The sequence below is a fragment of the Rhodobacter flavimaris genome, assembly GCF_021378075.1.
GTDB classification, from domain to species: Bacteria; Pseudomonadota; Alphaproteobacteria; order Rhodobacterales; family Rhodobacteraceae; genus Rhodobacter; species Rhodobacter flavimaris.
Map to the genome: position 1 here is coordinate 55,279 of NZ_JAJUOS010000006.1, position 170,626 is coordinate 225,904.

Below are 170,626 nucleotides of genomic sequence, written 5' to 3' on the forward strand. Positions count from 1 at the left end.
CGTTCTGGTCGGCCGCCCCGAGGCCACCGCGACCCGCGAATTCGCCGCCCTGCTGGCTGATATGAAACGCGCGCTGACCGACATCCATTCCGGCCGCGCACAACAGGCGCGCCCGCGCGGCGAACCGGCCAAGGGCAAGCGCAGGGGCAAGGGATGAGCCCGCTCGCCCATATCCTTGCGCTGCCCGTGCGCGCCTATCGCCTGCTGCTCAGCCCCTGGGTCGGTCATGGCTGCCGCTACCAACCCACCTGCTCAGCCTACGCGCTTGAGGCACTGCAGCGCCATGGTGCCTTCAAGGGCGGTTACCTCGCGGCCAAGCGCGTCCTCAGCTGCCACCCACTTGGCGGCCACGGCTATGACCCGGTGCCCGGCGCCGACCCCGAATTCGACGCCCACCGCGCGAAGGATAAGCACGATGCTTGACGATGATGACGCCCCGATCCACCCGCTTTTCGCTGGCGCGCCCTCGACGACCGAGTTCAAGAAGCTGCGCAAGCGCATCGTGCGCGAGACCCGTGACGCGATCGAAAAGTTCGGCATGATCGAGCGCGGCGCGCGCTGGCTTGTCTGCCTGTCGGGCGGCAAGGACAGCTACACGCTGCTGGCCATCCTGCATGAGCTGAAATGGCGCGGCCTCTTGCCCGTCGATCTGCTGGCCTGCAACCTCGATCAGGGGCAGCCGGGCTTCCCCTCGACCGTGCTGCCCAAGTTCCTTGAGGACATGGGCGTGCCGCACCGGATTGAGTATCAGGACACCTATTCCGTCGTCGTGGACAAGATCCCGCAGGGGCGCACTTATTGCTCGCTCTGCTCGCGGCTGCGGCGCGGCAACCTCTATCGCATCGCGCGGGAAGAGGGCTGCTCGGCCGTGGTTCTGGGCCATCACCGCGACGACATCCTTGAAACCTTCTTCATGAACCTCTTCCACGGCGGGCGTCTGGCGACCATGCCGCCAAAGCTGATCAACGAAGAAGGCGATCTCTTCGTCTATCGCCCGCTTGCTTTCGTGGCCGAGGCCGATTGCGAGAAATTCGCGCGCTCGATGAACTACCCAATCATCCCCTGCGATCTGTGCGGTAGCCAGGACGGGCTGCAGCGCCAGCAGGTCAAGCAGATCCTGGATGGCTGGGAGGCCCGCAGCCCCGGTCGCCGCCAGGTGATGTTCCGCGCCCTGATGAACGTGCGCCCCTCGCATCTGTGCGATCCGGGCGTGTTCGACTTTGCCGGGCTGATGCGCTCGGTCGCGGAAAGCGACGATTTTACCCAAAACATCCCGAATTTGCGCAACGCCGATTAACGCTTCGCTGACCAGATCGACCCTAGCCTTTGCACTGCGATGGGTGGGGACCCTCGCGCTGCCAAATGGGGGTTATCATGGGAAGTTCAGCATTACGGACTGTATTCGACAGGGTTAGGCCAATCGTTCTGCGCAGCGAGCTGGCGATTTTCTTGCCCGCCATCGCCCTTGCCGGACTCTGGTTCGGGGGCGAGGCGCTGGCGGTTGTGACCTCGATTGCCATCGGGGTGGCTTGGTCCACGCGCCCGCTTGGGGCGCCCACCCCGCGCGAGCGGCCCCGCGATGGGGTAACCGGCCTGCCGTTGCGCGCCGAGGCGGTCGAGATCATGGGCATGTTGCATGACGACGCCGCCGCAACCGCCCGCAGCACCGCCAGCTTTGTGCTGGGCCTCGACGATCCCGGCGCCCTTGCGCGCGAGATGACCGAGACCGAGTTCGACATGCTCTTGCGCCGCACGGCGGAGCGGCTGCGCCACGTCCTGCGCGACAGCGACCGGCTGGCCCGGCTTGAGGGCCCGCGCTTTGCCATCATGCTCAGCCCCACGGCCTATCCCGATCTGGAGGCCATGATCCAGCTGGCGCAACGTCTTCAGGCGGCCTGCGAGCTGCCGCTGCCGATCTCGGGGCGCACCATCGCGGCGACCTGCCACGTCGGCTTTTGCCTGATGGGTCGCAGCCCGGCGCGCTCTGGCGAGGCGCTGCTGAGTGCCGCCGAGACCGCCGCGATGCAGGCCAGCCGCAGCGGCCCAAGCGCCATCCGCGCCTATGCAAATGACCAGAACCGGCCCGCCGGGGCGCAGGGATCGCCCAATCAGATAGCGCGTGAGGCCATCGAGAACGGGCAGGTCACCACGCTGTTCCAGCCACAGCTCGACACTGACACCGGCGCCCTTTCCGGCGTTCAGGCCGTCGCACGTTGGCTCCACACCGCCACCGAGGGCGCGCCCGAAGCAGACGACATGATGGGCACGATCGACTCGCCGCACCTGCGCGAGAGGCTGTCTGAAATCATGCTTTATCAAAGCCTTACCGCCCTGCGCGAATGGGGACGGCGCGGGATCGCGACCGGCCCCGTCTCGCTGCCCTTCTGTGCCGGACTGCTGGGAAACCCCAAGCTGCCCGAACGTCTGACATGGGAATTCGACCGCTTCGATGTGGCGCCCGCGCAGATCCGGCTGGTGCTGATGCAAGACGTCATGGCGCATCTGAACGACGAGGTCATCTGGCTCAACCTCGGCGCGGTGGCGGCCCTGGGTTGCGGCATCGAGCTTGCGGGGTTCGGCAACGGGCCACTCTCGGTCAGTGCGATTCGGCGCACTGCGGCGCGCAGGCTGCGCATCCACCGCAGCCTTGTCAGCAAGCTCGAGAGCCATGACGAGCAGCGCCAGTCCGTCGCTGCGCTGATCGCGATGGCCGAAAAACTGGGGCTTGAGACACTCGCGGACGGCGTCGGCTCCACCGCCGAACACACGCTGCTGGCGCAACTTGGCTGTCGGCATGTGCAGGGCAAGGCCATCGCGCGGCCGATGGCGATGGGCGATCTGTGCGAATGGGATCACCGCCACCGTGCCAAACTGGCGGCGACGCCGCGGCTGCTCCAGGGGGGCGGTGTCTGAGCAATCCTGCCGGGCAAAGGCAGGAAAGCGCGCAACTTCGACCGGCGCAGGGGATCCTGAGACCTAAAACACCATTCTGGCCGCGCCAGGGGCCGTTTTACAGGAAAATCGCTTGACCTTTCCCTGCCCCTTCTGTTGAACCACCCCGAACCTGGAACGGCTGGTGGACTGCCCGACATGGATAATCAGAACAAGAACCTCATCCTTGCGACCGCGCTTTCGGCCGCTGTGCTGATCGGCTGGACCTATCTGTTCCCGCCAGAGCAGCCCGCGCCCGCCGATCCTACGGCCGTGGCCGAGCAGACGGCACCCGCCGCGACCCCGGCCGTTCCGACCGCCGTCGAGCAATCGGCGCCAGGCGCGGTGATCGACCCCGCGGCCGCAGCGGACGCCGCCCTTGCGCAGACCCCGCGCATCGAGATCGACACCCCGGCGCTGACCGGTTCGATCTCGCTTCTGGGGGGCCGGATCGACGATCTGTCGCTCAAGAATTACAAGGAAACGCTCGATGCGGGCTCGCCGCTGGTGCGGCTGCTGTCGCCCGTGGGCGACACCTCGCTGAACGCGCATCCCTATTACGCGGTTTACGGCTGGGCCCCGGCTGGCGGCCTCGACCCGGCGCTGGTCCCCGGCCCGCGCACGGTATGGACCGCTCCGGCGGGCGCAAGCCTGACCCCCGCCACCCCGGTTGAAATCACCTGGGACAACGGCGCGGGCCTCGTGTTCCACCGCAAGATCGAGATCGACGAGAACTACCTGTTCACGGTCACGCAGCGCGTCGAGAACAACACCGGCGCCGCTGTCCGCCTTGCCCCCTACGGCATTATCGCCCGCCACGGCATCCCCGAGGGCAACCGCGTCTATGTGCTGCACGAAGGTGCGGTGCGCATGACCGACGGCAAACTCGAAGAGATCAAGTACAAGGACATCACCAAGCTCGACCCGATCGAGGGTGAGGGCCAGGCCGAGGTTCTGCCCGCGCTCGAAAGCGGCTGGATCGGCTTTACCGACAAATACTGGATGACCACGCTGGCGCCGATGGACGGCAACTTCAGCTCGGTCGTCAAATACACCGCCGGCTCGGACCTGTATCAGGCCGAAGCCCGCCTGCCGGTCGTCGAGGTCGCCCCCGGTGCCTCGGCCGACATCGCCACGCGCCTCTTTGCCGGCGCCAAGGAATGGGAAGCCATCCGCGATTACCAGGAAGAGGGCGGCATCCAGGGCTTCATCGACTCGATCGACTGGGGCTGGTTCTACTTCCTGACCAAGCCGATGTTCCGCCTGCTGCACTGGCTGCACGGAGCGATCGGCAACATGGGCTGGGCGATCATCGCGCTGACCATCATCATCAAGGCGCTCGTCTTCCCGCTGGCGCGCAAGTCCTACATCTCGATGGCGAAGATGAAGGAACTGCAGCCCGAGATGGAGGCCCTCAAGGCCGCCTCCGGCGACGACCGGATGAAGATGCAGCAGGGCATGATGGAGCTCTACAAGAAGAACAAGGTCAACCCGGCCGCGGGTTGTCTGCCGATCCTTCTGCAGATCCCGATCTTCTTCTCGCTCTACAAGGTGATCTACGTCACGATCGAGCTTTACCACGCGCCTTGGCTTGGCTGGATCAAGGACCTTTCGGCCCCCGATCCGTCGTCGATCCTGAACCTGTTCGGCCTGTTGCCCTTCGCGACGCCCGAGCCCGGCTCGATGCTGTTCATGTTCAGCCTTGGCGTACTGCCGATCCTGCTGGGTATCTCGATGTGGTTCCAGCAAAAGCTGAACCCGGCCCCGACCGACCCGAGCCAGGCCATGATCTTCGCCTGGATGCCTTGGGTGTTCATGTTCATGCTGGGCAGCTTCGCCTCGGGCCTCGTGCTCTACTGGATCGCGAACAACACGATCACCTTCATCCAGCAGTACACGATCATGTCGATGCACGGGAAACGCCCCGACCTCTTCGGCAATATCCGCTCGGGCTTTGCCAAGAAGCCCGCGGCAGACAAGCCGAAGAAATGACCGCAAGACTGGCACATATCTTCCGACACCCAATCAAGTCGGTCGGATATGAGGAAATCCGCAGCGCGCCCCTGACGAAGGGGCGCGTTCTGCCTTTCGACAGGGTCTGGGCCATCGCCCATGACGCCGCGAAGTTCGACGCCCCGCTTGCGCAATGGGCGTCGAAAATGAACTTCGTGCGCGGCGTCGCGGCCCCGGGGTTGATGGCAGTTCAGGCCAAGACACATGACGATGGCACGATCGAACTGACGCACCCCGACCTGTGGCGTCTGCGGATCGCCCCGGGGCGCTCCGAGGATCAGGTCAATCTGATCGAATGGCTGCGCCCGCTCTGGCCCGCGAACCGCCCTGCCCCGCGCTCGGTCGAGAGTGTCGCGGACGTGGCCCTTGCGGATATGCCCGACCCCTATGTGTCGATCCTTTCGCTCGGGTCGCTGGCCGCGCTGTCGCAACGGGCAGGCAAGCCGATGTCGCCCCATCGGTTCCGTGGCAACCTCTGGGTTGATGGATGGGCCGCCGGGGCCGAGCGCGACCTGATTGGCCGCCGCCTGAAGATCGGCGAAACCGAGCTTGAGATCGCCATGCCGATCACCCGCTGCCGGGCGACCTGCGCCAACCCGGAAACCGGCAGCGAAGATGTCGATACGCTTGCACTGCTGGACGCGCAGTGGGGCGACCATGAATTCGGGCTCTATGCCACAGTGATCACGGGCGGCGAGATCGCGCGTGGCGACAGCGTCGAGGTGCTTTGATGAAGATGCAATTCCAACTGGCCGAGACGCCCGAGCCGATGGCCGCGGAGCGTGGGCGCCTTCTGTTCGCTGCCCCTGTCGAGTTTCTCAAGGGCGTCGTCGCGATGTCCGGCCTGCCTCCGGCGGACCGGGTCGAGGTGTGCTTTGCCGGGCGCTCGAACGTCGGCAAATCGAGCCTGATCAACGCGCTGACCAACCGCAAGAACCTCGCCCGTGCCTCAAACACCCCGGGCCGGACGCAAGAGATCAACTTCTTCACGACCCAGGACGGCCCCTATCTCGTGGACCTTCCCGGCTACGGCTTTGCCGAGGCCCCTGTGAACGTCGTGAAAAAGTGGCAAGAGCTGCTCAAATCCTACCTCTCGGGCCGCGTGAACCTGCGCCGCGCCTTTGTGCTGATCGACTCGCGCCACGGCGTGAAGAAAGTCGATGACGAGATCCTGACACTGCTTGACCGCTCGGCCGTAACCTTCCAGGTGGTGATGACCAAGGTGGACAAGATCAGCAAGGCCGAGCGCGAAAAGGTCATCGAGCAGGTCAAGGGCGCGCTGGCCGCGCACCCCGCAGCCCATCCCGAAATCGTCGTCACCTCCTCGGAAAAGGGCGAGGGCGTCGACGTGCTGCGAGCGATCATCGCAAATCTTGAGTAATCCGGGCGGGGAAACTCAGCCCCTCACACAATTCCTCGTGAGCGCCCTTCCGGCGCCTACGAGATATTGCGCGATGCATGAATGTCGCAGTGAATCGCATTGAAACAATACGGTTTTCAGCCTCCAAAAGCCGTGCTACGCTGATCGAAAGCCCCAAATCAAAACAATCGGGGTAAGAGGCAGTAAAAGGGCTGGGACCGTGACCACGCTTGCGCGATGGGTCCGTTATGGGCTGTTTTCATTCGTACTTTTTCTGGTGCCGGCCGCCGTGCTCGCAGCGCCCTATGCTGCGTTCGTGATGGATGCGCGCTCGGGTGAAGTGCTTTACGCCAAGAACGCCGACACACGCCTGCACCCTGCCTCGCTGACCAAGATGATGACGCTCTACATCGCTTTCCAGGCGATCGAGCATGGCGAGATCAGCCTTGATTCGATGGTCACCATTTCGCGCAATGCCGCAAGCCAACCGCCCTCGCGGCTTGGCCTGAAATCCGGACAACGCATCGCACTGCGCTACCTGATCCGCGCGGCGGCGATCAAATCAGCAAACGATGCGGCGGCGGCGATCGGCGATGCGCTTGGCGGCGATGAGGCGGGCTTTGCGGCTCGCATGAACCGCACGGCCAAGGCGCTTGGCATGAACAGCACGACCTTCAAGAATGCCAACGGCCTGACCCGCGCCGGGCACCTCTCGACCGCGCGCGACATGAGCACGCTCGGCCGCCGGCTGTTCTACGATTATCCGCAGTATTACAATATCTTCTCGCGCCGCACCGCGGATGCAGGGATGGCCAAGGTGGCGAACACCAACCGCCGTTTCCTTGATGCTTATGAAGGCGCCGACGGGATCAAGACGGGCTACACCGTGGCTGCGGGCTTCAACCTGACCGCCTCGGCGCAGCGCGGCGGCAAGCGCATCATCGCGACCGTCTTCGGCGGCACCTCGACCGCGCAGCGTAACGCCAAGATGGCCGAGTTGCTCGACATCGGCTTTGGTCGCGCACCGAACCGCGTGCAAGAGGTGCGCCCCGAACCGCTACAATACATGGCACAGGCCCCCGCCGCGACCGCGCCGACCCCGGCTGATCCGACGCGCGTGGCCTCGGCTGCACCCACTCAAAGCCCCCGCCCCATCGCGCGTCCGGGCGAACCGACGCATGACCGCGAGGCGATCCTGGCGGCTCTGACCGAGGCAGTTCAACCCGCGCCCGTCGAGGCGCCTGCAGTTGTCGCCACGGCCGAACCCGCGCCTGAGACCGAGCCCGCCGTTGCCGCCGCGCCCGCGCCCGAAATCGTAGTTCAGACCGCCGCCGCCGAGACTCCGCGCCCGATGGCGGCCCCGCGTGAAGCTTTCGCTCAGGCAACCGAGCCGCAACCCGAGACGCTGGCCCTGGTGGCCGCAGCCGAACCCGAGTTCGACGAAAGCCTTGCCGAGGGCGACGCGCCCCCTGATGAGCCCCTCTTCGCGCAGAGCACCGCGCCCCAGCCCGAGACGCTGGCCATGGCGGCTGCGCCTGCTCCGCGCTCAAATACCGTGATTCTGGCGGCCCTCACGCCCCCTGCCCCGGCGCCGCGCGCCGAACAGAAGGTGGTGTCGCGCGCCTCGTCCTCGGGCGGGCGCAACTGGGGGATCAGCCTGGGCAAGTTCTCGTCGCAATATGCGGCCGAGCGGCTGCTGCTGAAAACCGCGCTGATGGAAAGCGACACACTTGGCACGGCGCTGCGCAAGGTCGCGACCCGCAAAACCGGCTATGAGGCGAATTTCGTTGGCATGACGAAGGGCGACGCGGAATTGGCCTGCGCCCGCCTGATGGCACGCTCGTCGGAATGCACGGTGATCGGGCCGTAAAGCCCGTGATCAGCCTTTGGGGTGGTCGTCGAACTCGTCCGACAGGATACGCTCGCTGTCGCCCTTGGGGTCTTCGTACTGACGCGCCTTGACCGACCAGAAGAAGGCCAAAAGCCCCAGTCCGCCGAGGATCAGGGAGATCGGAATCAGGAATGCGATAACGCCCATCGCGTCCTCACTTCAGTCGTAGCGAATTCAGCGAGACCGTAATCGAGGACGTGGACATTGCCAAGGCCGCGGCAAGCGGCGTGGCAAGGCCGATCAGCGCAATCGGCACCGCGACAATGTTGTACACGATCGAGATCGCGAAGTTTTCCTTGATCCGCTGGCGCGCCTGAACAGCGACGCGCAGAGCATCCGCGACGGGCGCAAGATCCTGGCCCAGAAGCACGATATCCGAGGCCGTCCGCGCCGCATCCAGCGCCGAGGCGGGCGAGATCGAGGCATGGGCTGCCGCCAGCGCCGCCGTGTCGTTCAGCCCGTCCCCGACCATGAGCACACGTGCGCCCTCGGCCGTCAGATCGTTTACAAGCGCCACCTTTTCCTGCGGCAAGGCGCCTGCGCGCCAGTTCGCGATGCCAAGACGCTCGGCCAGGGCGCTGACCGCCCCCTCGACATCGCCTGACACAAGGAAAACTCGCTTTCCCTGCGCGCTTAGCGCGCTTACGGCCTCAGCGGCACCGGGGCGCAGCTGGTCGGCGAACCGGATCGTCACCGGCAGGGCCGCGCCGATGCGCAGATGGGTCGCGGTCGTGGCGCCCGCCTCGGCGCCAAGCCAGTCGGCCCGGCCAAGACGCACCACCTGCCCGTTCCAGCGCCCCTCGACGCCGTAACCGGGCACTTCGCGGATATCCTCGAGCAGCGGGATCGCAAGCGCCTGCGCCACCGCCGCGTCATGGATCGCGCGGGCCAGCGGATGCGACGAGCCGCTGGCGAGTGCTGCGGCCACGCCGAATTCCTCGGTGCTTAGCGCATCGAGGTTCTCGGGGTGCGGGGTGCCCATTGTCAGCGTGCCGGTCTTGTCGAAGACAACGGTATCGACCTCGGCCAGACGTTCAAGCGCAGTGCCGTCCTTGATCAAAAGCCCCTTGCGGAACAGCTTGCCCGAGGCGGCCGTGACCACGGCAGGCACCGCAAGGCCAAGCGCACAGGGGCAGGTGATGATCAGAACCGCGGCAGAGATGTTTATCGCAAAGCGCAGATCGCCCCCGGTCAGCCACATCCAGACCCCGAAAGCGGTGAAGCTGAGAATATGCACCAGCGGCGAATAGGCCCGCGCCGCGCGCTCGGCCAGCGAGGTGTAGCGCGTCTTGGCGCTTTCGGCCATCGCCACCAGATCGGCCATCCGGTGCAGCGCGCTGTCCTTGCCCGCCGCGATCACGCGCAGGGTCAGCGGGCCTGTCAGGTTGACCTCACCCGCGTTCAGCTTGCTGCCCGGCCCGGCATAGACCGGCAGGCTTTCCCCGGTCAGAAGCGAGCGGTCGGTCTCCGACGTGCCCTCGGTCACCTCGCCATCGGCGGGGATGCGGGCGCCGGGGCGCACGCGGATCAGATCGCCGGGGGCGAGTTCGTTCACGGGCACTACGACCTCGGCGCCATCGCGCAGCAGGGTCGCGCGCGGCACCTCCAGCGCGGCCAGCTCCTCGGCCGCCGAACGGGCAACCGCGCGGGTGCGATAATCAAGGTAGCGGCCCACGAGCAGGAAGAAGGTCAGCATGACCGCCGCGTCGAAATAGGCGTGGTGGCCGTGGTTCATCGTCTCGAAGACCGAGATCGAGGAGGCCAGGATGATTGCCAGCGAGATCGGCACATCCATCCCCAGGCGCCCGGCCTTCAGGGAGGTCCAGGCCGAGGCGAAGAAGGGCTGGCCGGCAAAGGCCACCGTCGGCAACGCAATCGCGGCCGAGATCCAGTGGAACAGGTCGCGCGTCGCGTCCTCGGCCCCGGACCAGACCGAGATCGACAGCAGCATGATGTTCATCATGGCAAAGCCCGACACGCCGATCCGCATCAGCAGATCGCGGCCGCGCCGGTCGGTCTCGGTCGCCGAGAGCAGACCGGGGTCAAGCTCATGCGCCTCGTAGCCGATCCCGTCGAGCGTCTTGATCAGGTCATCCGCGCCGACAGTGCCCTCGGCATCGACCGAAACGCGCTTGAGCGTGAGGTTGACGCGGGCCGAGCGCACGCCGGGGTGGCGGCGCAAGGCGCGCTCGACATCGCTGATGCAGACCGCGCAATGCGCCGTGGGCAGCGACAGGATCAGGCGCGCGCCCTTGATATCGCCGGATTTGGCGAGGTCTTCCGCCGATGGCGCCGCAAGGCACGCCGGGCAAGCCGAGGCCGAAACATGCTCGTCGGTGAAATCCGAGGGCGCTTCGGTCAGTCGTCCTGCGGCGGGCGCGACGCTCATGGATCAGCCTCTTACGAACAGGTCGATGCGCTGGCGGAACGGTGTGCCGTCCGACGCGACAGCATCAAGATGCAACAGCCACGCGCCGGGTTCGAGTGCCAGCGGCGCGATGAAGATACCGCCAGCATAGCTGAATTCAGGCGCGATGTCGGCGCGCACATGGGTGGTGCGCCCGACAAGGGCCTTGAGTTCGGAGACACGGGCCGGAAGGCCGGCCCGGTCGCGGATCACAAGCGAGAGGGTTCCGTTCTCATAGGTGGGCTCGACGGTCCAGCCGAGCTCCTCTTGCGCCGCGCGCTCCTTGTCGAAGGATTGCGACGCAACATAGGAGTTCGACACCTCGAGCCCCGGGAAGGTCGCGACCGCCTTCCACGCCATCACCACATTGACCGCGATGATGACGCCGAAGGCCGCGACGGCAATCGCCAGAACTTTCTTTCCGGTGATCTCTTTCGCCATGAAAACTTGCTCCCAAGTGATCCGTTAGTCGCGCTTGCCGGTGCCGTTGAAGACGGTGTCCACCGCCGCACGGGCCGGTGCGCCGACCTCTTCCACCCATACACGCAACTCGGTGCGGTCCGCCAGAGCGGGGCGAGAGTCTGCCGGTGCCTCGATATAGACACGTTGGGTCAGCGTCTCATCCGCAGGGGCCGAGATTTCGTTGCCCTCGGCGCCTTCAAGCAACAGGTGCAGGTCGGTACGCGGCTCGCCATGCTCGCCCGTAACGGTGATGCGGAAGGTGGTCTCATCCCCGGCCTTGTTGCGCAGGCGCATCGTGTAGATGTTGCGCACCGAGCCGTCGCCCTGGATCACGTAAAGCGGGTCGCGGTTCGGGGTCAGGTTGAAGTCGATGGGCGAGCGCATGAAAAGCGCCACGACCAGCGCGACACCAATGCCGGCCCAGAGGGTGAAGTAAAGCAGCGTACGCGGACGGAAGATGTGCTTCCAGACGTTCTTCGGATGGCCACCGGCGCGCTCCATCGCCTCGTCCTTGAGCGCCATATACGAGATCAGGCCGCGCGGCTTGCCGATCTTGTCCATCATCTCGTTGCAGGCGTCGATGCACAGGCCGCAGGTGATGCATTCCAGCTGCTGGCCGTTGCGGATGTCGATGCCCATCGGGCAGACCGCGAAGCAGGCGTTACAGTCGATGCAGTCGCCCTGCCCCTCGGGCGTGACGCCCTTGTGCAGCTTGCCACGCGGCTCGCCGCGCCATTCGCGATAGGCGATGACCAGCGTGTCTTCGTCCATCATCGCGGCCTGGATACGCGGCCAGGGGCAGGCGTAGATACAGATCTGTTCGCGCGCGAAGCCACCGAAGGCGAAGGTCGTCGCGGTCATCACGGCGATGGTGGTGTAGGCGACCGGATGCGCCGCGCCGACAAAAAGGTTTTTCAGCAGTTCAGGCGCATCGGTGAAGTAGAAGACCCAGGCGCCGCCCGTCGCGACGGAAATCAGCAGCCACAGGACCCATTTGGTGATCCGCTTGCGAGCCTTCTCGGCATCCCATTTCTGGCGCAAGAGGCGGATACGGGCGTTTCGGTCGCCCTCGACCCAACGTTCCACCAGAATGAAGAGGTCGGTCCAGACCGTCTGAGGGCAGGCATAGCCGCACCAGACGCGCCCGGCGGCCGAGGTAAAGAGGAACAGCCCCAGACCGGCCATGATCAGGAGGCCCGCGACGAAGTAGAACTCGTGCGGCCAGATTTCGACCATGAAGAAGAAGAAGCGCCGGTTCGCGAGGTCAACCAGCACCGCCTGATCGGGCAGCGCGGGACCACGGTCCCACCGAATCCACGGGGTGATGTAATAGATGCCCAGCATCACCGCCATGAGCACCCATTTCAGGGAGCGGAAACTACCTTTGACACGCTTGGGAAAAACAGGTTCGCGTGCGGCGTAAAGGGGGGGCGGATCGGCTTGATCGGTCGAGCTCACGACTCTCTCCGTTGGCTGAGGCAATCTGTGTTCGGGTCTCTTCTGCTATGCAGCAGAAAAAAAGACTTTGACATGCGTCAAAAAGGCTAATCTGCGATACAGCAATAAGTCGCGCTTGCCTGATCAGGGCGATTAAGGCTTTGACAGATCAGGCCGCGCCGCTAAATGTGTATCCAGAATATGAAATTGGGCAGGGCCTAGGCCCTGCCCAATAAGGACACCGGCGCCCCCAGGAAACGCGCGAACAGGACGGGGCGCCGGTGCTACCCGAGGGGCCGAAGCCCCCCGGATTATTATTCGCCACCGCCGAGGCCGTGGACATAGGCCGCAACTGCGCGAATCTCGGCTTCCGACAGACGCTGCTCGCCGCCCTCGGGCGCAAAGCTCCACGACGGCATGACGCCGAAGCGGGCATTGGCGACCGTGTAGGTCAGCGTGTCGACGTCGCCGCCATAGAGCCAGATGGCGTCGGTCAGGTTCGGCGCACCCTGTGCACGGTCACCGGTGCCGTCTTCCATGTGGCACGAAGCGCAGTTGTCGGCGAAGACGACAGCGCCTTCGGCCTCCAGTGCGGCATCATACTCCTGCCCCGAGATCTTGCGGACGTGCTGCACGACCTGCGCGATCTGGGTGGCGTCCAGCAGCTCGTCACGACCGAAGGCGGGCATCTGCGAATAGCGCGCATCGCCGTCCTCGGTGTTACGAATGCCGTGGGCAACCGTGAGGTAGATGTCCTCGATCGAGCCGCCCCAGAGCCAGTCCGAATCCAGCAGGTTCGGATAGCCGAGGCCAGCGTTGCCGCCTGCGCCCGCACCGTGGCACTGTGCGCACCAGGTCCGGTAAACGGCCGCACCCGCGTTCTGGGTGAAGGACGCCAGTTCGGGGTCGTTCGCGATCGCGGTCAGGTCGGTCGCAACCAGCTTTTCCTCGATCGGCTTGTTGGCCGCCGCGTAGCGGTCGATCTCAGCCTGAACGTTCGCACGGGTCGACGAGCCCAGAAGGCCCGGGGTAGCCCCGTTCAGAAGCGGCCAGGCCGGCATCGCGATGGAGTAACCGATGCCCCAGATGATGCAGGCATAGAAGCTCCACAGCCACCAGCGCGGCAGGGGGTTGTTATACTCTTCAATACCGTCCCACGAGTGACCCGTGGTATCCGGCTGATGGTGTTTGGTGGGTTTTTTGCTCATTTCGTCCACGCCTCCTTACAACGTGGCGCCGTCGTCATGGCAGCGGCCGTCTTGGCAGCCACCGCCCTGACAGGCGGGTTTGTCATCATGCCGGAAGGGGATGTTCGCCGTATCCTCGTGCGTTTTGCGCGAACCGGGGCGGAACGCCCAGAACACGATCCCGATGAACATCGCGAACAGCGCAAGCATGGCCCAGCTGTCGGCGAATTCCCTGAGGATATGATAGTCCATCCCCTACCTCCTTAGCGACTTGCCACGGGTTCGAAGGTCGAGAAGTCGACCATCGTGCCGAGAACTTGAAGATAGGCGACCAGAGCATCCATTTCCGAGATGCCCGGCTGACCGTCGAAGTTGCGCACGTTGACTGCCGGCGACCCGAAGGCCTCCGAATAGCGTGCGTTCAGCCCGTCGTAATCACCATCGGGATCGACTTGGGCGGCAAAATCCGCCTTGGCGTTCTCGATCATGTCAGAGCTGTAGGGCACACCCACGAGCGCATCGGTGCTGAGGCGATCGCCGATGTGGTCCGCCTCGATCATCCGGTTCAGCAGGAACCCGTATTTCGGCATCACCGATTCCGGCACGACCGATTGCGGGTTGACCAGGTGGTCCACGTGCCACGCATCCGAGTAGCGGTTGCCGACGCGGGCGAGGTCAGGCCCCGTCCGCTTCGAGCCCCACTGGAACGGGTGGTCATACATCGACTCGGCAGCGAGCGAGTAGTGACCGTAGCGCTCCACCTCGTCGCGCATCGGGCGGATCATCTGCGAGTGGCAGACATAGCAGCCCTCGCGGATGTAGATATCGCGCCCGGTCAGCTCCAGCGGCGTGTAGGGACGCACGCCTTCCACCTTCTCGATCGTGTTCTCGAGGTAGAAGAGGGGTGCGATCTCCACAATGCCGCCGACGGTGACGACGAGGAAGGAGAAGACCAGCAGAAGGGTGGCGTTCTTTTCAATGACGCCGTGTTTATCAAGAAGTGCCATCTGCCGCTCTCCTTATTCAGCCGGAACAGCAGCCACCGAGGCAGCCGCGACACGCGGTTGCTTGGCGACGGTTGCCCAGAGGTTGTAGGCCATGATGACCGAGCCGACGAGGTAGAGCACACCGCCAAGGGCGCGCACGACATACATCGGGTGCTTCGCAGCCACGGTGTCGGCGAAGGCGTTCACGAGGAAGCCCTGGCTGTCCACTTCGCGCCACATCAGGCCTTCCATGATACCGGTCACCCACATCGACGATGCGTAGAGAACGATACCGATGGTGGCGAGCCAGAAGTGCCAGCTGACCAGCGTGTTCGAGTAGAGACGCTCACGCGCCCACAGACGCGGCACCAGGAAGTAGAGCGCGCCGAAGGTGATCATCCCGTTCCAGCCCAGAGCGCCGGAGTGGACGTGACCGATGGTCCAGTCGGTGTAGTGCGACAGCGAGTTCACGGCCTTGATCGACATCATCGGACCTTCGAAGGTCGACATGCCGTAGAAGCCGATCGACACCACCATCATACGGATGACCGGGTCGGTGCGCAGCTTGTCCCAGGCGCCCGAGAGCGTCATCAGACCGTTGATCATGCCACCCCACGACGGCATCCACAGGATGACCGACATCACCATGCCGAGGGTCGAGGCCCAGTCCGGCAGAGCGGTGTAGTGCAGGTGGTGCGGGCCAGCCCAGATGTACAGGAAGATCAGCGCCCAGAAGTGCACGATCGACAGCTTGTACGAGTAGACCGGGCGTTCAGCCTGCTTCGGCACGAAGTAGTACATCATGCCCAGGAAGCCCGAGGTCAGGAAGAAGCCCACAGCGTTGTGGCCATACCACCACTGGGTCATCGCGTCCTGCACGCCGGCGAACACCTGCACCGACTTCGAACCGAAGATCGAGACCGGGATCGCGAGGTTGTTGACGATATGCAGCATCGCGATGGTCACGATGAACGACAGGTAGAACCAGTTCGCCACGTAGATGTGGGGTTCCTTGCGCTTGATGATCGTGCCCAGGAAGGCGACCAGGTAGAACACCCAGACGATCGTCAGCCACAGGTCGACATACCATTCCGGCTCTGCATATTCCTTCGACTGGGTAGCGCCGAGGATGTAGCCGGTCGCAGCAAGCACGATGAACAGGTTGTAGCCCCAAAACACGAACCAGCCGAGGCCGCCGCCGAAGAGACGCGCCGCCGATGTGCGCTGAACGACATAGAACGACGAGGCGATCAATGCGTTGCCGCCGAAGGCGAAAATAACCGCCGAGGTGTGCAGCGGGCGCAACTTGCCGAAGTTCAGGTAACCCTGGGCCCACTCGAAGTTGAGCGCCGGGTAGGCAAGCTGAAACGCGATGATGACCGCGACCAGAAAGCCCACGACCCCCCAGAAGGCGGTTGCGATGACACCCGCGCGAACGACGTCGTCAAAGTATTCGTTTTGCGGGGCCGAAGCCGACCCCATGGTGCGAAGCACCCAGATGAATGCGATTGCCGCGGCCAGCATGACCTCGATCGCGTTCACCATATAGGCAAGATCGCGCGCGTAATTGGCCGCGATGGCGGCAAGTACCGCCACGAGGCCAAGCGCGATCAGCTTGAAATAATCCCACATGTTGTGCGTCCCTTCGTCTTGTCTGTTTCCCTGCCCCGGCCCGAGTCGGTCTTCGGGCAGGGAATTCATGACTGTAGCCCTTGTGGTCTCAGGGTATGCCCGATGCATTGATCTGCATCAAATCCCTCGGAGCGGGGTGTGTTGTTTCGCCGCAGGTGCGAGAAAATGCGCCGCGACTGCATTGAACGCCCCTGTTCCGCACCCAATATGCCTGACGCGCGAAAGGATCGCTCGCAAAAGTTGCATGGCGGATGCGAAATTTTTCCTGCCCTCTCGGGGGGATGACTTGATCCGGGTCAAGGTCTTCGACCGGTTTGAAGCCTAGCGTTCCTCAGGGAGATACGCGCGGAGGATACCATGTCGTACAAATCCATTCTGACCATCGTCACCGATCCCGCTGCGGCTGGATCGCAGCTTGAGACTGCAATCGCGGTCGCCCGGCGGCAGGACGCGCATCTAGATGTGCTCTGCCTTGGCGTCGATCGCACCCAGACGGGCTATTACTACGCCGGGGCCACAGCCTTCGTGCAGCAAGAGGTGCTTGACCGCGCCCAGAAAGACGCACGCGAGGTCGAGGCCGCCGTCAAGGCGCGTCTGGGGGCCGAGGACATCCGCTGGGGCGCGGACACGCTTGTCGTGCAAATCGGAGCCATCGCCACGGTTGTCGGGCTGCGCGCCCGCTTTGCCGATCTCGTGGTCATGGGGCAGCCCTATGGCAAGGGCCGCGGGCAAGAGCTTGAGGCTATCGTCGAGGCCGCCCTGTTCGAAGGGCAGGTTCCCGTTCTGATCGTGCCCGATGGCTACACGGGCGCAGCCGCTGCGGCGCGCGTCGTCGTCGCCTGGAACCAGTCGAACGAGGCCATGAGCGCGGTGCGCAAGGCGCTGCCCGCTTTGAAGGCCGCGAAGCTGGTCGATATCACCGTGATAGACCCGCCCGCCCATGGCCCGGAACGCTCGGACCCCGGCGGCCAGCTCAGCCAGATGCTCGCGCGTCATGGCGTTCATGCCGAGGTCTCGGTTCTGGCCAAGACCATGCCGCGCATCTCGGACGTGCTCAACCGCCACGTGCGCGACACCAATGCCGATATGATCATCATGGGCGCCTATGGCCACTCGCGCTTCCGCGAGGCGATCTTGGGCGGCGCGACGCGCAACATGCTAGAACTGGCAGAGGTGCCGGTTCTGATGGCGCACTGAAACGACCGACAGACCACTCGAAAAACAAAACGGCGCCCTGCGGGGCGCCGTTTATTTCCCGACATGCCGCGGTCAGACCAGGAAGCCGCCGTCGTTATCATCGCCCGCCTCAAGCAGCAGGCGATCCATATCGGGCACGGTCACATGGCGCTTGCCTTCCAGCTCGATCACCCCGTCGCGCTTGAGCGCGGACATCTGCCGCGAGACGGTCTCGAGCGTCAGGCCCAAATAATCCGCCATCGCCTCGCGCGTTAGCGGCAGGTCGAAGGTCATGCGGCCCTGCGGATGGCGCAGCTTGATCGAGGCATCGCGGCGCGCCACGATCGACAGAAGCGAGGCGATCTTTTCCCGCGCGGTCTTACGCCCCAGAAGCAGCATCCATTCCCGCGCCGCGTCAAGTTCGTCGAGCGTCATCTGCAACAGGCGTTGCGCGATATGGGGCGTGCGCTCCATCATCTCTTCGAAGGGCTTGCGGCGGAAGCAGCACATCAGGATATCGGTGGTGGCGGTCACGTTGTAGGCCGCGCTCTCGCGCCCCGGACGACCGACGAAATCCGACGGCAGCAAAAGACCCACCATCTGCGTGCGCCCGTCTTCAAGCGTCTGGGTCAGCGTGGCGATACCCGTCACCACCGAGGCCACGAAATCCATCTTGTCGCCCGCCCAGATGACGGTCTGCCCGGCCTCGAAGCTGCGGTAGTATTTGATTGATTCGAGCTCTTCTAGCTCATCCGACTCGCACCTTGCACAAACGGCGCGGTGGCGAATCGGACAGTCTCCGCAGGCAAGGGAGACCGGATACACGTCGTCGTGTGCCATCTGTGTCACTTGATTTGGGTCAATTTCTGTTGCGCGTCTTGTCGGTAACGATACGCGCATGGAACAGGAATCGCAACTCACCCGGCTCGGGCTATTCGACGCACGGGTGCCCCGCTATACAAGCTATCCGACCGCCCCTCACTTTTCGACCGATGTGGGGCCGTCGCACTTCGAGCAATGGATCGAGGCCATCCCGGCCGGCGCCTCCATCTCGCTTTACATGCACGTCCCCTTCTGCCGCCGGCTGTGCTGGTTTTGCGCCTGCCGGACGCAGGGGACGCAAAGCGACGATCCGGTGCGGATCTATTCGGAAACCCTGCTGACCGAGCTGAAAATGCTCAAGAGCCGCCTTGCGCCGGGCGTGACGCTGTCGCGCCTGCATTGGGGTGGCGGCACGCCGACGCTGATGCCGGCCGACATGATGCGACGCGTCGCTGCCGCCGTGTTCGAGGCGGTGCCGATGGGCGAAGGCGCCGAATTCTCGGTCGAGATCGACCCGAACGAGATCGACGATTCGCGCATGGATGCGCTGGCCGAAAGCGGGCTGAACCGCGCCTCGATCGGGGTGCAGGACTTCGACGAGCAGATCCAGCAGGTGATCGGCCGCGACCAGAGCTATGAAATCACCCGCCGCGCGGTCGAGATGATCCGCGAACGTGGCGTGCAAAGCCTCAACGCTGACATCCTCTACGGCCTGCCGCACCAGACCCCGGCGAAGATCTCGGATTCGGTGCAGAAACTGCTCTCGCTTGGCCCCGACCGCGTGGCGCTTTACGGCTATGCCCATGTGCCGTGGATGGCGCGGCGGCAGAACATGATCCCCTCGGATCACCTGCCGACACCGCAGGAACGCCTGACGCTGTTCGAGACCGCGCGGCGCCTCTTCGTGGCGGATGGCTATGACGAGATCGGCATCGACCACTTCGCCCTGCCGACCGACGGGCTGTCGAAGGCGCTCAAGGCGGGCAAGCTGCGTCGCAACTTCCAGGGCTATACCGACGATCTGGCCGAGGCGCTGGTGGGCATGGGCGCAAGCTCGATCTCGCGCTTCCCGCAGGGTTTCGCGCAGAACGCCTCGGCAACGGGCGCGCATACCGGCGCGATCCGCGAAGGGCGCTTCTCGACCGCGCGCGGGCATGTCTTCACTGAGGACGACAAGATGCGCTCGCGGCTGATCGAGGCTTTGATGTGCGACTTTAAGGTCTCGGCTCAGGAACTGGTGCGCGACTATCGCGCCGACCCGGTGAAACTGGCCGAGATGTTCGCCAGCTGCGCCGCCAAGTTCGAGGACATGGTGCGCGTGACCACCGAGGGTCTGGAAATCCCCGAGAAGGGACGCCCGCTGACCCGCATGATCGCCCAGCACTTCGACGCCTACGAGCTGTCGAAGGCCGGTCATAGCTCGGCGATCTGATTCATTCGAAAGGCTGACCTGCCCCGCCTCACGGCGGGGCTTTTTTCTTGCTCAGACGCGCTCGCCCAGGGCCGCGGTGATCAGCTCGCGCGTATAATCGGTCTGCGGGCGCGCGAAGATCTCGGCGGCGGGACCGGCCTCGACCACATCGCCGCGCTTCATCACCATGACCTTGTGCGCAAGCGCGCGCACCACGCGCAGATCGTGGCTGATGAACAGATAGCCAAGCCCGTGGCGGCGTTGCAGATCGCGCAACAGGTCAACGATCTGCACCTGCACGGTCATGTCGAGCGCAGATGTGGGCTCATCCAGCACCACCAGACGCGGGCGCAGGATCATGGCGCGGGCAATGGCGATGCGCTGGCGCTGACCGCCCGAGAATTCATGCGGGTAGCGCGTCATCGAACCGGGATCGAGCCCGACCTCAGTCATGATCTCGGCCACCATGTCGCGCCGGTTGCGACCCGGATCGACGCCATGGACGGTCAGACCCTCGCCGATGATCTGCTCTACCGTCATGCGCGGGCTGAGGCTGCCGAACGGGTCCTGAAAGACGATCTGCATGTCGCGGCGCAGTCGCCGCAGCTGCCGCGCCTCCCAGTCGGCGATGTTCTGCCCGGCATAAACGATCGGCCCTTCGCTCGCGATCAGACGCATGATGGCCAGCGCCAGCGTCGTCTTGCCCGAACCGGATTCACCCACGATCCCCAGCGTCTCGCCCGCGCGCACGCTGAGCGAGGCGTCGTTGACTGCCTTCACATGGCCGATGGTGCGGCGCAAAAGCCCGCGCTGGATCGGAAACCAGACCTTGAGATGCTCGGTCCGCACCAGTTCCTCGGCCCCCTCGGGCACGGGATCGGCCAGACCCTTTGGCTCGGCCGCCAGCAGTTTGCGGGTATAGGGGTGCTGCGGATTGGCGAAGATCTCTTCGGTCCGCCCCTGCTCGACAATCTCGCCCATCTGCATGACGCAGACCTTGTCGGCGATCCGGCGCACGACGTTCAGATCATGGCTGATGAACAGAAGGCTCATGCCCTCGGCCCGTTTCAGCTCGGCCAGCAACTCGAGGATCTGCGCCTGAATGGTTACGTCGAGCGCAGTCGTGGGTTCGTCCGCGATCAGCAGTTCGGGGCCGTTCGCCAGCGCCATGGCGATCATCACGCGCTGGCGCTGCCCGCCTGAAAGCTGGTGCGGATAATCCTGCAAGCGGCTTTCAGGGTTCTGGATGCCGACCTTTTCCAGCAGTTCAATAACCCGCGCCCGCGCCGAATCGCCGGTGATGCCCTGATGCAGCGCAAGGCTCTCGCCGATCTGCTTTTCGAGCGTATGCAGTGGGTTGAGCGAGGTCATCGGCTCCTGAAAGATGAAGCTGATGTCATTGCCGCGCACCTCGCGCAACTTGGCCTCGGGCGCGCCGATCATCTCGGCGCCCTCGTATTGAACCGAGCCCGACAGCTCGGCGTTCGAGCCAAGCAGCGCGACCGTGGACAGCGCCGTCACCGACTTGCCCGAACCGGATTCCCCCACCAATGCAACGGTTTCGCCCTTCTCGACGGTGAAGGAGACACCCTTGACCGCCGGGATGATCTTGCCGTCCTGACGGAACGAGACGCGCAGGTTATCGACCTTGAGAACGGTGCTCATTTGAAGACCTTTCTCGGGTCGAAGGCATCGCGCACGCCTTCGAAGATGAAGACCAGAAGCGAGAGCATCATCGCGAAGGTGAAGAAGGCCGAAAAAGCCAGCCAGGGCGCCTGAAGGTGTTGCTTGCCCTGCAACGCAAGCTCCCCCAGAGAGGGCGCTGAACTGGGCAGGCCATAGCCGAGGTAGTCGAGCGAGGCGAGCATCGAGATCGTGCCGGTGATGACGAAGGGCAGCATCGTCAGCGTGGCGACCATCGCGTTGGGCAGGATGTGACGGAACATGATCACCCGGTCCGACACGCCAAGCGCCCGCGCCGCGCGGACATACTCAAAATTGCGCGCCCGCAGGAACTCGGCCCGCACGACGCCGGTCAGGGCGGGCCAGCCGAACAGGATCGCCACGAAGACCAGCAGCCAGAAACTTCTCCCCAAGATCGCGAAGAGGATGATGATAACGTAAAGCGAGGGGGTCGAGCCCCAGATCTCGAGCAGGCGCTGGAAGACCAGATCGACCCGCCCGCCGAAATAGCCCTGCACCGCACCCGCCGAGATACCCACGACCGAGGCAACCGAGGTCACGATCAGCGTGAACAGGATCGAGGTGCGGAAGCCGTAGATCACGCGGGCCATCACATCGCGCGCGGTGTCGTCCGTGCCCAGCCAGTGCTTGCCATCCGGCGCCGAGGGCGCGGTGCCCACGTTGTTGATGGTGCGGTAGTGATAGGGGATCGGCGGCCAGATCATCCAGCCCTTCTCGATCGGCTCGCCCTCGACCGTGCCCTTGGTGCGGGCCTCGTCCATATAGGTGTCGGGGTCGTCCCAGCATTCCTCGCGCCCGCCGGTGACGATCAGGCATTGCACCGCCTCGTCGCGGTAGATCGCCTCGGTGCGGAAATCGCCGCCAAAGGCCGTCTCGGGGTAGAAGCGATAGGCGGGCACGAAGAACTCGCCCCGGTAGCGCACGAGGATCGGCTTGTCGTTCGCGATCACCTCGGCGAAGAGCGACAGCACGAAGAGCGCCAGAAACAGCCACAGCGACCAGAAGGCGCGGCGGTTGGCCTTGAAATTGCGCCAGCGGCGCGCGTTGAGCGGTGACAAAGCCATCAGCCAGCCCTCCGCTCGAAGTCGATCCGGGGATCGACGAAGACATACATCAGATCAGACAGGATGCCGACGACCAGCGAGATCAGGCCAAAGACGTAAAGCGTGCCGAAGATGACCGGATAGTTCCGCTCAACCGCCGCCTGGAAGCCCAGAAGCCCCAGACCGTCGAGCGAGAAGATCGTCTCGACGATGATCGAGGCGCCGAAGAACACGCCAAGGAAGGTGGCCGGAAAGCCTGCGATGACAATCAGCATGGCGTTGCGGAAGACATGGCCGTAAAGCACCTTGCGCTCAGCCAAGCCCTTGGCGCGGGCAGTCATGACATATTGCTTGTTGATCTCATCCAGAAACGAGTTCTTGGTCAGCAGGGTCATCGTGGCAAAGCTGGAGATGGTCGTGGCGATCACCGGCAGGGCGATGTGCCACAGGTAGTCCAGCGCCTTGCCCATCATGCTCAGCTGGTCGAAGTTGTCAGAGGTCAGTCCGCGCAGCGGGAATATCTTCCAGTACGAGCCGCCCGCGAACAGCACCATCAGCATGACCGCGAACAGGAAGCCGGGGATCGCGTAGCCGATGATGATCGCCCCCGACGTCCAGGTATCGAAAGGCGTGCCGTCCTTGACCGCCTTGCGGATGCCAAGCGGGATCGAGATCAGATAGGCGAGGATGGTGGACCACAGCCCCAGTGTTATCGACACCGGCATCTTGTCGAGCACCAGCTCCACCACGGTTTGCGAGTGGAAGAAGCTCTTGCCGAAGTCAAAGCGCAGGTAGTCGCCCATCATGTAGAAAAAGCGTTTCCAGGCCGGGATCGGCTCTTTCCGGCAGGCGGGGTCTTTCAGATCGGGCGTGCCGGTGAATCCCTCGTCGCAGACGATGCGTGAAAAGCCCATCTGCACCTCAAGCTGCGCGAGCAACTCGGGCGAGATACCGCGCGCGCCCTGATAGCCGCTATCCTCGACGCCGCCCTGCGTGGCCCCCGCATCGCCCCCGCCCGAGATGTTGCGCAGCGAATCCGCCTCGCCCTCAACACGGGCGATGATCTGTTCGATCGGCCCGCCGGGAACGAACTGGGTCAGCGTGAAGTTGATCAGCATGATCCCGAACAGCGTCGGAATCACCAGAAGCAACCGCCTGAGGATATAGGCGCCCATACCTGCCTGCCTTTATTATTCTTCCGCTCAGAACGCGCCGGCGGCTTTCAGTTTCTCGGCTTTTTCGGCGTTATACCACCAGAAGTCCAACTCGCCCAGAGCGTAGGGAGGCAGGGTTTCGGGGTGCTCGAACATGTCGAAATAGGCGACCGTATGGCTGCCCTTGTACCATTGCGGCACCCAGAAACGCAGGGCGCGCAGGGCGCGGTCCAGCGCATGAACGCGCGGCGTTAGCTCGTCCTTGGTATGGGCCTCCTCGACAAGGCGGATCAGCTTGTCGATGGCCGGATTGGCCAGCCCCATCGCGTTGAACACGTCATCGGTCGAGTTCGAGCCGAAATACTGCTGAAGATCGGCGCCGGGGATGTAGTCCTGCCCGAGCTGCGCGGTGATCATGTCGTAGTCATGGCTGCGGCGGCGGTTTTCATATTGCGCGTCATCGACCCGCGACATGGTGGCATCGACGCCAAGCGCGCGCAGGTTCTCGACATAGGGGTTGATGACCCGGTCGAAGGTCTGGCTGTCATTCAGGATCTCAACCCGCAGCGTCTCGCCACGCGCATTGCGGCGCACGCCGTCGTTGCCCACGGGCCAGCCCGCGTCATCAAGCAGCGCGGCTGCCTTGCGCAGGTTGCCCCGGTCCAGCTGGCGCGTGCCCGAAACCGGCGCCATCACCGCCTCTTCGGTCAGGATACCCGCAGGCAGATCGGCCGCCACCGGCTCCAAAATCGCCAGCTCCTCGGCCGAGGGCACCCCCGTCGCCGCCAGTTCCGAGTTTTCCCAGACGGAATTCACCCGGTCATAGAGGCTGTAGAACAGCGTCTCGTTCGACCATTCGAAGTTGAACATCAGCCCAAGCGCCTCGCGCACGCGGATATCCTGAAACTTCTCGCGCCGTAGATTGATCGCGAAAGCCTGTCCCGAGGCAATATCGCCCGAGGGCAGCTCGGCCTTCACCACCTGACCCGAGTTGAAGGCCGGGAAATCATAGGCCGTCGCCCAGATGATCGAGCTGGCCTCGTTGCGGAAGGTGTAGGAGCCCGCCTTGAAGCCCTCGAACGCGGCCTGATAGTCGCCGTAATACTCCACCCGGATACGGTCGAAATTGCTGCGGCCCCGGTTGATCGGCAGATCCTCGCCCCAGTAGTCGGGGTTGCGCTTCCAGACCACCGTGCGTCCATCCTTGGCGCTGTCGAACATATAGGGCCCCGAGCCCATCAGCACCTTGTCCGAGGCCTTTTCCAGATCCAGCCCGTCGCGCTCGAACTGCGCCTTGGACAGCACCGGCAGCCCGCCCGCCGCCTGGATGATATCGCGGCGCGGATAGTCGGGGGTGAAGGTGAACTTGATGCGGCGCGCGTCCAGCACCTCGGCCGAGGCGATCTGCTGCGAGACCACGGCACGGAAGGACGACAGCCCCTTGTCGCGGAAGATCTCGTAGGAGAACAGCACATCCTCGGCCGTCATCGGCGTACCGTCGGAGAACCGCACCCCCTCGCGCAGGGTAAAGATCACCCAGTCCTTCGAGGCCGGATATTCGAAGCTCTCGCAGAGCAGGCAATAGGCCTCGCCGACCGTGTCAGACGTGCCCGTCAGCATCGATTCATGCGGCGCCGAGGACAGCGCGGCGGCGCGGCCCTCAAGCGTGTAGGGATTGAAATTGTCGAACCCGCCCGCGGTCCATTCCGAGATCTCGCCGCCCTTCGGCGCATCCGGGTTCACATAGTCCAGATGCGTGAAATCGGGGCCGTATTTCAGATCGCCCAGGGTCGAGATCGCGCTGGCCACGGTGGTTTCCTCGGCCCGCGCAAGGCCGGTGAAAGCCATCCACAGCGCCGCCCCCAGAACCGCCGCCCCGACCATCAGCCCCGGCCGCCGGTCCTGAACCGCCACTGCCACCGCCTGCTTCCTCGCCATCCGGGCCTCCCTTTCCAAACGCTTGCGGCTAGCTAAAAGCGCCTCGCGTGCGGGCGCAAGTTGCAACTGCGTGAGATGAAAGGAAAAGGCCGCACCTTTCGGCGCGGCCTTCGAATTCAGCACGGTGATCGCGGATCAGCCGCCGAGCGAGCGCAGGTAGGCGATCAGGTCGGCGCGGTCCTCGGCCTTGGGCAGGCCCGCGAAGGACATCTTGTTGCCCGGGATGTAGTCTTTCGGCTTGGCCAGCCAGGCGTCGAGCGCCTCGAGCGTCCAGGTGCCACCGTGGGCAACCATCGCGTCCGAGTAGCCAAAGCCCTCGACGCCGGCGACAGCGCGATCGACAACGCCATCGAGGTGCGGGCCGGTGCCGTTGGTGCCATCTACCTTGTGGCAGGCCTTGCACTTGCCAAAGACCTTCTCGCCCTTGGCCGCATCGCCGCCGTCTAGCGCGACGACAACCTCTTCCTCGGCCGCAGCTTCTTCACCGCCGCCCGCGTCGAGCAGACCGCCCGGAGCCGCCGTCATCATCGCGAATTCGGCGTGCTCGCCTTCCGCTTCGCCATGGGCGGTGTCGCCGATGGTGAAGAGCGCGTTCGATGCCGTGTTGGCGACGAGGAAGAACAGGAATGCGCCCAGCAGAGCGCCCGCTGCCTTGAGGAAATTCATGGTATTGAACATAGCTCTTCCCTGATATGGCCGTTCAGTTGAGGGCATGTATCCGGTTTACGCCCTGCGTTTCAAGGTTTCTTTGCGTGGCAATGCGACAAACCTGCGCCAGAGCGTGCTTTTCCCGCACCGGCGCGGGCTTTGGCGCTTTCCTCGGCCTGCCCCGCGCGCTAATGCAAGGCCACACCAGCCGATGGGGGAGCGCATGAGCCACAAACTGACCGGACGGATCGCATTCCAAGGCGAGCCCGGGGCCTATTCGCATCAGGCCTGCCACGACGCGCGCCCCGAGATGGAGGCCCTGCCCTGCCGCACCTTTGAGGACGTGATTGAGGCCGTGCGCAAGGGCGATGCCGACCTTGCCATGCTGCCGGTCGAGAACTCGACCTATGGCCGCGTGGCCGACATCCACCACCTGCTGCCGGAATCGGGCCTGCACATCATCGACGAGGCTTTCGTGCGGGTGCATATCAACCTGCTGGCCGTGAAGGGCACGAAGCTTGAAGATGTGCGCGCCGCGATGAGCCATACGGTGCTTCTGGGCCAGTGCCGGGGCTTCCTGCAATCGCACGGACTGGAGCGGATCACCGGCGCCGACACTGCGGGCTCGGCCAAGATCGTCGCAGAGCAGGGCAACCCTTCGGTCGCGGCGCTGGCCTCGGAACTCGCGGGCGAGATCTACGGGCTGGACGTTCTGGCGCGCCATATCGAGGACAAGCAGGACAACACCACCCGCTTCCTGATCATGTCGCGCGAGCCGAACCTGGCGCGCCGTGGCGACGGGCCGATGATGACCACCTTCGTCTTCCGCGTGCGCAACATCCCGGCCGCGCTTTACAAGGCAATGGGCGGGTTCGCGACGAATGGCGTGAACATGACCAAGCTGGAAAGCTACATGGTCGGCGGCAGCTTCACCGCGACGCAATTCTACGCCGATATCGAAGGCCACCCCGACGATCACAACGTGCGCCTCGCGCTTGACGAGCTGCGCTATTTCACCTCGCAGATGGATCTTCTGGGCGTCTACCCCGCCGACCCGCGCCGTCAGTCCTGAGGCCCGCGCTCGATTCGGCGCGCGAAGCCGCGCACGCGGTCGGCGAGTTTCTTTTCAAGGCCCGCGCGCCCCAGGCGGGCCGATTGCACCACCAGCCGCGCGCCAAGCGTGCGCGGCTTGACCTCCAGCCCCACAATCAACCGCGTGCGCGCACGCGCCAGCGCCATCAGGCGCAGCTCCAGCAGCACCTCGTAACTGCCCGACAGGCCGCGATAGTCAAGCGCCTCGGGCCGGTTGAACCGCTGGATATCGGCCGTCACCTGGCGCGCCTTGCCGCGATAGTCGAAGTCGATCTGCCAGGACATGCCCGCCGCAGGTTCGCTCAGTGCATCGGTGCGCCGCATCGACACGCCCCGGCGCAGCGCCTCACCACGGAAGACCGTGAAATTGGCGAGGTGATCAAAAATATGATCGGGCGTGGCGTTGATATCTTCTCGGGTCGAAAGTCGCATTCTCAAATTCCTCGGGCGGGCCGGTCAGAGCCGGTCGGCCAGCCAGTGTCTTAGCAGCCATCCCGCGATGGCGCCCTTGCGCGGCGCCCGGATCTCGGGGTCCAGCCCGGCGAAAATCGCGGCCAGCCGCTCGCGCGTGATCCAGAGGGCATCCTCGATCTCGATGGGGTCGATGGTGATTGCCTCGCTAACCGCCTCGGCGCGGCAGCCCAGCATCAGCGAGGTCGGGAAGGGCCAGGGTTGCGAGGCTACAAAGCTGACCGCGCCGACCTGAACGCCGGTTTCCTCGGCCACCTCGCGGCGCACGGCGGCCTCAAGCGGCTCGCCCGGCTCCATGAAACCCGCAAGGCAGGAATACATCCCCTCGGGCCAGGGATGGCTGCGCCCAAGCAGGACCCGGTTGCCGCGCGTCACCAGCATGATCACCACCGGATCGGTGCGCGGGAAATGCTGCGCGCGACAGGTCGCGCAGCGGCGTTGCCAGCCCGCCTGTTCGGGCTGACTGGCCTCACCGCAGCACGAACAGAACCGGTGCGAGCCATGCCAGGACAGGATCGCCCGCGCGGTGGCGGCCAGTTCGGCCGCGCGCGGGTCAAGTGCCATCAGCTGCCCACGCAATTCGGCGAAGAACGTGCCCTCGGGCAGTTCAGGGTGGCGCTGTTCGCTGGCGTCGAAAAAGGCGGCCGGGTCGGGCATTGGGCCATCGGGCACCCAACCCGAGACATCCTTGGCGAAGATCGCGACGCCCTCGCACAGGCCTAGAAAAATCGGGCCTTCACCGCCTGCCGCCAAGAGCCGATGCCCCGGCGCGATCGGCGCAAGTCCGCGCCCTGCCGCCGTGGCAGGTGCATGTTCGGCGGCGAACAGCGGACGACCGCGCCAGAACGGCAGGATCAGCGTGGCCGGGTCCGCAAGCGCCTTCGCCAGAAACGCGGCATCGCCACGCAGATGCGCCGCGCGCTCCAGCCCCGAGCCGGCGAAGGCCAGGCCGTCTCGCTCAAGCGCCTCGGCCAGGGCAGCCGTAGGCGCGTGGCCCGCTGTCGTGAATGCGCTCATGTTTCCACCCATCGCTTGCGGGGGAGTGATCGCATGAACGCCCCGAATTGGCCAGTAGCGTTGCAGGGATGCCGCGCGGGTGGGTAAACCTTTTGAGACGCCTGTGCTTTTGGTTGGCATCAAGATCACTCCACCATAGGTTGCAAATTGGAAATGGAAGGTGAGGTAGGAATGACTGCAGGTTCCGCGCTTAGCCCCCCGACCAAGGGGCCACGGATCGCGCTGCGCCTGCTCGAGACGACGGACCTGCACGGCCATATCCACGGCTATGACTATTACACCGACCGGCCGAGCGACGCGGTGGGCCTTGCGCGGCTGACCAGCCAGATCGACGCCGCGCGCGCCGAGGCCGCCAATTGCCTGCTCTTCGACAATGGCGATTTCCTGCAAGGCACCGCGCTGACCGAATACTGGGGGCGCGAGCGGGGCCTGTCCGAAGGCGAAACGCATCCGATGATCGCCGCGATGAATGCCGTGGGCTATGACGCGGGCACGCCAGGCAATCACGAGTTCAACTACGGCCTCGATTTCATGATGCGCGCGCTGGCCGGGGCGGATTTCCCGATGGTCTGCGCCAATGCGATCACCGAACTGGGCGCCGAGCCGCCGCGCGACCGCACCCTGCTGCCGCCCTGGGTCATCCTGACACGCCCGATGCGCGATACTGCTGGCACCGAACACACGCTGCGCATCGGCATTATCGGCCTTTTGCCGCCGCAAATTACCGCTTGGGATCGCCAGCACCTTGAAGGCCGCCTGACGACGCGCGGCATCGTCGAGGCGGCGCGCGCCCATGTGCCCGCCCTGCGCGCTGCCGGGGCGGATCTCGTGGTCGCGCTCGCACATACCGGGATATCGCCCTGCGAGGAGGATACCGAACACGCCGCCCTTGCACTGGCTCGGGTGCCGGGGATCGACGTGCTGCTCTGCGGCCACAGCCACCTGTGCTTCCCCGGCCCAGAAACCCATGCAGCCCCCGGCATCGACCCCGCGCGCGGCACGCTTCATGGCAAGCCCGCGATGCTTGCGGGGCGGTGGGGCTCGCATCTGGGCGTGATGGACCTGCAATTGCAGCAAACCCCCGATGGCTGGCACATCGCCGATTTCACGACCGAGCTACGGCCGATCCACCCGGCGGCGGGACCCCCCCGCCCGCCCGAGGCGCCGCGCATTATCGCCACCAATACCGCCGCCCATGCCGAGACACTGGCTTTCGCGCGCCGCCCGGTTGGCCACTCTGCGGTGGCGTTGCACAGCTATTTTGCCCCGGTGGCGCCGGACCGCGCGCTGACACTGGTCGCCCAAGCGCAACGCAACCATGTCCGGCGCTGTATGGGTGGCGATCTGCCCATCCTGTCGGCCGTTTCGCCCTTCAAGTGTGGCGGGCGCAGTGGGCCCGAGCACTTCCTCGATATCCCGCCGGGACCGCTGACCACGCGCCATATCGTCGATCTCTACCTCTTTCCGAACACCGTCAGCGCGATCGAGGTTACCGGCGCCGATCTGGCCGATTGGCTCGAGCGCGCGGCGGGGCTGTTCTGCCGCCTCAGCCCGGGCCTTCAGGACCAGCCTTTGCTGAACCCCGATTTCCCCTGCTACAATTTCGATGTGATCCTGGGCCTGACCTACCAGATCGACCTGTCGCAACCCGCGCGCTATGCGCTTGACGGTCGGCTGGCCAACGCCGACGTGCGGCGCATCGGGGAGATCTGTCATGCGGGCAAGCCCGTCGCGCCCGACGACCGCTTCATCCTGGCCACGAACAACTATCGCAGCTCGGGCGCCGGAGGATTTGTTGCGGAGGGCAGCCGCGCGCTCGACCTTGGCCCGCCCATGGCCGCGCAGGACGCGCTCATGGATGCGGTGCGGAGCACCACATCCATCGCCCCCGACCCCGAGCCGATCTGGCGCTTCGCCCCGCTGCCCGGCACCCCTGCGATCTATCGCACATCGCCCCGCGCGGCGCGCTTTCTACCCCTTTCGCCCGGCCCCCGGATGGAGCCGCTCGGACTGGCAGAGGACGGATTCCTTGAGATTCGCCTGCATTTTTAGGCATTCGCAACTGGCACAGGCGCCCACACTTAACCGAACGATCAAATATTGGGCATTCAGCGCGCACCCGATTACCTATTGGGCGATCATGTGCACACCCATCCACGCGCCCCTCTCACAGCTTTCAATCCGCATCTGCCGCACCTCAGGATCGTCCCGAACCAACAACGGGAGTCACTGATGTTCCACCGCACGCTGAGCGCGCTGGCCGCCGCAGCCCTGATCGGCGCCACCGCACCCGCCATCGCCGAGACCGCCATTCCCTTCACCCTCGACTGGAAATTCGAGGGCCCCGCCGCGCCCTATTTCGTGGCGCTCGACAAGGGCTATTACGCCGAAGAGGGCCTCGCGGTAGAAATCTCGGAAGGGGCCGGCTCGCTTGACGCGATTCCGAAGGTTGCCACCGGCGCCTTCCCGATCGGCTTCACCGACATCAACAGCCTGATGAAGTTCATCGACCAGAACCCCGGCGCCCCGGTGACGGCGGTGATGATGGTCTATGACAAGCCGCCCTTCGCCGTGGTTGGCCGCAAGTCGCTTGGCGTCGAAGCGCCGAAGGATCTGGAGGGCAAGGTGCTTGGCGCGCCGCCGCCGGACGGGGCCTGGGCGCAATTCCCGATCTTCGCTGCCGAGCAGGGCCTCGACACCGCCAAGATCACCGTCGAGCCTGTCGGCTTCCCGGTGCGCGAACCGATGCTGGCCGAGGGCAAGGTTGCCGCGATCACCGGCTTCTCGTTCACCTCGACGCTGAACGCCGAACGCCTCGGCGTGCCGGCCGATGATATCTCGGTCCTGCTGATGGCCGACTATGGCGTGGCGCTCTACGGCAACGCGATCATCGTCAACACCGACTTCGCCAAGGCCAACCCCGAGGCCGTGACCGGCTTTATCCGCGCCACCGCCAAGGGCTGGAAAGACGCCATCGCCGAGCCCGCCGCCGCGGTCGAAGCGCTGATCAAACGCAACCCCGCCGCCAACCCCGAGACGGAGACCCGTCGCCTGCAACTGGCCATCGACGGCAACGTGCTGACCGATTTCGTCAAGGAGCATGGCATCGGCTCGGTCGACGCAGAGCGCTTCGCCAAGGCGATCGAGCAGACCAAGTCGGTCTATGAATTCAAGGCCGAGCCCGATGCGGCGCTTTATTACGACCCGGCCTACCTGCCCACCGATGGCAGCCTGATGCTCCAATAAATCGGATCGGGGGGCGCACGGCGCCCCCCTCTTTCTAGGCAGGGGCCTCATGACGAAATTCATCGACATCAGTGGCGTGCATCACGCCTACAAGACCAAGCACGGGCCATTGCCCGTTCTCGACGGGCTCGACGTGGGCGTGCCCAAGGGCGAGTTCTGCGCCGTCGTCGGCCCCTCGGGCTGCGGGAAATCCACGCTGACGCGCCTGATCTCGGGGCTGATGCGGCCTGACAGCGGCGTGGTGATAGTGGACGGGCAAGAGGTGACCAGCCCGCGCAAAACGGTGGGCATGGCCTTCCAGAACCCTGTGATGCTGGAATGGCGCACGATATTGCAAAACGTGATGCTGCCGCTGGAGATCGTGGCCCCCGGCATGAAGCGCGACGCGGCCGAGGCCCGCGCGATGCATCTGCTGGAGATGGTCGGGCTGAAGGGGTTCGAGAACAAGAAGCCCTCGGAACTGTCGGGGGGGATGCGTCAGCGCGCCTCGCTGTGCCGCGCCATCGTCCACAAGCCCGATGTGCTGATCATGGACGAGCCGTTCGGCGCGCTCGACAACTTCACCCGCGAGGATCTTTGGCAAACCATGCGCGATCTGCGCGCGGCCGAGCCCTTCACCTGCGTGCTGATCACCCATGACCTGCGCGAAAGCGTCTTTCTGGGCGATCAGGTCATCGTGCTCTCGGGTCGTCCGGCGCGGACGCAATTCGTGCTAGACGTCGACCTGCCCGCCGACCGCACGATCGACATTCTTTACGAACCCAGGGCCGTGGACATGCTGCATATCCTGCGCGACCAGATCCGCATCGCCCAGGGCCGCGACGGCGAGGTGCATTGATGGAGAACGCTCAAAAGATCGTCGTGCCCCTTCTGGCTATCCTCGCCTTCCTGGGGCTTTGGGAATTTATCGTCTGGGTCAATGGCTGGCCCAATTATGTGATGGCTTCGCCCTCGGACTTGCCCGCTGCCTATGCGCGGTTCTGGAACCTGTTTCTGGTGATGGGCTGGCAGACGCTGTGGCGCACCGTGCTGGGACTGCTGATCGCGGTTCTGTTCGGCACGATGCTGGGCATGGTCATGGGCTTTTCCAAGCTTGCCCGCGATGCGCTTTATCCGTTGCTGGTGGGCTTCAACGCGATCCCCAAGGCGACACTGGTGCCGGTCATCGCGCTTCTGTTCATCGGGCAGCACGATTTCAACACGGTGCTGATGGCCTTCCTGATCAGCTTTTTCCCGATTGCTGTTTCGGTCGGTATCGGCCTGAGCACGCTGGAACCGGAGTATCGTGACATCCTGCGCGCGCTTGGCGCCTCGCGCTTCACGATTTTCCGCAAGATCGCCCTGCCCAAGACCCTGCCCGAATTCTTCGGCGCGCTGAAGGTGGCGGTGACGCTGGCCTTCATCGGCACCAACCTAGTCGAGATCGTCAGCCCGCATGGGCGTGGTCTTGGTGCCCTGTTCAAATCGGGCGAGACGAATGGCGACTACCCGCTGATGTTCGCGGTTTTGATCGCGCTCGCCTTCCTGGGCATCGTTCTCTACTACGCGGTTGTCGCGCTGGAGAAGATCTTTGCCGGATGGGCCGAACGCCCCGCAAGCTGAGAGCGGCCGGGGGTTTCACACCCCCGGACCCCCGTGGGATATTTTCACCACATTGAAGGGGCGGATCAACCCCAGGTCGGGTGGAAGCGGTTTGCGGGCGAGAGGGTGAAGATCTCGTAGCCGTCTGCCGTGACGCCGACCGAGTGTTCGAATTGCGCGCTGAGCGACTTGTCGCGGGTCACCGCGGTCCAGTCGTCAGCAAGCACCTTCGTCTCGGGGCGGCCGAGGTTCACCATCGGTTCGATGGTGAAGAACATGCCTTCCTCAAGCATCGGGCCCGAGCCCTTGCGGCCGTAATGCAGCACGTTCGGCGGTGCGTGGAAGACGCGGCCAAGGCCGTGGCCGCAGAAATCGCGCACAACGCTCATGCGGTGGCCCTCGACATATTGCTGGATGGCAAAGCCGATGTCTCCGAAGGTATTGCCGGGGCGGACCTGCTCGATCCCGATCATCAGCGCGTCATGGGTGACCTGGATCAGGCGCTCGGCCTTGCGGCTGAGGTTGCCCGCCACATACATGCGCGAGGTATCGCCGTACCAGCCATCGAGGATCACGGTCACGTCGATATTCAGGATGTCGCCGTCCTTGAGCACCTTGTCGCCGGGAATGCCGTGGCAGACCACATGGTTGACCGAGATGCAGGAGGCATGTTTGTAGCCGCGATAGCCGATGGTGGCCGAGGTGGCGCCGAGTTCGGTAACGCGGTTGCGGATGAAGTCGTCGAGCGTGCCGGTGGTGACGCCCGGTTCGACCAGGGCGGCGACCTCGTCAAGGATACGCGCGGCGCAAAGGCCGGCGGCCTGCATCCCGTCGAAATCGGCTGCTTCATAGATGCGGATGCCGTCCTTGGTCACCCGGCCGCGGGCTTCTTCCACTGTTATTCTCCTGCTTGGCTTGGGCCCTAGATAGTCATTTCTGCGCGCCTTGGCCAGAGCCGGGCTTTCGCGCCGCAAAGGCGGGGCTTATACATTGGGCCAAAGGAGGCCCGCGATGCCAAATCCCACCGCTGCGATCCTGATTATCGGCGACGAGATCCTGACCGGCCGCACCCGCGAGGGTAACGCCCATTTCCTGGCCGGAGAGCTTGTGAAGGTGGGCATCGACCTGCGCCAGATCCGGGTGATCGGAGATGAGCACGCAAGCATCGTGGCGGCGGTGCGCGCGCTGTCCTCAAGCCACGATCAGTTGTTCACCTCGGGCGGGATCGGGCCGACACATGACGACATCACCGCCGACGCGGTGGCCGAGGCCTTCCGTCGTCCGATCGGTGTGCGCGAGGATGCCCGCGCCATCCTTGCCGCGCATTACGCCGCGCGCGGGGTCGAGTTCACCGAGGCCCGGCTGCGCATGGCCCGCATTCCCGAGGGCGCGCGGCTGATCGACAACCCGGTTTCCGGCGCACCCGGTTTCAGCGTGGAAAACTGCCATGTGATGGCGGGTGTGCCGAATATTTTCCAGGCGATGGTGGCGGGGCTGCTTCCTCGGCTAACCGGGGGCGCACCGCTGCTGACCCGCAGCTGGCAGATGATGGTCCCCGAGGCATCGATCGCAGATCAGCTTGGCGCACTGGCGGCCGCGCATCCCGGGCTCAGCTTCGGCTCTTACCCCTTCGTGACCGAGGGGCGTTATGGCACGAACCTCGTTGTGCGCGCGACCGATCCCGTGGCGCTTGAGGCCGGGTTTGCCGCGCTGAAGGCCGCTTTCCCGGAGGGACAATGACCGATCAAGTCTTCGCCGTGATCGACGCCACATGGCCCCCGGTCGCCTGCACGGAAGCTGGCGGCTTCGTGATCCGTGAGGGGAAAGGCGGCGGTTCGCGCGTCAGCGCAGCGTCACGTTTCGCGCCATGGGATGCCTGCGATCTGGATGCCGCCATCGCAGCGCAGCGCGCCCTTGGCCAGAGCCCGAAGTTCCAGATCCGGCCCGATGATGCGGAGCTTGATAATGCACTTGCGGCGCGCGGCTTCGTCGTGACCGACCCGACGGTGGTTTATGACGCCCCGATCGGCACGCTTCAGGGCGAGGTGCCGCCCGTTACCGCCTTCGCACATTGGCCGCCCTTGCAAATCGCGCGCGATCTGTGGACCGACCTCGGCATCGGCCCCGCCCGTCAGGCGATCATGGAGCGCGCGACCGACCCCAAATGCTGCATCCTCGGGCGCAAGACCGACCGCGCCGCCGGGGCGATGTTCGTGGCAATCCACGACGGTATCGCGATGATCCATGCCCTTGCGATCCTGCCCGAGATGCGCCGCATGGGCCTTGCCCGCGCCATGATCCATGAGGCCGCACGATGGGCCGCCGAGAACGGCGCACAGCGGATGATGCTGGTGGTGACCGATGCCAATGACGGGGCGAATGCGCTTTACCGCGTGCTCGGGATGGAGCGGCGCAGCGGCTACCACTACCGCAGCGAGGCCACGCCATGAAGCCTGCGATCTGGCTTGCCGCGCTGGCCCTTCCCTGCGCCGCTGCCGCCTTCGAGCCGACCTTGCCTCAGGGCGCCGCGCAAAGTGCCGAGGCTATCAATCCGGCCACCAGCTACGGGCTGCTGACCGGCCCCTGGAAAGATGGCGACGCACCGCGCATTGCCATCGAGGGGCCGCGCACCGACAGCGCCTGGCGGCTGCGCGCCAACCAGATGACCACGCTACAGATCCTCGCACCGCTGCGCGAACAGATCGCCGCGGCGGGCTATGAGATTCTGTTCGAATGCGAAACCGACGCTTGCGGCGGCTTCGATTTCCGCTACGAGTTGGGCCTGTTGCCCGAACCCGAAATGCATGTGGACCTGAGCGACTTTCGCTATCTCGCGGCGCGCGACGGGTCCGATTATCTCGCGCTGACGGTCAGCCGGTCGAGCGAGTCGGGCTTCATCCACCTGACCACGCTAGCGGCCCAGCCAATCACGGTGGCGACACCCACGAACCCGCTGGCACAAGACCGCCCCGCCCCCGCCCTGCCGCCGACGCCACTGGGAACCGCACTGGAAACCGAAGGCTCGGTCGTGCTGGAGGATCTGGTGTTCGAAAGCGGCAAGAGCACGCTTGAGGGCGAGGATTTTTCGACCCTCGCGGCGCTGGCCGATTATCTCTCGACCCGCCCCGAGGCGCGGGTGACGCTGGTCGGCCATACCGACACGATCGGCGGCCTAGCCCCCAATATCGCGATTTCGCGGCAACGCGCCGAATCCGTCCGTGCGCGCCTGATCGAGCGTTACGGAGTCGCGCCGGAACAGCTTGGGGCCGAGGGGGCGGGTTGGCTCGCGCCGCGTGCCAGCAATCAGACTCCTGAGGGACAGGCGAAAAACAGAAGGGTCGAGGCAATACTCACCTCGACCCCCAGTTGATGGCGCCCGACAGGGACAGCGCCGAAGAAAGCGGACTCACCAGATATCCGGACCCTTGTCCGAGAAGGTGGCGGCGAGGAAATCGATGAAGGCGCGGACCTTGGGCTGGGTGAAGCGGCCCGGCGGGTAGATGGCGTAGATGCCCTGCGTCTCGGTCGGCAGATCGGGGAGCGCATCCTCGACCAGCCCCTGCCGCATTGCATCCGCGTAAAGGAACGAGGGCAGATAGGCGATTCCCAGCCCCGCGATACAGGCGTGCAGCAGCGATTGCCCGTCATTCACCGTCAGCCAGCCGTTCGACCGCACCTGCCGCCGCTCACCCGAGGGGGCGGTGATCTTCCAGACATTGCCGTTCGACTGGCTCGAGTAATGCAGCAGCTTGTGATCGGTCAGATCGTCGATCCGCATCGGCCGCCCGTGGCGCTGGAAATAGCTCGGCGAGGCGATCATGCGCTGCGAGGTCTCGGTCAGCTTGCGCGCGCGCAGGCTCGAATCCTCCAGCTCACCCACCCGGATCGCCATGTCGAAGCCTTCCGAGATCAGCTCGACGTAGCGGTTGTTCAGCACCATGTTGACGGTAATATCGGGATATTCCTGCAAGAAATCGCCCAGAACCGGCGAAAGCAGATTGACCCCGAAATCGGTCGCCACTGAGATGCGCAGAAGCCCCGAGGGCGCAACCTGCATCGAGGTCACCAGCGCATCGGCCTCTCCGGCGTCGTTGAGCACCCGGCGCGCGCGGTCGTAATAGGCCAGACCGATCTCGGTCGGGCTGACGCGGCGGGTGGTGCGGTTGAGCAGCCGCGCACCAAGACGCGCCTCAAGCGACGAGACATGCTTGGACACCGCGGATTTGGAGATCCCCATCTTCTTGGCGGCATCTGTAAAGCCACCCTGATCCACCACGGTGGCAAAGGCTTCCATTTCGGTCAGGCGATCCATCTTTCACCCATCGGCAAACTCGTCGGTTCCCTCACCTATGGCGGGTAATTCGGGCCGAAATGGGGCCATGAGGAGACAATACCGGGGAAGCAGGGCGCGTTGAGTCCGCGACGGAAACGATGGCGCCGCGCCCGTGACGCGGCGTTCGTCGTGACAGTCCCGGACCTTCGCGTCACATTGCCCGCAGCCAAGGGAGGAGACCTATGAGCCAATATCCGCATATGCTGGCCCCGCTTGATCTGGGGCATGTGGTCTTGAAGAACCGCGTGCTGATGGGCTCGATGCACACCAATCTCGAAGAGACCGGCGACTGGAACCGGGTGGCCGAGTTCTACGCGACCCGCGCACGCGGCGGCGTGGCGCTGATGGTCACCGGCGGCATGGCTCCTAACCTCGAAGGCGGTGTTTTTCCGGGCGCAGCGGGTCTGTTCACTCCACAAGACATTGTCAATCACCGCATGATCACCGACCGGGTGCATGAGGCAGGCGGGCTGATCGCCATGCAGATCTTGCACGCGGGCCGCTATGCCTACGGCCCCGAATGTGTCTCAGCCTCGGCGGTCAAATCGCCGATCTCCCCCTTCCCGCCGAAGGAACTCGACGAAGACGGTATCGAGAAGCAGATCGCCGACATCGTCACCGCCGCCGTCCGCGCCCGCGAGGCAGGCTATGACGGGGTCGAGGTGATGGGCTCCGAGGGCTATTTCCTCAACCAGTTCCTTGTCCGCCATGTGAACCGCCGCACTGACCGTTGGGGCGGCGCCTATGCGAACCGCATGCGCCTGCCGGTCGAGGTCGTGCGCCGCGTGCGCGAGGCCACCGGCCCCGATTTCATCTTGATCTACCGCATCTCGCTGATCGACCTCGTGCCCGATGGTTCGACCTGGGACGAGGTTGTGCAACTCGCCAAGGCGATTGAGGCCGCGGGTGCGTCGATGCTCAACACCGGCATCGGCTGGCATGAGGCGCGCATCCCCACCATCGCGACCTCAGTTCCACGAGCCGCCTTCGCCTGGCTGACGGCACGCCTGCGCCCCGAGGTCTCGATCCCGGTGATCACCTCGAACCGCATCAACACCCCCGAGGTGGCCGAGGGGATCCTGACACAGGGCCAGGCCGATATGGTTTCGCTCGCGCGACCCTTCCTCGCCGATCCGGATTTCGTCGCGAAAGCGGCCGAGGGACGCGCTGCGGAAATCGCGCCCTGCATCGCCTGCAACCAGGCCTGCCTAGACCACACCTTCTCGGGCAAGATCTCGACCTGCCTCGTGAACCCCCGCGCCGCCTATGAAACCGAGCTGTCGCTGACCCCGACCGAGCAACCCAAGGCGATCGCTGTGGTGGGCGCAGGCCCCGCAGGCCTCTCCGCCGCCATTACGGCTGCCGGGCGCGGCCATGCCGTGACCCTCTTCGACCGGGCATCGGAAATCGGCGGGCAACTCACCATGGCACGCACCATCCCCGGCAAGGAAGAATTCCACGGCCTCACAGACTGGTTCGCCACGATGGCCGCCCGCAGCGGCGTCACACTGCGGCTTGAAACCGAGGCCACGCCCGATCTGCTCGCCCCCTTCGACGAGGTGATCATCGCGACCGGCGTCGTCCCGCGCGACCCCGACATCCCCGGCTCGGAACTCGCGGCCAGCTACATCGACATCCTCACCGGCCGCGTCACTGCAGGCCCGCGCGTCGCCATCGTCGGCGCGGGCGGCATCGGCTTCGACGTCGCCGAGTTCCTTACTACCTCCGACAGCCCGACGCTGCACCCCGAGGAATGGATGCGCGAATGGGGCGTGGGCGATCCCGCCACCACACCGGGCGGCCTTGCCAAACCGCAACCCGAACCGCCCACCCGTACGGTCACGCTTCTGCAACGCAAGCCGGAAAAACCCGGCCGCAAACTGGGCAAGACCACAGGCTGGATTCACCGCGCGACACTTCAGGCCAAGGGCGTCAAGATGATCGGCGGCGTGAATTACGAACGCATCACCCCCGAGGGCTTGCACATCTCCTTCGGCCCGGCGCGCGAAAACCCGTCGCTGATCGAGGCCGACACCGTCGTCCTCTGCGCAGGCCAACTGTCCGAGCGCAGCCTCGCCGACCAGCTCATCGCAACCGGCATCACCCCCCATATCATCGGCGGCGCCGATGTCGCGGGCGAGCTTGACGCGAAACGCGCCATCAACCAGGGCACCCGCCTCGGCGCGATCCTCTGACCGGCGGGGCCACCCCGCCCCCTCCCCTTCTTCTTGGCCAAAATACCTCGGGGTGAGCGGCCCTCGGGCCGCGAGGGGCAGCGCCCCTCAGCCCTCGGCTTCCGCGCAATGCCGCCGGAAGGCGCGCTTGAGCATATCCAGCTCTGCGCGCAACAGATCGATCTCGGCGCGCAGATCCTGCTCCAGCGGCACCCCGGTCACGATCGAGAACCGCTCGACGATCTCATCGCTTTCCAGATCCCGCACAAGGAAGGTCTGCACCCCGTCCGAGAGCACCTCGGCCGGGATCGGCAGGCTCAGCCGCCACTTGCCCTCGGCCAGGCGCTCAGCCCCAAGCCCCTCCAGCGCCTGCCCCAGATGCAGCACCTCGACGCGCGGCAATTCCGGCGAGAGGATCACACCTTCCCAGATGCCGCCACGGATGCGCGATAGTTCCAGCATGGCTCTCGCTCCTCAGATCTCGGCGCGCGGATGGCGCAGCAGATGCAGATCGCGCAACACGATCTCGTTCATGCCCGGCGCATCGAAACACAGGTCGAGCCAGACCTTCTCGACCCGCTTCTCGTTGAACGTCACCGAGCCCAGGTCAAACTCGACACTCTGCGGCCCCGACTTGCCCGACAACCGAAGAACAACCTGTTCAACATTGGGGCCATGCTTGATGTTCAACCGCCCGAAAACCGGTACCGCGCGCTCACGCTGCATATCCACCGACAGCCGCATCAGATGCGACCGGCGCAGCCCGCGCAGCGCCGCCTCGGGCAGGTCCAGCGCCACCGACAGGAACGAACCGCCAAATCCCAGCACATCGAGCTTGAGCCCGAAGGGCGCCACATCCCCGCGCCGGGTATTGCGGATCTGGCGCAGGGTCAGCTCGCGGCCGGGGCAGTCGTGAAACACCGCAATCTCGGGGCTCAGTCGGTCGCGACTTGCCACCCCGGCGATCCCTGTAGGCTTCACCGGACCCGACCATAGCGCGGGCCGCCAGGCCCAATCGCAGCCTAGGGGGCGCTCGATCGCATCGTCCGCAGCCCCTGCCGCAAGCCGGGCGTCCGAGACATGCAACACCCGCTCCACCTCGCGCCGCAGGGCCTGCGCCTGCGTGCGCAGCACCCGCAGATCGCTTAAGGCGGCCCGCTCGGCCAGACGCGCGGCGCGCCCCCAACGGTTCAACGTCCGGGCTTGCACAATACGGTCAAGCAATGAGGTCGGGATCTTGTTCATGACGCGGTCATAGCAGAAAATCGTTACAGATACGGATACTAGGACGAGCCGGCTCGGCAAAAATCCGCGACCCATGCGCGGGCGCCAACTTCGCGCACAGTCCTACCCGCCGTGACGCGAAGGTCAATTGGCACTTTTGGTGCGTGCGACGAAGTCGCGCAGCAGGGCAAGCTGTTCGTCGTCGCTCAGCCCGCTCTGTGCCAGCGGCATGACCGACAGTGCCGTGATCCGCCCGCCAAGGCCCGTGACCGCGCGCCAATAGGTTTCCGCAACCGGCGTGCCACGGCTGGCAGAGCGGTCGCGCAACTTCATCATCAGCGCCTTGTCGCGTATCCTCGCGCTGAGGATCTCGACATCCACCGCCTTGCCCGAGCGCGCCAGCGCCGCCCGCCCCGCCTCGGAGCGGAAAAACGCCTCGATCTGCGCGAAATTCTCGGCCACCGGCTGCGGGCTTTGCGGCCCGACGCTCGCGCTCAGCAGCGCCCGCGCGGGCGGCTTGGGCGCCTGCGGATTGCCCGAGATCGCCGCGCAATTGCCAAAAAGCACAAAGCTGCCCGTAGCCCCCTCGCGGGTCGAGCGCGGATCGACGCAAAACCCGTAGGGCGCGCTCAGCGTCACCGCCCCGCCCGCCACCGCAACCTTGCTGACCGCGCGCACGCCGCCCGTGGGCTCGACGCAGGCCGCAAGTAGCAGCGCCCCCGCCCAGAGGGCGCGGCGCACAAGGGGTCCAACAGGGAATCGGCGCTTGAACATGGGGCGGAGGCTTATCCGCAAGCCCATCCTCGGGCAAGGCTAGCGCCCCGTCCCGAACGGCGCGATGGCAAGGCTTTGCCGGGCGATGGCGGCATCCTGCGCATCATGGCTGGCCAGCAGCGCCGGAATCCCGGCCGCGCGCAGGTGCTTAGCGACGAAATCGCGAATCCCGGCGCGCAGGTAGGGATCAAGCGCAGCGAAGGGTTCGTCGAGCAACAATGCCGCGGGCCGCGCCAGCAGTGCCCGCATCAGCGCCACCCGCGCCCGCTGCCCACCCGAGAGTGTCGCCGGATCGCGCGGGCCGAAGTCCAGCAGGCCCGCTCTCTCCAACGCCTCGGCCACCGCCGCACGCCGCGCCGCGCGGCCCCTGACCTGAGGCGAAAGGCCAAAGGCGAGGTTGTCGGCGACCGACAGATGCTGGAAAAGGAGCGGTTGCTGGAAGATCACCCCAACCCCGCGCCGCTCGGGCGGCAGGGTCAGCAGATCGCACCCATTCAGGCGAACCTGCCCGCTCAGCACGAACCCGCGCGGCAGATGCCCCGCAACACCGGCGATCAGGCTTGATTTGCCAACGCCCGAGGGACCGGTCAGGCAGGCGATCTCGCCCGGCGCGATGCGCAGGCTGAGCGGCGCAAAGAGCGGCGCGGCAGCGCCGGGCGCGGTCAGGCAGAGGTCGTGCAACTCCAGCGTCATGGCGCACGCCCCCCTGAACCGCCCCGGCCATAGGCAGGCCAGGCCAGCGCCAGCGCGAAGGCCAGAAGCGGCAGCACCGCCTGCGCCAGCCCATAGACAGCAGCCACCCGCCGATCAGCCCCCGAGGCCAGTGCCACCGCCTCGGTCGTCAGCGTCGCCACCCGCCCCGCACCGGGCAGCAGAACCGCCAGATATTGGGCGACCGAGACGGCAAACCCCACCGCCGCCGCAGCCGCGATGGGCCGCGCCAGCAGCGGCAGCCGCACCCGCCACAGCTGTCGCCACGGCCCCGCCCCAAGGCTTGCCGCCGCGCGCAACTGATCGGGGTCGAGCGCCCGCCACGGCCCGCCAAGCGACAGCAGCACATAGGGAAAGACGAAAAGCACCTCGGCCCAGATCACCGCCAGCGGTCCGGCGGGCAGGCCGAGCCACAGGAACCCCGTCGTCAGCCCCTGCAAGAACCCGATCTGCGGTAGCAACAAGGGCGCCACGATAATCGCCCCAAGGCGCAAGGGACGGCCCGCGCGATGCTCGCCCTCCAGCACCGCGACCGCCAGCGTAAGCGCCAGAGACACGCTCGCCAGCCCGAGCCAGAAGCTGCGCAGCGCCACGGCAATCCAGTCGCCCCGCGCCCAGAGGGCAAGGCTCAGCCCCTCGGGCCAGCGGTCTGGAAAACGCCAGCTCCCGGAAATGCTCCAGAGCGCCAGCACCGCAATCGCGGTAGCAAACAGCCCGCCTTGAGCGGCCATCACAACTGACCCCGGCCAGCGACGCGCGATGCCGCGCCGCCCACGGCGCAGGGCCATAAGGCCGAAGGCCGTGCAGGCACGCTCGGCCAGCCACCAGATGCCCGCCAGCGCGGCGGTCATTGCGACCAATCCAATGGCCAGCACCGAGGCCTCGGCCTGCCGCATCTCGGGCGCGGTATAAAGGCGCAGAATCTGCACGGCGAGCGTCGGCGGGTGCGAGGGGCCAAGGATCAGTGCCATGTCCACTACCGACAGCCCATAGGCCAGCACGATGAACACCGGCAGCCTCAGGCCGGGATAAAGCTGCGGCCAGATGACCCGCGTCCAGACCCGCCCCGGCGCGTAGCCAAGGCTGCGCCCAACCGCCATCTGCCCCGTGACATCGACCTGTGAGGCCGAGGCCAGCGTCATCAGCAAGAGGAACGGCAACTCCTTCAGCACCAGCCCCAGAACGAGTGCCGCCCCATAGGGATCGCCGGGCAGCGGCCATGCAGGCGGCACGGCCCAGCCCAAAACCTGCGCCAACGCGCGCCCGAACCAGCCCGAAGGGGCGATCAGGAACGCAAGCCCGATCGCCAGCGCCGCATGGGGCACCGCCAGCATCGGCGCCAGCCAGCGCGCGGCCCATGGCCGGCCCATGATCCACAGCCCGAACGGCACCGACAACGCCAGCGAAAGCACCGTCGCGCCGATCCCGGTGACCAGCGTAAGCCGCAGACCGCCCCAAAGCCCCGGCTGCGCCAGAACCGCTGCCCAATCCGCACCCCATGCCGCGGCCAGCGTCAGCCCGACGCCCACCAAAACCGGCGCGCCAATCAGCATCGCGACAAGGGCGCGCAGCCAGATCACGGGGTGTAGCGCTTCGCCCAATCCGCGGTCAGGCGGGTCATCCAGCTTGGATGCGGCTCGGGCAGGGTCGGGCCAAGCTGCTCCAGCGTCGGCAGAGCGGGGGCGGAGGGCAGCGCCGCGAAAGCCGCGCGGGCCGCGTCGTCCAGCTTGGACGGGTCAAGAACCGAATAGCTGCCCAGAACGTTCACATCCTGCATATGCGCCTGCGTCGCCGGGTCGAGCAGGAAATTCGCCACCACCTCGGCCCCGGCGCGATTGGCCGCGTTGAACGGGATCGCCACGAAAGAGACATTGCCGATCGTGCCGCCCTCGGGGGTGAAGACGCGCACGCTGTCGGGCAGCACCCCTTGGGCGATCAGCGCAGCGGGCGCGGCCGGATCGAAGAACATGGCGATATCAACCTCGCCATCCGCCAGAAGCTGCGCCTGCACGCTTTCATTCTCGGGGAAGGCCTGCCCGGCGCGCCACAGGTTCGGGCGCAGCGCGTCATACCAGGCCCAGAGCCGCGCGGTTTGCGCGGCATAAGCAGCATCGGTGACCGGAGCGGCCAATGCCGCGGGATCGGGCGCAAGTTCGGCCAGCGCCTGTTTCAGGAAGGTGGCCCCCATGAAATTCGCCGGGTTCGGATGCGTCAACAGCCCCGGATGCGCCGCCGCCCAGGCGGGAAAATCGGCCATGCGCGCAGGAGGCTCGACCCGCGCGGCATCATGGGCGAAGACGAACTTGGCCAGCCGCCAGGGCGCCTCCATGCCATCAACCGGCACGGTGAAATCGGTGGCTGCGGGCGCGCCTTCGGAAAGATCAAGATACCGCGCATTGGGCAGATCGGCCACGAAGGGGCCGTGCAGCAGCCCCGCTTCTTTCATCGCCAGAAAGTTCGGCCCGTTGATCCAGATGAGGTCCACCGCCCCGCCCGTCTCCTGACCGGCGGCTTTCTCGGCCTGCACGCGGGCAACCGCCTCGGCGGTGTCAGACAGCTTCACCTGCGTGACCTTGACGCCGAACTCGGCTTCGGTCTGTGCGCCGACCCAGGCGATGAAGTCATTGGTGCGCTGATCGCCGCCCCAGGCGTTGAAATAGACCGTCTGACCCCGTGCCTCGGCCAGGGTCGCGGACCAGTCCGCAAGCGCGGGGCTGGCCGCCAACATCAGTGCAAGCGCAAGAAATCGCATGGATCATCCTTTGTCGAAGGCCCGCCAGCCCATGGCCCAGCGGGTCAGAGTGGTCACGCCGCAGGCCGCGGCGAAGAGATAGGCCAGCGTGGGAAACGCCGCCGGCCAGAGGCAGATCAGCGCGAAGAAGGCGATGGTTTCCGCCCCCTCCGTCAGACCGCCGAGATAGTAGATGCCCTTGGCCGGGAAGGCCTCGGCCCGCATCCCTCGCTTGGCGGCGATGGTCGAGAAGGCCAGAAAGCTCGACCCCGTGCCGACGAAAGCGGCGATCAGGACGGCGGCTGGCAGCGCGTTTGCCGTGGGGTCAGCAAGCGCAAAGCCCAGCGGCACCAACGCGTAAAAGACGAAATCGAGCGCGATGTCGAGGAACGCCCCCCGGTCCGTCGCGCCCCTCAGCCGCGCAATGGCGCCATCGAGCCCGTCCGCGAGCCGGTTAAGCAAGATCAGCGCCAGCGCCACGCCAAAAGCCTGCATCGCCAGCGCCAGAACTGCCGCCAGCCCAAGGCCAAAGCCCGCCAGTGTCACCTGATCGGCGCGCACACCCGCTGCGGCCAGCACACGTGCGGGGGGCTCCATCATCCGGCGTTGCGCCGGGACGAGTAGCGCGTCGATCATCCGCGCCTCCATGCGTTGAACCGCGCGGCAAGCGCCAGCAGGCGCGGGTTGACGCGCGCCTGCCGCCAGCGTCCGGCGGCGTTCTTCGCGGCCTCGGACCACGAGGGGTAGATATGTGGGGTCGAGAGGATCTTGCCAAAGCCCAACCCGTGGCGCATCGCCAAGGTGAATTCCGCAAGGATCTCGGCAGCATGGGGGCCAACGACGGTCGCGCCCAGAATTCGGTCGCTCCCCTTCGCCGTCAGCACCTGCACGAATCCGGTAGCGGTGCCCTCGGTCACGGCCCGGTCGAGATCGGCCAGCGGATAGCGGGTAAGGTCATGGGCCAGCCCCTGCGCCTGTGCCTCAGCGACGCTCAGACCGACTCGGGCGATCTCGGGCGTGCTGAAGACCGCATGAGGGATCGGCGCCTCGGCCCGGAATCGCCAGAACGGCGCGGCCAGCGCATTCGCCGCCGCGATCCAGCCCTGATGGCCCGCTGCATTCGTCAGTTGCAACGGCCCCGCCGCATCGCCCGCTGCATAAACTCCGGGGCAGAGCGTTTGCAGATAGTCATCGGTCTCGATCACTTGGCCAGTGGCGATGCCCAGATCCTCAAGCCCCAGCCCCTCGGTCCGCGCACGACGCCCCGTTGCGAGCAAGAGCGTGCCGAAGGGCACCTCGGTGCCGTCCTCCAGAACCGCCACGTTCAGTGCAAAGCGCGTCACGCGCCCCTCGATCAGCCGCACACCGTCCGCCTCGAGGCCCGCGCGTACAAGGGCCGCGGCCTCAGGTTCCTCGCGCGCAAGAATCGTGCCCGACTCGACCAGTGTGACCCCAGCACCAAGCCGCGCCAGCGCCTGCGCCAACTCGCACCCCATCGCCCCTCCGCCGAGGATCAAGAGATCGCGGGGCGGCGCATCTAGCTGCGCCAGATGCTCCCACAGCGTTTCCGAGGTCAGCGGTGCGACAGTTTCGATACCGGGAATTGGCGGGATGATCGGTGCGGCGCCGGTGGCCAGAACGATGGCACGGGCACTCAGCCGCTGGCCGCCCACCTCGACCGTCCAGGGATCGACAAGGCGCGCGCGGCCCCGCAGCACCTCGACGCCCAAGCTGCGATAGCGCTCCTCGGAATCGTTGGGTTCGATGGCGGTGATGGCGCGGCGCACATGGGCCATGACGGCCGGAAAATAGACCTGCGCCTGACCGGCGACACCCAGCCCCGCGTTGCCGCGCGCCGCCACCGCCGCGCGGGCGGCCGAGATCAGCGCCTTCGAGGGCACGCAACCGTAATTCAGGCAATCGCCCCCCATCGGTCCCTCGGCGATCAGCGTGACCCGCGCCCTGGCTGCCGCCGCGACATAGGCCGCGACCAGCCCTGCGGCACCGCCACCTATCACGATCAGATTGCGATCGAACTTGGCGGGCCGGGGCCAGCGCGCGGCCCGCCTGCGCGCCTCGATCAGCCGCAGCGCCAGCCGCATCAGCCACGGAAGCACCCCGAGCAGCACGAAGGCCCCGATCAAGCCGGGGCAGAGCACGTCCGAGAGGCTCTCGATCCGGCCAAGCTGGGTACCTGCGAAGATGAAGGCCGCCGTGCCGGGCAACATCCCCAACTGGCTGACGCCGTAGAACGTGGCCGCGCGCATCGGTGTCAGACCAAAGGCAAGGTTCACGGCGAAGAACGGCACCACGGGGATCAGCCGTAGCGAAAACAGGTAAAACGCTCCGTCACGCGCCAGCCCCTTGTCGATCCGGGCCGCGCGCGGGCCAAGGCGGGCACGCACCCAATCCCGCGCCAGATAACGCGCCGCCAGAAAGGCCAGCGTGGCCCCGATGCTTGAGGCGAAGGACACCAGCGCCAGCGCCCCCCAGAAGCCGAAAAGCGCCCCGGCCAGCAAGGTCATCCAGACCGCGAAGGGCAGCGAGGCCGCCACCACCGCGACATAGACCCCGAAGAACACCGCGGGCAGCACGCCGGGATGGGCCGCGCGCCAGACCTCTAGCCGCGCCAGCAGATCGCGCAGCGCGCCCAGATCGGGCTCGGCCGCCCAGATCAGCCCGGCAAGGCCAAGGGCGATCAGAACGATGAACAGGATCGGTTTGCGCAAGCGGTTTCCCTTCGGTGGATTGCCCCAGACATATCGGGCGACTAGACTCAAAGTCCATCTTGCATTCCCCGCCCGTCTGTCCAATTCGTCTATGTGGACACAGGCGTTACACGTCGAGAGGCAGACGATGTATTTTCTGGGCATGGATGGCGGAGGCACCGGCTGCCGCGCCATTCTGAGCGATAGTGACGGCCAGATCCTGGGCGAGGGCCGCGCGGGTCCGGCCAACATGGCTTCGGACTTCGAGGGCGCGCGCGGCAATATCATGCGCGCGGCCGAGCAGGCACTGGCCGGGCGCGATCCGGGCCGGGTGCGCGCCGTGCTGGGGCTGGCGGGGTCGAATTTCTCGGGCATGGGCGCCCGGATGGAGGCCGCGCTGCCGTTTCGCGCGCGGGTGGTGCAGGACGTCACCACCTCGGTGCGCGGCGCGCTTGGGCAGGCCGACGGGATCGTTGCGGCGATCGGCACGGGGTCGGTCTGCGCGCGCCAGTTGGGCGGGCAGATCCGGACCATCGGCGGCTGGGGCCTGCGCTTGGGCGACGAGGCTTCGGGCGCCTGGATCGGGCGCGCGCTTTTGATGCGCGCCACGCGGATGCTCGACGGCTACATCCCGCCCACCCCGCTTCTCGCGCAGACCGCGGGTGAGTTGGGCGGCGCCCCAGGTATCGTGACCTTCAGCCTGCGCGCGACGCCGGCCGAATATGCCGCCCTCGCCCCGCGCGTGCTGGCGGCCGAGGCCACGGACGCGGCGGCGGCCCATGTGCTCGACGCCGCACGGGCCGAGATCCGCGCGGCCATCCTGATCCTGCAACCGCGCGAGGCGCCGCTGCCGGTTACCTGGATCGGCGGCCTCGGCCCGGCGCTGGCGCTTGCGGACTGGCCGATGCAATCGCCCCTTGGCACATCCCTCGACGGCGCGCTACTGATGGCCCGCGAGGAGAGCACATGGCAGACCTGATCCTGACCGGCGCAAAGTTTTTCGACGGCGAGAGCTGGCACGAAGATCATGCGCTGGTGCTGCGTCAGGGGCAGATCGCCGCCATCGTGCCGCAAGAGGCGGCGCCGGATGGCCCGCGAGAGCAAATCCACGGCACATTGGCCCCCGGCCTGATCGACCTGCAAGTGAACGGCGGCGGCGGGATCATGCTGGACGGCGCCGCCAGCGTGCAAAGCATCGCCGCGATCTGCGCGGCCCATGCGCGGCTTGGTGCGACCGGCATTCTGCCTACGCTGATCACCGACAGTGCCGCCGCGACGCAGACGGTGCTAGCCGCCGCCATCGCCGCCGTTCCGCGCGTGCCGGGCTTTCTGGGCCTGCATCTCGAAGGCCCGCACCTTGATCCGCGCCGCCCCGGCTGCCACCCGCGCCAGCATATCCGACCGATGACGGAAGAGGACATCGAGGTGCTGCTTGAAGCCGTGACCGGCCTGCCCGCGCTGATGATTACACTGGCCCCTGCCGCCGTGACGCCGGAACAGATCGCACGGCTGGTGGGCAACGGCATCATCGTCAGCCTCGGCCACAGCGACTGCACGTATGACGAGGCCCGCGCCGCGATCGATGCCGGTGCCCGTGTCGTCACACATCTGTTCAACGCCATGTCGCAGCTTGGCTCGCGCGAGCCGGGCCTTGTCGGCGCGGCGCTCGATCTGCCGGTGGATGTGGGGCTGATCGCCGATGGCATCCATGTTCACCCGGCCGCGATCCGCATGGCTCTGGCGGCCAAGCGTCAGGGTCGCCTGTTCCTTGTGTCGGACGCGATGGCCGCCGCAGGCACGGACCTGACCGAGTTCGAGCTTGCCGGCCAGCGCATCCTGCGCCGCGACGGCGCGCTGCGGCTGGAGAGCGGCACGCTCGCCGGGGCCGATCTCAGCCTGCCGCAGGCGATCCGCACGCTGATCACTCAGGCCGGGGTGCCCGCCGGGCAAGCCATTGCGATGGCCAGCGCCATCCCCGCCTCGGTTATCGGCGCGCGCGCCGGGCGCATCGCGCCGGGCCTGCCCGCCGATCTGGTGCTCTTCGATGATGACTGGAACCTGACCCGCGTCTGGCGCGCGGGCGCGGCGCTTCAGGCGAACTCTTCGACCGCGTAGCCCTGAATGTAGAGCAGCGCCGACAGGTCGCCGTGGTTGATGCGGATATCGCATTGCGCCGCGACCGAGGGCTTAGCGTGCAGCGCAACGCCCGCGCCCGCAAGGTTCAGCATCCCAAGGTCATTCGCCCCGTCGCCCACCGCCATGACCGCGTCATGGGCAAGCCCCAGCCGCTCCGAGATTTCGATCAGCGCCTGCACCTTGGCCTCGCGGCCCAGGATCGGGCGCGAGGGCACGCCGGTCAGCTTGCCATCCTCGATCATCAGGATATTTGCGCGGTTCTCGTCAAACCCAAGCGTCTCGGCGACAAAGCCGGTGAAGGCGGTGAACCCGCCCGACACGAGCGCGCAATAGGCGCCATTGGCTTTCATGGTGCGCAGCAGGTCATGACCGCCCGGCATGAAGGTAATGCGCTCTTCGATCACTTGCGTGATGACGCTTTCAGGCAGGCCGCGCAAAAGGCCCACACGCTCGGTCAGCGCGCCTTCGAAATCCAGCTCTCCGTTCATCGCGCGGGCGGTGATTTCCTTCACCCGCTCACCCACGCCTGCCACATCGGCCAGCTCGTCGATGCATTCCTGCTGGATCATCGTGCTGTCCATATCGGCCAGCAGCATCTGCTTGCGCCGCCCCGCCTCGGGCTGCACCACCAGATCGAGGCCAAGCGCCTGCATTCCTTCCCACACGGCCCAGCGGTTGGCCGGGATCGCCTCGATCGGGAATTCGGCGGCAACGCCGGGGTTGAGCCAGCGCACATCGCCCCCCGCCCAGGCGTCGCGCAGCGATTCGACGGCGACGCGCTCGAGATTGGCGGATTTCGGGTCGGCAAGCAGGGTGACGATATACATGGGCAAGGTCCGCAAGGTTATCCGGTCGGGCGCCAAAGCGCTGTTCGCCGCGCCTTAGCGCAAAACACGGCGCGGTGCAAAGGTGGCGCGGCCCGAGGGGCGAAGTTTCCGATAGTGAACACCGATGTCGCTTTCGTGTGCAGATGCGGCGTATTGGACCAATTTTCCTCTTGTGCGGAATCGCGGCGCCCCGTATTTGCGGCGGCGGGACACCTCTTCCCAACGAGAGGCGTTTATCTGGAAGGATACCATTGATGGCTAACCAAGCTCCGGCCGCGCGGCCGGCCAATCCGCGCTTCTCCTCGGGCCCCTGCTCGAAGATCCCCGGTTTCTCCCTCGATATGCTTGCCGACGCGCCCTTGGGCCGTTCGCACCGTGCCGCTGTCGGCAAGGCCAAGCTGAAAGAGGCGATCGACCTCACCCGCGAAATTCTGGGCGTGCCCGCGGATTACCGCATCGGCATCGTTCCCGCCTCGGACACCGGCGCCGTCGAAATGGCGCTGTGGTCGCTGCTGGGTGCCTGCCCGGTCACCATGTGCTCCTGGGAATCGTTTGGTTCGGGCTGGGTGACCGACGTGGTCAAGCAGCTCAAGCTCGACGCGACCGTCAAGGAAGCCGGCTACGGCGACATCGTTGACTTCACCACCGTCGATTTCAACACCGACGTGGTGTTCACCTGGAACGGCACCACCTCGGGCGTGCGCGTTGCCAATGGCGATGCGATCCCGGCAGACCGCGAAGGCCTGACCATCTGCGACGCGACCTCGGCCGCGTTTGCGATGGAGCTGCCTTGGGACAAGCTCGACGTCACCACCTTCTCCTGGCAGAAGGTTCTGGGTGGCGAGGGTGGCCATGGCGTGCTGATCCTGTCGCCCCGCGCTGTCGAGCGTCTGGAAAGCTACAAGCCCGCGTGGCCGCTGCCCAAGATCTTCCGCATGACCAAGGCGGGCAAGCTGATCGAAGGTATCTTCGTCGGCGAAACCATCAACACCCCCTCGATGCTCTGCGTCGAAGACTACCTGGTGGCGATGAAATGGGCGCAAACCATCGGCGGCCTGAAAGGGCTCGTTGCACGCGCCGAAGCCAACGCGAAAGTCGTGTGGGATTTCTGCGCCGCCCGTCCGTGGATCGCGAACCTCGCCAATGATCCGGCGACGGCCTCGACCACCTCGGTCTGCCTGAAGTTCACCGATGAGCGCATCAAGGACGGTGCCGCCTTCGCCAAGGCCGTGGCCAAGCGTCTCGAGAAAGAGGGCGTCGCCCTCGATATCGGCGCCTACCGCGATGCCCCGGCTGGCCTGCGCATCTGGTGCGGCTCGACCATCGAGGCGGCGGATGTCGCGGCGCTGATGCCCTGGCTCGAATACGCCTTCGAGGCGGAAATCGCGGCGCAAGCCTGATTTGCGAAGTCCGATGGGCGCCCCGGCGGCGCCCGTCCTTCCCCAGATTACATCAAGATTCAGGAGCCCCAGAAATGGCCCCCAAGGTTCTCATCTCCGACGAACTCTCCGACGCCGCCGTCCAGATCTTCCGCGACCGCGGGATCGAGGTGGATTTCCAGCCGAAGCTCGGCAAGGACAAGGAAAAGCTGGCCGAGATCATCGGCAACTATGACGGTCTCGCGATCCGCTCGGCCACCAAGGCCACCGCGGCACTGCTGGAAAAAGCCACCAACCTCAAGGTGATCGGCCGCGCCGGTATCGGTGTCGACAACGTCGACAAGGAAGCCGCGTCCAAGAAGGGTGTCATCGTCATGAACACCCCCTTCGGCAACATGATCACCACCGCCGAACACGCCATCGCGATGATGTTCGCCGTGGCCCGCCAGATCCCCGAGGCCTCGGCCTCGACGCATGCGGGCAAGTGGGAAAAGTCGAAGTTCATGGGCGTCGAACTGACCGCCAAGACGCTTGGCGTCATCGGTGCGGGCAACATCGGCGGCATCGTGTGCGACCGTGCCAAGGGCCTGAAAATGAAGGTCATCGCGTTCGACCCCTTCCTGTCGGAAGAGAAGGCCGAGAAGATGGGCGTCGAGAAGGTGGAACTGGAAGAGCTGCTCAAGCGCGCCGATTTCATCACCCTGCACGTGCCGCTGACCGACTCGACCCGCAACATCCTGTCGCGCGAGAACCTCGAGAAGACCAAGCCCGGCGTGCGCATCATCAACTGCGCCCGTGGCGGTCTGGTCGATGAAGAGGCGCTGGCGGACCTGCTGAAATCGGGCCATGTCGCTGGCGCTGCCTTCGACGTGTTCTCGGTCGAGCCGGCCACCGAAAACCCGCTGTTCGGCCTGCCGAACGTGGTCTGCACCCCGCACCTGGGCGCCGCGACCACCGAAGCGCAGGAGAACGTGGCCCTTCAGGTCGCCGAGCAGATGTCGAACTACCTGCTGGATGGCGCTGTCGAGAACGCGCTCAACATGCCGTCGATGACCGCCGAAGAGGCCAAGGTCATGGGCCCGTGGGTGAAGCTGTCGGAATATTTGGGCGGTTTCGTGGGCCAGATGACCGACGAGCCGATCAAGGCGATCAACATCACCTATGACGGCCTCGTGTCGAAGATGAACCTCAAGGCGCTCGACTGCGCCGTGGTTGCGGGCATCATGCAGCGCGCCAACCCCGACGTGAACATGGTCTCGGCCCCGGTGATCGCGAAAGAGCGCGGCATCCAGATCTCGACCACCACGCAGGACAAGTCTGGCGTGTTCGACGGCTACGTCAAGGTGACTGTGGTCACCGACGCGCGCGAACGTTCGATCGCGGGCACCGTGTTCTCGGATGGCAAGCCGCGCTTCATCCAGATCAAGGGCATCAACGTGGACGCCGAGGTTGGTAACCACATGCTCTACACCACCAACAAGGACGTGCCCGGCATCATCGGCAAGCTTGGCACGCTGCTTGGCAACCACAACGTGAACCTCGCGAACTTCACCCTGGGTCGCTCGGCCGCCGGTGGCGAGGCGATCGCCATCGCCTATCTCGACGACGCGCTCGACGCCTCGGTCGTGGCCGAGCTTGAGGCGACCGGTCTCTTCCAGCAGGTGAAACCGCTGGAATTCAACGTGGGCTGAGCTAAGTTCACAGCAAGCTAAGGGCCCCTCGCCACGGCGGGGGGCCTTATTCATTGGAACGAGAATGCGCATCTACGCCATCGGCGATATCCACGGCCAGCTTGACCGCCTCAAGGCCGCCCACGAGTTGATCGAACGCGACCGCCGCCAGACCGGCGACACCGAGGCCCGCGTCGTGCATGTCGGCGATCTGGTGGATCGCGGCCCGCGCTCGGCCGGGGTGATCGACTATCTGATGCAAGGACAGGCCGACGGGCGCCCTTGGGATGTGCTGCGCGGCAATCACGACCGCATGTTTCTGGGTTTTCTGGACGACCCCTATTACCACGACCCGATGCTGCGCTTCGGCATCGAATGGCTGCACCCGCGCGTCGGCGGCTGCACCACGCTTGAATCCTACGGCGTCGCCAATGCCGAGGACCGCCCGCTTGACCAGATCCACCGCGAGGCCGTCGCAGCCGTGCCCGCGCGCCATCGCGCCTGGCTGGCCGCGCTGCCGATCCAGCTGCGCACCGAACAGGCGCTCTTCGTCCATGCGGGCATCCGCCCCGGCGTGGATCTGGATGCGCAGGTCGAGGACGACCTGCTCTGGATCCGGCAGGAATTCCTTGAGGACCGCCGCGATCACGGGCTGCTGGTGGTGCATGGCCACACCGCTATCGACGAGGTCACCCATTACGGCAACCGCCTTAACCTCGACACCAGCGCAGGCTATGGCGGGCCGGTCTCGGCCGTCGTGATCGAGGGACGTGAGGTCGCACTGCTGAGCGAGGCTGGCCGCGTTCCCCCAGCCGCTGGCTGAGCCGAATTTCCCACAGCGCAGTTCCGCTTATCTTGTATTACGGGGCGTCATTTCCCCAACGGAAACTAGCTAAATAGATGCCTGCGCGCTAACGTCCGATTCGAACCAACGAGGGGGACCTTACATGACTGGCATCGTTATCCTTTCCGGCGCGCGCACCGCCATCGGCACTTTTGGCGGAAGCCTTGCGGGCTTCTCGCCCATCGACCTGGCTACGCTGGTCAACAAGGCCGCCATCGAGCGCGCCGGGATCAGCGCCGACAAGATCGGCCAGGTCGTTCTGGGCCACGTCATCAACACCGAACCGCGCGACATGTATGTCTCGCGCGTGGCCTCGGTGCAGGCGGGCGTTCCGGTCGGCACCCCGGCGATGAACGTCAACCGTCTGTGCGGCTCGGGCGCGCAGGCCATCGTTTCGGCCACTCAGGCGCTGATGCTGGGCGATGCCGATTTCGCGCTGGCCGGCGGCGTGGACTGCATGAGCCGCGCCCCCTACATCATCCCCTCGGCCCGTTTCGGCCAGAAGATGGGCGACGCCAATGTCATCGACATGATGGTCGGCGCGCTGACCTGCCCCTTCGGCACCGGCCACATGGGCGTGACCGCAGAGAACGTCGCGACCGAATGCGAGATCACGCGTGAAGAACAGGACGCCTTCGCGCTGGAAAGCCAGAACCGCGCCGCCGCCGCCATCGCCGCAGGCGTCTTCAAGGAAGAGGTCGTCCCGGTCGAGATCGTCTCGCGCAAGGGCACCGTGGTTTTCGACACCGACGAGCACCCCAAGGCGACCTCGCTTGACAAGCTCGGAGCGCTGAAGGCCGTGTTCAAGAAGGGCGGCTCGGTCACCGCCGGTAACGCCTCGGGCATCAACGACGGCGCCGCTGCCGTGGTTCTGGCCCGCGAAGAAGCCGCCGCTGCCGCGGGCCTCAAGCCGCGCGCCAAAATCCTGGGCTACTCGGTCGCCGGTGTGCGCCCCGAGGTCATGGGCCTCGGCCCGATCCCGGCCGTGCAGCAGCTGTGCGAAAAGACCGGCCTGAGCGTGTCGGACTTCGACGTGATCGAGTCGAACGAAGCCTTTGCCGCGCAGGCGCTGGCGGTCACCAAGGGCCTAGGCCTCGACCCGGCCAAGGTCAACCCGAACGGCGGCGCCATCGCGCTTGGCCACCCGATCGGCGCGACCGGCGCGATCCTGACCGTCAAGGCGCTCTATCACCTTGAGCGCACCGGCGGCAAACGCGGCCTGATCACCATGTGCATCGGCGGCGGTCAGGGCATCGCCATCGCGATCGAACTCTGCTGATAATGATCTGGCGCGGCGGGTCACCCTGCCGCGCCGCTTAAGGGTTAATTCATTCCCCGCTGCCAATCTGCCCCAAAGAGCGGAATGGATGAGCGGGGATGAGTGCCAGCATCATCGAAAAACTGGCGCAGGAACGGCGCGCCCGGCTGGCCGCCGAGCGGCTGCTGGAGCAAAAGAAGCGCGAGTTGTTCGCCGCGAACGAGAAGCTGTCGCTCCACGCCCGCGCGCTGTGCGACCAGATCGTGCAACAACGCCACGGGCTTGAACGCGCCCTGACCGAGGCCGCGACGCTCAAGGGCGAAAACAGCAAGGTGCGCTTCGATCTGGCGCGGGCGACCTCGCTTGCGCAAAGCGCGCAGCGGCGGTTGTGGGACGCGCTGGAAACCATCCGCGACGGTTTCGCCCTGTTCGACGGCGATCTGCGTCTGGTCGCAGCCAACAAGTCCTATCTGTCGTTCTTTCGCGGCAATGAGGCTGTCAGCATCGGCACGACCTATGACGCGGTGCTGCGGTTGATCGCGGAAAATGGCCTGGTGGAGCTGGACGGGCGCGACCCGCAGGACTGGCACGGGCAGATGCAGGCCCGCATCCGCAGCCCGCGCATTGACCCTTTCGTGCTGACCACGCCGCAGGGCCGCCACATCCGCCTGATCGACCGCTGGGGCGAGGAAGGCGATCTGGTTTGCCTGTCGCAAGACATCACCGCCATGATCCGCCGCGAGGCCGAGCTGGAAGAGGCCCGCCTGCGCGCCGAGGCCGCGAACCGCGCCAAATCGACCTTCCTCGCCAATATGAGCCACGAGATCCGCACCCCGATGAACGGCGTGGTGGGCATGGCCGAATTGCTGACCGAGACCGAACTGACCGAGGAGCAGAGGCTTTACGCGGAAACCATCCGCTCCTCGGGCGAGGCACTGCTGGCGATCATCAACGACGTGCTGGATTACTCGAAGATCGAGGCCTCGCGCATCAAGCTGCACCCCGAGCCCTTCGATCTGGAGCGTTGCCTGCACGAGATCATGGTGCTGCTGCAACCCTCGGCACGCGAAAAGGGCGTGAACCTGCAGGTCGATTACGACCTCTTCCTGCCCACGCGCTTCATCGCCGATCCGGGTCGGATGCGGCAGATCCTGATGAACCTGATCGGCAACGCGGTGAAATTCACCCCGTCGGGCCATGTCCTTGCCCGCGTCGTCGGCTTCGAGGGCGCGGACGCCGCCTATGAGCTGCACATCACCGTCGAGGACACCGGCATCGGCATCGCGCCCGAGCATGTCGAGCATATCTTCGGCGAGTTCAACCAGGTCGACAGCGCGGCGAACCGCAAGTTCGAGGGGACCGGCCTTGGCCTTGCGATCACGCGCCAGCTGATCGAGCTGATGGGTGGCACGCTCTGGGTCGATAGCGAGTTGGGCGCGGGGGCCTGCTTTGGCTTTCGCCTCTCCCTGCCCCGTGCCGAGCCACCCAACGCCGCCAATCCGCCCGGCCCGCCGATCGCGCTGCGCAGCGCGCTGGTCATCGACCCGATGCTGGTCAACCGCGCCGTCGTCACGCGGCAGCTTGAGGCCTGCGGGCTTGCCGTCAGCGCCAGTCAGGATGTCGAGGAGGCGCTGAGCCTGATCGAGGCGGGCGCGCGCTTCGACGTGATCCTGACCGATGATGCGCCGACCGGCAGCGAAAGCTCGATCTGCCAGACGCTGCGCGCGCGTGGCGTCACCGCGCCCATTTTGCTGGTCACGGCCCACCGCGATGCGGTGACGGGCGATTGCTTTTGCGCGAGGCTCGACAAATCGGTGCTGCGCGCGGCGCTGTATCGGGAGTTGCAGGCGCTCTCCTCCACGCGCAGCGCGCAGAACCGGACGGGCCAGCCCTCGCTACGCCGGATGCGCATCCTTGCGGCCGAGGACAACCTGACCAACCAGCTAGTCTTCTCGAAAATGGTGAAATATCTGTCGATCGAGGTGCATTTCGCCAATAACGGGCACGAGGCGGTGGCGCAGTGGCGCGCACTGCGACCCGACCTGATCTTCATGGATATTTCGATGCCCGGGATGGATGGCTGCGACGCGACCCGCGCGATCCGGGCCGCCGAAGCCGACGCCGGGGGTCACGTGCCGATCTGCGCGCTGACCGCCCATGCGATGGAGGGCGACAGCGACCCACTGTTCGCCGCCGGGGTCGATCATTACCTGACGAAGCCCCTGAAAAAGGGCGCAATTGCCGATCTGATCCATGCCTGTCAGCCCGAGGGCACCTTGCCGATCCTGTCCGACGAGGCAGTGCAGGCCTAGCGGTATTCCTCGATCAAGGCCAGGAAGGCCGCGGCGAAACGCTCGACCTTGGCCTCGCCCATCCCGGCGATACGCGCCAGATCGCTGCGCGAGCGCGGCTTGACCTCAGCGATCTTGCGCAGGGTCGATTGGGTGCAACTCAGGTAGCGGTCGTTGCCGTGATCGCCATGGGCCAGTTCAAGCTGCGCCTGCGCGAGGCGGTCGAAAAGCGCCCCTTCCTCGCGCCCGGCAAGCTTCATCCGTGCGGGGTGTATGTCCCCCGTTCCGGCCCCGGCGATCACCTCAAGGAAGGCCGCGCCGTAACTGTCAAGCTTCTTGGCCCCCACCCCGTTGATCCGCGCCATCTGGTCGATACTGGCGGGGCGCGCCTCGGCCATCTCGATCAGGGTGCGGTCGGGGAAGATCATGTAGGCGGGCAGGCCCGCAGCCTCGGACAGCGCACGACGCTTGGCCTTGAGCGCGGACAGAAGCGGCGCGTCTTCCTCCGAGACCAGCGCCTTGACCACGGGGCGCCCCTTGGCCTTGCGGATCAGATCGCGGCGCAGGGTAATCCCCTCTTCGCCGCGCAGGATCGGGCGGGCGCGGTCTGTCATCACCAGCGCGCCGTGACGCTCGACATCGGGGCGCACGAGGTCATGGCCCATCATCTGCCGGAATACCGCCTGCCATTGCGGACGGGTCATGTCGCGGCCCACGCCGAAGGTGGGCAGCTTGTCATGCCCGCGCGCGGTGATACGCTCGTTCGTGTTGCCCATCAGGATCTCGATCAGGTGGCCCGCGCCATAGCTTTCGCCGGTGCGCAGCGCGGCCGACAGCGCCTTGCGCACGGCCTCGGTTCCGTCGAAGAGATCGGGCGGGGTTTCGCACAGATCGCAATTTCCGCAGGGCTGGGCCAGCTCCTCGCCGAAATAGGCCAGCAACTTCTGACGGCGACACGAATTGGCCTCGGACAGCCCGAGCAGCGCATTGAGGCGCGCGTGATCGGCGCCCTTGCGCTCAGACGGCGCGAGGCCCTCGTCGATCTGCTGGCGGCGAAAGCGGATATCGTCGGGGCCATAAAGCGTCAGAGTCTCGGCCGGGGCGCCATCGCGACCCGCGCGACCGATCTCTTGATAATAGCCCTCGATGGATTTGGGCAGGTCGGCATGCGCGACCCAGCGAATGTCGGGCTTGTCGATCCCCATGCCAAAGGCGACCGTGGCCACCACGATCAGCCCATCCTCGCGCTGAAAGCGCGCCTCGATGTTGCGACGATCCTCGGCCTCCATCCCGCCGTGATAGTGGCAGGCGGGGTGCCCGGCCTCATTGAGCGCCTTGGCGAGGCTTTCGGTGCGTGCGCGCGAGGCGCAATAGACAATGCCCGATTGGCCCCTGCGCGCGGCAGCAAAGCGCAGGATCTGTTGGCGCGGCTGGTCCTTGGGCTCGAACGCCAGATGGATATTGGGCCGGTCGAAGCCGCGCAGGAAGGTCGCCGGGGGCTGGCCCTCGAACAGGCGCGAGACGATCTCGGCGCGGGTTTCCTCATCGGCCGTGGCAGTGAAGGCGGCAAGCGGCACGCCAAGGGCGCGTTTTAGCCCACCGATGCGCAGGTAATCTGGGCGGAAATCATGGCCCCACTGGCTGACGCAATGCGCCTCGTCCACGGCGATCAGTCGCGTGCCCGCGCGCCGCAACAGCCCAAGCGTTGCGACCGAGGCGAGCCGTTCAGGCGCGATATAGAGAAGCTTGAGCCGCCCCGCGTCGATCGCAGCAAAGACCTCTTCGGTCTCTTCTTCGGTATTGCCCGAGGTCAGCGCGCCGGCCTCGACCCCAGCCTCGCGCAGCGCGCGCACCTGATCGCGCATCAGTGCGATCAGCGGCGAGATGACGACCGTCATCCCCGGCAGGCACAGCGCCGGAAGCTGGAAGCACAGCGACTTGCCGCCGCCCGTGGGCATGATGGCCAGCGTGTCGCGCCCTGCCAGAACCGCGCGCACGATCTCTTCCTGACCCGGTCGAAACGCCTGAAACCCGAAGACCGAGGCCAGCAGCGCGCCGGGATCGGGCGCAAGATCGGTCGCGGGTTCGGGCATGGGATCAATAGCCGTAGAAGAAGCCCGCGTTGTTGATCAGCGCGCGTTGCAGAATGATCACGACGATGAAGGCCACCAGCGGCGCAAGGTCCAGCCCCGGCGTCGCGGGCAGGAAGCGGCGGATGCGCCCGTAGATCGGCTCGAGCAGGTTGTTCAGCCCGTACCAGATCTGCGCGACCAGCGGCTGGCGCAGATTGAGCACCTGGAAGTTGATCAGCCAGCTCATGATGATATGGGCGATCATGATGAACCAGACGACATTCAGGATCAGGTTGAGCGCCTGAAACAGCGTGACCATGCGAAACCTCCGGGCAATGCGGAATTACAGGTAAGGCAGGCGCGCGGGGGTTGCAACCTTACGGATCGGCCAAATGCCGCGACGTAGCGATTGACGTCTATGCTGCGACGCGGCACCGATAGGAGAATTCGGAGGCGCGCATGTATCCAGTTATTCGCATGGCCAAGGCCCTTGTCGCGGGGCGCGGCCAGACACTCGACATTCTCGACACGGTGATCAGCCAGCATCGCGCCTGGCCCTGGGACATCGACCCGTGGAAAGACCTCAATAACGGGCGCATCCTGACACTGTTCGATCTGGGGCGCATCCAGTTGGCGCAGCGCACCGGGCTGAACGCGGCGCTGATGCGCAATCGCTGGGGGATCGTGGTGGCTGGCAACACCACGCGCTACCGCAAGCGCATCACCATGATGCAGCGCTTCGAGATGCGCACCCGCGTCGTTGGCTGGGACAACCGCTTTGTCTACATGGAGCAAAGCATGTGGCGCGGCGCTGAGTGCTGCAACCACATCCTGATCCGGGGCGCCATCACGTCGCGCGCGGGGATCGTGCCGCCCGTCGAGGTGCTTTCGGCGATGGGGCACAAGGCCGACAGCCCGGAGCTGCCCGCATGGGTACTCCACTGGATCGGCGCCGAGCACGAGCGCCCCTGGCCACCGCAGATGTGATCGCCCCCAACCCTTGCGCCGCCGTCGCTTTTCGGGCTTGATCGCCGCAACGCAGGGGGCAGGGCATGATCACCACACGCAAGCGGATCTGGGGCTGGTTCTTTTTTGACTGGGCCAGCCAGCCCTACAACACCCTGCTGCTGACCTTCATCTTCGCGCCCTTCATGAAGGAATTGCTGGGCAGCGGTTCGAACGCGCAGACAGTCTGGGGCTATGGCGTGGGCCTTGCGGGGCTGCTGATCGCGATCGCCTCACCGCTTCTGGGGGCAATCGCCGACCGCTCGGGCCGCCGGATGCCGTTCATCTGGCTTTTCTCGCTCATGTATGTCCTTGGCGCCTGGGGCCTGTGGTATGCCGAGCCGGGCAATTTCAGCCTGATCCTGATCATGACCTCCTTCGCCATCGGCATGATCGGGATGGAGTTCGCCACCACCTTCACCAACGCCATGCTGCCCGACCTCGCGTCCCGCGAAGAGATCGGCAAGGTCTCGGGCTCGGGCTGGGCCTTTGGTTATGTGGGCGGGATGGTCGCGCTGATCATCATGCTGGTGTTGTTGCAGGTGAACCCGAACACGGGCCGCACTCTGGTCGGCCTGCCGCCGCTGTTCGGTCTTGATATCGCGACGCGAGAGGATACGCGCATCGTCGGGCCGCTGACGGCAGTATGGTATGCGGTCTTCATGATCCCCTTCTTCCTGTGGGTGCGCGAGCCGCGCCACCCCGGCGCCGTTCCGGTGGCCCGCGCCGCGCGCGAGGCCTGGCCGCAGCTGCGCGAGACCCTGCGCCGCCTGCCGCGCAACCGCAGCCTCTTTGCCTTCCTGTTGTCCTCGATGTTCTACCGCGATGCGCTGAACGGCATCTACACCTTCGGCGGGCTTTACGCGGCGGGAGTGCTGGACTGGTCGATCACCCAGATCGGCATCTTCGGCATTCTGGCCGCGATCACCGGGGCGATCTTTGCCTGGCTCGGCGGCAAGGCCGACGACCGCTTTGGCCCCAAGGCGGTGATCCTGTTTACCGTCGTGCTGTTGACCGCCGTTGTGGTCGGCGTCGTCTATATCTCGCGCGAGAGCGTCTTTGGCATGGCCGTCGGGCCTGACAGCATCCTGCCCGACGTGGCCTTTTATGTCATGGGTGGGCTGATCGGCGCGGGGGGAGGGGCGCTGCAAGCCGCGAGCCGCACGATGATGGTGCATCAGGCCGAGCCGGGGCGGATGACCGAAAGCTTTGGCCTTTACGCGCTGACCGGCAAGGCCACCGCGTTCATCGCACCGCTCTCGATCGGGGTGGTGACGCAACTCACGGGCAATCAGTCGCTCGGCATCACTCCGCTCATCGCACTTTTCGTTCTGGGGCTTGGGCTGCTACTTTGGGTCAAGCCCAATGGCACCCCGCAGCCCCAAAGCGCAGGATGACCCGCGATATGACCCTTGCCCACCTGACCCGCCCTCTCGCCCTTTGCCTTGCGCTGATCGCGGGCAGCACCGCCTCGGCCGAGCCGCTGGCCCGGCAGCTTTTCGGTGCGGCCAACGCCCCGTCGCAGCAGCGCCCGTCGGCGATTGGCTTTTATTCGCGCGGATGCGCTGCGGGCCTTGTCGCCCTGCCCGAGACCGGCCCCACCTGGCAAGCCATGCGCCTCAGCCGCAACCGCAACTACGGCCAGCCCGAGATGATCGCTTTCTTAAGCGATCTGTCGGCCTTCGCCGCCACCCTGCCGGGCTGGAAGGGGCTTTACATCGGCGATATCAGCCAGCCGCGCGGCGGCCCGATGACTGGCGGCCACGCCAGCCACCAGATCGGCCTTGATGCGGATATCTGGATGCTGCCGCCGCAGCGCCTGAACCTCAGCCGGGCGGAGCGCGAAAAAATCAGCTCGGTCTCGATCCGCACCGCCGATCAGACCCGCACCAATGGCAACTGGTCGGCCCAGCACATGGCGCTGCTGCGCGCCGCCGCCTCGGACCCGCGGGTGGATCGCGTCTTTGTCGCCGCCGCCGCGAAGATCGCCATGTGCAACACCGCTCCGCGTGGGGACCGTGACTGGCTGCAAAAGATCCGCCCGATCTATGGCCATGACTCGCATTTCCACGTGCGCCTTAAATGCCCTGCCGGTCAGGCCGAATGCGAGCGCCAAAAACCCACTGTGGCCGAGTTGTCAAAAGGCGGTGACGGCTGCGACGAGACCTTGAACTGGTGGGTTACGACCTATCTTGAAGAGCTGCGCAACCCGCCGAAAAAGCCCGAGCGCACCGGCCCACCGCCCAAGAACGCAAAAACCTACGTGATGTCGGACCTGCCAGGACAATGCAAAAACGTGCTCGCCTCGCGCTGATCGCGCTGGCCCTGGCTTTCGCGGGGCATCCCGCAATCGCTGCCGACCCCACGCCGCGGGCCGAGTTCCTGCAAACCTACGCCTGGCGCGTTGCCAATGACGCCTTCGGTGGCTTCTCCGGGCTGGAACTGACCGAGGACGGGCGCGATTTCGTCGCGCTCTCGGATCGCGCGACGCTGTGGCGCGGACGGATCGCGCGCGACGCGACCGACCGGATCGTCGGCGTCGAAGTGCGTTCCGGTCCGGTGGCGCTTCAGGACAGCAAGGGCAGCGGCCTCGGCCAGTCCTCGGGCGATTCCGAGGGGCTGGCGCTGGCGCCGGACGGATCGGTCTATGTCTCGTTCGAGGGGTTGCACCGCGTCGCCCGCTACCCACGCGATGACGGCCCGGCCGAGCGCCTGCCCCGCCCCGAAGCCTTCAAGGGCTTTCAGTCGAACTCCTCGCTTGAGGCACTGGCCATCGCGCCGGACGGCACACTTTATACCCTGCCCGAACGCTCGGGGATGCTGAACCGCCCCTTCCCGGTCTGGCGTTATCGCGATGGCGTATGGGATCAGCCCTTCGCGATCCCGCGCGATGGAGACTGGCTGCCGGTGGGCGCCGATTTCGGGCCGGACGGGCGCTTTTACCTGCTGGAGCGCGACTTTTGGGGCCTCTTGGGTTTCCTGACACGGGTGCGCGTCTTCGATATCGCGGGCGACAGTGTCACCGGCGGCGATGTGGTGGTGCAAACCAGCGCGGGCGTGCATGACAACCTTGAGGGCATTGCGGTCTGGCGCGACCGCGGCGGCGCGATCCGGATGACGATGGTGGCCGATGACAATTTCCGCATCTTCCAACGCACCGAACTGGTCGAATACCGGCTCAAGCCCTGAAATGGCTTGACCCATGCGGGCAGAGCGCGTAAGCGCCGCGCTGCCTGGAGCCTCCGGGCCATGTCCCCGCTACCATGTAAAAACGGTGAAATCATGAACCGCTTCCTCCCCGGCATTCTTGCCATGGCCGCCATCGTCGTGGCCTCGAACATTCTGGTGCAATTTCTCGTCAGCGACTGGCTGACCTGGGGCGCCTTCACCTATCCCTTCGCCTTCCTGGTCACCGACGTGATGAACCGCGTCTATGGCCCGGCCGCCGCGCGCCGTGTCGTGGCCGCCGGTTTTGTCGTCGGCGTCATCTGCTCGCTGATCGGCACCCAGATTCAGGGCGAATTCGGCCCCTATGTCACGCTGCGCATCGCCATCGGCTCGGGCGCGGCCTTCCTGGTTGCCCAGATGATGGACATCGCCGTCTTCGACCGCCTGCGCCGCGGCGTGTGGTGGGAGGCCCCGCTGGTCTCGACCCTCGTGGGTTCCTCGCTCGACACGGCGATCTTCTTCTCGATCGCCTTTGCCGCGCAATTTGCCTTCATCGAGCCGCTCAATGACGTGTCCTGGGCGAACGAGGCCGTGCCGTTGATCGGCTTTGGCCCGATGGCGCCGCTCTGGGTCTCGCTGGCTACGGCGGACTGGTTTGTGAAAGTTGCGCTTTCTTTGGTCGCACTGCTGCCTTTCAAGGCAATCGTTGCACGCCTATCGCCAAAGATTGCGTAATTTTTCTTGCCATACACAAAATCTGTGCCACCCTATCCTTATCGGCAACGCATGAAAGGAGGTGGTCCAGTGTCTAGAGTGATAGTGGAGAGAGGTGTCGGGACAGTTAGGGGGGCCGTGGCCTGAGGGCAATCCCAAGGGCAAATAACCCTGGCTGGGACGGAGGATCGACCAGACCCTAACCGGACCATCTCCGTAGATCTCGGGGGCCGCTGGCTTAGCCAAGCGGCCCTTTCTATTGCCTGTCTTTGCGTCATCCTGTTTTGACCTGCATCACGGTCCGCCGCGCCTGTTTGCGTTATCATTTCCCCACGTATCTCGATAACGGGAGGAATAAGATGCGCGCCTATGGATGTGTGATTACGATCGCGGGATGCTTGGCAATCTCCCCCGCGGCTGCGCAGAGCCCTGAAGTCGGCGAGGGTCTCTTCAATCAGTATTGCTCCAGCTGCCATGGCAGCGGTGGAGCTGGCGATGGGCCGATGGTCGAATACCTGACCATTCCCTCACCTGACCTGACCCAGCTTGCCGCAAGAAACGACGGCGCGTTTCCGATGCTCAAGGTGATCCACATCATCGACGGGCGAACGGGTGTTCGCGGGCACGGCGGCCAGATGCCGGTCTTCGGCGATCTGTTCATGGCGGAGCAGGGCGAAGGGGCCGCGCGTTCCTACACCGAGGTGCTCGAAACGCGGGGGCGTGTGCTCTCGGTGGCGATGTATCTTGAGAGCCTGCAGAAATAAGACGGCTCCGGCGGCGCCCCCCATTGCGCCGCCAGCCGATCTCGACACGCGCCCCCTGATGTGGTTTGGAGGGTCAGGGCGCCTTGGGCGCCGGGTTTCCGAATGGCAGGGGAGCAGGCGAATGACCGACACTCAGACCGAGATCGCGGCGATGAGCTTCGAGGAGGCGATGAAGGCGCTGGAGCAGGTGGTGAACCAGCTTGAGCGCGGCGAGGTGCCGCTCGATCAGTCCATCGCGCTTTATGAATGCGGCGCCGCCCTGAAGGCGCGCTGCGCCGAACTGCTGAAAGCCGCCGAGGAGCGGGTCGAGAAGATCACACTGGGCGAGGGCGGCAAGCCCGCCGGAACGGTTCCGGTCGAAGGTCTTTGATGTTTCCCGAGCGTCTGAGCGAAGTGCAGATCGCGGTTCAGCACGCGCTGGATCAGGCCGTCGCGCGCCTGCCCGCGGGAGATCTGCGCGATGCGATCGGCTATGCCGCGCAGGGCGGCAAGCGGTTGCGGGCGTTCCTTGTGCTCGAATCCGCGGCGCTCTTTGGTATTTCGCAGGCGCAGGCCCTGCCCGCCGCCGCCGCGGTCGAGGCGCTGCATGCCTATTCGCTTGTGCATGACGACATGCCCTGCATGGATGACGACGATCTGCGCCGGGGCCAGCCCACCGTCCATGTGAAGTGGGATGAGGCCACCGCCGTTCTGGCCGGAGACGCGCTGCAAACGCTGGCTTTCGAGCTGTGCTGCGACCCGACCCTTGGCCCAGCCGAGCGGCGCGTGGCCCTTGTGACAGCCCTTGCGCAAGCCTCGGGCGCGGCGGGGATGGTTTATGGTCAGGCGCTTGATATCGCCGCCGAAACGGCTGCGGCGCCGCTGACGCTTGATGAAATCACCCGCCTGCAAGCGGGCAAAACCGGTGCGCTGATCTCATTCGCCGCCGAGGCGGGCGCGATCCTGGCGGGCGCCGACCCTGCGCCGCTGGCCGCCTATGCCCGCGCGCTTGGCCTTGCCTTCCAGATCGCCGACGACATCTTGGATGTCGAGGGCGATGCCGCGCTTGTGGGCAAGCAAGTCGGCAAGGATGCGCAGGCCGGCAAGGCCACCTTTGTCTCGCATCTGGGGCTCGAGGGCGCGAAATCCCGCGCCGCCGCCCTGATTGACGAGGCCGAGACCGCGCTTGCCCCCTATGGCGCAAAGGCGCAAAACTTGCGGGACGCCGCGCGTTTCGTTATCTCGCGCGACAAATGACACTGGAACGCCAATGAGCCAGACCCCGCCTACCCCGATCCTTGACCGCGTGCGTCTGCCCTCGGACCTCAAGGCACTGACCGACCGCGAGCTGCACCGTCTGTCGGACGAGTTGCGTGCCGAGACAATCTCGGCCGTCTCGGTCACCGGCGGGCATCTGGGCGCGGGGCTTGGTGTGATCGAGCTGACCGTGGCGCTGCACGCGGTTTTCGACGCGCCGCGCGACAAGATCATCTGGGACGTGGGTCACCAGTGCTATCCGCACAAGATCCTGACCGGGCGGCGCGACCGCATCCGCACCCTGCGCACCAAGGACGGTCTGTCGGGCTTTACCAAGCGCTCGGAAAGCCCTTACGACCCGTTCGGCGCGGGGCATAGCTCCACCTCGATCTCGGCGGCAGTGGGCTTTGCCATGGCGCGCGAGCTGGGGGCCGAGACGGGTGACGCCATCGCCGTGATCGGCGACGGGGCGATGTCAGGCGGGATGGCCTTCGAGGCGATGAACCACGCGGGACACCTGGGTAAGCGCGTCTTTGTCGTACTGAACGACAATGAGATGTCGATCGCGCCCCCGGTCGGCGCACTGTCGAGCTACCTCACCCGGCTTTACTCCGAAGGCCCGATGCAGGATCTCAAATCCGTCGCCAAGGGCGCCGTGAGCCTGCTGCCCGAGCCCTTCCAGGAAGGCGCGCGCCGCGCCAAGGAGATGCTCAAGGGCATGGCCGTGGGCGGCACTTTGTTCGAAGAGCTTGGCTTTACCTATGTCGGCCCGGTTGACGGCCACGATCTGGACGCGCTGCTCCCGCTGCTGCGCACGCTGAAAGCACGCGCGACGGGGCCGGTGCTGATCCATGCGCTGACCAAGAAGGGCAAGGGCTATGCCCCTGCCGAAAGCCGCGCCGACCGGGGCCACGCGACCGCCAAGTTCGACGTGATCACCGGGGCGCAGGTCAAGGCACCCTCGAACGCGCCCTCCTACACCAAGGTCTTCGCCGAAAGCCTCGTGCGCGAGGCCGAGAGCGACGAGAAAATCGTGGCGATCACTGCGGCCATGCCTGACGGCACCGGGCTGAACCTGTTCGCCGACCGCTTCCCGCGCCGCACCTTCGATGTAGGCATCGCAGAGCAGCACGCTGTGACCTTCTCGGCCGGGCTTGCGGCAGCTGGGATGCGCCCCTTCTGCGCGATTTACTCGACCTTCCTGCAACGCGGCTACGACCAGATCGTGCATGACGTGGCGATCCAGCGCCTGCCGGTGCGCTTCGCCATCGACCGCGCCGGTCTGGTGGGTGCCGATGGCGCGACCCACGCGGGCAGCTACGACATCGGCTTCATGGCCAACCTGCCCGGTATGGTCGTCATGGCCGCCGCTGACGAGGCCGAACTGGTCCATATGGTCGCCACCGCCGCCGCGCATGACGAAGGCCCCATCGCCTTCCGCTATCCGCGCGGCGAGGGCATGGGCGTCGAGATGCCCGAGCGCGGCCAGCCGCTCGAAATCGGCAAGGGCCGGATCGTGGCCGAGGGCGCGCGGGTCGCGATCCTGAGCTTCGGCACCCGCCTGGCCGAGGTGTTGAAGGCGCGCGAGGCGCTGGCCGCGCGTGGGCTTGCACCGACCGTGGCGGACGCGCGCTTTGCCAAGCCGCTCGACACCGACCTGATCCTGCGGCTGGTGGCCGAGCATGAGGCGCTGATCTGCATCGAAGAGGGCGCGGTAGGTGGCTTTGGCAGCCATGTCGCGCAGTTCCTGTCGGATCAGGGCGTGTTCGACCGGGGCTACAAGTTCCGCTCGATGGTGCTGCCCGACACGTTCATCGACCATGCCTCGCCCGAGGATATGTATGCCTCGGCCCGCATGAACGCCTCGGATATCGAGGCGAAGGTGCTTGAACTCCTGGGCGTGGCGGTGGCGAAGCGGGCCTGATCAGGCCCGGCTGACCCGCCAGGTTTGCAGGATATATTGCGCGCAGATCAGGTCGAGATGCGCGCCGCCGCCGTTCTTGCACAGCGTAATTTCGTCGTCCGACCGACGCGCGAAGGTGCCTGCGTGAATGTCGTAGTAATCGGCGACGAGGTCGGCCTCCGAGATCACGCCGCGCGCGAGCGGGTCTTTGAACTCGCCGATATGCTTGATCGTGGTCGCGCGGCTGTCGCAGAAGATGCGGGCGCGGCGCAGGGTCTCGTCATCAACCTCGCGCATGTCGGGCCGATAGGCGCCGATCAGGTCAAGGTGGGTTCCCGGACGCAGCCATTCGCCGCGGATATAGGGCTGCGAGGCCATGGTCGTGCAGGCGATGATCTCGGCCCCGCGCACAGCGGTTGCCAGATCGGCCTCGGCGCGCGCACCGGTGCGGGCGGCCAGCGCCTCGGCGGTCAGATGGGTGCGGTTCCAGATCGTGAACCGCGCCTGCGGGAAGGCCGCGCGATAGGCCTCGATCATCGAGGCGGCCACATGGCCCGCGCCGCAGATCAGGATCTCGCGCGCGTCGGGGCGGGCAAGGCGGCGCGCCGCCAGAAGGCTGTCGCCCGCCGTCTTCCACTTGGTGACCAGCTGGAAATCGACGATGGCCTCAAGCATCCCCGTTTCATCGCTGAGCAGGTTCACCGCGCCATTGACCATGGGCAGGCCCGCCTCTGGGTTGCCCGGCATGATCGTGGCGCATTTGACCGCGATCCCCAACCCCGAGATCCAAGCCGAGCGGGTCAGCAGCGTGTCCTCGCCGCGATAAAGGAAGGTATCGGCCACCTCGGCGCGCGGCAGACGGTGACCGGCCTCGAAGGCCTCGGTCAGGGTGATCCAGTCGAGCAGCCCTTCGGCCTCCGGCCCGATGATGTCGATGCTCATTGTGCCTCCGCGTCAGTCAAAAGCCCCTCGGCCACAAGGCGCGCAGCCCAGCCGGCCGGCCCCTCAAAGAGATGCGTCTTCCAGCCGCGCAGATGTGCCGCCGCGATATTTTCGGCCCGGTCGTCGGTGAACAGAAGCTGCGCGCCCGACAGGTTTGCTGTCTGCTCGAGCATCTCGTAGATCCGCGCCTCGGGTTTGATGACGCCCATATGCCCCGAGATGAAGGGCCGGTCGAAATCGCGCAAAAACGGGTAATGCGTGCAGGCATAATCGAACGAGCCGATGCCGAAATTCGTCAGCGAAAAGACCGGAACGCCGCGCGCCTGCAAGGCCTGCATCAGCCGCAGAGAGCGCGGGATCACCGGCGCGGCCATCTGGATCCAGTCATCATGCCAAAGCCGGATCTTGTCGCGCCAGCGCGGATAACGCTCGGCCCAGTCGTAGATCGTCTCGCGGAACGGGCCGCCCCGGTCGATGATATCGTTCATCCCGTGCAGATCGACCTCGGCGAACATCGCCTCGCGGTCCTCACGCGGCATGATCTGGTCGTAATACCGCTCGGGCTGCCATTCGATCAGCACGTTGCCGATATCGAAGATCACCGCGTCAACCATTCGCGTCCCTCATCGCTGCACGCACGGTCCGGTCGAGCGCGTCAAGAAAGCGCGACCGATCGGCCTTGGAGAACGCACGCCCCCCACCCTGCCGGAACGGATCGGCGGCGCGCAGATCGGCCATCAGATCGCGCGTCGCCAGAACATTGCCGATATTGGCGGGGGTCAGCGCCTCGCCATCGGGGCGCAAGACACGCGCACCCGCCGCGACGCATTTCGCGGCCAGCGGGATATCGTTGGTCACAACCACGTCGCCGCGACCGGCGCGTTCGGCGATATGCATGTCGGCCACGTCCGGCCCTTCGGCCACATAGACCATCTGGATCAGCGGATTGGCCGAGGGGCGCAACCCGCCGTTCGACACGAAGGACGCCGGATGGCCAAGACGCGTCGCCACGCGCTCGATCTCGGCCTTCACCGGGCAGGCATCGGCATCGACCCAGATCACCGCCAGAGCGCCTCGGCATTGAAGGCGATGTGGTCGGGCATGAAGGTCGAAACGAAGAAGTAGCTGTGATCGTAGCCCGCCTGCATGCGGAACACGCCCGGCTGGCGACGCGCGGCCATCGCGGCGGCCAGCGCCTCGGGGCGCAAGAGGTCAAGGAACTGATCGTCACTACCCTGGTCGATCAGCACTTCGCCATCAAAGCCCACTCGGGTCATCAGGTGGGTGGCGTCATGATCGAGCCAGTTGTTCTCATCCGCGCCCAGATAGGCCGTCAGCTGCTTGCGCCCCCAGTCCGATTGCGAGGGCTGCGCGATCGGCGCGAATGCCGAGACCGAGCGGAACCGCCCCGGCAAGAGCATCGCCAGCGTCAGCGCACCATGCCCACCCATCGAGTGCCCGGTGATCGACTGACGATCCTCGTCAATGTCGAAGGCGGCGGTGACGATGCGCGGCAGCTCATCGGCGATATAGTCCCACATGCGGAAATGCGGCGCCCAGGGCTCTTGAGTCGCGTTGACGTAGAACCCCGCGCCCTGCCCCAGATCGTAGGCATCGTCATTGGCCACATGCGCGCCGCGCGGCGAGGTGTCGGGGAAGCACAGCGCGATGCCATGCTCGGCCGCCCATTTCTGCGCCCCAGCCTTCACCATCGCGTTCTCATGCGTGCAGGTCAGGCCCGACAGATACCACAGCAGCGGAACCGGCCCCTGCGCGGCCTCTTCGGGCAGGAAGAGGCCAAAGGTCATCTCGCAGCCGGTGGCCTCGGAATGGTGGGTATAGACCCCCTGCATACCGCCGAAACACTTGTTTTCCGATACCGTGTGCATGGGTTTTCCTATTGTGTGACCCAGGCGATGACGCCCGGGATGGTCAGAATGCTGATCGCTGTCGAGATCAGGATCGAGGTCGAGACGCGCTGCGGCGCGACACCGTAATGCGCGGCCAGAATGTAGACATTTCCCGCCACCGGCAAGGCCGCGGCAGAGATCATGACGCCTGCGGCATAGGGCTCCACGTCGAACACCGCCAGCGCGGCGACGCCCACCGCCAGCGGGTGCAGGAAGAGCTTGGCCGACGACAGCCAGATCGCCGGCGCGACCCGCTCGGCCGAGCGGTCGGCAAGCGAGGCACCGATGGCGAAAAGCGCGCCGGGCGTGGCCGCCGCACCGAGGATCGAGACGAAATCCTGCAAGGGCGCGGGCATCGGAATATGCAGCCCCGCCCAGATCAGCCCCGCCGCCATCGACACGATCATTGGGTTCTTAACCAGCCCAAGCGCCAGCGGCGCGACCGCGATACGGCCATGCCGCGCCACGGTGATGATCATGGTGATGATCGAGGAAAACACGATCAGGTCGATCGCCAGCACCATCAGAACCGGCCCGACAGCGGGCGGCCCGAGCAGCACGACCAGCATCGGAACGCCGAGAAAGCCGGTATTGCCGGTCATCGCGGTATGGGCCTCCATCGCGGCCTCGCTCAGCGGGCGGCTGCGCGCCTTGGCCACCGCGAAGCCGATCACCCAGACCAGCACCGAGCCCAGCAGGTAGGCCAGAAAGAACTGCGGGTCGAACAGCTCCTCAAGCTTAAGCGTCGCGGTAAAGCGAAAGAGCATCGCCGAAAGGGCGAAGTAGAAGACGAATTTCGTCAGCCAGGCCGTTGCCTCGGCGGGGAAGAAGCGGATCCGGCCGGCGAACCAGCCCAGACCGATCAGGCCGAAAAAGGGAAGCGTCTTAAGAAATATTTCCAGCATGGCCTAGCGCTAACACGCGGGTTCCGCTTGCGCCAGTGCCCTCAGCCGCCCCCGATCAGCGCCCCCGCCGCAAAGACCAGTGCGCCCCCCAGAACCACCTGCATCACAGCGCGCAGGAAGGGCGTCTCCATGTAGCGGTTCTGGATCCAGGCGATGGCCCAAAGCTCGACGAAGACGACGATCATCGCGATCACGGTCGCCGTCCAGAAATCCGGGATCAGGTAGGGCAGCGCGTGGCCAAGCCCGCCCACCGCCGTCATGATCCCCGAGGCAAAGCCCCGCTTGATCGGCGAGCCGCGCCCCGAGATGACGCCATCGTCATGCGCGGCCTCGGTAAAGCCCATCGAGATCCCCGCGCCGACCGAGGCGGCAAGACCCACGAGGAAGGTTGTCCAGGTGTCCTGCGTAGCAAAAGCCGTGGCGAAGATCGGCGCCAGCGTCGAGACCGAGCCATCCATCAGCCCCGCAAGGCCCGGCTGAACCCAGGTCAGGATGAACTGGCGATGCGCGGCCCGGTCCTCTTCCTCCTTGGCCTCTTCCGGCAGATGCTTGGCCTCAAGCTGCGTCGCTTTCTTCTCATGGCCCATCTCGGCCGCCGCCAGATCGCCAAGCAGCTTGCGCGTCGCCGCATCCGAGGTCCGCTGCGCGGCGAGCGTGTAGAACTTGCCCGCCTCGCGCTCCATCGCCTCGGCCTCGGCGCGGATCGTCTCAAGCGGGAGGTTCTTGGTCAGCCAGATCGGCTTGCGGGCGTAGAAACCCGCGACATGTTCGCGCCGGATCAGCGGAATAACATCACCGAAACGCATCTGGTGGCGATCGATCAGGGACTGGCGGTGATGGTCCTCCTCGGCGGCCATGCCCTCGAACACGGCAGCAGAAGACGGGTATTCGTCGCGCAGATGCTCGGCATATTGGCGATAGATGCGCGCATCGTCCTCCTCGGAGGAAATCGCAAGCGCCAGAACCTCCTGCTCGGACAGATCGGCAAAGCGTCGGCGGTTGGCGAGGCCGGGGATCATGGCGGACTCCTTTTTAGAATGATTCCAAAATATAGAATGGCGCACAGCTTTCAAGCGCCAATATTGAACTGCTTGGTTCAGAATCGACTTGCGCAACTAAACTGATCGGTTCATATAAGAAATATGAACCGACTCGTTCATTTTGGAGACGCGAGATGAGACGCATCCTTCTTAGCCTTGCACTTGTGACTGTGTCGGCCGCTTCGGCAGCGGCCTATGATTTCGATCTTCCTCGCCTCAGCTTCCCTAGCCAAGGCGAGCAAGTGACGCAGGGCTGCAATATCGCGACTCAGTCCTGCGAGGAGTGAGTTGCCCCAAGATGCGCCTGGCCCCGCGAGGCGGCCAGTTGCATCTGGTGCTCGCGCTCGCGGAACCGCGCGCGGTCGGCATCGGAATATTCGTCGATGCAGCGATGGCAGCTGACGCCCTGTTCGAATTCCGGGCGTAGCTTGTCCTCGGCCGAGACCGGGCGGCGGCAGGCGTGACAGCTGTCGTAATCGCCCTGTTTCAAGCCATGGCGCAGGCTGACACGACCGTCGAATACGAAACAGTCGCCCTCCCACAGGCTTTCGGTTTCCGGCACATCCTCAAGATACTGCAAGATGCCGCCCTTGAGGTGATAGACGTCCTCAACGCCTTGGCTCAGCAGGTAATTCGTCGATTTCTCGCAACGGATACCGCCGGTGCAGAACATCGCGACGCGCTTGTTGTGGAAACGCGCGGCGTTCTCTTGCCACCATTGCGGAAACTCGCGGAAGCTGCGGGTCTTGGGGTCGATTGCGCCCTTGAAGGTGCCGATCTCAACCTCGTAATCGTTACGCGTGTCGATCACCACGACATCGGGGGCCGAGATCAACTCGTTCCAGTCCTGCGGCGCGACGTAATGGCCGACCGAGGCGCGCGGATCGACATCGGGCTCGCCCATCGTCACGATCTCGCGCTTGAGACGCACCTTCATCTTGCCGAAAGGCATCTCGCGCGCGGTGCTTTCCTTCCATTCGAGCGTCGTACAGCCCGGCAGGGCGCGCACATGCGCCAGCACGGCGTCGACCCCCTCGCGCGTGCCCGCGATGGTGCCGTTGATCCCCTCGCGCGCCAGCAGAAGCGATCCCTTGGCCCCCATCGAGCAGGCCAGCCGGGCCAGCGGCCCTTGCAGAGCGGCGGGGTTTTCAAAACGGGTGAAGTGATAGAGGGCGGCGACGGTATACATAGCCCCCCTCTAGCGCCGAACCGGGGGCGCTGGCAAGCCGGGCGGCTCAGGCGGCGAAGGTATAGACGTTCCCGCCCGAGGCCCGCGCCGTACGGATGCGCGCCTCAAGCCGCTCTTGCAGATCCTCAAGCGTGACATGCTCGGACAGGTTCGAGGCCAGGATCTCGCGCATCGGGCCGTTCGAGGCGATGCGCAGCATCTTGCGGCCCCGGCGGCGATGCAGCCAGAGCGCCGTGATGTCGCGATAAGGGATATGCACGGGCTTCGACCCCATCGGGCCGGGCAGGCTGAGCGTGTCGAGACCAAGCACGATCTCTTCCTTGCGGCCCGCGGTGCGAACCAGGGTGATCAGCCCCACGATCAGGAACACCGTCGCGCAGCCAGCAAAGAACATGAAGAACGCCCGCGCGCCCATGCCGCCCGCGCCATCCGCCGGATACGAGATGATCGGGTTGTCCGAGAACGCAGCATGCCAGGAAAACAGCAGCACGAACAGGAACATGGCAATCGCTACCAACAGCTCCAGCGGGCGGCGGTAGAACGGGAGGGTCTCTGTCGTCATGGCGCGGCCTGTAACTTGAACAAAATAACTTACCTGCGATGCTAGAGGATGAATCTGGCAGAATTGGGACGCAAGAGGAAACAATGTCGGGCGAAACCGAAGCTTTGATCGTGATCGACGTGCAGAACGATTTCTGCCCCGGAGGCGCCCTTGCCGTGGCGGGCGGGGATGAGATCATCCCGCGTATCAACGCGCTGATGCAGGAATTCCCCGTCACGATCCTGACGCAGGACTGGCACCCCGAAGAGCATTCCTCCTTCGCCGCCATGCACGAGGGCAAGTCGCCCTTCGAAACAATCGATATGCCCTATGGCCCGCAAACCCTCTGGCCCGCGCATTGCGTCTGGGGCAGCGAGGGCGCGGCGTTCCATCCGCGCCTTGCCATCGACCCGGCCGATCTTATCATCCGCAAGGGCTTTCGCCCCGAGGTCGATAGCTACTCGGCGTTTTTCGAGAACGACCACGCCACGCCCACGGGACTTGCGGGCTACCTGCGAGAGCGCGGCATCACCGATCTGACCTTTGTCGGCCTCGCGCTTGATTTCTGCGTGGCTTGGTCGGCCATCGACGCGGCCAAACTGGGGTTCAATGTGCGGGTGCTTGAGGGCGCCTGCCGCGCCATCGACCTGAACGGCTCGCTTGCCGCCGCCCGTGACGCTATGCGCGCTGCGGGCGTTGCGCTTGATGCATAGGGGAGGCCCCAGATGGTCGATATCGCCACACGCGTCTATAACCACAAGTGGAAGATCGACCCGATCGTCCGCTCGCTGATCGACACCGATTTCTACAAGCTTCTGATGTGCCAGTCGATTTTCCGCAATACACGGGATACGACGGTCACCTTCAGCCTGCATAACCGCTCCAAATCCATCCGTCTGACCGAGTTGATCGACGAGGGCGAGTTGCGCCAGCAGCTGGACTACGCGCGCGGGCTGCGGCTGACGCGCGGCGAAAGCACCTGGCTGCGCGGCAACACCTTCTACGGCAAGCGCCAGATGTTCCGCCCCGATTTCATGGAGTGGTTCGAGGGCTTCCAGCTGCCGCCCTACCACCTAGAGGTTCGCGACGGGCAATACGACCTGACCTTCGAGGGCAAGTGGCACGAGGTCATGCTGTGGGAAATCCCGGCGCTGGCGATCCTGATGGAGCTACGCTCGCGCGCGGTGCTGAACGCGATGGGCCGGTTCGAGTTGCAGGTGCTTTATGCCCGCGCCATGGCCCGCGTCTGGGAAAAGATCGAGGCGCTCAAGGGCATCCCCGGCCTGCGCATCGCCGATTTCGGCACCCGGCGGCGGCACGGCTTTCTTTGGCAGGACTGGTGCGTGCAGGCGATGATCGAGGGCTTGGGCGATGCGGCCAAGGGTGGCGCGTTCACCGGCACCTCGAACTGCCTGATCGCCATGCGCCGCGACCTTGAGGCCGTCGGAACCAATGCGCATGAACTGCCCATGGTCTATGCCGCCTTGGCCGAAACCGACGCGGCGCTGCGCGAGGCGCCCTACAAGGTGCTGGCCGACTGGCAGGAAGAGCACGAGGGCAACCTGCGCATCATCCTGCCCGACACTTACGGCACCAAGGGTTTTCTGGAACACGCGCCCGACTGGCTCGCGGGGTGGACGGGCATCCGCATCGACTCGGGCGATCCGGTCGATGGGGCGGAAACCGCGATCACCTGGTGGAAGTCGCGTGGCGAGGACCCGACGCAGAAGCTCGTGATCTTCTCGGACGGGCTCGATGTCGAAAAGATCCGTGAGCTGCACGAACATTTCGCCGGCCGCGTCCGGGTCAGCTTTGGCTGGGGCACGTTGCTGACCAACGACTTCCGCGGCCTCGTGCCCGATGACGGGCTGGCGCCGTTCAGCCTCGTATGCAAGGCGATCAGCGCCGAGGGTCGCCCGACCGTCAAGCTGTCGGACAACCCCGAGAAGGCGCTTGGGCCAACGGATGAAATCGCCCGATACAAGCGCGTCTTCGGGGTCGGCCAGCAGGAGGCCATGCCGGTCGTCGTTTAACCGGCAAGCCCGTTGAGCAGCACGTAAAGCAACGCCGAAAGCCCGGCCGAGGCCGGCACGGTGATGATCCAAGCCGCCGCCACCGTCAGCATGTGCGAGCGGCGCACCAGCAGGCGGCGCGAGCGTTCCTCGGGCGGGACCGGCTTGCCCTTTTGCAGGCCCAGCAGGCGCACCCGGCGCTCGGCGTGCCATTCGCGGTAGAAGCCCACGCCGAAGATCGCGCCGACCGCGATATGGGTCGAAGACACCGGCAGGCCCAGCCACGAGGCCACGATCACCGTGATCGCCGCCGACAGCGCCACGCAATAGGCGCGCATCGGGTTGAGCTTGGTGATCTCGGACCCGACCAGACGGATCAGCTTGGGCCCGAACAGGATCAGACCGACCGAGATGCCAAGCGCGCCGACGACCATGACCCAGACGGGGATGCCGACCTTGTCGGTGATGTCCCCGGCCTCGACTGCATGAACCACCGCCGCCAGCGGGCCAACAGCGTTCGCCACGTCATTGGCGCCATGCGCGAAGGACAGCAGCGCCGCCGAGACCACCAGCGGGAAGGAAAATAGCTTCTTGAGCGATTTCTTGCGGTTCTCCAACCCCTCTGACTGGCGCCGGATCAGCGGGACCGAGGCCGCCCAGGAGACCACACCCGCAGCAAGCCCGATCAAGAGCGCATGGGCCATCGAAATGCTGATGACCTTTTTGAGCCCCTTGATCGCAAGATAGGCGGCAAAAGCGCCCGCCATGATGCCGATCAGCACCGGCACCCAACGGCGCGCGGCGGCAATCTTGTCATCGGCATACATGATATAGGCCTTGATGAAGGCCAGGAAAATCGCGGCAATGACCCCGCCCAGAACAGGCGAAACGACCCAGCTGAGCGCGATCGTCCCCATTGCACCCCAGTTCACCGCACCGAAGCCCGCCGCGACGATCCCTGCCCCGACAACGCCCCCGACGATCGAATGCGTGGTCGAGACCGGCGCGCCAAGCGCGGTCGCCAGGTTCAGCCACAGGGCCGCAGCCAGAAGCGCCGCCATCATCGCCCAGACGAAATGCGCGCTGTCGGTCACAGCGCCGGGCGCTAGAATCCCGGTCGAGACGGTCTTGACCACATCGCCGCCGGCAATCAGCGCGCCCGCGGTTTCAAAGACAGCCGCGATGATCAGCGCCCCGCCCAGCGTCAGCGCATTGGCCCCGACCGCAGGCCCCATGTTATTGGCGACGTCATTGGCACCGATATTCAGCGCCATATAGGCGCCGATGGCCGCTGCCGCGATCACGATCAGCGCGCCGGGCTGCGAGCCCATCAAGATTGCAGCCGCGATCCCGGCCAGCACGATGAAGGCCAAGGCAATCCCCGGCGCCACAAGCGGCCGCGAGACGAACATCGTCGCCTCCTCCAGCCGCCCGATACGGCCCAGATCCTTGTCGAGCGTTTTCCACTGGTTCACCGGAGGCTTCGCCATGCCCTCTCCCCACATGTCATATAACTGACGTAAAACCGTCATAGTCGGGCGGCGGGGTAGCCGGTTTAGCCTCGCAAAACAACTGCGGAATCGTCACAGGCTGCGCAAAATCTGCTTCAAGCCATCTTCAGCGACACGCTCGGCGGCCTCTTCACTGGTAAACCACTCGCGCGTGCGGCGGCCCGCTTCCGGGTAGCGCTCGGACAGGCTCTGAACCTCGATCTGGAAAACATGCACCTCGCAGCGCAAATGCATCCCGCTGTCGCGCTTCTTGAGATAGGTGAAGACGCCGATCTGACCGGGGCGCACCTGCCCGCGCACGCCGGCCTCTTCCCAGGCCTCCTGCGCGGCGGCGCCCGCAAGCGTGCGGCCATTCATCGGCCAGCCCTTGGGAATGATCCAGCGCCCGGTATCGAGCGACGAGATCAACAAGACCTCCCGCTTTCCCTTGTGGCGGCGCACGCAAAGCGCGCCCACCTGCAATTGCGGCGGACGCAGGCCAAGCAAGCCGGTAAGTACTTCGCCGATAACCCTGATCATGGCGCACACTCCCACAGAGGCCGCCCCGACAGCAAGGCCTGCGCGGCCTCGACCGCGCGCTTTGCATAGGCCGCGCAGCGTGTTGCATCGCCGGGCGCGCGGGTGACCACCCATCCGGCCGAGGCGAAGGCCCGCAGCGCTACAAAAAGCGGCAAAAGCTGCGCCTGATCCAGGGGCAGATCGCGCCGCGAAGCGTAACCCTGCAACAGCGCCCGCGCCTGCTGACCCATGGCCGGATCGCCCCAACTCTGGATCAGGGCAGAGGCCAGATCGTAAAGCCGCCATCCCGGCCCGCTGTCGTCGAAGTCGATCAGCGTCATCCCCTCGGGCCCCAGCATGACATTGGTGCGGATCACATCGGCATGGATCGGGCCGAAATCGCGGGCCCGCGCTAACATTCCGCGCGCAGCCTCGCGCGCGGCTAACAAATGCGCGCGCCCGTCGGCGCTCAGCGCGGGGTTCTCCCAAAATCGTCCCCAACGCGGCTGCTCGCCGATCAGCGCCTCGGCATCCCAAGGCTTGCGCGCGAAGGGCTGCGGGCAGGCCCCGGCATCGGTTGCGTCGTGCAGCGCGGCGATCAGCCTGCCCAGATCAAACGCCCGCGCGGCCACTGCCGACCCGGCCAGAGGCACATCCGCCTGCCCCATCGGCGCGCCCTCAATCCAGCGCAGACAAGAGACGACGCGCCCGCCAAGCCCCGCCGTCAGCCGCCCGTTCACGGCGCGGATCGGTTGCGCCACCGGCACCCCTGCCGCAGCCAGGCGTTCACACCAGTCCAGCTCGACCTCGATGCCTGCGCGCCCTTGATAACCCGACCGGTGCAGGCGCAATGCAGCGCGGGAGCCATCGCGCAGCGTCGTCTCATAGACCACGTTCTCGCTTTGCCAGACCAGCCGCAGTGGCGCGCCAAGCGCCCCCCAATGCGCCAGTGCCGCCTGCGCCTGCGCCGCGTCGCGCGCGCTCATGCAGGCATCTCGCGCAGGATGGCATCGAGCGTCTCGACCAGTTGCTCGGCATTGGCGCGCGAAAACGGCATGGGTGGACGCATCTTGAGGATATGCTGCTCGCGCCCCACCCGGCCCAGCAGAATGCCGCGCTCTTTCGCGGCCTCGACCACCCTGCCGCAGAAGTCGCTGGCAGGCTGTGCGCCTTGCGCGAACTCGACCCCGAAGAACAGCCCGAAGCCGCGTACATCGGCAATCAGCGGATGGCGCAACTGGCGCAGCAGGCCAAGCGCATAGCTGCCCACGTCGCGCGCGTTTTCGACCAGCCCCTCCTCCTCAATCACCTGCAGCGTCGCCATCGCCGCCGCGCAGGACACCGGATTGCCGCCGAAAGTGTTGAAATAACCGAACGCGCCGCGAAACGCCGCCATCACATCGGGCCGTGCAACCACCGCGCCCACCGGATGGCCGTTGCCCATCGGCTTTCCCAAAGTGACCACGTCGGGCGCAAAGCCCAGGAACTCATGCCCCCACCAATGCGACCCCACGCGCCCAAAACCCGGCTGCACCTCGTCACACAGGATCAAACCGCCCGCCCGGCGCACGACCTCGACGGTCGGCTCAAGGAAGCCCGGCGCAATCCCGGGCGTGCCCTCATTGGCGAAGATCGGACAGAGCATCAGCCCGGCGAACCCATGCCCGGCCTCCTCCAGTTCGGCAATCGCGCGAGCCACGCCCGCGGCAAAAGCCTGCGGCTGCGCCGCCAGCGAGCCTCCGAGTGGCGCCAGACTGTCCGGCGCAGGCACACGCCGCACATGGCCGGGGTAACCGCCAATCGGCGGACGCCGGGTGGACAGATGCGCCACCGCCGTGGTGTTCCCGTGATAGGTATTGTCGGTCGCAATCAGCCCGGTCTTGCCGGTCACCGCCTGCGCCATGCGCAGCGCCACGTCATTCGCCTCGGACCCGGTGCAGACCATGATGATCTGGCTCAGATCATGGCCGAAATGCCCCAGAAGCCGCTCGGCATAGTCCAGAATTCCCTCGTGCAGGTAGCGCGTATGCGTATTCAGCACCGCCGCCTGGGCCGCGATCGCCTCGACCACCCTCGGATGGCAATGCCCGACATGCGCGACGTTGTTGTAGCAATCAAGGTAGCGTCGGCCCTCGGCATCCCACAGCCACACGCCCTCGCCGCGCACGATATGCACCGGCTGCTCATAGAAGGTCGGCACATTCGGCCCCAGCAGACGTTCACGCCGCGCGATCAGATCATTCGTCATCGCCCACCTTCCCGCGCAGGGCTTTCACCTCGCCCCGCACCGTCTTGGCCTTGAGCCTGCGCCGCTGACTGCCCAACGTCGGCTTCGTCGCCACCCGCCGCTTGGGCGCCACCAGCGCGGCGCGGATCATCTCGGCCAATCGCTCACGCGCCAGATCGCGATTGCGCAACTGGCTGCGCGTCTCCTCGGCGCGGATCACGATGGCCCCGTCCTGCGTCCACTTGCGCCCCGCGATCCGCTTCAGCCGCGCCTTCACCGCCGGCGTCAGATGCGGCGAGCGTTCGGCTTCGAACCGCAATTCCACCGCCGTCGAGACCTTGTTGACGTTCTGTCCACCCGGCCCCTGCGAGCGGGTAAAGCTCTCCGAAAGCTCCCAATCGGCAATCGCCAGAGTGTCATTGATCCACAGCATGGCCAGACCCTAGCGTCCCGCGCGAAAAACGAAAGACCCCTGCCTTCAATGTGGTACAAATATCCCGGGGTCCGGGGCAGCGCCCCGGCTCTCACGCCAGAAGGCGCACACCATCATGGCCCAGGATGCGGGCGCTCAGGATCGTCCCCTCGGGCATATCGCGCTCGAAGGCCACCTCGGTGAAGAACTCGGTGCGCCCAAGACGCGGCCCTTCGGTCAGGATCACGCGCCCCTGCCCGACCTCGGCGGCCAGATGGCGCTCCAGCGCCTCCTGCCCCTTGGCGCGCAGCCGAGCCGCACGCTCCTTGATCGCGGGGCCCGCTACGCGCGGCATCCGCGCCGCAGGCGTGCCCTTGCGCGCCGAGAAGGGGAAGACATGCAGGAAGGTCAGCCCGCAGTCATCCACCAGCCGCAGCGAGTTCTCGAACATCTCCTCGGTCTCGGTCGGGAAACCAGCGATGATATCTGCACCGAACACGATCCCCGGCCGCAGCCGCCGCGCCTCCTCGCAGAACCGGATCGCATCGTCGCGCAAATGGCGGCGCTTCATCCGCTTGAGGATCATGTCGTCGCCCGCCTGCAACGACAGATGCAGATGCGGCATCAAGCGCGGCTCGGTCGCGATCGCCAGCATCAGGTTCTCGTCGGCCTCGATCGAGTCGATCGAGGAGATCCGCAGCCGCGCCAGATCTGGCACCAGCCGCAGGATACGCATCACCAGATCCCCCAGACGTGGCCCGCCCGGCAGATCCGCCCCCCACGACGTCAGATCGACCCCGGTCAGCACCACCTCGTGGAAGCCGCGATCCATCAGCCGCTTGATCTGCTCGACGACCACCCCCGCCGGGACCGAGCGCGAATTGCCCCGCCCAAAGGGAATGATGCAGAAGGTGCAACGGTGATCGCAGCCGTTCTGGACCTGCACATAGGCTCGATGGCGGCCGAAACCGTCGATAAGATGGCCCGCCGTTTCCTTGACCGACATGATGTCATCGACCTGAACCTTTTCGGTCTCGCCAATGAAATCCGGGCTACGCATTTCTGCGCCGATCCCCGACCATGTCTCGGCCAACATCTTCTCATGGTTGCCGATGACGCGGGTGACCTCTTCCATCGCGGCGAAGGTCTCGGGTTCGGTCTGCGCGGCGCATCCCGTCACGATGATCGGCGCACCGGGGTTTTCGCGCGAAAGCCGACGGATTTCCTGCTTGGCCTTGCGCACGGCCTCGGCGGTCACGGCGCAGGTATTGACGACGACGGCATTCGCGATCCCCGCCTGTGCCGAGAGCTCCTTCATCGCCTCCGTCTCATAGGCATTGAGACGGCAGCCTAGCGTGGCAAAGACCGGAGCTTTCATGCGCTGGCCAGAAATGCGGGCGACAGGACGCCGTCGAACACCAGCGCCGTCGGGCCGGTCATCCAGACGCCATCCTCGCGCCAGTCGATCTCAAGCCGCCCGCCGTCCACATCGACGATCACATGCCGCCCGGTCAGCCCGCGCAGATGTGCGGCAACGGCCGTTGCACAGGTGCCCGAGCCACAGGCAAGCGTGATGCCCGCCCCGCGCTCCCACACCCGCATGCGCAGATGATCCGGCGCAATCAGCGAGGCAAACTCGACATTGGTGCGCTCGGGGAAAAGCGGGTCATGCTCGATCTTGGTGCCAAGACCCGCAACATCCACTGCCTCGGCATCCTCGACGAAATAGATGCAATGCGGGTTGCCCATGCCCACGGCGACAGGATCGCCCGCCAGTGGCAGGTGCATCGGCTCTGCCGCGACCGGAATCGATGCAGCGTCCAGAATCGGGGCGCCCATGTTGACCGAGACCAGACCATCCTCGCGCCGACGCGCCGAAAGCGTGCCGCGCGCCGTGGTCAGCGTAACCGCATCCTTGCCCAGCTGGCGCATCATCCAGTCCGACACGCAGCGCGTGGCATTGCCGCAAGCGCCCGCCTTCGAGCCATCCGAATTCCAGAATTCCAGCGTGAAATCCGTCCCTTGCGCAGGCAAGATCACCGCAAGCTGATCAAAGCCCACGCCCCGATTTCGGTCCCCCACCGCACGCGCCAAGGCAGGCGTCACCGGATCGACGCCATCACGCGCGTCGATCACCACGAAGTCATTGCCCAGACCATGCATCTTCATGAAGCGCAGGCCGGTCGGAGGGGTCAGGGTGCTGTTCATGCCGGGCATATACGCCTGCCGATAGGTTTTTTCCAGATGCGCAAAATTTCCGAAGATTCGGCCTTGACCCCCCGAGCGCGGCCCTTTAGAGAGCCGCACAGTGACGAGCCAAGGCGCCGCGCCACACTGAACCGCCATCGCGCAGAACAGAGTGAGCCAGCTAACAGCTTGACCCGCAAGGGGAAAACAGGGTAACAACCTGCTTCACACGAGAAGAGTGGGCCGTTAGCTCAGTTGGTAGAGCAACTGACTTTTAATCAGTGGGTCGCAGGTTCGAATCCTGCACGGCTCACCACTCCCTCCGCTGAACCGATCGTGACGCGCCGCAGCTTGCTGTGGCGTTTTCGCAATTGACCCGGCGGCGAGGACTTTCCAAATATCGGGGCAAGGTTTTCGGGCCGCGATGCCCCCACGATATGAGGAGAGACCCATGCGCAAATACCTGATCCCCCTGCTCGCCCTTGCCGCGCTGAGCGCCTGCGAAACCGTCAAGGGCGCGGGCCGCGACCTGCAATCCGCCGGCGCGGTTGTCAGCCGCGAGGCTGCCGAGGCGCAATCGCAGTTCTGACGAAACGAAAGGGCGCCCGAAGGCGCCCTTTTTAATCGTCCATTTTGAGGGCCGAGATGAAGGCCGATTGCGGGATTTCGACCTTCCCGAACTGGCGCATCTTCTTTTTGCCGGCCTTCTGCTTCTCGAGCAGCTTTTTCTTCCGCGTCGCGTCGCCGCCGTAGCACTTGGCGGTCACGTCCTTTCGCATCGCGCTGAGCGTCTCGCGCGCGATCACACGGCCGCCGATGGCGGCCTGAATCGGGATCTTGAACATGTGCCGCGGGATCAGCTCTTTCAGCTTTTCCACCATGGCGCGGCCACGCGATTCGGCGCGGTCGCGGTGCACCATGATCGAGAGCGCATCGACCGGCTCGTCATTCACCAGGATCGACATCTTCACGAGGAAATCCTCGCGGTACTCGCTCAGCTGGTAGTCGAACGAGGCATAGCCCTTGGTGACCGATTTCAGACGGTCGTAGAAGTCGAACACGACCTCGGCCAGCGGCAGGTCATAGACCACCATGGCGCGCGAACCGGCATAGGTCAGGTCGAGTTGGATACCGCGACGGTCCTGGCAGAGCTTGAGCACATCGCCCAGATACTCGTCGGGGACCATGATCGTGGCCTTGATGCGCGGCTCTTCGATATGATCGACATAGGTCAGGTCGGGCATGTCGGCGGGGTTGTGCAGATCGCGCACCTCGCCGTCTTTCATATGCAGCTTGAACACCACGCTCGGCGCGGTGGTGATCAGGTCGAGGTCATATTCGCGCTCCAGACGGTCGCGGATCACCTCGAGGTGCAGCAGCCCAAGGAAGCCGCAGCGGAAGCCAAAGCCAAGCGCGGCCGAGGTCTCCATCTCATAGCTGAACGAGGCGTCGTTGAGCGCAAGCTTTTCGATGGCGTCGCGCAAGGCCTCGAAATCGTTCGCATCGACCGGGAAAAGACCGCAGAACACCACCGGCTGAGCGGGTTTGAAGCCCGCCAGCGGCTTGTCGCAGGGTTTCTTTTCGTGGGTGATCGTATCGCCCACGCGGGTATCGCGCACTTGCTTGATCGAAGCCGTCAACACGCCGATCTCGCCCGGGCCAAGTTCGGCAATATCCACCATTTGCGGCTTCAGCACGGCAAGCTTGTCGATGCCATAAACCGCGCCGGTCTGCATCATCTTGATCCGCTCGCCCTTCTTGATCACGCCATCCATGACGCGGATCATGACGACAACGCCCAGGTAGGGGTCGTACCAGCTATCGACCAGCATCGCCTTGAGCGGCGCATTGCGGTCACCCTTGGGCGGCGGCAGGCGATGCACGATCGCTTCGAGCACCTCGGGGATCCCCAGGCCCGTCTTGGCCGAGATCGGGATCGCATCCGAGGCGTCGATGCCGATGACATCCTCGATATTGGACTTGACCGCATCCGGGTCGGCGGCGGGCAGGTCGATCTTGTTCAGCACCGGCACGATCTCATGCCCCGCGTCGATCGCCTGATAAACGTTGGCCAGCGTCTGCGCCTCGACCCCTTGCGACGCATCGACGACCAAGAGCGAGCCCTCGACCGCGCGCATCGAGCGCGAGACTTCATAGGCGAAGTCGACGTGGCCGGGGGTGTCGATCAGGTTCAGAATATAGGTCTGGCCGTCCTTGGCGGGATACTCGATCCGCACGGTGTTGGCCTTGATGGTGATGCCCCGCTCTCGCTCGATATCCATCGAGTCGAGCATCTGCGCCTTCATGTCGCGCGCAGCCACCGTGCCGGTCATCTGGATGAGCCGGTCGGCAAGGGTGGATTTGCCGTGGTCGATATGCGCCACGATGGAGAAATTGCGGATGTGATCGAGCTGGGTCATGGGCGCGCATATAGCTGCAAAAAAAGGGACCGGGAAGGGGGATTGAACGCCCCGTCGGCCTCGGTATTTTCGCCGCAAGCCCTTCGGGCCGACCCGGAGCCATTGACCGCGCGAGCCAGATACACAATCTAGCGCCTATCAGATCAGGAGAAAGCCATGATCCTTTCCGTTCCGAACATGACCTGCGGCCATTGCAAGGCCGCCGTCGAAGCCGCCATCGTCGAAGTGGGCGGCAAGGCCGACATCAACCTGGCCGACCGCGAGGTCGAGGTGAACGGCCTGCCCGAGGCCACCGTTCTCGCCGCACTCAAAGCCGCCGGCTACGAGGCCGAGGTGATCGAGTAACGCAAGCGGTTGGGGGCGCGCCTGCGCGGGCGCCCATAGCTTGCGCGTGCTGCGGCCACTGCGCGCGGCAATCTACCAAAGGGTCGGTTTCGTTGCGATTTGCGGCAGAATCGGCTATGGTTCGCCCGCAATCAAGGACGGGAATCAATCCCGCCACCTTAGGGCAGTACGCGGGGCAGTATTCATGAAGTTCACCATTTTTGCGGCGGCATGTCTCGCCATGGGCGCAACTCAGGCCTCGGCGGGTCCGATCGACGGTGCCTGCATGGGCGCGGGCCGTAACAGCACGAACCGCGCTCTTTGCGAATGCATCCAACAGGTGGCCGACATGACGCTGAGCCGCGCGGACCAGCGCCGCGCCGCCAAGCTGTTCAAGGACCCGGAAAAGGCGCAGGAGGTGCGCATGTCGGATCGCAAGGCCGACGAGGCCTTCTGGGACCGCTACAAGAACTTCGCGGCCGCGGCCGAAGGTTACTGCGGCGGCTGAAGCGCGGCGATCAGGCGGCGCGCACCATCCTCGATCAGGTCGAGGCAGCCATCGAAATCGCGGGTGTAATACGGGTCGGGCACGTCTTGTGTGCCCGTTTTCGCATCCAGAAAAAGCCGCAGATCGGCGCGGGCGGCGGCGGGCCGGATAGTTTCGGCCTTCGCGAGATTCTTTGCATCCATCGCCAAGATCAAATCGAACCGTTCGAAATCATCGCGCGTCAACTGGCGCGCCCGCAGGCTGCTCAGTTCATAGCCGCGCGCCTGCGCGGCGGCCAGCATGGGGCCATAGGGCGGCTCGCCGAGGTGCCAGTCACTTGTCCCGGCGCTGTCGGCCTCGGCCTCCAGACCCGCGCGGGCGGCCATTTCGCGAAACACGCCCTCGGCGGCGGGAGAGCGGCAGATGTTGCCTAGGCAGAGGAACAGGATACGCATAGGCAAGATGTAACGAGAGGAGCGGGAATGGCCAAGATCGTGATTCTGACCGGGGCGGGAATTTCTGCCGAAAGCGGGATTCGGACCTTCCGGGCCTCGGACGGGCTGTGGGAGGAACACCGTATCGAGGATGTCGCGACCCCCGAGGGTTTCATGGCCGACCCGGCGCTGGTGCATCGCTTTTACAACGCGCGTCGCGCCGCGGCGGCCGCCGCCGAGCCGAATGCCGCGCATCGCGCCCTGGCGGAATTGGAGCAGGACGGCCGCCACGAGGTGCTTGTGGTCACGCAAAACGTGGATGATCTGCACGAGCGCGGCGGCGCGGCCAATGTCATCCATATGCATGGCACGTTGACGGGGGCACTGTGCCATTCCTGTGGCCATCGCTGGCCCGCACCCGCCGAGATGACGCCGCGCGATCCCTGCCCGGCCTGTCAGAAGCCTGCCACCCGGCCCGATATCGTGTGGTTTGGCGAGATGCCCTACCAGATGGAAGAGATCTGGACGGCACTGAGGGCCGCCGACCTCTTCGTGTCGATCGGAACCTCGGGGAATGTCTATCCGGCGGCCGGATTCGTCGCCGATGCCGGTCATGCCGGGGTGCCCACGCTTGAACTCAACCTCGAACCCTCTGCAGGCAGCCGCTATTTCGATGAGGCCCGGCACGGCCCCGCCACGACGGTTGTTCCCGCCTGGGTGCGTGAAATGCTGGGCTGAGGGGCACGGCAAGCTTGCGCGGAAAATGAGTGTGCGGCCAACAGAATGCCCGCATGAATCGCTTGACGTCGCCCGGCTTTGCCCGTATGCCCCCCAAACGAATTTCCGGGCGCTGCCATTCGCGGCGTTCGTTTGTGTTGAGAAGCGGGCGGACACGCGCCCCGAGGAAACGAAGGATTTACGCCATGTCGCGCGTTTGCGAACTGACCGGCAAGGGCCCGATCACGGGCAACAACGTGAGCCACGCGAACAACAAGACGCGTCGCCGCTTCCTGCCGAACCTCAACGAAGTGACCCTGATCTCGGACGTTCTGGGTCAGTCGTTCAAGCTGCGCATTTCGGCCGCTGGCCTGCGCTCGGTCGACCATCGCGGTGGCCTCGACTCCTACCTGCTCAAGGCCAAAGACGCCGAGCTGTCGGACAACGCGCTGAAGATCAAGAAAGCGATCGTCAAGGCCCAGGCTGCCGCCTGATCCTGACCAGCGTGTCCCAAGCGACTGCCCCGCCCCCGGCGGGGTTTTTGCTTTTGCGCTGCCTGCGGCAATTCGGCTTGACTAAAGGCATGGCGCGCGACCCGGCGGGCAGCTAGATTGCCGCCATGAACCGGAAATACGCACAGAGTGCCGTGGCGATCCTGCTGGCGGTAATCCTTGCGGCAACAAGCCTGACAATGGCCGTTGCCCGCGGGCAGACGCGTGTTGCCGGAGAGATCGTGATCTGCACCGGCTACGGCGTCACCACGGTCTCGGTCGATGAGAACGGGGACCCTGTCGGCCCCGTTCACCTCTGTCCCGACATGGTGCTGGGCATGATGGCCGCGCTGGATGCAGCGCCGCCTGTCCTCACGCGTCCCGAGGGCATGGTGGTGCGCGTCGATGCGCCCGAGCCTGCCAGCCTCAGCGCCCAGTCGGCCCTGATCCCGCGCGCGCGCGGCCCCCCGCTTCCGGCCTGATCCCTTCGCCTAACCCGAACCAAGATCAGACTGGAGACACGCATGTCCCGCTTCAAACTTCTCATGACCGCCGCGGCGGTTGCCTTCGCTGCGCCCGCTTTCGCCGGCGACATCACCATCACCGCCCCCTATGCCCGCGTCTCGACGATGATGTCGAAATCCGGCGCGGCCTTCATGGTCATCGAGAATCACGGCGCCGAGGACGATCGCATGATCGGCGCGGCTTCGGATATCGCCGACCGGGTCGAGCTGCACACCCATATCGCGGATGCGAATGGCGTGATGCAGATGGTCGAGGTGAAGGAAGGCTTCCCGGTGGCCGCGCATGGCACGCATGCCCTCAAGCGTGGCGCGGACCATGTGATGTTCCTGGGCCTGCGTCAGTCGCTCAAGGATGGCGATGCCGTCCATGTCGTCCTGACCTTCGAAAAGGCCGGCGAGGTTGCGGTCGACATCCCGGTCGACCTCAAGCGCGATGCCGCGGCGACGGGCGGGATGCAGATGATGAACGGCGCGCCCGAAGGGATGATGCCGCAGCATCAGAACATGCCCTCCAACTGATCTGTCGGCGCCGCCAGGAATGGCGGCTGCCTTGACGACCGGCCGCTGCCTCTCTCCCGAACAGGCGGTGTGCCGTGCGGTCAGGCCCGGCTTCCCGAACGGGTTTCTGGCCACTTCCCTTGATTGCGGCCCGGTCGGTTCCCGACGACCGGCCCCATGATCCGGAACGGCCCTGCCTCCGCCCTCGTGCCCTCGCGGATGGAGGCAGGGAACGTCCCAAACGAAAAGCCCCGGCGCTTCGACCGGGGCTTTGTTCATTTTCAGGGGGGCGTTTATTCCGGGCCACCCGCACCCAGAAGCCGCAGCATCTCTGTCGCGGCGGCAGCAGGGGCTACCTCACCTGCGGCAACGGCCGCACCCAACTCGCCCATCCGTCTGCGAATGGCGGGGTCATTGTGCAGGCGCGCCAGAAGCCCCTCACGCACCTCGGTCTCGAACCAGTGGCGGGCCTGCGCCGCGCGGCGCGAGGTGAAATGGCCATGTTCGCGCCGCCAGTCGGCCAGCGTCTTCATCTCGTCCCAGGCCTTGATCAGGCCCTGCTCTTCCAGTGCCGAAACCGGCAGCGCTTTGGGGAACCCCTCGGGGTCTTGCGCGCGTTTGCGCAGCAGGCGCAGCGCGCCCGCGTAATCGGCCACAGTGCGCATCGCGGCGGGCTTGAGATCGCCGTCGGCCTTATTCACAAGGATCATGTCGGCCATTTCCATGATGCCGCGCTTGACGCCCTGCAGCTCATCGCCGCCCGCGGGTGCCATCAGCAGGATGAAAAGATCGGTCATCTCGGCCACCAGCGTCTCGGACTGGCCAACGCCCACCGTCTCGATCAGCACCACGTCGAAGCCCGCGGCCTCACACAGCGCAACTGCCTCGCGCGTGCGGCGTGCAACGCCGCCCAGATGCGCCTGGCTGGGCGAGGGGCGGATGAAGGCGTTCGGGTCGCGCGACAGCCGCTCCATCCGGGTTTTGTCGCCCAGGATCGAGCCCCCCGAGCGAGCCGAGGACGGATCGACCGCCAGCACCGCAACACGCAGGCCCTGCGCCGTCAGCATCATGCCAAAGCTTTCGATGAAGGTCGATTTGCCGACGCCCGGCGTGCCCGACAGACCGATGCGCAGTGCCTGCCGCCCCGCCCCCGCCAGCCGATCCAGCAGCTCTGTCGCCTGCGCGCGGTGATCGGCCCGTGCCGACTCTACCATCGTGATCCCCCGTGCGAGCGAGCGGCGGTCACCGGCGAGGATCTTGTCAGCGAGGTCGGTCATGGCATGGGCGTTCATCGGAGGCCTTCGGACGGAGGAGATGACAAAAGCGTCAGAATTCGTGATGCGGTTTCGGTTTCTTGCCCCCTCGGAGCGGTGTATGTCCAGACCGAACACCGGTTTTCCCGAGGAGCCATGATGCTTTCGTCACTTAAGGGTCGTTTGGGCGCCGCGGCGATTGCCGCCAGCGCGACACTGGCGATGGCGCAACCGCTTTGGGCCGACCAGAAAGACCGTATTCAGTTCGACGTCGAGCTGAAGGGTCTGAAGGCCGGTCGCCTGACGATCAACGGCAAGATCGAGGGGGCGTCCTACGGCGCAAATGGCTCGCTGGAAACCACAGGCCTTCTGGGGGCGCTGAAAAAGCTGCGCCACGAGGCCTCGGTCGCGGGTGATTTCAAGGCCGGCGCTTTCACCCCGCTGAGCTACAACCAGACCTCGGAGCGCGGCGACAAGAAGGTCGATCACGTGATCGTATATCAGTCGGGCACGCCCGTTTCGGTCAGCCGCAACCCGCCGCGCACGCCGCGCGACCTCGATGTGGACCCGGCCAAACAGACCGGCACGATCGACCCGCTGACCGCGCTTTATGCCGTGCTGCGCGACGTGGATCGCGCCGAGGCCTGCGCTCTCGACGTCAAGCTTTACGACGGATCGAAGCGCACGCAGGTCAAGCTCGAACCGGCCCAGACGAAGGGCGAGAATGTCATCTGCTCGGGCGAATACCGGCGGCTTGAGGGCTTCTCGGCCAAGGATATGGAAGAGAAAAGCCGCTTCCCCTTCACGCTGACCTATGCCCCCACCCCCGATGGCGCGCGGCTTCAGGTGATCGAGATCGCGACCGACACGGTCTATGGCAAAGGGCGTCTGAAACGGCGATAAGGACGTCGTGACGGATCGACTTCCCATAGACGAGGCGCTGCCCGCGCTGAAAGACGCGCTGGCCAAGGCCGGGCGCGCCGTGCTGATGGCCCCCCCCGGCGCGGGCAAGACGACGCGCGTCCCGCTGGCGCTGCTCAATCAGATCGCGGGCCGGATCGTCATGCTGGAACCGCGTCGCCTGGCGGCCCGCGCTGCGGCCGAACGCATGGCCGACACGCTTGGCGAGCCGGTCGGCCAGACCGTCGGCTATCGCATCCGCGGCGAGGCGAAAACCTCGCGCGCGACCCGCATCGAGGTGGTGACCGAAGGCATCCTGACCCGGATGCTGCAATCCGACCCGGAACTGACCGGCATCGGCTGCATCATCTTCGACGAGTTTCACGAGCGCAGCCTGAACGCCGATCTGGGCCTTGCCCTGACATGGGAGGCGCGCGGCGCCCTGCGCCCCGATCTGGCCATCGTGGTGATGTCCGCGACCCTCGACGCCGAACCCGTCGCTGCGCTGCTCGACGATGCGCCCGTGATCGTCTCCGAGGGCCGCGCTTTCCCGGTCGAGACGCGCTGGCTTGGTCGCCCCCTGGCAACCGGAATGCGGCTTGAGGCTGCCACCGCCGCGCTGGTCGAAGAGGCCGTGACAGAAACCGAGGGCGGCGTTCTGGTCTTCCTGCCCGGCGAGGCCGAGATCCGCCGGACCGAGGCGCTGCTGTCGGGTCGCCTTGGCCCCGATATCGCCCTGGGCCCCCTATTCGGCGCGATGGACTTCGCCGCCCAACGCGCGGCCATCGCGCCCGCCACCTCGGGACGCAAGATCGTGCTAGCCACCTCGATCGCCGAAACCTCGCTGACCATTCAGGATATCCGCGTCGTCGTCGATGCCGGTCGTGCCCGCCGCCTGCGCTTCGATCCGGCGTCCGGCATGGCCCGCCTGGTGACCGAGCGCGTCAGCCGCGCCGAGGCCGAACAGCGCCGCGGTCGCGCCGGGCGCGTGGCCGAGGGGATCTGCTACCGGCTCTGGACCAAGGGCGAAGAGGGCTCCCTGCCTGCCTTCGCTCCGCCCGAGATTGCCGTGGCCGATCTGGCGGGCCTTGCGCTCGAACTCGCGCTATGGGGGTCGGACGGCGCGGATCTTGCCTTCCTTACGCCGCCCCCCGCCCCCGCGCTGGCCGAGGCGCGCGCGCTGCTCGAGGGGCTTGGTGCGCTGAAAGCCGGGCGGATCACCGCGCATGGGCGGGCGCTGGCCGCGCTGCCTCTGCACCCGCGCCTCGCCCATATGCTGGTGACCGCTGGCCCGGAAGCCGCGACTCTGGCTGCGCTGCTGGCCGAGCGTGACCCGATCCGGGGCGCGCCCGCCGATCTTGCCCTGCGCATCGCCGCCGTCGCCAATCCCGGCCGGTTCGAGGCCGAGCACCCCTGGCAAGTGCATCGCGGCACGGTCGAGCGTATCCGCGCCGAGGCAAAGCGCCTTGCCCGCATGGTGCAGCCCGCCGACAGCTATACTCTGGCCGAGATGGCCGCCCTGGCCTATCCTGACCGCATCGGCCTGCGCCGCAAGGGCGAGGCGCCGCGCTATGTGCTCTCGGGCGGGAAGGGCGCGGTGGCCGGCGAGACCGACGCGCTTGGCCGCGCCCGCCTGATCGTCGCGACCGATCTTGACGGCGACCCGCGCGAGGCGCGCATCCGGCAGGGCATCGCTCTGCAAGAGGCCGAGCTGCGCCGCCTCCACGCGCCCGAGATTGCCTGGCAGGACATCTGCGCCTGGTCGCGGCGCGAGGGCCGCGTGCTGGCCCGCACTCAAGAACGCTTCGGCGCGCTGGTTCTTGATGATCGCCACTGGCCAGACGCCCCGCCCGAGGCCATCGCCCGCGGCGCGCTGGACGGGCTGCGCCAGATCGGCCTCACGCTCTCCCCTTCCGCCGCGCGTTTCCGCGCCCGCGTCGATATCCTGCGTCAGGACGGCGAAGAGATGCCCGACCTGTCGGATGACACCCTGCTCAACGGCGAGGCGATGCTGCCCTACCTGCGCGGCAAACGCACCGAGGCCGATCTGCGTAACCTCGACCTGACCGAAGCCCTGCGCGGGCAGCTCGACTGGGGGCAGATGCAATTGCTGGACCGACTGGTGCCGAGCCATTTCGAAACCCCGCTCGGCCGCCACGTCCCGATCGACTATTCCGGGGAGGCGCCGTCAATCGAGGTCAAACTGCCCGAAATGTATGGCGTGACCGAGCATCCTTCGGTCGGGCCAAAACGCCACCCGCTGCGGATCTCTCTGCTCAGCCCCGGCAACAAGCCGATCCAGGTCACGATGGATCTGCCGGGCTTTTGGGACGGCTCTTACGCGGAGGTCCGCAAGGAAATGCGCGGCCGCTACCCGCGCCACCCTTGGCCTGAAAACCCGCGCGACGCAGACCCGACCACCCGCGCCAAGCCCCGCGGAACGTAAGGGGGCGCTGCCCCCTCGCGGCTTACGCCGCTCACCCCCGGGATATTTGGGCCACATTGAAAGGCTGAACAAAGCACACCCGACTCTGTCCGCGGGGGGCGGAGGAGCCGGGCGGCCTTCAACGTGGACGGTCATCGGCGTCCCCGCCTGTACCGTGCGACCAGACTTCAATGATTCTGGTTAAGAAAGGGTTTCAGCTTCAATGTGGCGGAAATATCCTCGGGGGGTGAATTTGCTGCAAGCAAAGAGGGGGGCAGACAGCCCCCCTGCGCCCTCGACGCTCTTACTTGCCCAGGCACCAGCGCATGATCGCTTTTTGCGCATGAAGGCGGTTCTCGGCCTCGTCGAAGATCACCGAATGCGGGCCGTCCATCACAGCCGAGGTCGCCTCATCATTCCGATGCGCGGGCAGGCAATGCATGAAGAGCGCGTCGGGCTTGGCGCGCGCCATCAGATCCTCGTTCACCTGATAGGGGCGCAGCTGATTGTGGCGGCGTTCCTTGGCGGATTCCGGGTCGTGCATCGACACCCAGGTATCGGTGACCACCAGATCGGCGCCATCCACCGCTTTGTACGGGTCGCGCTCGATCCTGGCATCGACACCCTTGGAACGCGCGAAGTTGATCCATTCCGCCTCGGGGTCGAGCGTGGGCGGGCCGGTGAAGGTCAGGTCGAACCCGAATTGACCCGCAGCATGCAGGAACGAGGCGCAGACATTGTTGCCGTCGCCCGACCAGACCACTTTCTTGCCCGCGATGGGGCCGCGATGTTCCTCATAGGTCATCACATCGGCCATGATCTGGCAGGGATGGGTGCGGTTCGTCAGACCGTTGATCACCGGAACGCTGGCGTATTCGGCCATCTCCTGCAGGGTTGCCTCTTCGAAGGTGCGGATCATGATCAGATCGACATAGCGCGAGAGCACCCGCGCCGTGTCGGCGATCGTCTCGCCATGCCCCAGTTGCATCTCCTTACCCGAGAGCACCATGGTCTGCCCGCCCATCTGGCGCACACCCACATCAAAGCTGACGCGCGTCCGGGTCGAGGGTTTTTCGAAGATCAGCGCGACCATGTGGCCCGCCAGCGGCCGGTCATCGTCGAGCGCGCCTTTCGGGCGGCCATTGCGCGCGTCCTTCATGGCGCGCGCGCTGTCGATCATCTTGCGCAGGTCTTCGGGGCTGGTGGTGTGAATATCGAGAAAACTGGTCATCTGTCTGTCTTTCGCTCAGCGGCCCTTGCCGCCGGATCAATCAAGCCTTGGTCGGTTCAAGCGCGCTGGCGGCGGCATCGAGGCGTTTGACCGCCTCGGCCATATCCGCCTCGGAGATGTTCAGCGCGGGCAACAGGCGCAGCACGTTATCGGCCGCGGGCACCGTCAGCAGCTTTTCGGCATAGGCCGCCTTGACCACATCCGCCGGCGCGATCTTGCACTTGAGCCCCAGCATCAGGCCCTGACCACGCACACCCTCGAGCACGTCGGGATGGGCGGCGACAAGACCCTCGAGCTTCTGGCGCAGGAACCCCGCCTTGGCGTTGACCGCATCAAGGAAGGCCGGATCGGTGACGATCTCCATCACTTTGCCGCCAACTGCGCAACCAAGCGGGTTGCCGCCATAGGTCGAGCCATGGGTGCCTGCAACCATGCCGCTCGCGGCCTCTTCGGTGGCCAGCACCGCGCCGAGCGGGAAGCCGCCGCCGATGCCCTTGGCGACCATCATGATGTCAGGCGCCACGCCCGCCCATTCATGGGCAAAGAGCCGACCGGTGCGGCCGACGCCGCATTGGACCTCGTCAAAAATCAAAAGCGTGCCGGTGGTGTCGCACAGATCGCGCAGCCCTTTGAGGCACTGATCGGGAACCGGGCGGATGCCGCCCTCGCCCTGCACCGGCTCAATCAGGATGGCGGCGGTGCGTTCGTTGATCGCGGCGCGCAGGCCCTCGTGATCGCCCCATTTCACATGGACGAAGCCGGGCAGCAGCGGACCAAATCCTTTGACCATCTTCTCGGACCCGGCCGCGGCAATGGCGGCCGAGGAGCGGCCGTGGAAGGAGCCCTCGAAGGTGATGATCTCGACCCGCTCGGGCTGGCCTTTGTCATACCAGTATTTGCGCGCCATCTTGACGGCCAGCTCGCAGGCCTCGGTGCCCGAGTTGGTGAAGAACACGGTATCGGCAAAGCTGTTCTCGACCAGCTGATCGGCAAGCTTCTGCTGTTCGGGGATCTGGTAGAGGTTGGAGACGTGCCAGAGTTTGCCCGCCTGTTCGGTCAGCGCGGCGACCAGTTCAGGCGCCGCATGGCCCAGCACGTTCACCGCGATGCCCGCCCCCATGTCGAGATATCGGGTGCCGTCCGCCGTTTCGAGCCAGGAGCCCTCGCCTTTGACGAAGGCGAGAGGGGCGCGGTTGTAGGTCGGCAGAACGGAGGAAATCATCGTGTGTCTCCAGAAAGGGAAGGCCAAGGGGTGCAACAGGCCCGCAGGGCTGTCAACGGTCAAGGCCGGGGATTTGACGGGTTTTGGGGGGATGTGGCCAAAGACCACGGCAGATCGGACGTCAGGCGCGGGTGCGGCGGCGTCGGGGACGGGCGATATGGGCGGTCCGGGTGATCATAGGCGCTCGGTAGCGCGCGCGATGGCACCTGTCAAAGGATTCCTTTGATGCAGGCGTGGCGCGGGCTTGAATTCCGGGGGCGGCGCTTGTATCTCATCGCGTCCTCACTAATATGAGGCAAGCCAAGCCGGAACCCCGTCAACGGACCGGGTCAGAATGCGAAAGGGTGGTCATGTCCTGGACCGATGAACGCGTCGAACTCCTGAAAAAGATGTGGTCGGAGGGCCAGTCGGCCAGCCAGATCGCGAAGGAGCTGGGCGGGGTGACCCGCAACGCCGTGATCGGCAAGGTGCATCGTCTGGGCCTGTCGAACCGTGCTGGCGGGAGCGATCCCGCGCCGGCGCCCGCCGCGCCTGCCGCTGCCAAGCCCACCCCGGTCGAGCGGCCCGAGCCGGTCGCCGCTGCCGCGCCTGCCGCAAACCGCCCCGAGCCCGCGCCCACCCCGAAGCCCGCGCCCGCCGCGCGCCCGGAGCCTACGCCCGCTGTTGCCGCGCCCGCGCCCGTGATGCGCAAGGCGATCATTCCCGCAGGCCAGCCACTGCCGCCGCAGCCCTCGGCCAATGAGATCAGCCCCGAGGCGCTGGCCAAGGTGGGTGAGGTCGAAAAGCGCGCCCGCAAGATCAGCCTGATGGAGCTGACCGAGCGCACCTGCAAATGGCCGATCGGCGACCCGGCGACGGACAATTTCTACTTCTGCGGCCTGCCCTCGCAGCCCGGAAAGCCCTATTGCGAGGCCCATGTCGGCGTCGCCTTCCAGCCGATGAGCGCACGCCGCGACCGTCGTCGCTGAACCCGGGCCAAGCCGGGGGCGCCGCCCCCGGAACCCCGAGGTATTTGAACCAAGAAGAAAGGGCGGGTCGTCGGGCTCGCCTTTGCCATTGAGAGGGCATGATGAGCCAGAACCCCCCGAACCTGCGCCCCGATCTGGCGCCGAAGGCGCGCTTTGACGAGGCTCCGCGCGCGGGTCAGCCGACGATCGGGATGGTCTCGCTTGGCTGTCCGAAGGCGCTGGTGGACAGCGAGCGGATCCTGACGCGGTTGCGGGCCGAGGGTTACGCGATCAGCCCCGATTACACCGGGGCCGAGGCGGTGATCGTGAACACCTGCGGGTTTCTGGACAGTGCCAAGGCGGAAAGCCTTGAGGCCATCGGAGAGGCGCTGAAGGAAAACGGCAAGGTCATCGTGACCGGCTGTCTGGGCGCCGAGCCCGAGTATATCACCGGCGTGCATCCAAAGGTTCTGGCCGTGACCGGCCCGCAGCAGTTCGAGCAGGTTCTGGACGCGGTGCATGGGGCCGTGCCGCCCTCGCCCGACCCGTTCGTGGACCTGCTGCCGCCGACGGGTGTAAAGCTGACGCCGCGCCATTACAGCTATCTGAAGATCTCTGAGGGCTGCAATCACCACTGCAAGTTCTGCATCATCCCCGACATGCGCGGGCGTCTGGTCAGCCGCCCCGCCCATGCCGTGCTGCGCGAGGCGGAGAAGCTGCTTGATGCCGGTGTGCGCGAGTTACTGGTAATCTCGCAGGACACCTCGGCCTATGGGGTCGATCGCAAGCACGACCTGAGCCCCTGGAAGGGGGGCGAGGTGCGCGCGCATATCACCGATCTGGCGCGCGAGATGGGCAAGATGGCCAAGGAAGCCGATGCCTGGGTGCGGCTGCACTACGTCTATCCCTACCCGCATGTGCGCGATCTGATCCCGCTGATGGCGGACGGGCTGATCCTACCTTACCTCGATATTCCCTTCCAGCACGCGCATCCCGATACGCTCAAGCGTATGGCGCGGCCTGCGGCCTCGGCGCGGACGCTCGATGAGATCGCCGCTTGGCGCGCCGCCTGCCCCGAGATCGTGCTGCGCTCGACCTTCATAGTGGGCTATCCCGGCGAGACCGAGGAAGAGTTCGAGTACCTGCTCGACTGGATGGACGAGGCGCGGCTCGATCGCGTCGGGTGCTTCCAGTATGAGAATGTCGCCGGGGCACGCTCGAACGACCTGCCCGACCATGTGCCGGATGAGCTGAAGCAGGAACGGTGGGAGCGCTTCATGGAGAAGGCGCAGGCAATTTCCGAGGCCAAGCTGGAGGCCAAGGTCGGCACACGGCAACAGGTGATCGTGGACGAGATCGACGAACAGGGCGCCACCTGCCGCACCCGCGCCGATGCGCCCGAAATCGACGGCAACCTGTTCATCGACGCGGGCTTCGAGGATCTCGCGCCGGGCGACATGCTGACCGTCGAGGTCGAGGAAGCCAGCGAATACGATCTTTGGGGGCGGCCGGTCGCATGAGATGGGCAGTGGCAGTTCTGCTTGCGTTGATGCCGGTCTGGGCGGCGGCGCAAGACTGCCCGATCGATCAGGCAGCGGCCACGCGCCTCCTTGATGAAGTGAATGCAGAGCGTCTGCAGGTGGGGCTTATCGCGGTACGCCCGGAGGCGGCCCTGACCGAGGCAGCTCAGGACCACGCCTGCGACATGCTGCTGCATGGTTACTTCGATCATCGCGGTCGCGACGGGAGCTCGCCCAAGACCCGCGCAGAAGCCGCCGGATACCGCGCCTGCATGATCCTTGAGAACATCGCCATGGGGCAACGCGATCCGCGCGGGGTCATCGGGGACTGGATGAATTCCCCCGGTCATCGCAACAATATCCTCAACAAGGACGCAGAGGATGCCGGGATAGCGATTGCCCGGGAGGCGAACCGGCCGCCGATCTACGTTATGGTCCTTGCAAGCCCCTGTCGCTGATCAGACGAGGCCCTCGGTGTCGATATGCACCGTCGCGCCGCAATGTTTGCAGTGGATCGCGTCAGCGTCATGCAGGCTCAGCCCGCATCGCTTGCACTCGTAGCGCACCTTGGTGGGCCGGAAGAGCACCTGCGCGAGGCGCAGGAACAGCGTCACACCGAAGATCATGATGCCCACCGACAGCAGCCGCCCCGTCGTGCCTTGCAGCGTGATATCCCCGAAGCCAGTTGTTGTCAGCGTGGTCACGGTGAAGTAGAGCGCATCGGCATAGTTGCGGATATCGTCGTTGCGCCCAAACTGGGTGGCATAGATCAACCCGGTCATGACAAAGAGAAAGACGCACAGGTTGATCGAGGCCAGAATGACATCCTCGTGCCGGCGGAAGAATGCGAAATCCACACGCAGGCGGGCCAGCATCTGGTAGGCATGCAGCAGCCGCAGGGTGCGCAGCACGCGCAGGAAGCCGAAGCTTTCACCGGCAATGGGCGCAAGGAACGAGACCATGGCGACAAGATCCGCCAGCGTCGCCGGTCGTGTCCAGAATTTCACCTTTCGATCCGCGATCGAGAACCGGGCAACAAAGTCGGCCACGATCACCAGACCGATCAGCGCGTCGATCACCTCGATCGTCAGGCTGCGACTCATGAAGGACGAGAAGATCACGAATGTGATCGTCGCCAGGTCGAAGCAGAGGATCGCATAGCGAAAGCGCTGCGCGCGTTTCGTCCCACCCTCATAAAGTGCGCGAAGTTTACTCAGCATGTACGGACCTTTTCGCCCGTTCTACCGCCAATCCCGCTTTCGTCAAACGCCGCTCTTGCAATTTAAGGGTAAAAGGCGCATCTAAGCCCTGCGAGACGCTATCTTTCGACGATCTGCCCCTTTTGGGCCTCAGTTCTCGATTTTGACGTGACTGAGCCGGGCTGCCGCAATTGTGCGGGCAGCATATCAAAAGGAGACACACGATGGCCAACGGCACCGTGAAATGGTTCAACAGCACCAAAGGCTTCGGCTTCATCGCCCCGGAAAACGGCGGCAAGGACATCTTCGTTCACATCTCGGCGGTTGAGCGCGCTGGTCTGCGCGGCCTCAACGACGGTCAGGCTGTGACCTTCGATCTGGAAAAAGGCCGTGACGGCCGCGAGTCGGCGACCAACCTCGCCCTGGCCTAAGGCCAGTTCGCAGATCGCAAAATAGAAGGCGGCCCAAACGGGCCGCCTTTTGTCTTTCCGAGTTCCAGGCGCTCAATCATCCGACCGCGCGTTTTTCAGCGAGATAAGCTGGGCAAACGAATAGTCGGCCGGATTGACACCCAGTTGGGCAGCCAGTTGAGCCTTGCCAGCGCTGACGCCAGCCTCGGTGCTAACCGAAAGCGACGCCGAACCGCGCGACACATCGGCATTCACAACCGCAACGTCGGCCGAGTAGGGCGCAGCAGCATCGTTGTCGCGCACTGCCGACCAGAGGCCGACGATCTCGCTGGTGGAATAGTCCGCCGCATTCACGCCAGCCTGCGCGGCAAGTTGGGCGATCCCGGCGGGCACGGGTTGCGCGGCGACGGCACCAGCGGAAAGAACGGCGACCAGACCCGCGATCAGAGCAGATTTACGCATTTAATTTCTCCTTTTATCCTATCGTTTCAGGGTGTTGCTTGAGCGATCCTGCTCGTTGCCCTGCGATGAGACAGATTTAGATCAGCGCCCTGGCACATAAAACTTCAAAATTTATTTGCGTTATGTGCATTTTTGCAGATTGAAATCCATCAATCGACAACGCCCCAGAAAAATCAGGGAAATTCGAAGAAGGCCGGGCCAAACACTCGCTGCCAAACGCCTCAAACGGGGTCATCGTCCGATCATATTCTTGCGATGGATCGTGAGAAAATGCGGGATATTCGTGAAAACCGCAAACGACTCGCGCCCCTTCCCTCACGCGCCGCTTTCCCCTATCTAGGCGCAAACCCCGAAATACCCTCGAAAGGTGCGCCTATGGCTTCGTATCAATATGTTTACCACATGGATGGAGTCTCGAAGACCTATCCGGGTGGCAAGAAATGCTTTGAGAATATCCGACTGAACTTCCTTCCCGGCGTGAAGATCGGTGTCGTCGGCGTCAACGGCGCGGGTAAATCGACGCTCTTGAAGATCATGGCCGGCATGGACAAGGATTTTCAGGGCGAGGCCTGGGCTGCCAAGGGTGCCAAGGTCGGCTATCTCGCGCAGGAGCCGCAACTCGACGAGACCAAGACCGTGCGCGAAAACGTCATGGAAGGCGTGGCCGAGAAAACCGCCAAGCTCGAGCGTTACAACGAACTGGCCATGAACTACTCGGATGAGACCGCCGAGGAAATGGCCCGCCTGCAAGACGAGATCGACGCCGAGAACCTGTGGGATCTCGACAGCCAGGTCGATATCGCCCTCGAAGCGCTGCGCTGCCCGCCCGATGACGCAGATGTCGCCAACCTCTCGGGCGGTGAAAAGCGCCGCGTGGCGCTGTGCAAGCTGCTGCTTGAAGCGCCCGACATGCTGCTGCTCGACGAACCGACCAACCACCTCGACGCGGAAACCATCGCCTGGCTGCAAAAGCACCTGATCGACTACAAGGGCACGATTCTCTGCGTCACGCACGACCGTTACTTCCTTGACGATATCACCAGCTGGATCCTCGAACTCGAGCGCGGCCGCGGCATCCCCTACGAGGGCAACTACTCCGCCTGGCTCGAACAGAAAGCCAAGCGCCTTGAGCAGGAAGCGCGCGAGGACAAGGCCAAGCAGAAGGTCATGGAAAAGGAACTCGAGTGGATCCGCGCCGGCGCCAAGGCCCGTCAGGCGAAATCCAAGGCGCGTATCGCCGCCTACGACAAGATGGCCGACGAGGGCGTCAAGGATCGCGTCGGCAAGGCGCAGATCATCATCCCAAACGGCCCGCGTCTTGGCTCGAAGGTGATCGAGGTCGAGAACCTGAAAAAGCACATGGGCGACAAGCTCCTGATCGAGAACCTGTCGTTCAGCCTGCCGCCTGGCGGCATCCTGGGCGTGATCGGCCCGAACGGCGCCGGTAAATCGACGCTGATCAAGATGATCGTCGGCGCCGAGCAGCCTGACGAGGGCACGATCACCGTCGGCGACACCGTCAAGCTCGCTTATGTCGATCAGTCCCGCGACGCGCTCGACCCGAATAAGAACGTCTGGGAAGAGATCTCGGGCGGGGCCGAACTGATCCAGCTGGGCGACGCCTCGGTCGCCAGCCGCAGCTATGTCGGCGCGTTCAACTTCAAGGGCGCGGACCAGCAAAAGAAGGTGGGCCTGCTGTCGGGCGGTGAACGCAACCGCGTCCACATGGCCAAGCTGCTGAAGTCCGGCGGCAACGTTCTGCTCCTCGACGAACCGACCAACGACCTCGACGTGGAAACGCTGCAAGCACTGGAAGCGGCCATCGAAGACTTCGCCGGCTGCGCGGTCATCATCTCGCACGACCGCTTCTTCCTCGACCGCCTCTGCACCCACATCCTCGCCTTCGAGGGCGAGGCCCATGTGGAATTCTTCGAGGGCAACTTCGAGGATTACGAGAACGACAAGATCCGCCGCCTCGGCCCCGACGCGGTCGAGCCCAAGCGGGTCAAATACAAGAAGTTCACGCGCTAAGCCAAAGGCCCCCGCTCCGGGGGCCTTTTTCCTTCCCCCCTTGGCAAGAGGCGCCATGCCCACCATCGCCCGCCTGCTGACTTACCTGCCCACCGCCGACGCGGCGCACCCCCTCGCCGAGGCCCTTCTCGATGCACGGCTGATCGCCTGCGCCAATATCGGCGCACAGGTGACCTCGCTCTACACGTGGGAGGGCACGCGCGAGGAAACACCTGAGGTACAACTCTGGCTCAAGACCCGCCGCGGACTTGCGCCCGAAGTCATGGCGATGATCGAGCGCCTGCACCCCTATGACTGCCCTCTGGTCGCGCTAGACGAAATCACCGTCAATGCGGCCTATGCCGATTGGGTCAACGCACAGACGCGCTGATTTCGGCTTTGCCCAAATATCCCGGGGTGAATGGGCCGCAGGCCCAGAGGGGCAGCGCCCCTGCGCTTCACGCGAAAGCCAGATCCTCGCCATCCGACTGGCGCCGCACACCCTGCGCGAGACGTTCCGCCTGGACGAATAGCCCCTCGATCGGCGCGCCGCGATCCATCCGCAGCACTGCCCGATCAATGCTCGCCTCGAACCCGGCCCGCGCAAGCAGACCGCGCACATAGATCTCGGAATGCGCATAGCGGCGGCTCTCGCGCAGCGCGAAACCCTCGCCCTCATAAGCCTCGACGGTGAAGGCAAAGCGCCCGCCGGGCACCAGCGCCAACGCGACCCAACCGACAATCTGCTCCAGCGCTCCCAGATAGGCAAAGACATCGGCAGCGGTGATCAGATCGTAAGCATCCGCGACCGGCGCAAGCGCGCTCAGATCCGCCTTCTCAAGCCGGTCGTAACAGCCCTTGGCATCCGCCTCGCGTAGCATCTCGGCCGAGATATCCCAGCCTTCCAGATGCCCCGCCAGCGCGCGCAGTTCAGCCCCCATCAGCCCCGTGCCGCAACCCAAATCAAGCACCCGCGCGAAATGGCCCGAAAGCTGCCGACGCAGATGTTGCGGCCCACGGTAGTTCAGCGTCTCGACCAGCGACTGATCGAAATGATCGGCATATTGATCGAAGAGCGTCTCGACAAAGGCCGAGGGCATGGTCTCGACCAGCGGCTGCCCGCGCATGAGATCAAGCCGCAGCGCGGCCCCCAGCTTGTCGGCAGGGTCAAGCCGCAGCGCCTCGGCAAATGCCTCCCCCGCGGCAGGCAAGCCGTGCTCGGCCCGGATCTCGCCCAGCCGATACCAGCCCGCAACCCAGCCCGGCGCGACCTCCAGCGCCTGAGCGTAAAGATCTGCGGCAGCCGCAGCCTCGCCCGAGGCCAAGAGCCCCTCGGCATAATCCGCGCGACGGTCGGCGATCAGATCGCCGGAAGAAAGCTGCAAGGGAGTCATGAAGCACCTGAATCTGGAAGAAACCGAGGACTCAGGCAGGGGTTACGACAGAGGCTGACGCATGAGGGCACCGAAAGGGCGAGATGCGCCGCAGATGGCGCGGCGCGGGGCGTTCGTCAAGGGGGGCTCAGCGCTTCTTGACGAACTCGGTCAGGATGACGATGCGCTGACCCTCGACGCGGCCTTCGATATGGGCTGCGTTGTCAGGCACAAGGCTGATGCCGTGCACCGCCGTGCCGCGCTTGGCGGTAAAACCCGCGCCCTTGACCGGCAGATCCTTGATCAGCGTCACCGTATCACCATTGGCCAGCAGCGCGCCGTTGCTGTCACGATGCTCGACGCCCGGCAGCGCCTGCCCTGCCTGCGCGAGGCTTTGGGCCTCGCCCTCAAGCGTCATGCCCTCGCGCGCCTCGGCGGCCCAGGCCGCCTCGATCTGCCCGAGCTTGCACCAGACGGCAGCCTGCACGGCGGGTTCGGCCGACCAGGCAGCGCCCTCAAGGCAGCGCCAATGCGCTTCGGGCGCTTCGTCCGAGCGGCAGGTGGCGCAAAGCAGGACATGCTCTTCGGTGCCGGCCAGAGGCTCCGCGGCCAGATCCTCGGCGGCGCCGCAGAACTCGCACACCCCGCCCGAGCGGGCCATCAGATCGTCAATCAGCGCCATGGGAACCTCCTGCTATTGCCCCCCCAATAGGCGCCACGCCGGGGCGAGGCAACGCCAAAAGAAAGGGCGCCCGCAGGCGCCCGTCCGATCCGCTTACTTCGCCCATTCCCACGACACGGTGAACTCGCCAAGCTTTTGCTTTAGCTTGTCCTCGTCGATCGCGCCGGTCGTGGCGATCTCGGCCACCAGACCGCGCTTCTTGTCCTCGATCACCGCGACGACATGCGCGGCGATCCCGGCCTCCGCCAGCGCGGCATCGAGCACCCGCGAGATCGCACGTTTGCGCAGGTCGGGCTTGAAGATCTTGCCGACGGCGGTCTTCGGCAACTCGTCCAGCACCTCGATATGCTTGGGGATCGCAGCGCGTTCGTGGATGTGCTTTTTCGCGTGGGCGGCAAGTTCCTCGTCACTGACCGAAGCCCCGCTGACCAGCTCGAGATAGACACAGGGCAGCTCGCCCGCGAAGCTATCGGGCTGGCCGATGGCCCCGGCGAAAGCCACGGCGGGGTGCGACAGCAGCGCCTCCTCGATCTCGGCGGGGTCGATGTTGTGGCCGCCGCGGATGATCAGATCCTTGGCGCGCCCGGTGATCCACAGGTAGCCATCCGCATCGAGCCGCCCCAGGTCGCCCGTGCGCAGGAAGCGGTCCTCGGCGAACAGATCATGGTTCTTGTCGGCCTCGGTATAGGTCGAGCCCTCGAAGACGCCAGGGTTGGCCACACAGATCTCGCCCACCTCATCGACGCCGCATTCGGTGAAGCTGCCATTCGTCTTGCGCAGGATACGCACATGGCAATAGGGCAGCGGAATACCGACCGAGCCGACCTTCTTGTGGCCATCGACCGGGTTGACCGAGACAAGGCAGGTGGCCTCGGTCAGGCCATAGCCCTCGGCGATCTCGACACCGGTCGCGGCCTTGAAACGGTTATACAGCTCCAGCGGCAGCGGCGCCGAACCCGAAATCGCCGTCTTGAGCGAGGAGATATCGGCATTCACCGGGCGCTGCATCAGCGCCGCGATGGCCGTGGGCACGGTGATCAGGAAGGTGACCTTCCAGCGCTCGACCAGCTTCCAGAAATTGTCGAAGACGCCCTCACCGCGATAGCCTGCGGGCGTCGGCATCACGACATGCGCGCCCGAGGCGATGGCAGACATCAGCACCGGGTAGGCCGCAAACACATGGAACAGCGGCAGCGGGCAGATCAGCACGTCTTCCTTCGAAAACAGCAGCGTGCCCCCAAGCCAGCCATTGTAGATCATGCCCGAGTATTTGTGCTGCGCCACTTTGGGCATCCCCGTGGTGCCGCCGGTGTGGAAATAGGCCGCGACCCGGTCACCCGCACTGTCAGCGAAGGTCAGCTTGTCGCCCGGCATCTTGGCGCATTCGCGGTTGAAGCAATAGACATCGGCGTGGTGCTTCGTCGTGACCTTGGGGCGCACGAAGGGCACGATCAGCGATTTCGGCGGCGTCAGGTAACGGTTCAGGTCGATCTCGAGGACGGTCTTGACGCTCGGCGCGAACTTGACGGCCTCGGCTGCCTTCTGGGCGATATCGCTTTTCGGGAAGGGCTTGAGCGTGACCAGAACCTTGGCCTTGGTCTCGCGCAGGATGGCCGAGATCTGCTCGGATTCCAGCAGCGGGTTGATCGGGTTCACGATCCCAGCGACCGAGCCCCCCAAAAGCGTCACCGCCGTCTCAAGGCAGTTCGGCAGCAGGTAGGCGACCGTATCTGTCTCGCCCACGCCCAGATGGCGCAGGAGGTTCGCGGCCTGCGTCACGCGCCCGTGCAGTTCGGACCAGCTTAGCGTCAGCGCCTTGTCCTTGGGCCCCGAGAAGATCTGGAACGTCAGCGCCGGGCGACCGCCATAGGCATCCCGCGCGCGGGTCAGGAACTGGTACATGGTCTGAGCGCGGTCGCGGCCCTCCCACGGCATCTCGTTCTCGACCGCGTCGCGGTCGGCAATGGACGCAAAATTCGCCATCTCGGTCTTCCTCCCTCAGCCCGTTCCTCGCGGGCGCTTGCGACCAGAATGCGACATGAGCGCCCCCGGCAGCAAGTCCGGGGGGGCGCGCAAAACGTGACGTAATTGTTACCGTGACGCTGGGGAAAATCGACCACTCAGACGACCGAGCCGTCGGTGAATTGCAGCCGCGCCAGCTCGGCGTAAAGCCCGCCTTCGGCGACCAGCTCATCATGCGTGCCCTGGGCGACGATGCGGCCGTCCTCGAACACCACGATCCGGTCGGCTTTCTTCACCGTCGCCAGGCGGTGCGCCACGATCACCGTGGTGCGCCCGACCGAGACACGCTCGACCGCGGCCTGCACTTCGCGCTCCGACGCCGCATCCAACGCCGAGGTCGCCTCGTCCAGCAGCAGGATCGGCGCGTCGCGCAGGATCGCGCGGGCAATGGCGATGCGCTGCTTCTGCCCGCCTGAGAGCATCACGCCGCGCTCGCCCACATAGGTTTCGAACCCGTCGGGCAGCGCCGTCAGGAAGTCATAGGCATGGGCCGCGCGGGCGGCCTCCTCGACCTCGTGATCAGTGGCATTGGGGCGACCAAAGCGAATGTTCTCGCGTGCCGAGGCCGCGAAGATCACCGGGTCTTGCGGCACAAGGGCGACCGCGTGGCGGAAATCGTGCCGGGCAAGGTCGCGCAAATCGTAGCCGTCGATCTTCACGCTGCCCGCTTCGGGGTCCCAGAACCGCTGGATCAGCTGGATCACGGTGGTCTTGCCCGCACCTGAGGGGCCGACAAGCGCGACCGTCTCGCCCGGCTTGATCGACAGCGAGACCTCCTCAAGTGCCGAGGTTTCGGGCCGCGAAGGGTAGTGGAAAGTGACGTTCTCAAAGTCGATGGCGCCGCGCGCGGGCATCGGCAGCGGCACGGGGTGTTCGGGGTCTTTCACGCTGTCCTCGGCCCCGATCAGCTCGACCAGACGCTCGGTCGCGCCGGCGGCGCGCTGCAACTCGCCCCAAATCTCCGACAGGGCGCCGACCGAGCCGGCAACCATCACCGCGTAGATGACGAACTGCACCAGTTCGCCCACCGACATCTCGCCCAGGCGCACGTCGCGCGCACCGACCCAAAGCACACCGACCACGCCCGCGAAGACGAGGAAGATCACGATCACCGTCATGATCGCGCGGGTGGTGATGCGACGCTGCGCCGAGACAAAGCTTTTCTCGGTAACATCGGCGAAATGCGCGCGGGTCTGCGCCTCATGGGTAAAGGCCTGCACGGTCTGCGCCGACAGAAGCGCCTCGGAGGCCGCACCCGAGGAACTGGCGATCCAGTCCTGGTTTTCGCGCGACAGCGCGCGCAGGCGGCGGCCGAGCACGACGATCGGGATGACCACCGCGGGCACGATCAGCAGCACAAGGCCGGTCAGCTTGGCCGAGGTGACCAGCAGCATTACCAGACCACCGATCAGGATCAGGAAGTTGCGCAGCGCGACCGAGACCGAAGAGCCGATGACCGACAGGATCAGAGTTGTATCGGTCGTGATACGCGAGATGATCTCGCCGGTCAGGATTCGCTCGAAGAAGGCCGGGCTCATGCCCAGGACGCGGTCGAAGACGGCCTTGCGGATATCGGCCACGACGCGTTCGCCGAAGCGGGTGACCAGGTAGTAGCGCGCGCCCGTACCAAGCGCGAGCAGTGCGGTGATCAGCAACGCCGCGCCGAAATACTGGTCAAGCAGCTCGGCGCCTTGCTGGAAGCCATCCACCACGCGGCGCACCGCAAGCGGCAACACCAGGCTGATCGAGGCGGTCAGCATCAGCGCGGCCAGCGCCGCCAGTGCCGTGCCCTTGTAGGGCGTCACGAAGGGGCTCAGGCCCTTCAGCGCACCGATGCGTTTTGTCGTGGGCCGATCTTCGAGCGGCGCTTGCGGTCTGCGTGCCATGCTGTCTCCCTTGTCCGCTCGGGTTTAGGGGCAGACCCCGCGTGGGGCAAGGGCGGATTTGTCACGCCCCCGCAGGCAGCGGATCCGACGACTAGGGGCAGGGCACCGCGCGCGAAACAGGTTTTGTCACGATCCTCGCGCGCTAGGCCTCGACGCCACCGAAGAGGCGACCAACCGGAATCGCCGTGATCTCGGGGGTACGCAGCAGAAAGAGCGCGTCCAACCCCTCGCGACGGGCAAGCCTTGCGCCCTCTTCCGGTCCAAGCACCATCAGCACTGTGGCCCATGCATCGGCCTCGGCGCAGCTGCGCGCGACCACGCTGACCGAGGCTGGCCCACCCTGCACCGGCGCGCCCCGGCGCGGCTGCATCGTATGCGACAGGCGCTGGCTACCCAGATCGACCCAGTGGCGATAATCGCCTGAGGTGGCAACGGCCGCATCCTCGAGCGTCAGGATCGAATGCGGCGCGCGGCGTGCGGGATCGGGCGCCTCGACCGCAACCGACCAAGGCGCGCCATCGGGGCGCAGGCCAAGGGCGCGCATCTCTCCGTCGATCCCCACAAGCGCCGAGGTGATCCCGTGTTCCAGCATCACCTCGGCCAGACGATCCACGCCGTAACCCTTGGCGATGCCGTTGAGGTCAAGGGCAAGCGGCGCACGCTTGCGGGCCTCGCCACGTTCGGGGGCAAGGTCGAGCAGCTCATGCGCGGGTCGGCGCGCGCGGGTCAGCGCGGCGCGAATGGCCTCGCCGTTGGCAGCCTCGGGGCCGAAACCCCAAGCCTGCACCGCATCGCCCATGCCGATATCGAACGCCCCGCCCGAGGCACGGCCGATCCGCAGCCCAAGGCCCAGCACCCGCAACAGATGCGCGGGCAGCGCCACCCAATCGCCCACCGGCGCCGCGTTGAAGCGCATCAGCGCGCTGTCCGGCTTCCAGGTGGACATCTGATTGTCGACCTCTGCCACCGCGTCTTGCAGCGCGATGGCCAGCACACCCGGGTCATAGCCCGAGGGCGCATAAAACAGCACCGACCAGCGCGCGCCCATCGTCGGGCCATTGAGCGCGATGCGCTGCGGCTCAGTAGGTGTCTTCGACATAGCGCCCCTCGGCTTTCAGCAGCACCGGCGACAGCCCGGCAGGGGCAAGGATGTCACCCAAAGCCGCGGACACGCCCGCGGCCATCTCGCGCCCGCCGCAGACCATGATCCGCGCCCCGGACTGGATCAGCCGCGTCAGCTCGGCCGCCTCGGCGCGCAGGGCATCCTGCACGTAATGCGGCCGTGCCCCGCGCGAGGCGGCGGTGATCAGGCGCGCCAGACGCCCCTCGGCCTGCCAGCGCGCGAGATCCTCGCCATAGAGAAAGTCGCTCGCCGCATGGCGCATCCCGAAAAACAGGTGCATCGGGCGGCGGCGTGCGTTGGCCCGCACGAAGCCCGCCAGCGGCCCGATCCCCGTGCCTGCTCCGATAAGGATCAACGGCACACGGTCACGCCCGGCATGGAACCCCGGATTGCGGCGCAGAAAGGCGCGCACCCGATCACCCGGCTGCAAGACCATCAGCTGCCCCGAGCAAAGCCCGCCCGGCTGCTTGCGCACCACGATCTCGACAAAACCGTCGCGCGTCGCAGAAGCCAGCGAGTAGAAACGCGGGACCGAGGCGCCCTCGGGCACCACGCCGATCAGATCGCCCGCAACGAAGCGGCCAAAGCCCTGCCCCGTCAGGCGCTGCCACAGCGACGCGCGGGGGAGCGCGAAGCGCAGGATCGCGGTCGGGGCCTGAACCTTGGCGCCGTAGTCGCGCCGCTCGATCAGTTCCAACGACGCCGTGCGCGGGGTGCGCGGAGAATGGGACAGGACGAGATCAATCCCGAGGGCCTTGCCAAGCGCGAGCCCCCAACGATGGAAATCCTGCGGCGACTGGCGATCGACCGTCGCAAGCGGCAGCAGTTCCTGCCAGTCCTTGGCTTTGGCGACCGCCGCAACTCGCTCGGCATAGGCGCAAAAAGCCAGGAAGCCGCGATCCCCGAACCCAAGCACCGCCAGCGGCGCCTTGGGCGCGACGGGCAGCGCGGCAAGGCGATCCAGAAACCCCTTGGCCGAGGCAGGCGCCACCCCGTCGCCATAGGTCGCGGCCAGGATCAGGATGCGCTGCGCCCGGCGATAGCTTTGCGGCGCGAAGGCTGACATGGGTGCGACATGAACCGACTGGCCAGAAGCCACTAGCGCGCGGGCCAGCGTCTCGGCAAAGCCGCGGGTCGAGCCGCCCTCACTGCCGACAAGAACGATGGTCTCGGCCTGCGCGGCGGGGGAGCTGCGAAAGCCGCGCGCCCCGCGACCGGCCAGCCAGACGGCAAGGCCAGTGCCCGCCAGCCCCGGAATCGCCAGCGCGATCAGGCCGAGAGCCAACCCCAGAACCGAGGCACCCTGCCCGGTATGCAGCATGTAGATGGTTTCAGACACGCGCTGCCACGGCGTCGCATCCGCCCAGGCCAGCAACGTGCCCGTGCCCTGATCCAGATAGCCCGAGCCACTCTCGGTCTTCAGCGTGAACACGTCGCTTGCATCGCCCGGATAGGGATAGGTGAAGCTGCGCAGATCGGTCACCGCAAGCGTGCCGATCATGTCGATATCGGTCAGAGCAACACCGCTCCCCCCGCTGACCGAGGCGGGAAAGTCCGGCTGCGCCTCGCCATCGGGCAGCAAATCGAAGGTCGAGGCAGTCATCCACAGCGCCGTGCCAGCCGAAAGCAAAAGCCCGACCGAGGCCGCGCGCGCCATCTCGGCGTGCCAGCGCGCAGGGCCGCGCCCTCGCATAGGCGCGAACCAGTGCCGCCAGCCACCCGAACGGCGGGCGATCAGCCAGGCCCCGCTCAGCGCCAAGATCAGCATCGCCCCAGCCCCTGCCGCCATGACCAACCGCCCCGCATCGTCCAGAAAGAGCGAGCGGTGCAGGTTCGTCAGCCAGCGCTCCACTGCGTTCGGGTCCGCGCTTGCCACGCCTTGCCCGGTTGCGGGGTCGATCACCGCCGCCTTGGGCGTGCCGCCCTCGAACCAGTAGGCGGTGATCTTGCCCGAGGGCGCGCGGCGGATCTGCTCGACCGTGGGGTAAGCCCCGGCGATCTTTCCGACCAGATCGGCCACGCTTTGCCCGGCCTCGGCTTGCGGCGCGCTCAGTCGCTCGGCCGCCGGGAAGACCGACAGGGCCGCCCCGCTGAGGCCAAGCACCAGCAGGACAACCGCGGCCAGCAGCCCCGGCCAGCGATGCAGCGCGCGGATCATCGCAGCCCCTCCTTACATATCGTAGGTGAAGCTGGCGATGTAGCGCCGCCCCGCGACGGGCTGCCCCGCCCCCGCCGAGGTCAGCGGCACGGCGACCTCGTTCGGGCTGTCGCGCATATCCTCGACCGAGGCGTCGATATGCAGCGTGTAGCCCGCATCGAACAGCGCATCGGCAAGATCGAGTGTGATCTCAAGCTGGCGCCCGGCGCCCACGCTGGCGCCGGTGATGCCGTTGATCTGGGCAAGGTCGCCCCCTGTGGCGCGATACCACTCCGACAGGTGCTTGTAGTATTTGGATTTGCCGCCAGCCATCCAGAGGCTGCCGACATAGGCCCCACCCTTATCGGTGACGTAAAGCGCCAGGTAAGCCCCGTCCCCGCCGTAGTTGTTCATCTGCGTGGTCAGCGTGACCGGACGCGCCAGAGCCAGAGCGGGGAACGTCAGCGCCGTGGTCAGGGCCAGTGCTGCGAAAACGGATTTCATGGGAGGCAACCTTTCAGAAGTGGAAGGACAAGAGGGATACGGCTCAGTTGACCTTTACCGTCGGCGTCGCACCCGGCACGAAGAGGCCGTTTTGCGGCGGGGCGACGGTGCCTGCGGGCGCGGCCTTCGGAGCGCCACGGCCGTAATCGTCGTCATCGTCGTCGTCATCGTCATGATCGTCATCGCCGTGGCGTTCGCGGAACTTCCACAGCCAGCGGAACGCATCGTCGTCATCGTCATGATCATCGTCTGCCACGCGCAGGGCGCGCTCGGCGCCGGTGGCGTCAAGGCTGGCGGCACAGCCCAGATCGCGGGTGCAACCATTGTCGCGCAGCCCGCTGAAGGCGGGGAAACCGACAAGCGCCGACAGCGCAGTCCCGGCGGCAAGAAGGGCGAGGGTCTTTTTCATGGTGAGATCTCCTGTTGATCCGATGCAATCAAACTGGCCACCCGAACTGAGCGTTTCCTGACGGCGCGCGCCTTTCTGCTTCAGCTTGCCGTCAGGAAACGAAAAGCCCCGCCACAAGGGCGGGGCTGCGGGTGCGGTGGAAGGGGGGCTTAATCGTCGTCATCCGGGTCGGGGCGGCCCCGATCATGCGCCTTCTCTTCGTATTCGAACTCGATCACCTCCAGCGTCGCGGGATGCAGCTTGACCTCGATCGGGCGGCCCTCGGCGTCGGTTCCGTCAATCTCGTAGCAACCATCGTCGATCTTGATGCGCCCGACGGTCCAGCCGTTTCGCGCCGCCATCTCGGCCACAGCGGCGCGCGGCTGCCACTCGGCCATCGGCGCAAAGCAATCGTCATCGGCCAGAGCCGCCTGCGCCGGAGCCAGCGCAAGAAACACCAGAATTGTCAGCGACTTCTTCATCGGGCACACTCCGGGCCATCGGGTATCACGGCCCTCTTCTTCACCATGAAGCTGACAGGAGCCTGAAGCAAGCCGCGGCGCCATGTCAGCTTGGCGTCAGGCGCGCGCGTCACAAGAATGCAAGACCAAGCAAGGAGCCGGCCTGCCATGCGCATTCTTCTGATCGAGGACGACACCGTTCTGGGCGCCGCCGTGCGCGACCAGATCGCGTCCGATGGCCATTCGGTCGATTGGGTGACGCGGCTCGATCAGGCGGGCGATGCGGTGGCGGGAACGGTCTATGACCTGCTGCTGCTCGACCTGATGCTGCCGGACGGGCGCGGCATCGGCTTTCTCAAGGCCCGGCGCGCAAGGGGCGATGTGACGCCGGTGATCATCCTGACCGCGCTCGACCAGGTCTCGGACCGGATCGAGGGGCTGAATGCCGGGGCAGACGACTACCTTGTGAAACCCTTCGATCTGGCGGAGCTTTCGGCCCGGATCGGCTCGGTCTCGCGGCGCTATTCGGGTAATCCGAACCCGCTGATCGAGCATGGCCCCCTCCTGATCGACCTGTCGGCGCGCAGCATCCGGCGCGACGGCAAGCCGGTCGTGCTGACTGCGCGGGAATGGGCGCTGTTCGAGGCGCTGCTTGCGCGGCCCGGCCAGCTTCTGTCGAAGGCCCAGCTGGAGGAAAAGCTTTACGCCTTCGGCGCCGAGATCGAGAGCAACACGATCGAGGTCCATGTCAGCCGCCTGCGCAAGAAACTGGGCGCGGGCGTGATCGAGACCGAACGCGGCCTTGGCTACCGGCTGGGGGCCGCATGAAACTGCCGCGCAGCCTTCAGCTTCGGCTTGCGACCTCGGTCGGCCTCTTGCTGACCGCGCTGTGGCTGACGGCGGCCTCGCTGACCACCGTCGTGCTGCGCAACGAGATGAATGAGGTCTTCGACTCGGCCCTTCAGGAAACCGCGCAACGGCTGCTGCCGCTCGCCATCGTCGATATCGTGAACCGCGAAGAAGAGGGCATCACGCAGCGTCTGGCCACGATCCGCGAGCATGACGAGTATTTCACCTATATCGTGCGCGACGAGCGCGGGCGGGTGTTGCTGCAATCGCATGGCGCCGACCCGACGATCTTCCCCGCCTACAAGGGCCCCGGTTTTTCGCAAAACGCCACCTATCGCTTCTTCCATGACGAGGCCCTGCGCGGCAGCCTGCGCATCTCGGTGGCAGAACCCCTGACCCACCGCGCCGAGGTGGCACGCGAGATCCAGATGGGCCTCAGCCTACCGCTGCTGATCGTCATCCCGATCGCGCTTCTGGCGGTGTTGATTGCCGTGCGCCTCAGCCTGCAACCGCTCAACCAGTTCCGCAGCGCGCTGGCGGCGCGCGGGGCGCGCGATCTGTCGCCGCTGGCCGGGGGCGATCTGCCCACCGAGATCGCGCCGGTTGTCGAGACCCTGAACGGCCTGCTGACCCGGCTTGAAGGCGCCTTCGAGGCCGAGCGCAACTTTGCCTCGAACGCCGCGCATGAGTTGCGCACCCCCCTTGCGGGCGCCATCGCTCAGGCGCAGCGGTTGCGTGCGGAAACCACCGACCCGATGGCCCGCGAACGCGCGGGCGAGATTGAGGCCACGCTGAAGCGCCTGACGCGGTTCTCCGAACGGCTGATGCAACTGGCCCGCGCGGAAGGCGGGCGGCTGCGCCTCGATCATGCCTCGGATCTGCGCACGGTGGTGCGGGTCATCGCGCAGGATATCGGCCGCGCGGCCTCGCCCGAGCGGCTGCACCTCGATCTGCCTGCGCAGCCGGTCATGTCGGATCTGGACCCCGACATCCTTGGCATCCTGTGCCGCAACCTGATCGAGAACGCCCTGCGCCATGGCAAGGCTGACGCGCCCGTAGAGGTCTCGCTGAGCGCCTCGGGCCTCTTGCGTGTTGCCAATGACTGCGCACCGGTTGACCCCGATACGCTTGCCCGGCTGACCCGGCGGTTCGAGCGCGGTAACACGCGCGCTGATGGCTCTGGCCTTGGACTCACCATCGTTTCGGCCATCGCGCAGGGTATCGACAGCGGCCTTACGATCCGCTCGCCAAGGCCCGGTCAGGCAACGGGGTTCGAAGTGTCGATCGCCCTGCCGGTCGAGCACGCCTAGACGCGAATCCCGTAGCGGCCGATCTTGTCGTTCAGCGTGCGCCGGGCGATGCCCAGAACCTGCGCCGCACGCTCGGTATTGCCGCGGCAGCGATCCAACGTCGCGCGGATCTCGCGCGCCTCATAGGCGGCAACCTTGTCGGCTAGATTTTGCGGCGCGTCCTGCGCAGCGGCGGGCGCGTCGGGCAGATCGAGGCCCAGGGCAAAACGCTCGGCCGCGGCGCGCAGTTCGCGCACATTGCCGGGCCACGGTCGGCGCAACAGCTGCTGGCGCAGCAGGTAGGGCACCTCGGGCAGGGCCTTGCCATAGCGGCGCGCGGCGAGTTCCGCGAAATGAACGAAAAGTTGCACGATATCCTGACCAAGCGCGCGCAGCGGCTCCATCACGATCTCGGCCCCCGCCAGCCGATAGAACAGATCGGGGCGGAAGCTCTCGTCGAGCGAGAGCTTGCTCAGGTCGGATTTCGACAGGGCGATGATGCGCAGGTCCAGCGGTCGCAGGGTGTTTTCGCCCAACCGCTCCACTTGGCGCTCTTGCAACGCGCGCAGCAGTTTCGCCTGCGCCGGTTTCGGCATCGCCTCGACCTCGTCAAGAACCAGCGTCCCGCCCGAGGCGCTTTCGAGCTTGCCGGGCTTGTCGAGCGCGCCGGGAAAGGCGCCCGCGACATGGCCGAACATCTCGATTTCGAATAGCTGTTCCGGCAGCGCGGCACAGTTGATCGCCACGAAGGGGCCAGCGGCACGCGGGCTTGCGGCGTGCAAGGCGCGGGCTACCAACTCCTTGCCGGTGCCGGTCTCGCCGGTGACGATGATGTCGAGATCGAGCGGCGCCAGCGCCGCGATGCGGGCGCGCAGGGCCTCGATCGCGGGGGACTGGCCCAGTATCTCGGCCCCGTCGCGGCGCTGAAGTTCGGTTTGCAGACGGCCCAGTTCGGCGCGCGTGGCGGCTGCGCGCAGCACCCGGTCCACCACCGCCAGAAGATGCGCGGCATCATAGGGTTTTTCGAGGAAATCCTCGGCACCGAGCCGCATGGCGCGCACGGCATGTGGCACGTCGCCATGACCCGTGATCAGGATCGCGGGCAGCCCCGGCATCCGGGTCTTGAGCACTTCGAGCAACTCAAACCCGTCCATCCCCGGCATCCGCAGATCGGTGATGATCAGATCGGGCGCCACCGGGGCAGCCAGCGCTGCCTCGCCCGAGGCGAAGCCCTCGGTCCGGTGGCCGCTCGCGTCGAGCAGATCGCAAAGTGCCGCGCGGTGGTCGGCGTCGTCCTCGACGATATGGATCAATGCGCTCATGCCCGCGCCTCTTCGATCAGCGGCAGTATGGCGGTCATCCGCGTGCCTTCACCGGGGACCGAGTGCACCTCGAACCGCCCGCCGAATTCAGACAGGATCGCCTGCGAAATGGCAAGGCCAAGGCCCAGCCCCTCGCTATTGGTTTTGGTCGAGAAGAAGGGCTCGGTCACGCGGGGCAGGTCTTCGGGGGCGATACCTGTGCCGGTGTCCTCGACGCTCAGATGCACCTCGGCGCCATGCGTAGCGACGATTAGGCGCACCTCGCGCCGGGGCAGCCCCTCGACCGCGTCGAGCGCATTCAAAAGCAGGTTGAGCAGCACCTGTTCAAGCCGCACGCGCCCCGCCTTGACCCGAATGGGCGCGCCCTCGACCGTCAGATCCGGCACCACCCCCACGGCGCGGGCGCGCGGCTGCACCAGTTCCAGCGCGCTTTCGGCAACCTGCACGGGGTCGATCTCATCCAGCGTGCCGCTTTCCTTGCGCGAGAAGGACTTGAGATGTTTGATCGTGCGCTGCATCCGCCGGATCAGGTTGCGCGCGGTCTCGATACGCGGGCCGGTGCGCTCGGGGGTGCGTTCGAGCGAAAGTTCAGCCGCAGCAAGCGTGGCTTCCATCGCGGCCAGGGGTTGGCTGACCTCATGCACGATGGCGGCGGACATACGGCCAAGCGCGGCCATCTTCTCGGTATGGATCAGGCTTTCCTGCGCGGCGCGCAGTTCGGCCTCGGTCTGGCGGCGGGCCTCGATCTCGCGGGCGAGCATCCGGGTGCGCTCTTCGACCTTGCGTTCGAGCAGTTCCGACTGGCGCAGGCGCAGCGCGACAAGCTGGCGGCGCTGGCGCTGGATCTTCGCCATCCCGATGCCAAGCCCCCAGCAAAGCGCCGCCCCCGCCCCCCAGCCAAGTGCGGCGAAGATCGCGGGCAGGACCGGGGCGGCCGAGATCATGCGCCAATCAGGTCCGAAAGGTGCGCTTTGCGTGCGCAATCGCGACCCTGCCCCGTCAAAGATCCAGCCCTGCGCGCCATGCAATAGGGGTTCGTCCACCCGCACCTCGGCTCCGTAATAGGTGCGCTGCGAGGTCAGGCGTGCCACCGCCTCTGGCGAGAGTGGCTCAAGCGGCTGATAGCGCCATGCGGGTTCGCCCGACAGAAACACGATGCCATCGACATCGGCCACGGCATTGGCCTGCCCCGCCGCGCGCCATGCCTCTTCCAGCGGGTCGAGGACGACCTTCACGACAACGACCCCCTGCTTGCCCGCATCAAGGTCGATGCGCGCGGCCAGGAAGTAGCCCGGTGTGCCGGTGGTCACGCCAATGGCGTAAAACCCGCCCGCACCGTTCTCGATCGCCTCGCGGAAATAGGGGCGGAAGCTGTAGTTGTTGCCGACGAAGCTCTCACCCGTATCCCAGTTCGAGGCTGCGAGCGTCTGCCCTGCGCCATCCATCAGATACAAGTGGCTTGCCCCCGCAAGCCCGGTCACACGCTGCAAATACCGGTTCGCGGCGTCGATCACGGACGGGTCTTCGGGGTGCAGGATGGCGTCGCGGATGCGGGCATCCTCGCCGGTGACCTTGGGCAGGTAGCGAAAGCGGTCGATCTCGGTCTCAAGCGCGCGCAGGCTGAGGATCAGGCTTTGTTGCAGCCGCGCGTCAATGTCGGCAATGGCCGCACGCCAGGCCAGTGCGCCCGCGAGGACAGCGACGCAGCAGATGGTCAGCACGCTTAGCGCAGCGGGCACCCGGCGCAGACGGGACAGGCCGCCCCCGGTTGCCGCGCCCGCCGTCATGGCGCGCAGGGCCGCAGGACAAGGGGCTCGGCTTCGGTGGCGCCAAGCGTCACGCAATCGACGCCGCAGAGTTGCCACCCCGAGGGCGTCTTGCCCGAGGCCGCCAGCACCAGTTCACGCACCGGCGGTGCCGAGGGTTGCCAGACCCACCAGCCATCCGCAAACACGCCATCGGGGCCGGGTTCCATCCCCGCCCCCGATCCTTTGACCGCCGCCTCGATCAGCCGCATCCGCCCATCCTCGACCCGCCAACGCTCGCGCCAGCTTTCCTTCTCGACCGAATGGGTCCATTCGAGGCTGAACTCGCCGCCCGCCGCAAGGGCAATCGTCATCGCCCCCGCGATCAGGCAGCTGCTCATGCCGGCACCCGGCCCCGGCGCACCCAGAGGAGCGCGCCGAAGAGGATGGCAAGGGCGAAGCCCATCTCATCGGTCAGGGCCAGCGCCGCGACAAGGCAGAAGGCGCCCGCCATGGCGATCAGCCGCTCCCACACCGCCAGCGGACGGCCAAGCCAGCCGATCACCGCCGCGCCCCAAAGCGCCAGCGATAGCACCGCCTTGAGCACGATATAGGCCACAGCCGGGATATAGCCGATCGAAGCTGCCAGCGGCCCGCCGTCTTGCAGCATCAGGGCCGGGGTATAGACCGCCATGAAGGGCACAACGAAGCCTGCCGCGGCGACCTTGACGGCCTCGAAGCTGATGCGCAGACCGCTTTCCTTGGCGATCGGGGCGGCGGCAAAGCAGGCCAGCGCCACGGGCGGCGTCAGGTCGGCGAGGATACCGAAGTAGAAGACGAACATATGGCTGACGATCAGCGGCACACCAAGCGCCAGCAGCGCCGGACCTGCGATCGACGAGGTGATGATGTAGTTCGGGATCGTCGGGATCCCCATCCCCAACACGATACAGGTGATCATCGTCAGCACGAGCGACAGGAACAGGCTGTTCTCGCCCACGCCCACGATATACTGCCCGAACGTGTTGGCCGCGCCGGTCAGGGTCATCACGCCGATGATCACACCCACCAGAGCACAGGCGATACCCACCGGCAGCGCGGTCTTGGCGCCCTCGGCTAGGCTGTCGCGGCACAAAGCCAGCGTCTCGCGCCCGCCTTTCGAGAAGATATTGACAGCGACCAGCGCCGCCAGCGCGATCAGCACAATATTCAGGCCGAACTTGAAGAAGGCCGCCGCGATCAGGCCAAGGAAGATCCAGAAGATCAGCCGCAGCACACCATCGGGCAGGCCAAGTGCGACCGAGCCACCGAGGATCAGCATCCCCGTCAGGGCAAGGCCTACGGTGCCCGCGAAAAGTGGCGTGTAGCCCGAGAACAGCAGGTAGACGAGCACCGCCAGCGGCAGGATCAGATACCAGCCCTCTTTCAGCGCGGCCATGGCCGAGGGCAGATCCTCGCGCTTGAGGCCGCGCAGGTTGCGCTTGCCTGCCTCAAGGTGAACCATCCAGAAGACGCCGAGGAAATAGAGGATCGCGGGGATCAGCGCGGCCTTGACGACCTCGACATATTCCACGCCAAGCGTCTCGGCCATGACGAATGCCACGGCGCCCATCACCGGCGGCATGATCTGCCCGCCCATCGAGGCGGTGGCCTCGACCCCGCCTGCGAAGGCAGGGCGGTAGCCGAAGCTTTTCATCAGCGGGATGGTGAATTGCCCAGTGGTGACCACGTTTGCCACGCCCGAACCCGAGATCGTGCCCATCAGCCCCGAGGACAGCACCGACACCTTGGCCGCGCCGCCCATCTTGTGACCGACGAGGCCAAGCGAGACATCGGTGAACAGCTTGATCATCCCGGCTTTCTCAAGGAAGGCGCCGAACAGGATGAAGAGGAAGATATAGGTCGCCGAAACATAGGTCGGGATGCCGTAGATCCCCTCGGTGCCATAGGTCAGGTGCTCGATCACCTGCGAAAAATCGTAGCCGCGATGGTCGAGCGGGGCGGGCAGATACTCGCCCCAGAGTGCATAGGACAGGAACAGGCCCGAGATGATAGGCAGCGCGGGGCCCATCAGTAGCCAGGCCGCGGTGAAGATGGTGACCAGCGCCGCGACGCCAAAGACGATGTCGCGCATCAGCGGATCGCCTGCGCGCATCAGCAACTCGGTGAACTCGATCCACTGGTAGGCAGCCACGGCCACGCCGATCCCGGCCAGCGCGTAGGACACCGCCTTCATCGCCGGGCCCCGATGCTTGGCAATCGCCAAGAGCGGCAGACCAAGGGCCAACAGGAAGCCCACATGGACCGCACGCACGACCTGGCTGGGCAGGTCGATCACATGGGCCGCGACCGAGATTTGAAAGACAGAGAAGGCAAAGGCCAGCCAGAACAGCCCGCGCCCTTCGAGCGTATCGGGAAAGCTTTCCGCCAGCGGATCGTGCAGCCCGAGGTCATCCTCGGGCAGGTGATGTTTGGTCTGTTCCATGATGTCCTCCCCCATGGGTAGCGGCCCGGCTGACCGGACCGCCCCCGTGCCCCTTCAGGCAGTGCTCAGAGCAAACCTTGCTCTTTGTAGAAGCGCTCGGCGCCCGGGTGCAGCGGGATGGGCGAGCCCTTGACCGCGCTTTCCAGGCTGATGCCGCCGGCAGCGCTATGCGCGGCCTTGAGGGTGTCGAGGTTCTCGAACATCAGCTTGGTCATCTGGTAGGCGACCTCGTCCGACACTTCTTCGTGCGTGACTAGGAAGTTCACGACGGCAACGGTCGGCACGTCGGCGGCCTGGCCTTCGTAGGTGCCGGCCGGGATGGAGCTGGCGATATAGGGCGCGCCCAGGCTTTCGGCCACTTCGTCCGGGACCGACAGGAAGGTGATCGGCTGCGAGGTCGCCAGATCCTTCAGCGCCGCGTTGCCCAGACCCGAGGATTGCAGCGTCGCATCCAGCTGGCGGTTCTTCATCAGTTCAACCGATTCCGCGAAGGGCAGGTATTCGAGCTTGCCCAGATCCTCGTAGCTCATGCCCGAGGCGCCAAAGATCGCGCGGGCGTTCAGCTCGGTGCCCGATTTGGCCGCGCCGACCGAGAGGCTCTTGCCCTTGAGGTCCGCAACCGTGGTCGCGCCGGTTTCCGACAGCGCGGCGATCTGGATCACGTTGGGATAGATCGCGGCAATGGCGCGCAGCTTGCTCAGCGGCTCCTTGAAGCCCGCGTCGGCATTGCCTTCCCAGGCATATTTGACCGAGTCGCCCAGTGCGAAGGCCAGCTCGCCCTTGCCCTGTTGCAGCAGGTTCAGGTTCTCGACCGAGGCCTTGGTCGATTGCACCTGGGTGCGCGCGCCCTCGATGCCCTTGGCGTAGATATCCGACAGCGCCACGCCGAGCGGGTAATAGACCCCCGAAGTGCCGCCCGTCAGAATATTGATGAATTCGCTGGCCTGTGCGACCGGCGCCGAAACCGCGATGGCCCCGGCGACAACGGCGCCGAGCTTCAAGTTGTGGAACATCATGTCCTCCCAATGCATATTCCCCGCCTCCCGCGGGGCTGTGCAACAGGGTGAGGGCAAAGCGCCCGCGATCAAACCTCTTTCGGGAATACCGGGCCAGATTCGTGGCAGCTTCCCGCCCCGGCTCTGGCCGGTTTCCGCCACACGCGGGAATTTCGATTTTCTGTCAGACCCTTAGCGAACGCGCAGCCGGGCGCCCTCGGCACCTTTGGGCGCGAGGTTGGCAATCCCGATCAGGACCAGAACGACAAGGTTCATCACCACCGCATAGATCAGGCCCGGAATCGACAGCTCAGGCGATTTGAGCAGGGTGCCCGCGACAAAGATCGTGACGGCGACGTTTTGCAGCGACACCTCGGTCATGATCGTGCGGGTCGCTGCCGGCTCAAGGCGCAGCCCGCGCCCGGCGATGAAGGCGAGAGCGGGCGCCACCACCGCCAGGGTCACGACCGCCATGCCGGTCTCGGCGAAGGCACGCTGCATCGCGCCCCAGTTCTGCGCGAAAGTGGCCAGCACCATCAGGACAAACAGCAGCTTGGCCAGCGGATCGACGACGCGCACCAGCCTTGCCACCAGACGCGGCGCGAAATGGGCCAGCCCCATCCCCAGCAGCATCGGCACGATCGCCACCGCCGACATGCCAAGCGAGATCTTCAGCAGGCTGGCGGGTTGCGGCGCGGCGACACCCGCCGCCACCAGCACCAGCGGCAGGGTGATCGGCGCCAGAAGGCTCGTGCTCAGCGTCATCGCGACGGACAGGCCCACCTTGCCCCGCGCGAGATGCGTGGCGTAGTTCGAGGTCACCCCGCCGGGCGACGCCGCAACCAGCATCAGCCCCGCCATCAGCATCGGCGACAGACCAAAGAGGCTGCCGATCACAAAGGCCAGCAACGGCAGCCCGAGCACCTGCAACGCCAGCCCCGCGCCATAGGCGGGCGAGCCGCGCAGCGCGCCGGTGATATCGCGCAGCGCAAGGCGCAGCCCCAGCGAAAACATCAGGATCATCATCGCCACCGGCAAGAAGGCCGCAAGGATCGCCGTCATTGGAAACTCCCGTTCTTTCGTTCTGGATGCCTTGCGCCGCGCCGCGCGTCCCTGATCAAAGTCAAGGTTACGCGCGGCGCCGGGGGGTAGGGTCCGCCCATCACTACGAGGACATGGCCCATGATCACCCGCCGCTTGCTCATCGCTTCCACCGCGCTTTTGCCGCTTATGGCCCGGGCCGGGTTTGCCCAGGATGGGCACGCCGATCTGGAACCCGAGGCCGATGCCGGCATGGCGCAGGAGATGCCGCGCCGCTACATGATGGAAGACCTCTACGGCAACGTCATGACCAACGAGGAATTCGCGGGAAAATACGTGCTCATCTACTTTGGTTACACCGGGTGCCCCGATGTCTGCCCGACCTCGCTGTCTACCATGGCGGATGCGCTCGATATTCTGGGCGAGGACGCCACGCAGGTCACGCCGATCTTCGTCACCGTCGACCCCGAACGCGATACCGCCAAGCTGATGCGCGAGTACCTTGCCTTTTTCGACGAACGGATCGAGGGCCTGCGCGGCCCGAAGGCCTATACCGATCACATGGTCAAGACCTTCAACGCGCGCTACGAAAAGCACATCCCCGATCCCGCGCAGCCTGACCGCTACTCGATCGACCATACCGCCTCGATCGCCTTCCTCGACCCGGTGGGCATGCTGATCAAACGCTACCCCCACGGCACCAGCGCCGAGGATATGGCCAACGACATGCGCGCGATCATGGCCGAGGCCCCGGTGAAATGATGCGAACGACGCGGCGCAGGGTTCTGGCGGGCTTGGGTGCTGCACTGGCGCTGCCCGGCATCCTGCGCGCCGAGGAGGCCTTTGCCCCGCCCGCAGCGACCCTGACGCGCGCGGCTACCCCGCCGCGCGATGCAACTGCGCTGATCATGCAGGACGGCGATGGGGCCGTGCAATCGCTGACCGAGTTTACAGGCAAGATCGTGGTGCTGAACCTCTGGGGGCCGTGGTGCGTGCCGTGTCGGCGCGAGATGCCCTCGGTCGCGCGGCTTGCCGCGGCGCTTGATCCCGCGCGCGGTGTCGTGCTGCCGCTGGCCTTCGACTGGCGCGGCGCGAACGCGGTGCGGCGGTTCTACCGGGAAACGGGCATCACCAACCTGCCGGTGCTGATGGGCGATGGCGACAACCTGAAAGCCGTACTGGGGTTCGAGAACCTGCCTACGACAGCAATTCTCGACCGCTCGGGCCGGATGATCGAACAGGTCGAGGGCGAGGCGCGATGGGACGACCCGGCCACGCTCGACTGGCTGATGGGCCTGGCCTGAACTCCCCCGAAACGAAAACTGCCGCCCTAGGGGGCGGCGTTCTTCTCAGACCAGATCCCCGCGCGAGAACCGCCAGTATCCCAAGCCCGCAAGGGCCGCACCAAGCGCTGTCGGATAGGCCATCGCCCAGGCGACATAGCCCGCCACCCCGAAGTGATCGAGGATCACGTAAGAGGCCGGCCCCAGCAGGATCAGCTGTGGGTCGAACAGGATCATCGACGCCGTGCGGAAGCTCTGCAGCGGGTTGGCCAGCGCGATGCCGATGACGAAATCGGGCACGAAGCGTTGCTGGATCAGGATCGACAGCAGCAGCAGGTCAAGAAACGCCACCAGTGTCAGCCAGATCAACAGGCTCGCACCAAGCGCGACCTCGGTCGAGCGCGATACCGACGAGATCAGGAAACCGATCCCGAGGAAACAGGTCGCGAGCGCCGCAACAAGCCCGGAATAAAGGCCGACATGGCGCCAGGGCACCTCATGCCCCATCACCGCGCCATAGACCGCCGCGATGGCCAGCGCCGCCGCGATCGGTGCCAGCACCAGCATCAGCCGCGCAACAAAGCGCCCCCAATACCAGGTGCGCAGCGAGACCGGGAAGGCCAGCATATATTCGAGGTTACCCGCCTCGCGATCGCCCACCATAGAGCGCGCGGTGGTCACAACAATGAACAGCGGCAGCACCGCCATCATGATCTGGATATAGGTCACCAAGAGCCGCGAAAGCCCGGTGAAACCGAGCACGCGGCTTTCCGAAATACCGGTGGTGATCAACAGCAGCATCAGGCCGATGGCCACGACGGAATAGAAATGGAACCAGCGCGAGCGCAACGACTCGGAGAGCTCAAGCCGCAGCATCAGGCCAAGCCCGGTGCGCGGCGTCGCGGCCGGATCACGGCGCGAGGTGGCTGCCTCGCGCAAGAGGGGTTCGGGGGTCATCGCGTTCATCCTTGGTGTCCTTCCCCATCCGCACCCGGTACGCAGCGCCAAGTCAACCCGCGTTTAAGCACCTCGGTCCTCATTGTGGCATAATCGACCGTGTCCGAGGCCGGATGGCGCACCGCCGCGTAGCCGTAATCCATGGGCGAAACCACGCCCGCGCGGTAATAGGCCTGCCGCGCATCCATCCAGGCATCGCCCTTGGTGCCGCTGTCGTAATCCATCACCCAGAACTCGACATCGGGCGCGTCTTTCCAGGGCTGTTCTTCAAGCCAATGCACCGCATCGCCGATATCGTCGAACTTCACCAGCTTGCGGTCCGGCCCGCCGCGGATCTCCGACGCGTATTGCGGCTCGGAGATGATCATGCCGCAAATCTCGCAGGTCTCGCGACCCCAACGGATCGGCTCGGGGCCCTCGGATTGCGGCTTGCAGGCGGCCAGAAGCGGCGCTGCGGCCAGAAGCGCGATCATCTGGCGGCGGGAGGGGCCATGGCAACCTCTGCACATCTCAGTTCACCCTCTCCGGTTGCTGATCAAGCGACAGGCTCTCGATCAGGCTGCCATAACGGGCCAGAAGCCCGAGGAACCGGAAGGTCTCTGCGGCGGGAACCGGGCCGGTAAAGCGCGTGCTCGCGCCGTTCCCTTCAAAGCCCCAACCCGAGAGCGCCAGCGCGAAGGGCGCGTGCGGCGCCGACAAAACGATCTCGGCGCGGCGGAACTCGCCCGCCTTCAGGCGATCCATAACCGCGTCATCCAGAACCACGCGGCCCCGGTCCATCTCGATCACGCGATTGACGAGTGGTGCCACCTCTTCCAACCGGTGGCTCGCGATCAGCATCGAGGCGTCGCGGCGCTCGGCCAGCAGGTCGATGAAGACCGCCCGCGCCGCCGGGTCGAGGTTGGCCGAGGGTTCGTCGAAGATCATCAGATCGGCGTTGCGACCAAGCGCGACCGTCACGAGGATCTTTTGCTTCTGCCCGCCCGAGAGCCGGTAGAAGGGGCGTTTCTTAACCTCGTCGAGGTCGATGCCCATGCGCTCGGCAATGGCATACATCAGCGCGCGGTCGGCGCCTGCCCCCTTCTCGGCGAAGCTCAGCAACTCACCCACCGGCATCCGAAGGGGCGGCGGCAGCTGCGGCACGAAAGCGATACGCGCCAGTGCGCCCGCATCGCGGCGCCCCGCGCCCGCGCCGTCGAACCCCACGCGCCCCTCATGCCCGTAATGGCCCAGAAGGCAGCGAAACAGCGTCGTCTTGCCCGCCCCGTTCGAGCCAATCAGCGCGATGCGGTCGCCCGCCGCGATGGACAGCGTCAGCTCATCCAGAACCGCGCGGCGATCGAAGCGTTTGGTCAGGCGGTCGATAGTGATCATGTCGCCCTCCTTAGATGATCTTGTCGAGGCCGCGGATGGTGAAGCTCAGCGCTTCCTGCGGGCAGGCATCGACGCACAGACCGCAGCGGGTGCAGTCGGGGCCGATGAATTCCGTGGTGTCCGAGGCATAGCCCATCTTGGTGATCTCCAGTACATGCGGCACAAGGCAGACCGCCCTGCATTCCCCTTCATGCACGCATTTTTCGAGATCGTATTTGATCTGGACCGGCGCGACCGCCCCGGTGATGCCATAGGTCAGACCGATCGGGCAGACATAGCGGCACCAGAACCGGCGCGAGAAGAAAATCTCGACCCCAAGCAGGAAGATCACCCAGACGACGGCCACGGTCGGGCCATAGATCAGCGCGCGGCTGACGATGCCCACCGGGTTGATATATTCGAACACCGTGTAGCCAGTGCCGAAGGCCAGGCCCATGAAGATGAACCACAGCACCACGCGCAGGCCCCGGTGGAACGGGTGATCCTTGACCCAGCCGCGCTTGGCCAGAAAGAGGTGGATCGCCTCGGCCCATTCGGCCAGCAGGTGATAGGGGCAGGCCCAGGAACAGAAGGCGCGCCCGCCGACGATCCACCACAACAGCACAACCGTCACCGTGCCGATCACGAGGTTCAGCACCAGATCCTTATAGGCCAGGAAGACCTGGAGCGCCGCGTTCGGATCGGCCATGTGAAAGCCCAGGAAGCGCGAAGCCGACATCGAGCCCTCGACCAGCTGCACATCCCAGGCGAAGGAGACGATGAACATCGCGTTGATCAGGATGATCGAGGCCCAACGCATGTTACGCCACTTGTTGCTGACCAGCGGATACTGATGCTCGTGGTCGATGATCTCCTTGCGCTTCTGGACCTGATCGGGGGTCTTCTTGAAACGCTTCATCTCGCGCGCGGCGTCGGTTTCCTCGGTCGGCGCGGCCTTGCGTGGGTCGGCACCGAACATCATCGCCAGCTTGTGCAGGAACCACTTCATGATTGTGCCTCCAGGGTGATTTCGGTGTCGATGATGATGGCGGCAGGCTCAGTGGGGCAGATCATCTCGCAGGTGCCGCAGCCGACGCAGGCCTTGTGCACTGTGGGGATTCGCCGCGGATCGGCCGGATCGTCCGAGATCCTCTCGAGGCTGATCGCGCCCTGAATCGGGCATTCGCGCACGCACAGGTCGCACAGGTCCAGCTCATAGGGATGCGAGGCGACGGGCTGTGGCTCCCACCGGTCGATCTCTTCGTAGCGCAAAAGGCCGGTGAAGTCGTAGCCGCGCGCGAGGCCGGTAAAGCCCTCGCCCTTCATCGCAAGGCAGGATTCGGGCCGCGCCAGACGCGCGAAGCCCATGGTGACCTCTTCCTTGGTGGCGATGGCGTGGCTTAGCGCGCCCGTCGGGCAGGCCAGAACGCATTGCACCGCGTCGCAGGAAAAGTCGCAGGCCTGCGCGCGGGCGTCGATATAGGGCACGCCCAGTCCGTAGCCCTCATCGCCATCGGCCAGTTTGATGGCCTCGACCGGGCAGACCTGAACGCATTGGCCGCATTTGATGCAGGCGGCCAGGAACTCTTTTTCGGCCAAGGCACCCGGCGGGCGCAGCCGGTCGAAAAGCTTGCGATAGACGGGGTACCAGCCGACAAGGCCCGCGGCCACGGCGGCCACGCCCAGCCCCACGGTGCGCAGGATCAGGCGGCGCCGCTCCAGCTCGCGCCGGGTCAGGCGGGGTTTCTTCGGGGTTTGAGAAGCGTCGGTCATTGCGTCAGCATCTCTAGTGCAGATTTCGGTTTGTCGCCGCGGGCCGCAGTTTCGGCCTGAGCGGCGGTATGGTTCACGGCGGCCTCATAGGGCGCCGTTTCGCGCACCAGCAGCCGGGGTTCAGTGAAGGGGGCAAGGCGTTCGACAAAATCCAGCGCCGAAAGCGCCAGCCCGCCCCGGAAGAACGCTGCCGAGGGCACGTCCATCCACAGCCGGTCGGCGTAGTTGTAGATCTCGTAAGGCGCGTCGCCCTCACCATCGCCATCGGCGTCGAAACCCGCGTAATCGTCCCAGTAATTGCCGTTCCAGCCCTCGCGCAGTGCCGTGCCGCGACCGCGCACCGAGACCTGGGTGAAGTTCGACAGGAAGTTGTTTTGCGAGAAGTTGTTGCCTTCCCAATCGGTATGGAACTCGACGCCCACGCCGTTATAGGCGATCTGGTTGCGGTGGAACTCGTTGGTCTTGTCCGGGTCCCAGGGCGAAGGATCGATATAGATGCCCACCGCATTGCCCAGGATCACGTTATCCTCGACGACCGCGCCCGAGGTTTCCTTGAACCCCACGCCCAGCCCCGAGGCACCCCACGCCCGCAGGATCTGGTTGCCGCGCACGTTGATATCGTTGGCATACATCAGGAAGACTCCCACGACACAGTCCGAGATCTCGTTACGCTCGACGTCGTTCTCATGGGCATACATGAAATGGATGCCGTAGCGCCCGTGCTGGATGCGGTTGTCGCGGATCTTGTTGCCCTGCGAATACCAGATCACGAAGTCGCGGCTGTGCTCCACGTGGTTCTGCTCGAACACATTGTCGTTCGAATACCAGATGCGCACGGAATCCCCGCGCATCTCCAGCGGCATGTCCTTCGAGCTGATGTAGTTGCGGCGCAGCACGTTGTTGCTGGCCTGCGTCAGGTCCATGCCGAACAGGCTGTTCTCGATGCGTAGGTCACGCACCACGTTGAAATTGCCGTGGATGCGCAGCCCTGCATCGACCTTGTTGTGCAGACGGCCCGAGTTGCGGATCGTCAGGTTCTTCAGCGTCGCGCCATCGGTCTCGAGAGTGACGACGGTGCCGATGCCGCCACCGTCGATCACGGCAGCCCCCTGCCCGTCGATCACGACCGGATGGCGGATGACCAGCGGACCCTGGTGGGTGCCGGGCTCAAGCACGATCTCGGCGCCATCGGGGGCGGCGTCGATGCGCTCTTGCAGCGTCTCGGCCAGGGCCGGGGCCGCGAGGGCGATCAACAGAAGGGTGGTCAGTGCGGCACGCATGGCATGACTCACATCTTGGCGGCAGCGTCACCCGCAAGGCGAATCTGCTTGAAGCGGATCAGCGCAGCCAGAAGCAGAGCGGCCGAGGAGGCGAGCATCAGGAAGAACCCGGTCGAGGGATAGCTGTGGGTCGTGAACTGCGCCACCTTACCATCGCCAAACACGGTCGGCATGAAGGGCTTGAGCGTGAAGGCCCCCATCTCGTTCAGGCTATGCCCATACCACCAGAGCCAGCCGGCATATTCCGCAAGGAAGCCAACCGGCAGCGCCATCGGCACCAGCACCAGCAGCCAGTAGAACACCGAGCGCGCCGAGAACGCCGCGAAGACCATCAGCGCCATGAAGGCCAGGATCACGACATAAAGGATCTGCGCGACCGAGCTCATGGTGGCAACAAGCGGGTCGTTGCGCTCGGGCTCGTTGAACCAGCGGGCCAGCGACTTGGCATAGTGCCACTTGAACACCTGCATGACCGAGCCGTTCCAGGCCTCTTGCTCATGCGCGGGCTTCTTGTTGTTGTCGATGTTGTAATTGGCGCGCAGGTTGTCGATCAGCGCCTGCTTGTCGCCGGTGGCAGAGACCTCGGTCGTCTCCTTGGCCTCGCTTTCCTCTAGCGATTGCTTGAGCATCTTCACGATGGGCGAGAGGTTCGAGTCGTCCACCTTCTCGGCCGAGTCCTGCCCGAGCGAGACGACAAGCCCCTCAAGATAAGCGCTGGTGTGTTTCGAGATCCCGTTCTCGCCGTAGATCGCCATCGACATCCAGGCCGCGATGGCGCCGTAGCCCAGCACCGACACCGCGATGCGCGCGTTGCGACCGGGGGCTGCGAAGGCCAGCAGCATCACCCCCATCATCGCGAAGAGGAAAGGCGAGTAGGCCTTTTCGACCGGACCGCCCGAGGCGATCGGATACATGCCGACGTAGTGGTTGATCGTGTCCATCTCGTGGACGCAGTCGAGGGCCTCGTTCTCTTCGACCTCGGTCGAGGCGCGGATATCGCAGCCGTTACGCACCGAGTCCATGTGGAAGAGGATCCGTATCCCCTGCGGGAAGGTCGCCTCGGGGTAGTTCGGTGCCGTCAGCGACACCCACCAGCCGGGGCTGAAGAAAGAAGCGGCAATGAGGCAAACGGAAATAAGGGTCAGCACGCGGTAAACGATCCCGCGTTTGTCGGTGGCGGCCTTGTCCATGGGTGAGGTCCTGTCAGGCTATGTGGGCGACCGGGCGGGTAAAGCACTCCCGCCCGGCGCAAGGTCTTACCAGTCGAAGTCGGGGTTGACCCAATCGGGGGCGCCGACCAGCTCCGCCGGCGGCTCGAGGCGCGAAACGTAGTCGAGCACCGCCGAGGTATCCTTGTCGGTGAAGCCCTGGATCTGCTGCACCATGTCCGGGTTGGCGTTGCGGCGCTTGCCTTCCTTGATCCACTGATACTGGCGCATCAGGTAGTTGTAGTGCTGGCCATGGATGCGCGGGTAGAACTTGTCGTTGTCGCCCTCGCCGTTCTCGCCATGGCAGCGCACGCAGTTGTCTTTGTAAAGCTGCGCGCCATGCTCTAGGTCATCGCCCGGACCGACACCGTTATTGGGGTTCATCGGCAGCTTCGAGATATACTCGGCCACGTCCGCGATCGCCTGCGAGCCGCCGATTTCCGAGGGCAGCGCGAAGGGATACATCGTCGGGTTGTCGCGGTTCAGCGCGCGGATATCGGCAAGCTGCTTGATGATCACGGTGTAATGCTGACCCGAGATCTGCGGGAAGGTGCCGTCATCCAGACCCCAGCCGTTCAGCTGGTGGCAGGCCGAGCAGACCTCATAGACCTCGATCCCGTTCTCGTGGTTCGGGGTCAGGTGCAGCGCCTCGTCCTGTTCGCCCCCGCCCTGGTTCCACGACGAGGTATCGACAGTGCCCTCGGCCAGCGCGGGCAGTGCCAGCGCAACGAGAGCGGCGGAGAGAAGAGAAGCTTTCATGGCTGGTCCTTTCATTTTGCGGAACGGTCGATCTGCGACAGCCAGGTGGCGATGACTTGGATGTCGTCGTCCGAGGCTTTCTTGATCGTGCCGAACATCAGCTTCGACTGGCCGTTGACGCGCACCTTGTCGCGCATTTCGGTCATCGCGCGGATGAGGTAGTCGCGGTTCAAACCGGCGACGAAGGGGTAATTCTTGCTGGTGGGCTTGCTGCCCTCGGCACCATGGCACGATTTGCAGCCAAGCGAGTTGTAGGCCTTTTCGCCTGCGGCCAGCGTCTCGGCATCGGGCGCGGGATCAAGCGGCTTGGGCGCGCCGGGCGATTGCTCGGCCAGGTATTTGGAGACGTTCTTCAGGTCATCGTCGGAGACCAGGTGCATGACATCGACCATGCCCTGAACGAAGGGGTGGCCCGTCGTTTCATCGACCGTGCCAAGGCGCTTGCCTGCCTTGATATCCTTGAGCTGTTGCAGCAGGTATTTCTCGTTCTGACCGGCCAGTGCGGGATAGGTCATCACCGGCTTGGCGCCCTTCATGCCATGGCAGGCCATGCAGGACTTGGTCATGTAAACTTTCTTGCCCTCGTCCGAGCCTTCAGCGAGAGCGGGCAATGCCGCGCACACAAGCGCCGCGGCGAGAAGGCTTTTCAAGATGGGACGCATCGGCGCAATCCTCGTATCTGGCAGGGGAGAAGGCGGCGGCCCTGACGGCCGCCGCCCAGGATCACGTCACTGTTTCACAGCGCCATGTTCATCCAGGAAGGTCTTGGCACGCAGACCGATGTCGGCGGCTTTAACCTGGTACTGCCACCACTGGCCGGCCCAGAGGGTCGCGTTCTGCCAGTCTTCCTTGCCGGCGGCTTCCTCGGCCTTGGCCTTGGCTTCCGCGGCGAAGTTCAGCTGGTCGGTCGCGTCTTCCACCAGCGAGACAACTTCCGGGAAGTCCTTGAAGTTGCGCTCGGTGATATAGGTCACGACCGAGTCGATGACTTCCTGCGTCGCCACGTTGTTCGCGGTCTGCTTGTTGTAGTCATCCTTGCTGTAGGTCTGGCCCTCGGCCATCGCACCAGCCTCTTCGACGTAGCCCTTCGGACGCACGGCCAGGAAGCCGGTCATCTCGAGGTGCAGCGCCGAGCAGAACTCGGTGCAGTAGTACGAGAACACGCCGGGCTTGTCGGCGACGATCTTGGCGGTCGCGGTCTTGCCGGGTTCAAGCGACAGGTTGACGTTGTAGGTCGAGACCGCGAAGCCGTGGGTTTCGTCCTCGGCACGCTCGGAGTTGGTGATGATGAACTCGACGGTATCGCCTTCGTTCACTTCCACGATTTCCGGGGTGAAGTGCGAACGGATCGCGGTCATGTAGACCTTGACGTTCGTACCGTCACGCTCGATGCGCTCCTGGCCCGGACGCACCGCGCCTTCGTGACGGTCGCCCGTGCGCGAGTTGGTGCCGTACTTGTAACGGACCAGCGGCTGGAGCTTCTCGGCCGAGATGGCGGTGGCGTAGTGGGGTTCACCCAGCGGCACCGGCATATCGTAGAGCAACTCCATCTTGTCGCCCGAGATGTCGATCAGCTGGTGGTTCTGCGGGTGCAGCGGGCCTACCGGGTTGAACCGGTCGATCGCCAACTTGTTCAGCGCGATCAGGTATTTACCCTTCGGATTGACGGTCTCGCCTTCCATCGCCACGAGGTGGCCGATGTTGTAGTGGATCGAGATCTTGTCGAGCACCTTGCCTTCGCAATAGTCCCACTTGGCAACCTGGCTGTCCACGTAGAGCGAGGTGTAGACCACGCAGGGCTTGCTGTCATACTGAGTATGCAGCGGGCCCAAGCCGAGGCCGACCTGCTTGTGGATGGCGTCTTCCATGGCGATCACGGGGATACCATAGGGGTCCGTGCCGGAGAACTTGCCAGCATCGATCGCGGCCTTGATCTTCTCGAACGAGTAGACCGAACCCTGCGTGTCGAGCTTGCCGCCCACGATGATGTATTTGCCATCGGGCGAGACGTCCACGCCGTGCGGCGATTTCGGCTCGGCCACGAGGAACACGAGGCCCTCGGCAATCGCGGTGTCCATGGAGATGACCGGGTGGTCATTGATCATGGTGACCTTGCCGGCCTTGTAGACCTCTTCGGCCTTTTTCCAGTTGATGATGTGCAGATAGTCGGTGTCGTTCTGCGAGCAGCCGGCCTCGAAGGGCGGACGACCCGACTCGATACCGCCGACATAGCGCTCGGCGCAGAACGAGTTGGTGAACGACCAGCCGTCCGAAACGGCTTTACCCGCGTCCGAAAGGTCCTGGCTGTAGGGCGGCAGCTCGATCGAGAACGAGTTCTCGGGTTCGATGCGGCCTTTCTCGCGGTTGAACTTCCAGTAGGTGACAGCACCGCGGAACTTCTCGTTGAACTGCGACAGCGGCGCGTAGCCACGACCCAGAACGCCCGGATACTGCGCGGCCTCGATTACGTATTCCGAGTTCGGGGTGACGAAGGTACCGCCGTGTTCGGATTGCAGGATCGGGTTGACGACGATCTGCTGGGTTTCGAAGTCATGCAGCGATACGACGCCGATACGCGGGGCCGACTTGTCGTTGATGAACAGATATTCGCCGTCCACGTCGCCGTTGGTTTCGGTGATCGCCGGGTGGTGGGTATCGCCCCACTGGATCTCGCGGCCATCGACCTTGCCCTGTTCGAGGATCGCCTTCGATTCCTCGTCAAAGCCGTAGCCCTGCCACGGCTCGGGCGTGAAGACCGAAACGTATTTGAGAATACGCATGGACGGGACGCCGTAGACCATGATCTGGCCGGACTGACCGCCCGAGGAGAACACGATGAATTCATCGCGCCCGCCGGTCGGGGTGTAGGTTTTTGCCGCGGAGACCAGATCCTGCTGGGTCAGGCCGCGCCGTGCCATCACCTCGTCGAGCGTTTCCGCAGAAGCGCTCATAGCCATGCTCATGGCCACGATTCCCGTCGTGGCAAGCAGGCGCTTGTGAATGGTCTTGACCATTGTTTGCCCTCGCTTTCGAGCCGTTTGCGTTGGACGCGTTTCCCGATGGCGCAGACGGCCCGTAAGCTGCGCCGCCACTCTCTTCACATGCAGGTGAGGGAGTCGCCTTGACATTTGTTAAGGCTGGAATGTCGGTTTGGACGCAGGTTGCCCCAGAGGCGCCTGATACGCCTCGATCATTCCGAAAAAGAGGCCCCCGATGAAACGACGTTCCGCGATCCTAGGCTGCGCAATGATGTTTGTTCTTGCGCCAATCGGCGCCTTCGCGCAGGAGGCAACGGCGTCTGGGCTTGCGATTTCGGGCGGTTTCATGCGCGCATCGCCCATGGTTGCGGCAGCTGGTGCGGGCTTCATGACGATCCGCTCAACCGGCCCCGAGGACCGGCTGGTGGCCTTCCGCTCGCCCGCCTGCTCGCAGCCCGAGTTGCACACCCATGTGAATGACAACGGCATGATGCGGATGCGTCAGGTTGACGCAATCGACATTCCGGCGGGCGGCGAGGCCGTGCTGCAACCCGGCGGGCTGCACCTGATGTTCATCAACCTGACCGAAACGCTGGAAGAGGGCGCGCAGGTGCCCGTCACGCTGGTCTTCGAAAAGGCGGGCGAGGTTGCGATTGAACTTCCCGTCAAGCGCGCGGGTGCGATGAACTGAGTCCCTGCGGTTCTGGCATCCCTGGGGGGCCACCGGGCGTTCGGTGGCCCTTTCCTTTTTTGCGGCCGCTCTCAGCCGGTAACGACGCCGATCAGCAGCAGCATCTGGAACAGCGCGGTCTGCGCGATCAGCCGGTTCAGCCGCGCCGAGATCGGCCAGTGCCACATCGCGTGCCCCAGCCAAAGCGCAAGCAGCCCCGCCGGGGCCAGCGTCAGCGCGGGGCGCAGCCATGTGGCCACCGCCAGCGCCCCAAGCAGGAAGACGAAATACACCAGCCGAGACGGTCGGTCGCCGATCACGATAGCCAGCGTGCGGCGCCCGGCGCGCGCGTCCTGTGCCCGGTCGCGGTGGTTGTTGAGCATCAGAACCGCCGCCCCCGGCAGGCCGATCATCGCCCCCAGCGCCAGCGTCTGCGGCGCAAGCGGCGCAACACCTTGCAGCCAGGCCGTGCCCGAAACCGCCACGAGGCCGAAGAACAGGATCACCAGCGCTTCGCCGAAGGGCAGACCCGACATCGGGTAGGGCCCCATCGAGTAGAGATATCCGAAGGCCAGAGAGGCAAGCCCGATCGCCACGATAGGCCAGCCGCCAAGCGCAGTCAGGTAAAGCCCCGCGACCACGGACACGCCAAAGGCGGCCAGTGCTACGCGCCGCACCTGCGGCGCTTTCAGCAGCCCAAGCGCGGTCATGCGCGGCGGGCCAAGCCGGTCGTCGCGATCCACGCCGCGCTCGGCATCGGCGGCATCGTTCCACAGGTTCGTGCCTATCTGGATCGCGGCCGCGGCCAGCATCGCGGCCAGGGTCACATCGGGGCGCCACAGCCCCTGCCCCGCCGCCAACCAGCTTCCGGCCAGTACCGGCATCAGCGACAGGCTGACCGTCTTGAACCGCGCCGCCATGATCCAGAGCGCCGGGCGCGGCCGGCCCGCTAGGCGCTCTCTGACGTCGGACATGCTTTGGGTCATTGCGGTTTCTTCGCTATCTGCATCCGGGCCACGCCAAAGACGAAGGCACGTTCCTCGACCAGCTCCAGCCCGGCGGCGGCGATCTCGCGCGCCATGTCCTGCCGCGCGGGGAAGCGTTCGATCGACTCGACAAGATATTGGTAGGCGCCCTGATCGCGCGCCACAAGGGCACCAAGCCGCGGGATCACATGCCGCGCGTGAATGCTGTAGAAAGGGGCAAACCATTGCTCGGGCTTGGAAAATTCCAGCAGCACCAGATGCCCGCCCGGCGCCAGCACCCGCGCGACCTCGCGCAGGCCCTGCGCCGGATCGCTCATGTTGCGCAGCCCGAACGAAAGCGTCACCATCGCGACCGAGGCCGGGGCCAGCGGCAGATCCTCACCCGCCGCCTGTAGATAGTCGAGCGCATCGCCCGCCCGCGCGCGCGCAACGCCCAGCATCCCCGCCGATGGATCGGTCACGATGATGCGCCGCCCGGGCAGCGCCGCCCGCAGCGCAATCGCCAGATCGCCCGTGCCGCCCGCAAGATCCACGATCGGTGCCTCGCCCGGCATCAAATGGTGCAACGCGCGCGCGATCACCTTGCGCTTCCACAGCCGATGGGTGCCGAAGCTCATCAGGTCGTTCATCAGGTCATAGCGCGGGGCGATGCGGTCAAACAGCGCCCGGACCTCGTGGCGGCGGGTTTCCTCGGCAACGCGTTGCTCGCCGAAACTGGTCCGCAGATCATCAAGTTGGCTCGCGCGCGGCATCGTCCTGTCCTTCGGTGAATCGTCGTTTCCGCGCACAGGCTATTGCCCGCTGCGGATCGTTTCTTTGACTTTTCTCAACAGGGTTCAGCGCCGCCCCTCGGCCTCGTCGATCAGGCTCTTGACCCATTTCGCCGCAAGCCAGGTCGCCGGGACGCCAAGCGGGATCGAAAGCCAGAGCGCGGTCATCGGCGGGATCGCGGGCAGGCCGAGGCGCTGCCACATCAACCCAAGCAAAAAGAGGTTGATCGCCACCGCCCCCGCCGTGAACGGATAGAGCAGGATCGCAAGCCTGCTCAGCCGCGGGCCCGCGGGCTCAGTGGCTGGTTCCGGCTTCGAAGCTGATCTTGTTCCAGACATTGTATTTCCCCGAAGGCTTCTTCATCGGCAGGCGTTTGATCTCTTCGAGCGTCTTGGCATCGTAAACGATCACCGCCCCGTCGTCTTCCCAGATCGAGACAAGCGCCTCGTCGCCGTCCTTGGTGAACTCGACATGCGCCACGGTCTTGCCCGGCTCGGGGTCGAGCGTCTTGACGATCTCAAGCGTGGCCTTGTCGATGATGTGCATCTTGTCCTTGTTCGGGCCAAAGAACACATCGGCCCAGGCGTAGGGCGTCTTCGAGTGGCTGCGCATGAAGAAGCCGGGGCCGAGCGTCTCGATCCGCTTCACGGTCTTCCAGCTTTCCATGTCGATGACCGAGATCGCCGGGTCTTTCAGATGCGGCGTCGCCATCACAGTCGTGCCGTTCCAGGGCCATGTGATGCCCGAGCCCAGATGCGGCATACCGGGCAGATCGACCTCGGCCACTTCCTTGCCGATGTCGAGATCCAGAACCAGCCCACGCGCCCCGTCGCGCGAGGCGCCGATCAGGTTGGTGTAGCTCAGGTCGAAGAAGAAATCGTCCATGACGTCCGAGACCGGGATCTTGCGCACCGGGAAGCGTTCCGTCGTCTTGATCGCGGGTTCCATGCGGTAGTCATGGGCAAAGCCCTGCACCGGCGGGTTGTCGCCGTAGAACACCTCCCAGACCTGCGGGAGGTCTTTCAGCGCCAGCACGAAGCTTTCGCGCGGCGGCGCCTGATAGACCGCCGACACGCGCGAGGGCACGCCGCCCGGCCCGGTCACGTCGATGACCTTCTGCACACCCAGATCCTCGGTCGCGAGGATGGTCAGCGTCTGCGGCAGGTAGTTCGCCACCGCAAGCCACTTGCCATCGCCCGACATCGCGATGTTACGGCTGTTGAGACCCGCGCGCACCTGCCCCACCACCTGAAGCGACCAGATATCGTATTTCTGCACCCAGCCATCGCGCGACATCACGAAAACATAGCGCCCGTCGGGGCTGAACTTGGGCCCGCCATGCACCGCGAAAGGCGTGGCGAAGCGATCAAGCACCTCGAACGTATCGCCATCGAGAACCGAGACATGGTGATCGCCGGTCTCGACAACCAGCGTGATGTTCATCGGATCGGCCGTGAAGACCGGCGCCGCGGCGGGCTTGTAATCGGTCGACAGATCTCGGCTGGCATTGGCGTCCTCGACGCTCCAGCGCGGCGTTTCGGCCAGCGGGGTTTCCAGATAGCGCGCGATGGCGGCGACCTGTTCGGGGGCGAGGGTTTCGGAGAAACCCGCCATCTGTGTCGCGGGGCGGCCCTCACTGATCACCTTTTCCAGCGCCGGGCCGAACATCCGGCCAAGCGTCTCGGGGATCAGCGCGGGGCCGGTGCCGCCAAGGCGGTTCTCGGCATGGCAGGCGGCGCAATGCTCGGCAAACAGCGCCTGTGCGTCGGGCTCGGCCAGCGCGGGTCCGGTTGCGGCCAGAACCAGCGCGATTGCGCCTGCCAGACGGTCAGAAGAAACGATGCTGCGGATCATGGCTCTTGCCTCGGAACGGAGTAACGGTCACGCGCGGGCCATCGGCCTCGATGCCGATTTCCGACGCGGAGAGATAGCAGGCGGGGTCTTCCGCCCAGGGGTCGCCGGTCAGTTGCAGCGCGCGAATGCGGGTGTTGCCGCCGCAGACCGACTTGTAGGCGCAGGCGCCGCAGCGGCCCTTGAGCGGGCGCGGCCGGGTGCGCAGCGTGGCCAGCATCTGGTCGTCGCCGGTCCACAGCTCCGAGAACGGGCGCTCCTTGATCGAACCCACGGTGTAATCCGACCAGTATGTATCGGGATGCACCCGCCCCTGCGTGTCGATATTGGCCACGCCAAGGCCCGAGCTGTTGCCGCCCCAGGCCTCGAGATGCGCGCGAATATGCGCGGCCTTCTCGGGGAAGTTCTTCTCGACCCACCGCAGGAAATAGACCGCGTCGGCGTCGTTATTGCCGGTGACGATCTCCAGCGGCATATCCTCGGCCACGGCGATCCAGGCGCGGTCAAGCAGTTCGTCCATCGCCGCGCGGGTGCGGGCATGTTCGGTATCTTCGCCCCGGTGCTTGTCGCCACGCCCGGCATAAACGAGGTGCGACAGGTAGAACTTGTCCACGCCCTCACGGTCGCACAGATCCATCATGGCGGGCATCTGCTCGGCATTGTCGGCGGTGATGGTGAAGCGCAGCCCCACCTTGACCTTGCGCTTTAGCAACTCGCGCACGCCGGTCAGCGCTGCATCGAAAGCGCCGTCGAGGCCACGGAACCAGTCGTTCGTCGCGCCGATCCCGTCAAGCGAGATACCCACGTAGTCAAAGCCCAGATCGGCGATGCGCCCGGCATTCTCGGCATTGATCAGCGTGCCGTTGGTGGACAGCGACAGGTGGCGGAAGTTCAGCTCTTTAGCGCGCTCGGCCAGTTCGAAGAAGTCGAAACGCGACAGCGGCTCGCCGCCCGACAGGATCAGCGCCGGGATGCCGAAGCCCTTGAGGTCATCGAGCACGCCCATCGCCTGCTCGTGGCTCAGCTCACCCGGGAAATGGGTATCGGCCGAGGTGGTATAGCAATGCCGGCAGCGAAGGTTGCAGCGCCGTGTGAGGTTCCAGATCACCACGGGCTTCACGGGGCCACGGCGTTCGCGCACCGGGGTCGGCGCGACCAACTCGCGCATGTATTGCGTCAGACGGAACATGGATCAGCCCTCTCCCCGGATACGCAATCCGGTCTTTTTCAGGATACGGGTGGAATAGAGGATATCCTTGGCCCGGCAGGCGGGACCAAGAAGATCGGAGATGACGGCGCGCTTGGCCTCGACCTCGTCGCGGGACGAGCCATGGACCATGGCAAAGAGGTTGTAGGGCCAGCCCTCGGCACGCGGACGAAGATAGCAATGCGACACGAAATCGAGCGCGCCGACCTGCGCGCCCAGTTCGGTCGCCCGGTCGTCCTGCACATCCCAGACCGACATGCCGTTCGCCGTCATGCCAAGCGCGTAGTGGTTGGGCGCAAGGGCGATGCGGCGGATCACGCCGCGCTCTTGCATGGCGCGCATCCGCGCCATCAGAACTTCGACGTCCAGCCCCAGCTGGCCCGCGATCTCGACATAGGGCTCGGCCGTGACGGGAAGCCCGGCCTGGGTCGCCGCGATGATACGTCTGTCGATTGCGTCGATAGTCATGCCGGAACCCGGAAGCCGATGAAGAACTCTTCGAGCTTTGGGAAACGGTGGACGCACATCCCCGTTTCCCGCTCGATCGCATCGGCTGACTGCGTGATCCCTTCGAGCGTCTCCGCCGCGAGCACGAACCACATGTTCAGCCGGTGCGTACGTTCATAATTATGCGCAACCTCGGGATGGGCATTGACCAAAGTCATGACCCGCTCGAATTCGGCCTCGGGCACTTCCATCGCGCAAAGGCAAAACGCCCCGCCCATCGCGGCGGCATCGAAAAACGGCCCGAAACGCGTGATCGCGCCCAGCTCGCGCAGATGGCGGATACGGGCGATCAGGTCTTTTTCTTCCAGCCCAAGCTGTTCAGCCGCAACCGCGAACGGGTGCGGCGCGATCGGAAAACCGTCTTGGAGCGCGTTCAGGATCTTTCGATCCACCGCGTCGAGCGCGTCGGGCGGAAGCGGCGCGCGTCTCATTCCGCGGCCTCGAGAACGGGGCGGGCCTGAAGCATGGCGCCGGTCTGTTTGAAGCAGCGGATCGAGAACAGCACGCGCGGCTCGGCCTCGGCAAGTTCGGGCAGCACGGAGGCCGCGGCGATGACCTCAAGCGCCTCGGAGCGGGTCTTGGCGTGAACCATACAAAACAGCGGATGCTCCCACCCTTCCGACAGGCGACGCTCGTAGCACAGCGTCACGCCGGGGTGGCGGATCAGCGCCTTGCCCGCAGCCTCGACCTGATCGAGCGGCAGCTTCCACGTCACCATCGCGTTCGAGCGCCAGCCAAGCGCACGATGGCGCACGATGATGCCCATGCGGGTGATGATGCGCGCCTCGCTGAGTGCGGCGATCCGTGCGATGACCTCTTCCTCGGTCATGCCAAGGCGTGCGCCTATCTCGGCGAAGGGCTGCGGCACCAGCGGCAGGCCGTCAGTAAGCGTCTGCAAGATCGCGCGGTCCCCCTCGCGGATCGCATCGAGATCGGCCGGTTGATCAAGCTTGAGCACATGGCGCGGCCCGTCGAGGCGGAAGCCCAGATCGACGTTGAACGCTCGCTGCAACGGCAGGTTCAGCACCCGCAGCCCGCTGCGCTCTGCGATCCGCTCAAGAATCGCGGAAAGGGTATCGGCATCGGGCGCGGTGGCGACGAACCAGATGTTCCACTCATCCTCGCGCAGGTAGGAATGGTTGACGCCCGGTTCGGAACCGACGATCTGCGCCACTTCCTCGATGCGCCACTCGGGCACCGAAAGCGCCGCGAGCGTCGAGGCGCCAACGGTATTGGGTCGACAGGTCGCGCCAACACGGGCCATGGTGCCAGTGTCGCGCAGCTGGACAAGGCGCATCAGCACCTCGTCCTCGGTCTCGTTCAGCATCTGGGCCATGGCCGCGAAGGGGCGGGCCACCAGCGGCAGGTCGCGCTGCCATTCGTCCAGAAGGCGCATGTCGAGGGGCGTCAGAAATGCCATGATCACAATCCCAGTCTGTGGGCGCGCGCGGTGAAGAAGATCCCCGAGGGGCTCTCGGCCGCGATCTCGCCGATGGGTTGCAAGGTGGCGGTGTCATAGATCACCACCTTGTTCTCGTCCCGCACCGAGACCCAGGCTTCGGTCCCGCGCGAGGTGAATTCCATGTGCAGCACGGCCGGTCCGGGCTTCATTTCGCCCACGATCTCATGCGTCATCGAGTCGATGACCTGCACGGTGTCGTTGTCGGGATGGGCGAAATTGACCCAGACCTGCCGCCCGCCCGGGCGCGCCATGGCGAAGACCGGCTGTCCGTGAGTGGCGGTTCGGCCCGTTTCTTCCAATGTGCGCGCGTCGATCCAGAGCACCTCGTGATGGTGGATTGCGGGCAGAACGATCTGGTCGCCCGCCTTCGCCCAACCCTCAAGGTGCGGCATCTTGTAAACCGGCATTTCCTCTTGCCCGCGCCCGTAATGGGGCAGGATGCGGCGCGGCTCGGGCACCTCGGCCCAGAGGTCGATCGAGGTCAGCCCGTCCTCGCCGAAAAGCCCGGCGATATAGGTGCGCCCGTCATCGGTGACGAGTGCGTCATAGGGCTCGGCGCCGATATTGCTCAGCGTGGTGATCTTGGGCTCGGCGCCCGACATATCGACGATCTTCGTCTCGCCCGTGTCCCAGACCGAGAAGACGAACTTGCGGCCAGCGGCGTCTTCCAGCCCAAGGGCCTTGCCGCCCGCGGGGATCGAGGCGACCTGTTCCAGCGTCTCGGCGTCGAAGATATTCACGCCACCGGGTTCGTAATTCGCCACGGCGATCAGCTTGCCATCGTCGGAAATCGCCCCGCCGATGGAATTGCCCGCCTGCACGACGCGCCCGACGATCTGCTGCGTCAGCAGGTCAAGCTTGGTCAGCCCGCCGTCGCGACCGAAGATATAGGCAAAACGCTCGTCTGCCGAAAAGACCAGCGAGGCATGCGACAGATCGCCGAACCCCTCGACCCGGCCAATCGCGGCACGTTCGGATTGATCGACGATCAGCACCGAGCCCGTCGCGCGTTCGACCACGACCCCCAGATCGCCGGTGGCGCGCAACTCTTGCGCGAATGCGGGGGCGGTGAGGGCGGTGCACAGCAGGAAAGCAGCAAGACGGTTCATTGGTTTTGATCTTTCAGCAGGTAATCGGCGATCCAGTAGGCCTCGGCCTCGCTCATCAGCGGGCGCCAGGGCGGCATCGCGGTATTGGGCACACCGTCAAGAATAACAGTGGCGATCAGTTCGCGGTCCTGGCCCTCCAGCGCCTCGGGGGTCAGCGGACTGCCAAGCCCCCCCTTGCGCGTCAGCCCGTGGCACGAGCCGCAATCCTGGACGACCAGATGCTCAAGCTGCGCCGCGCGCTCTGGCCCCACCACTTCGGCGGTGGCCGGCAGCGTGATTGCAAGCAACAGCAGGACGGCGGCGGCGAGCATCTTAGGCATGGCACCGCTCCGCGCCGGGATCGGCCAGAGCGGCCGAGCACAGGCAGCCAGCGCTGGTGCGCCCCGAGAGACCCGCAACCGCGCCCACAATGAAGATCACCGGGCTTTCGAGGTCCGAGCGCGCCAGATCTCCCTCGATCCGGTCAAGCCGGGAATCGAGGCGCTGCTCTTGCGCGGTGGTGGCCGAGGCGACCGCCATGACCGGGGTCGATCCTTCCAGCCCATGCGCCATCAGCTGCGTCGCGATCAGGCGGATCGTGGCCTTGCCCATGTAGAAGACGAGCGTGGTTTCCGGGTCGGCAAGCCCCGCCCAGTCGAGATCGAGCATCTCGTCGGCCTTGCAATGGCCGGTGATGTAGCGCACCGAACGCGCCAGACCACGATGCGTCAGCGGCACCCCGGTGGAGGCCGAAGCCCCCTGTGCCGCGGTAATGCCCGGCACCACGGCGAAGGGCACACCGGCCTCGGCCAGTCGCGCGGTTTCTTCGCAGCCACGGCCGAAGATGAACGGATCGCCTCCCTTGAGGCGCACCACGTTGCGGCCCGCCTGCGCGTAACGCACGAGAATTTCGTTGATTTCCTCTTGCGGCACCGGGTGGTGATGCGTGCTCTTGCCAACGTTCACCCGCTCGGCCTCCGGCGGAATCATCGCCAGGATCTCAGCGGCGACAAGCCGGTCATAGACCACGACATCGGCGGAGCCGATCAGCCGCGCCGCCTTGAGGGTCAACAATTCCGGGTCGCCCGGACCTGCGCCGACAAGTGTAACCGTCCCTATGTTACCCATGTCACGTCCTCTGCTTGGAATTACTCCAACCGACCATGCCAAAACTGACCCGCGATTATCTTGACGGAAGTCAATCTTGGCCGATCCAGGTGGAATTTCCTGCTAGGGCTTGACGATGACCTTGCCAATCATGTCGCGGCTTTCCCAATGCGGGCCGCACAGATAGCCCCATTCGCCGGGGATATCGAAGGTCTGCTCTGCGGTTTCTTCGGGGAAGAGGCGCTCACTTTCGGGCTCGCCCGCATCGCGAAACCAGGTCGAATGTGAGGTGCGTTTGTCCACGTTCACCCAGCGAATCGTGGTGCCCGCGGGAACTTCGACCTCGACGGGGCAGAAGGTGTATTTGTACATCAGAACGACCTCGACACCCTCTGCATCCGCCGAAGGGTGGCCATAGATCTCGGCATAGCGCTCCTCTGCCTCGGTGCAGATCGCGGCGATCTTGACAGGGTCGGTCTCGGCCAGGGCCGGCGCGGCCCAGAGCGCGGCAAGGGCGATCGGAAGAATGGCTTTCATCGTCAATACTCCATCCGGAAAAGGAGAAGGGCGGCAGGTTACCCCGCCGCCCCGTCCTTGTCACTGCGCCGTGGCGTTGATTTCCACGTTGGGATCGTCAAGCCCCAGTCGCCAGTCCATCGAGACATGGTGGAAGCGCGCGGTGGTAAAGTCGTCGTGGATCGCGAAGCCCACGGTGTAGACCTTGCCAGCCTCGATCTTCACATCGCCCGGTGCCCCGGTATCAAGCGGGCGCTTGATGACCACGGTCCAGGTGTCGCCTTCCAGCGTGACCGAGGTGTCGATCGGTGCGCCCTCATCCACACGGCGTGCATCGAGGATGTGGCCGTTGTTGCCGCCGGTCGGGTTGGCGCGCAGAAGGTCCATGAAGGTGCCGCCATCGAGATAGGCCGCGATCTCATCCTCGGACTTCAGCTTGTCCCATCCACCGAGCGGTGCGTTGTTACGCCCCTTCAGCTCGATCTCGGTACGCGATTCCGCGATGTATTTCGAGACGAACTCGCTCGCGCCGATGCGCTGCGCCACATCTCCGGCCGCCGCCAGGGCATCCGCTTCCGGCGCGTCGGGCATGTAGCGGCTGTCGTTGTGGCAGGTCGCCCAGCAACCGGCCTGCTCGACATATTCGATGCCCTGGCCCGCGATCATCATGGCCACCTTGACCGGGTTGTCGGGGTCCATCTTGCCGCCGTCGACGAAGGGCACGGGCGTATGCGCCGCGGCCTTGAACTGGAGGCGCAGATAGAGGTTCTCGGCATCGTGGGTCGCCTGAAGCGTGGCGTCGATCGAGCCGCGCTTGCCCGGGATCGGGGTCGGCTCGGCCTTCTCGCCGGTCACGATCTTCTGACCCATCGCCGCGAGTTCCTTGGCGTGGCAGGTCGAGCACTTGTCGCCGCCCTTGGTAAAGGGACGTGCGCCGCCATGCGTCTTGCCGTTCTGGACCCATTCGAAGCTGGCCTGGCCCGGGTAGAACATGGTCACCGCAATCGGGTTGGTCTTGCCCCAGTCGATCCCGGCATCGGCAGTTCCGCTAGACGCGGCAGCGGCTGTCGAGGCCGGAGCCCCTACATCGCCGGCGCTGGCCGCGGCCTTGGCCTGCTCGACCGCGGCGGCGATACGCGCGGCAACCGCATCCTCGGCGGCCTTGGCGGCAGCGGCGGCGGCTTCGGCCTCGGCGGCCTCTTTCGCCTCGATCCGTGCCAGGCTGTCGAGATATTCCTGCGGGATTTCACGCGCGAACTTGGGGTTCGGCGATTCCAGCCCGGCAAGGTATTCCTCGTCGGCGCGGTCACGCAGATCCTTGTGCGCGATCCCCTTGTGGCAGTCGATACAGGTCTGGCCCGTCTCGATCGCGTTCATATGCTGCTGGCGCGCGCGCGGGCGCTGCTTCTCGGGCAGCATGGATTCGAAATCGTGGCAGTTGCGGCATTCGCGCGAGTCGGTGGATTTCATCCGCTCCCACTCGTGCATCGCCAGCTCCAGCCGCTTGGCGTCGAATTTCTCGGGCGTCGAGATCGAGCCGGTCAGCTTGCCCCAGACTTCCCTAGAGGCCTGGATCTTGCGGATGATCTTGTGCGTCCAGTCCTTCGGGACGTGGCAGTCCGAGCAGACCGCGCCCACGCCCGAGCGGTTCACGTCGTGGATCGTGCCCTTGTACTCGGCATAGACGTTATCCTCCATCTCATGGCACGAGATGCAGAAGGGCATCGTGTTGGTGGCTTCCATGGCGGTGTTGAACCCACCCCAGAAGACGATCCCTGCGATGAAAGCCGCGGCGGCGCCCATGACGGGCACGCCGAAATAGACGTAACGGCGCCAGAGGCGTCCGGTTTTTTTGGTTTCGGTGGTGTCGTCAGACATGATGGCTCCTGCGCGGCGGAGGGGTCTTGGCGTCTGGCAGCACCCGTCCAGCCCTATGCATGGGAAGAAAAGGGGGCCGCCCCGGTATCCGAGGCGGCCCGCTGCACGTGGACCGTTATCAGGTCACGTGGTTGGTGCGGTTGTAGACGTTGAACTTGCCGGTCGGGGCATAGAGGCCCTTCACGCGGGCTTTCTCTTCCAGCGTCTCGGCGTCGTAGATCACCATCTCGCCGTTCGGCTCTTTCGAGTCCTTCATGTTCCACTTGGACACCCACACCTCGGTGCCGTCCTTGTTGAACTCGAAGTGCACCGCGGCGCTACCGGTTTCGTCCGTGACCTGAATGGTCTTGGCGATTTCGCCGGTGGCCTTGTCGATGACCTGGATCGACTGCTGAACTTCCGGATCCGGGTGCTTGGTCTGGTCAGCCCAGACATACTTCGAATTCGGATGGGTGCGGATGAACAGGCCGGGGCCGTCCGTCTCGACCGTGTAGCAGACTTTCCACGCTTGGTCGGCATGCCCCTCGGGGTCGTTGCCCCAAACGGTCACGGTGCCTTCGCCCAAGTGGGTGGTGCCGGCGACCGGACCGCAGTTCGGGTCATCCCAGTTGGCGCCCGGGCCGGGGTGCGGCAGCGCGCCGACGTCGATCATCGCTTCAAGCTTGCGCTCTTTGGTATCGACCACGACCATCTTGTTCGAGGCGTTCGCCGCGATCTGGAAGTAACGGCCGGTGGTGTCGAAGAAACCATCGTGCAGGAACTTGGCCGAGTTGATTTCCTCGATGCGCAGGTTGTCGAGGTCGGAGTAGTCCACCTGCCACATCTGGCCCAGCTCTTTCACGGCGACGAGGAAGCTCGACTCGTTCGGAGTGGTGTAGATGGCGGCCACGCGGGCCTCTTCCACATAGTTGCCGTCCACGTTGATACCGCGGGTCGAGACGACCTTGAGCGGCTCCATGGTTTCGGCGTCGGCGATCACGAAGTGCGGCGGCCAGTAGCCCCCACCGATCACGTATTTGCCGTCGCCCGAAACGGCCACGTCACGCGCGTCGTGGGCGATATCGACCTCGGCGACCAGCATCTTCTCGGGCGTCTGCCAGAGGTCGATCTTGGTCATCTTGCCGTCGCGGCCCATGGTGTACCAGAAGCGGCCCGGGTTCTCGGTGTGCTCCACGTTGTGGTGCTCGGAGGCCTTGATCACGTGCACGGCATAGCCGGTCGGGATATGGGTCACGACTTCCTTGGTGTCGCCGTCGATGATGGCAACCTTGCCGACGTCACGCTCGATGACGACGAAGAAGTTTTCCCAGTTGCGGCCGTGCAGCGGCTCGGTCGGGTAATCGGCCGGCTCGACATAGACCTTGCGGCTGGCTTTCATCTGCTCGAGCGAGAATTCCGGCGGCTTGGGCGCATCCATCTGGATGTAGGTCGCCATGTCCTTGATTTCCTGCTCGGACAGGATGTCCGAGAAGTTGTTCATCCCGCCTTCGGTACCGAAGGAGATGATCTTTTCAAGGCGTTCCTGACCCAGTTGCAGCGTGCCACCTTCGGTCACGGTGCCATCGGCTGCGGTCTTCTTCCAATGCGGCTCGAGGTTCTTGCCGGTGGCGCCTTTACGCAGAACACCGTGGCAGCCCGCGCACTGCTGGAAGTAAATCTCTTTGGAATGCTCGAAGGCTTCCGGGCTCAGCGTCGGGGCCTCCTGGGCGAAGGCAGGCAGCGCCACGCCGGTGAGCAGCACCGCGAGGCTGGCGACCGAGCCCAGGCCGAAGCGTTTCGTAATTCTCTCAAGTGACATGATCACTCTCCTGTGGGGGCGATGAGGCAGGTGCGACACTGCCCGGAGAGCGCCTGCGATACATTGACCAAAGTCAAGTTTCTGTGAGGCGCAGATCATTGCCCGAAGCGCCGCCAAAACATCGATCCATTACAATATGTTAGGCCGCAGCCTCTCCAAGACGCCGGATTTTGACTTTCGTTAAGGTCGGAGGCGGGCGGGGGACTCATGGTTTGGGAGACATGTCGTTTTCGGGTCGCCGCGCGATCCAGAGCTTGGAAGGCACCCCTATGAGCGTATTTGCACGCATCCTCTCGGAAGGTTTTAGGATCTTCTTTCTCGCCACACTGATCAGTGCGGTCGTTCTGCTTGGCATCTGGCTGTGGATCTATAGCGCGGACCAGTTCGGTCTTGGCCTGCCCGAGTTTCCCTTTGCTCCCGCCGCGATGCACTGGCACGCGCATGAAATGATCTTCGGCTTCGCCACGGCGGCCGTTGGCGGGTTCTTCCTGACCGCCGTTCCGAACTGGACCGGGGCCGACGGGGCGCGGGCGCGATTCCTTGGCGCGGCCGCGGCGCTGTGGCTGGCGGCGCGATTCGCGGTGTGGTTTTCGGGTCAGCTGCCGCCCCTTGTTGTCGCACTCGTCTGCCTCGCTTTCCTGCCTGTTCTGGGGGCGCGACTCGCGATGCTGCTGCTCAAACGACCCAAGCCGCAGAACGTCATCCTGCTGGCGGTTCTGGCGCTGATCTGGACGGGTGAGTTGCTGGTTCAGGCCGACTGGATGGGTTGGGCCTGGGGCGATGCCGGGCGCGGGCTGCGGGTTGCGCTGCTGGCGCTGGTCGCCCTGATCGCGGTGATTGGCGGGCGCGTGACCCCCGCCTTCACCCGCAACGCGATGATCCGCACCGGGCGCGAGCACGACCTGCCCGCAAGCGGCGGGCAGCTTGATCTTGCGGGCAGCGCCGCCGCAATCGCCACGGCGGCGCTGGCGGCCCTGCCGATCCCTGAGGTCATTCCGGGCGCGGCCGCCTGCATCGCCGGGGCACTGGCGCTGATCCGGCTTTCGCGCTGGCAAGGTCTCTGGACGCGCCCCTTCGCGATCCTGTGGACGATGCATCTGTCCTACGGACTTCTCGGGCTTGGACTGATTGCGCTTGGGCTGGCGTGGATCGGGGTCGGCTCGGAAATCGCGGCGATTCACCTGCTGGGAATCGGTGGGACCGGGGGGATGATTCTGTCGGTCCTCAGCCGCGCAAGCCTCGGCCACACCGGGCGCCCGCTGATCGCACCCCGCCCCGTGGCGATGGCCTATGCACTGATCCCGCTGGCCGCGATCCTGCGCTGGCTGGCACCGCAAACGGGCACGCTCGAGCCACTTCTGACCCTTGCGGCAGGCCTCTCGTGGCTGGCGGGCTTTGGCCTTGCGCTGGTGGCGATGGCACCGATCCTGACCGCCCCGCGCGCACCGCGCGAACCGGCCCCGCCTGCCCCACCTCGTCGCCCGTGATCACGCCAGTTCACGAACGATTGACTTTCGTTAAGGCAGCCACCCCCCAAGCCCTGTCATTTGGGCATACCGATCAACCGCTCCGAAAAGGAGAGCGCAATGCGCGAAGTCATGACCAAGAGCATGGCCCGAAACATATTCTATGGCGGGTCACTGTTCTTCATCATCATCTTCCTGGGCTTGTCAGCCCAGAGCCATCTCTACATCCGCAACGTCTCGACCAACGAAGCTACCCTCACCGACTCGGTGAAGAAGGGAAAGCGCATCTGGGAAGAGAAAGCCTGCATCAACTGCCACACGCTGATGGGTGAAGGTGCCTACTTTGCGCCTGAACTGGTCAACGTGATGACCCGCTGGGGTATCGACCCCGAGGACCACACGGGAGCGATGGAATCGCTGAAGGCCTGGATGGATGCGATGCCCACGGGCATTGAAGGGCGTCGTCAGATGCCGCAATTCAACCTGTCTGACGAGGAATACCAGAACCTCGCGGACTTCCTGCTCTGGGCCGACACGATCGATGCTCAGGACTGGCCCCCGAATGATGCGGGCTAAGGGAGAACGATCATGAAATACGAATCGCAAAAAATCGCTCTCGCCTACATGGGCGTGGCACTGGGCCTCTTCCTGATCCAGGTTGTCATGGGCCTCGTGATCGGCTGGATCTACGTCTCGCCGAACTTCCTCTCCGAACTGCTTCCGTTCAACATCGGGCGGATGCTGCACACCAACGCGCTTGTCGTGTGGCTGATCACCGGCTTCTTCGGCGCGGCCTACTTCCTCGTTCCGGAAGAAGCCGAGCGCGAGATCCACTCGGTCAAGCTGGCCTATCTGCAGCTGATCATCATGGTCGTGGGCACGCTTGGCGCGGTCATCACCTATACCTTCAACCTGTTTGAAGGGAACATCCTGCTGGGCAAAGAGGGCCGCGAGTTCCTTGAGCAGCCGCTGTGGGTCAAGGCAGGCATCGTCGTCGCCGCGCTGATGTTCCTGTACAACGTCACCATGACGGTGCTGAAGGGCCGCAAGACCGCCATCACCAACATCCTGCTGCTTGGTCTGTGGGGTCTGGCGCTGCTGTTCCTGTTTGCCTTCTACAACCCGTCGAACCTCGCGCTCGACAAGCAATACTGGTGGTATGTCGTCCACCTGTGGGTTGAAGGCGTGTGGGAACTGATCATGGCCTCGATCCTCGCCTACCTGATGCTCAAGCTGACGGGCGTGGACCGCGAAGTGGTCGAGAAGTGGCTCTATGTCATCGTCGCCGCCGCGCTATTCTCGGGCATCCTGGGCACGGGCCACCACTACTACTGGATCGGCACCCCGGCCTACTGGCAGTGGATCGGTTCGATCTTCAGCTCGCTCGAGATCATCCCGTTCTTCGCGATGATGGCCTTCGCCTTCGTCATGGTCTGGAAAGGCCGTCGTGACCACCCCAACAAGGCCGCCCTGCTGTGGTCGCTGGGTTGTGCGACGCTTGCCTTCTTCGGCGCCGGCGTCTGGGGCTTCCTGCACACGCTGCACGGTGTGAACTACTACACCCACGGCACGCAGATCACCGCGGCCCACGGCCACCTCGCCTTCTTCGGCGCCTATGTCTCGCTGAACCTGGCGATCATGAGCTACGCCATGCCGATCATGCGCGGCCGCGACCCCTACAACCAGGTGCTCAACATGGCCTCGTTCTGGCTGATGGCGGGCGGCATGACCTTCATGACCTTCACGCTGACCTTCGCTGGCACGGTGCAGACGCACATGCAGCGGGTTCTGGGCGACGGCTTCATGGACGTGCAGGAACAGCTCTGGGTGTTCTACGTCATGCGCTTCGGCTCGGGCGTGGCGGTGGTGCTGGGTGCTGCCCTGTTCATCTACGCGCTCGCCATGCCGCGGCGTGAGGTGATCGCGGCGGGTGCTCCGGCCGAGTGATGCAACCCAAGACAGGACAACAGGATATGAACGCGCATAACATCACGAAGGAGGGGGCTGCCGCCCCCTTCTACCTCCCCCAGGGCGACGAATGCGACGTCTTTGCCGCTGCCGCCGCCTGCGATCTTCCCGTCTTGCTCAAGGGCCCCACGGGCTGTGGCAAGACCCGCTTCGTCGCCCATATGGCGGCCAAGCTTGGCCGGCCGCTCTACACGGTCGCCTGCCACGATGACCTTTCCGCCGCCGACCTGATCGGTCGCTACCTGCTCAAGGGTGGCGAGACCGTCTGGGTCGATGGCCCCCTGACCCGCGCCGTCCGCGAAGGCGCGATCTGTTATCTCGACGAGGTGGTCGAGGCGCGCAAGGACGTCACCGTCGTGCTGCACCCGCTCACCGACGACCGCCGGATCCTGCCGATCGACCGCACCGGCGAGGAGTTGGAGGCCGCGCCCGGCTTCATGCTGGTCGCCTCCTACAACCCCGGCTATCAGAATATCCTCAAGACCCTGAAACCCTCGACCCGTCAGCGTTTCGTCGCGATGGAGTTCGACTTCCCCGCCCCGCAGCACGAAATCCCCGTGGTGGCCCGCGAATCCGGCCTGTCCGAGGAACGCGTCAAGCCGCTGGTGCGGTTGGCGGGCAAGCTGCGTGGCCTCAAGGGGCAGGATCTGGAAGAAGGGGTTTCGACCCGTCTTGTCGTCTATGCCGCCACGCTGATCGCGCGCGGCATGCCGATCGAGCGGGCCATCGACACCGCGATGATCGAACCGCTTTCGGATGATGAGGATGTGAAACGCGGGCTCCGCGATCTCGTTACGGCCATTTTCGGGTGAGGCAAGCCGTGACCGGGATCGACTTCGAGCCATGGGAACCCGAAGAAAGCGTCGGGAAACTATGGCACGCCCTTGCCAGCCGTTTTGACGCCCCTGAGGCGTATGACGGAGCCCGTGTCGACCTCTCCGAGGTCGGCGGACGGCTGGCAGTCCTATTCCGCGCCCTGGGAGGCGCCGCGGCCTGCGAGATCCGGCCGGTGTCCGAGGAGGTCAGCCGCCACCGGCTGTCCTTCCTGCGCCGGTTGGGAACCGAGGCCGAGTCCCTCCCGCGCGCAAGCCTGGATGGGGAGGCCCTGCGCCTTCCCGTCTCCTTGTCCCTTTTCCCCGCGCGCGAGGCCAATGCCGCGACCTATATCTGGCTGGCGGCGATTGCGGCGCGCGCACCGTGCGGCGCCACCCTGCCCGAGGATCTGTTGCAGGCCGATCTGGCGCGCCTTGCGCTGGCCCGCCGCATGGTGGCCGACACGCTGACCGAGGCGCCGGGCTTCCGCAGCCTTTATTCTGATCTTTGCGCAGCAACCCTTGCGCTGCGCCCGCGCCCCACGCTGCCCGCAGCCGAAGCCGCCGTCGAGGCGCTGATCCGCGCGACGCTTGGCGATGCCACCCCCCTGCCCGATCTGGCGCGCAGCTATGAAGCCGCGATGAAAGAGGGGCGGCTGGAAACCCTGACCACGCCGCGCGGCTACCAGCCCGCGCGCCCGGTCTCGCTCTGGCCCGATCTGCGCCGGGTGGAGAGTTCGGCCGAGAATGCGGTCGAGACGCGCGATGCCGACTCCGAAAACCTCATCGACGAGAACCCCAGCGAAAAGACCCACCGCGCCCGGCGCCGCAAGGCCGACCAGATCGAGCGCAAGGACAACTTCATCCTGCACAAGTTCGAAGCGATCCTGAGCTGGGCCGAGTTCATCAACCTCAACCGCCGGGTCGATGACGACGATCCCGACAGCGCCAAGAAAGCTGCTGACGATCAGGAAGAGATCGGGCTGGGGCAGATCTCCAAGGCGCCGGCGACGCGGCTCAAGCTGCACCTGGATCTAGCGCCCGAAGACGTGGACCGCGAGCGGCTGGCGGGCAAGTTCCTTTACCCCGAATGGGACGTGCGCACGGGCGCCTACCTGCCCGATCATTGCAGCGTTTTCGCCAGCCCCGCCGAGATCCGCCCCGATGCGCCGCCCCCCAGTGCGGACCCGCGCGCCAACCGCCGCATCCGCGCGGTCAAGCGCCAGTTCGAAGCGCTGCGACCCGGTCGCATCTCGACCTCAGGGCATCTGGACGGGGACGAGCTGGACATGGAGGCCGCTGTGCGCTCGCGCGCCGACCTGCTGGCCACCGGCGAGGCGTCGGAGCGGATCTGGCGCCAGACCCGACCGCTCAAGCGCGACCTTGCGGTGTCGATCCTGCTCGACATATCGCGCTCGACCGAAAGCGCCGTGTCAGGCCGCGCCGTGATCGACATCGAACGCGAGGCACTGGCTGCACTGGCCTGGGGCCTCGATGCCTGCGGCGACGATTTCGCGATCCATGCCTTCTCGTCGCTCAAGCGCAATCGGGTCTACATGCTTGGCTGCAAGGAATTCGGCGAGCCGATGGGCCCCGCGATCGAGGAGCGGATCGCCTCGCTCCGGCCGGGCTTCTACACCCGGCTTGGCGCCGCGATCCGCCACAGCTCGGCCGAGCTATCGGGCCAAGCGCGCAAACGGCGGCTGTTGCTGGTAATCACCGATGGCAAGCCCAACGATCTTGACCACTACGAGGGCCGCCACGGTATCGAGGACAGCCGCATGGCCGTGCTCGAGGCGCGCCGCGCGGGCCATTCGGTCTTTGGCATTACCATCGACCGCGAGGGCAAATCCTGGTTTCCGCGGATCTTCGGGCGCGGCGGTTTCGCCGTGATCCCGCATCCCGATCACCTGACCGCCGCCCTCCCCGAGATCTACCGGCAACTGGTGGGAGCATGACCGACACCACACCCGAGGACCATCCGCTCGAACAGCTTCCCGGCGATCTGATGATGTGGGTGCTGATCGTGTCCGAGCTGCTTGTTTTCGGCGCGGGGCTGGCGGCTTTCCTCGGGGTGCGGATCACCGATCCGGCGGGGTTTGCGAGCGCGCAAGATCACCTGCATCGCGCCGCCGCCGGGATCAATACGCTGGTCCTGGTCACCTCGGGCTTCTTCGCCGCGCTGGCGGTACGCGCGTCCGAACATGGCCGGATCGCCCGCGCCCGGCTTTGGCTTGTGGCGGCCTCTCTGCTTGGCGTCGTTTTCCTCGTGATCAAGGCCTTCGAATATCTTGAAAAGGCCCGGCAAGGGATCGGGATCGACACCGATACCTTCTTCACCTTCTACTACCTGATGACCGGATTTCATGCCGCCCATGTCGTCGCCGGGATCTTCATCCTGGGCCTCGTCGGCATCCGCTGCACGCCGCGCACGGTAGAGGTCGGCGCCGCCTTCTGGCACATGGTCGATCTCGTCTGGGTGCTGCTGTTCCCGGCGATCTACCTGTTGAGGTAAGCGATGAAGCTGCTGTCCGATCCGCTGATGCGCGCCTGGGTCTGGCTGGTGGGGCTGTCGCTTGGCTCGACCGTCATCGCCACCTCGGTCGCGCGGATCGAGGGGCTGGGGATTACCCTTGCGGGGGCCGCGATCCTCGTGCTGGCCTGGGCCAAGGCGCGGATCATCCTGTCGCGTTACCTCGGGCTTGCGCAGGCGCCCTTCTGGCATCGCGGCTTCTCAACCGTGCTGGCGATCTATTGCGCGGGCCTGCTGGGGCTTTACCTGATCGCCTGAGCGATCAGGGCTTGGACCAGGCGGTCGCGGGGTCTTCCTCGGAATAGTCGCGCAGCAGGGAAAGATCGTCGATCACCGCCACGTTCTGGCGAATTCGCACCCCCTGTTCGCGCAGTTTCGCGAAGGCGCGGCTCAGGCTTTCGGGCTTCATCCCCAGACGCCCGGCGATCAGCACCTTGTCATAGGGCAGCGTCACCTCGCATTGCCCCTCGGTGCAGGGCGCGAGTTCGAGCAGGAATTCCGCAACCCGCTGCGCCCCGGTCTGCGCCTTGAGCTGCTCGATCTGGCCGACAAGGCGATGCAGATGCGCGAAAGTCGCCGAGAGCAGCGCGACGGCAAGCTCGGGCTCGTTCTGGATCAGGCGCAGGATCACGTCGGTGTCGATACGGATCAGGCGGCAATCCGTCGCGCATTCCGCCGACACCGGATAAGGGTCGTTCTTGAAGGCCACCGCCTCGCCGAAGCTGTCGCCACGGGTGAAGACGCCCACGACCGCCTCGGCGCCGTTGGGCGCGATGCGGTAAAGCTTTACCCAGCCATCGGCGACGATATAGACGCCGGTCGCGGTTTCGCCCTGCAAGAAGATGGTCGCGCCGCGCTCAAGATCGCGCATCCGGGCCTGCGCCAGGATGCGGTCCAACGCATGGGCCGGAACGTTGGCCAGCAAAAGCGACTGGCGGGCGATTGCTTGAAGTGATTGCGGCATCGCGATTCCTTTCCGGCGACTTATGCCGAATCCGGGCGGCAGATGGAATAGTCAGGTCTTTCAACCCGACGTAAAGGATAGCACCGGCGTATTACTGGCAAGGGGCCCGGAGCAAAATTCTTATCGAATGGTCAGCGCATTTGCGCCCTGCGGATACCTCAGCCTTCCTCGGCGCGGCGCAGATCTTCGGGCAGGAGCGCGGGCGGAGCGGCCCCGCCGACCGGGTCAAGCAGCATCTCTTCGGCGCGGGCCAGACGTTCCTCGCCGCCCTGCACCAGATCCCACAGGCGGTGCATATCCTGCTCGAAACGCTCCTCGCCGATCACGCCGGCATCGCGCAACTTCTCGATCTCGCGCATCACCTCGATGGCGTAATCGTTCAGGCCAAGCGCCTGCACCTCGCCTTCGGATTGCACGTCGTAGCGCACCGCATGGGCGAAGGTGAACATGACGACCTGCGTCAGCGCCTCGCCCACCGAGGCACCGCGCGCCATGCGGTCGGCGGCCAGTGCCTCGCCCGCCATGGTCATCTCCATCCCGAACCCTTCGAGCAGCTCGCGCATTCCGGCCAGCACCTCGGGATCGACCTCGGCGCCGAGAGTCGGCGTGTCGTCCGACGGCGTGCCGCCGAGATCCTCGGTAAAGACCGAAACCGAGACCTTCGGCGCCTTGGGTGCGGCGGCGCGCACAGGAGCGGCGGGAGGCGCTTCGACCGGCGCCGGTTCAGGTGCGATTTCCGGCTCGGCGTCCGGCGCAGACGCTGCTTCGGGCAGAGCGGCGGGCTCCGGGGTTTCCGGCGCGGGCGCGGGGTCTTCCGGCGGGGCGGGCGCAAGCAGGGCCTGCGCCGCCGCACTCAGGCGCAGCTTCATCACCACCTTGGCCCCGAACATCCGGCTAAGGAAAAACGGGCGATGCTCGTGCTCTTCGACAAGGCCCATCTCTTTCAGGCGGACCAGTGGACGGCCAACCTCAAGCCCCTTGCCGCGCGCCTCGACCGAGAGGGAATCGCGATCGATATCGCCAAACTGGGCGATCACGTTCAGCAGCTCAAGTTCTGCGCGTTCGAGCGGTTTGTCCGGCATCTGGCCCTCCCCATCAAGAGGCACGCCGCATCGCAGATCGCGGCAGCGGCGTCAATGCAACCCTTGGTGACGCCGCCATTATCCGCCGACGCGGAGGGGCGTTCAGGCGGCCATTCCGGCAACAGGCGCAGGGCGAATCCGCAAGGCCCGTAGCGCATTCAGAATCGCCAGAACGTCGATCACTTCCTGGATCAACGCACCTTCGACAGGCGTCAGATAACCAAGCGCCGCCGCGACCATCCCCAAGACCGACAGCCCGATTCCCATGAAGACACTCTGGATCGCAATGCCACGCGCCCCGCGCGCGATCTCAAGCCCCGGCCGCAGCCGGTCGATACTATCGACCAGAAGCACCACATCCGCCGCCTCGGCCGAGGCCGCCGCACCGCGCGCCCCCATCGCGATGCCGACATTTGCCGCAGCCAAAGCGGGCGCGTCATTGACCCCGTCGCCAACCATGGCCACTGCGCCATCCTTGCGCTCGCTTAACACCAGAAGCACCTTCTGATCGGGCGTCAGCCCGGCGCGCAGACCGTCAAGGCCCAGCCCCTCGGTCACGCGCTCGGCCACATCGGCACGATCCCCCGTGGCCAGAAGGATGCGCGATACGCCAAGCGCGCGCAGCGCATCGAGCATCTCGCGTGCGCCCTCGCGCAGCGGGTCGGCCATGATCAGGTGACCCGCCAGATGCCCATCGACCGAAAGCGCCACAAGAACCGCGCCCGCCATCAGCCCATTGTCCGGCAGGGCGCCATCGCCCACCCGCTCGGTCACGAAACGATCGCCGCCGACCAGAACGTGCCGCCCGTCGACATGACCCAGAACGCCCTCGCCCGGGATCTCGGCAACCTCGGTCGGCAGCGACAGCGCCAAGCCACGCTCGCGCGCAGCCTGCACCAGTGCCTGTGCCACCGGGTGCTGCGAGGCCTGATCGAGCGAGGCCGCGAGCCGCAGGATCTCATCTTCCTCCAGCGTGCCGCGGCTTTGCACGGCAACGATACGCGGGCGCCCCTCGGTCAGGGTGCCGGTCTTGTCGAGGATCAGCGTGCGGATCTGGGCCAGCATCTCAAGCGGCTTGGCGCCCTTGATCAACACGCCGTAATGCGCCGCCCGCGACAGCCCCGCGACCAACGCGACTGGCACCGCCAGGATCAGCGGACAGGGTGTTGCCACAACCAGAACCGCAACGGCGCGGATCGGATCGCCGGTCAGCCACCACGCCAGCCCCGCCAGCACCAGCGTCACCGCCAGAAAGCCAAGCGACCAGCGGTCGGCCAGCCGCGCCATCGGCGCCTTGGAACGCTGCGCCTCTTCGACAAGCCGCACGATCCCGGCATAGGTGCTTTGCGCGGCGATCCGCGTGGCCTGCAGCTCGAACGCCTCGCCGGCATTGGTCGAACCGCTCATGACCTCGGCCCCGGCGGCGGCGCGCACGGGCAGCGATTCCCCGGTGAGGGCCGAGGTGTCGAGCATCGCCATATCCGACAAGAGCGTGCCATCGACAGGCGCAACCTCGCCCTGCCGGATCAGCAGCCGGTCGCCCGGAACGATGGCATCCAGAGGAACGACCTCAAGCTTGCCATCGCTTAGCCGGGTGGCGCTGCGCGGCACGCGCGACAGCAGATCGTGCATCTCGCGGCGGGCGCGCCCTGCGGCATAGCTTTCCAGAAAGGTGCCGCCCGCATACATCACGCCCACGACGGCGGCGGCGAGCGTCTCGCCGAAGATCAGCGCGGAAGACATCGACAGCGCCGCAACGATATCGAGGCCGAACTCACCCCGCCGCAAGCCGTCTGCAATCTCGAAGACCAGTGCCGCCAGAACCGGCGCGACGCCCGCCGCCCAGACCCATCGCGCGGGCGCCTCCTGCCCGCTGAAGTGCAGCAAAAGCCCCAAGCAAAGCCCCGCCAGCGCAACCGCGATCAGCGCCTTCTTGCCGCGATCCCCCGAGAGCATTTCCATCGGCTCACTCCGCGCTCATTCTTCGCGCAACGCGTAAGACATGTAATCGGCAATCGGCTTGAGCAGGAACGAGGCGGGCGTGCGCGCCGAGGTCTGGATGAAGGCCTCCAGCGGCATCCCGGGTTGCAGCCCGAAGCCATCCAGCGCCGCACGGCTTTCCTCGGCGATGGTCAGTTCGGCCGTGTAGAAGACCGCGCCGCTTTGCGGATCGCTGACCGTATCGGCCGAGACGCTGCGCAACACGCCCGAAAAGCTAGGCGTCGTGCGACTATCAAAATTAGGGAAACGCAGCAGCGCGCCCTGTCCCGGTTGCAACCGGTCCACCTGGCGCGGGTCGATGCGCAGCACGAAGATCAGCGGCGTATCGGCCGGGACAATGGTGGCGATGTCGCTGCCCGGCGCAATGACCCCGCCGATGGTGTAGACCTTCAGGTCCAGCACGCGCCCGGTCATCGGCGCCCGCAGGATCAGGCGCGATAGCGCGGTCTCGATCACCCGCAGGTTCTCGCGCAGCTCGATCTCGCGCGGCTCAAGCGTGCGTAACTCGTTCTGCGCCTCTTCCCGCCGCGCGGCAGACAGACGCAGGGCCTCGATCTCATACCCGGCGCGGGCGCTGTTGATCTCGGCCACCGAGGCCTGAAGGCGCCCGATCTGACCCTCAAGACTTGCGGCCTCGCGCTGCAATGCCGAGACCTGACGGAACTGCGTCAACCCGCGTTCATAGAGCGATTGCTGATCGGCAAGTTCCTTTTCGATCAGGTTCAGCTGCGTTTCACCCGCCGCAATCTCACGCCCGAAACCTTCGATCTGCGCCTGCGCCTGCAATTTGCGCTCCTCAAGCTGCGCGAGGGTCTGGGCCATGGTGTCGCGACGCGAGGCGAAAAGCGCGGTTTCCGAGGCCAGAACCCGCGCCACCTCGGCATCCGCCGCGGCGACATCGCGCAACTCGCCGCGATAGTCGGGGGCGTCCGCATCCAGCACCTCGGCGCTCAGCCGGTCGATCCGGGCGAGCGTCTCGAAAAGGCCGCGACGCAGCAGCAACTGGCGTGCCTCAAGCTCGGTCCCGTCCAGACGGATCAGGGGCGCGCCGGCCTCGACCAGATCGCCGTCGCGGATCTCGATCGCGGCAACAAGACCACCGTCGGGGTGTTGCACGGTCTGGCGCCGGGCCTCGACCTCGACCTGCCCCATAGCAACGACCGCGCCGTTGATCTCGGTCGCGACGGACCAGGCCGCGAACCCGCCGATGCCGAGCAGGATGGTCAGAAGGCCGACGGTGATGAGGCGCGTGGTGGACCAGGTCATCAACCGTCCCCCTGCTTTCGGCCGGCCGCGCTGATCAGGCTTGGGCTGTTTTTGACGAAGCGGCTTAGCACCTCGTCACGCGGGCCGAAGGCGCGCATCACGCCGCCCTCGATCATCATCACCTTGTTCGACACCGCCAGCGCCGAGGGCCGGTGCGACATTACGAAGACGATTTTCTGCGCGTCGCGCGCCGTTGCAATCGCCGCGTTCAGCGCCTGCAGGCCGGGCTCGTCCAGGCTTGAATTCGGCTCATCGAGCACCAGCACGACCGGGTCGCCATAGAAGGCGCGCGCGAGCCCGATACGCTGGCGTTGCCCGCCCGACAGCTCATTCCCGCGATCCCCGATGCGCGTGTCATAACCGTTGGGCAGGCCAAGGATCAGATCATGGGCCGAGGCCGCCTGCGCCGCCGCCACGATATCCTCGGGCGTGGCATCGGGCTGGAAACGCGCGATATTCTGCGCCATGGTGCCCGCGAACAGCGTAACGCGCTGCGGCAGATAGCCCAGCATCAGGCCCAGCCGGTCGGGTTCGTATTGCTCAAGCGTCGCGCCGCCCAGCCGGATCTCGCCATGGGTCGGCGCCCAGAGGCCCACCAGCATCCGCGCCAGCGTCGTCTTGCCCGAGGCCGATGGGCCGATCACCGCCACCACATCGCCGCCCTGCGCGCTGAAGGTCACATTGCGCAGCAAGGGCCGCGACTGCCCCTGCGGCAGGTAGGCCGCGCCATGGGCCGAAATCAGCGCCGCCGGATCGGGCAGCGGCATCGGCGCGGGCGTCTCGGGCGCCGCGGCCAAGGCGCGATCAAGCGCGCGGGCCGAGATCAGGCCGCGCTGCATCACCGGCCACTGCCCCACCGTCTGCTCGACCGGGGCCAGCACGCGCCCAAGCAGGATCGAGGCCGCGACCATCGCCCCCGCCGTCAGTTCGTTTTGCAGCACCAGCCAGGCGCCAAGCGCCAGAACGGCCGATTGCAGCAGCAGCCGGGTCGCCCGCGTCGCCGCCGTGATCGCGCCGCCGCGATGCGCGCCGCGCAGTGTAGCCTCCAGCCCCTCTTGCCGCGCGCCCTGCCACAGATCCGACAGCGCGCCACGCATTCCAAGGGCGCGGATCGTCTCGATCTCGTCCTCCATCATCTGCGCGCGGGCGTCGGCCTCAAGGTTGGAGCGCATGGCCACCGCCTGCTGGCGCGCCGTGACGCGCTGGTTGAACAGCGCAAGCAACAGAACCAGCGCGGTGCCGCCAAGCGCGAACCAGCCCAGAAGCGGATGGAACAGGAAGAGCATGATCAGGAAGATCGGGGTCCAAGGCAGATCGAACAGCGCCGCCAGCGCGGGCGAAGCGAAGACCGCCTGCACCTGCGCCAGATCGCGCAGCGGTCTGGTATCCCCGCGCCCGGCCAGCGCAAGCGATGCCGCCAGCGCGCGCGGGCTGAGGCTGTCGTGCAGCCGCGCACCGATCAGCGCCAGCACCCGACCCCGCACGAAGTCAAGCACGCCCATGATCAGGAACAGATAGGCCACGATGATGAACAGCACGACCAGCGTGCTGCTGGTGCGCCCGCCGATCACCCGGTCGTAGATCTGCAACATGAAGATCGGCCCGGTCAGCATGAGCAGGTTGATGACGGCACTAAACAGCGCCACCGCCAGCAAGCTGCGCGCCGAGGACCACAGCGTCTGACGCAATTCAGACGGCGCCTGTGTCCTCGCAATTGCCATCATGCCCTCTCTCGGCGGCCTGGTCGGTTTACTGAATCACAACACGAAACCGGCTCCAAGGTCCATCCCGCACGATGATCTGTCAAAGTCCTGAACCGAGGCTGAATCGCTCTGCGCGGACTTAGGCCAGCAGAACCTGATCGTCGCTGAAGAAGGCCATCACATCCGTGCCCCATTCGATCGTGCCGCCGATGGTGATCGAGCCCATCCCGTCACCCCAACTCAGGACCGAAGCATCCTCAACACCATCGCCATCGGTGTCGACCGTTGCAAGATCGAAGAGGTCGTCGAGCTGTTCGTCGGTCAGCTCAGACAGGCCGTTCAGAACGATGGTGTCTTGCGTGTTCACGCCACTCTGGAAATCCGCGATGGTGTCGTGTCCGTCCGACGTGAGGATTGATGTCCCGCCGTCTACGGATGGAATGTAGATCTGGTCCTCGTAATGGATCACGTTGCCGTTGCTGAGCGTGTATTGCTCTGGATCGTCGAGGTTGCCGACCAACGGATCATCACTGTCGCTTGCCACCCATTCGTAGAACGATACCACCTCATACTGTTCGATCAAGGGCGCGAGGAAACCATAGTATTCGCCATTATCGTGTTGTCCGCCAAAATACTCGTTGATGAACCCACCCATGTCGAGGCCCGGAGTCGGCACAAAAGTGCCCACGAGCGTAAAGCCCTCGCCGCTCTCGACCTTGAAATTGAAGACGAAAGTGTCCTCTCCTGGCCCGCCGATCAGCAGATCGTCGCCCGACCCGCCATTGAGGGTATCGTCGCCCGGACCACCCTTGAGCACATCATCCCCGCCCTCGCCAAAGAGATGATCGTTGCCCGGTCGCCCCTTGATCACGTCATCGAGTTCAGTCCCGTGGATCACATCATCCGAATTCGACCCCATCGTCGATTTCGCCGAGCGGGTATGCGCTTTCGCAGCCATAAGGCGGTCTCCCTGTTCGTCTCCGTTCGCTCCCGCCAGTATGCCTTAATCTTTCTTAAAGTATATCACCCTTGTCTGCCGAGTTTTCGCGCAGGGATTGCATTCACCCGGAACGCTGGATGGCAACGCCGCGGAAAACGGCGCGCTTAACCCATTCCGGTACGGTCGCGGCGGCGGCGGGCGCGAGCGGAATCGCTGCGCCAGCTCAACAGGGTCGCAACCCCCCAGACGCAGCAGTAAAGCCCGCCCATCGCCAGCACATAGCCCCCGCCGATCGGCCCGATCGCGGCGCGCTCGGCTAATTGCGAGACATGGGTCAGCGGATCGGGGTGAACCAGCAGCTTGCCCAGATATGCCGCCGTCTGAATCAGCAATATCCAAAAGTAGTTACGCCGGATGCGGCGACCAATCGCGACCCACAGCGAGACATGATAGCGCGGCGCCCAGTAATCCTCGGCCAGGGTCTTTTGCCAGCCATCCTCCATGTGCAGGTCACCATCATGCAGCATGGGGGCGAAGAAATGCGTCTCAAGCCAGCGGCAGCGCGCGCGCCAGACGTTGAAATAGCGATAGCGCCGCGCCTCCTGCATCAGGAAGAAGATGATCAGGATCCCCACGAGGATCAGCGGCAAGGGCGAGGCGGCAGGCGAGGAATAGGAGATCGACAGCGCAATCCCGAGCGTCACCACCGCCCAGTTCGTCGTCGTATCCAGCCGCGTTCGCCAGATCGTCGAGCGATATACTTCTCCCCGGTAAAGATGTGCAATCGCGCCAAGTTCGGCGGCGTCGAGCTTCTTGCGCTCGGCCTTATCCCCTACTTCCATCGGATGTCCTCCCCTAACGTCAGGTTGCCACGGCGCCCCCGTTTCGGGCAAGAATTTTGGCTGGAATCTCAGGGGGTCCCGCGTCATTCTGGCGCCTTGCGAGCCATGCACGCGGGGCGCGAATGAAGGTTCATATCCTTGACGACTGGTTCGACACGCTGCGCCATCTTCGCAGCTTCGAGAAGCTTGTCGGCCGCGAGGTCACCGTCTGGACGGACCATTGCGCGGATATAGAAATTCTGGCTGATCGGCTGGCGGATGCCGAAGTACTTGTGCTGTTTCGCGAACGCACGGCCGTAAACGAGGCGCTGTTGGCGCGGCTGCCCAAATTGCGCCTGATCTCGCAGCGCGGCGTCTATCCACATGTCGACGTGGCGGCCTGCACGCGGCATGGCGTTGTGCTCAGCTCGAACCAGTCCGAGGGACGGGCCTCGACCGCTGCGGCGGAACTGACCTTTGCGCTCATTCTGGCCGGTGCGCGCCGGTTACCAGATCAGATCGCCAGCCTGCGCGCGGGCAACTGGCAATGCGGCGTGGGCCAAAGCCTCGAAGGCCGAAGGATCGGGCTTTATGGTTATGGCCGGATCGCGCAGAAGGTGGCGGACTATGCGCACGCCTTCGGCATGTCGGTCTGGTGGTGGGGCTCCGAGGCTGGACGCGCGCGCGCCGCGCAAGACGGGCAAACGGTGGCCCCCGATCGCGCGGCGTTCTTTGCCCAAAGCGATGTCGTCAGTCTGCACGTGCGGCTCAAGCCGGAAACGCGCGGCATCGTGACGGCACAGGACCTGAGCGCCATGAAACCCGGGGCAATCCTCGTCAACACGTCGCGCGCGGCACTGTTGGCGGAAGGCGCGCTGGACGCGGCACTTGCGGCGGGGCGACCCGGCACGATCTGCCTCGATGTCTTCGACCGCGAACCGATGACCGCCCCGGTCGATCCGCGGCTGACCCATCCCAATATAATCGCCACGCCACATATCGGCTTTGTCACCGAAGACGAGCTGGATCTGCAATTTGGCGATATCTACGACCAGATCGCCGCCTTTAGCGCGGGGGCGCCGATCCACGTGATAAACCCCGAGGCATTGGACGCCCCCCGCTGAGGGGGCGTCCCTGGCTGTCGATCAGCCTTGCAGGTCCAGCCCGCGCGCCTGCTCGCGCAGCACGAATTTCTGCACCTTGCCGGTCGAGGTCTTGGGCAGGTCGCAGAAGATCACCGTCTTGGGTGCCTTGAAGTGGGCCATGTTCTGGCGGCAGAAGGCGATCAGCTCAGCGTCGTTCACCGTCGCCCCGGCGCGCAGCTTGACGAAGGCGCAGGGGGTTTCACCCCAACGTTCGTGCGGGCGGGCGACCACGGCGGCCTCCATCACGTCGGGATGCTTGTAAAGCACGTCCTCGACCTCGATCGACGAGATATTCTCGCCGCCCGAGATGATGATGTCCTTCGAGCGGTCCTTCAGTTCGATATAGCCATCGGGATGCATGACGCCTAGGTCACCCGAGGCGAACCAGCCGCCGGCAAAGGCCTCGTCGGTCGCGGTCGGGTTCTTCAGATAGCCCTTCATCACGTTATTGCCGCGCATGAAGATCTCGCCGATAGTCTGGCCGTCATGCGGCACTGGTTGCTGGGTGTCGGGATCGGCCACCATCAGCCCTTCGGCCGCGATGTTGCGCACGCCCTGTCGCGCCTTGAGACGCGCACGCTCGGCCGGGCTGTTCGCGTCCCATTCGGGATGCCAGGCGCAGGTCACGGCGGGGCCGTAGGTCTCGGTCAGGCCATAGCCATGGGTCACTTCGAAACCCATCGCTTCCATCTTCTCGATGATGATCGCGGGCGGCGGGGCGCCGCCGGTCAGCACCTTGATGCCGGTCTGCAACCCTTCCTTGAGCGCGGAATCGGCATGAACCAGCAGCGCCAGAACAACCGAGGCGCCGCAGAAATGGGTCACGCCCTCTTCCTTCATCAGGCGCAGCATCGGCTCGTCGCGCACGGCGCGCAGGCAGACCACGGTGCCCGCGGCGGCGGCGATGGTCCAGGGGAAACACCAGCCGTTGCAGTGGAACATCGGCAGGGTCCACAGGTAAACCGGCGTGTCGCCCATCTGCCAGGTCGCGATATTGGCCAGCGAGTTCAGATGCGCGCCCCGGTAGTGATAGACCACGCCCTTGGGGTTGCCCGTCGTCCCCGAGGTGTAGTTCAGGCTGATCGCGTCCCACTCGCTCGCCGGGGGCTTCCATTCGAAGCTCTCGGTGCCCGAGGCGACCATCTCGTCATAGGTGACCTGTCCGATACGGCGACCGCCTTCAAAGGTCGGGTCCAGAATATCGACCACGAGGATATCGCGACGGCCCGCGATATGCACGGCGCGCTCGGCCACTTCGGCGAATTCGGGATCGACGAGGAAGACCTTGGTTTCGGCGTGGTTGAGGATGAAGCCGATTGCCTCGGCATCCAGTCGCGTGTTGATCGTGTTCAGCACCGCCCCCGACATTGGCACGGAGAAATGCGCCTCGTAGATCTCGGGGATGTTGGCGGCGATGATCGAGACGGTGTCACCCGTGCCGATCCCGCGCGCGGCCAGCGCCGAGGCGAAACGGCGGCAGCGCGCGTAGGTCTCGGCCCAGGTGCGACGGATGTCGTTGTAAACGACCGCGGTGTGGTCGGGGTAGATCCACGCGGTGCGGGCCATGAAGCTGACCGGGGTCAGCGGCACATAGTTGGCGGCGTTCTGATCAAGACCAATGTCATAGATGTTGTGCTTCACGCGAAAGTTCCTTCTGAGGCGGGCGGCATCCTCGCCGCCGCGCTGACACTTGCACCCGAGACTTCGCGTCCCGGCGGGTTGTCCGCGCGTCGGGTGCAGCCCCAGCCCCCTGGCCAGGCGTCAAGCCTCCTTGCGCCACCCCCAAGGGGATGGCGTTGCGCGAAATTTCTCTCGTGCGGGGGTTCGGTGACTTCAGCGCCCGTCCCGCGTCTTCCGGCCCTTACTTGGCCAGAACGTATCTGCCCGGCGCGTCCTCGATGACCTTCAGGCCGCCCTTGCCGGGACGCCGCGCCGGAACACGCTCATCCTCGTCATGGGCGTCGATCCATTTCGCCCATGCGGGCCACCACGAACCCGAATGCTGCGTCGCACCCGCGAGCCAGTCCTCGGGCTTTTCGGGATAGTCGTCGCGGGTCCAGTAGCCGTATTTCGGGCGATCCGCAGGCGGGTTGATCACCCCCGCGATATGGCCCGATCCGCCCAACACGAAGGTCACATCGCCGCCCAGAAGCTGCGTCGTGGGGTAGATCGAGGTCCAAGGCGCGATGTGATCCTCTTTCGTGGCCAGCACGAAGAAGGGCACCTCGATCTTGCCAAGGTCGATGGGCGTGCCATCCAGCGTCAGGTAGCCCGGCTGGCGCAGCCCGTTCTCGATATAGACCTTCTCGAGATACCACAGCAGCATGGCCGCCGGCAGGCGCGTGCTGTCGGCATTCCAGTACAGCAGGTCGAAGGCCGGGGGCTTTTGCCCCATCAGGTAGTTCATGACGTGGAACGACCAGACCAGATCGTTCTCGCGGATCATCGAGAACATGTCCTGAAGGTGGTAGTTCTCAAGATAGCCATGCTCAGCCATATGGGTGCGCAGCGCCGCCAGCCGGTCGCGATCGATGAACACGCCGACCTCGCCCACGTTGGTGAAATCGACCATCGTCGCAAGCGTCGTCGCGGTGACGATGCGCTTGTCGCCGCGCGCGGCCAGCAGTGCCAGCGTCGCTGTGACCAGGATGCCACCGATGCAGAAGCCCAGGATATCGAAGCGCTCCTCGCCGGTCGCTTTCTCCATCGCGTCCAGCGCCGCCAGCGGGCCGAGCTTCATGTAATCCTCAAAGCTCAGCTCGGCATGTTTCTCGGTCGGGTTCACCCAGGAAATCAGGAAGACGGAGTGCCCCTGTTCGAGCATATAGCGCACCATCGAATTGTCCGGGCGCATGTCGAAGATGTAGTATTTGTTGATCCACGGCGGCACGAAGAGCAGCGGGCGCTTGTGCTGCGTCTTGGTCAGCGGCTCGTAATGGATCAGTTGCATCAGGTCGTTTTCATAAACGACCTTGCCAGGCGTCACCGCCAGATCCTTGCCAACCACGAAGGCCGAGGCATCGTTGGTGTTGATATCAAGCCGCCCCTCGCCGCGCTCAAGATCCTCCACCAGATTGCGGAACCCGTCGAGCAGGCTGCGCCCCTCGGTTTCCAGCAGGCGCTCACGCGCGGCGGGGTTGAGCATCAGGAAGTTGCTGGGCGAAAGCGCGCTGAGCAGCTGGCGCGTGTAGAACCGCACCCGCAGGCTGTCCTTCGTGCCTTGCGGCAGGACGGACAGGAACTCTTCCGTCGCGCGCTCAAGTGCGAGGTGGCTGTCGCGCAGGCCGCGCGTCACCGGATCGGCGTTCCAGCGCCGGTCGCGAAATCGCTTGTCGCTGACCTTGCCACCCTCGCCGGTCCAGGCATCCTGCCATGCCTTGGCCCAGTCGAGCCAGAAACGCTGCGCCAGTTCGACCGATTCAAGCGGGCGCTCGAAGAAGGTCGGCAGCGCGCGCATATAGGCCTCGACCACGCTGCGGTAATCGACGATCGAGAAATCCTGCCCCGAGATTTTCGCCGATGCCGCCTCTTGCGAGCGTTTCGTGACTGCCTGTAACCGCGTCATCAGGTCCAGGAATTCCGCGCCCTGCCGCGCGATGGTCTCGGTCGAAACCGAGCTGCTGGGAGGGACTGTGTCTTGCTGTTCGGACATATGGAATTCCTCCTCGATTTTACCCGTTACATATTTGGGTAGTTAGGTCCGTCGCCGCCCTGGGGTGTAGTCCAGGTTATGTTCTGGCTGGGGTCCTTGATGTCGCAGGTCTTGCAATGGACGCAGTTCTGGAAATTGATCTGGAAGCGCGGGCCCTCCT

The 170,626-nt window shown here is 65.4% G+C and carries 165 protein-coding genes and 1 tRNA gene (1 of these 166 cut by a window edge); 66 read left to right on the plus strand and 100 right to left on the minus strand.

Annotated features, from left to right (window positions below; all coding sequences use genetic code 11):
• The 8 genes from rnpA to LZA78_RS09240 form a co-directional block, all read left to right on the plus strand.
• Positions 1-157: the final stretch of a ribonuclease P protein component gene (rnpA, locus tag LZA78_RS09205; protein WP_233676643.1), read on the plus strand. It extends 341 nt beyond the left edge of the window; only the last 157 of its 498 coding nucleotides appear in the window; the start codon falls outside the window, past its left edge; its stop codon occupies positions 155-157.
• Positions 154-423 (plus strand): membrane protein insertion efficiency factor YidD, encoded by a 270-nt coding sequence (gene yidD, locus LZA78_RS09210; RefSeq protein WP_218628835.1) that lies wholly within the window; start codon positions 154-156, stop codon positions 421-423. Before rnpA ends, yidD begins: the two co-directional genes overlap by 4 nt.
• Positions 416-1,297: a tRNA 2-thiocytidine(32) synthetase TtcA gene (gene ttcA / locus LZA78_RS09215; protein WP_233676644.1), complete on the plus strand. Its 882-nt coding sequence runs from the start codon at positions 416-418 to the stop codon at positions 1,295-1,297. Before yidD ends, ttcA begins: the two co-directional genes overlap by 8 nt.
• Before the next feature lie 152 nt (positions 1,298-1,449).
• Positions 1,450-2,913, plus strand: a complete 1,464-nt coding sequence (locus LZA78_RS09220; protein ID WP_233676645.1) for a GGDEF domain-containing protein — start codon at positions 1,450-1,452, stop codon at positions 2,911-2,913.
• Positions 2,914-3,090: 177 nt separating this feature from the next.
• Positions 3,091-4,923, plus strand: a complete 1,833-nt coding sequence (gene yidC, locus LZA78_RS09225; protein ID WP_233676646.1) for a membrane protein insertase YidC — start codon at positions 3,091-3,093, stop codon at positions 4,921-4,923.
• Complete coding sequence (locus LZA78_RS09230) at positions 4,920-5,675, plus strand: MOSC domain-containing protein (RefSeq protein WP_233676647.1); 756 nt, start codon at positions 4,920-4,922, stop codon at positions 5,673-5,675. Before yidC ends, LZA78_RS09230 begins: the two co-directional genes overlap by 4 nt.
• Positions 5,675-6,325, plus strand: a complete 651-nt coding sequence (yihA, locus tag LZA78_RS09235; RefSeq protein WP_218628840.1) for a ribosome biogenesis GTP-binding protein YihA/YsxC — start codon at positions 5,675-5,677, stop codon at positions 6,323-6,325. Before LZA78_RS09230 ends, yihA begins: the two co-directional genes overlap by 1 nt.
• 199 nt (positions 6,326-6,524) lie before the next feature.
• Positions 6,525-8,174 (plus strand): D-alanyl-D-alanine carboxypeptidase family protein, encoded by a 1,650-nt coding sequence (locus LZA78_RS09240; RefSeq protein WP_438811065.1) that lies wholly within the window; start codon positions 6,525-6,527, stop codon positions 8,172-8,174.
• A gap of 9 nt (positions 8,175-8,183) precedes the next feature.
• Here LZA78_RS09240 and ccoS read toward each other — a convergent pair whose 3' ends face one another.
• The 8 genes from ccoS to ccoN all read right to left on the minus strand — a co-directional run bounded on the left by ccoS (position 8,184) and on the right by ccoN (position 16,306).
• On the minus strand, positions 8,184-8,342 hold the full coding sequence (ccoS, locus tag LZA78_RS09245) for a cbb3-type cytochrome oxidase assembly protein CcoS (protein WP_233676648.1): 159 nt from the start codon (positions 8,340-8,342) through the stop codon (positions 8,184-8,186).
• A 7-nt stretch (positions 8,343-8,349) separates the two neighbouring features.
• Positions 8,350-10,584: a heavy metal translocating P-type ATPase gene (locus LZA78_RS09250; protein WP_233676649.1), complete on the minus strand. Its 2,235-nt coding sequence runs from the start codon at positions 10,582-10,584 to the stop codon at positions 8,350-8,352.
• Between the two features lie 3 nt (positions 10,585-10,587).
• Positions 10,588-11,043, minus strand: coding sequence for a FixH family protein (locus LZA78_RS09255; protein ID WP_233676650.1), 456 nt, complete (start codon positions 11,041-11,043; stop codon positions 10,588-10,590).
• A gap of 24 nt (positions 11,044-11,067) precedes the next feature.
• Positions 11,068-12,522 carry a cytochrome c oxidase accessory protein CcoG gene (gene ccoG / locus LZA78_RS09260; RefSeq protein WP_233676651.1) on the minus strand — a complete coding sequence of 485 codons (1,455 nt, stop codon included), beginning with the start codon at positions 12,520-12,522 and terminating at the stop codon, positions 11,068-11,070.
• Positions 12,523-12,815: 293 nt separating this feature from the next.
• Entirely contained in the window at positions 12,816-13,709 is an 894-nt protein-coding gene (ccoP, locus tag LZA78_RS09265; protein WP_233676652.1) for a cytochrome-c oxidase, cbb3-type subunit III, read from the minus strand.
• A gap of 15 nt (positions 13,710-13,724) precedes the next feature.
• On the minus strand, positions 13,725-13,940 hold the full coding sequence (locus LZA78_RS09270) for a cbb3-type cytochrome oxidase subunit 3 (protein WP_233676653.1): 216 nt from the start codon (positions 13,938-13,940) through the stop codon (positions 13,725-13,727).
• Between the two features lie 11 nt (positions 13,941-13,951).
• The gene (gene ccoO, locus LZA78_RS09275; protein WP_233676654.1) at positions 13,952-14,695 is read right to left on the minus strand and encodes a cytochrome-c oxidase, cbb3-type subunit II; all 744 of its coding nucleotides are present in this window, start codon (positions 14,693-14,695) and stop codon (positions 13,952-13,954) included.
• 12 nt (positions 14,696-14,707) lie between these two features.
• A complete protein-coding gene (gene ccoN / locus LZA78_RS09280; protein ID WP_233676655.1) occupies positions 14,708-16,306 on the minus strand; it encodes a cytochrome-c oxidase, cbb3-type subunit I in 1,599 nt (532 codons plus the stop codon).
• A gap of 357 nt (positions 16,307-16,663) precedes the next feature.
• Here ccoN and LZA78_RS09285 point away from each other — a divergent pair, with 357 nt between their 5' ends.
• On the plus strand, positions 16,664-17,503 hold the full coding sequence (locus LZA78_RS09285) for a universal stress protein (RefSeq protein WP_233676656.1): 840 nt from the start codon (positions 16,664-16,666) through the stop codon (positions 17,501-17,503).
• Between the two features lie 72 nt (positions 17,504-17,575).
• Here LZA78_RS09285 and fnrL read toward each other — a convergent pair whose 3' ends face one another.
• Positions 17,576-18,322 (minus strand): transcriptional regulator FnrL, encoded by a 747-nt coding sequence (gene fnrL, locus LZA78_RS09290; protein WP_233676657.1) that lies wholly within the window; start codon positions 18,320-18,322, stop codon positions 17,576-17,578.
• A 58-nt stretch (positions 18,323-18,380) separates the two neighbouring features.
• Here fnrL and hemN point away from each other — a divergent pair, with 58 nt between their 5' ends.
• A complete protein-coding gene (gene hemN / locus LZA78_RS09295) occupies positions 18,381-19,736 on the plus strand; it encodes an oxygen-independent coproporphyrinogen III oxidase (protein ID WP_233676658.1) in 1,356 nt (451 codons plus the stop codon).
• A gap of 51 nt (positions 19,737-19,787) precedes the next feature.
• Here the strand turns inward: hemN and LZA78_RS09300 are convergent, their stop codons facing one another.
• The 5 genes from LZA78_RS09300 to LZA78_RS09320 all read right to left on the minus strand — a co-directional run bounded on the left by LZA78_RS09300 (position 19,788) and on the right by LZA78_RS09320 (position 26,232).
• Positions 19,788-21,380 (minus strand): ABC transporter ATP-binding protein, encoded by a 1,593-nt coding sequence (locus tag LZA78_RS09300; RefSeq protein WP_233676659.1) that lies wholly within the window; start codon positions 21,378-21,380, stop codon positions 19,788-19,790.
• Positions 21,377-22,483, minus strand: a complete 1,107-nt coding sequence (locus LZA78_RS09305; protein ID WP_233676660.1) for an ABC transporter permease — start codon at positions 22,481-22,483, stop codon at positions 21,377-21,379. Before LZA78_RS09305 ends, LZA78_RS09300 begins: the two co-directional genes overlap by 4 nt.
• Complete coding sequence (locus tag LZA78_RS09310) at positions 22,483-23,637, minus strand: microcin C ABC transporter permease YejB (protein WP_233676661.1); 1,155 nt, start codon at positions 23,635-23,637, stop codon at positions 22,483-22,485. The genes LZA78_RS09305 and LZA78_RS09310 overlap by 1 nt, the downstream gene beginning before the upstream one ends.
• 27 nt (positions 23,638-23,664) lie before the next feature.
• A complete protein-coding gene (locus tag LZA78_RS09315) occupies positions 23,665-25,554 on the minus strand; it encodes an extracellular solute-binding protein (RefSeq protein WP_438811066.1) in 1,890 nt (629 codons plus the stop codon).
• 135 nt (positions 25,555-25,689) lie between these two features.
• Positions 25,690-26,232 carry a c-type cytochrome gene (locus tag LZA78_RS09320; protein ID WP_233676662.1) on the minus strand — a complete coding sequence of 181 codons (543 nt, stop codon included), beginning with the start codon at positions 26,230-26,232 and terminating at the stop codon, positions 25,690-25,692.
• A 205-nt stretch (positions 26,233-26,437) separates the two neighbouring features.
• Here LZA78_RS09320 and LZA78_RS09325 point away from each other — a divergent pair, with 205 nt between their 5' ends.
• Positions 26,438-27,274 carry a prephenate dehydratase gene (locus tag LZA78_RS09325; RefSeq protein ID WP_233676799.1) on the plus strand — a complete coding sequence of 279 codons (837 nt, stop codon included), beginning with the start codon at positions 26,438-26,440 and terminating at the stop codon, positions 27,272-27,274.
• Here the strand turns inward: LZA78_RS09325 and LZA78_RS09330 are convergent.
• Entirely contained in the window at positions 27,265-27,726 is a 462-nt protein-coding gene (locus tag LZA78_RS09330) for an SRPBCC family protein (protein WP_233676663.1), read from the minus strand. The genes LZA78_RS09325 and LZA78_RS09330 overlap by 10 nt on opposite strands.
• 24 nt (positions 27,727-27,750) lie before the next feature.
• Complete coding sequence (nudC, locus tag LZA78_RS09335) at positions 27,751-28,782, minus strand: NAD(+) diphosphatase (RefSeq protein ID WP_233676664.1); 1,032 nt, start codon at positions 28,780-28,782, stop codon at positions 27,751-27,753.
• A 171-nt stretch (positions 28,783-28,953) separates the two neighbouring features.
• Between nudC and LZA78_RS09340 the strand changes: the two genes are divergently transcribed.
• The 4 genes from LZA78_RS09340 to LZA78_RS09355 all read left to right on the plus strand — a co-directional run bounded on the left by LZA78_RS09340 (position 28,954) and on the right by LZA78_RS09355 (position 33,630).
• A complete protein-coding gene (locus tag LZA78_RS09340) occupies positions 28,954-30,834 on the plus strand; it encodes a bifunctional 2',3'-cyclic-nucleotide 2'-phosphodiesterase/3'-nucleotidase (protein ID WP_233676665.1) in 1,881 nt (626 codons plus the stop codon).
• 180 nt (positions 30,835-31,014) lie between these two features.
• Positions 31,015-32,028, plus strand: coding sequence for an ABC transporter substrate-binding protein (locus LZA78_RS09345; protein WP_233676666.1), 1,014 nt, complete (start codon positions 31,015-31,017; stop codon positions 32,026-32,028).
• A 49-nt stretch (positions 32,029-32,077) separates the two neighbouring features.
• The gene (locus LZA78_RS09350; protein ID WP_233676667.1) at positions 32,078-32,866 is read left to right on the plus strand and encodes an ABC transporter ATP-binding protein; all 789 of its coding nucleotides are present in this window, start codon (positions 32,078-32,080) and stop codon (positions 32,864-32,866) included.
• Complete coding sequence (locus LZA78_RS09355) at positions 32,866-33,630, plus strand: ABC transporter permease (protein WP_233676668.1); 765 nt, start codon at positions 32,866-32,868, stop codon at positions 33,628-33,630. Before LZA78_RS09350 ends, LZA78_RS09355 begins: the two co-directional genes overlap by 1 nt.
• 65 nt (positions 33,631-33,695) lie before the next feature.
• On the opposite strand, the gene map is transcribed toward LZA78_RS09355, so the two are convergent.
• Positions 33,696-34,505 carry a type I methionyl aminopeptidase gene (map, locus tag LZA78_RS09360; RefSeq protein ID WP_368861020.1) on the minus strand — a complete coding sequence of 270 codons (810 nt, stop codon included), beginning with the start codon at positions 34,503-34,505 and terminating at the stop codon, positions 33,696-33,698.
• Positions 34,506-34,620: 115 nt separating this feature from the next.
• On the opposite strand from map, the gene LZA78_RS09365 reads away from it, so the two are divergent.
• The 3 genes from LZA78_RS09365 to LZA78_RS09375 are packed head-to-tail and all read left to right on the plus strand — an operon-like array spanning position 34,621 to position 36,979.
• Positions 34,621-35,349 (plus strand): competence/damage-inducible protein A, encoded by a 729-nt coding sequence (locus LZA78_RS09365; RefSeq protein ID WP_233676669.1) that lies wholly within the window; start codon positions 34,621-34,623, stop codon positions 35,347-35,349.
• Positions 35,346-36,059, plus strand: coding sequence for a GNAT family N-acetyltransferase (locus tag LZA78_RS09370; RefSeq protein WP_233676670.1), 714 nt, complete (start codon positions 35,346-35,348; stop codon positions 36,057-36,059). Before LZA78_RS09365 ends, LZA78_RS09370 begins: the two co-directional genes overlap by 4 nt.
• Positions 36,056-36,979: an OmpA family protein gene (locus tag LZA78_RS09375; protein WP_233676671.1), complete on the plus strand. Its 924-nt coding sequence runs from the start codon at positions 36,056-36,058 to the stop codon at positions 36,977-36,979. The genes LZA78_RS09370 and LZA78_RS09375 overlap by 4 nt, the downstream gene beginning before the upstream one ends.
• Before the next feature lie 36 nt (positions 36,980-37,015).
• Here the strand turns inward: LZA78_RS09375 and LZA78_RS09380 are convergent, their stop codons facing one another.
• Positions 37,016-37,921 (minus strand): LysR family transcriptional regulator, encoded by a 906-nt coding sequence (locus LZA78_RS09380; protein ID WP_233676672.1) that lies wholly within the window; start codon positions 37,919-37,921, stop codon positions 37,016-37,018.
• Positions 37,922-38,124: 203 nt separating this feature from the next.
• On the opposite strand from LZA78_RS09380, the gene LZA78_RS09385 reads away from it, so the two are divergent.
• Positions 38,125-40,137 (plus strand): NADPH-dependent 2,4-dienoyl-CoA reductase, encoded by a 2,013-nt coding sequence (locus tag LZA78_RS09385; protein WP_233676673.1) that lies wholly within the window; start codon positions 38,125-38,127, stop codon positions 40,135-40,137.
• An 87-nt stretch (positions 40,138-40,224) separates the two neighbouring features.
• Here LZA78_RS09385 and LZA78_RS09390 read toward each other — a convergent pair whose 3' ends face one another.
• The 8 genes from LZA78_RS09390 to LZA78_RS09425 all read right to left on the minus strand — a co-directional run bounded on the left by LZA78_RS09390 (position 40,225) and on the right by LZA78_RS09425 (position 48,285).
• Positions 40,225-40,578, minus strand: a complete 354-nt coding sequence (locus LZA78_RS09390) for a hypothetical protein (protein ID WP_233676674.1) — start codon at positions 40,576-40,578, stop codon at positions 40,225-40,227.
• Between the two features lie 12 nt (positions 40,579-40,590).
• Positions 40,591-41,361: a DUF6478 family protein gene (locus LZA78_RS09395; RefSeq protein WP_233676675.1), complete on the minus strand. Its 771-nt coding sequence runs from the start codon at positions 41,359-41,361 to the stop codon at positions 40,591-40,593.
• 123 nt (positions 41,362-41,484) lie between these two features.
• The gene (locus tag LZA78_RS09400; protein ID WP_233676676.1) at positions 41,485-42,114 is read right to left on the minus strand and encodes a hypothetical protein; all 630 of its coding nucleotides are present in this window, start codon (positions 42,112-42,114) and stop codon (positions 41,485-41,487) included.
• Positions 42,115-42,153: 39 nt separating this feature from the next.
• Entirely contained in the window at positions 42,154-42,807 is a 654-nt protein-coding gene (locus tag LZA78_RS09405) for an ATP-binding cassette domain-containing protein (RefSeq protein WP_233676677.1), read from the minus strand.
• Positions 42,804-44,405, minus strand: a complete 1,602-nt coding sequence (locus LZA78_RS09410) for an ABC transporter permease (RefSeq protein WP_233676678.1) — start codon at positions 44,403-44,405, stop codon at positions 42,804-42,806. Before LZA78_RS09410 ends, LZA78_RS09405 begins: the two co-directional genes overlap by 4 nt.
• Positions 44,402-45,577: an ABC transporter substrate-binding protein gene (locus LZA78_RS09415; protein ID WP_233676679.1), complete on the minus strand. Its 1,176-nt coding sequence runs from the start codon at positions 45,575-45,577 to the stop codon at positions 44,402-44,404. The genes LZA78_RS09410 and LZA78_RS09415 overlap by 4 nt, the downstream gene beginning before the upstream one ends.
• 3 nt (positions 45,578-45,580) lie before the next feature.
• Positions 45,581-46,192: a CDP-alcohol phosphatidyltransferase family protein gene (locus tag LZA78_RS09420; protein WP_233676680.1), complete on the minus strand. Its 612-nt coding sequence runs from the start codon at positions 46,190-46,192 to the stop codon at positions 45,581-45,583.
• Positions 46,189-48,285, minus strand: coding sequence for a dihydrolipoyl dehydrogenase family protein (locus tag LZA78_RS09425; protein ID WP_233676681.1), 2,097 nt, complete (start codon positions 48,283-48,285; stop codon positions 46,189-46,191). Before LZA78_RS09425 ends, LZA78_RS09420 begins: the two co-directional genes overlap by 4 nt.
• Positions 48,286-48,412: 127 nt before the next feature.
• Between LZA78_RS09425 and LZA78_RS09430 the strand changes: the two genes are divergently transcribed.
• Both LZA78_RS09430 and nagA read left to right on the plus strand, forming a co-directional pair.
• Positions 48,413-49,243 carry a glucosamine kinase nucleotide-binding domain-containing protein gene (locus LZA78_RS09430; protein WP_233676682.1) on the plus strand — a complete coding sequence of 277 codons (831 nt, stop codon included), beginning with the start codon at positions 48,413-48,415 and terminating at the stop codon, positions 49,241-49,243.
• Positions 49,231-50,379 (plus strand): N-acetylglucosamine-6-phosphate deacetylase, encoded by a 1,149-nt coding sequence (gene nagA / locus LZA78_RS09435; RefSeq protein WP_233676683.1) that lies wholly within the window; start codon positions 49,231-49,233, stop codon positions 50,377-50,379. Before LZA78_RS09430 ends, nagA begins: the two co-directional genes overlap by 13 nt.
• Here the strand turns inward: nagA and serB are convergent.
• Positions 50,355-51,227 carry a phosphoserine phosphatase SerB gene (gene serB, locus LZA78_RS09440; protein ID WP_233676684.1) on the minus strand — a complete coding sequence of 291 codons (873 nt, stop codon included), beginning with the start codon at positions 51,225-51,227 and terminating at the stop codon, positions 50,355-50,357. The genes nagA and serB overlap by 25 nt on opposite strands.
• Before the next feature lie 254 nt (positions 51,228-51,481).
• On the opposite strand from serB, the gene LZA78_RS09445 reads away from it, so the two are divergent.
• The 5 genes from LZA78_RS09445 to LZA78_RS09465 all read left to right on the plus strand — a co-directional run bounded on the left by LZA78_RS09445 (position 51,482) and on the right by LZA78_RS09465 (position 58,690).
• Positions 51,482-52,627 (plus strand): phosphoserine transaminase, encoded by a 1,146-nt coding sequence (locus tag LZA78_RS09445; RefSeq protein ID WP_233676685.1) that lies wholly within the window; start codon positions 51,482-51,484, stop codon positions 52,625-52,627.
• Between the two features lie 74 nt (positions 52,628-52,701).
• The gene (gene serA, locus LZA78_RS09450) at positions 52,702-54,297 is read left to right on the plus strand and encodes a phosphoglycerate dehydrogenase (protein WP_233676686.1); all 1,596 of its coding nucleotides are present in this window, start codon (positions 52,702-52,704) and stop codon (positions 54,295-54,297) included.
• A gap of 64 nt (positions 54,298-54,361) precedes the next feature.
• Positions 54,362-55,099 carry a metallophosphoesterase family protein gene (locus tag LZA78_RS09455; RefSeq protein WP_233676687.1) on the plus strand — a complete coding sequence of 246 codons (738 nt, stop codon included), beginning with the start codon at positions 54,362-54,364 and terminating at the stop codon, positions 55,097-55,099.
• Between the two features lie 124 nt (positions 55,100-55,223).
• Positions 55,224-56,399 (plus strand): acetyl-CoA C-acyltransferase family protein, encoded by a 1,176-nt coding sequence (locus tag LZA78_RS09460; protein ID WP_233676688.1) that lies wholly within the window; start codon positions 55,224-55,226, stop codon positions 56,397-56,399.
• 98 nt (positions 56,400-56,497) lie between these two features.
• Positions 56,498-58,690 carry a response regulator gene (locus tag LZA78_RS09465; RefSeq protein WP_233676689.1) on the plus strand — a complete coding sequence of 731 codons (2,193 nt, stop codon included), beginning with the start codon at positions 56,498-56,500 and terminating at the stop codon, positions 58,688-58,690.
• Here LZA78_RS09465 and recQ read toward each other — a convergent pair.
• Together recQ and LZA78_RS09475 are read right to left on the minus strand one after the other, a co-directional pair.
• Complete coding sequence (gene recQ, locus LZA78_RS09470) at positions 58,687-60,762, minus strand: DNA helicase RecQ (RefSeq protein ID WP_233676690.1); 2,076 nt, start codon at positions 60,760-60,762, stop codon at positions 58,687-58,689. The two genes, LZA78_RS09465 and recQ, sit on opposite strands and share 4 nt — an antisense overlap.
• A 4-nt stretch (positions 60,763-60,766) precedes the next feature.
• On the minus strand, positions 60,767-61,060 hold the full coding sequence (locus LZA78_RS09475) for a YggT family protein (protein WP_233676691.1): 294 nt from the start codon (positions 61,058-61,060) through the stop codon (positions 60,767-60,769).
• A gap of 140 nt (positions 61,061-61,200) precedes the next feature.
• Here LZA78_RS09475 and LZA78_RS09480 point away from each other — a divergent pair, with 140 nt between their 5' ends.
• The 9 genes from LZA78_RS09480 (at position 61,201) to dxs (ending at position 69,552) form a co-directional block, all read left to right on the plus strand.
• Positions 61,201-61,728 (plus strand): acyl-CoA thioesterase, encoded by a 528-nt coding sequence (locus LZA78_RS09480; protein WP_233676692.1) that lies wholly within the window; start codon positions 61,201-61,203, stop codon positions 61,726-61,728.
• Positions 61,729-61,793: 65 nt separating this feature from the next.
• Positions 61,794-63,143 (plus strand): MFS transporter, encoded by a 1,350-nt coding sequence (locus LZA78_RS09485; RefSeq protein ID WP_233676693.1) that lies wholly within the window; start codon positions 61,794-61,796, stop codon positions 63,141-63,143.
• Entirely contained in the window at positions 63,140-64,060 is a 921-nt protein-coding gene (gene mepA / locus LZA78_RS09490) for a penicillin-insensitive murein endopeptidase (protein ID WP_233676694.1), read from the plus strand. The genes LZA78_RS09485 and mepA overlap by 4 nt, the downstream gene beginning before the upstream one ends.
• Positions 64,033-64,935 (plus strand): esterase-like activity of phytase family protein, encoded by a 903-nt coding sequence (locus LZA78_RS09495; protein WP_233676695.1) that lies wholly within the window; start codon positions 64,033-64,035, stop codon positions 64,933-64,935. The genes mepA and LZA78_RS09495 overlap by 28 nt, the downstream gene beginning before the upstream one ends.
• A 93-nt stretch (positions 64,936-65,028) precedes the next feature.
• Positions 65,029-65,649 carry a queuosine precursor transporter gene (locus tag LZA78_RS09500; RefSeq protein ID WP_233676696.1) on the plus strand — a complete coding sequence of 207 codons (621 nt, stop codon included), beginning with the start codon at positions 65,029-65,031 and terminating at the stop codon, positions 65,647-65,649.
• 338 nt (positions 65,650-65,987) lie between these two features.
• Complete coding sequence (locus tag LZA78_RS09505) at positions 65,988-66,392, plus strand: c-type cytochrome (protein ID WP_233676697.1); 405 nt, start codon at positions 65,988-65,990, stop codon at positions 66,390-66,392.
• A 121-nt stretch (positions 66,393-66,513) separates the two neighbouring features.
• Positions 66,514-66,762 carry an exodeoxyribonuclease VII small subunit gene (locus LZA78_RS09510; protein ID WP_233676698.1) on the plus strand — a complete coding sequence of 83 codons (249 nt, stop codon included), beginning with the start codon at positions 66,514-66,516 and terminating at the stop codon, positions 66,760-66,762.
• Positions 66,762-67,628 (plus strand): polyprenyl synthetase family protein, encoded by an 867-nt coding sequence (locus LZA78_RS09515; RefSeq protein ID WP_233676699.1) that lies wholly within the window; start codon positions 66,762-66,764, stop codon positions 67,626-67,628. Before LZA78_RS09510 ends, LZA78_RS09515 begins: the two co-directional genes overlap by 1 nt.
• 13 nt (positions 67,629-67,641) lie before the next feature.
• Positions 67,642-69,552 (plus strand): 1-deoxy-D-xylulose-5-phosphate synthase, encoded by a 1,911-nt coding sequence (gene dxs, locus LZA78_RS09520; RefSeq protein WP_233676700.1) that lies wholly within the window; start codon positions 67,642-67,644, stop codon positions 69,550-69,552.
• Here dxs and LZA78_RS09525 read toward each other — a convergent pair whose 3' ends face one another.
• The 8 genes from LZA78_RS09525 to LZA78_RS09560 form a co-directional block, all read right to left on the minus strand.
• Complete coding sequence (locus LZA78_RS09525; RefSeq protein ID WP_233676701.1) at positions 69,553-70,473, minus strand: ornithine cyclodeaminase family protein; 921 nt, start codon at positions 70,471-70,473, stop codon at positions 69,553-69,555.
• Entirely contained in the window at positions 70,470-71,087 is a 618-nt protein-coding gene (locus LZA78_RS09530) for an HAD family hydrolase (RefSeq protein WP_233676702.1), read from the minus strand. Before LZA78_RS09530 ends, LZA78_RS09525 begins: the two co-directional genes overlap by 4 nt.
• Positions 71,080-71,535 (minus strand): YaiI/YqxD family protein, encoded by a 456-nt coding sequence (locus LZA78_RS09535; protein ID WP_438811067.1) that lies wholly within the window; start codon positions 71,533-71,535, stop codon positions 71,080-71,082. Before LZA78_RS09535 ends, LZA78_RS09530 begins: the two co-directional genes overlap by 8 nt.
• Positions 71,532-72,362 carry an S-formylglutathione hydrolase gene (fghA, locus tag LZA78_RS09540; protein WP_233676703.1) on the minus strand — a complete coding sequence of 277 codons (831 nt, stop codon included), beginning with the start codon at positions 72,360-72,362 and terminating at the stop codon, positions 71,532-71,534. The genes LZA78_RS09535 and fghA overlap by 4 nt, the downstream gene beginning before the upstream one ends.
• An 8-nt stretch (positions 72,363-72,370) precedes the next feature.
• Complete coding sequence (locus LZA78_RS09545) at positions 72,371-73,288, minus strand: AEC family transporter (protein ID WP_233676704.1); 918 nt, start codon at positions 73,286-73,288, stop codon at positions 72,371-72,373.
• A gap of 41 nt (positions 73,289-73,329) precedes the next feature.
• Positions 73,330-74,307, minus strand: a complete 978-nt coding sequence (gene mbfA / locus LZA78_RS09550; RefSeq protein ID WP_233676705.1) for an iron exporter MbfA — start codon at positions 74,305-74,307, stop codon at positions 73,330-73,332.
• A gap of 289 nt (positions 74,308-74,596) precedes the next feature.
• Complete coding sequence (gene trhO, locus LZA78_RS09555) at positions 74,597-75,517, minus strand: oxygen-dependent tRNA uridine(34) hydroxylase TrhO (protein WP_233676706.1); 921 nt, start codon at positions 75,515-75,517, stop codon at positions 74,597-74,599.
• 46 nt (positions 75,518-75,563) lie between these two features.
• Positions 75,564-76,079, minus strand: a complete 516-nt coding sequence (locus tag LZA78_RS09560; protein ID WP_233676707.1) for a hypothetical protein — start codon at positions 76,077-76,079, stop codon at positions 75,564-75,566.
• Between the two features lie 83 nt (positions 76,080-76,162).
• Here LZA78_RS09560 and pncA point away from each other — a divergent pair, with 83 nt between their 5' ends.
• Both pncA and pncB read left to right on the plus strand, forming a co-directional pair.
• Positions 76,163-76,771 (plus strand): bifunctional nicotinamidase/pyrazinamidase, encoded by a 609-nt coding sequence (gene pncA / locus LZA78_RS09565; RefSeq protein ID WP_233676708.1) that lies wholly within the window; start codon positions 76,163-76,165, stop codon positions 76,769-76,771.
• A 12-nt stretch (positions 76,772-76,783) separates the two neighbouring features.
• On the plus strand, positions 76,784-78,091 hold the full coding sequence (gene pncB / locus LZA78_RS09570) for a nicotinate phosphoribosyltransferase (protein ID WP_233676709.1): 1,308 nt from the start codon (positions 76,784-76,786) through the stop codon (positions 78,089-78,091).
• Here the strand turns inward: pncB and LZA78_RS09575 are convergent.
• From LZA78_RS09575 to dapF, 7 genes are all read right to left on the minus strand, one after another.
• Positions 78,088-79,560 (minus strand): inorganic phosphate transporter, encoded by a 1,473-nt coding sequence (locus LZA78_RS09575; RefSeq protein WP_233676710.1) that lies wholly within the window; start codon positions 79,558-79,560, stop codon positions 78,088-78,090. The genes pncB and LZA78_RS09575 overlap by 4 nt on opposite strands.
• 93 nt (positions 79,561-79,653) lie before the next feature.
• The gene (locus tag LZA78_RS09580; RefSeq protein WP_233676711.1) at positions 79,654-80,100 is read right to left on the minus strand and encodes an NUDIX hydrolase; all 447 of its coding nucleotides are present in this window, start codon (positions 80,098-80,100) and stop codon (positions 79,654-79,656) included.
• Positions 80,097-81,065: a phosphotransferase enzyme family protein gene (locus tag LZA78_RS09585; protein ID WP_233676712.1), complete on the minus strand. Its 969-nt coding sequence runs from the start codon at positions 81,063-81,065 to the stop codon at positions 80,097-80,099. The genes LZA78_RS09580 and LZA78_RS09585 overlap by 4 nt, the downstream gene beginning before the upstream one ends.
• Complete coding sequence (locus tag LZA78_RS09590; protein ID WP_233676713.1) at positions 81,062-82,327, minus strand: aspartate aminotransferase family protein; 1,266 nt, start codon at positions 82,325-82,327, stop codon at positions 81,062-81,064. The genes LZA78_RS09585 and LZA78_RS09590 overlap by 4 nt, the downstream gene beginning before the upstream one ends.
• A complete protein-coding gene (arfB, locus tag LZA78_RS09595; protein ID WP_233676714.1) occupies positions 82,317-82,739 on the minus strand; it encodes an alternative ribosome rescue aminoacyl-tRNA hydrolase ArfB in 423 nt (140 codons plus the stop codon). The genes LZA78_RS09590 and arfB overlap by 11 nt, the downstream gene beginning before the upstream one ends.
• A gap of 91 nt (positions 82,740-82,830) precedes the next feature.
• Positions 82,831-84,096: a tRNA (N(6)-L-threonylcarbamoyladenosine(37)-C(2))-methylthiotransferase MtaB gene (gene mtaB / locus LZA78_RS09600; RefSeq protein WP_233676715.1), complete on the minus strand. Its 1,266-nt coding sequence runs from the start codon at positions 84,094-84,096 to the stop codon at positions 82,831-82,833.
• Entirely contained in the window at positions 84,093-84,926 is an 834-nt protein-coding gene (gene dapF / locus LZA78_RS09605; RefSeq protein WP_233676716.1) for a diaminopimelate epimerase, read from the minus strand. Before dapF ends, mtaB begins: the two co-directional genes overlap by 4 nt.
• A gap of 219 nt (positions 84,927-85,145) precedes the next feature.
• Here dapF and LZA78_RS09610 point away from each other — a divergent pair.
• Positions 85,146-85,221 (plus strand) — tRNA-Lys (locus LZA78_RS09610).
• A gap of 135 nt (positions 85,222-85,356) precedes the next feature.
• Positions 85,357-85,494, plus strand: coding sequence for an entericidin A/B family lipoprotein (locus tag LZA78_RS09615; RefSeq protein WP_233676717.1), 138 nt, complete (start codon positions 85,357-85,359; stop codon positions 85,492-85,494).
• 31 nt (positions 85,495-85,525) lie between these two features.
• Here the strand turns inward: LZA78_RS09615 and lepA are convergent, their stop codons facing one another.
• Positions 85,526-87,325: a translation elongation factor 4 gene (gene lepA / locus LZA78_RS09620; RefSeq protein WP_233676718.1), complete on the minus strand. Its 1,800-nt coding sequence runs from the start codon at positions 87,323-87,325 to the stop codon at positions 85,526-85,528.
• Between the two features lie 156 nt (positions 87,326-87,481).
• On the opposite strand from lepA, the gene LZA78_RS09625 reads away from it, so the two are divergent.
• Both LZA78_RS09625 and LZA78_RS09630 read left to right on the plus strand, forming a co-directional pair.
• Positions 87,482-87,670, plus strand: coding sequence for a heavy-metal-associated domain-containing protein (locus LZA78_RS09625; protein ID WP_218628908.1), 189 nt, complete (start codon positions 87,482-87,484; stop codon positions 87,668-87,670).
• Between the two features lie 184 nt (positions 87,671-87,854).
• Complete coding sequence (locus tag LZA78_RS09630) at positions 87,855-88,157, plus strand: hypothetical protein (RefSeq protein WP_233676719.1); 303 nt, start codon at positions 87,855-87,857, stop codon at positions 88,155-88,157.
• On the opposite strand, the gene LZA78_RS09635 is transcribed toward LZA78_RS09630, so the two are convergent.
• Positions 88,142-88,597, minus strand: coding sequence for a low molecular weight protein-tyrosine-phosphatase (locus tag LZA78_RS09635; RefSeq protein ID WP_233676720.1), 456 nt, complete (start codon positions 88,595-88,597; stop codon positions 88,142-88,144). The two genes, LZA78_RS09630 and LZA78_RS09635, sit on opposite strands and share 16 nt — an antisense overlap.
• 21 nt (positions 88,598-88,618) lie before the next feature.
• Between LZA78_RS09635 and LZA78_RS09640 the strand changes: the two genes are divergently transcribed.
• The 4 genes from LZA78_RS09640 (at position 88,619) to LZA78_RS09655 (ending at position 90,821) form a co-directional block, all read left to right on the plus strand.
• The gene (locus tag LZA78_RS09640) at positions 88,619-89,308 is read left to right on the plus strand and encodes an NAD-dependent deacylase (RefSeq protein ID WP_233676721.1); all 690 of its coding nucleotides are present in this window, start codon (positions 88,619-88,621) and stop codon (positions 89,306-89,308) included.
• Between the two features lie 185 nt (positions 89,309-89,493).
• Positions 89,494-89,781, plus strand: coding sequence for a 50S ribosomal protein L28 (gene rpmB, locus LZA78_RS09645; RefSeq protein ID WP_218628912.1), 288 nt, complete (start codon positions 89,494-89,496; stop codon positions 89,779-89,781).
• 125 nt (positions 89,782-89,906) lie between these two features.
• Positions 89,907-90,260 (plus strand): hypothetical protein, encoded by a 354-nt coding sequence (locus tag LZA78_RS09650; protein ID WP_233676722.1) that lies wholly within the window; start codon positions 89,907-89,909, stop codon positions 90,258-90,260.
• 42 nt (positions 90,261-90,302) lie between these two features.
• Entirely contained in the window at positions 90,303-90,821 is a 519-nt protein-coding gene (locus LZA78_RS09655) for a copper chaperone PCu(A)C (protein WP_233676723.1), read from the plus strand.
• Between the two features lie 272 nt (positions 90,822-91,093).
• Here the strand turns inward: LZA78_RS09655 and meaB are convergent, their stop codons facing one another.
• Positions 91,094-92,092: a methylmalonyl Co-A mutase-associated GTPase MeaB gene (gene meaB / locus LZA78_RS09660; protein ID WP_233676724.1), complete on the minus strand. Its 999-nt coding sequence runs from the start codon at positions 92,090-92,092 to the stop codon at positions 91,094-91,096.
• Between the two features lie 120 nt (positions 92,093-92,212).
• Between meaB and LZA78_RS09665 the strand changes: the two genes are divergently transcribed.
• Together LZA78_RS09665 and hrpB are read left to right on the plus strand one after the other, a co-directional pair.
• Entirely contained in the window at positions 92,213-92,956 is a 744-nt protein-coding gene (locus LZA78_RS09665) for a DUF3108 domain-containing protein (RefSeq protein WP_233676725.1), read from the plus strand.
• Positions 92,957-92,963: 7 nt separating this feature from the next.
• Entirely contained in the window at positions 92,964-95,399 is a 2,436-nt protein-coding gene (gene hrpB / locus LZA78_RS09670) for an ATP-dependent helicase HrpB (RefSeq protein ID WP_233676726.1), read from the plus strand.
• Positions 95,400-95,682: 283 nt separating this feature from the next.
• Here the strand turns inward: hrpB and argF are convergent, their stop codons facing one another.
• Both argF and LZA78_RS09680 read right to left on the minus strand, forming a co-directional pair.
• Entirely contained in the window at positions 95,683-96,609 is a 927-nt protein-coding gene (argF, locus tag LZA78_RS09675; protein WP_233676727.1) for an ornithine carbamoyltransferase, read from the minus strand.
• Positions 96,610-96,649: 40 nt separating this feature from the next.
• Complete coding sequence (locus LZA78_RS09680) at positions 96,650-97,831, minus strand: aspartate aminotransferase family protein (RefSeq protein WP_233676728.1); 1,182 nt, start codon at positions 97,829-97,831, stop codon at positions 96,650-96,652.
• 350 nt (positions 97,832-98,181) lie between these two features.
• Here LZA78_RS09680 and LZA78_RS09685 point away from each other — a divergent pair, with 350 nt between their 5' ends.
• From LZA78_RS09685 to LZA78_RS09695, 3 genes are all read left to right on the plus strand, one after another.
• Positions 98,182-98,799: a GcrA family cell cycle regulator gene (locus tag LZA78_RS09685; RefSeq protein ID WP_233676729.1), complete on the plus strand. Its 618-nt coding sequence runs from the start codon at positions 98,182-98,184 to the stop codon at positions 98,797-98,799.
• 101 nt (positions 98,800-98,900) lie between these two features.
• The gene (gene rimO / locus LZA78_RS09690) at positions 98,901-100,298 is read left to right on the plus strand and encodes a 30S ribosomal protein S12 methylthiotransferase RimO (protein WP_233676730.1); all 1,398 of its coding nucleotides are present in this window, start codon (positions 98,901-98,903) and stop codon (positions 100,296-100,298) included.
• 8 nt (positions 100,299-100,306) lie between these two features.
• A complete protein-coding gene (locus LZA78_RS09695; RefSeq protein ID WP_233676731.1) occupies positions 100,307-100,756 on the plus strand; it encodes a CAP domain-containing protein in 450 nt (149 codons plus the stop codon).
• Here the strand turns inward: LZA78_RS09695 and LZA78_RS09700 are convergent, their stop codons facing one another.
• Positions 100,757-101,518, minus strand: coding sequence for an ion channel (locus tag LZA78_RS09700; RefSeq protein ID WP_233676732.1), 762 nt, complete (start codon positions 101,516-101,518; stop codon positions 100,757-100,759).
• A gap of 203 nt (positions 101,519-101,721) precedes the next feature.
• On the opposite strand from LZA78_RS09700, the gene LZA78_RS09705 reads away from it, so the two are divergent.
• A complete protein-coding gene (locus LZA78_RS09705; protein WP_218628922.1) occupies positions 101,722-101,928 on the plus strand; it encodes a cold-shock protein in 207 nt (68 codons plus the stop codon).
• 72 nt (positions 101,929-102,000) lie between these two features.
• Here LZA78_RS09705 and LZA78_RS09710 read toward each other — a convergent pair whose 3' ends face one another.
• Positions 102,001-102,369: a hypothetical protein gene (locus LZA78_RS09710; RefSeq protein ID WP_233676733.1), complete on the minus strand. Its 369-nt coding sequence runs from the start codon at positions 102,367-102,369 to the stop codon at positions 102,001-102,003.
• A gap of 375 nt (positions 102,370-102,744) precedes the next feature.
• Here LZA78_RS09710 and ettA point away from each other — a divergent pair, with 375 nt between their 5' ends.
• Entirely contained in the window at positions 102,745-104,400 is a 1,656-nt protein-coding gene (gene ettA, locus LZA78_RS09715) for an energy-dependent translational throttle protein EttA (protein ID WP_233676734.1), read from the plus strand.
• A 55-nt stretch (positions 104,401-104,455) separates the two neighbouring features.
• Positions 104,456-104,770 carry a divalent-cation tolerance protein CutA gene (cutA, locus tag LZA78_RS09720; protein ID WP_233676735.1) on the plus strand — a complete coding sequence of 105 codons (315 nt, stop codon included), beginning with the start codon at positions 104,456-104,458 and terminating at the stop codon, positions 104,768-104,770.
• Between the two features lie 67 nt (positions 104,771-104,837).
• On the opposite strand, the gene LZA78_RS09725 is transcribed toward cutA, so the two are convergent.
• The 9 genes from LZA78_RS09725 to LZA78_RS09765 form a co-directional block, all read right to left on the minus strand.
• Positions 104,838-105,773, minus strand: coding sequence for a class I SAM-dependent DNA methyltransferase (locus tag LZA78_RS09725; RefSeq protein ID WP_233676736.1), 936 nt, complete (start codon positions 105,771-105,773; stop codon positions 104,838-104,840).
• A gap of 127 nt (positions 105,774-105,900) precedes the next feature.
• Positions 105,901-106,434, minus strand: a complete 534-nt coding sequence (locus LZA78_RS09730; protein ID WP_233676737.1) for a PhnA domain-containing protein — start codon at positions 106,432-106,434, stop codon at positions 105,901-105,903.
• Positions 106,435-106,527: 93 nt separating this feature from the next.
• A complete protein-coding gene (locus tag LZA78_RS09735; protein WP_233676738.1) occupies positions 106,528-108,417 on the minus strand; it encodes an acyl-CoA synthetase in 1,890 nt (629 codons plus the stop codon).
• 137 nt (positions 108,418-108,554) lie between these two features.
• On the minus strand, positions 108,555-110,342 hold the full coding sequence (locus LZA78_RS09740) for an ABC transporter transmembrane domain-containing protein (protein ID WP_233676739.1): 1,788 nt from the start codon (positions 110,340-110,342) through the stop codon (positions 108,555-108,557).
• Positions 110,343-110,484: 142 nt separating this feature from the next.
• Positions 110,485-111,441: an FAD:protein FMN transferase gene (locus LZA78_RS09745; RefSeq protein ID WP_233676740.1), complete on the minus strand. Its 957-nt coding sequence runs from the start codon at positions 111,439-111,441 to the stop codon at positions 110,485-110,487.
• A complete protein-coding gene (locus LZA78_RS09750; protein ID WP_233676741.1) occupies positions 111,422-113,623 on the minus strand; it encodes a PepSY domain-containing protein in 2,202 nt (733 codons plus the stop codon). Before LZA78_RS09750 ends, LZA78_RS09745 begins: the two co-directional genes overlap by 20 nt.
• Before the next feature lie 12 nt (positions 113,624-113,635).
• A complete protein-coding gene (locus tag LZA78_RS09755) occupies positions 113,636-114,106 on the minus strand; it encodes a DUF2271 domain-containing protein (RefSeq protein WP_233676742.1) in 471 nt (156 codons plus the stop codon).
• 43 nt (positions 114,107-114,149) lie between these two features.
• On the minus strand, positions 114,150-114,515 hold the full coding sequence (locus tag LZA78_RS09760; protein ID WP_233676743.1) for a hypothetical protein: 366 nt from the start codon (positions 114,513-114,515) through the stop codon (positions 114,150-114,152).
• 149 nt (positions 114,516-114,664) lie between these two features.
• A complete protein-coding gene (locus LZA78_RS09765; RefSeq protein WP_233676744.1) occupies positions 114,665-114,976 on the minus strand; it encodes a PepSY domain-containing protein in 312 nt (103 codons plus the stop codon).
• A gap of 147 nt (positions 114,977-115,123) precedes the next feature.
• Between LZA78_RS09765 and LZA78_RS09770 the strand changes: the two genes are divergently transcribed.
• Complete coding sequence (locus tag LZA78_RS09770) at positions 115,124-115,783, plus strand: response regulator (RefSeq protein ID WP_233676745.1); 660 nt, start codon at positions 115,124-115,126, stop codon at positions 115,781-115,783.
• Entirely contained in the window at positions 115,780-117,114 is a 1,335-nt protein-coding gene (locus tag LZA78_RS09775; protein WP_233676746.1) for an ATP-binding protein, read from the plus strand. The genes LZA78_RS09770 and LZA78_RS09775 overlap by 4 nt, the downstream gene beginning before the upstream one ends.
• Here the strand turns inward: LZA78_RS09775 and LZA78_RS09780 are convergent.
• The 6 genes from LZA78_RS09780 to LZA78_RS09805 form a co-directional block, all read right to left on the minus strand.
• Entirely contained in the window at positions 117,111-118,415 is a 1,305-nt protein-coding gene (locus LZA78_RS09780; RefSeq protein ID WP_233676747.1) for a sigma-54-dependent transcriptional regulator, read from the minus strand. The genes LZA78_RS09775 and LZA78_RS09780 overlap by 4 nt on opposite strands.
• Positions 118,412-120,202 (minus strand): sensor histidine kinase, encoded by a 1,791-nt coding sequence (locus LZA78_RS09785; protein ID WP_233676748.1) that lies wholly within the window; start codon positions 120,200-120,202, stop codon positions 118,412-118,414. The genes LZA78_RS09780 and LZA78_RS09785 overlap by 4 nt, the downstream gene beginning before the upstream one ends.
• Complete coding sequence (locus LZA78_RS09790; RefSeq protein ID WP_233676749.1) at positions 120,199-120,561, minus strand: DUF1850 domain-containing protein; 363 nt, start codon at positions 120,559-120,561, stop codon at positions 120,199-120,201. The genes LZA78_RS09785 and LZA78_RS09790 overlap by 4 nt, the downstream gene beginning before the upstream one ends.
• Positions 120,558-122,645 (minus strand): TRAP transporter permease, encoded by a 2,088-nt coding sequence (locus LZA78_RS09795; protein ID WP_233676750.1) that lies wholly within the window; start codon positions 122,643-122,645, stop codon positions 120,558-120,560. Before LZA78_RS09795 ends, LZA78_RS09790 begins: the two co-directional genes overlap by 4 nt.
• A gap of 65 nt (positions 122,646-122,710) precedes the next feature.
• Positions 122,711-123,658, minus strand: coding sequence for a TAXI family TRAP transporter solute-binding subunit (locus tag LZA78_RS09800; RefSeq protein ID WP_233676751.1), 948 nt, complete (start codon positions 123,656-123,658; stop codon positions 122,711-122,713).
• A gap of 174 nt (positions 123,659-123,832) precedes the next feature.
• Positions 123,833-124,702, minus strand: a complete 870-nt coding sequence (locus LZA78_RS09805) for a bile acid:sodium symporter family protein (protein WP_233676752.1) — start codon at positions 124,700-124,702, stop codon at positions 123,833-123,835.
• Positions 124,703-124,822: 120 nt separating this feature from the next.
• Here LZA78_RS09805 and LZA78_RS09810 point away from each other — a divergent pair, with 120 nt between their 5' ends.
• A complete protein-coding gene (locus LZA78_RS09810) occupies positions 124,823-125,443 on the plus strand; it encodes an SCO family protein (RefSeq protein WP_233676753.1) in 621 nt (206 codons plus the stop codon).
• Positions 125,440-125,985 carry a TlpA disulfide reductase family protein gene (locus tag LZA78_RS09815; RefSeq protein WP_233676754.1) on the plus strand — a complete coding sequence of 182 codons (546 nt, stop codon included), beginning with the start codon at positions 125,440-125,442 and terminating at the stop codon, positions 125,983-125,985. Before LZA78_RS09810 ends, LZA78_RS09815 begins: the two co-directional genes overlap by 4 nt.
• Before the next feature lie 45 nt (positions 125,986-126,030).
• Here the strand turns inward: LZA78_RS09815 and LZA78_RS09820 are convergent, their stop codons facing one another.
• The 10 genes from LZA78_RS09820 to nosZ form a co-directional block, all read right to left on the minus strand.
• The gene (locus tag LZA78_RS09820; protein ID WP_233676755.1) at positions 126,031-126,921 is read right to left on the minus strand and encodes an ABC transporter permease; all 891 of its coding nucleotides are present in this window, start codon (positions 126,919-126,921) and stop codon (positions 126,031-126,033) included.
• Positions 126,922-126,926: 5 nt separating this feature from the next.
• Positions 126,927-127,430 (minus strand): nitrous oxide reductase accessory protein NosL, encoded by a 504-nt coding sequence (locus tag LZA78_RS09825; protein WP_233676756.1) that lies wholly within the window; start codon positions 127,428-127,430, stop codon positions 126,927-126,929.
• 1 nt (position 127,431) lies between these two features.
• Positions 127,432-128,295, minus strand: coding sequence for an ATP-binding cassette domain-containing protein (locus LZA78_RS09830; protein ID WP_233676757.1), 864 nt, complete (start codon positions 128,293-128,295; stop codon positions 127,432-127,434).
• Positions 128,296-128,305: 10 nt separating this feature from the next.
• The gene (locus LZA78_RS09835) at positions 128,306-129,283 is read right to left on the minus strand and encodes a NapH/MauN family ferredoxin-type protein (protein WP_233676758.1); all 978 of its coding nucleotides are present in this window, start codon (positions 129,281-129,283) and stop codon (positions 128,306-128,308) included.
• Positions 129,280-130,047, minus strand: coding sequence for a 4Fe-4S dicluster domain-containing protein (locus LZA78_RS09840; RefSeq protein ID WP_233676759.1), 768 nt, complete (start codon positions 130,045-130,047; stop codon positions 129,280-129,282). Before LZA78_RS09840 ends, LZA78_RS09835 begins: the two co-directional genes overlap by 4 nt.
• A complete protein-coding gene (gene nosD, locus LZA78_RS09845) occupies positions 130,044-131,327 on the minus strand; it encodes a nitrous oxide reductase family maturation protein NosD (protein WP_233676760.1) in 1,284 nt (427 codons plus the stop codon). Before nosD ends, LZA78_RS09840 begins: the two co-directional genes overlap by 4 nt.
• Positions 131,328-131,335: 8 nt before the next feature.
• A complete protein-coding gene (locus LZA78_RS09850) occupies positions 131,336-132,517 on the minus strand; it encodes a hypothetical protein (protein WP_233676761.1) in 1,182 nt (393 codons plus the stop codon).
• Between the two features lie 66 nt (positions 132,518-132,583).
• A complete protein-coding gene (locus LZA78_RS09855; RefSeq protein WP_233676762.1) occupies positions 132,584-133,294 on the minus strand; it encodes a c-type cytochrome in 711 nt (236 codons plus the stop codon).
• Between the two features lie 11 nt (positions 133,295-133,305).
• Positions 133,306-133,944 carry a c-type cytochrome gene (locus LZA78_RS09860; RefSeq protein ID WP_233676763.1) on the minus strand — a complete coding sequence of 213 codons (639 nt, stop codon included), beginning with the start codon at positions 133,942-133,944 and terminating at the stop codon, positions 133,306-133,308.
• 78 nt (positions 133,945-134,022) lie between these two features.
• Positions 134,023-136,245 (minus strand): Sec-dependent nitrous-oxide reductase, encoded by a 2,223-nt coding sequence (nosZ, locus tag LZA78_RS09865; RefSeq protein ID WP_233676764.1) that lies wholly within the window; start codon positions 136,243-136,245, stop codon positions 134,023-134,025.
• A 262-nt stretch (positions 136,246-136,507) separates the two neighbouring features.
• Between nosZ and LZA78_RS09870 the strand changes: the two genes are divergently transcribed.
• Entirely contained in the window at positions 136,508-136,963 is a 456-nt protein-coding gene (locus LZA78_RS09870; protein ID WP_233676765.1) for a copper chaperone PCu(A)C, read from the plus strand.
• A gap of 71 nt (positions 136,964-137,034) precedes the next feature.
• Here the strand turns inward: LZA78_RS09870 and menA are convergent, their stop codons facing one another.
• The 14 genes from menA to LZA78_RS09945 form a co-directional block, all read right to left on the minus strand.
• A complete protein-coding gene (gene menA / locus LZA78_RS09875) occupies positions 137,035-137,916 on the minus strand; it encodes a 1,4-dihydroxy-2-naphthoate octaprenyltransferase (protein WP_233676766.1) in 882 nt (293 codons plus the stop codon).
• Between the two features lie 8 nt (positions 137,917-137,924).
• Positions 137,925-138,680, minus strand: coding sequence for a ubiquinone/menaquinone biosynthesis methyltransferase (locus tag LZA78_RS09880; RefSeq protein WP_233676767.1), 756 nt, complete (start codon positions 138,678-138,680; stop codon positions 137,925-137,927).
• Positions 138,681-138,764: 84 nt separating this feature from the next.
• Positions 138,765-138,932, minus strand: a complete 168-nt coding sequence (locus tag LZA78_RS17850) for a hypothetical protein (protein ID WP_306798971.1) — start codon at positions 138,930-138,932, stop codon at positions 138,765-138,767.
• A 61-nt stretch (positions 138,933-138,993) separates the two neighbouring features.
• Complete coding sequence (locus LZA78_RS09890) at positions 138,994-140,553, minus strand: cytochrome D1 domain-containing protein (protein WP_233676769.1); 1,560 nt, start codon at positions 140,551-140,553, stop codon at positions 138,994-138,996.
• Complete coding sequence (gene nirJ / locus LZA78_RS09895; RefSeq protein ID WP_233676770.1) at positions 140,528-141,739, minus strand: heme d1 biosynthesis radical SAM protein NirJ; 1,212 nt, start codon at positions 141,737-141,739, stop codon at positions 140,528-140,530. The genes LZA78_RS09890 and nirJ overlap by 26 nt, the downstream gene beginning before the upstream one ends.
• 3 nt (positions 141,740-141,742) lie before the next feature.
• A complete protein-coding gene (gene ahbB / locus LZA78_RS09900; protein ID WP_233676771.1) occupies positions 141,743-142,225 on the minus strand; it encodes a siroheme decarboxylase subunit beta in 483 nt (160 codons plus the stop codon).
• Complete coding sequence (locus LZA78_RS09905) at positions 142,222-142,695, minus strand: Lrp/AsnC family transcriptional regulator (protein ID WP_233676772.1); 474 nt, start codon at positions 142,693-142,695, stop codon at positions 142,222-142,224. Before LZA78_RS09905 ends, ahbB (LZA78_RS09900) begins: the two co-directional genes overlap by 4 nt.
• Entirely contained in the window at positions 142,692-143,684 is a 993-nt protein-coding gene (ahbB, locus tag LZA78_RS09910; RefSeq protein ID WP_233676773.1) for a siroheme decarboxylase subunit beta, read from the minus strand. Before ahbB (LZA78_RS09910) ends, LZA78_RS09905 begins: the two co-directional genes overlap by 4 nt.
• 2 nt (positions 143,685-143,686) lie before the next feature.
• On the minus strand, positions 143,687-144,835 hold the full coding sequence (locus LZA78_RS09915; RefSeq protein WP_233676774.1) for a cytochrome D1 domain-containing protein: 1,149 nt from the start codon (positions 144,833-144,835) through the stop codon (positions 143,687-143,689).
• Positions 144,832-145,155 carry a c-type cytochrome gene (locus tag LZA78_RS09920; protein ID WP_233676775.1) on the minus strand — a complete coding sequence of 108 codons (324 nt, stop codon included), beginning with the start codon at positions 145,153-145,155 and terminating at the stop codon, positions 144,832-144,834. The genes LZA78_RS09915 and LZA78_RS09920 overlap by 4 nt, the downstream gene beginning before the upstream one ends.
• Complete coding sequence (gene cobA / locus LZA78_RS09925) at positions 145,148-145,942, minus strand: uroporphyrinogen-III C-methyltransferase (protein WP_233676776.1); 795 nt, start codon at positions 145,940-145,942, stop codon at positions 145,148-145,150. Before cobA ends, LZA78_RS09920 begins: the two co-directional genes overlap by 8 nt.
• 102 nt (positions 145,943-146,044) lie before the next feature.
• A complete protein-coding gene (locus LZA78_RS09930) occupies positions 146,045-146,458 on the minus strand; it encodes a cupredoxin domain-containing protein (protein ID WP_233676777.1) in 414 nt (137 codons plus the stop codon).
• Positions 146,459-146,518: 60 nt separating this feature from the next.
• On the minus strand, positions 146,519-148,315 hold the full coding sequence (locus LZA78_RS09935) for a NapC/NirT family cytochrome c (protein ID WP_306798972.1): 1,797 nt from the start codon (positions 148,313-148,315) through the stop codon (positions 146,519-146,521).
• Positions 148,316-148,433: 118 nt separating this feature from the next.
• Positions 148,434-150,113 (minus strand): cytochrome D1 domain-containing protein, encoded by a 1,680-nt coding sequence (locus LZA78_RS09945; RefSeq protein ID WP_233676778.1) that lies wholly within the window; start codon positions 150,111-150,113, stop codon positions 148,434-148,436.
• A gap of 269 nt (positions 150,114-150,382) precedes the next feature.
• On the opposite strand from LZA78_RS09945, the gene LZA78_RS09950 reads away from it, so the two are divergent.
• The 7 genes from LZA78_RS09950 to LZA78_RS09980 all read left to right on the plus strand — a co-directional run bounded on the left by LZA78_RS09950 (position 150,383) and on the right by LZA78_RS09980 (position 157,150).
• A complete protein-coding gene (locus tag LZA78_RS09950) occupies positions 150,383-151,600 on the plus strand; it encodes an NnrS family protein (protein ID WP_233676779.1) in 1,218 nt (405 codons plus the stop codon).
• A 99-nt stretch (positions 151,601-151,699) separates the two neighbouring features.
• Complete coding sequence (locus tag LZA78_RS09955; protein WP_233676780.1) at positions 151,700-152,155, plus strand: c-type cytochrome; 456 nt, start codon at positions 151,700-151,702, stop codon at positions 152,153-152,155.
• 12 nt (positions 152,156-152,167) lie between these two features.
• Positions 152,168-153,526, plus strand: coding sequence for a cbb3-type cytochrome c oxidase subunit I (locus LZA78_RS09960; protein ID WP_233676781.1), 1,359 nt, complete (start codon positions 152,168-152,170; stop codon positions 153,524-153,526).
• 26 nt (positions 153,527-153,552) lie between these two features.
• Complete coding sequence (locus LZA78_RS09965; protein ID WP_233676782.1) at positions 153,553-154,359, plus strand: CbbQ/NirQ/NorQ/GpvN family protein; 807 nt, start codon at positions 153,553-153,555, stop codon at positions 154,357-154,359.
• Between the two features lie 8 nt (positions 154,360-154,367).
• Entirely contained in the window at positions 154,368-156,317 is a 1,950-nt protein-coding gene (locus LZA78_RS09970) for a nitric oxide reductase activation protein NorD (protein WP_233676783.1), read from the plus strand.
• The gene (locus LZA78_RS09975) at positions 156,314-156,874 is read left to right on the plus strand and encodes a cytochrome c oxidase subunit 3 family protein (protein ID WP_233676784.1); all 561 of its coding nucleotides are present in this window, start codon (positions 156,314-156,316) and stop codon (positions 156,872-156,874) included. Before LZA78_RS09970 ends, LZA78_RS09975 begins: the two co-directional genes overlap by 4 nt.
• Positions 156,875-156,877: 3 nt before the next feature.
• Complete coding sequence (locus LZA78_RS09980; protein ID WP_233676785.1) at positions 156,878-157,150, plus strand: nitric oxide reductase F protein; 273 nt, start codon at positions 156,878-156,880, stop codon at positions 157,148-157,150.
• A gap of 4 nt (positions 157,151-157,154) precedes the next feature.
• On the opposite strand, the gene LZA78_RS09985 is transcribed toward LZA78_RS09980, so the two are convergent.
• The 7 genes from LZA78_RS09985 to LZA78_RS10015 all read right to left on the minus strand — a co-directional run bounded on the left by LZA78_RS09985 (position 157,155) and on the right by LZA78_RS10015 (position 165,690).
• Positions 157,155-157,856, minus strand: a complete 702-nt coding sequence (locus LZA78_RS09985; RefSeq protein WP_233676786.1) for a Crp/Fnr family transcriptional regulator — start codon at positions 157,854-157,856, stop codon at positions 157,155-157,157.
• Positions 157,857-158,014: 158 nt separating this feature from the next.
• Positions 158,015-158,938 (minus strand): hypothetical protein, encoded by a 924-nt coding sequence (locus LZA78_RS09990; protein WP_233676787.1) that lies wholly within the window; start codon positions 158,936-158,938, stop codon positions 158,015-158,017.
• A gap of 102 nt (positions 158,939-159,040) precedes the next feature.
• Positions 159,041-160,900 carry a heavy metal translocating P-type ATPase gene (locus LZA78_RS09995; RefSeq protein WP_233676788.1) on the minus strand — a complete coding sequence of 620 codons (1,860 nt, stop codon included), beginning with the start codon at positions 160,898-160,900 and terminating at the stop codon, positions 159,041-159,043.
• A 15-nt stretch (positions 160,901-160,915) separates the two neighbouring features.
• Positions 160,916-162,205 carry an HlyD family type I secretion periplasmic adaptor subunit gene (locus tag LZA78_RS10000; RefSeq protein WP_233676789.1) on the minus strand — a complete coding sequence of 430 codons (1,290 nt, stop codon included), beginning with the start codon at positions 162,203-162,205 and terminating at the stop codon, positions 160,916-160,918.
• A complete protein-coding gene (locus tag LZA78_RS10005; protein WP_233676790.1) occupies positions 162,205-163,893 on the minus strand; it encodes a type I secretion system permease/ATPase in 1,689 nt (562 codons plus the stop codon). Before LZA78_RS10005 ends, LZA78_RS10000 begins: the two co-directional genes overlap by 1 nt.
• 154 nt (positions 163,894-164,047) lie before the next feature.
• Positions 164,048-164,866: a calcium-binding protein gene (locus LZA78_RS10010; RefSeq protein ID WP_233676791.1), complete on the minus strand. Its 819-nt coding sequence runs from the start codon at positions 164,864-164,866 to the stop codon at positions 164,048-164,050.
• A 146-nt stretch (positions 164,867-165,012) separates the two neighbouring features.
• Positions 165,013-165,690, minus strand: coding sequence for a DUF2270 domain-containing protein (locus LZA78_RS10015; RefSeq protein WP_233676792.1), 678 nt, complete (start codon positions 165,688-165,690; stop codon positions 165,013-165,015).
• 122 nt (positions 165,691-165,812) lie between these two features.
• Here LZA78_RS10015 and LZA78_RS10020 point away from each other — a divergent pair, with 122 nt between their 5' ends.
• Positions 165,813-166,793, plus strand: a complete 981-nt coding sequence (locus tag LZA78_RS10020; RefSeq protein WP_233676793.1) for a D-2-hydroxyacid dehydrogenase family protein — start codon at positions 165,813-165,815, stop codon at positions 166,791-166,793.
• Positions 166,794-166,814: 21 nt separating this feature from the next.
• Here the strand turns inward: LZA78_RS10020 and LZA78_RS10025 are convergent, their stop codons facing one another.
• The 3 genes from LZA78_RS10025 to LZA78_RS10035 form a co-directional block, all read right to left on the minus strand.
• Positions 166,815-168,455 (minus strand): acyl-CoA synthetase, encoded by a 1,641-nt coding sequence (locus tag LZA78_RS10025; RefSeq protein ID WP_233676794.1) that lies wholly within the window; start codon positions 168,453-168,455, stop codon positions 166,815-166,817.
• Positions 168,456-168,675: 220 nt separating this feature from the next.
• The gene (locus LZA78_RS10030; protein ID WP_233676795.1) at positions 168,676-170,466 is read right to left on the minus strand and encodes a PHA/PHB synthase family protein; all 1,791 of its coding nucleotides are present in this window, start codon (positions 170,464-170,466) and stop codon (positions 168,676-168,678) included.
• Between the two features lie 26 nt (positions 170,467-170,492).
• Positions 170,493-170,626: 4Fe-4S dicluster domain-containing protein (locus LZA78_RS10035; protein WP_233676591.1), on the minus strand; the 134-nt coding region annotated here is incomplete at its 5' end.

Excerpts from the sequence above, each read along its gene's own strand:
- meaB (WP_233676724.1), bottom strand. The coding sequence starts at position 92,092 with ATGAACGCCCATGCCATGACCGACCTCGCTGACAAGATCCTCGCCGGT.
- LZA78_RS09815 (WP_233676754.1), top strand. The coding sequence starts at position 125,440 with ATGATGCGAACGACGCGGCGCAGGGTTCTGGCGGGCTTGGGTGCTGCA.
- LZA78_RS09680 (WP_233676728.1), bottom strand. The coding sequence starts at position 97,831 with ATGATTTCCTCCGTTCTGCCGACCTACAACCGCGCCCCTCTCGCCTTC.
- LZA78_RS09945 (WP_233676778.1), bottom strand. The coding sequence starts at position 150,113 with ATGTCACTTGAGAGAATTACGAAACGCTTCGGCCTGGGCTCGGTCGCC.
- LZA78_RS09990 (WP_233676787.1), bottom strand. The coding sequence starts at position 158,938 with ATGCCGGACAAACCGCTCGAACGCGCAGAACTTGAGCTGCTGAACGTG.
- LZA78_RS10000 (WP_233676789.1), bottom strand. The coding sequence starts at position 162,205 with ATGACCTGGTCCACCACGCGCCTCATCACCGTCGGCCTTCTGACCATC.
- LZA78_RS09830 (WP_233676757.1), bottom strand. The coding sequence starts at position 128,295 with ATGATCACTATCGACCGCCTGACCAAACGCTTCGATCGCCGCGCGGTT.
- LZA78_RS09735 (WP_233676738.1), bottom strand. The coding sequence starts at position 108,417 with ATGGCGAATTTTGCGTCCATTGCCGACCGCGACGCGGTCGAGAACGAG.
- LZA78_RS09840 (WP_233676759.1), bottom strand. The coding sequence starts at position 130,047 with ATGACCGACGCTTCTCAAACCCCGAAGAAACCCCGCCTGACCCGGCGC.
- LZA78_RS09505 (WP_233676697.1), top strand. The coding sequence starts at position 65,988 with ATGCGCGCCTATGGATGTGTGATTACGATCGCGGGATGCTTGGCAATC.
- nosZ (WP_233676764.1), bottom strand. The coding sequence starts at position 136,245 with ATGAGCGCTTCTGCGGAAACGCTCGACGAGGTGATGGCACGGCGCGGC.
- LZA78_RS09285 (WP_233676656.1), top strand. The coding sequence starts at position 16,664 with ATGTCGTACAAATCCATTCTGACCATCGTCACCGATCCCGCTGCGGCT.
- yidD (WP_218628835.1), top strand. The coding sequence starts at position 154 with ATGAGCCCGCTCGCCCATATCCTTGCGCTGCCCGTGCGCGCCTATCGC.
- LZA78_RS09515 (WP_233676699.1), top strand. The coding sequence starts at position 66,762 with ATGTTTCCCGAGCGTCTGAGCGAAGTGCAGATCGCGGTTCAGCACGCG.
- ahbB (WP_233676771.1), bottom strand. The coding sequence starts at position 142,225 with ATGACTATCGACGCAATCGACAGACGTATCATCGCGGCGACCCAGGCC.
- LZA78_RS09310 (WP_233676661.1), bottom strand. The coding sequence starts at position 23,637 with ATGGGCGCCTATATCCTCAGGCGGTTGCTTCTGGTGATTCCGACGCTG.
- nirJ (WP_233676770.1), bottom strand. The coding sequence starts at position 141,739 with ATGTTCCGTCTGACGCAATACATGCGCGAGTTGGTCGCGCCGACCCCG.
- LZA78_RS09630 (WP_233676719.1), top strand. The coding sequence starts at position 87,855 with ATGAAGTTCACCATTTTTGCGGCGGCATGTCTCGCCATGGGCGCAACT.
- hemN (WP_233676658.1), top strand. The coding sequence starts at position 18,381 with ATGGAACAGGAATCGCAACTCACCCGGCTCGGGCTATTCGACGCACGG.
- LZA78_RS09405 (WP_233676677.1), bottom strand. The coding sequence starts at position 42,807 with ATGACGCTGGAGTTGCACGACCTCTGCCTGACCGCGCCCGGCGCTGCC.
- LZA78_RS10020 (WP_233676793.1), top strand. The coding sequence starts at position 165,813 with ATGAAGGTTCATATCCTTGACGACTGGTTCGACACGCTGCGCCATCTT.
- ttcA (WP_233676644.1), top strand. The coding sequence starts at position 416 with ATGCTTGACGATGATGACGCCCCGATCCACCCGCTTTTCGCTGGCGCG.
- fnrL (WP_233676657.1), bottom strand. The coding sequence starts at position 18,322 with ATGGCACACGACGACGTGTATCCGGTCTCCCTTGCCTGCGGAGACTGT.
- LZA78_RS09400 (WP_233676676.1), bottom strand. The coding sequence starts at position 42,114 with ATGTTCAAGCGCCGATTCCCTGTTGGACCCCTTGTGCGCCGCGCCCTC.
- LZA78_RS09580 (WP_233676711.1), bottom strand. The coding sequence starts at position 80,100 with ATGATCAGGGTTATCGGCGAAGTACTTACCGGCTTGCTTGGCCTGCGT.
- LZA78_RS09455 (WP_233676687.1), top strand. The coding sequence starts at position 54,362 with ATGCGCATCTACGCCATCGGCGATATCCACGGCCAGCTTGACCGCCTC.
- mtaB (WP_233676715.1), bottom strand. The coding sequence starts at position 84,096 with ATGAAAGCTCCGGTCTTTGCCACGCTAGGCTGCCGTCTCAATGCCTAT.
- LZA78_RS09480 (WP_233676692.1), top strand. The coding sequence starts at position 61,201 with ATGTATCCAGTTATTCGCATGGCCAAGGCCCTTGTCGCGGGGCGCGGC.
- LZA78_RS09375 (WP_233676671.1), top strand. The coding sequence starts at position 36,056 with ATGAAGCCTGCGATCTGGCTTGCCGCGCTGGCCCTTCCCTGCGCCGCT.
- LZA78_RS09320 (WP_233676662.1), bottom strand. The coding sequence starts at position 26,232 with ATGTTCAATACCATGAATTTCCTCAAGGCAGCGGGCGCTCTGCTGGGC.
- LZA78_RS09270 (WP_233676653.1), bottom strand. The coding sequence starts at position 13,940 with ATGGACTATCATATCCTCAGGGAATTCGCCGACAGCTGGGCCATGCTT.
- fghA (WP_233676703.1), bottom strand. The coding sequence starts at position 72,362 with ATGCACACGGTATCGGAAAACAAGTGTTTCGGCGGTATGCAGGGGGTC.
- LZA78_RS09700 (WP_233676732.1), bottom strand. The coding sequence starts at position 101,518 with ATGCTGAGTAAACTTCGCGCACTTTATGAGGGTGGGACGAAACGCGCG.
- cutA (WP_233676735.1), top strand. The coding sequence starts at position 104,456 with ATGCCCACCATCGCCCGCCTGCTGACTTACCTGCCCACCGCCGACGCG.
- recQ (WP_233676690.1), bottom strand. The coding sequence starts at position 60,762 with ATGCCCGAACCCGCGACCGATCTTGCGCCCGATCCCGGCGCGCTGCTG.
- LZA78_RS09725 (WP_233676736.1), bottom strand. The coding sequence starts at position 105,773 with ATGACTCCCTTGCAGCTTTCTTCCGGCGATCTGATCGCCGACCGTCGC.
- LZA78_RS09935 (WP_306798972.1), bottom strand. The coding sequence starts at position 148,315 with ATGTCTGACGACACCACCGAAACCAAAAAAACCGGACGCCTCTGGCGC.
- arfB (WP_233676714.1), bottom strand. The coding sequence starts at position 82,739 with ATGCTGTGGATCAATGACACTCTGGCGATTGCCGATTGGGAGCTTTCG.
- yihA (WP_218628840.1), top strand. The coding sequence starts at position 5,675 with ATGAAGATGCAATTCCAACTGGCCGAGACGCCCGAGCCGATGGCCGCG.
- LZA78_RS09960 (WP_233676781.1), top strand. The coding sequence starts at position 152,168 with ATGAAATACGAATCGCAAAAAATCGCTCTCGCCTACATGGGCGTGGCA.
- LZA78_RS09975 (WP_233676784.1), top strand. The coding sequence starts at position 156,314 with ATGACCGACACCACACCCGAGGACCATCCGCTCGAACAGCTTCCCGGC.
- LZA78_RS10015 (WP_233676792.1), bottom strand. The coding sequence starts at position 165,690 with ATGGAAGTAGGGGATAAGGCCGAGCGCAAGAAGCTCGACGCCGCCGAA.
- ccoN (WP_233676655.1), bottom strand. The coding sequence starts at position 16,306 with ATGTGGGATTATTTCAAGCTGATCGCGCTTGGCCTCGTGGCGGTACTT.
- ccoO (WP_233676654.1), bottom strand. The coding sequence starts at position 14,695 with ATGGCACTTCTTGATAAACACGGCGTCATTGAAAAGAACGCCACCCTT.
- LZA78_RS09530 (WP_233676702.1), bottom strand. The coding sequence starts at position 71,087 with ATGGTTGACGCGGTGATCTTCGATATCGGCAACGTGCTGATCGAATGG.
- LZA78_RS09870 (WP_233676765.1), top strand. The coding sequence starts at position 136,508 with ATGAAACGACGTTCCGCGATCCTAGGCTGCGCAATGATGTTTGTTCTT.
- LZA78_RS09810 (WP_233676753.1), top strand. The coding sequence starts at position 124,823 with ATGATCACCCGCCGCTTGCTCATCGCTTCCACCGCGCTTTTGCCGCTT.
- LZA78_RS09575 (WP_233676710.1), bottom strand. The coding sequence starts at position 79,560 with ATGGCGAAGCCTCCGGTGAACCAGTGGAAAACGCTCGACAAGGATCTG.
- LZA78_RS09760 (WP_233676743.1), bottom strand. The coding sequence starts at position 114,515 with ATGAAAAAGACCCTCGCCCTTCTTGCCGCCGGGACTGCGCTGTCGGCG.
- LZA78_RS09750 (WP_233676741.1), bottom strand. The coding sequence starts at position 113,623 with ATGATCCGCGCGCTGCATCGCTGGCCGGGGCTGCTGGCCGCGGTTGTC.
- LZA78_RS09560 (WP_233676707.1), bottom strand. The coding sequence starts at position 76,079 with ATGACGACAGAGACCCTCCCGTTCTACCGCCGCCCGCTGGAGCTGTTG.
- mbfA (WP_233676705.1), bottom strand. The coding sequence starts at position 74,307 with ATGATCCCCGGCCTCGCCAACCGCCGACGCTTTGCCGATCTGTCCGAG.
- LZA78_RS09880 (WP_233676767.1), bottom strand. The coding sequence starts at position 138,680 with ATGCCGCGCGCGAGCCAACTTGATGATCTGCGGACCAGTTTCGGCGAG.
- LZA78_RS09755 (WP_233676742.1), bottom strand. The coding sequence starts at position 114,106 with ATGAAATCCGTTTTCGCAGCACTGGCCCTGACCACGGCGCTGACGTTC.
- LZA78_RS09370 (WP_233676670.1), top strand. The coding sequence starts at position 35,346 with ATGACCGATCAAGTCTTCGCCGTGATCGACGCCACATGGCCCCCGGTC.
- LZA78_RS09905 (WP_233676772.1), bottom strand. The coding sequence starts at position 142,695 with ATGAGACGCGCGCCGCTTCCGCCCGACGCGCTCGACGCGGTGGATCGA.
- nagA (WP_233676683.1), top strand. The coding sequence starts at position 49,231 with ATGGCAGACCTGATCCTGACCGGCGCAAAGTTTTTCGACGGCGAGAGC.
- LZA78_RS09475 (WP_233676691.1), bottom strand. The coding sequence starts at position 61,060 with ATGGTCACGCTGTTTCAGGCGCTCAACCTGATCCTGAATGTCGTCTGG.
- ahbB (WP_233676773.1), bottom strand. The coding sequence starts at position 143,684 with ATGGCATTTCTGACGCCCCTCGACATGCGCCTTCTGGACGAATGGCAG.
- LZA78_RS09345 (WP_233676666.1), top strand. The coding sequence starts at position 31,015 with ATGTTCCACCGCACGCTGAGCGCGCTGGCCGCCGCAGCCCTGATCGGC.
- LZA78_RS09820 (WP_233676755.1), bottom strand. The coding sequence starts at position 126,921 with ATGACCCCCGAACCCCTCTTGCGCGAGGCAGCCACCTCGCGCCGTGAT.
- LZA78_RS09590 (WP_233676713.1), bottom strand. The coding sequence starts at position 82,327 with ATGACGAATGATCTGATCGCGCGGCGTGAACGTCTGCTGGGGCCGAAT.
- LZA78_RS09250 (WP_233676649.1), bottom strand. The coding sequence starts at position 10,584 with ATGAGCGTCGCGCCCGCCGCAGGACGACTGACCGAAGCGCCCTCGGAT.
- LZA78_RS09740 (WP_233676739.1), bottom strand. The coding sequence starts at position 110,342 with ATGGCACGCAGACCGCAAGCGCCGCTCGAAGATCGGCCCACGACAAAA.
- LZA78_RS09625 (WP_218628908.1), top strand. The coding sequence starts at position 87,482 with ATGATCCTTTCCGTTCCGAACATGACCTGCGGCCATTGCAAGGCCGCC.
- LZA78_RS09950 (WP_233676779.1), top strand. The coding sequence starts at position 150,383 with ATGAGCGTATTTGCACGCATCCTCTCGGAAGGTTTTAGGATCTTCTTT.
- LZA78_RS09525 (WP_233676701.1), bottom strand. The coding sequence starts at position 70,473 with ATGAGCATCGACATCATCGGGCCGGAGGCCGAAGGGCTGCTCGACTGG.
- LZA78_RS09785 (WP_233676748.1), bottom strand. The coding sequence starts at position 120,202 with ATGACGGCGGGCGCGGCAACCGGGGGCGGCCTGTCCCGTCTGCGCCGG.
- LZA78_RS09710 (WP_233676733.1), bottom strand. The coding sequence starts at position 102,369 with ATGCGTAAATCTGCTCTGATCGCGGGTCTGGTCGCCGTTCTTTCCGCT.
- LZA78_RS09745 (WP_233676740.1), bottom strand. The coding sequence starts at position 111,441 with ATGTCGAAGACACCTACTGAGCCGCAGCGCATCGCGCTCAATGGCCCG.
- LZA78_RS09380 (WP_233676672.1), bottom strand. The coding sequence starts at position 37,921 with ATGGATCGCCTGACCGAAATGGAAGCCTTTGCCACCGTGGTGGATCAG.
- serA (WP_233676686.1), top strand. The coding sequence starts at position 52,702 with ATGGCCCCCAAGGTTCTCATCTCCGACGAACTCTCCGACGCCGCCGTC.
- dapF (WP_233676716.1), bottom strand. The coding sequence starts at position 84,926 with ATGAACAGCACCCTGACCCCTCCGACCGGCCTGCGCTTCATGAAGATG.
- LZA78_RS09495 (WP_233676695.1), top strand. The coding sequence starts at position 64,033 with ATGCAAAAACGTGCTCGCCTCGCGCTGATCGCGCTGGCCCTGGCTTTC.
- LZA78_RS09460 (WP_233676688.1), top strand. The coding sequence starts at position 55,224 with ATGACTGGCATCGTTATCCTTTCCGGCGCGCGCACCGCCATCGGCACT.
- LZA78_RS09365 (WP_233676669.1), top strand. The coding sequence starts at position 34,621 with ATGCCAAATCCCACCGCTGCGATCCTGATTATCGGCGACGAGATCCTG.
- LZA78_RS09340 (WP_233676665.1), top strand. The coding sequence starts at position 28,954 with ATGACTGCAGGTTCCGCGCTTAGCCCCCCGACCAAGGGGCCACGGATC.
- LZA78_RS09445 (WP_233676685.1), top strand. The coding sequence starts at position 51,482 with ATGGCTAACCAAGCTCCGGCCGCGCGGCCGGCCAATCCGCGCTTCTCC.
- LZA78_RS09915 (WP_233676774.1), bottom strand. The coding sequence starts at position 144,835 with ATGAACCGTCTTGCTGCTTTCCTGCTGTGCACCGCCCTCACCGCCCCC.
- LZA78_RS09465 (WP_233676689.1), top strand. The coding sequence starts at position 56,498 with ATGAGTGCCAGCATCATCGAAAAACTGGCGCAGGAACGGCGCGCCCGG.
- LZA78_RS09765 (WP_233676744.1), bottom strand. The coding sequence starts at position 114,976 with ATGAAGAAGTCGCTGACAATTCTGGTGTTTCTTGCGCTGGCTCCGGCG.
- LZA78_RS09300 (WP_233676659.1), bottom strand. The coding sequence starts at position 21,380 with ATGAGCACCGTTCTCAAGGTCGATAACCTGCGCGTCTCGTTCCGTCAG.
- LZA78_RS09640 (WP_233676721.1), top strand. The coding sequence starts at position 88,619 with ATGGCCAAGATCGTGATTCTGACCGGGGCGGGAATTTCTGCCGAAAGC.
- LZA78_RS09355 (WP_233676668.1), top strand. The coding sequence starts at position 32,866 with ATGGAGAACGCTCAAAAGATCGTCGTGCCCCTTCTGGCTATCCTCGCC.
- ccoP (WP_233676652.1), bottom strand. The coding sequence starts at position 13,709 with ATGAGCAAAAAACCCACCAAACACCATCAGCCGGATACCACGGGTCAC.
- cobA (WP_233676776.1), bottom strand. The coding sequence starts at position 145,942 with ATGGGTAACATAGGGACGGTTACACTTGTCGGCGCAGGTCCGGGCGAC.
- LZA78_RS09255 (WP_233676650.1), bottom strand. The coding sequence starts at position 11,043 with ATGGCGAAAGAGATCACCGGAAAGAAAGTTCTGGCGATTGCCGTCGCG.
- LZA78_RS09790 (WP_233676749.1), bottom strand. The coding sequence starts at position 120,561 with ATGAGCAGCTGCCTGATCGCGGGGGCGATGACGATTGCCCTTGCGGCG.
- LZA78_RS09805 (WP_233676752.1), bottom strand. The coding sequence starts at position 124,702 with ATGACGGCGATCCTTGCGGCCTTCTTGCCGGTGGCGATGATGATCCTG.
- LZA78_RS09825 (WP_233676756.1), bottom strand. The coding sequence starts at position 127,430 with ATGTGCAGAGGTTGCCATGGCCCCTCCCGCCGCCAGATGATCGCGCTT.
- LZA78_RS09800 (WP_233676751.1), bottom strand. The coding sequence starts at position 123,658 with ATGTTCCACAACTTGAAGCTCGGCGCCGTTGTCGCCGGGGCCATCGCG.
- LZA78_RS09655 (WP_233676723.1), top strand. The coding sequence starts at position 90,303 with ATGTCCCGCTTCAAACTTCTCATGACCGCCGCGGCGGTTGCCTTCGCT.
- LZA78_RS09780 (WP_233676747.1), bottom strand. The coding sequence starts at position 118,415 with ATGAGCGCATTGATCCATATCGTCGAGGACGACGCCGACCACCGCGCG.
- LZA78_RS09385 (WP_233676673.1), top strand. The coding sequence starts at position 38,125 with ATGAGCCAATATCCGCATATGCTGGCCCCGCTTGATCTGGGGCATGTG.
- rimO (WP_233676730.1), top strand. The coding sequence starts at position 98,901 with ATGAGCCAGAACCCCCCGAACCTGCGCCCCGATCTGGCGCCGAAGGCG.
- LZA78_RS09890 (WP_233676769.1), bottom strand. The coding sequence starts at position 140,553 with ATGATCCGCAGCATCGTTTCTTCTGACCGTCTGGCAGGCGCAATCGCG.
- serB (WP_233676684.1), bottom strand. The coding sequence starts at position 51,227 with ATGTATATCGTCACCCTGCTTGCCGACCCGAAATCCGCCAATCTCGAG.
- LZA78_RS09510 (WP_233676698.1), top strand. The coding sequence starts at position 66,514 with ATGACCGACACTCAGACCGAGATCGCGGCGATGAGCTTCGAGGAGGCG.
- LZA78_RS09930 (WP_233676777.1), bottom strand. The coding sequence starts at position 146,458 with ATGAAAGCCATTCTTCCGATCGCCCTTGCCGCGCTCTGGGCCGCGCCG.
- LZA78_RS09615 (WP_233676717.1), top strand. The coding sequence starts at position 85,357 with ATGCGCAAATACCTGATCCCCCTGCTCGCCCTTGCCGCGCTGAGCGCC.
- pncB (WP_233676709.1), top strand. The coding sequence starts at position 76,784 with ATGGTCGATATCGCCACACGCGTCTATAACCACAAGTGGAAGATCGAC.
- LZA78_RS09395 (WP_233676675.1), bottom strand. The coding sequence starts at position 41,361 with ATGAACAAGATCCCGACCTCATTGCTTGACCGTATTGTGCAAGCCCGG.
- LZA78_RS09350 (WP_233676667.1), top strand. The coding sequence starts at position 32,078 with ATGACGAAATTCATCGACATCAGTGGCGTGCATCACGCCTACAAGACC.
- nosD (WP_233676760.1), bottom strand. The coding sequence starts at position 131,327 with ATGCGTGCCGCACTGACCACCCTTCTGTTGATCGCCCTCGCGGCCCCG.
- argF (WP_233676727.1), bottom strand. The coding sequence starts at position 96,609 with ATGACCAGTTTTCTCGATATTCACACCACCAGCCCCGAAGACCTGCGC.
- LZA78_RS10030 (WP_233676795.1), bottom strand. The coding sequence starts at position 170,466 with ATGTCCGAACAGCAAGACACAGTCCCTCCCAGCAGCTCGGTTTCGACC.
- LZA78_RS09420 (WP_233676680.1), bottom strand. The coding sequence starts at position 46,192 with ATGATCGACGCGCTACTCGTCCCGGCGCAACGCCGGATGATGGAGCCC.
- LZA78_RS09650 (WP_233676722.1), top strand. The coding sequence starts at position 89,907 with ATGAACCGGAAATACGCACAGAGTGCCGTGGCGATCCTGCTGGCGGTA.
- dxs (WP_233676700.1), top strand. The coding sequence starts at position 67,642 with ATGAGCCAGACCCCGCCTACCCCGATCCTTGACCGCGTGCGTCTGCCC.
- LZA78_RS09230 (WP_233676647.1), top strand. The coding sequence starts at position 4,920 with ATGACCGCAAGACTGGCACATATCTTCCGACACCCAATCAAGTCGGTC.
- LZA78_RS09430 (WP_233676682.1), top strand. The coding sequence starts at position 48,413 with ATGTATTTTCTGGGCATGGATGGCGGAGGCACCGGCTGCCGCGCCATT.
- LZA78_RS09545 (WP_233676704.1), bottom strand. The coding sequence starts at position 73,288 with ATGCTGGAAATATTTCTTAAGACGCTTCCCTTTTTCGGCCTGATCGGT.
- LZA78_RS09330 (WP_233676663.1), bottom strand. The coding sequence starts at position 27,726 with ATGCGACTTTCGACCCGAGAAGATATCAACGCCACGCCCGATCATATT.
- menA (WP_233676766.1), bottom strand. The coding sequence starts at position 137,916 with ATGTCCGACGTCAGAGAGCGCCTAGCGGGCCGGCCGCGCCCGGCGCTC.
- LZA78_RS09705 (WP_218628922.1), top strand. The coding sequence starts at position 101,722 with ATGGCCAACGGCACCGTGAAATGGTTCAACAGCACCAAAGGCTTCGGC.
- LZA78_RS09795 (WP_233676750.1), bottom strand. The coding sequence starts at position 122,645 with ATGGAACAGACCAAACATCACCTGCCCGAGGATGACCTCGGGCTGCAC.
- pncA (WP_233676708.1), top strand. The coding sequence starts at position 76,163 with ATGTCGGGCGAAACCGAAGCTTTGATCGTGATCGACGTGCAGAACGAT.
- LZA78_RS09730 (WP_233676737.1), bottom strand. The coding sequence starts at position 106,434 with ATGGCGCTGATTGACGATCTGATGGCCCGCTCGGGCGGGGTGTGCGAG.
- LZA78_RS09775 (WP_233676746.1), top strand. The coding sequence starts at position 115,780 with ATGAAACTGCCGCGCAGCCTTCAGCTTCGGCTTGCGACCTCGGTCGGC.
- LZA78_RS09390 (WP_233676674.1), bottom strand. The coding sequence starts at position 40,578 with ATGCTGGAACTATCGCGCATCCGTGGCGGCATCTGGGAAGGTGTGATC.
- LZA78_RS09305 (WP_233676660.1), bottom strand. The coding sequence starts at position 22,483 with ATGGCTTTGTCACCGCTCAACGCGCGCCGCTGGCGCAATTTCAAGGCC.
- LZA78_RS09500 (WP_233676696.1), top strand. The coding sequence starts at position 65,029 with ATGAACCGCTTCCTCCCCGGCATTCTTGCCATGGCCGCCATCGTCGTG.
- nudC (WP_233676664.1), bottom strand. The coding sequence starts at position 28,782 with ATGAGCGCATTCACGACAGCGGGCCACGCGCCTACGGCTGCCCTGGCC.
- LZA78_RS09415 (WP_233676679.1), bottom strand. The coding sequence starts at position 45,577 with ATGCGATTTCTTGCGCTTGCACTGATGTTGGCGGCCAGCCCCGCGCTT.
- LZA78_RS09315 (WP_438811066.1), bottom strand. The coding sequence starts at position 25,554 with ATGGCGAGGAAGCAGGCGGTGGCAGTGGCGGTTCAGGACCGGCGGCCG.
- LZA78_RS09485 (WP_233676693.1), top strand. The coding sequence starts at position 61,794 with ATGATCACCACACGCAAGCGGATCTGGGGCTGGTTCTTTTTTGACTGG.
- ccoS (WP_233676648.1), bottom strand. The coding sequence starts at position 8,342 with ATGGGCGTTATCGCATTCCTGATTCCGATCTCCCTGATCCTCGGCGGA.
- rpmB (WP_218628912.1), top strand. The coding sequence starts at position 89,494 with ATGTCGCGCGTTTGCGAACTGACCGGCAAGGGCCCGATCACGGGCAAC.
- LZA78_RS09920 (WP_233676775.1), bottom strand. The coding sequence starts at position 145,155 with ATGCCTAAGATGCTCGCCGCCGCCGTCCTGCTGTTGCTTGCAATCACG.
- lepA (WP_233676718.1), bottom strand. The coding sequence starts at position 87,325 with ATGACCCAGCTCGATCACATCCGCAATTTCTCCATCGTGGCGCATATC.
- LZA78_RS09855 (WP_233676762.1), bottom strand. The coding sequence starts at position 133,294 with ATGAAAGCTTCTCTTCTCTCCGCCGCTCTCGTTGCGCTGGCACTGCCC.
- LZA78_RS09995 (WP_233676788.1), bottom strand. The coding sequence starts at position 160,900 with ATGGAAATGCTCTCGGGGGATCGCGGCAAGAAGGCGCTGATCGCGGTT.
- trhO (WP_233676706.1), bottom strand. The coding sequence starts at position 75,517 with ATGTATACCGTCGCCGCCCTCTATCACTTCACCCGTTTTGAAAACCCC.
- LZA78_RS10010 (WP_233676791.1), bottom strand. The coding sequence starts at position 164,866 with ATGGCTGCGAAAGCGCATACCCGCTCGGCGAAATCGACGATGGGGTCG.
- ettA (WP_233676734.1), top strand. The coding sequence starts at position 102,745 with ATGGCTTCGTATCAATATGTTTACCACATGGATGGAGTCTCGAAGACC.
- mepA (WP_233676694.1), top strand. The coding sequence starts at position 63,140 with ATGACCCGCGATATGACCCTTGCCCACCTGACCCGCCCTCTCGCCCTT.
- LZA78_RS09770 (WP_233676745.1), top strand. The coding sequence starts at position 115,124 with ATGCGCATTCTTCTGATCGAGGACGACACCGTTCTGGGCGCCGCCGTG.
- LZA78_RS09955 (WP_233676780.1), top strand. The coding sequence starts at position 151,700 with ATGCGCGAAGTCATGACCAAGAGCATGGCCCGAAACATATTCTATGGC.
- LZA78_RS09985 (WP_233676786.1), bottom strand. The coding sequence starts at position 157,856 with ATGCCGCAATCACTTCAAGCAATCGCCCGCCAGTCGCTTTTGCTGGCC.
- LZA78_RS09965 (WP_233676782.1), top strand. The coding sequence starts at position 153,553 with ATGAACGCGCATAACATCACGAAGGAGGGGGCTGCCGCCCCCTTCTAC.
- LZA78_RS09685 (WP_233676729.1), top strand. The coding sequence starts at position 98,182 with ATGTCCTGGACCGATGAACGCGTCGAACTCCTGAAAAAGATGTGGTCG.
- LZA78_RS09835 (WP_233676758.1), bottom strand. The coding sequence starts at position 129,283 with ATGAAGTGGTTCCTGCACAAGCTGGCGATGATGTTCGGTGCCGACCCA.
- LZA78_RS09980 (WP_233676785.1), top strand. The coding sequence starts at position 156,878 with ATGAAGCTGCTGTCCGATCCGCTGATGCGCGCCTGGGTCTGGCTGGTG.
- yidC (WP_233676646.1), top strand. The coding sequence starts at position 3,091 with ATGGATAATCAGAACAAGAACCTCATCCTTGCGACCGCGCTTTCGGCC.
- LZA78_RS09665 (WP_233676725.1), top strand. The coding sequence starts at position 92,213 with ATGCTTTCGTCACTTAAGGGTCGTTTGGGCGCCGCGGCGATTGCCGCC.
- LZA78_RS09850 (WP_233676761.1), bottom strand. The coding sequence starts at position 132,517 with ATGGACAAGGCCGCCACCGACAAACGCGGGATCGTTTACCGCGTGCTG.
- LZA78_RS09585 (WP_233676712.1), bottom strand. The coding sequence starts at position 81,065 with ATGAGCGCGCGCGACGCGGCGCAGGCGCAGGCGGCACTGGCGCATTGG.